General features: G+C 43.7%; 209 protein-coding genes, 4 tRNA genes, 3 pseudogenes and 1 riboswitch (1 of these 217 running past the window's edge). Of the genes and pseudogenes, 117 read left to right on the top strand and 99 right to left on the bottom strand.

What is annotated here, in order from left to right; all coding sequences use genetic code 11:
* Positions 1-202 precede the first annotated feature (202 nt).
* On the bottom strand, positions 203-670 hold the full coding sequence (locus NG798_RS06525) for a Spy/CpxP family protein refolding chaperone (protein ID WP_261221230.1): 468 nt from the start codon (positions 668-670) through the stop codon (positions 203-205).
* A gap of 273 nt (positions 671-943) precedes the next feature.
* On the opposite strand from NG798_RS06525, the gene NG798_RS06520 reads away from it, so the two are divergent.
* The 12 genes from NG798_RS06520 to NG798_RS06465 all read left to right on the top strand — a co-directional run bounded on the left by NG798_RS06520 (position 944) and on the right by NG798_RS06465 (position 11,101).
* Positions 944-2,191 carry a sensor histidine kinase gene (locus NG798_RS06520; protein WP_261221229.1) on the top strand — a complete coding sequence of 416 codons (1,248 nt, stop codon included), beginning with the start codon at positions 944-946 and terminating at the stop codon, positions 2,189-2,191.
* Complete coding sequence (locus tag NG798_RS06515) at positions 2,188-2,859, top strand: response regulator transcription factor (RefSeq protein ID WP_261221227.1); 672 nt, start codon at positions 2,188-2,190, stop codon at positions 2,857-2,859. Before NG798_RS06520 ends, NG798_RS06515 begins: the two co-directional genes overlap by 4 nt.
* Positions 2,860-3,016: 157 nt before the next feature.
* On the top strand, positions 3,017-3,847 hold the full coding sequence (locus NG798_RS06510) for an ABC transporter permease (protein ID WP_261221225.1): 831 nt from the start codon (positions 3,017-3,019) through the stop codon (positions 3,845-3,847).
* Positions 3,848-4,008: 161 nt separating this feature from the next.
* Complete coding sequence (locus NG798_RS06505; protein WP_317619562.1) at positions 4,009-4,455, top strand: ATP synthase subunit I; 447 nt, start codon at positions 4,009-4,011, stop codon at positions 4,453-4,455.
* Positions 4,456-4,500: 45 nt separating this feature from the next.
* Positions 4,501-5,259 (top strand): F0F1 ATP synthase subunit A, encoded by a 759-nt coding sequence (gene atpB, locus NG798_RS06500; RefSeq protein ID WP_261221548.1) that lies wholly within the window; start codon positions 4,501-4,503, stop codon positions 5,257-5,259.
* A gap of 122 nt (positions 5,260-5,381) precedes the next feature.
* A complete protein-coding gene (atpE, locus tag NG798_RS06495; RefSeq protein ID WP_261221224.1) occupies positions 5,382-5,630 on the top strand; it encodes an ATP synthase F0 subunit C in 249 nt (82 codons plus the stop codon).
* A 196-nt stretch (positions 5,631-5,826) separates the two neighbouring features.
* Complete coding sequence (locus NG798_RS06490) at positions 5,827-6,318, top strand: F0F1 ATP synthase subunit B' (RefSeq protein WP_261221222.1); 492 nt, start codon at positions 5,827-5,829, stop codon at positions 6,316-6,318.
* 71 nt (positions 6,319-6,389) lie between these two features.
* A complete protein-coding gene (locus NG798_RS06485; protein ID WP_261221220.1) occupies positions 6,390-6,938 on the top strand; it encodes a F0F1 ATP synthase subunit B in 549 nt (182 codons plus the stop codon).
* Positions 6,938-7,486: an ATP synthase F1 subunit delta gene (gene atpH / locus NG798_RS06480; RefSeq protein WP_261221219.1), complete on the top strand. Its 549-nt coding sequence runs from the start codon at positions 6,938-6,940 to the stop codon at positions 7,484-7,486. Before NG798_RS06485 ends, atpH begins: the two co-directional genes overlap by 1 nt.
* 116 nt (positions 7,487-7,602) lie before the next feature.
* Positions 7,603-9,120 carry a F0F1 ATP synthase subunit alpha gene (atpA, locus tag NG798_RS06475; protein WP_261221217.1) on the top strand — a complete coding sequence of 506 codons (1,518 nt, stop codon included), beginning with the start codon at positions 7,603-7,605 and terminating at the stop codon, positions 9,118-9,120.
* Between the two features lie 179 nt (positions 9,121-9,299).
* A complete protein-coding gene (locus tag NG798_RS06470; RefSeq protein WP_261221215.1) occupies positions 9,300-10,250 on the top strand; it encodes a F0F1 ATP synthase subunit gamma in 951 nt (316 codons plus the stop codon).
* A gap of 239 nt (positions 10,251-10,489) precedes the next feature.
* The gene (locus tag NG798_RS06465; RefSeq protein WP_261221213.1) at positions 10,490-11,101 is read left to right on the top strand and encodes a Uma2 family endonuclease; all 612 of its coding nucleotides are present in this window, start codon (positions 10,490-10,492) and stop codon (positions 11,099-11,101) included.
* A gap of 146 nt (positions 11,102-11,247) precedes the next feature.
* Here the strand turns inward: NG798_RS06465 and NG798_RS06460 are convergent, their stop codons facing one another.
* The gene (locus tag NG798_RS06460) at positions 11,248-11,751 is read right to left on the bottom strand and encodes a GAF domain-containing protein (protein WP_261221211.1); all 504 of its coding nucleotides are present in this window, start codon (positions 11,749-11,751) and stop codon (positions 11,248-11,250) included.
* A 231-nt stretch (positions 11,752-11,982) separates the two neighbouring features.
* Between NG798_RS06460 and NG798_RS06455 the strand changes: the two genes are divergently transcribed.
* The 3 genes from NG798_RS06455 (at position 11,983) to NG798_RS06445 (ending at position 13,884) form a co-directional block, all read left to right on the top strand.
* Positions 11,983-13,161, top strand: coding sequence for a YcjF family protein (locus tag NG798_RS06455; protein WP_261221209.1), 1,179 nt, complete (start codon positions 11,983-11,985; stop codon positions 13,159-13,161).
* 217 nt (positions 13,162-13,378) lie between these two features.
* On the top strand, positions 13,379-13,603 hold the full coding sequence (locus NG798_RS06450; RefSeq protein WP_261221207.1) for a hypothetical protein: 225 nt from the start codon (positions 13,379-13,381) through the stop codon (positions 13,601-13,603).
* Positions 13,603-13,884 (top strand): type II toxin-antitoxin system mRNA interferase toxin, RelE/StbE family, encoded by a 282-nt coding sequence (locus NG798_RS06445; protein WP_261221204.1) that lies wholly within the window; start codon positions 13,603-13,605, stop codon positions 13,882-13,884. The genes NG798_RS06450 and NG798_RS06445 overlap by 1 nt, the downstream gene beginning before the upstream one ends.
* A gap of 100 nt (positions 13,885-13,984) precedes the next feature.
* Here the strand turns inward: NG798_RS06445 and NG798_RS06440 are convergent.
* Positions 13,985-14,818: pseudogene (locus NG798_RS06440) on the bottom strand (formylglycine-generating enzyme family protein); the annotation flags it as partial.
* Positions 14,819-14,920: 102 nt separating this feature from the next.
* Entirely contained in the window at positions 14,921-16,768 is a 1,848-nt protein-coding gene (locus NG798_RS06435; RefSeq protein ID WP_261221202.1) for a bifunctional serine/threonine-protein kinase/formylglycine-generating enzyme family protein, read from the bottom strand.
* 128 nt (positions 16,769-16,896) lie between these two features.
* Between NG798_RS06435 and NG798_RS06430 the strand changes: the two genes are divergently transcribed.
* The gene (locus tag NG798_RS06430) at positions 16,897-18,954 is read left to right on the top strand and encodes a prolyl oligopeptidase family protein (protein WP_261221200.1); all 2,058 of its coding nucleotides are present in this window, start codon (positions 16,897-16,899) and stop codon (positions 18,952-18,954) included.
* Positions 18,955-19,010: 56 nt separating this feature from the next.
* Here NG798_RS06430 and NG798_RS06425 read toward each other — a convergent pair whose 3' ends face one another.
* A complete protein-coding gene (locus NG798_RS06425) occupies positions 19,011-19,409 on the bottom strand; it encodes a hypothetical protein (RefSeq protein ID WP_261221198.1) in 399 nt (132 codons plus the stop codon).
* A gap of 375 nt (positions 19,410-19,784) precedes the next feature.
* Positions 19,785-20,267, bottom strand: a complete 483-nt coding sequence (locus NG798_RS06420) for a hypothetical protein (RefSeq protein ID WP_261221196.1) — start codon at positions 20,265-20,267, stop codon at positions 19,785-19,787.
* Positions 20,268-20,501: 234 nt separating this feature from the next.
* Between NG798_RS06420 and NG798_RS06415 the strand changes: the two genes are divergently transcribed.
* A complete protein-coding gene (locus NG798_RS06415) occupies positions 20,502-20,858 on the top strand; it encodes an FHA domain-containing protein (protein WP_261221194.1) in 357 nt (118 codons plus the stop codon).
* Here NG798_RS06415 and NG798_RS06410 read toward each other — a convergent pair.
* From NG798_RS06410 to NG798_RS06390, 5 genes are all read right to left on the bottom strand, one after another.
* Positions 20,831-21,892: an FAD-binding oxidoreductase gene (locus NG798_RS06410; protein ID WP_261221192.1), complete on the bottom strand. Its 1,062-nt coding sequence runs from the start codon at positions 21,890-21,892 to the stop codon at positions 20,831-20,833. The two genes, NG798_RS06415 and NG798_RS06410, sit on opposite strands and share 28 nt — an antisense overlap.
* Positions 21,893-21,998: 106 nt before the next feature.
* Positions 21,999-22,442, bottom strand: coding sequence for a photosystem II protein PsbQ (gene psbQ, locus NG798_RS06405; protein WP_261221190.1), 444 nt, complete (start codon positions 22,440-22,442; stop codon positions 21,999-22,001).
* A 138-nt stretch (positions 22,443-22,580) separates the two neighbouring features.
* The gene (locus tag NG798_RS06400) at positions 22,581-23,429 is read right to left on the bottom strand and encodes an alpha/beta fold hydrolase (protein WP_261221187.1); all 849 of its coding nucleotides are present in this window, start codon (positions 23,427-23,429) and stop codon (positions 22,581-22,583) included.
* Positions 23,430-23,520: 91 nt separating this feature from the next.
* Entirely contained in the window at positions 23,521-24,006 is a 486-nt protein-coding gene (atpC, locus tag NG798_RS06395) for an ATP synthase F1 subunit epsilon (RefSeq protein WP_261221186.1), read from the bottom strand.
* A gap of 317 nt (positions 24,007-24,323) precedes the next feature.
* On the bottom strand, positions 24,324-25,526 hold the full coding sequence (locus tag NG798_RS06390) for a phosphoglycerate kinase (protein WP_261221184.1): 1,203 nt from the start codon (positions 25,524-25,526) through the stop codon (positions 24,324-24,326).
* Positions 25,527-25,662: 136 nt separating this feature from the next.
* On the opposite strand from NG798_RS06390, the gene NG798_RS06385 reads away from it, so the two are divergent.
* On the top strand, positions 25,663-26,070 hold the full coding sequence (locus NG798_RS06385; RefSeq protein WP_261221182.1) for a universal stress protein: 408 nt from the start codon (positions 25,663-25,665) through the stop codon (positions 26,068-26,070).
* Between the two features lie 111 nt (positions 26,071-26,181).
* Entirely contained in the window at positions 26,182-27,039 is an 858-nt protein-coding gene (gene ylqF, locus NG798_RS06380) for a ribosome biogenesis GTPase YlqF (RefSeq protein WP_261221180.1), read from the top strand.
* Between the two features lie 84 nt (positions 27,040-27,123).
* On the opposite strand, the gene NG798_RS06375 is transcribed toward ylqF, so the two are convergent.
* Entirely contained in the window at positions 27,124-28,161 is a 1,038-nt protein-coding gene (locus tag NG798_RS06375; protein WP_261221178.1) for a glucokinase, read from the bottom strand.
* Positions 28,162-28,209: 48 nt separating this feature from the next.
* Positions 28,210-28,827: a histidine phosphatase family protein gene (locus tag NG798_RS06370; protein ID WP_261221176.1), complete on the bottom strand. Its 618-nt coding sequence runs from the start codon at positions 28,825-28,827 to the stop codon at positions 28,210-28,212.
* 255 nt (positions 28,828-29,082) lie between these two features.
* Here NG798_RS06370 and NG798_RS06365 point away from each other — a divergent pair, with 255 nt between their 5' ends.
* The 5 genes from NG798_RS06365 to NG798_RS06345 all read left to right on the top strand — a co-directional run bounded on the left by NG798_RS06365 (position 29,083) and on the right by NG798_RS06345 (position 34,526).
* Positions 29,083-29,838: a C39 family peptidase gene (locus NG798_RS06365; protein WP_261221174.1), complete on the top strand. Its 756-nt coding sequence runs from the start codon at positions 29,083-29,085 to the stop codon at positions 29,836-29,838.
* A 276-nt stretch (positions 29,839-30,114) separates the two neighbouring features.
* Positions 30,115-31,806, top strand: coding sequence for a bifunctional diguanylate cyclase/phosphodiesterase (locus NG798_RS06360; RefSeq protein ID WP_261221172.1), 1,692 nt, complete (start codon positions 30,115-30,117; stop codon positions 31,804-31,806).
* A gap of 88 nt (positions 31,807-31,894) precedes the next feature.
* The gene (locus NG798_RS06355) at positions 31,895-32,191 is read left to right on the top strand and encodes a hypothetical protein (RefSeq protein ID WP_261221170.1); all 297 of its coding nucleotides are present in this window, start codon (positions 31,895-31,897) and stop codon (positions 32,189-32,191) included.
* Complete coding sequence (locus NG798_RS06350; RefSeq protein ID WP_261221168.1) at positions 32,188-32,601, top strand: type II toxin-antitoxin system VapC family toxin; 414 nt, start codon at positions 32,188-32,190, stop codon at positions 32,599-32,601. The genes NG798_RS06355 and NG798_RS06350 overlap by 4 nt, the downstream gene beginning before the upstream one ends.
* A 116-nt stretch (positions 32,602-32,717) precedes the next feature.
* Entirely contained in the window at positions 32,718-34,526 is a 1,809-nt protein-coding gene (locus tag NG798_RS06345) for a proline--tRNA ligase (RefSeq protein ID WP_261221166.1), read from the top strand.
* Between the two features lie 118 nt (positions 34,527-34,644).
* Here NG798_RS06345 and NG798_RS06340 read toward each other — a convergent pair whose 3' ends face one another.
* On the bottom strand, positions 34,645-36,039 hold the full coding sequence (locus NG798_RS06340) for a response regulator (protein WP_261221164.1): 1,395 nt from the start codon (positions 36,037-36,039) through the stop codon (positions 34,645-34,647).
* Positions 36,040-36,043: 4 nt separating this feature from the next.
* Positions 36,044-39,604 (bottom strand): ATP-binding protein, encoded by a 3,561-nt coding sequence (locus NG798_RS06335; RefSeq protein WP_261221162.1) that lies wholly within the window; start codon positions 39,602-39,604, stop codon positions 36,044-36,046.
* 813 nt (positions 39,605-40,417) lie between these two features.
* Between NG798_RS06335 and NG798_RS06330 the strand changes: the two genes are divergently transcribed.
* The gene (locus NG798_RS06330; RefSeq protein WP_261221161.1) at positions 40,418-41,224 is read left to right on the top strand and encodes a DUF2993 domain-containing protein; all 807 of its coding nucleotides are present in this window, start codon (positions 40,418-40,420) and stop codon (positions 41,222-41,224) included.
* A 145-nt stretch (positions 41,225-41,369) separates the two neighbouring features.
* Complete coding sequence (locus NG798_RS06325; RefSeq protein ID WP_261221159.1) at positions 41,370-42,044, top strand: GerMN domain-containing protein; 675 nt, start codon at positions 41,370-41,372, stop codon at positions 42,042-42,044.
* Positions 42,045-42,155: 111 nt separating this feature from the next.
* Here the strand turns inward: NG798_RS06325 and NG798_RS06320 are convergent, their stop codons facing one another.
* The 3 genes from NG798_RS06320 to efp all read right to left on the bottom strand — a co-directional run bounded on the left by NG798_RS06320 (position 42,156) and on the right by efp (position 44,116).
* Positions 42,156-42,509, bottom strand: coding sequence for a metalloregulator ArsR/SmtB family transcription factor (locus NG798_RS06320; RefSeq protein ID WP_261221546.1), 354 nt, complete (start codon positions 42,507-42,509; stop codon positions 42,156-42,158).
* A 338-nt stretch (positions 42,510-42,847) separates the two neighbouring features.
* A complete protein-coding gene (gene accB, locus NG798_RS06315; RefSeq protein ID WP_261221157.1) occupies positions 42,848-43,342 on the bottom strand; it encodes an acetyl-CoA carboxylase biotin carboxyl carrier protein in 495 nt (164 codons plus the stop codon).
* A gap of 216 nt (positions 43,343-43,558) precedes the next feature.
* Positions 43,559-44,116, bottom strand: a complete 558-nt coding sequence (efp, locus tag NG798_RS06310; RefSeq protein ID WP_261221155.1) for an elongation factor P — start codon at positions 44,114-44,116, stop codon at positions 43,559-43,561.
* A 205-nt stretch (positions 44,117-44,321) separates the two neighbouring features.
* Between efp and NG798_RS06305 the strand changes: the two genes are divergently transcribed.
* The 3 genes from NG798_RS06305 (at position 44,322) to thiL (ending at position 46,954) form a co-directional block, all read left to right on the top strand.
* On the top strand, positions 44,322-45,419 hold the full coding sequence (locus tag NG798_RS06305) for a peptidylprolyl isomerase (protein ID WP_261221154.1): 1,098 nt from the start codon (positions 44,322-44,324) through the stop codon (positions 45,417-45,419).
* A 90-nt stretch (positions 45,420-45,509) separates the two neighbouring features.
* Positions 45,510-45,794 carry a hypothetical protein gene (locus tag NG798_RS06300; protein ID WP_261221152.1) on the top strand — a complete coding sequence of 95 codons (285 nt, stop codon included), beginning with the start codon at positions 45,510-45,512 and terminating at the stop codon, positions 45,792-45,794.
* 146 nt (positions 45,795-45,940) lie between these two features.
* Positions 45,941-46,954 carry a thiamine-phosphate kinase gene (thiL, locus tag NG798_RS06295; protein WP_261221150.1) on the top strand — a complete coding sequence of 338 codons (1,014 nt, stop codon included), beginning with the start codon at positions 45,941-45,943 and terminating at the stop codon, positions 46,952-46,954.
* 50 nt (positions 46,955-47,004) lie between these two features.
* Here the strand turns inward: thiL and NG798_RS06290 are convergent, their stop codons facing one another.
* The gene (locus NG798_RS06290; RefSeq protein ID WP_261221148.1) at positions 47,005-48,021 is read right to left on the bottom strand and encodes a type I glyceraldehyde-3-phosphate dehydrogenase; all 1,017 of its coding nucleotides are present in this window, start codon (positions 48,019-48,021) and stop codon (positions 47,005-47,007) included.
* A 981-nt stretch (positions 48,022-49,002) separates the two neighbouring features.
* Between NG798_RS06290 and NG798_RS06285 the strand changes: the two genes are divergently transcribed.
* Entirely contained in the window at positions 49,003-51,873 is a 2,871-nt protein-coding gene (locus NG798_RS06285; protein WP_261221146.1) for a zinc-dependent metalloprotease, read from the top strand.
* A gap of 94 nt (positions 51,874-51,967) precedes the next feature.
* On the opposite strand, the gene NG798_RS06280 is transcribed toward NG798_RS06285, so the two are convergent.
* From NG798_RS06280 to NG798_RS06270, 3 genes are all read right to left on the bottom strand, one after another.
* Positions 51,968-52,780, bottom strand: a complete 813-nt coding sequence (locus NG798_RS06280; protein WP_261221144.1) for a hypothetical protein — start codon at positions 52,778-52,780, stop codon at positions 51,968-51,970.
* 349 nt (positions 52,781-53,129) lie between these two features.
* Entirely contained in the window at positions 53,130-54,548 is a 1,419-nt protein-coding gene (locus NG798_RS06275; RefSeq protein ID WP_261221545.1) for a pitrilysin family protein, read from the bottom strand.
* 198 nt (positions 54,549-54,746) lie between these two features.
* On the bottom strand, positions 54,747-56,258 hold the full coding sequence (locus NG798_RS06270; RefSeq protein ID WP_261221142.1) for a pitrilysin family protein: 1,512 nt from the start codon (positions 56,256-56,258) through the stop codon (positions 54,747-54,749).
* A gap of 247 nt (positions 56,259-56,505) precedes the next feature.
* On the opposite strand from NG798_RS06270, the gene NG798_RS06265 reads away from it, so the two are divergent.
* Entirely contained in the window at positions 56,506-57,126 is a 621-nt protein-coding gene (locus tag NG798_RS06265) for a TetR/AcrR family transcriptional regulator (RefSeq protein WP_261221140.1), read from the top strand.
* A 180-nt stretch (positions 57,127-57,306) separates the two neighbouring features.
* On the opposite strand, the gene NG798_RS06260 is transcribed toward NG798_RS06265, so the two are convergent.
* Positions 57,307-57,756 carry a DUF4332 domain-containing protein gene (locus NG798_RS06260; RefSeq protein ID WP_261221139.1) on the bottom strand — a complete coding sequence of 150 codons (450 nt, stop codon included), beginning with the start codon at positions 57,754-57,756 and terminating at the stop codon, positions 57,307-57,309.
* A 91-nt stretch (positions 57,757-57,847) separates the two neighbouring features.
* On the opposite strand from NG798_RS06260, the gene NG798_RS06255 reads away from it, so the two are divergent.
* Together NG798_RS06255 and NG798_RS06250 are read left to right on the top strand one after the other, a co-directional pair.
* The gene (locus tag NG798_RS06255; protein ID WP_261221137.1) at positions 57,848-58,189 is read left to right on the top strand and encodes a hypothetical protein; all 342 of its coding nucleotides are present in this window, start codon (positions 57,848-57,850) and stop codon (positions 58,187-58,189) included.
* A 238-nt stretch (positions 58,190-58,427) separates the two neighbouring features.
* A complete protein-coding gene (locus NG798_RS06250; protein WP_261221135.1) occupies positions 58,428-59,804 on the top strand; it encodes an aminopeptidase P family protein in 1,377 nt (458 codons plus the stop codon).
* 68 nt (positions 59,805-59,872) lie between these two features.
* Here NG798_RS06250 and thiS read toward each other — a convergent pair whose 3' ends face one another.
* Entirely contained in the window at positions 59,873-60,082 is a 210-nt protein-coding gene (gene thiS, locus NG798_RS06245) for a sulfur carrier protein ThiS (RefSeq protein WP_261221133.1), read from the bottom strand.
* A 74-nt stretch (positions 60,083-60,156) separates the two neighbouring features.
* Entirely contained in the window at positions 60,157-61,239 is a 1,083-nt protein-coding gene (locus tag NG798_RS06240; RefSeq protein ID WP_375338954.1) for a thiamine phosphate synthase, read from the bottom strand.
* 247 nt (positions 61,240-61,486) lie between these two features.
* On the opposite strand from NG798_RS06240, the gene NG798_RS06235 reads away from it, so the two are divergent.
* The gene (locus NG798_RS06235) at positions 61,487-63,142 is read left to right on the top strand and encodes a DUF1565 domain-containing protein (protein WP_261221131.1); all 1,656 of its coding nucleotides are present in this window, start codon (positions 61,487-61,489) and stop codon (positions 63,140-63,142) included.
* Positions 63,143-63,318: 176 nt separating this feature from the next.
* Here NG798_RS06235 and NG798_RS06230 read toward each other — a convergent pair whose 3' ends face one another.
* Both NG798_RS06230 and dapF read right to left on the bottom strand, forming a co-directional pair.
* Positions 63,319-64,461 carry a hypothetical protein gene (locus NG798_RS06230; RefSeq protein ID WP_261221129.1) on the bottom strand — a complete coding sequence of 381 codons (1,143 nt, stop codon included), beginning with the start codon at positions 64,459-64,461 and terminating at the stop codon, positions 63,319-63,321.
* A gap of 693 nt (positions 64,462-65,154) precedes the next feature.
* Positions 65,155-65,991 (bottom strand): diaminopimelate epimerase, encoded by an 837-nt coding sequence (dapF, locus tag NG798_RS06225; protein WP_261221127.1) that lies wholly within the window; start codon positions 65,989-65,991, stop codon positions 65,155-65,157.
* A 232-nt stretch (positions 65,992-66,223) separates the two neighbouring features.
* On the opposite strand from dapF, the gene NG798_RS06220 reads away from it, so the two are divergent.
* Positions 66,224-66,436, top strand: coding sequence for an RNA-binding protein hfq (locus tag NG798_RS06220; RefSeq protein WP_261221125.1), 213 nt, complete (start codon positions 66,224-66,226; stop codon positions 66,434-66,436).
* A 135-nt stretch (positions 66,437-66,571) separates the two neighbouring features.
* On the opposite strand, the gene NG798_RS06215 is transcribed toward NG798_RS06220, so the two are convergent.
* A complete protein-coding gene (locus NG798_RS06215) occupies positions 66,572-68,905 on the bottom strand; it encodes a cation:proton antiporter (protein WP_261221123.1) in 2,334 nt (777 codons plus the stop codon).
* Positions 68,906-69,337: 432 nt separating this feature from the next.
* On the opposite strand from NG798_RS06215, the gene NG798_RS06210 reads away from it, so the two are divergent.
* The 7 genes from NG798_RS06210 (at position 69,338) to ilvC (ending at position 80,345) form a co-directional block, all read left to right on the top strand.
* A complete protein-coding gene (locus NG798_RS06210) occupies positions 69,338-70,261 on the top strand; it encodes a M23 family metallopeptidase (RefSeq protein WP_261221121.1) in 924 nt (307 codons plus the stop codon).
* Positions 70,262-70,359: 98 nt separating this feature from the next.
* A complete protein-coding gene (locus NG798_RS06205; protein ID WP_261221119.1) occupies positions 70,360-70,905 on the top strand; it encodes a late competence development ComFB family protein in 546 nt (181 codons plus the stop codon).
* A 207-nt stretch (positions 70,906-71,112) separates the two neighbouring features.
* Positions 71,113-74,508 carry a helicase-related protein gene (locus NG798_RS27975; RefSeq protein ID WP_261221117.1) on the top strand — a complete coding sequence of 1,132 codons (3,396 nt, stop codon included), beginning with the start codon at positions 71,113-71,115 and terminating at the stop codon, positions 74,506-74,508.
* Positions 74,505-75,068 carry a Uma2 family endonuclease gene (locus NG798_RS06195; protein WP_261221116.1) on the top strand — a complete coding sequence of 188 codons (564 nt, stop codon included), beginning with the start codon at positions 74,505-74,507 and terminating at the stop codon, positions 75,066-75,068. Before NG798_RS27975 ends, NG798_RS06195 begins: the two co-directional genes overlap by 4 nt.
* 16 nt (positions 75,069-75,084) lie before the next feature.
* Positions 75,085-75,651, top strand: a complete 567-nt coding sequence (locus NG798_RS06190) for a Uma2 family endonuclease (protein WP_261221114.1) — start codon at positions 75,085-75,087, stop codon at positions 75,649-75,651.
* 77 nt (positions 75,652-75,728) lie between these two features.
* Positions 75,729-79,169, top strand: a complete 3,441-nt coding sequence (locus tag NG798_RS06185; protein WP_261221113.1) for an Eco57I restriction-modification methylase domain-containing protein — start codon at positions 75,729-75,731, stop codon at positions 79,167-79,169.
* Between the two features lie 180 nt (positions 79,170-79,349).
* Positions 79,350-80,345: a ketol-acid reductoisomerase gene (ilvC, locus tag NG798_RS06180; protein WP_261221111.1), complete on the top strand. Its 996-nt coding sequence runs from the start codon at positions 79,350-79,352 to the stop codon at positions 80,343-80,345.
* Positions 80,346-80,402: 57 nt separating this feature from the next.
* Here ilvC and NG798_RS06175 read toward each other — a convergent pair whose 3' ends face one another.
* Positions 80,403-80,633, bottom strand: a complete 231-nt coding sequence (locus NG798_RS06175) for a hypothetical protein (RefSeq protein WP_261221109.1) — start codon at positions 80,631-80,633, stop codon at positions 80,403-80,405.
* Positions 80,634-80,746: 113 nt separating this feature from the next.
* Between NG798_RS06175 and NG798_RS06170 the strand changes: the two genes are divergently transcribed.
* Positions 80,747-81,613, top strand: coding sequence for an EndoU domain-containing protein (locus tag NG798_RS06170; RefSeq protein ID WP_261221107.1), 867 nt, complete (start codon positions 80,747-80,749; stop codon positions 81,611-81,613).
* Between the two features lie 22 nt (positions 81,614-81,635).
* On the opposite strand, the gene NG798_RS06165 is transcribed toward NG798_RS06170, so the two are convergent.
* The 4 genes from NG798_RS06165 to map all read right to left on the bottom strand — a co-directional run bounded on the left by NG798_RS06165 (position 81,636) and on the right by map (position 85,861).
* Entirely contained in the window at positions 81,636-82,505 is an 870-nt protein-coding gene (locus NG798_RS06165) for a type IV pilin-like G/H family protein (protein ID WP_261221106.1), read from the bottom strand.
* Positions 82,506-82,640: 135 nt separating this feature from the next.
* Positions 82,641-83,201 (bottom strand): type IV pilin-like G/H family protein, encoded by a 561-nt coding sequence (locus NG798_RS06160; protein WP_261221105.1) that lies wholly within the window; start codon positions 83,199-83,201, stop codon positions 82,641-82,643.
* 120 nt (positions 83,202-83,321) lie between these two features.
* Complete coding sequence (locus NG798_RS06155) at positions 83,322-84,716, bottom strand: amidase (protein WP_261221104.1); 1,395 nt, start codon at positions 84,714-84,716, stop codon at positions 83,322-83,324.
* A 317-nt stretch (positions 84,717-85,033) separates the two neighbouring features.
* The gene (map, locus tag NG798_RS06150; protein ID WP_261221542.1) at positions 85,034-85,861 is read right to left on the bottom strand and encodes a type I methionyl aminopeptidase; all 828 of its coding nucleotides are present in this window, start codon (positions 85,859-85,861) and stop codon (positions 85,034-85,036) included.
* Positions 85,862-86,180: 319 nt separating this feature from the next.
* Here map and NG798_RS06145 point away from each other — a divergent pair.
* Positions 86,181-86,262: transfer RNA gene (locus tag NG798_RS06145), tRNA-Tyr, on the top strand.
* A 16-nt stretch (positions 86,263-86,278) separates the two neighbouring features.
* Positions 86,279-86,350 (top strand) — tRNA-Thr (locus tag NG798_RS06140).
* 219 nt (positions 86,351-86,569) lie between these two features.
* Here the strand turns inward: NG798_RS06140 and petJ are convergent.
* From petJ to radC, 10 genes are all read right to left on the bottom strand, one after another.
* Positions 86,570-86,902 carry a cytochrome c6 PetJ gene (petJ, locus tag NG798_RS06135; protein ID WP_261221541.1) on the bottom strand — a complete coding sequence of 111 codons (333 nt, stop codon included), beginning with the start codon at positions 86,900-86,902 and terminating at the stop codon, positions 86,570-86,572.
* Positions 86,903-87,014: 112 nt separating this feature from the next.
* On the bottom strand, positions 87,015-87,518 hold the full coding sequence (gene psbV2, locus NG798_RS06130) for a photosystem II cytochrome PsbV2 (protein ID WP_261221102.1): 504 nt from the start codon (positions 87,516-87,518) through the stop codon (positions 87,015-87,017).
* A gap of 94 nt (positions 87,519-87,612) precedes the next feature.
* Entirely contained in the window at positions 87,613-88,104 is a 492-nt protein-coding gene (gene psbV / locus NG798_RS06125; protein ID WP_261221100.1) for a photosystem II cytochrome c-550, read from the bottom strand.
* Positions 88,105-88,226: 122 nt separating this feature from the next.
* Positions 88,227-88,406, bottom strand: a complete 180-nt coding sequence (locus NG798_RS06120; RefSeq protein WP_261221098.1) for a translation initiation factor IF-2 — start codon at positions 88,404-88,406, stop codon at positions 88,227-88,229.
* 306 nt (positions 88,407-88,712) lie between these two features.
* Positions 88,713-89,636 (bottom strand): acetyl-CoA carboxylase, carboxyltransferase subunit beta, encoded by a 924-nt coding sequence (accD, locus tag NG798_RS06115; RefSeq protein WP_261221097.1) that lies wholly within the window; start codon positions 89,634-89,636, stop codon positions 88,713-88,715.
* 65 nt (positions 89,637-89,701) lie between these two features.
* Positions 89,702-89,926, bottom strand: a complete 225-nt coding sequence (locus NG798_RS06110) for a hypothetical protein (protein WP_261221096.1) — start codon at positions 89,924-89,926, stop codon at positions 89,702-89,704.
* A gap of 80 nt (positions 89,927-90,006) precedes the next feature.
* Positions 90,007-90,816, bottom strand: coding sequence for a prepilin peptidase (locus tag NG798_RS06105; protein ID WP_375338953.1), 810 nt, complete (start codon positions 90,814-90,816; stop codon positions 90,007-90,009).
* A 68-nt stretch (positions 90,817-90,884) separates the two neighbouring features.
* Complete coding sequence (locus NG798_RS06100) at positions 90,885-91,142, bottom strand: hypothetical protein (RefSeq protein WP_261221094.1); 258 nt, start codon at positions 91,140-91,142, stop codon at positions 90,885-90,887.
* A gap of 459 nt (positions 91,143-91,601) precedes the next feature.
* Positions 91,602-91,673: transfer RNA gene (locus NG798_RS06095), tRNA-Val, on the bottom strand.
* Positions 91,674-91,731: 58 nt separating this feature from the next.
* Positions 91,732-92,463, bottom strand: coding sequence for a DNA repair protein RadC (gene radC / locus NG798_RS06090; RefSeq protein ID WP_261221093.1), 732 nt, complete (start codon positions 92,461-92,463; stop codon positions 91,732-91,734).
* Positions 92,464-92,673: 210 nt separating this feature from the next.
* Here radC and NG798_RS06085 point away from each other — a divergent pair, with 210 nt between their 5' ends.
* The 5 genes from NG798_RS06085 to NG798_RS06065 all read left to right on the top strand — a co-directional run bounded on the left by NG798_RS06085 (position 92,674) and on the right by NG798_RS06065 (position 97,835).
* Positions 92,674-94,062, top strand: a complete 1,389-nt coding sequence (locus tag NG798_RS06085; RefSeq protein ID WP_261221091.1) for a DNA phosphorothioation system restriction enzyme — start codon at positions 92,674-92,676, stop codon at positions 94,060-94,062.
* A gap of 125 nt (positions 94,063-94,187) precedes the next feature.
* Positions 94,188-94,355: a hypothetical protein gene (locus NG798_RS06080; protein ID WP_261221089.1), complete on the top strand. Its 168-nt coding sequence runs from the start codon at positions 94,188-94,190 to the stop codon at positions 94,353-94,355.
* A gap of 15 nt (positions 94,356-94,370) precedes the next feature.
* Entirely contained in the window at positions 94,371-96,452 is a 2,082-nt protein-coding gene (locus NG798_RS06075) for an AAA family ATPase (RefSeq protein WP_261221087.1), read from the top strand.
* A 238-nt stretch (positions 96,453-96,690) separates the two neighbouring features.
* Positions 96,691-97,329: a Uma2 family endonuclease gene (locus NG798_RS06070; protein WP_261221085.1), complete on the top strand. Its 639-nt coding sequence runs from the start codon at positions 96,691-96,693 to the stop codon at positions 97,327-97,329.
* Positions 97,330-97,367: 38 nt separating this feature from the next.
* Positions 97,368-97,835, top strand: coding sequence for a DNA phosphorothioation-associated protein 4 (locus NG798_RS06065; protein WP_261221084.1), 468 nt, complete (start codon positions 97,368-97,370; stop codon positions 97,833-97,835).
* 71 nt (positions 97,836-97,906) lie between these two features.
* Here NG798_RS06065 and NG798_RS06060 read toward each other — a convergent pair whose 3' ends face one another.
* Positions 97,907-99,511 (bottom strand): DGQHR domain-containing protein, encoded by a 1,605-nt coding sequence (locus NG798_RS06060; protein ID WP_261221082.1) that lies wholly within the window; start codon positions 99,509-99,511, stop codon positions 97,907-97,909.
* Between the two features lie 173 nt (positions 99,512-99,684).
* Between NG798_RS06060 and NG798_RS06055 the strand changes: the two genes are divergently transcribed.
* Together NG798_RS06055 and dndB are read left to right on the top strand one after the other, a co-directional pair.
* Complete coding sequence (locus tag NG798_RS06055; protein WP_261221080.1) at positions 99,685-100,494, top strand: Rpn family recombination-promoting nuclease/putative transposase; 810 nt, start codon at positions 99,685-99,687, stop codon at positions 100,492-100,494.
* 68 nt (positions 100,495-100,562) lie between these two features.
* The gene (gene dndB / locus NG798_RS06050; protein WP_261221079.1) at positions 100,563-101,606 is read left to right on the top strand and encodes a DNA sulfur modification protein DndB; all 1,044 of its coding nucleotides are present in this window, start codon (positions 100,563-100,565) and stop codon (positions 101,604-101,606) included.
* A gap of 47 nt (positions 101,607-101,653) precedes the next feature.
* On the opposite strand, the gene NG798_RS06045 is transcribed toward dndB, so the two are convergent.
* On the bottom strand, positions 101,654-102,829 hold the full coding sequence (locus NG798_RS06045) for a DNA sulfur modification protein DndB (protein ID WP_261221077.1): 1,176 nt from the start codon (positions 102,827-102,829) through the stop codon (positions 101,654-101,656).
* A gap of 275 nt (positions 102,830-103,104) precedes the next feature.
* Between NG798_RS06045 and dndC the strand changes: the two genes are divergently transcribed.
* From dndC to murJ, 6 genes are all read left to right on the top strand, one after another.
* Positions 103,105-104,769, top strand: coding sequence for a DNA phosphorothioation system sulfurtransferase DndC (dndC, locus tag NG798_RS06040; RefSeq protein WP_261221076.1), 1,665 nt, complete (start codon positions 103,105-103,107; stop codon positions 104,767-104,769).
* Between the two features lie 179 nt (positions 104,770-104,948).
* Entirely contained in the window at positions 104,949-106,946 is a 1,998-nt protein-coding gene (gene dndD / locus NG798_RS06035; protein ID WP_261221074.1) for a DNA sulfur modification protein DndD, read from the top strand.
* 70 nt (positions 106,947-107,016) lie between these two features.
* Positions 107,017-107,400, top strand: a complete 384-nt coding sequence (dndE, locus tag NG798_RS06030; protein WP_261221072.1) for a DNA sulfur modification protein DndE — start codon at positions 107,017-107,019, stop codon at positions 107,398-107,400.
* Positions 107,401-107,917: 517 nt separating this feature from the next.
* On the top strand, positions 107,918-109,039 hold the full coding sequence (gene hppD / locus NG798_RS06025; protein ID WP_261221071.1) for a 4-hydroxyphenylpyruvate dioxygenase: 1,122 nt from the start codon (positions 107,918-107,920) through the stop codon (positions 109,037-109,039).
* Between the two features lie 181 nt (positions 109,040-109,220).
* Positions 109,221-112,604, top strand: a complete 3,384-nt coding sequence (locus NG798_RS06020) for an amino acid adenylation domain-containing protein (protein WP_261221069.1) — start codon at positions 109,221-109,223, stop codon at positions 112,602-112,604.
* A gap of 108 nt (positions 112,605-112,712) precedes the next feature.
* Complete coding sequence (gene murJ, locus NG798_RS06015; RefSeq protein ID WP_261221067.1) at positions 112,713-114,053, top strand: murein biosynthesis integral membrane protein MurJ; 1,341 nt, start codon at positions 112,713-112,715, stop codon at positions 114,051-114,053.
* Between the two features lie 61 nt (positions 114,054-114,114).
* On the opposite strand, the gene NG798_RS06010 is transcribed toward murJ, so the two are convergent.
* Complete coding sequence (locus NG798_RS06010) at positions 114,115-115,227, bottom strand: glycosyltransferase (protein ID WP_261221065.1); 1,113 nt, start codon at positions 115,225-115,227, stop codon at positions 114,115-114,117.
* 37 nt (positions 115,228-115,264) lie between these two features.
* Between NG798_RS06010 and NG798_RS06005 the strand changes: the two genes are divergently transcribed.
* From NG798_RS06005 to NG798_RS05990, 4 genes are all read left to right on the top strand, one after another.
* Positions 115,265-116,794, top strand: a complete 1,530-nt coding sequence (locus NG798_RS06005) for a hypothetical protein (protein WP_261221063.1) — start codon at positions 115,265-115,267, stop codon at positions 116,792-116,794.
* A 94-nt stretch (positions 116,795-116,888) separates the two neighbouring features.
* On the top strand, positions 116,889-118,409 hold the full coding sequence (locus NG798_RS06000; protein ID WP_261221061.1) for a hypothetical protein: 1,521 nt from the start codon (positions 116,889-116,891) through the stop codon (positions 118,407-118,409).
* A 112-nt stretch (positions 118,410-118,521) separates the two neighbouring features.
* Positions 118,522-119,544: a sulfotransferase gene (locus NG798_RS05995; protein ID WP_261221059.1), complete on the top strand. Its 1,023-nt coding sequence runs from the start codon at positions 118,522-118,524 to the stop codon at positions 119,542-119,544.
* Positions 119,541-120,539 carry a sulfotransferase gene (locus tag NG798_RS05990; protein ID WP_261221058.1) on the top strand — a complete coding sequence of 333 codons (999 nt, stop codon included), beginning with the start codon at positions 119,541-119,543 and terminating at the stop codon, positions 120,537-120,539. The genes NG798_RS05995 and NG798_RS05990 overlap by 4 nt, the downstream gene beginning before the upstream one ends.
* Here the strand turns inward: NG798_RS05990 and tyrA are convergent.
* Positions 120,536-121,633 carry a bifunctional chorismate mutase/prephenate dehydrogenase gene (tyrA, locus tag NG798_RS05985; RefSeq protein ID WP_261221056.1) on the bottom strand — a complete coding sequence of 366 codons (1,098 nt, stop codon included), beginning with the start codon at positions 121,631-121,633 and terminating at the stop codon, positions 120,536-120,538. The two genes, NG798_RS05990 and tyrA, sit on opposite strands and share 4 nt — an antisense overlap.
* A gap of 272 nt (positions 121,634-121,905) precedes the next feature.
* On the opposite strand from tyrA, the gene NG798_RS05980 reads away from it, so the two are divergent.
* Genes NG798_RS05980 through NG798_RS05970 form a run of 3 tightly spaced genes read left to right on the top strand, consistent with a single transcriptional unit; the run spans position 121,906 to position 123,695 of the window.
* On the top strand, positions 121,906-122,664 hold the full coding sequence (locus tag NG798_RS05980) for a cysteine hydrolase family protein (protein ID WP_261221055.1): 759 nt from the start codon (positions 121,906-121,908) through the stop codon (positions 122,662-122,664).
* A gap of 53 nt (positions 122,665-122,717) precedes the next feature.
* Entirely contained in the window at positions 122,718-123,182 is a 465-nt protein-coding gene (locus NG798_RS05975; protein WP_261221053.1) for a cupin domain-containing protein, read from the top strand.
* A gap of 15 nt (positions 123,183-123,197) precedes the next feature.
* Entirely contained in the window at positions 123,198-123,695 is a 498-nt protein-coding gene (locus NG798_RS05970) for a YcxB family protein (RefSeq protein WP_261221052.1), read from the top strand.
* 188 nt (positions 123,696-123,883) lie between these two features.
* Here NG798_RS05970 and NG798_RS05965 read toward each other — a convergent pair whose 3' ends face one another.
* From NG798_RS05965 to gloA, 5 genes are all read right to left on the bottom strand, one after another.
* Positions 123,884-124,387: an ureidoglycolate lyase gene (locus tag NG798_RS05965; RefSeq protein WP_261221051.1), complete on the bottom strand. Its 504-nt coding sequence runs from the start codon at positions 124,385-124,387 to the stop codon at positions 123,884-123,886.
* A 47-nt stretch (positions 124,388-124,434) separates the two neighbouring features.
* On the bottom strand, positions 124,435-125,904 hold the full coding sequence (locus NG798_RS05960; RefSeq protein WP_261221049.1) for a hypothetical protein: 1,470 nt from the start codon (positions 125,902-125,904) through the stop codon (positions 124,435-124,437).
* A gap of 198 nt (positions 125,905-126,102) precedes the next feature.
* Positions 126,103-128,751, bottom strand: a complete 2,649-nt coding sequence (gene clpB, locus NG798_RS05955) for an ATP-dependent chaperone ClpB (protein ID WP_261221047.1) — start codon at positions 128,749-128,751, stop codon at positions 126,103-126,105.
* Positions 128,752-128,950: 199 nt separating this feature from the next.
* On the bottom strand, positions 128,951-130,594 hold the full coding sequence (locus tag NG798_RS05950; RefSeq protein ID WP_261221046.1) for an iron uptake porin: 1,644 nt from the start codon (positions 130,592-130,594) through the stop codon (positions 128,951-128,953).
* Between the two features lie 89 nt (positions 130,595-130,683).
* Positions 130,684-131,118: a lactoylglutathione lyase gene (gene gloA, locus NG798_RS05945; protein ID WP_261221044.1), complete on the bottom strand. Its 435-nt coding sequence runs from the start codon at positions 131,116-131,118 to the stop codon at positions 130,684-130,686.
* Between gloA and NG798_RS05940 the strand changes: the two genes are divergently transcribed.
* Together NG798_RS05940 and eno (NG798_RS05935) are read left to right on the top strand one after the other, a co-directional pair.
* Entirely contained in the window at positions 131,117-131,266 is a 150-nt protein-coding gene (locus NG798_RS05940; RefSeq protein WP_261221042.1) for a hypothetical protein, read from the top strand. The genes gloA and NG798_RS05940 overlap by 2 nt on opposite strands.
* Before the next feature lie 115 nt (positions 131,267-131,381).
* Positions 131,382-132,671, top strand: coding sequence for a phosphopyruvate hydratase (gene eno, locus NG798_RS05935; RefSeq protein WP_261221041.1), 1,290 nt, complete (start codon positions 131,382-131,384; stop codon positions 132,669-132,671).
* Between the two features lie 102 nt (positions 132,672-132,773).
* Here eno (NG798_RS05935) and NG798_RS05930 read toward each other — a convergent pair whose 3' ends face one another.
* Positions 132,774-133,382: a hypothetical protein gene (locus NG798_RS05930; RefSeq protein WP_261221040.1), complete on the bottom strand. Its 609-nt coding sequence runs from the start codon at positions 133,380-133,382 to the stop codon at positions 132,774-132,776.
* 251 nt (positions 133,383-133,633) lie between these two features.
* On the opposite strand from NG798_RS05930, the pseudogene eno (NG798_RS05925) reads away from it, so the two are divergent.
* Positions 133,634-133,801 (top strand): annotated as a pseudogene (eno, locus tag NG798_RS05925) (phosphopyruvate hydratase); the annotation flags it as partial.
* Positions 133,802-133,986: 185 nt separating this feature from the next.
* Here eno (NG798_RS05925) and NG798_RS05920 read toward each other — a convergent pair.
* The 3 genes from NG798_RS05920 to NG798_RS28145 form a co-directional block, all read right to left on the bottom strand.
* Complete coding sequence (locus tag NG798_RS05920) at positions 133,987-134,298, bottom strand: type II toxin-antitoxin system RelE/ParE family toxin (RefSeq protein WP_261221039.1); 312 nt, start codon at positions 134,296-134,298, stop codon at positions 133,987-133,989.
* Positions 134,295-134,564 (bottom strand): type II toxin-antitoxin system ParD family antitoxin, encoded by a 270-nt coding sequence (locus NG798_RS05915; protein WP_261221038.1) that lies wholly within the window; start codon positions 134,562-134,564, stop codon positions 134,295-134,297. Before NG798_RS05915 ends, NG798_RS05920 begins: the two co-directional genes overlap by 4 nt.
* Positions 134,565-134,633: 69 nt before the next feature.
* Positions 134,634-134,930: a hypothetical protein gene (locus tag NG798_RS28145; protein ID WP_375338952.1), complete on the bottom strand. Its 297-nt coding sequence runs from the start codon at positions 134,928-134,930 to the stop codon at positions 134,634-134,636.
* A 134-nt stretch (positions 134,931-135,064) separates the two neighbouring features.
* Here NG798_RS28145 and NG798_RS05910 point away from each other — a divergent pair, with 134 nt between their 5' ends.
* The 3 genes from NG798_RS05910 to NG798_RS05900 are packed head-to-tail and all read left to right on the top strand — an operon-like array spanning position 135,065 to position 135,702.
* Complete coding sequence (locus tag NG798_RS05910; protein WP_261221036.1) at positions 135,065-135,283, top strand: hypothetical protein; 219 nt, start codon at positions 135,065-135,067, stop codon at positions 135,281-135,283.
* The gene (locus NG798_RS05905; protein WP_261221034.1) at positions 135,276-135,422 is read left to right on the top strand and encodes a hypothetical protein; all 147 of its coding nucleotides are present in this window, start codon (positions 135,276-135,278) and stop codon (positions 135,420-135,422) included. The genes NG798_RS05910 and NG798_RS05905 overlap by 8 nt, the downstream gene beginning before the upstream one ends.
* A complete protein-coding gene (locus tag NG798_RS05900; RefSeq protein WP_261221033.1) occupies positions 135,382-135,702 on the top strand; it encodes a hypothetical protein in 321 nt (106 codons plus the stop codon). Before NG798_RS05905 ends, NG798_RS05900 begins: the two co-directional genes overlap by 41 nt.
* Before the next feature lie 5 nt (positions 135,703-135,707).
* On the opposite strand, the gene NG798_RS28140 is transcribed toward NG798_RS05900, so the two are convergent.
* On the bottom strand, positions 135,708-135,812 hold the full coding sequence (locus tag NG798_RS28140) for a hypothetical protein (protein ID WP_375338951.1): 105 nt from the start codon (positions 135,810-135,812) through the stop codon (positions 135,708-135,710).
* A 336-nt stretch (positions 135,813-136,148) separates the two neighbouring features.
* On the opposite strand from NG798_RS28140, the gene NG798_RS05895 reads away from it, so the two are divergent.
* Positions 136,149-136,583, top strand: a complete 435-nt coding sequence (locus tag NG798_RS05895) for a hypothetical protein (protein ID WP_261221031.1) — start codon at positions 136,149-136,151, stop codon at positions 136,581-136,583.
* Here NG798_RS05895 and NG798_RS05890 read toward each other — a convergent pair.
* Positions 136,578-136,799, bottom strand: a complete 222-nt coding sequence (locus NG798_RS05890) for a hypothetical protein (protein ID WP_261221029.1) — start codon at positions 136,797-136,799, stop codon at positions 136,578-136,580. The genes NG798_RS05895 and NG798_RS05890 overlap by 6 nt on opposite strands.
* Before the next feature lie 174 nt (positions 136,800-136,973).
* Positions 136,974-137,192, bottom strand: coding sequence for a hypothetical protein (locus NG798_RS05885; protein WP_261221027.1), 219 nt, complete (start codon positions 137,190-137,192; stop codon positions 136,974-136,976).
* A 224-nt stretch (positions 137,193-137,416) separates the two neighbouring features.
* Between NG798_RS05885 and NG798_RS05880 the strand changes: the two genes are divergently transcribed.
* Both NG798_RS05880 and NG798_RS05875 read left to right on the top strand, forming a co-directional pair.
* Positions 137,417-138,166: a hypothetical protein gene (locus NG798_RS05880; RefSeq protein ID WP_261221025.1), complete on the top strand. Its 750-nt coding sequence runs from the start codon at positions 137,417-137,419 to the stop codon at positions 138,164-138,166.
* 51 nt (positions 138,167-138,217) lie between these two features.
* Positions 138,218-139,183: an alcohol dehydrogenase catalytic domain-containing protein gene (locus tag NG798_RS05875; RefSeq protein WP_261221024.1), complete on the top strand. Its 966-nt coding sequence runs from the start codon at positions 138,218-138,220 to the stop codon at positions 139,181-139,183.
* 52 nt (positions 139,184-139,235) lie between these two features.
* Here the strand turns inward: NG798_RS05875 and NG798_RS05870 are convergent, their stop codons facing one another.
* Positions 139,236-139,514, bottom strand: a complete 279-nt coding sequence (locus NG798_RS05870) for a hypothetical protein (protein ID WP_261221022.1) — start codon at positions 139,512-139,514, stop codon at positions 139,236-139,238.
* Positions 139,515-139,701: 187 nt separating this feature from the next.
* Here NG798_RS05870 and NG798_RS05865 point away from each other — a divergent pair, with 187 nt between their 5' ends.
* The 4 genes from NG798_RS05865 to NG798_RS05850 all read left to right on the top strand — a co-directional run bounded on the left by NG798_RS05865 (position 139,702) and on the right by NG798_RS05850 (position 143,150).
* Positions 139,702-140,340 (top strand): peroxiredoxin, encoded by a 639-nt coding sequence (locus NG798_RS05865; RefSeq protein ID WP_261221021.1) that lies wholly within the window; start codon positions 139,702-139,704, stop codon positions 140,338-140,340.
* A gap of 80 nt (positions 140,341-140,420) precedes the next feature.
* Positions 140,421-141,005, top strand: a complete 585-nt coding sequence (locus NG798_RS05860) for a Uma2 family endonuclease (protein ID WP_261221019.1) — start codon at positions 140,421-140,423, stop codon at positions 141,003-141,005.
* An 87-nt stretch (positions 141,006-141,092) separates the two neighbouring features.
* On the top strand, positions 141,093-142,067 hold the full coding sequence (locus NG798_RS05855) for a cysteine synthase A (RefSeq protein ID WP_261221017.1): 975 nt from the start codon (positions 141,093-141,095) through the stop codon (positions 142,065-142,067).
* Between the two features lie 75 nt (positions 142,068-142,142).
* A complete protein-coding gene (locus NG798_RS05850) occupies positions 142,143-143,150 on the top strand; it encodes an NAD(P)-dependent alcohol dehydrogenase (protein WP_261221016.1) in 1,008 nt (335 codons plus the stop codon).
* A 50-nt stretch (positions 143,151-143,200) separates the two neighbouring features.
* On the opposite strand, the gene NG798_RS05845 is transcribed toward NG798_RS05850, so the two are convergent.
* Both NG798_RS05845 and NG798_RS05840 read right to left on the bottom strand, forming a co-directional pair.
* A complete protein-coding gene (locus NG798_RS05845) occupies positions 143,201-144,487 on the bottom strand; it encodes an aminopeptidase P N-terminal domain-containing protein (protein ID WP_261221015.1) in 1,287 nt (428 codons plus the stop codon).
* Between the two features lie 116 nt (positions 144,488-144,603).
* Positions 144,604-146,607, bottom strand: a complete 2,004-nt coding sequence (locus NG798_RS05840; RefSeq protein ID WP_261221013.1) for an amylo-alpha-1,6-glucosidase — start codon at positions 146,605-146,607, stop codon at positions 144,604-144,606.
* 493 nt (positions 146,608-147,100) lie between these two features.
* Here NG798_RS05840 and NG798_RS05835 point away from each other — a divergent pair, with 493 nt between their 5' ends.
* The 4 genes from NG798_RS05835 (at position 147,101) to NG798_RS05820 (ending at position 150,707) form a co-directional block, all read left to right on the top strand.
* Positions 147,101-147,874, top strand: coding sequence for a DUF3153 domain-containing protein (locus NG798_RS05835; RefSeq protein ID WP_261221011.1), 774 nt, complete (start codon positions 147,101-147,103; stop codon positions 147,872-147,874).
* Positions 147,875-147,949: 75 nt separating this feature from the next.
* Entirely contained in the window at positions 147,950-148,420 is a 471-nt protein-coding gene (locus NG798_RS05830; RefSeq protein WP_261221009.1) for a LapA family protein, read from the top strand.
* Complete coding sequence (locus NG798_RS05825) at positions 148,417-149,328, top strand: segregation/condensation protein A (RefSeq protein ID WP_261221007.1); 912 nt, start codon at positions 148,417-148,419, stop codon at positions 149,326-149,328. The genes NG798_RS05830 and NG798_RS05825 overlap by 4 nt, the downstream gene beginning before the upstream one ends.
* A gap of 212 nt (positions 149,329-149,540) precedes the next feature.
* On the top strand, positions 149,541-150,707 hold the full coding sequence (locus NG798_RS05820) for an NDP-sugar synthase (protein ID WP_261221005.1): 1,167 nt from the start codon (positions 149,541-149,543) through the stop codon (positions 150,705-150,707).
* A gap of 139 nt (positions 150,708-150,846) precedes the next feature.
* On the opposite strand, the gene speA is transcribed toward NG798_RS05820, so the two are convergent.
* Both speA and NG798_RS05810 read right to left on the bottom strand, forming a co-directional pair.
* On the bottom strand, positions 150,847-152,847 hold the full coding sequence (gene speA, locus NG798_RS05815; RefSeq protein WP_261221003.1) for a biosynthetic arginine decarboxylase: 2,001 nt from the start codon (positions 152,845-152,847) through the stop codon (positions 150,847-150,849).
* Between the two features lie 111 nt (positions 152,848-152,958).
* Positions 152,959-154,164, bottom strand: a complete 1,206-nt coding sequence (locus tag NG798_RS05810; protein WP_261221001.1) for a transposase — start codon at positions 154,162-154,164, stop codon at positions 152,959-152,961.
* Positions 154,165-154,786: 622 nt separating this feature from the next.
* On the opposite strand from NG798_RS05810, the gene NG798_RS05805 reads away from it, so the two are divergent.
* Positions 154,787-158,143 carry a PAS domain S-box protein gene (locus NG798_RS05805; protein WP_261220999.1) on the top strand — a complete coding sequence of 1,119 codons (3,357 nt, stop codon included), beginning with the start codon at positions 154,787-154,789 and terminating at the stop codon, positions 158,141-158,143.
* Positions 158,144-158,303: 160 nt separating this feature from the next.
* Here NG798_RS05805 and queG read toward each other — a convergent pair whose 3' ends face one another.
* Positions 158,304-159,248, bottom strand: a complete 945-nt coding sequence (gene queG, locus NG798_RS05800) for a tRNA epoxyqueuosine(34) reductase QueG (RefSeq protein WP_261220997.1) — start codon at positions 159,246-159,248, stop codon at positions 158,304-158,306.
* A gap of 329 nt (positions 159,249-159,577) precedes the next feature.
* Between queG and NG798_RS05795 the strand changes: the two genes are divergently transcribed.
* Complete coding sequence (locus NG798_RS05795) at positions 159,578-160,024, top strand: nuclear transport factor 2 family protein (protein ID WP_261220995.1); 447 nt, start codon at positions 159,578-159,580, stop codon at positions 160,022-160,024.
* Between the two features lie 210 nt (positions 160,025-160,234).
* Here NG798_RS05795 and NG798_RS05790 read toward each other — a convergent pair whose 3' ends face one another.
* The gene (locus NG798_RS05790; protein WP_261220993.1) at positions 160,235-160,417 is read right to left on the bottom strand and encodes a hypothetical protein; all 183 of its coding nucleotides are present in this window, start codon (positions 160,415-160,417) and stop codon (positions 160,235-160,237) included.
* 209 nt (positions 160,418-160,626) lie between these two features.
* Between NG798_RS05790 and NG798_RS05785 the strand changes: the two genes are divergently transcribed.
* The 4 genes from NG798_RS05785 to NG798_RS05770 all read left to right on the top strand — a co-directional run bounded on the left by NG798_RS05785 (position 160,627) and on the right by NG798_RS05770 (position 164,046).
* Positions 160,627-161,334, top strand: coding sequence for a response regulator transcription factor (locus NG798_RS05785; RefSeq protein ID WP_261220991.1), 708 nt, complete (start codon positions 160,627-160,629; stop codon positions 161,332-161,334).
* Positions 161,335-161,403: 69 nt separating this feature from the next.
* Complete coding sequence (locus NG798_RS05780; RefSeq protein ID WP_261220990.1) at positions 161,404-162,495, top strand: cell wall metabolism sensor histidine kinase WalK; 1,092 nt, start codon at positions 161,404-161,406, stop codon at positions 162,493-162,495.
* A 139-nt stretch (positions 162,496-162,634) separates the two neighbouring features.
* Positions 162,635-162,931, top strand: coding sequence for an RNA-binding protein (locus NG798_RS05775; RefSeq protein WP_261220989.1), 297 nt, complete (start codon positions 162,635-162,637; stop codon positions 162,929-162,931).
* Between the two features lie 761 nt (positions 162,932-163,692).
* Positions 163,693-164,046: a hypothetical protein gene (locus NG798_RS05770; RefSeq protein ID WP_261220987.1), complete on the top strand. Its 354-nt coding sequence runs from the start codon at positions 163,693-163,695 to the stop codon at positions 164,044-164,046.
* Between the two features lie 171 nt (positions 164,047-164,217).
* On the opposite strand, the gene rnc is transcribed toward NG798_RS05770, so the two are convergent.
* From rnc to NG798_RS05725, 10 genes are all read right to left on the bottom strand, one after another.
* Positions 164,218-164,985 (bottom strand): ribonuclease III, encoded by a 768-nt coding sequence (gene rnc / locus NG798_RS05765; RefSeq protein ID WP_317619561.1) that lies wholly within the window; start codon positions 164,983-164,985, stop codon positions 164,218-164,220.
* A 77-nt stretch (positions 164,986-165,062) separates the two neighbouring features.
* On the bottom strand, positions 165,063-165,299 hold the full coding sequence (locus tag NG798_RS28135) for an HNH endonuclease (RefSeq protein WP_375338946.1): 237 nt from the start codon (positions 165,297-165,299) through the stop codon (positions 165,063-165,065).
* A 564-nt stretch (positions 165,300-165,863) separates the two neighbouring features.
* The gene (locus tag NG798_RS05760; protein ID WP_261220985.1) at positions 165,864-166,445 is read right to left on the bottom strand and encodes a Uma2 family endonuclease; all 582 of its coding nucleotides are present in this window, start codon (positions 166,443-166,445) and stop codon (positions 165,864-165,866) included.
* A 90-nt stretch (positions 166,446-166,535) separates the two neighbouring features.
* Positions 166,536-167,195, bottom strand: a complete 660-nt coding sequence (locus NG798_RS05755) for a Na(+)/H(+) antiporter subunit B (RefSeq protein WP_261220984.1) — start codon at positions 167,193-167,195, stop codon at positions 166,536-166,538.
* A 2-nt stretch (positions 167,196-167,197) separates the two neighbouring features.
* Positions 167,198-167,752, bottom strand: a complete 555-nt coding sequence (locus NG798_RS05750; protein ID WP_261220982.1) for a DUF4040 domain-containing protein — start codon at positions 167,750-167,752, stop codon at positions 167,198-167,200.
* Positions 167,742-168,023, bottom strand: coding sequence for a monovalent cation/H(+) antiporter subunit G (locus NG798_RS05745; protein ID WP_261220980.1), 282 nt, complete (start codon positions 168,021-168,023; stop codon positions 167,742-167,744). The genes NG798_RS05750 and NG798_RS05745 overlap by 11 nt, the downstream gene beginning before the upstream one ends.
* Entirely contained in the window at positions 168,020-168,271 is a 252-nt protein-coding gene (locus NG798_RS05740; RefSeq protein ID WP_261220978.1) for a hypothetical protein, read from the bottom strand. The genes NG798_RS05745 and NG798_RS05740 overlap by 4 nt, the downstream gene beginning before the upstream one ends.
* The gene (locus tag NG798_RS05735; protein ID WP_261220976.1) at positions 168,268-168,651 is read right to left on the bottom strand and encodes a Na+/H+ antiporter subunit E; all 384 of its coding nucleotides are present in this window, start codon (positions 168,649-168,651) and stop codon (positions 168,268-168,270) included. Before NG798_RS05735 ends, NG798_RS05740 begins: the two co-directional genes overlap by 4 nt.
* Positions 168,636-170,084 carry a cation:proton antiporter gene (locus NG798_RS05730; protein WP_261220974.1) on the bottom strand — a complete coding sequence of 483 codons (1,449 nt, stop codon included), beginning with the start codon at positions 170,082-170,084 and terminating at the stop codon, positions 168,636-168,638. The genes NG798_RS05735 and NG798_RS05730 overlap by 16 nt, the downstream gene beginning before the upstream one ends.
* Positions 170,081-170,416: an NADH-quinone oxidoreductase subunit K gene (locus NG798_RS05725; RefSeq protein ID WP_261220972.1), complete on the bottom strand. Its 336-nt coding sequence runs from the start codon at positions 170,414-170,416 to the stop codon at positions 170,081-170,083. The genes NG798_RS05730 and NG798_RS05725 overlap by 4 nt, the downstream gene beginning before the upstream one ends.
* A gap of 778 nt (positions 170,417-171,194) precedes the next feature.
* On the opposite strand from NG798_RS05725, the gene NG798_RS05720 reads away from it, so the two are divergent.
* From NG798_RS05720 to NG798_RS05685, 8 genes are all read left to right on the top strand, one after another.
* The gene (locus tag NG798_RS05720; protein ID WP_261220970.1) at positions 171,195-172,157 is read left to right on the top strand and encodes an alpha/beta fold hydrolase; all 963 of its coding nucleotides are present in this window, start codon (positions 171,195-171,197) and stop codon (positions 172,155-172,157) included.
* 108 nt (positions 172,158-172,265) lie between these two features.
* Positions 172,266-172,415: riboswitch (cobalamin riboswitch) on the top strand.
* 219 nt (positions 172,416-172,634) lie between these two features.
* A complete protein-coding gene (locus NG798_RS05715) occupies positions 172,635-173,021 on the top strand; it encodes a DUF1636 domain-containing protein (protein WP_261220968.1) in 387 nt (128 codons plus the stop codon).
* A gap of 104 nt (positions 173,022-173,125) precedes the next feature.
* Positions 173,126-174,163 carry a cobalamin biosynthesis protein CobW gene (cobW, locus tag NG798_RS05710; RefSeq protein WP_261220966.1) on the top strand — a complete coding sequence of 346 codons (1,038 nt, stop codon included), beginning with the start codon at positions 173,126-173,128 and terminating at the stop codon, positions 174,161-174,163.
* A 205-nt stretch (positions 174,164-174,368) separates the two neighbouring features.
* A complete protein-coding gene (gene hemB, locus NG798_RS05705; RefSeq protein ID WP_261220965.1) occupies positions 174,369-175,376 on the top strand; it encodes a porphobilinogen synthase in 1,008 nt (335 codons plus the stop codon).
* A gap of 78 nt (positions 175,377-175,454) precedes the next feature.
* Positions 175,455-175,913 carry a SufE family protein gene (locus NG798_RS05700; protein ID WP_261220963.1) on the top strand — a complete coding sequence of 153 codons (459 nt, stop codon included), beginning with the start codon at positions 175,455-175,457 and terminating at the stop codon, positions 175,911-175,913.
* 30 nt (positions 175,914-175,943) lie between these two features.
* Positions 175,944-176,951, top strand: a complete 1,008-nt coding sequence (locus tag NG798_RS05695; protein WP_261220961.1) for a GTP-binding protein — start codon at positions 175,944-175,946, stop codon at positions 176,949-176,951.
* Positions 176,952-177,025: 74 nt separating this feature from the next.
* The gene (locus NG798_RS05690; RefSeq protein WP_261220959.1) at positions 177,026-178,066 is read left to right on the top strand and encodes a GTP-binding protein; all 1,041 of its coding nucleotides are present in this window, start codon (positions 177,026-177,028) and stop codon (positions 178,064-178,066) included.
* On the top strand, positions 178,054-179,148 hold the full coding sequence (locus NG798_RS05685) for a WD40 repeat domain-containing protein (protein WP_261220957.1): 1,095 nt from the start codon (positions 178,054-178,056) through the stop codon (positions 179,146-179,148). The genes NG798_RS05690 and NG798_RS05685 overlap by 13 nt, the downstream gene beginning before the upstream one ends.
* Positions 179,149-179,478: 330 nt before the next feature.
* Here the strand turns inward: NG798_RS05685 and NG798_RS05680 are convergent, their stop codons facing one another.
* Both NG798_RS05680 and NG798_RS05675 read right to left on the bottom strand, forming a co-directional pair.
* Positions 179,479-179,766: a hypothetical protein gene (locus NG798_RS05680; protein WP_261220955.1), complete on the bottom strand. Its 288-nt coding sequence runs from the start codon at positions 179,764-179,766 to the stop codon at positions 179,479-179,481.
* 393 nt (positions 179,767-180,159) lie between these two features.
* Positions 180,160-180,303 (bottom strand): zinc ribbon domain-containing protein, encoded by a 144-nt coding sequence (locus NG798_RS05675; protein ID WP_317619560.1) that lies wholly within the window; start codon positions 180,301-180,303, stop codon positions 180,160-180,162.
* 94 nt (positions 180,304-180,397) lie between these two features.
* Here NG798_RS05675 and deoC point away from each other — a divergent pair, with 94 nt between their 5' ends.
* The 4 genes from deoC (at position 180,398) to NG798_RS05655 (ending at position 185,079) form a co-directional block, all read left to right on the top strand.
* Positions 180,398-181,075, top strand: coding sequence for a deoxyribose-phosphate aldolase (gene deoC / locus NG798_RS05670; protein ID WP_261220953.1), 678 nt, complete (start codon positions 180,398-180,400; stop codon positions 181,073-181,075).
* Between the two features lie 149 nt (positions 181,076-181,224).
* The gene (gene recO, locus NG798_RS05665) at positions 181,225-182,139 is read left to right on the top strand and encodes a DNA repair protein RecO (RefSeq protein WP_261220951.1); all 915 of its coding nucleotides are present in this window, start codon (positions 181,225-181,227) and stop codon (positions 182,137-182,139) included.
* Positions 182,136-183,692, top strand: a complete 1,557-nt coding sequence (locus NG798_RS05660) for an MFS transporter (RefSeq protein WP_261220949.1) — start codon at positions 182,136-182,138, stop codon at positions 183,690-183,692. Before recO ends, NG798_RS05660 begins: the two co-directional genes overlap by 4 nt.
* A gap of 142 nt (positions 183,693-183,834) precedes the next feature.
* A complete protein-coding gene (locus NG798_RS05655; RefSeq protein ID WP_261220947.1) occupies positions 183,835-185,079 on the top strand; it encodes a glycosyltransferase family 4 protein in 1,245 nt (414 codons plus the stop codon).
* A 251-nt stretch (positions 185,080-185,330) separates the two neighbouring features.
* Here the strand turns inward: NG798_RS05655 and NG798_RS05650 are convergent, their stop codons facing one another.
* The 8 genes from NG798_RS05650 to NG798_RS05615 form a co-directional block, all read right to left on the bottom strand.
* A complete protein-coding gene (locus NG798_RS05650; RefSeq protein ID WP_261220946.1) occupies positions 185,331-187,199 on the bottom strand; it encodes an ATP-binding protein in 1,869 nt (622 codons plus the stop codon).
* A gap of 573 nt (positions 187,200-187,772) precedes the next feature.
* The gene (gene mdh, locus NG798_RS05645; RefSeq protein ID WP_261220944.1) at positions 187,773-188,741 is read right to left on the bottom strand and encodes a malate dehydrogenase; all 969 of its coding nucleotides are present in this window, start codon (positions 188,739-188,741) and stop codon (positions 187,773-187,775) included.
* Positions 188,742-189,147: 406 nt separating this feature from the next.
* Positions 189,148-189,384 (bottom strand): NAD(P)H-quinone oxidoreductase subunit O, encoded by a 237-nt coding sequence (locus NG798_RS05640; protein ID WP_261220942.1) that lies wholly within the window; start codon positions 189,382-189,384, stop codon positions 189,148-189,150.
* Between the two features lie 116 nt (positions 189,385-189,500).
* Entirely contained in the window at positions 189,501-190,373 is an 873-nt protein-coding gene (locus NG798_RS05635; protein ID WP_261220940.1) for a DNA-formamidopyrimidine glycosylase, read from the bottom strand.
* A 3-nt stretch (positions 190,374-190,376) separates the two neighbouring features.
* Positions 190,377-190,760, bottom strand: coding sequence for a photosystem I reaction center subunit IV (locus NG798_RS05630; protein ID WP_261220938.1), 384 nt, complete (start codon positions 190,758-190,760; stop codon positions 190,377-190,379).
* Positions 190,761-190,908: 148 nt separating this feature from the next.
* Entirely contained in the window at positions 190,909-191,550 is a 642-nt protein-coding gene (locus NG798_RS05625; protein WP_261220936.1) for a DUF6391 domain-containing protein, read from the bottom strand.
* Positions 191,551-191,790: 240 nt separating this feature from the next.
* Positions 191,791-192,531 (bottom strand): MORN repeat-containing protein, encoded by a 741-nt coding sequence (locus NG798_RS05620; protein ID WP_261220935.1) that lies wholly within the window; start codon positions 192,529-192,531, stop codon positions 191,791-191,793.
* A 460-nt stretch (positions 192,532-192,991) separates the two neighbouring features.
* Entirely contained in the window at positions 192,992-194,344 is a 1,353-nt protein-coding gene (locus NG798_RS05615; RefSeq protein ID WP_261220933.1) for a hypothetical protein, read from the bottom strand.
* Between the two features lie 204 nt (positions 194,345-194,548).
* Between NG798_RS05615 and gpmI the strand changes: the two genes are divergently transcribed.
* From gpmI to rpoD, 4 genes are all read left to right on the top strand, one after another.
* Positions 194,549-196,147 carry a 2,3-bisphosphoglycerate-independent phosphoglycerate mutase gene (gene gpmI, locus NG798_RS05610; protein WP_261220931.1) on the top strand — a complete coding sequence of 533 codons (1,599 nt, stop codon included), beginning with the start codon at positions 194,549-194,551 and terminating at the stop codon, positions 196,145-196,147.
* A 106-nt stretch (positions 196,148-196,253) separates the two neighbouring features.
* Complete coding sequence (gene secG / locus NG798_RS05605; protein WP_261220928.1) at positions 196,254-196,487, top strand: preprotein translocase subunit SecG; 234 nt, start codon at positions 196,254-196,256, stop codon at positions 196,485-196,487.
* Positions 196,488-196,521: 34 nt separating this feature from the next.
* Positions 196,522-197,283, top strand: a complete 762-nt coding sequence (locus NG798_RS05600) for a peptidase (RefSeq protein WP_261220927.1) — start codon at positions 196,522-196,524, stop codon at positions 197,281-197,283.
* A gap of 1,490 nt (positions 197,284-198,773) precedes the next feature.
* The gene (rpoD, locus tag NG798_RS05595; RefSeq protein WP_261220925.1) at positions 198,774-199,955 is read left to right on the top strand and encodes an RNA polymerase sigma factor RpoD; all 1,182 of its coding nucleotides are present in this window, start codon (positions 198,774-198,776) and stop codon (positions 199,953-199,955) included.
* 178 nt (positions 199,956-200,133) lie between these two features.
* Here the strand turns inward: rpoD and NG798_RS05590 are convergent, their stop codons facing one another.
* From NG798_RS05590 to NG798_RS05575, 5 genes and pseudogenes are all read right to left on the bottom strand, one after another.
* A complete protein-coding gene (locus NG798_RS05590; RefSeq protein ID WP_261220923.1) occupies positions 200,134-200,292 on the bottom strand; it encodes a chlorophyll a/b-binding protein in 159 nt (52 codons plus the stop codon).
* A 68-nt stretch (positions 200,293-200,360) separates the two neighbouring features.
* Positions 200,361-200,513: a chlorophyll A-B binding protein gene (locus tag NG798_RS05585; protein WP_261220921.1), complete on the bottom strand. Its 153-nt coding sequence runs from the start codon at positions 200,511-200,513 to the stop codon at positions 200,361-200,363.
* Positions 200,514-200,837: 324 nt separating this feature from the next.
* Entirely contained in the window at positions 200,838-201,218 is a 381-nt protein-coding gene (locus tag NG798_RS28130; protein ID WP_375338950.1) for a TOBE domain-containing protein, read from the bottom strand.
* Between the two features lie 243 nt (positions 201,219-201,461).
* A pseudogene (locus NG798_RS28125) lies at positions 201,462-202,076 on the bottom strand (ABC transporter ATP-binding protein); the annotation flags it as partial.
* Between the two features lie 455 nt (positions 202,077-202,531).
* The gene (locus tag NG798_RS05575; protein ID WP_261220920.1) at positions 202,532-205,081 is read right to left on the bottom strand and encodes a DNA topoisomerase (ATP-hydrolyzing) subunit A; all 2,550 of its coding nucleotides are present in this window, start codon (positions 205,079-205,081) and stop codon (positions 202,532-202,534) included.
* A gap of 468 nt (positions 205,082-205,549) precedes the next feature.
* Between NG798_RS05575 and NG798_RS05570 the strand changes: the two genes are divergently transcribed.
* Positions 205,550-205,948: a response regulator gene (locus tag NG798_RS05570; RefSeq protein WP_261220918.1), complete on the top strand. Its 399-nt coding sequence runs from the start codon at positions 205,550-205,552 to the stop codon at positions 205,946-205,948.
* Between the two features lie 63 nt (positions 205,949-206,011).
* Here the strand turns inward: NG798_RS05570 and NG798_RS05565 are convergent, their stop codons facing one another.
* On the bottom strand, positions 206,012-206,836 hold the full coding sequence (locus NG798_RS05565) for a tetratricopeptide repeat protein (RefSeq protein ID WP_261220917.1): 825 nt from the start codon (positions 206,834-206,836) through the stop codon (positions 206,012-206,014).
* A 498-nt stretch (positions 206,837-207,334) separates the two neighbouring features.
* On the opposite strand from NG798_RS05565, the gene NG798_RS05560 reads away from it, so the two are divergent.
* Positions 207,335-207,691 carry a hypothetical protein gene (locus tag NG798_RS05560; protein WP_261220916.1) on the top strand — a complete coding sequence of 119 codons (357 nt, stop codon included), beginning with the start codon at positions 207,335-207,337 and terminating at the stop codon, positions 207,689-207,691.
* Positions 207,692-207,749: 58 nt separating this feature from the next.
* Here NG798_RS05560 and NG798_RS05555 read toward each other — a convergent pair whose 3' ends face one another.
* Positions 207,750-208,388, bottom strand: a complete 639-nt coding sequence (locus NG798_RS05555) for an HAD-IA family hydrolase (RefSeq protein ID WP_261220914.1) — start codon at positions 208,386-208,388, stop codon at positions 207,750-207,752.
* A 515-nt stretch (positions 208,389-208,903) separates the two neighbouring features.
* Between NG798_RS05555 and NG798_RS05550 the strand changes: the two genes are divergently transcribed.
* The 3 genes from NG798_RS05550 to NG798_RS05540 all read left to right on the top strand — a co-directional run bounded on the left by NG798_RS05550 (position 208,904) and on the right by NG798_RS05540 (position 211,135).
* Positions 208,904-209,692: a PhzF family phenazine biosynthesis protein gene (locus NG798_RS05550; protein ID WP_261220913.1), complete on the top strand. Its 789-nt coding sequence runs from the start codon at positions 208,904-208,906 to the stop codon at positions 209,690-209,692.
* Between the two features lie 410 nt (positions 209,693-210,102).
* Positions 210,103-210,543, top strand: coding sequence for a cyanase (gene cynS / locus NG798_RS05545; protein ID WP_261220912.1), 441 nt, complete (start codon positions 210,103-210,105; stop codon positions 210,541-210,543).
* Positions 210,544-210,751: 208 nt separating this feature from the next.
* The gene (locus NG798_RS05540) at positions 210,752-211,135 is read left to right on the top strand and encodes a DUF4278 domain-containing protein (protein ID WP_261220911.1); all 384 of its coding nucleotides are present in this window, start codon (positions 210,752-210,754) and stop codon (positions 211,133-211,135) included.
* Between the two features lie 240 nt (positions 211,136-211,375).
* On the opposite strand, the gene NG798_RS05535 is transcribed toward NG798_RS05540, so the two are convergent.
* The 6 genes from NG798_RS05535 to NG798_RS05510 all read right to left on the bottom strand — a co-directional run bounded on the left by NG798_RS05535 (position 211,376) and on the right by NG798_RS05510 (position 216,509).
* Positions 211,376-212,392: a hypothetical protein gene (locus NG798_RS05535; protein WP_261220910.1), complete on the bottom strand. Its 1,017-nt coding sequence runs from the start codon at positions 212,390-212,392 to the stop codon at positions 211,376-211,378.
* Positions 212,393-212,394: 2 nt separating this feature from the next.
* Positions 212,395-212,946 carry a DnaJ domain-containing protein gene (locus NG798_RS05530; RefSeq protein ID WP_261220909.1) on the bottom strand — a complete coding sequence of 184 codons (552 nt, stop codon included), beginning with the start codon at positions 212,944-212,946 and terminating at the stop codon, positions 212,395-212,397.
* 350 nt (positions 212,947-213,296) lie between these two features.
* Positions 213,297-213,686: a GFA family protein gene (locus NG798_RS05525; RefSeq protein ID WP_261220908.1), complete on the bottom strand. Its 390-nt coding sequence runs from the start codon at positions 213,684-213,686 to the stop codon at positions 213,297-213,299.
* A 39-nt stretch (positions 213,687-213,725) separates the two neighbouring features.
* Complete coding sequence (locus NG798_RS05520; RefSeq protein ID WP_261220906.1) at positions 213,726-214,367, bottom strand: HAD-IA family hydrolase; 642 nt, start codon at positions 214,365-214,367, stop codon at positions 213,726-213,728.
* 146 nt (positions 214,368-214,513) lie between these two features.
* A complete protein-coding gene (locus NG798_RS05515) occupies positions 214,514-215,713 on the bottom strand; it encodes an NAD(P)/FAD-dependent oxidoreductase (protein WP_261220904.1) in 1,200 nt (399 codons plus the stop codon).
* Between the two features lie 127 nt (positions 215,714-215,840).
* Positions 215,841-216,509 (bottom strand): GNAT family N-acetyltransferase, encoded by a 669-nt coding sequence (locus NG798_RS05510; RefSeq protein WP_261220901.1) that lies wholly within the window; start codon positions 216,507-216,509, stop codon positions 215,841-215,843.
* Positions 216,510-217,217: 708 nt separating this feature from the next.
* On the opposite strand from NG798_RS05510, the gene NG798_RS05505 reads away from it, so the two are divergent.
* The 8 genes from NG798_RS05505 to NG798_RS05470 form a co-directional block, all read left to right on the top strand.
* Positions 217,218-220,781, top strand: a complete 3,564-nt coding sequence (locus NG798_RS05505) for a response regulator (protein WP_261220899.1) — start codon at positions 217,218-217,220, stop codon at positions 220,779-220,781.
* 207 nt (positions 220,782-220,988) lie between these two features.
* Positions 220,989-222,149 carry an energy transducer TonB gene (locus NG798_RS05500; protein WP_261220897.1) on the top strand — a complete coding sequence of 387 codons (1,161 nt, stop codon included), beginning with the start codon at positions 220,989-220,991 and terminating at the stop codon, positions 222,147-222,149.
* A 99-nt stretch (positions 222,150-222,248) separates the two neighbouring features.
* Positions 222,249-222,319: transfer RNA gene (locus NG798_RS05495), tRNA-Gly, on the top strand.
* 430 nt (positions 222,320-222,749) lie between these two features.
* A complete protein-coding gene (glpX, locus tag NG798_RS05490) occupies positions 222,750-223,790 on the top strand; it encodes a class II fructose-bisphosphatase (RefSeq protein WP_261220896.1) in 1,041 nt (346 codons plus the stop codon).
* A 263-nt stretch (positions 223,791-224,053) separates the two neighbouring features.
* On the top strand, positions 224,054-225,352 hold the full coding sequence (locus NG798_RS05485) for a glutamyl-tRNA reductase (RefSeq protein ID WP_261220895.1): 1,299 nt from the start codon (positions 224,054-224,056) through the stop codon (positions 225,350-225,352).
* 275 nt (positions 225,353-225,627) lie between these two features.
* Entirely contained in the window at positions 225,628-228,609 is a 2,982-nt protein-coding gene (locus NG798_RS05480) for a UPF0182 family protein (RefSeq protein ID WP_261220894.1), read from the top strand.
* 171 nt (positions 228,610-228,780) lie between these two features.
* Positions 228,781-230,367 carry a glucose-6-phosphate isomerase gene (locus NG798_RS05475; RefSeq protein ID WP_261220893.1) on the top strand — a complete coding sequence of 529 codons (1,587 nt, stop codon included), beginning with the start codon at positions 228,781-228,783 and terminating at the stop codon, positions 230,365-230,367.
* 137 nt (positions 230,368-230,504) lie between these two features.
* A protein-coding gene (locus NG798_RS05470; RefSeq protein WP_261220891.1) for a response regulator transcription factor crosses the window boundary here: on the top strand, positions 230,505-230,686 show its start. 529 nt of this gene lie beyond the right edge of the window; only the first 182 of its 711 coding nucleotides appear in the window; the start codon lies at positions 230,505-230,507; its stop codon lies off the right edge, out of view.

Genomic DNA, 230,686 nt, shown 5'->3' with positions numbered 1-230,686 from the left:
ATATAAACCTAGGCAATATCCACTCTTAGGGCAGGGTAGAAGTTACAAGCATTACCCCTCGTGAGCCTTGCCAAAAAAGCAATAAATCAACAATCTGGGTGACAATTTGATTAATTGCTTGTGAGTGAGTTTATATGAGCGCACAGATCCGATTTTTGGGGAGGGTTCGTATCTGTGCATCTCATAGACTACAATTTGTTAATTACCGGGCTTTATTGCGTTGTCCTTTGGGGCCATTTTGCTGGTGTTGTTGCCGGTGTTGTTCCATTTGTTGCCGCTGTTCGGGAGTTAAAATTGCCGCCATTTGCTGACTCGAAGCTTCGTGTACTTGCTTCATTCTCGCTTTTTGTTCTTCCGAGAGATTGAGTGACTGAAAAACTCGACGGGGGTTTTCTCGGTTGGCGCGAGCAGTTTCTAAGCGTGCTTTTTGTTCAGATGTCAAAATATTTTCCATCTGCTGACGCTGTGATTCTTTAATGCGCTGCATTTGTTCTTGCTGTTCTGGCGTTAAATTGAGCCGGTTTTGCCGCTGTTTTGTATTTCGTTCACCCCCGGCAGCAGGAGGCGCCGGTGGCATATTTGATTGTGACAATGCCGCCGGAATATGAGCAAGGGATAAACTCAGAGAAAAAGCGCCGGCTAGCAGAGGCAAAAGTTTAATTGACTTCATAGAGAAAATAGGTTTCATACCAGTAGGAGAGAAACTAAAAAGCGAACTTTTCAGTGGTTCGATGTTCCCATTTTAGACACTGGCTTTGCTCTTCGATAAGGATCAAATTTCCTAACTTGATATAGGACTTTAGTCCTAAAGTGATTAGGATTAAAGTCCTAGTCTGTCATTTTCAAAGGTGAAATAAAGTAGAACTAGAATCATCTTAACTACTGCGGCCTCTTTTTTTTCAAATTCTGCACAAACGCTCAAACTGTTTCCCCGTAACCTCTTATGTACAGTCATTCATCTATGGTGCCTCACCCATCAATTCTTAAAAGCCACTCGTTTCGGCTTATTCTTTATCTGGAATGGATTTTGTTGGGCATTATGTTGCTTTTGCAAATTCGACCGGCCCGATTTGGCATTAATCCAGCGTCGCTAGGGTTCTCAATGTTGTGTTTAATCGGTTTCGGTTTGATGGGGCTGAAGTTGCCGGTTCAAAAATTCTCTGACAAATTAGGTTATACTCTCCTAGAATTTGGCTTATTATTTCTAAATTTTTGGTTGGATCATCGGACTGGATTTTTTCCGATGTTAGGTCTTATTATTGTAATTCGCGCTTGTCTAATGTTTCAGCAAGCCGGTCGTTTGATTGTCACCTCTCTAGTATTTATTGCTTTTTTGTTGATGCAGTTTTTCGGTTTAACAGCATCGCCACGCCCACACCACAGACCTATTCCCATCCCAGAGTCGATAGCTAACACAATTTTGACGTTGAAATTAAATACAGTTGTCACCTTTGGGCTGACGCTTTTATTTATGTTGTTATTAGTAAATGCTTTATTGGCAGAACGCGAAAGTCGAGAAAAATTGCTGAAAGCTAATGATCAATTACGTCAATATGCCTTACGAATTGAAGACCAAGCAACACTACAAGAACGTAATCGCATTGCCCGCGAAATCCATGATGCTTTGGGACACGCACTGACGGCGCAGAGTATTCAGTTAGAAAATGCGCTTTTATTTTTGCCGCCAAATGCTGAGAAAAGTGAAGCGTTTTTACGAGAAGCCAAACAGTTAGGATCTACAGCTTTAAAAGAAGTACGCCGGTCAATTTCAACGTTGCGATCTAATCCTTTACAAGGGCAATCTCTGGACGTAGCAATTACTAAAGCTGTGTCTGAGTTTCGCAATAACACCAACATTGAGCCTGAGTGTACCATCAAATTATCCCAGCCAATTCCTACGGAAATTAGCACGGCGCTTTATCGAATTGTGCAAGAGTCACTGACAAACATTTATAAACACAGCGATGCAACTTTTGTCAGAATTGATCTGCACAATACCGCAGAAGCGATTTTTCTGCAAATTGAGGATAATGGTAAAGGGTTCGATCCAAACGTAAATTCTACAGGGTTTGGACTCCAAGGAATGCGGGAACGAACAACGGCGCTGACAGGAAAGTTTTTTCTGACAAGTGAAAGTGGGAAAGGTTGCTGCATTCGTGTGTCAATTCCGTTACCGAGGCTGGGCTTATGACTGATGTTAAAATTCGTTTATTGTTGGTGGATGATCAAAGAATTATTCGTCAAGGCTTGCGGAGTCTTTTAGAGGCAAAACCTGATTTAGAAGTAGTGGGGGAAGCAGAAAATGGTCAGCAGGCGGTGGCGATGGTGGAAGCGTTGCATCCTGATGTAGTTTTGATGGATGTGCGAATGCCGGTGATGGATGGGGTGGCTGCAACTCGGATAATTTGTCAGAATTTTAGTGATTCAAAAGTGTTAGTTTTGACAACGTTTGATGATGATGAATATGTATCTAAGGCGATGCGTTTAGGGGCGAGAGGTTATTTGTTAAAAGATACCCATTCCGATGATTTGGCGGCGGCGATTCGAGCAGTTCATAAAGGTTATACTCAAATGGGGCCGGGTTTGTTAGAAAAAGCGATAACACCTGCGGTTTCTGTGCAAACTATGCCTACACATTTACCTCCAGAATTAGCAGGGTTAACGGCTAGAGAACGAGAAGTTTTATGTTTAATTGCTACTGGAGCTAATAATCGAGAAATTGCACAAGCCCTTTATCTTTCGGAACGAACGGTCAAAAATCATATTACCAGTATTTTGAGCCAGTTAAATTTGCGTGATCGCACTCAAGCTGCCGTTTTTGCTAATGCTTTTCTGCCTTTATTACGCCAAGAAAATTAAACAAAAATATCCACGTTCATCTGCGTTCATCTGCGTTTATCTGCGGTTAAAAAATGCCCCTGACCTACAAACTAAGGAAAAATCGAGTTTGTTATTAGTTGAAAAAAATGCAAACAAATGTAAAAATAACAATAAAACCATTGACATTTTGGCAATTGTGAACTCTGATATTTGGCTAAAAACAAACAAAGTCTCTACGCCTTCTGTACTTAAAACTCTTTGGGCGGATAGCCTGACGGTATTTTGGGGAGATTGGCTAGAGTTGCGGGTGCGTATTGCTCAGGTGGCTGCGTCTGGGTTAGTTTCTCCACTTATTTATATTCTGGCTTTTGGTTTGGGGTTGGGTAGTTCTGTCAAACCGGGGGCTGGGATCAGCAGTGATTATGGCAGTTATTTAGAGTTTATGTTGCCGGGGATGGTGGCGTTGTCTTCGATGGCGATTAGTTTTGGGGGGACGACGTTTTCGATTTGTGGCGACCGGCTGTTTAGTAAGACATTTGAGGAGATGTTATTGGTGCCGGTGCATCCGCTGGCGTTGTATTTTGGCAAGATGATTGCGGGTATTGTCCGGGGTTTGATGACTTCGGGTTCGGTGATTTTGGTGGCGATTGTTTTCACCGGCAAAGTTTGGGCGTTCCTCAATCCATTGTTTTTGCTGATGCTGATCCTAAATTGTGCTGTGTTTGCCGGTTTGGGGGTGATTTTGGGGTTGAGTGTGAAGTCGTTGGAGAGTGTGGGTTTGGCGAATAATTTCTTGATTGTACCGATGTCGTTTTTGGGGGCGACGTTTTTTGATCCCGCGACATTGCCGGCGGCGTTTAAGCCGGTTGTCTATTTAATGCCGTTGACTTATACGAGTATTGGGTTGCGGGCGGCGGCGTATTTGCCGATGTCTAAGTTTCCTTGGTACAGTGTGCCGGTGCTTTTGGTGGTGGCGATAGGACTTGCGGCGGTTGGTGCCTATAAGTTTTCACACCAGCAAGATTGAATTGGTTAAAGGTCAAAATGCACAAGTCGTCCCTTGTTAAGGGGGGTTTGGGGGGATCTTAGTCACAGGGCAAATGACTTTTGACCAATACATTTTTTTTTAAGAATTGTGTACCCCACCGTGATATGATTGCGGTGGCCTGAATATCCAAGCTTATTTTGGTGAACTTGCCACAAAACGACTCTCACGAACCCACGTCTACGGCGGAAGAAACTTCCCCGTCTGGTTCTGCCGCATCAGAACCAACTGGCTCAATGCAAGAGTTTTATAAACTACAGCAAGATTTGCTGTGGGGGACGATTGCATTAACGGGGATAATTTTTGTCTCTGTTTGGTTGGCTTACTCAGTTAACATTGCCCTTAATTATTTGATCGGGGCGTGCACTGGTGTGGTTTACTTGAGAATGTTGGCGAAGGACGTTGAGCGAATAGGCGTTTCTAAGGAGCGCCTGAGCAAAACTCGTTTGGCTTTATTCATTGGGTTGATTGTAGTAGCAACTCAATGGAATCAACTACAGATAATGCCAATTTTTTTGGGATTTCTGACATATAAAGCCGCGCTCATCGTTTATGTGTTGCGGACAACACTCTTGGCTGACATTAAGTAGTCAGACGAGATAGCTGAATTTCTCGCATCTGGGGAAGCCTCCTGAATCAATATGTTGGATGTGTTAAACACCCTTAACTCGCTTTCCCTCGCCAAACTGGAAGTTGGCCAGCATTTTTACTGGCACCTTGGTGGTCTCAAAATACACGGTCAAGTCTTTTTGACTTCGTGGTTTGTGATCGGTGTGCTGGTGATTGCTTCGCTGGCTGCTACTCGGAACATCCAGAGGGTGCCGAGTGGTATGCAAAACTTTATGGAGTATGCCCTGGACTTTATCAGGGATCTGGCCAAGAACCAGATAGGCGAGAAAGAGTACCGCCCTTGGGTACCTTTTGTTGGCACTTTGTTTTTGTTCATCTTTGTGTCGAACTGGTCGGGTGCTTTGGTTCCCTGGAAGCTGCTTCATTTGCCAGAAGGTGAACTAGCTGCTCCTACCAATGACATTAATACAACGGTGGCGCTGGCTTTGCTGACTTCCTTGGCATATTTTTATGCCGGTTTTAGCAAGAAGGGTTTGGGGTACTTTGCCAAGTATATCCAACCGACACCGATTCTTTTACCGATCAATATTTTGGAAGATTTTACCAAGCCGCTATCGCTGTCTTTCCGTCTTTTTGGTAACATTTTGGCGGATGAGTTAGTGGTGGCTGTGCTGGTGCTGCTGGTGCCTTTGTTTGTTCCTTTGCCGGTGATGGTGTTAGGTTTGTTTACCAGTGCAATTCAGGCGTTAATTTTCGCCACGCTGGCTGCGGCCTATATCCATGAAGCTTTGGAAGGGCATGGCGGTGAAGAGCATCACGATTAAGCAATCGCGCTCTGATTTGGTTTTGATGGGGAGTTTGAGTGGAAACATTCAAATTGCATAAAATCAAGACTCTTTGTTTAACTTTTTTCTTGTTCGTTTGTAGTTGTACTTAGGAAAAAATCATGGATCCATTAGTTGCTGCTGCTTCCGTTGTTGCCGCTTCTCTAGCTGTTGGTTTGGCCGCTATCGGCCCTGGTATTGGTCAAGGTAATGCAGCAGGTCAGGCTGTGGAAGGTATTGCTCGTCAGCCCGAAGCTGAAGGCAAAATTCGCGGTACTTTGCTGCTTAGCTTGGCATTTATGGAAGCGTTGACCATTTACGGTTTGGTGGTCGCTTTGGTTCTGTTGTTCGCCAACCCCTTCGCTGGCTAAGGTTTTTGCTTACGCTTGAGATGTGTACGGTGCGTTTTTAACGTGCCGCTACACAACCTAGATACGGCAAAAGCCGGCCCTCGTCAGTTCAATGAGATACTGCCCAGCAAGAAGATTTATTCTTCGTCTGGTTTAGGCAGTTTTCTGTGAGTTTTGACTGGTTCATATTAAGAAAGCAGAGCCGCGAACCGTTGCTATGACATACTGGACGTTTTTATTAGCAGTTGAAGCTGCAAAAGAGGAAGCGGGGGGGCTGTTTGATTTAGATGCAACATTGCCCTTAATGGCGGTGCAGTTTCTACTTTTGGCAGCAATTCTAAACGCGATTTTCTATAAGCCCCTGAGCAATGCGATTGATGAGCGGGATTCTTATGTCCGCAACAATCAAAAAGATGCGAAAGAGCGCTTACAAAAAGCCCAATTGTTAACTCGTGAATATGAGCAACAATTAGGCGATGCTCGCCGGCAAGCACAGTCAATTATTGCGGCGGCGGAAGCAGAAGCGCAGAAAGTAGCGGCGGAGCAAATTGCATCTGCCGGTAGAGAAGCGCAAGCTATCCGTGAACAAGCCCAAAAAGACATTGACCGGCAAAAACAAGAAGCGCTACAAGCTCTTGAGCAACAGGTAGACGCTCTCAGTCGCCAGATCCTCGAAAAACTACTTGGCCCTGAGTTAGCCAACCGTTAAAAAAATACAAAAATACAAAGTTTGTGTTTTTTGGGTTGGTAACAAACACACACAGTAATGGATTTGGTATCATGGGGACTTTTTGGCTATTGGCTACAGCAGCCGAGGCAGTAGAAACTGAATTAGAGCATGGTGGTTTCGGTTTAAATTTTGATCTTTTTGAAACCAACCTAATTAACCTGGCGATTATTATTGGAGTGCTGTTTTATTTCGGTCGCGGCTTTTTGGGAAATGTTTTAAGCGAACGCCGCAATCGAATTGAAACAGCAATTAAGGAAGCCGAGCAAAAGCTGCAAGAAGCAGCAACTTCGCTTTCTGAAGGCCAGCAAAAATTAACTCAAGCCCAAGCTGAGGCTGAACGCATCCGCGCTGCTGCTCAAGAACGAGCAAAAGCAGCAAAAGAGGCGATTATGGCGCAAGCTATTAAGGATGTGGAACGCTTGCGGGCTGATTCTGATAAGGATCTCGAAACTGAGAAAGAGCGGGTGGTGAATGAACTTCGCGCTCGTGTTGCAGCGATGGCGTTGCAAAAAGTTGAGTCTCAGTTGAAAGAGCGCTTAGATGATAATGCTCAAGGGCAGTTAATTGACCGCAGCATTGCGATGCTAGGGGGTCGCTGATGAAAAGTTTAGTGAGTTCTGAAATTGTAGAACCTTACGCTCAGGCTTTGATGTCTGTGGCGAAAACTCATAATTTAGCTGACCGTTTTGGGGATGAAGTTCGCGCTTTGGTGAGTGCTTTGGAAGGCTCTGCTGACCTAAGTCAATTTTTGGCGAACCCCTTTATTAAAGTGGCAGACAAAAAAGCAGTATTGCAGCGAATTGTGGGCGATGAGTCTCATCCTTTCCTGCGTAATTTTTTGATGCTGCTGGTTGATAAGGGCCGCATTCTTTTTATAGAAGGAATTGGCAAACAGTATCTTGCTCTTTTGCGTGAACTGAATCAAACGGTTTTGGCAGAAGTTGTTTCTGCTGTTGAGCTAAATGACGCTCAAAAAGAATCGGTGAAACAAAGAGTGCAAAATATTACCGGCGCTCGTTCGGTGGATTTGCAAACTACTATTGACCCCGATTTAATTGGCGGTGTCATTATTAAGGTAGGCTCGCAAATTATTGATGCGAGTTTGCGTGGTCAACTGCGCCGTATTGGTGTACGCTTAGCGGCCTAACTGATGGGAATTTGGAGTTGGAATTTAGACATTGGCTGTTTCACAAATGACCAATGACCAAGGACTAATGACAAATGACCAATTTACAAACAACTGATTACTGATAAATAACAGCAATGGTAGCAATCAGACCAGACGAAATCAGCAGCATTATTCGGCAGCAGATTGAGCAGTACGACCAAGATGTTAAGGTTTCTAACGTTGGTACGGTGCTGCAAGTTGGAGACGGTATCGCTCGGATCTATGGTTTAGAGAAGGCGATGGCCGGTGAACTGCTGGAGTTTGAAGATGGCACTATCGGGATCGCACTGAACCTCGAAGAGGATAACGTGGGTGCGGTGTTGATGGGTGAAGGCCGGGAAATTCAAGAAGGCTCTTCTGTAACCGCGACTGGCAAAATTGCTCAGGTGCCGGTGGGTGACGCTTTGGTTGGTCGCGTGGTGGATGCTTTGGGCCGGCCTATTGATGGCAAAGGCGAAATCAACACCTCTGAAAGCCGGTTAATTGAATCTCCGGCTCCTGGTATTATTGAGCGCCGCTCGGTTTATGAACCGATGCAAACCGGCATTACCGCTATCGATGCGATGATTCCCATCGGTCGTGGTCAGCGGGAATTGATCATTGGCGACCGGCAAACCGGCAAAACCGCAATTGCGATTGACACGATTATTAACCAAAAATCGGAAAACGTGATCTGCGTTTATGTTGCCATCGGTCAAAAAGCCTCTACGGTTGCTAACGTGGTCAACGTTTTGCAAGAAAAAGGCGCGATGGATTATACAATCGTCGTCGCTGCAAACGCAAGTGACCCGGCTACCTTGCAATACTTGGCTCCTTATACCGGCGCAAGTATGGCTGAGTATTTCATGTATAAAGGCAAGCATACGCTTGTTATATATGATGACTTGTCCAAGCAAGCCCAAGCTTACCGTCAAATGTCTTTGTTGCTCCGCCGTCCGCCGGGTCGGGAAGCTTACCCTGGGGATGTGTTCTATCTCCACTCTCGTTTGCTCGAACGCGCTGCGAAACTCAGCAACGAATTGGGTGAAGGTAGCATGACGGCTTTGCCGATCATTGAAACTCAGGCCGGTGACGTTTCTGCCTATATTCCGACGAACGTTATTTCAATTACCGACGGTCAGATTTTCTTGTCTTCTAACTTGTTTAACTCTGGTTTCCGTCCGGCGGTAAACCCTGGGATTTCTGTGTCCCGTGTGGGTTCTGCGGCTCAAACCAAGGCGATGAAAAAGGTTGCAGGTAAGGTGAAATTGGAGTTGGCGCAGTTTGAAGAATTGGCTGCGTTTGCTCAGTTTGCTTCTGACTTGGATCAAGCAACTCAAAACCAATTGGCTCGCGGTCAACGTTTGCGTGAGTTGCTGAAACAGGCTCAAAATTCTCCTCTGCCTTTGAATGAGCAAGTAGCAATTATCTATGCAGGGATTAATGGTTATCTTGATGATATCCCTGCGGATAAGATATCAATTTTCACCAAGGGTTTCCGCGAATATTTGCGGACTAGCAAGGCGAAATATGGTGAAATCGTGCAAGGTCAAAAACAATTGACTGATGAGGCAGAAAATCTGCTCAAAGAAGGCATTTCTGAGTTTAAGCAGTCCTTCAAGGCAGCCGCTTAGTGTTTCTCTGGTTCCCAGGCGTTGCCTGGGAATTTCTTCGTTTTCTCGTTCCCAGGCAATGTCTGGGAATGCCTATTCAGAGGCTCTGCCTCGTTCTACATAGTGAGGGAGAGCCTCACGATCTGCGTTCTCTGGCTTAGCCAGGGCACGAGAGTATAAGGGGATAGAGGTTAGGAATTATGGCAAATTTAAAGGCAATTCGAGATCAAATTCTGTCGGTTAAAAATACAAAGAAAATCACTGAAGCAATGCGTCTGGTGGCGGCGGCTAAGGTTCGTCGTGCTCAGGAGCAGGTGATTGCTACTCGTCCTTTTGCGGATCGTTTGGCTCAGGTTTTGTACGGCTTGCAGGCGCGTCTGCGGTTTGAGGATGCAGACTTACCTCTGTTGAAACAACGTGAGGTTAAGTGTGTCGGTCTTTTGGTGATTTCGGGTGATCGCGGTTTGTGCGGCGGTTATAACACGAATATTATTAAACGGGCTGAGGCACGGGCTAAAGAACTGAAGGCGGAAGGTCTGGACTATAAGTTTGTTTTGGTTGGACGTAAGGCGATTCAGTATTTCCAACGTCGAAATCAACCGATTGCTGCTACTTATACGGGTTTGGAGCAGGTGCCGAATTCTTCTGAGGCTTCGCAAATTGCTGATGAACTTTTGTCGCTGTTTCTGTCGGAAGGTGTGGATCGCTTTGAGTTGATTTATACGAAGTTTGTTTCGTTGATTAGCTCTCGGCCGGTTGTTCAAACTTTGTTGCCTTTGACTCCGCAAGGGTTGGAAGTTACGGATGATGAAATTTTCCGTTTGACGACTCGTGGCGGTGCTTTTGAGGTGACGCGGGAGAAAATGGCTTCGCAGGTTAAGGCTCTCCCCCGCGATATGCTTTTTGAGCAAGATCCTACTCAAATTCTTGATGCTTTGTTGCCGCTTTATTTGAATAATCAATTGTTGCGTGCTTTGCAGGAGTCTGCTGCTAGTGAGTTGGCGGCGCGGATGACTGCGATGAGTAGTGCAAGTGATAATGCTAAGCAGTTGATTGGTTCTTTGACTTTGACTTATAACAAGGCTCGTCAGGCGGCAATTACTCAGGAGATTCTTGAGGTTTGCGGTGGTGCTGAGGCGCTGCGCGGTTAAAGTTAGGTTTAGATATTTACGAGTGTTTGGCGTCTGGGGTGACTCAGGCGCTTTTTTTGTGGGTTGAGGTTGGTAGAGACGTTCTGGCAGAACGTCTGTACGGTGCCGCTGTCTACACGAAAGCCACCGGTTAAAACAGGTGTCTACAGGAAGGAAGTCCCGAAGGGACTATGAGGTGGTGGGGGGTTGTTAGAATTAGGGGCAGGAATAGCAATGGATTTTATTTATTTAAGGGCGTTATGATGACAGCAATTTTGGAAAAGAAAAACGCTGCTTGTTTTCAGGAAGGTTGCTTGACTTTATATGATGTGTCTTGGCAACAATGTGAGGCAATTGAGGCGGCTTTTGAGGGGATTTGTGGGTTGCGTTTTGTTTATTTAGATGGAATTTTGGATATTATGGCTCCGCTTTCTGATGAACATGAAGAATCTAAAAGTACAATTGGTTTATTAGTTGAAGCTTATTTGCAACATATAGGTATTCGGTTTTACGCTCGCGGTGGCCCTACTTTGGGGAGTAAAGCTTTGGGTGCGCGAAAGGAGCCTGATGAGTCTTATAGTTTGGGGTCAAAAAAGCCGGTTCCTGATATTGCAATTGAGGTGGTGGTGACGAGTGGGGGTGTGGAGGTTTTGGAGGTTTATAAGCTTTTGGGGGTGGCTGAAGTTTGGTTTTGGCAAGATAATCAAATGATGGTTTTTTGTTTGGGTGAGGGGGGTTATGTGCGGTGTGAAAAAAGTGGTTTGTTGCCAGATTTGGATTTGGTTTTGTTGTCTAAATATGTGAATTTTACGGATCAATTTGATGCTGTTAATGAGTTTCGCTCTGTGATTCGTGGGGAGGATGTTGGTTAGGATATTTGCTATAAATTATTGGTTTTAACTACTAGCACTTAAAATCAAAAGTGTGTTTTTATAATCAAAAATTCGATTTCCTTACGCGAATAGCTACCCTAGAAATAGATCACTAAAAAGGGTGGAAAATGCCCACCCTACCAAACCTAAACCGGCACGTTATCTCGAATAGCACCGGCAGTTGCTAATGTTTGCGCCGCTTCTTGCATTAATTCTATATCTTTTGCCAACCATTCCCGCCGGCCTGTGCAATGATGGGCAATTAATAATCCCCATAACCCTTGAGCATTGAGAACCGGCACCACTAAATTTGCTCGCACTTTTAGCTGTCTCAAAAAATCTCTATGGCATTCGTGTATTGGTTCGGTTTCTATGTCTGGAACGGCTCGCACTCTCCCCGCTAAATACATGGCGGCATAATCTCCATTAAAACATTGATCTGGGCCGGTTTGTCCGATAATTGATAAATTTTTATCGAGCAAAGATTCAAAAGTTACTTGTCCTTCCCATTGCCGGTAAAAGTAATATAAAACCACCCGATCTACTTGTAATGTTTGACGCAGGTTGTCTGTTGTGGATTGGACAATTGCATCTTTTCTCAGGGTTTTATAGAGCCGGCTTGTAATTCTTTCTAAGTTCGCATCAGACATAAGTATTCTTGTGTGAGATGTGGTTGTGTGCGGATGGGATAAAGTCAGCGAACACGCTCAGCAAAAATATCTGAGGGGTGTTATTTTACTTGTTTCCCCCCAATCTTTGATTATAACATAAATGGTCTTTTAATCTCTTTGTTTCTTGACCAACCGGCCTTTTTCAGCACCGGCCATGATATAATTTTTCTGCAAGTGCCGGCTTTCGCCTTTGCAAAGGAGTCTTAATAAATGCCGCAAGATTTATCATTAAATGAGCTATTAATTAAAATTAGCCAAGCTTACACAGATGCAGAAAGTAAAGTGGGACAATGTAATGTTTTAGTGATAGGGAAAACCGGCGTCGGCAAAAGTACGTTAATTAATGCTGTGTTTCAAGAACGTTTGGCAGAAACCGGCGTGGGAAGACCAATTACTCAAAGTATCCGTCAATATACAAAGCAAAATTGCCCGATTACTGTCTATGATACTCTGGGGTTAGAGTTGGATGAGGAAAAAGTTAAAAAAGTTCAATTTGAAGTCGATAAGCTGATAGAAGACCAAAGAATGCTGCCGGCAAAGGATCATATTCATGTAATATGGTATTGTATTAATCACGAAACGGGCCGGTTTGAGGAAATTGAAGAGGAATGGCTGAGGGAATTGGTACATAAAGAAGTGCCGGTGATTTTGGTTTTGACACAGGCAATTTCTCTTGATGAGGAAGAGAATAGCAGCGAGTTTTTGAAGTGGTTGGAGAGGAAAAATCTGCCGGTGAGTTATTTGGTGCCGGTGTTGGCAGAAGATAAAAAGGTAGGGAAGTTTAATATAGAATCTTATGGTTTAGAAAGATTGGTGGAGGCGACGTTTGAATTGTTGCCGGATGTGGCACAAAAAGCTTTTGTAAAGGAGCAAATTGCTAGTATTAAATTGAAGTCGGAAGCGGCGTTTAAATATGTAAGTGGTTATGTGGCTAGTTCGGCTATTGTTGGGGCTTCTCCTATTCCGTTTTCGGACGCTTTGCTGTTAATTCCGATGCAAACAACGATGCTGGCTCATATTACGGTAATTTTTGGATTGCCGTTTGATAAAGCTTTTATTAGTGGGGTGCTTTCTTCTATAGCCGGTGTGGGGGGAATGGCGGCGACGGGGAGATTTATTGTGACGAATGTTTTGAAGTTAATTCCGGGTGCGGGGACGGTTTTAGGTGGTGCTATTTCGGCGGCGACTGCGGCGACTTTGACGATGGCTTTGGGGTTGGCTTATATTGAGTTATTGAGGGTTTATTTGCAGGCTCAAATTAGTGGGAAAAGTTTGTCTATGGGGGATTTAACGCGGTTGTTTGGGGAGTTTTATAAGGATTATGCGACGTCGGGAAGGAAGACGCTTAAGGATGATGAGCCGGTGCCCCGTGAGATTGATATTGAGTAAAGCGCCACCGGTTAAAACCGGCGTCTACAGAAATAAAACCCCGGTGGGGTTAGATAAGTTAATTATTTAGTTTGAAAGGCTTTTTTCGGGTAGTTTTAACCGGCGACTAAAATTAAAATCGGCACCTACAATAAGAAAATACAGTTTTAGGGTTAGAAGCGATGGCCGGTGGGGGGATTTTTTGCTAGACTAGATTTAGTTTAACTGTTATAAAACAATGCTCCAAACAGAAAAAAATTCTCACTTCCAAAAAGCTCTAGAAATCTTAGAATCTCTTACGTTGGAAGAACAAGAAGTTATGGTAAATATTCTTCAAAATCGCATTAAACAACAGCGCCGCGCTGAATTGGTTAATGCTGTTAATGAATCTCGCCAAGAATATGCACAAGGAAAAGTTAAAACAGGCTCAATTGCTGATCTATTAGCGGAGTTAGACAGTTAATGCGGTTGCTTTGGAGTTCTAGGTTTGTGAGAGATTTTAAGCGCGTGTCTCGTCAAAATCCACAGCTACGCACGGCTGTTGAAGAAACTTTGCAACAATTGACAGCAGATGCCTTTCATCCTAGCTTGAAAACTCATAAGCTGAAAGGAGATTTATCGGGCGTTTGGTCTTGTTCTATTGATTATAGCAATCGCATTCTATTTGAATTTGTGCCGGATGACGATTCTCAGGAAGAGGTGATTTTACTTCACACTCTAGGTTCCCATGATGAGGTTTATTAGAAGGGGTAGTACATAGCTGAAAAAATTTCGAGTCGCCTGCCGGTGACAACCAAAAGGGAAAAGAAAAGAAGGGAAAAGAGCAAAAGTGCTAAGGGCTAAGTCAAGGGGAAACAGCAACGCGAAAACTGCTGAACCTCCACCAGTAGGCAGGCTGAAGCCAGTCACGATAAGCGCAACGGCAAAGCCTCCCATAGTAGTACCAAGAACCTCCACGCCGTACCCGGTATTGAGAATCACCTCCAATTTCCCAAGCGCTACCATCCACAGGCGCACCATTATAATTTTCATGCCAAACATCCTGACACCATTCCCAAACATTGCCGTGCATATCGTATAAACCAAAGGCATTGGGTGGAAAACTGCCTACATCTGTTGTTTGTTCACTATCTTTTCCTTCTGGTGCAGAGGCGTAGGGATACTTGCCATTATAGTTAACTAAATCTGGGGTTATTGTTTCGCCAAAATGAAAGGGTGTGGATGTTCCTGCACGACAAGCATATTCCCATTCTGCCTCACTCGGTAAGCGATAATTTTTGCCGGTTTTTTTGCTAAGTCTGGCACAAAATTCGATAGCAGCCTCCCAGCTTACTTGCGAAACCGGCCTATTTGTACCTTTAAAAAGAGATGGATCTGGGTCTAAGTCTTGTTTAACTTTGGCTAAGCTTGCAACTGCTTTCCATTGTGCCTGAGTGACGGCATATTTCCCCAGATAAAAAGGCTTGACTGTTACCGAATGTTGCGGACTTTCATTGTTGCTTCTGTCAGCTTCTGAAGTGGGGGAACCCATGTTAAATGTACCCCCTGGAATTGATACCATATCTAGTATTATCCCAGCGCCTAAATCTTCTGTGAAATATTCGGCTTGTTGGCGTTGGCGCTTAATTTCTTTCCCCTCAGCATCCACAGTCACTACTTCAAAGTCAAACGATTTTAACTGCATTTGCTCAATCCTTAATTTATTATCTAAAACCTCTCTATATTCTACATTTATTTGTAAAGCAGGCATCTGGCCTGCTTTACATCTACACTGCAAGGGTTAACAAACCACCCTAAACCCCAAATTATCCTCTTTTTTCTCCACCAAATCTCTATCCCGATAAGCACACCGGCACATCAACAAATTACTACACCAAGAACCCCCACGCTGCACCCGAAATTTATCATCTCCGCCTATTTTCCAAACTCTACCATCAGTAGGTGCTTCCTGATAATTATCATGCCAAAAATCAGCGCACCATTCCCAGACATTCCCGTGCATATCATACAAGCCAAAATCATTAGCAAACCCAAAACTACCCACATCAGTTGTTTCTTGAATTTCCTGTTTTTTCCAACCAAACCATCCCCCCGACACCCCCGCATCAAAATTAGCTAACTGCGGAATCATCGTTTCCCCAAAACAAAAATCCGTCATCATTCCCCCCCGACAAGCATATTCCCATTCCGCCTCTGAAGGAAGCCGGTAACTTTTGCCAGTCAGCCGCGAAAGTCGGGCACAAAACTCGATAGCATCTTCCCATGAAACACACTCCACCGGCCTATTTTTACCCTTAAATTTTGCCGGTTCTTTTTCCAAAACTCTACTCACTTTCGGCAAACTTGCAACTGCCTTCCATTGCGCCTGAGTCACGGTAAATTTCCCCATAAAAAACGGCTTAATTTGCACCGAATGCTGCGGATATTCCCGCGTTAAATATTTGCCTCTTGGCGAACCCATCAAAAAAATACCCCCCGGAATAGAAACCATTTCTAAACTGACTCCACCTGGCAATTTTTCCACAAAGCTTTCTGCGATTTTGCGTTGCCGGTTAATTTCTTTCCCCCGCGCATCTAACCTAATTACTTCAAATTCCGAAACTTGGTTCACCGGCTCTTTTTTCTCTGCCGTTTCTATCGCCTTGGCTTTTGGCTGATTGATTGCCTTTTTGCTACTTTGTGCTACCGCGACATTTTTGGCTACTTTCGTTTGCAAAACTTGCAAAACTTCCCCGGCTGACTGATATCTTTCCTTCACATAATCAGACAACAAATTATCTAAAATTGCCCCAAGTTGCGGCGAAAACTCTATTCCTTCGGGCAACTTTTCTCGCCATAACCAATTGCCAGTTAAGTTATCATAAAGCTCATCTGAACCATCATCTTTTGGAAAAATCCCCGTCATTAACCGAATACAAGTCACAGCCAAACTATACAAATCACTCGCAGGATAAGCTATACCTCGCATTTGCTCAATTGGTGCATAACCAGGCGTGCCGGTCATTGTACCTTGCCGGCTTAATAAATTCCCCGTCCACTGTTTCGCTACCCCAAAATCAATTAACACATATTCCCCCCCATTTCCCCTACCAAAAACAGGTAAAAATTGCCGATTTTCCCGCTGAATAATATTATCAGGCTTAATATCCCTGTGAATTACCTTTCGCTCATGGATAAACTGCAACAACGGCAAAACATCACCCAATAATTCCCTTATTTGCACTTCATTAAAAGTTTGCTTTTGTGCCAACTCCATCAAAGTTTCACCCTTAATGAATTGCTGCACTAAATATAAACAATTACCTTCTTGAAAATAAGCATAAAGTGTAGGAATTTGCGGGTGATCTTCCAAATGTATAAGCTTTTCTGCTTCCTCATTAAATAATTGCACAGCCTTTTGATAAGCAGCCGGTATAAACAGCGAAGGAGCAAACTGTTTTACTACACAAATTGCCCTACGCCGGTCTTCATCTTGCGCCAAAAAAGTCTTAGCAAAACCGCCTTGACTCAACGGACGAATTATGCTATATCTTCCTCTAAGTAAAAGCGAACTTCCACAGCTTTTACAAACTTTTGCACTGCTAGTATTTTCTGGTTTTTGGCAACTTGGATTTAAACAATAAAGCATTTTTTAGACAAATCAAATAAAAATCTAATTCTATTGTGCCGCAAATTCTGGTAGGTTGGGTTTCGTTCCTCAACCCAACCTACCCGACACAATGTTAAACTAAAGAAAATTCTATCAAAAATCTCATCATGTCCAAAACCTTCAATTATCCAACCCCCCGGAAAGCTGAACAATTCGACGACTATCACGGTACAACCGTTGCAGATCCCTACCGTTGGTTAGAAGATCCAGACTCGGAAGAAACGCAACAATGGGTACAAGCACAAAACGAAATTACCTTTAAATTTCTCGAACAAATTCCCCTCCGCGAAACCCTCAAACAACGACTCACCAAACTCTGGGATTACGAAAAATATAGCATCCCTTTTAAACAAGGAAACCGCTATTTTTATTATAAAAACGACGGCCTGCAAAATCAAAGCGTCCTCTACACTTTAAAAAGTTTAGACGGTGAACCCAGAGAATTACTCGACCCAAATAAACTTTCTGAAGATGGAACCGTTGCACTTTCTGGAACCGCCATTAGTGAAGACGGAAATTTATTAGCTTATGGCTTATCTTCCTCTGGTTCCGACTGGCAAGAATGGAAAGTTAGAGACATCGAAACCGGCCAAGATTTAAACGATCATCTCCAATGGATAAAATTTTCTGGTGCATCTTGGACTCACGACAATCAAGGCTTTTTTTATAGCCGGTATGATGAACCCAACGAAGCCACAAAATTAGAAGATGCAAACTACTTCCAAAAACTATATTATCACAAACTTGGTACACCCCAATCTGATGATATTTTAATCTATCACCGGCCCGATCAAAAAGAATGGGGATTTGCCGGTGGAGTCAGCGAAGATGGCAAATATCTGATAATTTCCGTATGGCTAGGAACCGACCCCAAAAACCTCGTTTTTTACAAAGATTTAACAGATTCAAATAGCCAAGTAATCGAACTAATCAACGAATTTGAAGCAAGTTATAGCTTCATCGATAACGACGGTACTCTTTTCTGGTTCCATACCGATTTAAACGCACCTCGCGGACGAGTTATTGCCATCGATATCAACAACCCATCAAAGGAAAACTGGCCAGAAATCATCCCCCAAACAGACGAAGTTTTAGAAAGTATTGGCTTACTGAATAACCAATTTGTTGCCGACTTCTTAAAAGATGCCAGAACCCAAGTTAAAATCTTTAACTTAGATGGTTCTTTTGTCCGCGAAGTTGAACTCCCCGGAATTGGTTCAGCAGGAGGTTTTGGTGGCAAACGTCACGACACAGAAACCTTTTATAGCTTCACCGGCTTTACCTCCCCCGCCACCATTTACCGCTACGACATGATCACCGGAAAAAGCACTGTTTTCCGCAAACCCAACGTAGATTTTAACCCCGAAGAATACGAAACCAAACAAATTTTTTACCCCAGCAAAGACGGAACACAAGTTCCCATGTTCATTACCCACAAAAAAGGCATCCAGCTAGACGGAAACAACCCCACCTATTTATACGCTTACGGCGGCTTTAGTATCTCCTTAACCCCCTGGTTTTCCGTCGGACAACTTATTTGGATGGAACTCGGCGGAGTCTTAGCTATCGCCAATTTACGCGGCGGTGGCGAATACGGCGAAGACTGGCACCAAGCCGGCATGAAACACAAAAAACAAAACGTTTTTGATGACTTTATTTCCGCCGCCGAATGGTTAATAGAAAACAAATATACCCAACCCAAAAAACTCGCCATTGGTGGCGGAAGTAACGGCGGTTTATTAGTAGGCGCTTGCATTACCCAACGTCCCGAATTATTCGGCGCAGCCCTCCCCGATGTCGGCGTTATGGATATGCTACGCTTTCATAAATTTACCATCGGTTGGGCGTGGTGTTCTGAATACGGTTCCCCCGAAAATCCCGAAGACTTTAACATTTTATACAGCTATTCTCCCCTGCATAATTTGAAGCCAAACACCACCTATCCTGCTACAATGGTAACAACCGCAGACCACGATGATCGCGTTGTACCGGCCCACAGTTTTAAATTTGCAGCCACCCTCCAAGAAAACCACACCGGCGAAAACCCCGTTTTAATTCGCATTGAAACAAAAGCGGGTCATGGCGCCGGTAAACCTACTGCTAAAATCATCGAAGAACTTGCCGACAAATGGGCATTTTTAGCGAGAGTTTTAGAAATTTCCTAAAACAAAAAAAACCTGGATTGTTTAAAGTCCAGGTTTTTAAAAACTATTGTTTACGTTTATTCAACAGTTAAAGACACATTTGATTGGCAGAAATCAACAATTGAGGGTTCCGCCACAGAACCATCTTCAAAACCGACCGTAATTGCCCACTCACACTGACTACTATCGGTCGCTTTATCCCAAATTAAAGTAAGGGAATCACCAGAATTAATAGGGCCATCTAATGTAAAATCACCCACAGTCTCATTTCCTGCTACTTCTGCTGCCACCACCGTCACAATAGCTTTAGATGTGTTATTGGTTAATTTAAATTTGTACTCTCCCGGATTCTGTGCCAACAACACATTTCCTGTTTTATTCTCAAAAGATTCTGCTCTCACAGAACTTGTTTGCACCCCTGCAAACACCAAAGAAATACCAGCCACCAACACGGCTAATTTTTGATTCAATTTCATTTGTTTTCCTGCTAGTTATAATTAACACTTGTCAGCAATGCACCCTGAAATCATAAAAAATCCGCTCTTAGTTACGAGCTTTACTTTAGATCGCTTAAAAGTTTTTTTTGTTCCCCAAAAAACAATAAAGAAACAGCTTATAAACTAAAACCTGATAAATAATTTAATATCATGGATATTTTTGAATGTCAAGGGCTGTTAAAAGCCAATTTGAAATTTTTAAATTTTCTTAATATAAATTAAGCATCCTGGCCAGCTTTTCTATTTTAATTATCAGCATCAAAATCACTTGACTCTATCTAAGCCAAGCAAAAAAATACCTAAAAAACAATTCAACAATCATCCCCTATTTCTCCAAAAATAGGGGAAAAACCCTTAAGCATTTGCTGACAAAAACGGAATACTTTCCGCAAACTTATCCTTAACTGTAACGCCTTGTTTTTTTGCCCAAAACTGACTTAAAAAATGAATTTGGCGCAACCCCACAACTAAATTTAAACCAGGTACAAACATCCACCAAACCGTTAAAGGTTCCTTCAACCCCGCCTCACGGTAAAGCCCATTCACCGTCTTATAAAGCTTAAACTGCACAATATAAATCCAGACAATTCCTAACAAAGAAAACCAACCAAACCACCCCGGAACATCAGGATCAAAAATACGCAATAATTGCGGAATTGCCACCCCCAACACAAACGGTAATAAACACTTTGTACCAGACCACCCCTCACCATTATACCGGCGCAACTCTTCCTGAATAATCCACTTATACCAGCCATAATATAGCAAGCCGGTTACACCCGATAACAAAATCACTTGCCAAAGCGGACGAGGTTTTCCCAAAGCTTTTGTATCCATAACTACAAATTATTAGCAATGATTGCCAGATAGTTAACATTTCGTAATATACAAGAAAAAACCCACCCTAATAAAAAACTTAATAAGGTATCTCAGACCCTTGCATATTTTTTCTTATTCTGTTAAGCCTTTTTATATAAACCAAACCAGAAAATTACAAACTAATTAGAAACCTCTTGTTACAAAAAACGTCAGCTAAAAACCATAATTCTCATATTTTGTGCGGAGTACAAAGTGATTACTCTCACCTTGGTGCATCGACTTTCCAACCTACCGGCCCAAAGCTGGACATTTGAAAACCAAACGCTGATCCGCGTTGGCAGATCCGCCGACAACGACGTTATTTTGCACAGCGCAGTCGTTTCCCGCCACCACATCGAACTCAAACGTCGAGGGTGCCGGTGGACACTCGTTAACCTCAGCAGTAACGGAACCTACCTCGAAGATCATGCCATCATCGAAGTCCCCGTTACCGATAATATGATGATCCGCCTCGCCAATTCTGGCCCCCAAATACACATCAAAACAGGTATAACCCACTTTAAAAACCTCCCCAAACCCACTCAAACAACCTCTGGCGCAATCATTTGACGAATAGCCAAAGCAGTAGCCGGCGCCAACAAAACCCCATTCCGGTAATGGCCGGTTGCCAGCAAAACATTTTTATAACCAGATAACGCTTCAATCACCGGCGCCGGTCGCCCTTCTGGACGCGGACGCAACCCCGACCATTTTCTCACAATCTCCCCGCCTTCTAATTGCGGGCAAAATTGCACTGCTTGACGCAAAACCTCATCCAACAAACCATCATCCGCCACATCCGTAAACTCAACCGTCGCCCCCACCCAATAATCACCACCACCAACCGGCACAATGTGCACATCATTACCCGTAATCACCGGCTCACAATTATCCGCCAAAGGTTGCGGCAAACGCAACAACAAACCTTGACCCAAAACCGGCTTAATTTCCACCTGATTTTGCAGACCAAAACTGCCCAAACCCGCCGCAATAACCACCCAATCAGCCCCTATAATTCCCCCCCTTATCCTCACCTCAACCCTGGCTTTTTCCGCATTAAAATCAAACCCCTCAACCCCCACCCCAAACTCAAAAACCGCCCCATTTCTTTGAGCACCATCAACCAAAGCCGCAGTCAAACCAACCGGATCAACTTGCCGGTCATCAGGAGAAAAAACCGCACCCAAAACCCCCTCACAACACACCTGCGGAAAACGTTTTTTAAAATTATCCAAACCAATAATTTCTAACTCAAAACCCTGTGATTTACGAACCTCAGCAAGATGTTGTTTTCTCCCCAACTCCTCCTCATCAAAACACAACATCAAAATCCCATTCCGGTTATATAAAATCCTTCTTCCCGTCAACTCTTCCAACTCAGGAATTAAACTTTCATAACGCCGCATACTAGCCAAACGCAACCGCCAATTTTTCCCCTTCACCTTATGACTAACCACCCCCATCAAAACCCCAAGCGCCGCCGCAGTAGATCCCAAAGCCGGTTCATCCTTCTCCAAAACCCTAACCCGCAAACCCGAAACCCTACTCAACTCATAAGCAATAGAAGCCCCAACAACCCCACAACCAACAACAACAACATCCATAAAAATCTGTTAAACCCTCAAATATAATCCATAAAAAAACCACAGACAAACACAGAAAAACAATCCTATTCATCAGCGTTCATCTGCGTTCATCTGCGGTTAAAAATTAAACCTGCGGAACCAACTTCAAATAAGCATCAAAATCATTCAAAGCCTGGTTATACTTCTGTACCGCCAAAGTATAATTACCCACCTCCGCAGCCTTATCAATAGCCTCCAAATCAACAAAAAGGTCTTTCGCCGCCTCACGCGCCTGCGGTTGATCCTTCGGCAACAAATTGCGGTTTAAATAACCAATATCCTGCCGCAACTGGCCCAAAGGCCCGTGAATAAAAGAACCAACATTCACCCATTCGCGTTTTTTAATCAACGCTTGCAACTCATCCATCCGTCCCCGGTACTCAGCAATACGAGGTTCATATTTCTTAATAAGCTGAACTTGAGCCGGTGTATAAGTCGCCGCCTTTGTCGCCGCAAAACTGGCAAAACTAAAGAAAAACGACGCAAAAACCACCAAAACAACCGCCAAAACTGACCGAAAACGAGACATAACCAAATTCTTTGTCATAAACCAATCACTTAGCGTTCCGAACAAAAATATATCAAGATAGGGCGCTCAATGATTAGGGAAAACAGACTAAACTTGCATATTTAACACAAAATACGGTGGGCATAGCCCACCATTCCCCTAAACCTCAGAGCGCCGTAAAAATGTTGTAATCCCATTTCCCACGTCTTCCGACCAATGCTCCTGGGGATAATGAGCACTTTCTGGCAACTTCACCACTTCTTTAGTTTGCAAAATACCCGCAAATTTTTCTGCCCCTTCAAAACTTAACCAAGGGTCAGTCATTCCCCACATAACCAAAGTCGGATGACTCCAACCGGCAAAACCGCTTTCAACCTCAGCCATCGCCTGATTAAGTTGCAAATTGCGAACCGTATAAAGCAAACTACGCCCAGCAGCAGAAGTCTTCAAAAAAGGCCGGCGATAGATATCTAAATCTTGATCAGAAATGGGCAACCGGCAACCGGCCTCAAGAATGCGCTCAACAGAAAGAGGATCTTGAGTCACCATATCGCCAACAAACGGCAAACCAAGCTGCTGAATACGAAAAGGCACCTTAGCCTCCTTAAAAACCGGCGCATTCAAAATCGCCAACCGGCCAACTTGTTCTGGGTAACGCAAAGCATACTGCAACCCAACCGAACCCAAAAACCCCTGCACAACCAAATGAAACTTATCAACCTCCAGCGCCTTCACAAACCCCCCCAAAGCCTCAATAAAAGCATCAGGAGTATAGGCAAAATCGCGCTTTTCTGGCTTAGAAGACAAACCAAACCCAACCCAATCAGGCGCAATACAGCGAAACCCATTTTGCGTCAAAATCGGCATCACCTCAGTCCAACAATGACTCTGAGAGGGAAACCCATGTAGCAAAACCACCGGCAACTTATCCGATTCCCCCACCGGATTAGACTCCCGATAAAACCACTCTAAATTGCCTACTTTAATTAAATCTTGTTGAATAGCCACGATCTTACTCAAAAAGCCGGTCAACTTTTGAGCTTACCGTCAAGTGGTAACACTAAGCAAGAGATTTTTTTTCGACTTCTCTTTTTTTCCACTATTCCAACTTTTCCAACATTTCCAAACTTTGTTTATTGCCCGATAAATTCTTGGCTTCTCCGGGTAAATTCACCGGCACCACAGCAGGAAACTCAACCGCAGCCGCGAGTCGGTATTTAGCTTTTTTTAAGCGTTGTGCTGCTAACAGTTTTTCTGCCGGTTTTTCCGCCTCCGAAAAAGTTATCTCCGCCATTTCCAGGGCCGTTTTCGCCGCCTCAACATCTATTTTATTGCCTCTTTCTGCCTCATTGACCAAAATTGTTATTTCATCTTTTTCTACTGAAGCAAAACCACCACTTACATAAATAGGAATCCAGATTTTTTCAAAGCGAATTTTCACCAGGCCGGTGTCTATCATCGTCATCAGCGGCACATGACCTTTAAGAATTCCCACCAGGCCGGTTTTTGTTGGCAAAATTATCTCAGTGGCCGGTGCATCCCAAATTGTTTTTGAAGGAGTCGTTAAATGAAGATTTAAAGCCATATAAAATTGGTAAACTGTAAATCAGTTGTAGCAAAAAATTACCAAAAAATCAGTAACAATTGTACTAAATTTTCCTGAAATTGCCGGTTATATTAAATCCGGTTTATATAGGGTCTGTTCGAGGGTCGTTTTTTTAACCAGTGGAGCAGGCATCCTGCCTGCTCTTAGCGGCTCATGTTGCCAGATCCACAGATAAATTACCTTTTGGGCATCGGATTTGGTATAAGGCCGTTAAAACCGATAAAAAAAGCTGGGAGAAACCCAGCCAAAAAACTTACAAAGCTAGGTGTAACCCAGCTTACTAAAAATTAACCGGCTTAGGCTTCATCCAACGCCGCAATACCGGGGAGAACTTTACCTTCGAGCAATTCCAAACTAGCGCCGCCGCCAGTAGAAATGTGGCTCATTTGCTCAGCCAAACCAACTTTTTCCACAGCAGCAACCGAGTCACCACCACCGATAATTGTAGTAGTACCCTTGGGAGTTAATTCTGCCAAAGTCCGAGCAATAGCTTCCGTACCTACAGCAAACTTATCAATTTCAAAAACCCCCATCGGGCCATTCCAAATTACCGCCTTGCAATCGGCTAAAGCTTCTTGGAAAAACTTAACAGAATCCGGGCCAATATCTAAACCCATCCAGCCATCGGGGATATTTTCAATGCTGACAACTTGAGAATTAGCATCAGCAGCAAATTTATCAGCCACAACCACATCAGTAGGTAGCAACAATTGCACACCTTTTTCTTTAGCTTTAGCTTCTAAAGTTTTAGCAAGTTCGAGTTTATCTTCTTCCACCAAAGACTTACCAACATTCAAGCCGCGAGCTTTGAAGAAAGTAAACACCATCCCGCCACCGATGATCAATTTGTCGCATTTTTCTAGCAAAGTTTCAATCACACCAATTTTGCTAGAAACTTTAGAACCGCCAATAATTGCAGCTAAAGGACGTTGGGGATTTTCGATAGCAGCTTGCAAATATTGCAATTCTTTTTCAATCAAATAACCGGCCACAGAAGGCTTAAGATATTTGGTGACGCCTTCGGTGGAAGCGTGGGCACGGTGAGCAGTACCAAACGCATCGTTTACATACAAGTCAGCATTGGCGGCTAACTTAGCGGCAAATTCCGGGTTATTCTTTTCTTCATCGGGGTAGAAGCGGACGTTTTCCAACAAAGCGACATCGCCGTTTTGCATATTGGAAATGGCGGCTGCTACTTCATCGCCAATGCAATCATCGCACTTGACAACGGTTTTACCCAACAATTCCGAGAGACGTGCAGACACCGGCGTGAGGCGGTATTTTTCCTCAACACCTTTGGGACGTCCGAAGTGAGAGCACAAAATCACCTTTGCGCCTTTGCCGGCTAAGTCTTGAATCGTCGGCAGTGCAGCCCGGATACGGGTATCATCGGTGATGTTGCCGCTATCGTCTAAAGGCACGTTAAAATCGGCCCGCACCAACACGCGCTTACCCGCTAGGTCTGACTCCGATAAATTTGCTACAGTTTTCTTGGGCATTGATAAAACCTCCTAATTGCGTTTTTTTGTTTAAATTCCACCGCATCTCTTGCGAAACTCAAGAGCGGTTGGAAGGAAATCTACCCGACGGTGCGCCGTAAACATTTTATCGAAGAGTGTGTCTTGGAGTGACTTTATGTTTAAGACTGTTTTATTTCCCATGGATCAAAGCCGCGAATCCCGCGAGGCTGCGGATACTGTTGTTAATATGGTTAAAACCTTTAGCAGTCGTTTGGTTTTGTTGTCGGTGGTAGAGCCGGCAGATCCCGAAACGCCTGCCGGTAGCACGATGTCATCGCCCGATGCCATAGCGGAATTGCTCAAAAATGCTCAATCGATGTTTTCTCAAAAAGGCATCGATGCTCAAATTATCGAACGCGAAGGCAAGCCGGCTTTTACGATTTGCGATGTGGCTGACGAAATTGGCGCCGAATTGATTATCATGGGGTGCCGGGGGATGGGTTTAACTGAAGAGGGCGCTTCTGAGAGCGTCACCAACCGCGTTATCAACCTCGCACCCTGTCCGGTGTTAATTGTGCCATAGGCATAAATCGTCAATAGTCAATGGTCAAAAGTCAATGGTTAAGGGTCATTGGTCATTGTTCATTGACTTTTGACAAATCACAAATGACTTTTGACAAAGGATTTTTGAAAAATGAGTATTCAATGGTATCCGGGGCATATTGCCAAGGCTGAACGGCAACTTGCAGAACAGTTAAAACGAGTAGATGTAGTTTTGGAAGTGCGCGATGCGCGTATTCCTTTGGCAACGCAACACCCGCAGATAGAAACTTGGGTGGGGGGCAAAAGTCGGGTTTTGGTAATCAACCGGCTTGATATGATTCCCCCCGGAGTGCGGCAAAATTGGGAAAAATGGTTTAGATCCGAAGGCGGAACAGCATATTTTACCGATGCACAAAATGGGCAAGGTGTCAAGTCTGTTTTAAAAGCTGCTCAGGGTGCCGGTGTGGCCATTAATGAAAAACGGGCCTCGCGGGGAATGTTGCCGCGTGCGGTGCGAGCGGTGGTGATAGGATTTCCGAATGTGGGAAAATCGGCGTTAATTAACCGGCTTTTAAACCGCCGGGTGGTAGACAGTGCAGCGCGTGCGGGGGTGACTCGTAGTTTGCGCTGGGTAAGAATTTCACCAGAAATTGAATTGTTGGATGCGCCTGGGGTAATTCCTGTGAAGCTGGAAGATCAGGAAAATGCCTATAAATTAGCAATTTGTGATGATATTGGCGATGCTTCTTATGAGGATTATTTAGCGGCGGTTAAGTTGATAGATTTAATGACTTATGTAGAAGCGATCAGCGAGGGTTTAGTGAGTTTGGAGGGCGTTAAATCTCGTTATGAAATTGACCCGTTATTGGGGAATGCTGAGGATTTTTTGCAAAAGGTTGCTCAGGTGAAGTTTAAGGGAGATGTGGAGAGAACTGCGAAGTTAATTTTAACTGAGTTTCGCAAGGGAATATTGGGGCCGGTGCCTTTGGAATTACCGCCGGTGATGTGATTTTAGATTTTAAATGGGTAGGTTGGGTTCGTTTTGTGGCGGTAGTTCGGCACCGAAAAGAAACCCAACAAATGCTACTTAATTTTACAAGTGTGCGGCGTAGCTGGCGGAGCCAATTAAGCCAACTTCGGGGTTTAAAACTACCCGCACCGGCACTCTTTCTACCAATCCAGAAACCCGTCCTTTATGCCTAAAAGCATCCATAAATCGGTTATCTTCTTGAAGTAATGGCAAAATTTTTGCAGCAATTCCTCCGGCTACATAAAGACCGCCATAGGGTAATAATTTCAAGGCTAAATTTCCTGCTTCTGCGCCGTAAGCTTCCACAAAAATTTGCATAGTTTCTTCAGATAAATCATCGCTTTTTTCTAAGGCGGCTGAAGAAATGGCGGCGGCGGGATCAACAGTTTTTTCTTTGCGTCCTGCTTGCTGTTCCCAACTGCGGACAATTTCGGCTACTTTTGAATTGTGACTGCCTTGCCGGTCGCGTAAAAATTGATAAATTGCTACAATTCCTTGACCGGAAACGACCCGCTCAACCGAGACACGAGTGATGCTATATTTATCAATCAAATACTCCAATAAATCAAATTCTAATTGATTGCGGGGCGCAAAATCTGTGTGCCCGCCTTCTGTGGAAAAGATGTGATAATTCGCGCCTAGGGGAACGCCAAAACATTGCCCCAAGCCGGTGCCGGCACCGATAATAGCAATGGGTGCTTTTATATCAAATTTACCGGCTTGTAAAGTATGAATATCTTCTGAGTCTAAAGCTACAACTCCGTAACCAACAGCGGCAAAATCGTTGATTAAACTTACTTTGCCAATGCCTAAATCACGTTCTAGCCGGTGTGCTTCCAATAACCAGGGTAAATTGGTTAATTTGGCTGTGTTATTAACCACCGGCCCCGCAATGGCAAAACAAGCTTTTTCGGGGATTTGTTTTTCGCCTAATGCTGTTTCTGCTGCTGCCAAAAACTCCCGCACCAGCGGGACTAAATCGGGATATTTTGCACTTGGATATTTTTCTTGAAAGAGGCGAATTTTACCTTTTGATTGCACATCCGTCAAGCGTAAAATTGTTTTAGTTCCGCCAATATCACCGGCTAATACTTTTGTCATTTGTCCTTTGTTTTGGGTGTAAGGTTAATTGTTAATGGTCATTTGACTCTATTTTAAATGCGACGTATCGCCATTGAGTTCTATCAACCATTGTTCACCATGCCGTACCAATTTGAAAAGGCAACAAAGATTAACTTTCATTTCGGCGTCAGCTTGGTTATTAGTTAAGCCCAAAACGGCACCTAAAACAGAAGCGCCGTGTCCAACTAATAAGATATCTTCGGGGTATTCTTCGGCGAGCAGTTTTGCTGTTAAAGCGGATCTGCCAAAGACTGTTTCCTCAGTTTCCGGGTAAGTGGGGATAACAGCAGAAGAATAGCTAATGTCAAGATTTGGAAATTGGGAATGTAAGGCGCTGATGGGGAGAGTTTCGGGTTTTTCTGTCATCCATTCGGCGTTTAGCCATTCGCTTAAACCGGCCTCAACTTTCACCGGCACTCCAATAATGTCGCTAACCGCATGGGCTGTTTGTACGGTTCGCAAAAATGGGGAGGCAAAAATATGTCTAATTCCGGCACCTTTGAGGCGTTTTCCTAGCAGTTTTGCTTGTTCGATTCCGTCATCCGAGAGGGGAGGATCGTACCGCCGTTCTGCTGTATTAAACCATTCTGGGTTAACAAAGTCGAGCCGGTTTGCGTGTCTTGCGATCCAGACAATTTGAGCCATTTAGGGAGGAGAGTGATGGGGGTTTAGCACATTTTACAGCGAACGTCACGAAGGATGAAACAACCTTGCCGTTACAGAGGCCGGCTGTTAAGCTGATTGCTGTCAATCTTGGCACTAGCAAACTTGTTGTAGCCTGATTATATATTTCATAACCAGTTGGACAAAAAGTTTCTATTAATTCCTTTTTTAGCAAAGGATAGATCCTCACTTACTTTTCCTAATTACCAATCACGAATTACCAATCACCCGAAAACTATGCTACAAATCAAATTTCTGTGCGATTCTGTTCTCAAACAACAACCCCTGCAATCTTCGCAATTATCCGCCGAGCAAAAATGCGATATCAAAGCAGGGTGCAGTTATGATGTGCAAGTGTACACACCCATGCTTGATCACGTCAAAGTTACGTTTGCAAACCAGAATTTTCAAGGTAAAAATACTTGGTATGTTTACCAAAAACACGCGGTTATAGTCAAAGATAAAAAAGTTGTTTGTCCGTCGGAAATTAAACTCAAGGTTCCCTATAAATCGCAGTTGGATAATACAGCCTATCCCTACGGAACTTGCAATGTTACGAGCATAGCAATGGCTCTTTCTTATTTGGGTTTAAAAGGCAAAAATCCCAAACAACAACTCGAAGATGAGTTTCACCATTGGATGCAAGCGAAAAATTTAGACCGGCATTCCCCTCAAGATTTAGCTAAATTGGTGGAAGGTTACGGTTACAAAGACACCTTCAAAACAAACGCCACCGTTGAAGAAGTTCAAGAGTGGTTAATTCTAGGTAATCCTGCTGTCATTCACGGATATTTTACGGCATCGGGTCATATTGTTTGCGTGGTTGGTTTTAACCAAAAAGGCTTTATTATTAATGACCCCTATGGTCAATGGCACTCTGATGGCTATGATACTTATTCTTCTGGTGCCGGTTTGACTTATTCCTATGGAATGATTGATAAAACTTGCCGGCACGATGGCGATTTCTGGGTACATTTCATCTCCAAAAAGTAAGAGCTTTTTAGTGTTGATAAGTTCAATAACAACCCGGTTTTTCCAAAAGACCGGGTTTTTTATGTTGGCTTTGTGCGGCAGATGCAAGCTTATTTTACACAGATTGGTGGTTGGCTTGTTTTAGGGTTTAATTGCCTGCTTAAAAACAAAAAATTTCTTATTATTTTTTTGCAAAATTTAATATTTTGTTATTTTATGTTATTTTATCCCCCTTACAAAATATTTTTGTTTGAGTTATAAACAGATCACACCCCTTTTCTGCCAAACAAATTTTCTATGAAGCTCAATCAGAAGCTCTACCTGTATTCATCCCTTGCTCGCTTTCCGTTGCTGAAAAAAAGTTACACTGCCAAAATTATGATCGTGGCGTTTTTAGGAACCCACGTTCCTCTGTTAGCTTTAATTTTTAGTTTTATTACATCACACTCGGATTCTTGGCAAACGACCGTGCGAGTGTTGGTAGTTGCTTTGGTGGCTACACTAATAGGAACAGGCGCAACTCTCTACGCATTGCGTCATTTGCTGATGCCGGTTATTTTAACATCCGATGCCCTGCAAAATTATGTGAAAAATAAAAAATTGCCTGTTCTCCCTACAAAATTTATCGATGAAGCGGGAACCTTGATGGCTGATACTTCCCAAACACTTCACCAACTCGATGAATTAATTAACTATATCAGTCACTATGATGCGCTGACGGGATTGCCCAATCAAAATTTATTCTGCCAACGCCTGGAAGGAATTTTATCTCAGACTGAAAATAAACAGCGACTTGTGGCTGTTTTTTTAGTAGGAATTGATGATTACACCGGCCTCAGTCATGCCTTAGAACAGGATACCTTAAGTTTTCTTTTAAGAGCGATTGCCCAGCGGTTAACAACCTGTATTTCTTCCCATGATATCCTGGCTCATATAAACAAGGATGAATTTGCCATTGCTCGTTTAGAAATACCTTCTTTTGAAAGCGCTATCAGTTTAGCCCAATTGTTTGTGACATCCCTAGAAAAGCCTTTTTTAATAGAGCAACAAGCGATTCATATTACAGCCAGTGTTGGCATTGTTTTGAATGCTTTGGACGAAAAAAATGATGTAATTAAGCTGCTGCATCAAGCCAATATTGCCCTTTATCAAGCCAAAGAAAAAGGCCGAAATCAATATCAATTTTTTTCACCGGAAACTAATGCTAAATTACGGGATCGCTTAATTTTAGAAAATGAATTGCACGGGGCCCTAAAAAGAGGTGAAATGGTGGTACACTATCAGCCTTTAATTGACTTGCAATCCGGCCAAATGACAGCCGTTGAAGCTCTTGTTCGCTGGCAACATCCTCAACGCGGTTTAGTGTCTCCGGGGCTGTTTATTCCTATTGCCGAAGCTAATGGTTTAATTGTGCCTATTGGTGAGTGGGTTTTACGCACTGCTTGCGCTCAAACTCGTCGCTGGCAACTTGATGGTTTACCGGCAATTCGTATTTCAGTAAATTTGTCTGCACGACAATTTGAACAACCGAATTTAGTTGAGGTTATTCGGGAAGTTTTGACGGAAACCGGCCGGGAAAATTCTTTCCTTGAATTAGAAGTAACGGAAAGTTTTTTGATGGGTGATGTTCAACGTTCTGTTAAAACTTTAGAAGAATTGCGCGAGTTAGGAGTCATTCTAGCGCTTGATGATTTTGGCACCGGCTATTCTTCTCTTAATTATTTGAAACGTTTTCCGGTTCATATTCTAAAAATTGACCGTTCTTTTGTCCAAGATTTGACATCCAATTCTGATAGTGCTGCTGTTACTGATGCTATTATTGCTTTAGCAAAAACGCTGCATTTAGAAATCACGGCTGAGGGTATAGAAACGAAAGATCAGCTTGATTATTTGCAAATGCGTGGTTGTGATGAAGGTCAAGGTTATTATTTTAGCAAGCCGGTGCCGGCTGAAAATATTGCTGCTTTGATTAATAAGAGTTTTTCCTAATCTAGGTTTTTTTTGTTGGGCTGGAAGAGTGTTATAATTAAACCGCAGATAAACGCGGATAAACGCAGATAAATAGGATGGTTTTTTTATGATGCAAGCGTATAAGGTTAAAGGGAAAGTTGATGCGGCGGGTCGTTTAACGCTGAGTGAACCTGTGAATTTACCGGCTGGAGATGTGGAAGTTTTTATTGTTGGGGAAGTTGAAAAAGTGGCTGATAATTTTACAGATGAAAAAAAAACGGTGGCTGAACAACTAACACGCACAGAACTCAAGTCTAGCAGCAATATTTTTAGTGAGTGGTTAGCGCAAGCTAAACCAGTTTCACCAGATTTTGATGAAGATGCTGTAAGATGGGAAGCGTTAAAAGAGAAGCATGGATTGTGAAAATTTTAATCGATACTAATGTTATTATGGATGTCGCTCTTGAGCGGCACCCTTTTTTTGAGGACAGTAACCAAGTTTTTACTTTGGTTCAACAACAAAAAGTAGAAGCCTATGTATCGGGTTCAACTTTTGGCGATCTTTACTACCTGATCCGCAAAAATCAAGGCCGAGAAGGTTCTCTTGATTTTTTAAGGCGTTTAGTAACTATTTGCAGAGTTGCTACTGTTAACCAAGATGTCATTAACCGTTCCCTCAGTAGTAATTTTAGAGATTTTGAAGATGCCATACAATACCACACCGCTATCATCAATAATCTGGAGGTTATTGTTACCCGCAATACCCAAGATTATAGAGAAGCTTCTTTGCAAATTTTGACCCCTACTCAACTTTTAGAACAATTCACAAGTTAATAACATTTATCTGCCGGCATCCTCAAAAATGCCTTCACTCTCAACAAACTCAGGATGCGACGCCGGCTATCACAAATCTGAGATAATTAACATCCGGTCTATTAGGTTAAAAAACAATGCGACTCTCACAAATGTTATTTGTCACCCTGCGGGAAGATCCAGCCGAAGCGGAGATTCCTAGCCATAAACTTTTGTTACGCGCCGGCTATATCCGCCGCATCGGTAGCGGCATTTATGCCTATTTACCCCTGATGTGGCGCGTTCTCAAAAAAGTATCGCAGATCGTCCGCGAAGAAATGGACGCCACCGGCGCCCAAGAAACTCTGCTGCCACAACTCCAGCCTGCCGAACTGTGGCGCGAATCGGGCCGGTGGGATACTTATACAAAAGCCGAAGGTATAATGTTTGCTCTCACAGACCGGCAAAAACGGGAATTAGGACTTGGCCCAACTCACGAAGAAGTTATTACTACAGTTGCCAAAGAAATGATTCGTTCCTACCGGCAACTCCCTGTACATTTATATCAAATTCAAACCAAATTCCGTGACGAAATTCGCCCCCGTTTTGGCTTAATGCGCGGACGCGAATTTATTATGAAAGATGGCTATTCTTTCCACACAAATGAAGAAAGCCTCAAAAAAACTTACGCAGATATGCACACCGCTTACAGTAATATGTTGCGCCGGTGTGGTTTAAAATTCCGTGCCGTTGAAGCAGACTCCGGCGCCATTGGTGGGTCTGGATCTCAAGAATTTATGGTGCTTGCAGAGGCCGGTGAAGATGAAGTTTTATACACCGAAGATGGCAACTATGCAGCTAACGTAGAAAAAGCCGTTTCTATTGCCCCCGATGCCGAAATCTCGCCCTTCAGCAGTTACGAAAAACGCGAAACTCCGGGGACAGATACTATCGAAAAACTTTGCAAATTCTTGAAAACTTCCCCCACCACCATTGTTAAAAATGTCCTTTATCAAACTGTGTATGATAATGGGATGACAGTTTTGGTATTGGTAAGCATTCGTGGTGATCAAGATGTCAACGAAGTAAAACTGCAAAACGAACTTACCAGACAGGCGGGGAATTATGGCGGAAATACGATTATTTCTCTGACGGTTCCCGATGCAGAAGCACAACAAAAATGGGCAGCAAAATCTCTTCCTTTGGGTTACATTTCTCCCAATTTAGAAGATAGCTATATTGCCGGAAGTAAAGAAGTTTCTTCTAAGTTTTTGCGCTTAGTTGACTACACGGCGTATAACTTGAAAAACTTCATCACCGGCAGCGACGAAAGCGGTTATCACGTTGTGGGTGCAAATTGGGATGAAAACTTCAAACTTCCACCAAAAATCTTTGATCTCCGCAAAGCAAAAGCCGGAGATCGAGCTATTCATCACTTCGACCAAACATTACAAACTGCGAGAGGAATTGAAGTCGGTCATATTTTCCAACTTGGCATCAAATATTCCAAAGCAATGAATGCTACCTTTACCAACGAACAAGGCGAAGAATTGCCTTTAGTGATGGGATGCTATGGAGTAGGTGTTTCCCGCTTAGCTCAAGCAGCCGTTGAGCAATCTTACGACAAAGATGGTATCATTTGGCCGGTGGCAATTGCTCCTTATCACGCCATTATTACCATTCCCAATATCGGAGACAAGCAGCAAATTGAGATAGCAGAAAACCTCTACAAAGGTTTAAATGAAGCTGGTATTGAGACTTTATTGGATGACCGAGATGAGCGGGCCGGTGTAAAATTCAAAGATGCAGATTTAATCGGCATTCCCTATCGCATTGTTACCGGAAGAGCCATTAAAGACGGTAAAGTGGAAGTCGTAGAACGCGCCACGAAAAAAGCTCAAGAAATTGCTATTGAGGACGTAATTTCTACCATCAAAGAATGGATGAGTAAGGCGATTGAAAGTTAAAGAATAAAGACAGCAGACGCTTGTTAGGGGCGGGTTATTCTCAATTTATTGCGCCATAAATCTTTAATAAACCCGCCCCCTCTTGGCTGTATTTATGGGTCAAAAAAAAGGTTTTTGCTCATTCAACGGGCTTAATAGGAAGATGGATAATAAATTCAGATCCTTGTGTAATTTCGGAATCACATATTAATTTTCCGCCGTGTTTTTCTTCGATAATACTGCGGCTAATTGATAGCCCTAAGCCGGTGCCTCGGCCTATAGGTTTGGTGGTGAACATTGGTTCAAAAATTTTGTTTTTTACTTCTTCGGCCATACCCGCACCGTTATCTTTAACGCGGATAATGACTGATTGGGAGTCTAAAGATTGAGTATGAATTTCTATTTTACCCGGCTGCTTTGGAGAAGCCAAATAACCACGAGTACCGGCTTCTTCGATGGCATCAATGGCATTAGCAATTAAGTTCATAAATACTTGATTGATTTGGCCCGGATAGCAAGTGACTAGGGGAAGATCGCCGTATTTTTTAATAACTTCTATGACTGGCCGGTTGCCTTTTCCTTTGAGCCGGTGTTGCAAAATTAATAATGTGCTGTCTATTCCTTCGCGGAGGTTTACCGGCTCTTTTTTGGAGGAGTCTGAGCGGTAAAAATTTCGCAAAGAAAGGCTTAAAGCTTGTATGCGTTCGGTTCCTACTTTCATAGAAGCGATTATTTTTGGCAAATCTTCTAGTAAATAATCCACTTCTATTTCTTCGGCGTGTTCTTGAATTTGGGGTGCCGGTGTGGGATAGTTTTCTTGATAAAGCCGCAAGTGTTCGATAATATTTTCCATAAAGCCTTCAGCGCAGGCAAGATTCCCAGAAATACTGCTCAAAGGGTTATTAATTTCGTGCGCTACACCGGCCACTAACTGTCCCAGGGTAGCTAACTTTTCTGTTTGCACCAGTTGCAGTTGAGTTTCTTGTAAAATATGCAAAGCGTCACTAAGTTTATGGGTACGTTCGTTGACTCTCTCTTCTAACTCTTGGGTTAGTTTTTGCAAGGCCATTTGCGCTTCGTAGCGCTCCTCAATTTCTTGCTTTAATTGCAAGTTTTGCTGATATATTTTTTGGTTCAATTTTTGTAGTTTTAGGTGCAATTTAATTCGCGCTAAAACTTCATCTGGCTGGAATGGTTTGGTGATATAATCCACCGCTCCCAAGCTTAATCCTTTAACTTTATCAACCACATCCGAAAGAGCCGTCATAAATATAATGGGAATCTCAGCAGTAGTTGAATTTCCCTTAAGCCGACAGCAGGTTTCAAAGCCATCAATTCCCGGCATCATTACATCCAGTAATATCATATCCGGCGGTTCATAATTAGCTTTTTCCAGAGCGCTTTCTCCATCACGAGCCACTCTCACTTCAAACCCTTCTTCATCCAAAAAATCCGAAAGCACTCCTAAATTTGCCGCCTTGTCATCGACAATTAAAATAATATCTTTCTCGGCTGCATATAAATCATTATTCATACATTTATTCCCTGTACTGATTGATGAACTGTACAATTTCTTTCTCCTGAAAGTTTTTTGCCATTTCGCGCAACGTGCTGGCAAACGCCATATATTTACTATCCTCCGCTTCCAGTTTGGCCGCTTCTTTACCTATTGCTTTAAGATTGCCTTTTTTAGCTAACTCAAACAAGATTTCAAGCCTTTCTGGCGGTAGATAGAGCGCAGCAGTTTCGCTTTTTATACAAGCTAAATTTTGCTTTTCTCCCAACTCACCGAAAGAGTTATCTTGGGCCGGCCCAGAGCCACAAGGCACATCTTCTTTATACACCCATTCTAACCCCAAATGCTCTTTTAATTTTGAAAGCAATTCTTCTTCTCGCACCGGCTTCGGCAAAAAATCATCGCTTCCCATCTCCAAAAACTTTTGCTTATCCGTGTCAAATACACTCGCCGAAGAAGCCACAACTCTTATATCCTTAAACTCAGATAATTGCCGGATCTGCCGCGTCATTTCAAAGCCATCCATCACCGGCATCACCATATCAACCACAATCAAATGCGGTTGAAATTCAGCCGCCACCGCCAAACCTTCTTTACCATTAGCCGCCTCTGCCAATTCAAACCCCAGCGGTTGCAAAAAATTCATAATCACCGAACGATTTTCCCAGCGATCATCCACCACTAAAATTTTCAACTTTTGGCCGGTGTATCCACTAATTATTTTATTTACTGCTACCTTTTCTCTACCATGTTCTGCCACCTCCACTAACTGTAAATCTAACCAAAAAATACTCCCTTCTCCCAATTTACTTTTTACCTCAATTTTGCTCCCCATCATCGTTACAATTTTTTGGCTAATTGCCAATCCCAAGCCGGTGCCTTCACTTTGTCGCCTAGTCTCACCCACTTGCTCAAACGGCAAAAATATCTTTGACAATTGTTCAGCATCTATTCCCGCGCCGGTGTCTTCAACTTCAAAGCGAATTGTATAAACTTTTTCTTCCTTCCCTCCATCATTTTTAACATCAACTCCCAACACTTTCACCCCAAAAGTTACCCCACCTTTCTCTGTAAATTTAATTGCATTTCCCAATAAATTAATCAACACTTGCCGCAAACGTTTTTCATCTCCTAGCATATAGGAAGGCAGAGAACTTAAAACCCGGTAACCAAAGGCAATATCCTTTTGCTCTGCCCGAATTCTGCAAATTTCCACCACCCCCATCAACAACGAAGGCAAATAAAAAGTTTCCGGGTGCAATTCCATCTTTCTCGCTTCAATTTTTGACAAATCCAAAATATCATTAAGCACCGTCAGCAAATGCGAACCACACTGATTAATAATCCTGACTCCATCCAATTCTTTTTGTGTCATGGTTTTGGACTTTTGCAGAATTTGTGCATAGCCCAAAATTCCATTCAAAGGCGTTCTCAATTCATGGCTCATATTCGCCAAAAATTCGCTTTTTGCCTTATTCGCCGCATCCGCCGTTTCTTTCGCTTTTTTCAAATCTTTTTCCGACTTTCGCAGCGCTTCTTCGACTTGTAAACGCTCTTTTATTTCTTGTTGCAATTGCAAATTTTGCTTATCTAATTCTTCTTCTGCCAACTGCCGGCTTTCTTCCGCCAACACCACCCACCACGCCGTAATTCCAATCACAATAACCAGCGTTGCATATAACTTTAAAAACGTTTCCAATAATTGCCGCGAAACCACCGGCAGCATTTCCGGTATCCCCGCAGCTTGATAATAAATAACCCCAAAAATTGCCCCGGCAAATCCAGATGCCGGTAAAAATATCCCCAAATATTTAATCAGCCTCGCTCCCAAAATTGGCGAAATTTTTTCTCTAAAAGTTGCCTGATAAATAAACTCTACCGGATGTTGAACGCTCCCCATCTCTTCCTTACAAGCATCGTGACAGCGAGCATCCAGCGAACAGCAAAGCGAACAAATTTGCCCATCATAAACCGGACAAAAAGCCATATCCGCCGGCTCATATTCATTCTCGCACACGCAGCAACGCAAAGCTTTTTGATTAAGCAAAACAAAGCCCTCTTCTCCCCTCTCCTCCCCCGTCACCAAAACAGGAGATAAAGCTTCTGTATTCGCATAAATATTTTCTCTAGCAATGTAATATTTCCCTTTCGTAATAACCGCAATAACCGGCGACAAAACAAAAGCTACAACCAGCGCAATAAAAGGCGAAAACGCTTTAATATCACTGCCAAAAAACCCCAAAAAAGCAGCAATTGCCACCCCCGAACCCACCAACATCGAGCCAAAACCAACCGGATTAATATTATATAAATACGCTCTTTTAAACTCAATATAAGAAGGACTTAAACCAACCGGTTTATTAACAACTAAATCCGCCACCAAAGCCCCCACCCAAGCAATTGCCACATTAGAATACAGCCCCAACACCGCATCCAAAGTTTCAAAAACCCCCAACTCCATTAGCAATAGCGAAATCGCCACATTAAAAACCAACCAAACCACTCGCCCCGGATGACTATGCGTTAACCGCGAAAAGAAATTTGACCACGCCAAAGAGCCGGCATAAGCATTTGTCACATTAATTTTAATTTGAGAAATAATTACAAAAAACACCGCCACAGACATCACCACCGCCGGATTATCAAACACATCACTATAGCCGGCTAAATACATTTGAATCGGCTCTTTTGCCTTCGCAAAATCCACACCATGATTAATCGCCAAAGAAGCCAAAAATGCCCCCCCAAGCTGCTTTGCACCCCCTAAAATAATCCACCCAGGGCCGGCTAAAATTACCGCTGTCCACCACTGAAACTTATTATCTTCCTTCAAATCAGGCAAAAACCGCAAATAATCCACTTGTTCGCCCAATTGAGCAATTAATGAAAACGACACCGTAGCCGCTGAACCAAAAAGCAACCAACTAAAACTTGCGCCGCTTTCTGATTTTCCTGCAAAATTTACCCAATTTGAAAAAGCAGTTGGATCTTTATAAAGAACAAAAATATAAGGTAAAATCATCAACGTTAACCATATTGGCTGCGTCCAAAATTGCAACTGGTTAATCAGCGTTACCCCAAAAAATACCAGCGGAATAATAATCAGCGAACAAATTACATAACCCCAAGCCAAAGGCAAGTGAAAATACAAATCCAAAGCTTGAGCCATAATCGCCGCTTCCAACGCGAAAAAAATAAACGTAAAAGAAGCATAAATCAGCGATGTAATCGTCGAACCAATATAACCAAAACCGGCCCCCCGCGTCAGCAAATCCATATCAATATTATATTTAGCTGCATAATAACAAATTGGCAAGCCAGCCAAAAAAATAATCGCCCCCACCACCACAATTGCCCAAAAAGAATTAGCAAACCCGTAGTTAATTGCCAGAGAACCGCCAATCGCTTCTAGCGCCAAAAAAGAAATTCCCCCTATCGCCGTATTAGCAACTAAAAATTCTGACCACTTCCTAAAAGATTTTGGCGCATACCGCAGCGCATAATCTTCTAAACTTTCCGTCGCCACCCAACTGTTATAATCGCGTCTGGCTTTTACAACTTTTTGTGATGAAAAATTTTTCATAAGTTATATTTTTCTCCTTCTTTTAACTTTTATGTAAAAACTTTACAAATCAGCCTTCTCGTTTGTAAAATTTTTATAAAGCTCACTTCAATAAACCGGCCTCTCAGGGAACCATTATCAAGCAAATTCTGCTTTTATGTAGGCTCGATTCGCAGCGGCTTCACTTTTTTTTGACCGGCACCCTAATTTCTCGCTTACTCTATGCTTCAAATTATAACCCTAGAGATTGCTATTATAATTTTTCCCTTTAAAAAAAATAATCAAATTACCTTCGTCATCAAAAATCAAGGAGTCTGAACCAAAAAAAAACTACCTTATGTTTTTGGAATTTGGTATCGGATTTAACAAAAAAGCCTCAACCTATATACACCTACAATAACTTTATTTACCGCCCATCTATCCTAAACAAACTCCTTTCAATTTTGAGCCTTGTTTTTTCTATATATTCCCATCAAAAGGCCACGAGTTATGCTCAGGAAAAAAAGCCCCTTTCTAAAATAAACCGCGTTTTTATAACAGCTTTGTCTACTTCATCCAACTAAAAACCGCTATAATTTTGCTCAAAATGATATTTAGTCACACCGGCACCCCCAAAACCCCCAGCACAGACGCAACAAAAACCAAAACTTTATTCTCAGCAAATTAGGCAAAAAACATCAAAAACCCCCAGCCCAAATTATCACCCATTTACTTGCCGAAAAGCCCCACATCAAGCCCTAGAAATCTTTACCAACAAACCCGCAGCCAAACATCTCAAAGCCAGGCTAAAATTAACACACCTCCCAGATAAATCAACAAACCTAAACCTTAAAAATGGAAATTTTAAGCATCCTCCTCTCACTCATCCTAACCATCATTTCCCCCGTCGGCTTCATCGCAGACAGCGCCGCCGAAAAAGCCATTCGCAATCAACTTGAAAGCGTCGAACAATTACAAGTCCGCATCGACAACACCCCCAGCTTTCAACTCATCCAAGGAAAAGTAGATCGAATTAGAATTGCCGGCAGAGGATTATACTTAAAACAAGACATCCGCATCGACACCCTCGAAATAGAAACAGACCCCCTAAACATCGACATTCAAAAACTGCGACAGTCCCGACAAAACCTAGATTTATCAGCCCTGAAATCCCCCCTAAACGCAGGCATTCGCATAGTATTAACCCCAGAAGACATCAACCGCGCCCTACAATCTCCCCAAATCACAAACCGGCTCAAAAACCTAACCACCAGCATCGCCGACTTAGCCCAAACCGAGCAAATACAACGCTACGAAATCCTCAACCCCCGCCTAGAATTCTTAGAAAACAACCGCCTTAAATTACTCGTAGAAATTCAAGAAAAAGGCTACCCAGAACGCCTTAACCTCGACATTGAAACAGCCCTCACCCTCAACCAAGGAAAACTACAATTAACCGACCTAAGCATATTAGCCAACAACGAACCAGCCCCACCCAGACTCGTCAACACCCTAACCCAACGAATAAACAGCCGCCTCGACATTCAAAACATCCAAAATACCCAAATTTTGCTAAGATTCCTAAAACTAAACCTCACCCCAGAACAGTTAGAAATAGCCGCCTTTGTCCAAGCCAAACCCAACCCGCAAACAGGAAACTAAACCCGCCACCGTGAAGTAATAAAAACAGACCAGCTTTTCCTTGTTTTCCACTCCCAAAAATGACCGGACGCTCCTCATAGCTATAGTAAAGAAGCCAGAAAGCACCGCCAAACACCCAATAATCCCCAAAAGGAGACACAAATTCATGGAAGAACAACAACAACAACCAACCCGCCGGCCACCCAGCAGCGCCATCGCCGCCATCCTAGCCGTTTTATTAGTCGGCGGTGGTGGTGCAGCCTGGTTGCTATCCAACAACAAAACCACCCAAACAACAAACAACCAAATTTCAACCCCCATTACCCCCACCCAAACGCCGGTACAAATACCCGTCACCCCCCCACCCAGCGCCGTTCAACCCACCGAAACAGCAAAACCGGCCCAACCAACCGCTCAACAAACAGCAAAAGTTTATTGGCTAAAAGACAGCGGCACCAGTACGGAATTAGTACCCGTGCCCATCGCCACCACCAAAACAGAAAAACCCGCAGATAGCCTGCAAACCGCCTTCAACACGCTTTTAACTAGCCCCCCCAGCGGCACCTTTAGCAGCATCCCCCAAGGCACCAAAATCAACTCCGTCAGCGTTAAAAACGATGGCATCCACGTTGACTTATCCCCCGAATTCAAAACCGGCGGCGGGAGTGCTGCAATGATTTCTCGTTTAGCCCAAGTCCTCTACACCGCCACAAGCACAGACCCCAACGCCCAAGTCTGGCTCTCCGTCGATGGTAAACCCCTCGAAGTTTTAGGCGGTGAAGGTTTAGTCGTGCCGGTGCCCCTGACTCGCCAAACCTTTGAAAAGGACTTCTCGCTTTAATTTTTTGGCCGTCAACTGTCATTTATTGGATGCCGTGCCAACCAACCCCCACTGCACGGCATCCAGCCGGCCTCGGCTAGGAAAGAGAAATTTAGATTTCACCCCCTTTAGCTACTCCTTAGAAGACAACGTAAAAGCCCGAAAATGCTGAGCTTGCTGCTCAATTCTCGTGGCCAGCCGGTCGCACACCAAATTACACAACTCAAAAATCAAGCCATCTTCCACACGATAATAAGCAGAAGTACCTTCAGTTCGTCGGCTGAGAATACCCGCTTGTAGCATCACTTTCAGATGCTTCGAGACATTGGCTTGGCTAGTTTCGGTAGCCTCCACCAACTCTTGTACACATTTCTCACCGTCGCGCAGTAAGTTTAAAATCTTGAGCCGCATCGGCTCACTCAAGATACTGAAATAATCAGCAACTTGCTGGACAACTTCTTGAGGGACAGGCTGCGCTGATTTCATCGGATCAACCATCACCAGGACTGATCCCCAAATTTTAGCAGTGAACCAGTCTATGCCAATACAGCGATTTACTCTCTATTTTTAACTTTCATTGCAGCTAATTTTAAGTTTTGTATCAACTTTAGAAATTAATCTCTTGATTTGGAAATTTTGGCCCGCCAGCGATTAAATTTTGCAACATTTCCTGATTTTTTTTTAACATTTCCTCTATCACACCCTAAAACCAACGTCAAGAAAATAATATCAATCTAAATAATATTTGCAACAAAACTTTGTAGAGACACAGCAGGCTGTGTGTCCCTACCATTTGGCCCTAAAAATTAACTCCCCCCCCAACCTTAATCAACCTTGATCCGCATCAAAACTTGACCATACTCGACCGGCGCACCATTTTTGCCCAAAATTTCCACCACCGTACCGGAAACCTCGGCATCAATTTCATTCATCAACTTCATCGCCTCAATAATACACACCGTCGAGCCGGTGGTAATGCGATCTCCAACTTCCACAAACGGCGGCTCATCCGGCGCCGGCGCACGGTAAAACGTCCCCACCATCGGTGACATCACATCCACCAGCTTTTTATCAGAAGCCGGCGGCCCAGCAGAAGGCTGAGCAGCTATGGCCGGGGACGGTTCAGGAGAAACCACCGGTGCTGGTGGCGCTGACAACCGCACCTCTGCCGGCCCAGACTCCGGCGGATGAACCTCTACAGAATGGCTATTTTTACGCACCGTCAATTCAAAATCGCCGCTTTTTAACATCAGTTCTGAGATATCAGTCTGATCTAAAGCCGCTAACAATTCGCGGATTTCTTTTAAGTCCAGTTGCACAGATATTGCAATCCTTTTATATATTCAACAGATGATCGGCTGCTACGCCAAACTTAGACATTCCAGACATTAAAGTTTTTTCTTGACCTTCGCTTCTTCCCCCTGCGAACTCGCCAGAGACAAAACTACATCATGCTGCCTCAGCCCGCGCAGCCCTTAATAAAGAAAATGGAAAGTTGCCTGAATTCGGGCGGCAACCCCCCCCCAGACAAACGCTTAGGCCCGTCCTAAATAAGAATCATCTCGCGTATCGATGCGAATTTTTTCACCAACCGAAATAAACAAAGGCACCTGAATTTGAGCGCCGGTTTCTAACTTGGCCGGTTTACTTCCGCCGGTCGCCGTATCACCTTTGACACCCGGATCAGTTTCCACCACTTCCAAAATCACCGAGTTAGGCAACTCAACTTCTAAAATCTGCTCACCCCAACGGACGACGTTAACTTCCATCCCTTCCTTGAGGTACTTGACACCAGGCCCAATTTGTGCAGAGCTAAGGGTCGCTTCTTCGTAACTTGCCATATCCATAAACACGAAGCTTTCACTTTCTTTGTAGGTGTGCTGCATCGTATTCTTTTCTAAAGTCGCTTGCGGTACCGTTTCACCGGCTCGAAACGTCCGCTCAACAACGCTACCCGTTTGCACATTTTTCAACTTAGTACGAACAAAGGCAGCACCTTTACCAGGTTTGACGTGCAGGAATTCAACAACCCGCCAAACGTTATCATCTAAAACAATAGTTACACCGGGGCGAAAATCATTACTGGAAATCATTTATCTTGCATGGGCATACAATCGGCATTTCATTTTACCTCGATTGCGGCACGAACGCTGACACATTCCCGGCAAAACCATCCACACCCACTGCCTACGATTCGACCGTGACGGCACTATGGCAAGATGTTGAAGGTGGAAAGTTGTGGGATCACATCTCCACCCAGCCTTTTTTCAAAACCCTGTCTCCCTACATAAGAAAAGCATGAATCAATTCAAACGCTGGCTAAAAACAATGATCGCAGCCGTACTAGCCATCACTCTGTCGTTAGGACTCAGTGCAGCCGCAGACAAACGAGATTACGGCTTGCCCGCCGGCAATGCTATCACAGACGGCAGGGCTTTGTTACGATATGCCCTCCCCCTCGACAACAAGCCGGTGCGAAAACTACAGAAAAGCATAGAAGATATTTCTGAACAACTGCGGGCCAACCGGCGCTGGAGTGCTGTTAAAAGAGATGTTAGCGATGCTCAAAGAATTATCAATAAGCCTCAAGATTTGCTCTCCAGTGTTCCTGATGAGAAAAAATCCCAAGCAGAAGCACTCATCGCTGAAATCAATCAAGCCTTAACATCTTTACAACAAGTAGCAGAAGCCAAAGATAAAGAGCAAACTTGGATTCAACGCAGCAATTTATTACTATTAGTCGGCGATCTCGAAGGCTTAATGGTGAAAGATTTCCCCTTCCAAGTCCCCGAAGAATATAACAACCTTCCCCAACTTTTAGGCCGGGCTACCGTTGAAATAGCCACCGATAAGGGCCCAATTACTCTGGTGGTTGATGGTTACAGCGCACCCGTAACCGCAGGTAATTTTGTTGATTTAGTTCAGCGCGGTTTTTATGATGGTTTAGAGTTTATTCGTTCGGAAGAGTCTTATGCTTTGCAAACCGGCGACCCCACCGGCCCGGATGAAGGTTTTATTGACCCCAAAACTGGCAAATATCGCAACATTCCTTTAGAAATTTTGGTGCAAGGTGAAAAGGAACCTCTTTATGGCACAATTTTTGAAGATGTTGGTCTTTATCGTGCTCAGCCTGTTTTGCCTTTCTCTGCCTATGGTACCGTCGCAATGGCGCGTCCTGAACCTGAGCCAAATGGCGGTTCTTCTCAGTTTTTCTTTTTCTTGTTTGAGCCAGAGTTAACACCGGCCGGTTTAAATTTACTCGATGGCCGGTATGCCGTTTTTGGTTATGTGGTTGACGGCAAAGATGTCCTCGAAAAAATCAAAAAAGGCGATAAAATTACCTCCGCTAAAGTTGTCCGAGGTGCCGATAATTTAATCCAACCCCAAAACTCCTAATTTCTTTGTCAACTTAATCTTTTTCGTAGGGTGGGCATAGCCCACCTTTTTTTGTTAAAATTTGATAGGTATGTTATTTTATCTTTACTTATGCAAATAATAGAAATTTTGTTATTTCTCAGCACCGGCGCTTTTGTTACTCTCGGTATTGTTAACTCCCTGAAAGCCGGTCAGCAACAACAACAATTACAAACAACTTTCTACCGGCTTCTGGAAACCCAAAATAGTAATATTTCTTTGATTCAACTCGCAGCCGCTGCAAAAGTTGATGCCCAAATCGCTCGTCAGTATTTAGAAAATCAAGCCAAAGTTTTTAACGCTTCTTTAGAAGTTGATGAAGACGGTAATACCTATTATTGTTTTCCTAAACTCTAAACTATCAGCCACCCCCCTATCTTTGGGGCCGGTGGATGCCAAAGCTTTGCTTTTACACTCGCAAGGGTGAAAGGCTATTTAAGCAACCTTAAATAAATCGGCTCTCCTATTAAAAATTCTATCAAAAATTACCAAGATTAAAATCCGTGACTCAACAAAATCAAGAGCAACAAATTAAAGACATCGGAGAACAAGGACTGCTTAAAAAATTACAAAAATTCTGTCCGGCAAATATCGTAGGCGATGACGCAGCAATACTCGATATTAAAGCGAATCAATCACTCGCCGTCACCACAGATATCCTTGTAGATAAAGTACACTTCAGCGACATCACAACCTCCCCAGAAGATGCCGGCTGGCGAGCCGGTGCTGCCAATTTATCTGATCTTGCCGCAATGGGTGCCACACCCCTCGCCATTACCGTTGGTTTAGCACTCCCCAACACCACCCCCGTTAACTGGGTAGAACGCCTTTACCAAGGAATGCTTTCTTGTCTGCAACCATACAACACAATTATTGCCGGTGGAGATATCGTTCGCTCACCCATCATTACAATTTCGATTACAGCCTTTGGACAAGTTAACCCAGAGTTTACCATTCGCCGCAGTAACGCTCAACCAGGATATCTTATCGTTGTCACCGGCCCGCACGGCGCCTCCAAAGCCGGTTTAGAAATATTATTAAATACTCAACTCGCAGAAAACCTCACACCGCAAGAAAAAAATACCCTAATTCAAGCACACCGGCGCCCCATCCCCAGACTCGACATCCTCCCCCAACTGTGGCATATCTTATCCACCTTTTCACCACTCCCCCTTGCCGGTATGGATAGCAGCGACGGTTTAGCCGATGCAGTTATTCAAATTTGCCAAAACAGCAACCTTGGAGCCAAAATTTACGCCGAAAAAATCCCCATTCCCCAAGCTTTAAACAAACTTGTTTCCCCCGAACAAGCCTTAAACTGGGCATTATATGGCGGCGAAGATTTTGAATTAGTTTTGTGCTTACCGGCACCCATCGCCCAACAACTCGCAGCAACTTTAAAAGGCTGTGAAATTATTGGAGAAATTACCTCAAAACCAGGCATTTATTTAACTTCAAAAAATGGAAAAATCCCCGACCGAGAACTGAATCTCAACCAGGGATTTCAACATTTTTAAGCTTAAATTTTCCCATTGTGGGACACGGAATTACCGTGTCCTGAAGCCGTTTAAGCCCACTTTTGAGCGACCAATTCAGCAAGATCGACAACCCGTTGGCTATAACCCCACTCGTTGTCATACCAAGAAACAACCTTCACCATATCGCCATCCATCACCATTGTCAGGCTAGAGTCAACGATAGAAGAAGCATCATTACCACGATAGTCAGAAGACACCAAAGGCAAATCGCTGTATTCTAAAATCCCCTTCATTTGGCCTTCAGCAGCTTTTTGGAGAGCTTCGTTAACTTCTTCAGCAAAAGTCTTTTTCTCAACTTGCGCCACAAAGTCCACAACGGAAACGTTAGGACTCGGTACACGCAAAGCAATACCATTCAGCTTGCCTTTCATGGCGGGGATCACCAACGATACCGCTTTAGCAGCGCCGGTGGAGGTAGGAACAATGTTGATCGCAGCAGCACGAGCACGGCGGACATCGCGGTGGCTGGCGTCGAGCAAGCGCTGGTCGCCGGTGTAGCTGTGGGTGGTGGTCATTGTACCTTTGATAATACCGAAGTTGTCGTGCAACACTTTCACCACCGGTGCTAAGCAGTTGGTGGTGCAACTGGCATTACTGAGGACGTTATACTTGTCGTGTTCGTAATCCTGATGATTTACGCCCATCACATAGGTACCAATATCGGAACCTTTACCAGGAGCGGTGATCAGAACCTTTTTAGCACCGGCCTCAATATGCTTAGATGCGCCGGCGTTATCAACAAACACCCCCGTCGCTTCGATAATCAAATCAATTCCCCAGTCTTTCCAGGGCAAGTTTAACGGGTTGCGATCTGAGACACACTTAACTGTATGACCGTTGACTGTAATTGAGTTGTCATCTGCACTGATGTCTACACCCTTCAACGTCCCCAGCATCGAGTCATATCTCAGCAAGTGCGAGTTAGTTTTTGGATCAGAAGTGTCGTTAATTGCTACGAGATCGAGTTGGCTGTTGGTTCTCGTCAACCAGCAGCGCATGAAGTTCCGTCCGATACGTCCAAACCCGTTGATCGCTACTCTAATCACTGCGTCTTGCCCCTTTTTTTACTCTATAAGATACTTCAACCGTCCCTGTGTGTATCGCCTGCGACGACGCCCACGCTAACGGGACTTGGTAATGAAAATACCATAAAACAGCATCAAGGATGCTTTTCTTTGCCGGAAAGGGGATCGCTGAGATTTTGCCTTGGCTCTGCTCTAGCTTGTCTGGTTTTGTTTTTTATCTAGCGGATTTTAATTTTCCTTTGTTTTTTCCAGGCGGTTGTTTAAAGCTTTGAATTTATTTCATCTTTTTTGCAAAAATCTCTCTCGCTTACTTTTCTACTTTGCCAATAGACACATCAGTGTACTGTCTTCTCTTCTGCTGTCAGCGCTAGGGGTCTTTCAATTGCGACCGCACGAACTAATCAATAATCTGCTCTGTCGGCTCAAATAAAATATTCTTTATTTATTGCATTTTTGGATTATTTAAATCTATCTTTTTTTTGCCAGCTTATCCGCAGGAAAACATTATTTATAGGGGGTTTCCAGTTGTCTAAACTACAGTACAGAGGTTCTAAAAGCCTGTTCTAAACTTGGGAAATAGGCGCGAAAGCGGGTTTTTAGCGTAGCAGGGAAAAACCCTATATATACAGATTGATTGAGATAAACTTTCTGAGTTTGAATATAAATTTTTACGGTTTTGTTATCGGCACAAATTTTAATTGCCCAGCAATTAGAAAACTTGTTTTTCGAGTTTTTTGGGGTTTGTTTGTGTTCAACACAGATTTTCATCGCTGTGAACCCACCGGCCTCAACCCTATAGCACGAAAAAGTCATCCCCACCCAAATAAAAATTTATTTCTTTAGAAAGATGACAAAAAACCTAACATTCTCTGTCACAATCAAATCAGAAAAACTCTTATCGGCTGTTTCAGGCACAGGTGTATCTCCAGACAGTGCTGCAAAACCCCCCCAGGGGGTGAAATCAACCCGTAATTTTCTGCAAACCCAGGAACGCCCGCCCAAATGTTTAAAATCCATCCAACCGCCCGACGTCTCCACAGGAGAAGCTTAGAAAAACACGCCAAGCACGACAAAAAGCAATCCTCTGGCCGGTTGTCCGTACCATCCTATCGCACACCCCCCCACATCGCCATCGGAGCATTTCTGCTCAACGGCCTATTCTTAGCAGTATTACTCCACAACTTATTTTTAGCAATACCAGCCTACAGCGCAGAAACGTTCACAAGTGAGGGCAAAACACAACCTGCCTTAATTGCCAAAGAAAAAGAAGAAGAAACAGAACTATCGCCCTTTGACAAAACCATTCAAGGCAGCGAAAAAATACAAGGACTTTTCACCCTTTATCAAAACAAAGAAAGTGGAGAAATTTTTGCAGAAATTACCCCCGAACAGCTAGAAAAAAACTTTCTCTGCACCATCACCCTTGAATCAGGCATAGGCGAACGCGGAATTTACAGCGGAATGCCATTAGGAGACTATCTATTTTATTTTCGTCGCGTCAACAAAAACCTGCAATTTGTTGTTCGTAACGTCAATTTTCGCAGCAACCCAGACGATCCTCAACGCCGGTCTTTAGAACGTTCCTTTAGCGATTCGGTACTTTCAGCCCTCACAATAAAAAGCAGCCATCCAGAAAGCAAAAACCTACTTGTTGATTTAAGTGATTTATTACTCGGAGACTTTCCGGGGCTTTCTTCCTTGTTTCAAGGCGTTTTGGGAAGTTCCTATCAACTCGACCGTAATAAATCTTATTTTGGCGACGCAAAAGCATTTCCCCTCAACCTAGAAATCGAATCTGTGTACAGTTTTGAGGTCGGCAATAATAGCGAAAACTACGCTTATTTACCAAGTTTAGCTGATAGCCGAGCCTTCACCCTGCGAACTCACTACAGTTTTTCGGAAATTCAAGAAAAAAACAACTATCTGCCGCGTTTTGCTGATGACCGCATAGGCTATTTCAACACAGTTTATAAAGATTTTTCCAGCAAAAATTCTCAAGAACCTTTTGTTCGCTACATCAACCGTTGGAACCTCGAAAAACAAGACCCCAACGCCCTGCAATCTCCCCCGAAAAAGCCGATTATTTTTTGGATAGATAACGCCGTTCCTCTGGAATACCGCGATGCGATCACAGAAGGCGTTTTAATGTGGAATAAAGCTTTTGAAAAAGCGGGGTTTATTAATGCCATCGAAGTCAAACAAATGCCCGATGATGCGGACTGGAACCCCTCTGATGTGCGTTATAACACGATTCGCTGGATGAATTCTCTTGATGGTGCTTTCGCCCTTGGGCCATCGCGTGTTAACCCCCTGACCGGCGAAATTCTTGATGCTGATATTATCGTTGATGCCAACTTTGTCCGCGCCATGAAAACCGAATTTAGTAACCTGGTTGAAAAAAACCAGGCCGGTTCTTCTTTGTTTTCTCAAGTTGCCGGCAATTCCGATTTTTGTAACTACAGCAGTTTTGATCGTTATCTACCCCAACCAAACAACAAAAACCAACCTCTAAATCGTAACCTTAACAGGGCTATGCACCGGCATGATTTGTGCTTTGGACTGCAAGCAGCCGATCAATTTACGGTGGGTGCCACAGCGATGTCTTTGCTCAACAATGTCACGCCTGATAGCCCCCAAATGAAAGAATATGTCCATCAATTTGTTCGCTCTTTAATTGCTCACGAAATTGGTCATACCCTTGGACTAAGGCATAATTTTCATGCCAGCACTTTCTTAAAACCGCAAGAGTTAAACAACCAGGCAATTACTCGCACAAAAGGCTTAGTTGCTTCGGTAATGGATTATTTTCCAGTCAATTTAGCGCCGATTGGTCAAAAACAGGGTGATTATTATCCGTCGATTATTGGAGTTTATGATGAGTGGGCAATTATGTATGGTTATCAACCCGTACCGGCCACTACTTCCCAAGCAGAAAAGCCTTATTTAGAAAAAATTGCCCAACGTTCTGCTCAACCAGAATTAGCTTATGCCACCGATGAAGATGTGTGGATAGATGATTTAAACCCCTATGCCCAACGCTTTGATTTAAGCGCCGATGTCGTGCAATATGCTCAACTTCAAATGGATAATGCCCGTGCAATGTGGGCCGGTATGGAAAAACGTTATCCTGCCAAAGGTGAAAGTTTTAGCGAATTGCGAGATTTATTTAATGCGGTGTTTAGCTATTATTTACAGCAGGCATTTGTGGTGGCTCAATATGTGGGCGGACAGTCTTTTACTCGCAATCACCAAAATGATCCTGGGCGACGTGCTCCCTTTGTGCCGGTGCCGGTGGTGCAACAGCGTCAGGCTCTTGCTACTTTACAAACTTATGTGTTTAATGATGGGGTGTTTCGTTTTTCCCCAGATTTGTTAAATAATTTGGCACCTTCTCGCTGGGTACATTGGGGAATTTCTTCTCCATCGCGTTTAGATTATCCGATTTATGAGCAGGTTTCTGTTTTACAGCGGTTGGTGTTGCGGGTGTTGATGTCTCCCAATCGTCTAGCTCGCTTGCGAGATGCTGAACTTAAAGGGCAACCCGGTCAAGTTCTGGCATTACCAGAGGTTTTTGATACTCTCCAAACCGGCATTTGGACTGAAATTGTGGCCGGTGCTCCTACGAAAATTTCCAGTTTGCGGCGTTCTTTACAGCGCGAATATCTCGATATTTTGACCGCAATGGTTCTCAATAAAACTCAGGCGCCGGAGGATGCTCGCACCTTAGCCCGGTTTAAATTACGACAGTTGCGAGATGCAATTAGTACAGCTATGTCGCAAGGAGGTAATTTTGATACCTACACTCAAGCACATTTAGAAGAAACCCGCGATTTGATTGCTAAAGTTTTGGACGCAAAGTTAGAAAGTAGTTAAGTGGGATTTTTTGAGGGGTGTGTGGGGGGTTTTGGTCAAGAGTCATGGTTCAAAAGTCTAATGAATTTTGACCAATGATTCTTGACCATTGACTTTAGAAGTTATAAGCAATTCCGACTTGACCTTCTAACTCGACATCACTTAAAAACAGCAAGTTTGCCATGCCGGTCAGCGTTAACTGACGAGTTAACAGAAAATCGGCACCGCCGGTGAGCATCACATTAAAGTCTGCTTCGCCATCATCAACGGTGATAGCGGCACCCAAACCGGCAAAAGGTGAGAACCGGCTTGTCGGATCATTAGCGTCAAAAACAGCCATTCTTGGCTCAACCGTAACCGGTACGCGAATATCTAACTGACTGCCAAACCCAATACTGGGACGAACTGATAAGCTGGCCACCGGATCGTCAGAGGGAAATTGTAAGAGTTGAAATTTGCTGAATACAGTAAAGTCTAGGACGTCTCTACCGGCACCAAAGCTGAAACCAGCGCCGACAAAGTTAGATCCGGGGACAACTGTGCGGCGGCGGATCTGAGCGATTTCGTAGGTGGTGTTGTTGGGCACACCGGCTTCTAGTTGGCCGTTTTCTGTCGTGTTTGGCGTTAAATCTAAGGCTGAGGTAGACAGTTGCGGACGATTGGCAAGTTTTTCTGCCGTTAAAGTCGGTGCCGGTTCTGTGGCATCCGCACTCAAAGATGCTGGTGAGTTTTTAACGGGCGATAAAGTTAGCGGTGTTGTCTCGTTTAAATTGGTTTGTTGCTGTGTGGGTGTGTCTCTGAATAATTCTTGTGTGCTGGGTTCTTCCAGATGCAGCGGTTCGGCCACTGCCGCCGAATTTCCCCCCACGATACTCAAAGCACTCAAACTTAATAATAAAAGCAAACCCTTTGTTAAAGATTTCTTCACGGTTTCTCCTCTGTACTGATTGATGGCTCAATACTATGCACGTCTAATTTATATTTAATTAGCGTTCTGTCAGGCCATAATCCATCTTGGGATAGATTTTGCCTTGGCCAACTAAATAACAATTAGCTTATTGATATTTTTAACTATTTTTTCTCAAAAATTCAAGGACTGGGTAGTGGAGGCGGGGGACTTGATGCAGGTTTGGAAGCCAAGATTTACCTGTTGATCTTGGCCCATTACCTGTTGTTTTAAAAAAAATCGGCTTTATAGCCACCTGGCCAAAATCCTCACAAAAACCCAGCTTTTTTTAGCTTGACGCTATAAATTGCCAGATCCAACTTGACAACTTTTAGCTTTTTGGTTCGGGAATCGTAATATCAATTGATGTTACCTTGATTCCATTTCCTAAACTACTTAAAGCTGGTTGAATTTGGCTGCTATTTCCGACAACCAACGTCACCATATTTTCTGGTTTTAAGTAAGTTTGGGCAACGCGCAGCACATCCGCTGCTGTGGTGGCTTCAACACCGCGCCGGTATTGAAAGATAAAATCACTCGGATAGCCATAATACTCATAGCGCATTAACCGCGACAGGGTACTAACCGGGTCAGCAAAGTTGAAAATAAAAGAATTGAGAGTTGATTCTTTAGCAAACGCCAATTCTTCCGGTGTAACCATTTCACTACGAAGGCGCTTAATTTCATTAAAAATGCCTTGAATAAACGGCACCGTTGCCTCAGAACGAGTTTGCCCACCGGCTATAAACATCCCCGGATAGTCATAACGAGCACTCCAAACACCATACACAGAATAAGCTAAACCTTGACGAGAACGAACTTCATTAAACAACCGGCCTCCAAAGCCATTAAGCAAATCATTGAGAACCGTTAAAGCCGGATAATCGGGACTATTTAACTGACCTCCTAACTGTCCTAAAAGCACAGAACTTTGGGTTAGTTGAGGTTGATCAATAAAAAAGACACCGCTATTATTAGCCTGAGAAACCGCAGGCAAAGGCGGAACCTTAAAATTTTGATCAACCGGCCAATCACCAAATTTCTCAGCAATTAACTTTCGCATCGCCGCCGAATCAAAATCACCAACAATCCCCAAAATCATATTATTGGGGTGAAAATATTGCTGATAAAACGCTACCAAATCTTCACGGCTGATGTTATCAAGCGAAGCATATTCAGTTATGCGACCATAGGGGCTATTTTTGCCGTAAATAAGTTTAGCAAACTCCCTACTGGCAATATCATTAGGATCATCATTGCGGCGAGCAATACTGCCTTGACGCTGGGTTTTAGCCAAATCAACTTTATCAGCAGAAAAAACAGGCATCCTGACTACTTCCGCAAATAAATCAAAAACCTCCGAAACATCTTCAGTAAGAGAACTAAAACTAGCACTACCCGCATCAATAGAAATCCCCGTTTCCACCGAAGCAGCCTTTTGTTCTAAAATCTCATTAAGCTGATCAGCAGTATGTTTCCTCGTGCCACCAGTTCGCATCACCTCACCAGTAATATCGGCCAAACCCACCTTATCTGCCGGTTCAAAACGTTCGCCGGTGCGAAATAAAGCAGTCCCACTAACCAGAGGCAACTCCCGATCCTCCATCAAAAAAACCGTAATCCCGTTATCAAGCTGATAGCGAGTATAATCCGGCAACGTAATTTCTGGCAGAGGCGGAAACTGCAACTCTGTATAGTGTTTAGCCTCCATTCCCTGCGCCGAAGCTTGACCAAAAGCAGGATCAGGCATACGTCCCACCAAAAACGTAAACACTAAAACCGCAACAGTCAAAAACAAAAACCGTTTCCTTTTTCCGTAATACCGATAACTCATCTTTTCTCCTTCCCTACAAAAAAATCAAACCAAAAAAAACACTCATCAACCCCTAACCCACAACCAAAAACCCATCTGCGTTAATCTGCGTTTATCTGCGGTTAATTCAAAAACCTAAGACCGAGGTAAAAGCTTACCAATAGTGCGATTTTGCTCAGTAAAAGTAGCCTTAGAAACCCGCTGAACATCAGCCGGAGTCACCTTAGCTATACTATCCAACTCCTTAAACAAATTCCGCCAAGAACCAGTCTTTATCTCATACTCTAAAAGCAATTCTGCCATGCCCTGATTAGAATCAAGAGAACGCAACAAATTAGCCCGCGATTGAGTTTTCACCCGGTCTAACTCCCTTACAGAAACCGGCTCCTTTTTCAATTTTTCAATTTCCGTATGCAAAGCTTGTTGCACCTCATCAACTGTATGACCAGGTGCCGTCAAAGCATAAAAAAGCATTAAATTCGGAAACTTTTCCCCAGGAAAACCACTAAACCCTTGAGCATTTAACGCCACTTGTTTTTGTTCAACCAAAGACTTATAAAGCCTCGAAGTCCGACCATCACTCAACAAAGAAGCAATCATCTGATAAATCACATGATCCGGGTGATTCATAGCAGGCCGGTGGTATCCTTCCAAATACCAAGGCTGAGTTTGTAACTGCAAAGTAACTTGGCGAGTTTCCGTTTGTGGAGGTTCAACACTTTGGACATCGGTCGGGGCCGGTTTAGCTGGATAGCGACCAAAATAAATCTCAGCCAAACGTTTAACTTCCGCAGGATCAACATCACCTACAACAGCCATCGTTAAATTACTAGGGCCATAATAAGTATCAAAGAAATCTTGGATATCTTGGCGAGTCAAATTGCGGATATCTTCGTCATAACCAATAACCGGACGCTTGTAGGGATGAACTTTATAAGCCGCATCCAAAAACACCTCAATCATTTTACCAATCGGCGAGTTATCAGTACGCATCCGGCGTTCTTCTAAAATCACCTCTTTTTCTTTGTAAAACTCCCGAAAAACCGGCTCTAAAAATCGCTCCGACTCCAGCGACATCCATAGCTCTAATTTATTCGACGGAAAGCTATAAAAATAGCGTGTTGCATCAGTCGAAGTATTCGCATTCAGCCCGACACCACCAGAACGCTCAACAATTCTGCCGAGTTCATTTTGAACAGCAAATTGAGCAGCATCGGCTTCAATTTTATTGAATTCGGCTTGTAATTTAGCCACCTGCGAATCATTTTTCGCAGCTTTAGCGGCGCGAATTTGGGCGTCGAGTTGGTCGAGTTTCTCTAGCAGCGGTTGTTCGGCTGCGAAATCGTTGGTACCGATGCGGCGCGTGCCCTTAAAAGCAAGGTGCTCAAGAAAGTGAGCGACACCTGTTTTGCCAGTGGGTTCATTTGCCCCGCCAACATCAGCATAGGTGAGAAACGAAACCACCGGCGCCTGATGTCTTTCGAGGACGATAAATTTCATGCCATTTTCAAGGCGGAACTCGCTAACTCGGCTGATCACTCGATCCAGATAAGGTTGGATCGACTGAGCGATTTGTTGCGATTTTGTAATGCCGGCAATTGCCGAAAGCGGCGATGTCGGCCACAGCAGTGCCACAACCAAAAGCATTATTCCTAAACGACGCCACCCCAAAAAAGGCGAGCGGCGGCGGGGTTTTGTAGGTATCAGACCTGAAAAAACAAAACGAAGACTCATAAAATACAACAATTTGGCGTGCTATTCCAAAAGAATCGCGGGTTAGGTTAGCTGCTAAATACGGCTCAAAGTTAACGAACTGTGAAAGTTTTCGATATTTCCCTTCTGAGCGTAGGACAATAGCCTTACAAATTCTAATGTTAAGTATTAATTGATTGCTATGCGAATATTTAACCGGCCTCCCCAATCTGAAGCTCAAACACGGACTCGGATTTTGCAGGCGGCACAGCGTTTGTTTGCTCATAAAGGCTACGATGGCACCACCACCCGCGACTTAGCGAATGCTGCCGGTGTTGCCGAAGGGACTTTGTTTCGTCATTTTGCCACCAAAAAAGCAATTTTAGTGGAAGTCGCAACGCAAGGATGGGTCGAATTGCTAACCGACCTGCTGACCGAGTTGAGCGAAATGGGCAGTTATAAAGCAGTGGCCCAAGTAATGCGCCGGCGAATGTTACGACTACACGAAAATGCAGACATGATGCGTGTCTGTTTTTTAGAAGCTCAGTTTCATCCCGATCTGCGCGAACAAATTCAGCAGGAGGTTATCGCCAAAATGACGGATGTTGCTGAGGCTTTTTTTCAAACGGCAATGGATCGCGGCGTCTATCGCCAGATGAACCCCCGGATCGTCGCTCAAGTATTTTTGGGGATGTTTGCGGTGGCTGGGTTTAGTCAAGATACCATGCTTGAGGGTGGCGGTTCTCCCCAAGCGATGCTGGAAATGGCCGAGGGTTTGGCAGATATTTTTCTCAATGGGGTTTTGAATCCAGACGCAAAATGATCGCCGGATTAATTTTTCTTCTGGGAGACTGGCCCAAGAACCGGCGCCCCCCAGAGAAAAGTTTATCTGTTCGGACAAACGCATGGAAAGTCAAAAAGCGGGTTTTTTTCCGAAAATCCTTCCTTCAAGCAACGCAAATAAGCTAAAAAACCCCGTTTCTTTGCTCTTGATGCCTCAGTCCTATATGTGCTTTGTTTCTAGCGTTTGTGCTTGTTGTATCCACTGCTGCACTATTTCAACGGACGGACATAAATCTCGCCGTTGCATTGTTGCTACTTGTAGGCGCAAAACTTGCTGGTATAGTCGGTGGGTTGGCATTTGGGAAAGTTGGCTAACAGAACCGACTCCTGCATGAAGCAATAGCCCACAATAGTCGCATCCTACTGCTGGTAAGCGGGCTAAATCTGCTAAAGCTACCCATTTGTTAACATATTGAATCTGGATTTGCAAGTAATTTGCTAAGGCTTGTCGCTGGTTTGCTGTGTCGGCTTTTTTAAGGAGTTGGCCGGTATTTGTAATGCCGGCTGTGCTCAGTTGTTTTCGATCTTGTTCGCTTAATCCAGGTAGCTGGTCGAGGGGCCAGTCACAATTTTGGATACTCTTTCGATAGGTTTTTTGATTGGTTGCCATAAGTTTTTTGCACAGTTTTTTTTCACCGGCTTGCCCCCCTCCAAAAGCAAGACTGGCGATGTTTGAGGAGATGCTGACTAATCACTAAAATTTGTCGGCATCTGCTTTTGTTTATCTTATCTTAAGAAGGAGTTCGCTTTTTTTAACTAAAGGGTTGCTGATGTTAACGCCAAAAAATCAATCAGGAAATTTAATCGACACTATCGAAACTCTTGCCAAATTTATGACTGGGCTTTTGCTGGTAAGTGTTTTTGGATTGACCGGTTGCCAAGGTCCTAAGCCTCCTGAGCCTGTTGCGCCACCGCAACCTGTACAACCCAACGCCGTGCCACAAAACCAATCGCAGCCTAATAATCAGGGCGATGCAGATGATAATGATAATGAGGATGATGATGATGATGATGATGATAATGATAAGAAAAAGAAGCCCTAAAATTTAGGGGTTTTTTACCCAGATGAGATAAAGGATCTCTCTCGCACTGGGAGAGGTTCTTTCTATATAGGCTCATTTAATTTGTTGAGTTTGGTTTGTTGGGTTTTGTGCATTTGTGTCAGAGAATTTTGTTTTTTAACCGCAGATTAACGCAGATTAACGCGGATGGTTTGTCTGCTTGTGTTTTGAGGTTAAATGGTTTTTAATGCTGGATTGGGTATCATTTGAGGTTAATGCTATGGATTTTGGGGTAAATGTTTCACCGGCTTTGCGGGAACGTCGTTTAAAATTAGCAGCGTTAGTTAATTTTCCGGTAATTTTGTGGTCGGGGCGTAGTTGTTCACGGAATTATCCGGCTAATGTTTATCGTTTTCGGGCTAGTAGTCATTTTCTTTATTTTGCCGGTTTGCCTTTAGAAAATGCGGCGATTCGTTTGGATGCCGGCAAGTTAGAGTTATTTATTGATGAAGCAACCCCAGAAAGTGCTCTTTGGCATGGGGAAATGCCAAAACGTCAAGAGTTGGCTGAGTTAATTGGGGCTGATGCTGTTTTTGATTTGGCAGAATTACCGGCAAAAGCTGCCGGTGCGGCTACAATTTTTGTACAAAATTTAACAGTTCAAAAGCAACAAATTGAAGTTTTAAACCGGCCTATTTTTCCGGCTAAATCTCCACAAGGAATTGATTTAGAATTAATCAAAGCAATTGTTTCTCTGCGTTTATGCCATGATGATTTGGCAATTTCTGAATTACGCAAGGCGGCAAAAGTAACAACCCAAGCCCATAAAGCGGGAATGCAAGCAACTTTGGCAGCAAAATTCGAGGCTCAGGTTCGGGCTGCTATGGAAGCGGTGATTATGTCTGAAAATATGACGACTTCTTATAATAGTATTGTCTCTGTACATGGGGAAGTTCTGCACAATGAGTCTTATCATAATCAAATAAATTCCGGTGATTTATTATTAGCTGATGTGGGTGCAGAAACTTCTCTGGGTTGGGCGGGGGATGTGACTCGCACTTGGCCGGTTTCTGGCCGGTTTTCTAGTACGCAAAAAGATATTTATGAGGTAGTTTTGGCGGCGCATGATGCTTGTATTGAAAAGATGCGTCCGGGTGTGGAATATATGGATATTCATTTATTGGCTTGTCGGGTAATTGCGGAAGGTTTGGTATCTTGTGGAATTTTAAAAGGAAAGGCCGAAGATTTAGTAGTAATGGATGCTCATGCTTTGTTTTTCCCGCACGGAATTGGGCATTTAATCGGTTTGGATGTGCATGATATGGAAGATTTGGGAGATTTGGCCGGTTATGAGGAAGGACGCACCCGGAGTGAGCGTTTTGGCTTGGGTTACTTGCGGTTAAATCGGTGTTTAAAAGCGGGGATGCTGACATCTATTGAGCCTGGATTTTATCAGGTACCGGCACTTTTAAATGACCCCGAAAAACGGGCAAAATATGCGGAAATTGTGAATTGGGACAAGTTATCTTTGTTTGCGGATGTGCGGGGAATTCGGATTGAAGATGATGTTTTGGTAACGGAAACAGGTACAGAAGTTTTTACTGCTGATTTGCCTGCTGGGGTGGCGGAAATTGAGGCTTTGGTTGGGGGTGAATAAGATTAGGTTATTTTGGGCTTAATTACCCCCGCCGGCTATTTTATGAAAAATCAAGGAATTACTCGAACCTAACCGCCGCCAACAATGGTAACAATTTCTAATCGGTCGCCTTGTTTGATCACAGTTTCTTGCCAAAACTGCCGGTGTAAAATTTCGCCATTATATTCAACGGCCACCAAACGAGGATTTAAACCCAATTTTTCCAAAAAAACCGGCAGCGTTGTATTTGCTTCACAGTTTTTTTCTTCACCATTAACCTGTAACTTAATTTCTGCCATATTCTCCTGATTTTCTGCTTGCAACTAAAGACAAATAAGCCTTAACTATTTAGATGAAGACTCCTAACAAATGATTAAGGATTAATGACCGACTCCGAACTTTTCAAATATCGCATTGTTTGAAATCGATTAAGCTGGGAAATAAAATACTGAGTCACAAGCGTAGGCTGTTCTGCCTGCATAATTGCCCGTACCACAGCCACTCGCTGGGCGCCGGCCCCCAAAACATCATTTAAATTTGTCATATCAATTCCCCCAATCGCAAACCAGGGAATCGGACAATTTTGGGCGGCATAACTAACATATTCAAAACCCGCAGCCGCCTTGCCTTGCTTTGTGGGAGTCTCAAAAACCGGCCCCACGCCAACATAATCAGCCCCTTCGTCAAGCGCCTTTTGCAACTCCTCTGCATTCGTTGTCGAACGACCAATCACACGAGCAGGGCCAAGCATTTGACGAGCCATCGCAATAGGCACATCTTGCTGACCCAAATGTACCCCATCAGCATCTACTGCCAGGGCCAAATCTACGCGGTCATTGATAATAAACAGCGCCCCATAACGGTGACACAAATTGCACAAGATTTTGGCATTCCGCAGACGCTCGCAGTCCTCGGATTCCTTATCACGATATTGTACTAAAGTCAAGCCTCCTTGAAGAGCCGCCTCAACAATGGTAAATAAATGCTCTGCCGCCGAAGTCACCAAATATAAACCAGAGCGCTGCAAAAGCTGATGACGAGGATAAGCCATCAAACTACTTTCGAGGTTATAAACCCGATAACGCATCTGCTTAAAAATCGAACCCATCTGAGGATGATAAAGCTTGCCATATTCTTCAAGCACCCGCAGAGCCTCCTCCACGCGGCTAAAATTCGCCTGCAAAAGATCCGTAATACTGGCGCGGCGCTCTTCTTGGGGGTGAGAAAGGGCAGTACCAACATCGCCCAAAGTATCGCGCGCCGCACGCAACTCTGGGGAGTGCCACTTGGCTAACTCTTGCCGCATTTCCTTACACTCAGCCGCAAAAGAACTATTATTAAGACCAAACCGGCACCACTCCTCAAGAATTCGTAAACCTTCCCTAGCGCGGTCAAGATTGGCATCTAAAATCCGAAAAACGGCATTTTGAGCAACAGAGAGACTAAAACCTTGCATTGGTTCACCCCAATTCGATCCATCCACCATCATTAACACCCCCATAGTCAATTAAATTTATTGTTGGCTCCCAGTCTGTCGCGTTTTAGCGTTTTTCCTAAGAATTTAACCTCTTTGTAGCAATAGCTGGAAACATTTTTAAGCTTTGCTGCTTATGATCACAGATCCGACAAAATAAAAAGCAATAGTAGAGGGGGTATCAGCCACCCTACCAGACGGCATAAAATATCTCAGTAAAATAGACCGGGTGCAATTTTATCAACAAACAACAAATTTTAACCCACCTTGGAGGCAAGTCGTGACGTTACCTTCTTATTCCAGTCACCAAAATCTGAGGCTCGCCCTAGCGGTGTCTTCTCCCAAAACGTTGATTTTAGGAGTCTGCCTAGCAGTGAGCGCCGGCCTGATTAGCTACAGCCCAGCGGCAAACGCCCTACAGTTTCCCACAAACCCCTCCCTCCTCGCCCAAGCATCTAACCAAAACGTCTTGTACGTCAACTCCAACAGCGGCGATGATAGCGGCGGAAACGGCAGCCAAAGCGCCCCTTTTAAAACAATTACCCGTGCCTTGGGCCTGGCGGCACCCAACAGCGTCATCGTTTTAGCCCCTGGCACCTATAGCGCCCAAACCGGCGAAACTTTTCCGATTATTATGAAACCTGGAGTGATACTCCAAGGAGATCCAGCCTCCAAAGGACGCAACATCCAAATTATCGGCGGCGGTGGCTACGTTAGCCCGACCGTTGGCAGCCAAAGCATCACTATTTTAGGAGCAGACGAAGCCGGTCTTACCGGCCTGACGATCAGCAACCCGACCGGGCGCGGCTATGCTGTCTGGGTTGAGTCTACCAGCCCCGTCATCGCCGACAATACTTTCACCGGCAGCACCCACGACGGGGTTTCTGTTAACGGTAATAGCTCGCCGGTGATCCGCAACAACCAATTTCGTCAAAACGGTGCGAACGGAGTTACGGTTTTTGGGACTTCCAGCCCAGAAATCAGCGACAATATTTTTGAAAATACCGGCTATGGCGTCAACATCGGTGGTAACAGTGTCCCGACTCTCACCGGCAATCGTATTTTCCGCAACCGTTCGGGGGTGATTGTCCAAAACAGGGCAAGGCCGGTACTGCGAAATAATTATATTGAAGGCAATATTCAAGATGGAATTGTTGCTCTCGGTCAGTCGCAACCAAACTTAGGCACGGCCACCGAAGCGGGGGGTAACGTGCTTCGCAACAATGGTCAGTTAGATATCAACGCCCAAAAAGCCAGCGAAATGATTCCTGCTTTCGGCAATCAAATTATGGGCAACCGCACTGCCGGTCGTATTGATTTATCGGGTAGAGTCAGTGTTAGCCCGCCCCCTGTTGCGACTCGGCCCGCTCTTCCTCTGCCTTCTGCACCACCGGCCAATTCTAATAATAATTTCCCGCCCAGCCGGCCTGCACTTCCTGGCCCTCGTCCCTACGAGCCGGTGTCTGCTCAAACTGCCGTTGATATTCCAGTTCCCCCGCCTGCAACTGCGGCAGTGCCCCAAAATGCTGCTATTTCTCGGCCTTCCACTCTGCCTGGTTTTGAAGCGCCTCCGGGGGGTGGGGCCGGTTCTGGTGGGGTTTTGCCGGTGCCGAGTGCTAGTATTCCCTTGGGTAGTGGTGGCGCTTTTACGCCGTCTCCGGCGGCGGCGGGGAGCGGTTCCTTGCGCTATCGGGTGATTGTGGATGTCACTAGCGACCGTGAACAAGGTCGCGTCCGAGCGCTGTTTCCCGAAGCTTTCCGCACTTTTTTAAATGGTCGAGTTGTTATGCAGGCGGGTGTTTTTAGTTCCCGCAACAATGCCCAAGAGTTAATTCAAAGGCTGGAAAGCAACGGTTTTAAGGCTCGCATGGAAGAGTTGCCCTAACAGGCATTTGTCCAAAGGTAGTAAATCACCACTGATCACCCTTTGGACAAATCACTCTAGGCAGCTATTAAAAAAATGATCCTCACAAGCCGGAAATGTCTTCCTTGATTGGTTTGTTAATATAATCACCCAATCTCAACCCCATTTTAATTGCTATAAAATGGGATTAGCCTTTACTAAGTTCCGGCTTGTTCAATTTCACCTACCACCCATTCAAAGGTTTCTAATAATGTATTAAGTGCCTCTTCTTCTTCCAAGGTGGACAAGGGTAAAGAAGGCAATCTTCTCTCGTGGTAGTCAGCCGGAAGTGATAGACCAATGGAACTTAAACGAGTTCTTAACTCTTGCCATTTTTCTTGATAATTAAAAGGGCGTTGGGCCGCATAAACGCTTGAAGAAATCTCTAATTGACCAGAAATATCAAGTGTGAATAATTCCGACCCAGATTTTTGTTTAACTTTTGCTGCAAACCCTCCGTAGGTGTCACCGGTTCCCCACTGTACGGATAAAAGCGGTTCTTGACTTCTGACCCAAGCGTGAATTTTTCTGGCAATTTTAGCTTCTTCTCTGCCTTGTCGCACTGCGAATTCTTCAAAAAATGATTGTTCATCCCAACGCCGACGCTCACGGGTGGCGCTGGATTTTTTTTGCTGTGCTTCCGCAGTTTGGCCAATAACTCTCGGCACCAATGTTTTTAAACCGTCTTCGCTTACATATTGCTTAATTTCAACGGCTAAAACTTCGGTTGGGTCCATTTGTTCATTCAAAAATTCTACGACTCGCTGCATTTCTGCCGGAATTTGATCGGCGATAAATACTAAGCGAACTTTCCCGGCTTGCAAGTTGGTTTTGACTTTTTGCCAAAATTCCTCCTCGTCTGCATCGGGCCCTAAAAATTTCTCGAAAACTTGTTCTGGATCGCGTCCTTGTTCTCGACAGTTGGCTTCAAATTGCACGACTATTGATTCCACCGGCCAGTAAATCACCGCATTGGCGGCGTAGTCCAGCATTTGCCCGATGATTTCTCGACGAATTCTAGCATCACTGCTGCGTTTTACTTCTACCAGGGTTGGAATTGCATCTTGGTCAAGAAATAATCGATCCTGCGACCACCGGCCATTACCTTCTTCTTCTAAAGGAATTGCCATATCTCGGACTATTACCAACCAGCGCCGGGGAGTCGCTCGATCTATTTTCCCGGCCATCAAGTCGGGATATTTTTCTAAAAGTTCTTGCAGTCTGTCTTCTGAGTCATAGGCTTGTTCTTTCATTTCTACAAGCCGGTCATCATCTTGAATGAGATAAATACCTCCACCCATTGAAATCTCCCTATTTTTGCTGATTGGGGCCAATGCACCCTATTTTTTTCTATATTTTTTCAGTTTTTCCCAAAATCTCTATCTCTTGCTTGATAGATTGATTTTTGGCGATTTTTCTTGTCTTGTTACCGGCAGTTAAATTATTGTTAAGCTTGTTTCTCTCCTTTTTTTTTTCCTTGATTGCTGTTGTTTTATGATTTCCCAAGTTTTTTTGTTTCCTTTTAATCTTATCAGATTTTTTTGAATTCGGGAGGCTTTTTTAAAGATATTTTCATTTTTGAGTGAGCAATTTTTTTCAGAAATTTTGTTTTAGTCAATTTTTTTGCTTCATCAGCCATGATATCTTAAAATATAGCCTAGTCAATCCAAAGTTACATCACACTGATGAGCTTTGTTAAAACTATAGCCTTGAGCAAAAAGCGGCAAATTACCAGAGGCAATTCAACGATTTTTAACCTTCACCCCACCACCCTAAAAAATGGTGTTGGTGTTAGCCGGTAAAAAAAGAACAAAGCCAGCGTCAACTGGGGACTTTATTCTTTTTCTTTTGAGAGCCTATCATTTGTCAAGGGTAGAAAAGCCTCTTGACAAATGACACCAAATAGTAGTTACTCAAAAAGTTAGTCGGATGACCAATAACCCTTTCGACAACCTGACTAACCAATGACTTTTGAGTAAGTAACTTTTGATAAATTAAAAACAACCACTAAACACCCGAATTGCCGGCCCTGTCATGTAGATCCGGTTATTGGTTGCCCTCCATTCAATTTGCAGACAACCGCCGGGGAGTTCTACCGTAGCACTGCGGTCGCACCGGCCGGTCAAAACCGCTGCAACCAAAGAAGCACAAGCACCCGTCCCACAGGCAAGCGTAACACCGGCCCCCCGTTCCCACACCCGCATTTTCACGGAATCTCGCGCTACAACCTGTATAAATTCAGTATTTGTACGCTTGGGAAAAACGCCATGATGTTCAAACACAGGCCCAATTTTTTCTAAATCAATTGTGGCGACATCCTCGACAAAAGTAACACAGTGAGGATTACCCATACTTACACAAGTAACCTCCCAATTTTGTCCAGCCACTTCCAGCGTTTCCTGAATTACCTTTTCACCGGCACCCCGCAAAGTCGTCGGTATTTCTTCAGCAAGCAAACGCGGTTCCCCCATATCCACCGTCACTTGACCATCCGAGCGTAACTGCGGCATAATTACGCCGGCACCCGTATCAATACGGTATTCTTTTTCGCCATTTACCCCTTCCAAGTCAGCCAGAAACTTCGCCAAACAGCGGATACCATTGCCGCACATTTCAGGCTCAGAGCCATCCGAGTTAAAAATCCGCATTGTATAATCAGTGTTGGCACTTCCAGGCAGAGCAAAAATCACCCCATCGGCGCCAATACCAAAATGCCGGTCGCATAATTCCACAGCCTGATGAGGGCTCAGCAGAGGAGAGGAAGAAGCCCGATTATCAATCAAAATAAAGTCATTCCCCAAACCGTGATACTTTGTAAAATCTATACCCATTAGTCAGCTTTCTCCTTGAGCGTAATTTGTTCTCATGTCAAAAGTCATTTGTCAAAAGTCATTTGTGAGAGGCTCAAAAACACTCTTACAAAAGACAGTCGTACAAAAGCATTTTGATTTTTTGGACGATCCATGCCTCTTTTTAAGGTACAACCGAAGGAGAGTTTCGAGCAAACTCTGCACGGACTTCTGGTAAAAAAAAATTGCAAATTTTCGCAAAAACGACTTAATTATGGCTACCTTTAACACCAACCTGCCCAGCGTTCGCATTGTTCAGAACTTTATTAAAGACAAACAGGTGATGGAAATCAAACTTATCACCGGCGATGTGATCACAGGCGAAGCAAGATGGCAAGACGATGATTGTATAGCAGTTGTCGAGAGCAACAACCAGCAAATCATACTCTGGCGCAATGCCATCGCCTATCTCAAAGCCAAAAGTTAAAGTTTGTCAATGGTCATTTGTCCTTAGTCCTTGGTCATTTGTCGTTAGTGCTTTGAGATAATGTCATTAGTCCTTAGTCCTTGGTCATTTGTCCTTAGCCCTTTGAGATAATGACCATTGACAAATGACCAAAAATTAATCGCCTCGCAATACCTGATCCACCGGCAAATACTCTTTCAAGGTGTCGCTAACCGATGCCTTAATAGTCGGTAAAGGCATCCTTAGCAAATTAGAGGCCGGCTGGATTAATTCCCCCACCAAATTCAGACCGTGATACCCACCACAAAGCAGAATTCTGTCGCCGGGTTGAAAACTCAGATCACCGTGTGGAAAGCGAATAAACTTGCCTTCTCGACGAATGGCGTGGACTTGTACCCCAAATTGCCGGCCCATATCGACCTCAGAGAGGGTTTTCCCTACCACCAGACTGTCGGAAGGCACCATTAACCACTGACAAGATGTACTTTCTTTTGGTACTGCTACTTCGCCTTTAGCCAATTGGTCAAAAGCAGCAATTTCCTCTGGTTCGCCTACAACTAAAAGCCGGTCATCTACTTGTAACCTAGTGTGTAAGTCGGGATAATCAATTTCCTCGCCAGACGAACGACGAATTGCCATTAAACTAACTCCAGAAAGCCGGCGTAAATCGGTTTCTTCTAAAGTCATCCCTACTAAAGGAGAAGCAGCCGGCAAAGGATACCATTTGCTATTGAGATCCAAAGCCGCAACTTGCAACTCTCTTGAAACTTGTTTTGCCGGTTTTTCGGGTCGAAAATCCAGATAATGACTGTTACGAATTTCGGCGACTTCTCGCTGAATGGCAGCTATTGGTAGGCCCATACCCGCCAGCAAATGAGCGGAAAGTTCCAAACTTGCCTCAAATTCTGGTTGTACTACTTCTTTTGCTCCAAGTTGGTAAAGTAACTCAATTTCTTTATTTTGTTGTGCTCTCACCACTACATCTAATTCTGGGGCTAATTCTAAGGCGCGTTTGAGACACAACCGGCTACTCATGGGATCGGGTAATGCTATTGCCATTCCCCGCGCTTTATCGGTGCCGGCGGCTTCTAAAACATGAAGAGATGCGGCATTTCCATAGACATAAGGAATGCCGGCTTCGCGGACTTTTTGAATTCTTCTTTCTGACTGGTCAATTACGACTACCGGCAAACCGTGTTCTTGTACTAGGCGGACGATATTTTTGCCAACTCTTCCATAACCAACGACTACTACATGATTTTGGGCCGGTGCATCTTCGGAAACTTCTACTTTGACATCGGCTTTGTCAATATAAGATTTCAGCCAAGGTAATTCTAGTAATTGGGGTACGATTCCCAGCAACAAAGGTGTTAATACTAATGTTACGGCTGTTGTGCCTAAAATCAAGAGGTAAACTTGCCGAGAAACCAATCCCATCGCTTGGCCGGCGGATGCCAAAACAAAGGAAAATTCCCCAATTTGCGCTAAACCTAAACCAGCAATAATGGCGGTTTTTAAGGAGTAACGAAAGGCCCGGACAATGGGGGTGATAATTAAAAACTTGCCAATGAAAACTAGGGCAACTAATCCCAAAATTAACTCGATATTTTTCCAGAGGAATAAGGGATCAATTAACATTCCTACCGAGACGAAAAAGAGGGCGGCAAAGATATCGCGGATTGGTTCTACATAAGTTAAAGTTTGGTCAGCATACTCGACTTCGGAAATCATTAAACCGGCCACAAAAGCGCCCATTTCAATTGAAAAACCAAGTTTATTTGTGAGTAAGGCAATGCCCAAACATAAGGCAACAACGCCAAGCAAAAATAACTCTTTGCTTTCGGTTTTGGCGAGGAATCGTAGCAAACCAGGCACAACCCAGATGCCGGCACCAACGGCACCGAGGGCAAATAAACTAATTCGCAATAGGGCATAGGCAATTGCGATGCCAATTGCTTCTGGGGGTTGGTCGAGGGCCGGTAAGACGGCCAACATTAGGCCCAAAGCTAAATCTTGCACCACCAAAATCCCCAGCATGACTTGTCCGTGAGGTGTGGAGGTTTCGTTTCGTTCCATCAGGCATTTGAGGACAACAGCGGTCGATGAAAGCGACAGGATTGCCCCTAAAAATACGCCTTGGGCGGGGGATTGGACGGCACCCATGAGGAGAGATACAACGGTGGTGACGGCGATGGTGAGGGCAATTTGGAGGCCGCCGCCGCCTAAGCTGATGCCTTGGACTTTTTTGAGTTCGGCAAAGGAAAATTCGACGCCGAGGGCAAAGAGTAAAAAGGCTACGCCAAATTGGGCCAGGGTTTCTACTTGGATCAGTTCTTTGATTAAACCTAGGCCGGTTGGCCCAACGAGTACGCCGCCGACTAAGTAACCCAGGATGGGGGGTTGTTTTAACAGGGAGGCTAATATCCCGCCACCGGCAGCAGCGGCGAGGACGGTTACTAAATCAACGATGAGGCGAAAGTCTTCTTGCACTGGCTTTTATGAGAAAGAATATTACTGTCTGTAAACTTCTAGGATAAAAATTTTTTGGAATTCTGGGGAGGCTTTGGGAAATTTGGGATTTGAAAATGGCTAGGGGGCTATAGGCTTGGGGAATATCCGGCTTTGGGGGATTGAGGGGGGAAAGATGCTTTGGTTGTGTTGATTTGGGTTTTGGGGAGGTTGTGGCTGGCTGTTGTTTGAGTTTGTGGCTGGAACTGGGAGCGCCGAAGGCGACGCAACCGGGCCTCGCTTCATGTACGCTTGTTTAGGATAAGTTTTTGAGGCGAGAGTTGATTGGCTGATTTTTGTTCTCTATGATTGGCCCTTGTTAGTTAGGCTAATTGTTAAAGAGCGTTTCAGTGTTGTTTATAGCCGCAATTGGCTTTTGGAAATAGGTAATAGCAATTTTTGGAATTGATAGGTATGACTGAACAAACTCTATCTTTGAAGGCTGGCAATTGTTGTCACACAGACAAACTGAACCAAAAAGGTGTTTTGCCGACGGTTGGTTTTTTGGGGGGTTTGGTGGCTTTTGGGTCTGTTTGGGCGATGCCGGTGAATGCGCTACAGGTTCAGATCAAACCGACTAATGCTCAAGTTGGTGATACGCTGTCGGTAATGATTCAGATGGATAACGCTTCATCAGAGCCGCCGCAAGTTTCTCTCAAGGGGAAAAGTTACCCGGTTTATCCTGTTGGTCAAAATCGGTTTCGGGCTTTGCTTCCTTCTACTCCGCTTGATAAGCCTGGTTCTTGGCAAGTTCAGGTGTCGGGGGATGGTGAAAAGCGGTCTTTGGCTGTTTCGATGCGGGGACGGAATTTTCCTACGCAGTCGATCTGGTTACCACCGGGCCAAGATGGCAATGTGAGTGATTATGAGTTTGATTTGGTGGATGCGTTTAAGAAGTTGCAAACTCCGCAAAAGTTCTGGAATGGGCCGTTTTTGAGGCCAAATGCAGGGGAAGTAACGACAATTTACGGGGTGCGGCGTTACTATAATGGGGAGTTTGCAGAGGATTATTTTCATCGCGGGGTGGACTATGCCGGCCCTTCTGGGTCGCCGGTAATTGCGCCGGCTGCTGGGAGAGTGGGTTTAATTGGCCGCGAATCTCAAGGGTTTAAGGTTCATGGCAATATCATCGGGATTGATCATGGTCAAGGGGTGACGAGTGTTTTTTTACATTTAAGCCGCATTGATGTCAAAGAAGGTGATATGGTCAAGGCCGGCCAAGTGATCGGTACTTTGGGTTCGACGGGCGCTTCTACCGGCCCTCATTTACATTGGGGTTTATATGTTCACGGGTTGTCTGTTGATCCGGTTCCCTGGCGTACTCAGGGATTTGATTAAATTTTTGTTGGCGAATTGGGATTGTTAAATCTACATTTAAGGCAAGATTATTGCTAGGATTGCCGTTCTAAAATAATGCCGGGGAGCGTACAAGGTTTATGAGTATTGAGAGAATTGTTGAACAAGCACTGCAAGATGGTTATCTGACTCCGGCAATGGAGGCGGAGGTTGGTCGCATTTGCAATACGGCGTCTGAGTTGTCCATTGAAGAGTATATGGCTCTTGACCGGCTCATGGGGGCGCTTTTGACGGGTGAGGTGGTGGTTTTACCTCGCAAGCAGTTTATTAATGTGATGGAAGAGTTGGTGCTTTCTGAGGCGATAGCGCGGGTGGCGGAAATTGAGGCGACGAGTGATCGAACGCTTGATGTGGGTGATATTGCGGCTTATGCGCTGAACCGGCTTCCTCCTCTCTACGCTACGACTGAGGAGGGGGCTAATTTTCAGCGTTCTAGGGCTAAAGAGCAGCTTCAGGAGTTGATTGCTCAGCAGGTGAATGAGGCGATTTCTCGTAATATCGATCAACCTGACTTTTTCCCAGAACGCCAAGTTTTGGGCAAGTCTTCGGGAAATGAGGTGCTTTCTCAGGTGAGTCAGTTACTCGAAACTTATGCTCAAAATTTTGAACCCAAACCTAGACGATAATTACCGATTGTAAGCCGATTTATTAATTTTAGGTTTAGGCAAAAAACCCTGTTTCTTAAAGTAGCTGAGAAACCGGGTTTTTTATATTTAATTTGCATTGAATATAAAGGAAAAATGAGGTTTAATACCAAATCTATAAAACTACTTGTAAGGGCAATCCCCCCCTGCGTAAGTCTTGTTATATAAACCCTAGAAGGATAGTAAAAAGTGCCACGCATCTTTGATAACATCGACCTTTCCCTACTACCCACACTCCGAGACACACTCGAAGTTTCCTACCGGGCAGATTTTTGTGTTGGTTACTTTAACCTTAGAGGTTGGCAAAAAATTGATGATTTGATTGAGCAGTATATCGGAAATGAGGGCGCTTGCTGTCGTTTGCTTGTGGGGATGCAAAGTCTGCCTAGAGATGAAGTTCACGCCGCTTTTAGCCTTGGGAGTAAAGATTTTCGTATTGATAATAGCGCCATTCTACGATTCAAAAAACGAATAGCAGCAGAATTCCGCCAACAATTAATTATCGGTGCACCTACGAATCAAGATGAAGCTGCATTGAGACGTTTAAGTGCTCAACTGAAAACAAAAAAATTAATTATCAAATTATTTTTACGTCACCCCCTGCACGCCAAATTATACCTCGTTCATCGCAATGACCCCAACACGCCCACAGTAGGATTTTTGGGCAGCAGCAACTTAACTTTACCAGGCTTAGATAAACAAGGGGAATTGAACATTGATGTTTTAGACCATGATGCTTGTAATAAATTGCAAAAATGGTTTAATGATCGTTGGCAAGAATACGGTTGTATAGATATTTCCAAAGAACTAGCAGAAATCATTGATGAAAGTTGGGCGAGAGAAGAACTTATACCCCCCTATCACATCTATTTAAAAATTGCTTATCACCTGTCCCATGAGGCTATTGCCGGCCTTTCTGAATTTCGCATACCTCGTGAATTTAATAATTTATTTGAATTCCAAAAAGCAGCAGTACAATTAGCTGCTCGTCATGTTACCAGACGCGGCGGCGTGTTGGTAGGGGATGTTGTGGGGCTAGGAAAAACCTTAGTAGGAACTGCCCTTGCCAAAATTTTACAGGAAGATTGTTTATTGGAAACGTTAATTATCTGCCCTAAAAACCTAACTAAAATGTGGCAAGAATATGTAGATAATTATCGGCTTTATGCGAAGGTTTTACCCATTAGTAAAGTTCAAACACAGTTACCAGAATTACGCCGATATCGCCTTGTTTTAATTGATGAAAGTCATAATTTACGAAATAGAGAAGGCAAAAGATATCGAGCTATTCAAGAATATATCGCTACCAACGAAAGTAAATGTATTTTGTTATCGGCCACTCCTTATAATAAAACTTATTTAGACCTTTCTTCTCAACTGCGTTTATTCGTCACAGAAGACGAAGATTTAGGATTTAGACCCGAAGCTTTAATTAGTGAATTGGGTGGGGGATCTAATGGAGAATTGGAGTTTATCAGACGGCATCAATGTTCTGTACGGTCTTTAGCTGCTTTTGAAAAAAGCGAACATCCCGATGACTGGCGGGAATTGATGAAGCGTTACATGGTGAGGAGAACTCGCAGTTTTATTAAAGATAATTATGCTGAAACTGACCAAACAAATCGGAAGTATTTACAATTTCCTGATGGGGGTCGTTCTTATTTTCCCGACCGGCTACCTCGGACAGTTAAATTTAATTTGGAAAGTTCTAGTACAGACCCTTACGCACATCTTTATTCTCAATCCGTAGTAGAAGTTATTAATGCTCTGAGTCTACCGCGTTATGGGTTAGGAAATTATATTCTTTCTAAACACAAACAATCTCTCACGGAAGCGGAACAACGCCAGTTAAATTTGCTTTCTCGTGCCGGTAAAAGGTTAATGGGATTCTCTCGTACAAACTTATTCAAACGTTTAGAAAGTAGCGGTATTGCTTTTATTCAATCGCTTGAACGCCACATTTTACGAAATTTTATCTATTTATACGCCATTGAAAAAAAACTGGATATTCCCATTGGCACTCAGGAGGCGGATTTATTAGATACACGCAATAATGATGAGGATAGCGATTCTGTAGCTGCGACCTTATTTGATGCTGAAACAGAAGAATCAGAGGAGGTAACTCTCGATTTAGAAGAGCAATTATTACAAACAGAAAAGAGTTTTCGCAAACAAGCTGAGTTAGTTTACCAAGAGTATGAAAGCCGATATCAACGGCGCTTTAAATGGCTACGTTCTACACTTTTTGATACAAAAAAACTAAAACAAGATTTGTTAGCAGATGCCCAATCACTCATTAATATCCTGCAAAACTGTGGGGAGTGGAATACTCAGAAAGATGAAAAATTAGCAGCTTTAGTTCAACTACTAACCGAAACTCACCCAAATGATAAGGTACTGATTTTTAGCCAGTTTGCTGATACAGTCCGCTACCTGGCTGATAACTTAAAGGCAAGAAATATTGCCAAAGTAGCTGGGGTAACGGGTCAAGATAAAGACCCAACGGAACAGGCAGGAAAATTTAGTCCATTTAGTAATGGAAAAGGCGATAAAGTATCACCTGAAAAAGAACTGCGGGTTTTAATTGCTACTGATGTTTTGAGTGAAGGGCATAACTTACAAGACTGCGCTATTATTGTTAATTATGATCTACCTTGGGCAATTATTCGCTTAATTCAAAGAGCGGGAAGGGTTGATCGGATAGGACAAAAAGCAGAAAAAATTCTTTGTTATTCTTTCTTACCGGCTGAGGGAGTAGAACGCATTATTAATTTGCGGGTAAGACTCCGCCAAAGATTGCTAGAAAATGCCGAAGTGGTGGGAACTGATGAAATATTTTTTGAAGATGATTCTTCCCAAGTAATTCTTGACCTTTATAATGAGAAAAGTGGGGTTTTAGATGGGGAAGAAGATACAGAAGTAGATTTAACTTCCGAAGCTTTTCAAATCTGGAAAAATGCTACTGATGATAATCCGGCTTTGAAAAAAATTATCGAAGAAATGCCGAGTGTAGTTTATTCTACCCGTGCCCATATTCCGCAGCCGGTGCAGCCAGAAGGGGTACTGCTTTATATGAAAACCACTGAAGGAAACGATTCGTTAATTTGGGTTGATCGCAATGGTAATAGTGTTACGCAATCTCAATTAGCTATTCTGCGGACGGCGGCTTGTGAAGAATCTACTCCGGCGATTCCTAGAGATGAACAGCACCACGAATTAGTTAAAAAGGGCGCCGAGTTGATAGCAGAAGATGAGAAAAATGCCGGCGGTCAGTTGGGCCGGCCTTCTGGGGCAAGATTCCGCACTTATGAGCGACTCAAGAGTTATACTCAAGAAATGAAGGGAACTCTCTTTGTAACAGAAGAACTGCTAAAGGCGATTGATGAAATTTACCGTTATCCCTTAAGACAATCGGCAATTGATACATTAAATCGTCAATTGAGAAGCGGTATTAGTAATCAACAGTTGGCAGAATTAGTAGTAGCTTTACGAATGGATAACCGCTTGTGTATTGTTAGTGAAGAAGCAGAAAAACGAGAACCTCAAATTATTTGCTCTTTAGGATTATTTCAGGAAAAAATATGATAATTAAAGTGTCTGAAAAAGTTTCATTACAAGATTTTTTGCAATTGCCAGAAACTAAACCTGCTAGAGAGTACATCAACGGAGAAATTTATCAAAAACCTATGCCACAGGGAGAACACAGTATAATTCAAACTGATTTAGCAACTGCTATAAATCAAATTGGAAGACCTCAAAAGTTAGCTTGTGCTTTTACAGAATTGCGTTGTTCTTTTGGCGATGGTTCGGTTGTTCCAGACATTACGGTTTTTGAATGGTCGCGCATTCCTCGTTTAGCTAACGGTAGAATTGCTAATCGCTTTGAAATTGCCCCAGATTGGACAATTGAAATACTTTCTCCCGAACAATCTGCTAGTCGGGTGATTAAGAAAATTACTTTTTGTTTAAATAATGGTACAAAACTAGGTTGGTTTGTCGATCCTGATGATGAATCCGTGACAATTTTTGAACCTAATCGCACTCCTTCGGTAAAATCAGATGAGGAAATTTTAACTGTTTTAGAGGTGTTAGGTGATTGGCACTTTTCGGTTAATAAATTATTTGAGTGTTTGTATTTAACTTAATCATAGGTATCGCATAATGATGTCATCAATTACTCAATTACAGATGTCTTTAGCAGAGTTTTTGCAATTGCCGGAAACCAAACCTGCCTCTGAGTACATTGCCGGCCAAATTTACCAAAAACCAATGCCCCAAGGAAAACACAGCATTCTGCAAACTCGCTTAGTAACTGCTATTAATCAAGTTGGCGAACCGCAGCAATTAATTTATGCGCTTACAGAATTACGATGCACATTTGCAGGGCGTTCTCTTGTTCCAGATATTGCAGTATTCGAGTGGTCGCGCATTCCTGTAGATGAAGATGGAGAAATTTCTAACAAAGTGGAAATTGCCCCTGATTGGATAATTGAAATTCTTTCCCCCGAACAGTCTCCTAACCGCGTGATTAACAAGATTATTTTCTCTCTTAAACATGGGACAAAGTTAGGTTGGTTTATTGACCCAGATGATAAATCTGTGATGGTTTTTTTACCCAATCAATTACCAGAAGTTAAATATGATGCAGATATTTTACCGGTTCTCAGAGTAACACAAAATTGGCAATTTTCAGCAGCGGATGTTTTAAAGCTGCTAAAATTTAAGTAAAGCTTCTCGATCAAACTTTTCTTGTCGTTTCTTCTAATCTCCTCTCAGCAAACCTAGTTAATTATAAGTAAAATCTTATGGCTCTCGATTTCCACCCTACCCGCGACCTTCTCCATGAATTTAAGTTTGGCGATATTTTCATAGAACTATTAGGTTGGTCTTTCCCGCCTACGGATAAGCTTGTAGCGATACAAGTTGAGGCTGAGACTTACTACCGCCAAATGATAGCGGAATTATCGGGGGTGGTTGTTTTTGAAATTACTGCGGAAAATGGTCAAATTCCTAATGCAAAAACAAGGGCGGCTATTCATAAAGAAATTTCGGAATTAGCTTTAGAAAATTTGTTAATTTTTCTGGATAAAGAACGCACTCAGAGTTTCTGGTATTGGGTAAAACGGGATGGAACTAAGCGCTATCCCCGCGAGCATTTATATGTCAAAGGACAACCAGGAGATTTATTTTTAGGTAAATTAGCTTCTTTAGTTGTTGATTTATCGGAATTAGAAGACGGACTACTTCCTGTTGTGGAAGTCGCCCGACGTTTACAGGCTGGGCTTGATGTTGAGCGCATTACTAAGAATTTCTTTAAGGAATTTCAAAGTCAACTTGAGGCATTTATTCCACTGATTCAGGGAATTAATAAAGAAGCTGATAAACGTTGGTATGCTTCGGTAATTTTTAACCGATTAATGTTTATTTACTTCCTGCAATACAAAGGATTTTTAGATAATGGCAACCATCGGTATCTTCAACATAAGCTAGAGGAAAGTCAGGAAAAAGGCACTGATTGTTATTATCAGGAATTTCTGCAAACGCTTTTCTTTGAAGGTTTTGCTCAACCTGAATCACAACGAAAGCCCGAAATACAAGCTTTAATTGGAAATATTAAATATCTCAATGGCGGCTTGTTTTTAAAGCACAAAATTGAGCAAACTTATGATAATATTGTTATTCCTGACAGGGCTTTTGAGAGTATTTTAACATTATTTGGTCGCTATTCTTGGCAGTTAGATGATACGCCGGGGGGTCAAGATGATGAAATTAATCCGGGGGTTTTGGGTTATATTTTTGAAAAGTATATTAACCAAAAAGCTTTTGGTGCTTACTATACCCGTCCTGAGATTACAGAATATTTGTGTGATCGGACTATCAATGCCTTAATTCTTGAGCGCATTAATGCTGCTGTCAAACCACGTCAGTTTGAAAGTATCAGTGAATTACTTATAAAATTGGATGCTAATATTTGTCATCGGTTAATTTTTGAAATTCTACCAAAGATATCTTTATTAGATCCAGCCTGCGGTTCTGGTGCGTTTTTAGTTGCTGCTTTGAAGACGCTGATTAATATTTATTCGGCTGTAATTGGCAGAATTGAGTTTCTCAATAATCGTGAATTAAAGGATTGGTTACAAAAGGAAAGAAATTCTCATCCTGACCTGGGTTATTTTATTAAAAAACGGATTATTACGGATAATCTCTATGGTGTAGATATCATGGAGGAGGCGACAGAAATTGCTAAACTCCGGCTTTTTTTGGCTTTGGTTTCTTCGGCTCAAAAAGTTGATGATTTGGAACCTTTGCCTAATGTTGATTTTAATATTATGGCCGGTAATTCACTGATTGGTTTAATTCGGGTGGATGAAAATAGTTTTGATAGTGTAGGCAATTCTGAGGGTGTACAGGGCAATTTATTACAAGCTTTGGCTGCACAGAACTATCAAGCTATTTTAGCAGACAAGAATAAAAGTATTGAGTTGTATAAAAAACACGCTTTTTTGCCAGGAGAACATCAGGAATTAAGCCAGGAAGTACGTTTGTTACAGTTGCGGAATCATATTGAAAAATTAAATCAGGAATCGCAGGAAAAGTTAAATCTTTTATTGTTTGATGAGTTTGGCAAGTTAGGGATTAAATATGAACAAGCACAGTTAACTGGGAAAGCTAAAAAACGCTTGTTAACTGTTGCAGATATTGCGGCGTTAGAGCCTTTTCACTGGGGTTATCATTTTGATGAAATAATTGGGCAACGTGGGGGTTTTGATGCAATTATTACAAATCCTCCTTGGGAAACTTTTCAGCCTGATGCTAAAGAGTTTTTTGCTAAATATAGCGACATAGTTTCAAAAAAGAAGATGGACATAAAAGACTTTGAAGCTGAGCTAAAGCGTTTAGTTTCTGACGAGGAAATAAGAAATGCTTGGCTGAAATATCAAAGTGATTTTTACCATAAGCGGGAATTTTTTAGATTTGCTAGCCAGTACAAAAACCAAGTTCCAATTATAAATGGTAAACGTCATGGTAAGGATGTTAACCTTTACAAACTCTTTTTAGAACAATGCTTTAATCTTTTACGCGCTGGAGGAGAGTGTGGAATCGTTATACCCAGTGGTATATACAGCGATCTAGGTGCAAAAAAACTACGGGAAATGCTATTTAACGAAACTCAAGTTACTGGATTATTTGGTTTTGAGAACCGTAAGTTAATTTTTGAAGGGGTTCATCGTAGCTTTAAATTTGTTGTAACCACCTTTAAAAAAGGCGGCACAACAAAAGAATTTCCAGTAGCGTTTATGCGTCAAGATGTACATGATATTGAACGGTTTCCCAGCCCAGATAGTTTATCAATTAGTGTCGAATTAATAAGAAGGCTTTCCCCTGATTCAATTTCAGTGATGGAGTTTAAAAATGAAATAGATTTCCATATTGCTGAGAGGATGGCTAAATTACCGTTATTAGGCAAAACAATTGAAGGTAAGTGGAACTTGGAATTACATCGGGAATTTAATATGACCGATGATGCTTTTCTTTTTCATAAACAACCAGCAGCAGGTATGTTACCTCTTTATGAAGGTAAAATGATTCATCAGTTTACTCATTTGTATGCTGAACCTAGATATTGGGTTGATGAAAAAGAGAGTAGGAAAGCATTATTGGGACGCAAAGGAATAGATGAAGGGCAAAAGCTAGATTACCAGAGTTACAGACTGGGATATAGGGATGTAGCAAGCAACACAAATGTTCGTACGATGATTGCGTGTATTATTCCACCTAATGTATTTGCTGGGAACACATTAGTTTTGGCACAACCATTTACAAACTCGGATGAATTACTATTTGCTGTTTCTGTCTTGAATAGTTTTGCCTGCGACTTTATAATCCGTCAAAAAGTAACAGCGCATTGTAATATGTTTTATGTTTACCAATTGCCTGTACCAAGACTAACAGTAGGCGACACTTATTTTAATGAAATAGTAGAACGTGCTGCAAAACTCATCTGTACTACCCCAGAATTTGACGAATTAGCCGAAGAAGTCGGCTTAGGTTCCCATCAAAACGGCGTAACAAATGAAACAGAACGCGCCAAACTCCGGGCAGAATTAGATGGCATGATTGCCAATATATACGGCTTAACAGAAGAAGAATTTGCCCACATTCTCACAACTTTTCCCATTGTTCCCGAACCCGTAAAACAGGCTGCATTGGAGGCTTATAAAACCTTTAAACCACTGTCGATTTAATTACCAAAAGTAATTGGTAAACATTTCTCAGAAAAAAGCAAGTTTCGATTAGGCAATTATGCAAACAAAACTTAGATAAATTAAAAATTTTCTAAATTTTTGCAAAAATAGCACCCACACCGGCTACAATAAAAGATTTGCAGAGAAAAATTGACGCTCGCACCCAAGGAGACCCCCATCATGGCCCGAATGTATTACGATGCCGATGCCAACTTAGACTTATTAGCAAACAAAACCGTCGCCATTATTGGCTATGGTTCCCAAGGGCACGCCCACGCCCTTAACCTCAAAGATAGCGGCGTCAATGTTGTTGTAGGGCTTTATCCTGGTAGTAAATCGGCTCAAAAAGCTGAAGCTGCCGGTTTGAAAGTTCATACAGTTGCAGAAGCAGCAGCGGCGGCTGATTTGATTATGATTCTGTTACCTGATGAAGTGCAGAAAACAGTTTACAAAAATGAAATTGAGCCGCATTTAACCGAAGGCAAAATATTAGCATTTGCTCACGGTTTTAACATTCACTTTGGGCAAGTTGTACCCCCCGCCAACGTAGATGTTATTATGGTGGCACCAAAAGGCCCAGGTCATTTAGTGCGCCGTACTTACGAACAAGGACAAGGCGTACCTTGTTTATTTGCCGTTTATCAAGACGCCACCGGCCAAGCACGCGACCGCGCAATGGCTTATGCTAAAGGCGTTGGCGGAACACGGGCGGGTATTTTAGAAACCAGTTTCCGCGAAGAAACCGAAACCGATTTGTTTGGCGAACAAGTGGTGCTTTGTGGCGGTTTAAGTGCCATGATCAAAGCCGGTTTTGAAACCTTAGTTGCAGCCGGTTATCAACCAGAATTAGCTTATTTTGAGTGCCTCCACGAAGTTAAATTGATTGTCGATCTTATTGTCGAAGGCGGTTTAGCAAAAATGCGTGATAGCATTTCCAACACCGCAGAATATGGTGATTTAACTCGTGGCCCGCGCATCGTAACTGATGAAACTCGCGCCGAAATGCGGAAAATTTTACAAGAAATTCAATCTGGTCAATTTGCCCGCGAATTTGTGTTAGAAAATCAGGCCGGTAAGCCCGGTTTTACAGCCATGCGTCGCCAAGAAGCTGAACACCCCATCGAAGAAGTGGGCAAAGATTTACGCGCCATGTTTAGCTGGTTAAAACAAGACTAAAAAGGGTAAGGTGGGCTGTTTTCACCGGCCCACCCATCCCTAACTTCTCATCCCCAATCACTGCGAAGCTGGCTGTCCTTTGTTCTCTTTATCAATGGCATCTTGCGTGCGTTTATTTTGGTCTTTTTTTGCCCACCTCGGCACCAAACCGGCCCCAAAATTTGTAATCGCTGTACGAGTCTGGTAGCTAGTGGTTTTCATTGGTTGGGGTAGGGGTGCAATTTGGTCGCCAAAGGCGATGTAAGCGGCCCCTAAGATAATCGCAGAGATAAAAATAAGATTTTTCATGGTGTTGGTAGAAAGCTGCTATTTAAGGCAATTCTGTTGCAGAAATGTTAGATGGCTGAATCATACCACAGCCTTTTTTATTTGCCTTATGAGATTTGATGAAACTTTGATGTATGTGTAAATTTTCGGCAACACCGGCCACTTTGGTCAAAAGTTTGGTAGTTTTTTTTCTGCTGTTGGGGTTGAGTTCTTGTTTGCAACAAACTCCGGTGGCCGTTTATTCGCCTGTTACTCCTCCTAAACCTGCTGTTAAACCAAATAGTAAATTCTTGCCGTTTTTTGACAACCAAAATAACGCCGTTCGCCTTAAATTTCCCCCCGGTACTTCTGTAGATGTGACTCCCCCACCGCCGGTTTTAAACGCCTTTGATCAAGCGGTTTTACAAAGTTGTGGAGTATTTGGCAGTAAAGTTTCACCCCAAAGTTTTCAAGCCTTATTGAGGCAATATCCGCAGGTTTTGCAACAGGTAAAAAAAGGGGCCGGTGGAGAAATTTTAAAAAACCGCAGTTCTGATGCAGAATTTGTAGAAGATTTAACGGCAATTTGGTTTAAACGAGACGGTTTTGAGCATATTTTTTGTGGCGAAATTGAACAAAATAATAATATTGGCGGCCTGCATTATGTGGGCCGGTATTTGCAATTACAAAATCAGGGAATAGCAGGCCGGTTGCCAAAAAATGAAAAAAGCGAGGAAGTTGTTCCGGGGGTAATTTATACAGTTGGAGTTGAAGCAAAAAAAGGTAATAATTTGTTTCGTAGTAGTCGCAAAGGTTATCCTTATGTTAGCGATGCAGCGGAACTTTTAGGGGCTATTACGGCAGCCTATAAAACTGCCAAAAGTTCAAATGCACAATGCCTTTATTTTGTAGAAGATCAAAATAGCGGCAAGTCTTATCAAGCGGTTTTCGTAATGAAAAATAACGCCATTGTGACGTTTTATCCTGATGCTACTCCTAATATGAAAGCTTGCAGTAAGTAAAGCTATGGTTTGCTGGCCAATGCTAAATTTTATCAAAACCGGCAGGACATTCAGGTTCATTTCCTTTCATTTGAGGAGGTTGTGGTGCAGCTTTTGAAGGTTGTTTACTTTCGCAAATTATAGTCTTTGTTATTTGTGGGTAGACTGGATATTCAAGGATGTACACGAAACCGATATAACTTTTTAAATTATTTATTTTAGGAATTGCCAGATTTTGAACAACAGTCGGACTGATAATTTTAATGCTGTAGGAATAATACTCAGTTTCGCTTGGGACAGATATCCTTAAATCATTATTGTTTAACGTAAAACACTTATTGTCCCTGAAATAAACTTGTTGGTTTATGTTCATTTCACGAATATCCCTACAGGCTTTTTTTTGGTGTTCTTGTACCTCTTCCTTTTCCAATTCTTTTTGCTTTAAGTACGGTAAATAAGGAGTGATTGTGTTTATAAAAAATGTCATTGTGTTTATAAAAAATGCCTGAATTTTTTGCCAATTAATTGGGGGTTGCGGACTGAGATTTTTAAAACCGGCAGGACAATGAGGTTCATTTCCTCTCATTCGAGGAGGACGTGGTGCCGTTTTTAAAGGTCGCCGGCTTTCGCAAAGCATAGACATTGATATATCTTCGCCGGCTTCATTTTTAGTGATGTACACCAAACCGGTATAACTTTTTAAATTATTTGTTTTAGCAATTGCTAGATTTTGAACAACAGTCGGACTGATAATTTTAATGCTGTAGGAATAATACTCATTTTCGTTGAATTGATTTCCTATTCCTAACTCGCTCAATTCTGAGGCAAAACCGTTATGTTCCAAGAACTTAGCTTGTTGTGCCAAGTTCATTGACCGAATATTAATAAACGCTTTTCTTTGGTATTCTTTCAAAGCTTCCCCTGCCAATCTTTTGGCTTTAAATATGTTACTTTGTAGCCGGCTCTAAATTTTCTTAAACATGGTTAAAATTTAGAGTCAGTATGCCGGCCAAACCCTACCAAAAAACGCTGCTAGGCTTTGTCTACCCTACCGTAAATTATTAAAACCGGCAGGACATTGAGGTTCATTTCCTTTCATTTGAGGAGGTGGTGGTGCAGCTTTTGAAGGTCGCCGGCTTTCGCATCTAACCTCCCCTATTACAGTTTCATTATTTTCTTTACTTTGAAATACATAAATTATCCCTGTATAACTTTTTAAGTTGTCTCTTTTCGGAACCCCTATATTTTGAATTAAAGTCGGACTGAGCGCCCTCATACTGTAGTAATAATTCTCGCTTTCAGGTTTGATCTCTAGGTCTAAATCGTTTAGTTTGGATGCGAAACGTTTATGATCAATAAAAGAATAGAGTTGTGCGCGGCTCATTAACGCAATATGATTTATAGCTTCTGTTTGACGAGCTTGGATAGTTTGGTAGTCCACATCTGCCTGGGTTAAATGTTGGGAAGTTAAGGGCATTTTGTTTGAAGAAACTTCCTTAACCCCTGGCCGATTATTTTGGGCTTGCAGCCGGTTGCAAGTTGCCACGATGCTTAACACACCGGCCCCACACACCATGAAAATTTTTACAAAACTTAAGTTAAATTTCATAAAGATTCTCTTGTTTCCACAAAGTTTTTTTTAAGATAGCACAAAAAAATTTTTTAGCGGTGGGTTCTAGTTAATTTATTCTACCCGCAGAACCCAGCCATAAACCCGCCCCTATCTATGCTAAAAATTAGGGTATTTAGTGTGAAAAGATGTAGCCTTTTCCAGTTGAGCAGCAACCGCAAGTAAAGTGCCTTCCGATGCCGGCTTTCCTACTAACTGAACACCCACCGGCACACCATTTTCATCAAAACCGGCCGGTACAGAAATAGCAGGCAAACCACTTACATTAAACGGCGGACAAGGCGCGATCCAATTAGTAATTTTTTGCAAAGTGTCTTCTGGTGATAAATGTGCCCATTCCCCAATTTTAATAGCAGGATGCAAATTCACCGGCAACACCAAAATATCAAAATTATCAAAAAATCCCACAATACCCCGCGAAATCATTTGCACTTGGGCGATAGCTTGTAAATAAGTCCCCGCACTGTTGCCGGTTTCTAATAACCAGCGGTTCATCGGTTCCAGCAGTTCCGGGGGAATATTAAATGTGGCAACCGCAGCTTGCCAAATTACTTTAAAAGGATCAATTAATCCATTAAAATCAGGACAGCTTTCTTGCAATTTATGGCCGTAATTTTCCAAAATTTTTCCAGTTTCTAAAACCGCTTTTCCACAAGTCGGATGCGCTTCTCCCAAAGGCGGCAACTTAGTTGTAAAAGCAATTCTTAAATCGCCTAATTTTTGCTGACTTGCACTTAAAAAAGATGTTTCTGGCGCCGGCAACCAATAAGGATCTCCTGTGAAATAACCACTCACCACATCCAAAAAAGCCGCCGCATCTTCAACCGTACGCGCTAAAACCCCATTCGTAGCAATGCCATTTAACCAGTCGCCAACGGGTGCCGAAGTGATGCGTCCGCGTGCCGGTTTGAGCCCCACCACTCCACAACAGCTTGCTGGGCCGCGAACAGACCCGCCGCCATCGGAACCTAGGGAAATGGCACAGAGGCCGGCTGCTAGGGCTGCTGCTGCGCCACCGCTCGAACCGCCTGGGGTGTAGTTGAGGTTCCAAGGGTTGCGGGTGGGGGCAAAGCCTGCCGGTTCGGTGTAGGGAAGGGTACCGAGTTGGGAGGTGGCTGTTTTGCCCAAAATGGTAAAGCCCGCTTGTTTAATTTTTGTCACAACGCCGCTGTCAAGGTTGGCCGGTTTGTCTCGCAGTGCAGGCACACCATAACTGCAAGGTAAATTATTGACAGGGTTGAGGTCTTTAATAGAAATAGGAACGCCAAAAAACGGCGGGAGTTCGCTAGAGTTTTTAATAAGTTTTTCGGTTTTGGCTTTGGCATCAGCGAGAGCCATCTCTGCCGCAATATGATAATAACTTGTCAGTTGCGGGTCAATTTTTTCTATGCGTTCAAGATAGAGTTTTGTCAGTTCTAAGGGAGAAATTTGTTTTGTGCGGATGAGTTCTGCTTGTTGAAGGGCGGGGCTAAAGGCGAGTTGTTCAGAATTCATATTATTTTGTTTAGCTTTACGGGTTGCTGAAAGTTGTTAGGTGTTGTGTTTTTCTATTTTTGTCTTATTTTTTCCTAAAAAGGGGTTGGGGATAGCCGGTTGTTAAAGTGTCCTTTTTTGAGGTGTAAAAAATAGGACAAACTCAAAAAAGCTGGTTTCTCCCGCCCATCATTGACAGATAGAAATTAGTTGTTTATAAATCGCATTTTTTTAGGTTCGGCGTGTAAGTCCACAAAAAAAATCAGTTGGAAGCAGAGAAACCGGGTTTCTTCGAGAAAACCGGTTTTTTTCTACCTATTTAACTAGAGATTTTGCTTTTAAACTTTGCTGCGATCTGTTAAAATTTCGTAGCCTTTTTCTGTTACCAAAACTGTATGCTCAAACTGTGCAGACAGCGATTTATCTTTGGTTACAGCCGTCCATCTGTCTGATAAAACGCGGGTAAAACGTGAACCGGCATTCAAAATAGGCTCAATGGCTAAAGTCATGCCGGCACGCAGTCTCACGTTAGGCAATTCATGGGTGCGGAAGTTAAAAACTGAAGGTTCCTCGTGCAAGTTTCTCCCCACACCATGACCGGTAAAATCTTCGACAACGGAAAAGTTATTTGCTTTAACATGATCTTCAATGGCACCGGCAATATCTAAGAGAAAATTGCCTGCTTTTACTTGTTCAATTCCTTTAAAAAGAGCTTCTTCGGCTACGCGGATTAATTTTGCGGCTTCCGGGGTGACTTCGCCAACAGCAATGGTGATGCAGGAGTCGCCGTGAAAACCATTCCAAACCGCGCCGGTGTCCACTTTTAAAACGTCGCCACTACGAATAACTTTTTTGCGGCTAGGGATGCCATGTACAACTTCGTTATTAATGCTAGAGCAAATAGAGGCGGGGAAGCCATGATAGCCTTTAAAGCTGGGGGTTGCACCCATCTCACGGATGCGTTTTTCTGCGTAAGCATCTAGGTCAGCCGTTGTCATTCCGGGCTGTACCATCTCGGAGATTTCTTTTAAGACGGTAGCGACAATTTTACCAGACTGTCGCATAATTTCGATTTCGCGTTCGGATTTAATTTCTATACCCCGGCGTGTTTTTTTGACAGTGGGTTCTTGAGTTTTTGGGGCGAGGAGGTTGGTGAGAATGTTCATTGTATGATTTGGTGTCAATTGAGTGAAGTTTACGCGGACTGAGTGAGCATCTGGATGCGGTTTGAGTGGTTGTCTGGGGGTAGGGAATATTGCAGCCATCTTTAATTAACTTAACAGATCGGTGTCCTGTGCTTTTGCCTGCGGCCTTGTGCCAATCTGCGGGCCGGCACAAGGGCGGGCCTTTCTTTTTGATTACCTCTGGCTGTAATGCTTATTAGGCAAGGATTTCAGGGAGTTTCGGCAAAAAGCAAAAATTTCTTTCTCAAACTACTTGCAATCTCCAGTACCCTGTGCTACAGTTTATAACTGTGGAAAGCGCGGGTCGATGCCCGAGTGGCTAATGGGGGTGGACTGTAAATCCACTGGCTACGCCTACGCTAGTTCGAATCTAGCTCGGCCCACTTTCCACTTTTTAATGCCTTTGTAGCTCAGTGGTAGAGCACACCCTTGGTAAGGGTGAGGTCACGAGTTCAATCCTCGTCAAAGGCTTTTAGCTATTAGCTTTGGATCATAACTTAACGTTTGCGAACCCCCGACAAGAAAAAAACCGACCGCAAACTTGGAAAGATAAGCCTATTTTTGTTTAATTTTCAAGATTAAAAGATTTTAATGACGGCAATCAAATAAAACACAAGATAACAGTAAAGAGTGAAAAACAAGGAAAATTTAACCCCAAATTCTCACCCTCCACTGCTATCTCATCAAAATCTACCAGCCTTTTTCAGCTTGGTTTAAAACATAGGTAGCCACATCCTCAATTTGAGCAGCGGTCAGACGGCCAGCAAAAGCCGGCATCGCATTTTTGCCCTTAGTAACTTGAGTAACAATAGACTCCAAAGAATTCATGTTGAACTTTTCCAAAGCATCCTTCTTAAGAGTTTTTTGGGCCATTACCACATTATTGCCACCGGCATGACAAGCCGCACAATTAGCACTAAACACCTTGGCACCAGCACCAGCATCACCAGCAAGGGCCGGAGAGCTAAAGAAAAAGGTCACAGCGGCCAAAGCCAACAAAACAACAGATAAAACTTTCTTCAAGGTAGTTCTCCTCATCTAAACACAGGAAGTTTTCGTCAAACTTCATTTTATCGGGCACAGTCTACACCCGACGCAAGCGGGTACAGAACGAAAGAACAAAAATGCCGGTTTTCTATTCAAACCGAGCCGTTGCCCATCCGCGAGCGACCTCAGCAGCCCTTAAAACAAAAGCCGCAAGATTCTCTGTCGTCTCTTGAGGCAACCAACTAGCCGGTACCTCACGGCATAAAACCGCCTCCTCAGTACCGTCATAAGTCATAGGATGGCGCATAAAAGCCACCAACCCCTCAAGAGTATCGCGGGGAGGAGTTGCCCCCTTTAGCTTACTCAAAGACAGAGAAACAATCGGATTGGGAAGCGTAGCACCGCCAACGTGACAGTTAATGCAGCTTGATTTAAACAAGCGCTTGCCTTCAGACAACTGCTCCGGCGTAAAGGTTTTGGTATCACCGGCAGCATTAAGCGGAACTTCCACCGGCTGACTTGCCTTAAGATACTGCAACACATAAGGATCGATCTTTGTTGCCGCAGTAGCCGGCATTGTTAGCGCCATCCAAATTAAACAAACAGCAAAAAAAGCTCGCCAGACGGTAATCGAAAAGAAACTACGCAGCATTAGTGACCCTTTGGTTGAAAAAAGTAAAAAGTAAAAAGTCAAGAGGTAGCAACAAAATTTTACCTTTTACTTTTTACTTATTATCGGCAAGACATTAGTTGTACACCTTGCCGCCGCCCCACATTTTGCCCAGAATATTAGGCTGAACAAGAATATGGCCCGCTATCGAATACAAATCATCTTCAGACAAATTTCTCATCTGAGGATAAAGATCCGCACTTTCGATACTGGGGTGGAACTCAGAAATATCCACAAACCCGTCATAGCTGGTGGGATTTTTCATATAATCCACCAACCCCTCAACATTATCTCGGCGGGGCAGCGCACCGGCCAGAGATTCTGGGCCTAAATTCACGTTCGGGTTCGTTCTGGTTTTGCCGCCGACATGGCATTGAGAACAAGCATTAATAAATAACCGCTTGCCTTTTTCCAAATCTTTCACCGACACCACAACCGTTTTCCCACTTTCATCAAGGGCAACGGTACGACTTGCTTGGTCTAGCTCAACCGCAAAGGCTTGGCTGACAAACATTTGAAACGTGAAGAATACAGTGGCTACAGCCAGCCAAATGTATCTTTTCAGCATGGTTTTCCTCAACAAATCCCCTTTAAGTGTGGACACTCAACACAGCTATGGCTAAAAGGTCTTATTTTGGAGTGCATCCCCCTTACGGCATAGATACAGACTTAGGCTATATTTCTTCACCCTCACTCGCCTGCCGAGAAACGCAGAATTTCAGCAATGATGGCTTTAGCATCTTCTAACGCCAGACGAGTTTGAGGGGTTTTGTAAGCAATGCCCAGCTTGTCGCACAGACGGCATACTTCCTCAAGCGGAAAATTATAGTCTTCTGCGATTTCAGCAATTGACAAGTCTGCAAATCCCATAACGGTGATGTTTTGCCCAAAAATTGAGACAGAAGCCGAGTTAATACCAATATCATCTCACCGAGCGGTACTTTTCGTTCAAATTCGTTACCCCGATTACACAAAAAAGCCTCTTTCCACTTTCTGTTTTATCGTTGAGGGAATTTCGCAAAAAACTCTTACCGGCTAAGGTTTGTAGCTTTTTATCTGTAGCGACATTTTCATAAAAATTTACAATATTGCCCACATCTGCAAAGGTGGGGAGGCGGGGGAGGGCCGGCACCGGGGGGAGAACCGCTACCGGAGGAAGACCCGCCCGATGTACTCTTAATCGGGGAGAATAGCGCTAACCGGCAGTGGAGGGGCCACAACGGCATGAGCAAGGGGCACCGGCGTCGGCGCGTGTAAGCGAATCAACTGCGCCAAGGTACTCTTAAGATGAGTTCGCGGCACAATTGCATCCACAAAACCATGTTTGAGCAAATCTTCAGCACTTTGGAAATCTTCGGGCAGCTTTTCGCGTAGAGTTTGTTCAATGACGCGCCGGCCGGCAAAGCCAATCGTTGCTTTAGGTTCAGCAATAATAATATCTCCCAACATGGCAAAAGAAGCTGTTACGCCGCCGGTTGTCGGATTGGTCAAAATGGGGATATAAAGCAATTTTGCCTCGCGGTGGCGTTCCAGTGCCCCGGAAATTTTCGCCATTTGCATCAAACTCAACATCCCTTCTTGCATTCGGGCACCGCCAGACGCACAGACGATGATCACGGGGATGCGGTTTTTGGTAGCGTGTTCAATTAAGCGGGTGAGTTTTTCGCCCACCACAGATCCCATACTCCCGCCCATAAACCGAAAGTCCATTACGCCGAGGGCGATGGGTAAGCCTTCCAGTAAGCCGGTGCCGGTTTGGACGCCATCATTTAAACGAGTTTTTTCTTGATATTCTCGCAGCCGGTCGCCGTAAGATTTCCGGTCATAAAACTTTAGCGGATCTGTGGGACGCAGTTGTTCATCTAGGGGAGTCCAGCTGCTCGCGTCAATTAACTGGCGGATGCGTTCCTCGCTGTAGACTCGGATATGATGCCCGCATTCTAAACAAACTTTTTGGTTAGCCCGCAGGTCTTTGGTGTAGGTCAAAACTCCGCATTTTTCACATTTATTCCACAAGCCATCTGCAATTTCGCGTTCTTGCGTGTTTTGGCTCATGGGGCCGGTTTTCCGCCGGTTTGCAAACCAATCAAATAAAGACATGAAACCTCTACCTACTTGATGCCGATTAGTGCCTGCCGAGGGGTGCTTTTAAACTTTCTATTCTATTACAGGTTGGGGTCTTGTTCTTCGGCTTCGCTGGGACTAAGTAATAAAAGCGCTGTCCACCTGTGTTGAAGCGGTACTTGCAAGGCGGCGGGGCTTCCCATCCCCAGATAGGATGCTACTCCTAAGTCTAGGATGCGGTTGGGTATTTCATTAGCAGATAATATTTCTCCCAGAAATTCTGCTTCCCACCGGCTGCTGGTTGTTCTAATGGTTATCCAATTCACTTTAAACCTGCTACCTAAAAAAGGGTCTCCCATGAAGGCTTTATTCGTCTGTTGCACTAAATAAGTGAAGGTTCACAAAATTAGCGCAGGGGAAAGAATATTTGTAGGTAGGCGTTTAGTAAAGGTTGTCCCCAGATGGCGGTGACACCGGCACCGAGGGCAAGAAACGGGCCAAAAGGCATGGGTTTATTGCGTTCTAGCCATCCAAGGGCAATACCGGCACTGCCTGCTAGGGCGCCGGTGGCACAGGCAAGAAAGCCGGCAACAAGTAAGTATCTCCACCCCAACCACGCGCCCATCATAGCGGCGAGTTTAGCATCACCGGCCCCCATTGCGGTGCGTCCAAAGGCAAGGGAGCCGGTGATACTGATGATATCGAGAAGCCATATTCCTAAAACCATGCCAAAGATGCCAAACATGATTTGAGGGATGGGGTTATTATTATGGATGCCGAGAATGATTTGAAAAATTAAGCCTACCACTAACCCTGATTGAGTGAGGGGGTTTGGCAGAGTCATGGTGTCAAAATCGATTAAAGATAGGGCAAGCAACCAACTAAAAAATGCCCAATATCCGAGGGTTTGTAATTGAATCCCAAAGTGGAAATAAACGAGTAAAAATAATAAGGCGCTGGTGGCTTCAATAATGGGATAGCGTTTAGAAATAGGGCTTTTGCAATGGGCACATTTTCCTTTGAGACGTAACCAACCAAAAACGGGGATGTTTTCTGTGGCTTTGAGACGGGTGAGACAATGGGGACAACGGGAGGGGGGCCAAAGCAGGGATAGGCCGGCGGGGATACGGTAAACTACAACGTTAATAAAACTACCGATAGAAGCGCCGAGAAAGAAGACAAACAGGCCGGTGATTGTGTAGATCAGGGTATCGATCATAGGATTGAGAGATTAGTCATTACTTATTGCTTACTGACTATAGGATAGTGACTAATGACTAATGACTAATGCAGTTCTGATTCCATTTGCTCGAAGGGGATGAAGCATTCATCGGGTAATAAGATCGGTTTGCGGAAAAATATTACTTGTCCGCGATAGGTAAGGCGGCTGATGGCGACTCCCAGGGGTCGCTGGATGTGGTCGGGGTTGACTTGCTGGTAGGCACGATAAATTTTTCGGGCTGCTTTGAGGAGGGAGGGATCTAGCAGCTTGGGGATGTTTGGGTTTTCGATGTTCAGTTCTAGCAGTTGTGGAGCGTACACGGTGCCTACCCCTATGGTTTTTTGTTCTATTTAGGGTTTCTATCTGTGACTATAACAATCAGCGGGGCCGGTTGTGTTGTGGGTGTATCCCTCTTTCGAGGGAGTTTTTGGGGGGAGTTTAGAATTGAGGAACTTGTAGTTGTAGGGTTATGCCGGCGTAGTGTCTGGCAGCCGGTTAAAAATAAAATTTAATGAAGTACAGAAAATTTTTGTAAAAAACGCGATTTTTAGTAGACCACACTTATCTGAGAAACTGTATAACTGTTTTGGTGTTGCTTTTATTTCACCGGCTAGACTTAAAAAAGGATTGTTGGAAATATAGCTTCCAAAAAACTCCCAAATTTGTAAGACATCTTTAAGAGATTGATGAGGGATTTTTTTTATATCACCGGCCATAAAAATTTCAGCGCTTGTGACGATATGGCTAATAAAGTGAAATTTAGCTGATATTTTATAAAATGGGCGATACAGGATTTGAACCTGTGACCCCTTCCGTGTGAAGGAAGTGCGCTACCACTGTGCTAATCGCCCGCAGACTTCTAATATAACATCTGCCTTGCTCAAAAATCAACTATATGCGAGAAAAATTTTACTCATCTTGGGGGTATTCGTCCCAGAGAGTTGTATTTTGCCGCAGACTTTGGTAGTTGCCATTGCCTAAAATTAAGTGGTCGAGGAGGGGAATACTCAGCAGTTGGGCACCGGCCAGCAGTTGACGAGTAAGGCTAATATCTTCTGGGCTTGGTTCAACGTGGCCGGTGGGGTGGTTGTGGGCGACAATTAAACGAGTAGCACCGGCCCTTATCACTTCTCTAAAAATTTCGCGGGGATGGGCAAGGGTTTCGGTGGCTGTTCCCATCGTGATAACTTTGTTGGCAATTAGCCGGTTTTTTACATCTAACATTAATACTGCAAAAAGTTCTTGAGGTTGCCACATTAGGTCATGGCTGAAGGCTGCGGCTGCAATGTCGGGGTTTTCAATGATTGCGGCTTCGGGTGGTCGAGATTGAAATACTCTTTTTCCGAGTTCGACGGCGGCTAAAATTGTGGTGGCTTTGGCCGGCCCAATACCGTGTATTTGTGTGAGTTCGGGTACGCTTATGTCTCGCAAAACGGCTAGGGGATCTCTTTGGTTTTCGCTGAGTTTTTGCAAGATGTGCTGTCCGAGTCCGATGGCTGAGAGTTTGCCGGCGCCTTGGCCGGTGCCAAGCAAGATGGCGAGTAGTTCGGCTGTGGATAGGGTTTTTGGCCCGTAGCTCATTAGGCGTTCGCGGGGCCGTTCGGTTTCGGGGATGTCTAGGATTCTTAGGCTGTAGGTCATGGATGCACTTTTTATCCTTTTATGGATTTTATCTCTGTTGTTGCGGTTTTATGGGTTTTTTGATGTTTTTTTTAGGTTTGGTTCTTTGGGTTGTTATAAGATTAGGGTTGGGTTTTTGGTTTTGGGGGGTTTTTTAACCGCAGATGTAAAGCAGGCAAGATGCCTGCTCCACTGATAAATGCAGATGTGTTTTGAGGGGGTGGGGTGTTGATGGATGGTTTTTTTGAGGGAAATTATGGGGTTCCGAGAATTCCTGGGTTTTTGAATTTGCGAGGATATCAAAAGCAGGCGGTTGCTAATTGGTTTGCGGCGCAAGGACGCGGGACTTTGAAGATGGCTACGGGCAGTGGGAAGACTATTACTGCTCTGGCTTTGGTGACGGAACTTTATAAGAGAATTAATTTACAGGTTTTGTTGGTGGTGTGCCCTTACCGGCATTTGGTGTCACAATGGGCGCGGGAGTGTGAGAAGTTTAATTTGAGGCCGGTTTTGGCTTTTGAGTCGGTTAATAATTGGCAAGTTGAACTTTCTAGGCAGCTTTATAGTGTGAGAACTGGTCATCAGGTTTTTTTGACGGTTATTACTACGAATGCAACTTTGATTTCTGAGTCTTTTCAGTCTCAATTACGGTTTTTTCCGGCGAAAAGTTTGATTGTTGGTGATGAGGTTCATAATTTGGGTTCGCCTAGGTTGGGGGAATGTTTACCGCGTAATTTTGGGCTGCGTTTGGGTCTTTCTGCTACTCCTGAGCGTTATTTTGATGAGGAGGGAACTGAGGCGGTTTTTGACTATTTTGGTCAGGTTTTAGCACCGGAATTAACTTTAGGTGATGCTATTGGGCAAGGGGCTTTGGTTCGTTATCTTTATTATCCGATTTTGGTTTATTTAACGGAAGCGGAAACTGAGGCTTATTTACGTTTAACTACTAAGATAGGTTGGGCTTTGATGGACTGTGGGGAAGATTTTGCTGATGATGAGGTGGTGACTTCGCTTTTGATGCGGCGTTCTCGGATTATTGCTTCTGCTTCTAATAAGTTAAATGCTCTGCGAAAGGTGATGGTAAACCGGCTTAATACAACGCATACTCTTTTTTATTGTGGGGATGGTTCTATTGAGGGGGCTATTAGTCAGAAAAGCTCTCGACAATTGGCTGCGGTTTCGCGGCTTTTGGGTTCGGAGTTGGGTTATCGGGTTAATACTTATACGGCGATGACTCCGTTAAAGGAAAGGGAAAAGTTACGCCGGCAATTTGAATGTGGGGAGTTGCAAGGTTTGGTGGCGATTCGTTGTTTGGATGAGGGGGTTGATATTCCTGCTATTCAATCGGCTGTTATTTTGGCTAGTAGTACGAATCCTCGGCAGTTTATTCAGCGTCGTGGTCGCATTTTACGCCCTTATCCGGGTAAGGTTCGGGCTACTTTGTTTGATATGATTGTTAAGCCTCCAGATTTGGGTCGGGAAACTTTGGATGTGGAGCGCAATTTGTTACGAAAAGAGTTGAAAAGGTTTCTTGAATTTGCGGATTTAGCAGAGAATTCTGGGCAGGCTAGGATGGTTTTGTTGGAGCTTCAACGGCAGTATGGTTTGTTGGATATTTGAAGTAGTGAGTTTTTGGTGGTGAGGGCGGTAAAGTTTTTGTAAATGTTGGGTCTGGGCCGGTTTGGCTGTGGTAAGATTTTGGATAAAAGAATGAGGTTTTTATTTTTTTGGGAGAGAAAAAAAAGATGATGCAAGATTCGATGCAGGATATACAAGAACCGATTACAAAAGCGCCGCCAGAGGTGAGAGAAATTATTGAGCGGGTGTTGGAAATGGAGAAGGAAAAGCTTTATTTAAAAAATCCTCGGATTAATGATGATATTTTGAAGGTTGTTAAGGAAGTTATTCAATAAGGATGTTATTAAATAATGAAACTTATTTCGATTGTTCTTTGTAATTTTAGACAGTTTTTTGGGAAAACGCCAGAGATTAAGTTGGCTGGTGGGGAACGGAATACGACGATTTTACATGGCAATAATGGGGCCGGTAAAACTACTTTGATGAATGGGTTTACTTGGGTGCTTTATGAGAGGTTTACGGCGGCTTTTGCGGCGGAAGAGCAGTTAGTTAATAAACGTGCTTTGGCGGAAGTTGAGGTGGGTAATGGGGTGGCTTGTTGGGTGGAGGTTTTGTTTGAACATGATCATAAACGTTATCGGGCTCAGCGTATTTGTCGGGCTTATAAAAATGCGGATGGAGGTTTTGAAAGAGGGAAAAGTGAGTTAAAGATGTTGATAGAGGCGGATGGGGGCCGGTGGATTGTTCCGCCTCAACCTCCAGAGGATATTATTGGTAGGATTTTGCCGGAAAGTTTGCATAAATATTTCTTTTTTGATGGGGAGAGAATTGAGCAAATTGTGCGTTTTGAAAAAAAGGGTGAAATTGCGGAGGCGACTAAGGAGTTATTGGGGGTTGAGGTTTTAAATCGCTCGATTCGTCATTTGGGGGAGGCGAAAAAGTCTTTGGAAACTGATTTAAGGGGGTTTGGGGATTATGAAACGAAAAAGTTGTTGAGGGATAAGCAGAATTTTGAGCAGGAAGTTGAACGTTTGATGCAAAGACAAGGGGAAATTCAGCAGGAATTGGAGGATCAAGGGGAGATTAAAAAGACGATTGGTGGTCGGCGTTTGGAGTTGGAAGGTGCGGATAATTTACAACAGTTGCGGAATCAGTTGGAGGGGCAAAAAAGTGGGCTGGATCTGCAAATTCGTCAGGGGAAGAATGCTATTAAACGGGCGATTTCTGGGCGTGGTTATGCGGTTTGGTTGGGGGATTTAACGGCGGAGTTTCGGGGTTTGGTGGGGGGTTTGCGGGCTAGTGGTGAGTTGCCGGTGGGGATTAAGCAACAGTTTGTTTTTGATTTGTTGGAGAGGGGAAAGTGTATTTGTGGGGCGGATTTAGATGAGGGTTCGCATGGTCGTCATTTGGTTGAGGAGTGGATGGAAAAAGCCGGTGCGGAACAGGTGGAGGAGGCGGCTATTCGGATGGGGGTTTTGGTTGATGATGTTGATAAGCAAGGGGTGGAGTTGTGGGGGGAATTTGACCGGCAACAGGCAATAATTAATGATTGTCGGGTGCAGCTTTCTGAGGTGGAAAATCAGCTTGATGATGTGAAGAATAAGTTACGCAATTTTCCTGATGAGGATGTAAGTTTGTTGCAGCGCCGGTTGGATGATATTGATAAAAAGGTGAGTGAGTTAAATAAGGAGTTGGGGTCAAATGAGCAGCAAATTCATAGTTTGAATGGGGAAATTACGCGGTTGGGTAAGGAAATTGATAAGCAAAGAATGCAGGAAATACGCCAGGTTTTGGCGCAGCGAAGAATTGCGGCGGCCCAAGATGCGATTGACCGGCTTGTTGAGGTGAAAAATCGTTTGGATCGGCAGTTTCGTTTACAGTTGGAGTTGCGGGTTCAGGAGATTTTTCGGGGGATTTCTTTTACTCCTTATTTGCCAAGGTTGAATGAGAAATATGAGTTAACTTTGGTGGAAAATGTTGGGGATGTTGAGTGGCCGGTGGCTGCTTCGACGGGGGAAAATCAAATTTTATGTTTGTCTTTTATTGGGGGTATTGTTGATAGGGTGAGGGATTGGAGTAAGCGTAATACTTTGATGGGCCCGGATAGTAGTACGTTTCCAATTGTGATGGATTCTCCGTTTGGTAGTTTAGATGAAATTTCGCGGCGCCGGGTGGCGAATTGTTTGCCAAAGTTGGCTAATCAGTTGGTGGTTTTGGTAACGAAAACTCAATGGCGTGGGGAGGTTGCTGAGGAGATGGCGAGTTTTATTGGGCGGGAGTATGTGTTGGTTTATTATTCGTCTAAACCGGATTTTGAGGAGGATTTTATTGAGCTTAATGGGGTGCGTTATTCTTTGGTTCGGCAAAGTCAGAATGAGTTTGATTATACGGAGATTGTTGAGGTGGAACGTGGGAATGGTTTGGGTTTTTAAGATTTAATAAGGGTATTTCAAAAAGCCGGATCAGGGGGGGTAATTGCAATCCCCAGTGGCGCCGGCACCCTGCCTGCGATTGCTGCCCTACTCGCAGGCAGGATGCCTGCGCCACAGAAGCTGGCGCCATGACATCTGGGATAGATGTTCTACAAGGGGTATCGCTTTTACAGAAACCGGGTTTTTACAGCCAAATTGCTATAATTTTTTTAGGGCAATTTTTGAGGAATTTAGGTTTATGATAATTACAGAGCAAAATATCGGGACTGATAATTGGGTGAAGGTTAGCTGGGAGGAGTTTTTGGCATTGGCAAATGAGCCGAAATATGAGAAGGCTAAGTTTTATTATTATCAAGGATATATGAGGGTTGAAATGTCACCTGTTGGGCCACGTCACGGACGGCGAAATTCTATTATTCCTTATGTTGTGGCTTATTTTGCGGCCATCAGAAATATAGTCTTTGTGGAGTTTTCAAATACAAGTTTCAGAAAAGCTGGGTTAGATGAATTTCAGCCTGATGTGGCTTTTTATATTGGGTCTGATCTAAAGATACCAGATGATAGTGATTCTCCTGTGGATTTAAATCAATATGATCCGCCGACTTTAGTTGTAGAAATTGCTGCTTCTTCTTTAAGTGAGGATTTGGGGCGCAAGCGGTTACTTTATGAACGGGCAAATGTGCGAGAATATTGGGTAGTTGATGCAATTGACTTAAAAGTTATTGCTTTTGGAATGGGGGAGGGACGCAGTGGAGAAATTAAAGAGTCGCAAGTTTTGCCTGGGTTATCTATAGCTATTGTTGAGGAGGCTGTGCAACGCAGCCGTGAGGGAGATAATGGGGAAATTTTGCGCTGGCTAATCCAAACTTTTAGTTAGATAGTAGTTAGATTTAAGTTAGGGTTTAGAGGGGAAATATGGGTGCAAGTCGAATTAGAATTGCTAAAAATAAGGCGGATTTAGTTAAGGCTTTGGTGGATGGAGAGGAAACCACCGGCCCGTTTCAAACTTATGCGGATGCGATGGTTTTTGCGGCAAGTTTGGGTGCGCGGAAAAAAAAGCGTTTGCCTTTGGGAGAAGTGGCAAGAGAACCGGCTCCTATTGATGTTAATATTTTTATTAATCGTGGTTATGATTGTGTGATTAAGTTGTTGGCTGTTACGGAAATAAAAGATCTAAAAGTTTTGTCGCCGGTTGATATTAAGGCTGAGGAAATACGAGTTCAAATTTTTGAGGAATATGCGAATGGCGGCTTAGAAATTTTGCGGGAAGAGTTTCGCGGTGCGGTGGATTATACGGAGCGTCTTTTGTTGGTTATGGTGGAGGAAAGGCAAAAGGATATTGAGCCGGTGGAGGATTTTGATTTGAGCCGGTTTTTGACTTGATTGGGGGTGAGATATGAGGGGGGGTAATGGGTAATGGCGGGCAAGATGCCCGCCCCACTGGGTTTTTGCAGCTATACTAAAATGGGGGGCAAACCTACGGCTTTTGGTTGGACAAATTTGCCTTCAAAATTGATTGCTTTTCCTTCAATTGTTCGGGATTCTGCTAATTCTAATCGCAGTTCGGCGCGTTCTAAATCATCTTCAATTCCTCCCAAAATGTAAATTAATAATCTTGTGGCTAATTCTTTTCCTGAAACTAAAATGCGTTTTTTGTTGGGATCGTAGAGAACTCCATACCATAATGATTGTGGGAATTCCATATTACTGAAACCGCCATCTATATCAAACCGGCGCAGTTTTTGAAAGACTTGTTTGGGGGAATGGTGTTTTTTGAAAATCAAAATTCCTAATGCTTGGGCGAGGGCTACTTGTCCGATGGGACGAAATAAAATATTGCCTTCGCCTCCGTCTTTTTCAAAACTAAACCGGCGCATTTGGGGTGTTTCGTTTCCTTCTTCTAGTTTTTGATAGCTGAATAATTCGGAAAGATTATCAAATAAAAAATTAAATTCTTTGATTCCTTCTTCTAATTCTTCGTCGTCGGGACGGAGGGGGATTAAGCCTTTTTTGTCGATGGGTTTCCAATGGGGGAATTTATGGCTTAAATAGCGTTCCGACATTTCTTTTAAGGCTTGGAGGGTGGTTAATACGGTTGATTTGGCGGCGACGGTGGCGCTATCCCAATTGACGCGGGGGTTTCTGCCTTTTTTGGCTTTAAATAATGGGTGGCTGACGGCTATTTTGCGGGCGATAATTGAGAAGCCGTCGTCTTCGTTTAATAATGCTAGTTGTCCTTGGCTTAAATTGACGGCCATTAAGTTAACATGAACGAAGATTGAACGCACTCTTCGACTTGCGTCTTCGCGGGTTTCTCCTTGAGTGACGGCGGGGATAAATTCTATGCCGATTTTTTCTCTGGCGAGGTTTTGTAATTGGCTGTAGGTGAGTTGATATTTTTCTAGGAGTTGCTCTGTGGTTATGGCGCTTCCCACCGGCTTTTTAAATTTATTAAAGGGTTGCAATTTTCCGGTTTTTATGATACTAATTAAGCCTTGAATTCCCATGAGCCGGTGTTGCCCATCTAAGGCGTAAATGGCGATGTCTTCTGAGATGTCTAAAAGGCCGATAGTTTTGTCTTTATCGAGGGGGATAAAGTTAGTGGCTGATTGGGTAGCCACTCCGTTTTTGTCCCATTCTGGGGCGCTGGGATGGTCTACCCAGGGCGGGTTTTGGACGACTAAGACGGCGGGGAATTTGTGGTTTTTTCTGCCGATTAAATATTGGGCGAGGGAGGCTTGGCGTGACCAGTCTAGGGGGCGTTGAAAAAGCTCGTCGGCGGTGTCTTCATCGCGGATTATGTTGTCGGTTGTGGGGTCATGTTTTTGGCGAAAAAGAGGTAGTTGGGAGGCGAATCTAACTCGGCTTTCTAACCATTCTAGGCTTACTGAACCGATGTAGGCTTCGGTGTTTCCCATTTGGGTTTTTTGGACTAATATTTGATTGTTTCGTGAAAGTTGGCTGTCGAGTAAGAGGGCTAAGTTTTGCTGTTCTTCTTTTTGTTTTTGGTGGATATTGGCGGAAATGTGGCCGGCGGAGTCAGGGGTGCTTGGGGTCATGGCTTTAAGTTTTGTGAAACTTGAAGTGGTTTTTTAAAACTTATCGGTTATGCTATTGTTGTGTCAAGGTTGGGTTTTCAAATCTTTACATGGCTTGACCGGCCCGCCAGATGGCCAACACCGGCCCGCCAAATGGCCAAGACCGGCCCGAAAATATCAGGAGTGCAGTTTTTATGAAAACAGACCCTATTTTTTATAGTTTATTTAAACAGCTTCCTAGTAGTTTTTTTGAGTTAATTGGAAGGCCGGCTGAGGAAGCATTAAATTATCGATTTGACTCTGTAGAGTTGAAACAAACTGCTTTTAGAATTGATGGTTTGTTTGTGCCGGTTGTGGAAGATATAGAGAAGCCGGTGTATTTTGTGGAGGTACAATTTCGCCGCGATCCAAAGGTTTATTCGGGTTTATTTGCGGAGATTTTTGTTTATCTTCATCAAAATAATCCGGCGCAAGATTGGCGCGCTGTGGTGATTTATGAAACTCGCAGTCAGGAACCTACGGAGGTTTTACCTTATCAAGATTTGCTGAATTCTTTTAAGGTGACGCGGGTTTATTTGGATGAATTGACTGTCGAGGGGTTTTCTTCCATTGGTTTGAAAATTATTCAGTTGATGCTGTGTGCAGAAAATACAGCCCCGGAAATAGTCAGGGAATTAAGACAACGAACTGAGCAGGAGGTATCAGAAGAACAAACTCGAATTGATGTTCTAAAATTAATAGATACGGTGATTGTGTACAAGTTTGTCAACAAAACAAAGGAGGAATTAGCGGCTATGTTTGGAGTAGATGATATTAAACAAACTCGTTTGTATCAAGAAATTTCGGCAGAGGTTACTGCTCAAGTGGAAGATCAAAAAAACTTAAAAATTGTCAAAAATATGTTACGCCGAGGTGATTCTGTGGAATCTATTGCAGAAATTGTTGAGCTAGATATTGAGCGAGTTCGAGAAATTTCAAGGGAGTTAGAAAAAGAGCAAAATTAGTCCAAGTTATTGCTTTATTGGGGTCTAACCAGCCCCATTTACCCCACTCTAAACAATCCCCAATTCCCATGTTAATGCAATCTACTTTTGAATATGTGTTGCCGGTGATTCGCGGAATACAGGCGGGACGCGAGTATTATATTTCCATGTGTCCGTTGCGAGTTTTGCCGAAATTGTTTCCTTTGGATGATGAAGAAATTTCGCCAATGTTGCGGGCTTCTCGTAGTCTGAATAAACAACGGGTGCGGGAAATAGGCGGGTATATTCTTAATAATCCTAAAAGCTATATTTTTTCGGCGATGACGGTTTCTATTGATGCAGAAATTCAATTTGAGCCGGTGGGAAATGAGGCGGAGTTGCGGAAACTTGGCCGGCTTCGGGTGCCAATGGATGCGAGGTTTATTATTAATGATGGCAAACATCGCCGGGCTGCTTTTGAATTGGCTTTGAAAGAAAATCCTGAGTTGGGATATGAGACGGTGGCGGTGGTGTTTTTTTTGGATATTGGTTTGCAACGCTGTCAACAAATGTTTGCGGATCTAAATCGTTTTGCTGTGGTGCCGGAGACGTCGTTAAATATGCTTTATGATACGCGGGATAGTATGGCGAAAGTTGTGCGGGAAGTTGTTAAGGAAGTGCGGGTTTTTCGGGAGTTGACGGAGTTGGAAAGGGATAGAGTGCCGGTGCGTTCTGGTAAATTATTTACGCTGAGGGGTATTTATGGTGGTACGATGAGTTTGTTGGTAAATTTTCAGGGGGTTGATGTGGGCCGCAGGGTTGATTTGGCTGTGAATTTTTGGCAGGCGGTTTGTGGTTTAATTCCTGATTGGGAGTTGGTTTTGCAGCGGAAGATTTCGGCTTTTGAGGTGCGTCGAGATTTTGTGCATTGTCATGGAGTTGGTTTGGCTGCTTTGGGTGAGGTTGGTTCGGTTTTGTTGGGCCGGTTTCCTGATAGTTGGGAGGGGTCTTTGTCGGGTTTGTCTGCTGTTGATTGGTCGGTTTCTAATCCTCTTTTGCAGGGGGTTGTTGTTGGTAGGGGTGGGGTTTCTAGTTCTCGTCAGAGTTTGGAGTTTTTACGGGGGTATATTTTGGAGTGTTTGGGGGTTGTTTAGTTAGGGTATTGAAGGTTTTAAAACTTTTCAATACCCTTGCTAAAAGTTTAGCGCCATCCTAGCTTTGATTTTGCTTTATTTACTGCTATTCTTACAGCACTTGCACTGGCGGTGATTTTGTAAGACTTCTTGTTTGTACTAGGATCAATATTACACAAAACCACATTTCCCTCCCACACTTCGCTATCTCTTAACCAATTAAGTTGAGCAAGTTGTGAAACTTCTTCAGGAATAAAATTATTAGTTTCTGGCTCATAGGTGTAGTGTAGTAATTTCCCTAAAATTTCTAAACCCACACTTCTACCTAAAAGACAGTTTTCTTGGAATTTAGCAACATCCTCGACTTTCAATGTTTCAAACTGAGTCTCAAAAATATATCGGGTCTGGTTGCATTCTGAAAAAAATTGATTAAAGCAATTAATTAATGCTTCTGATGAGTTAGTAACATCGTAGTTTTTTAACTCATTATCCGGCTCATTTTCAAAAGCACAACTAATGGCTTTAGCTAGATAATTAATAGTATAAATTAACTTCTTCTTACTGTCAGGGGTAGCCTTAATTTTTTCTGTTTTATCCTGAAACATAGGAACTTGATCGATTACTTTTTTGAGAATTCCAACTCTTCCTTCAAATTCACCAAATGATAAGAGCAGTGATTTATCGAGGGCACGGGTTTGTGCCATATCTCGAAAGTCAGCTTGGCACTGGTTAAAGTCAGACTCTAAAACTAGAGTAATTGGAAAATCATTATTACCTATTAGCTCACTTTCAGGACTTTCGATTAGATCCCAGATGGCACGTTGACGATGCTGCCCATCCGTAATATCTAACTTAACACCGCGAGGAATAGCTACAAAACAAATTCCTCTCCCTAATTCGATTATCTTGATTTTGGTGGGATTGATATTTGCTGTGAGTGTTCCTAAAATCCAAGGTTTATTGTTTCTAGCTTTTTTAAGGATATAGTTTTTAATTTCTTCAGAATGGCCTTTTACGACTGGGCGATTTTTGCCTGAGTCAGGATCATTACCAGTGGAGGGTTTTGCTTGCAAAAGAATAGGTAAGTCGTGGGCGGGGACATTAATTTGTACCATTTTTCGCTGCCCCTGCTCCAACATTAAGCCTAAATAACACTTGTCACGATAATTTTCACCGAAGTAAGGCTCAAGTACATCATCAAGTCGCTGGTTTGCCTCAGAGGAGGATGAGTTTGGTTCTGACATATAATCTCACGGAAGCTGGTATAATTGTTTTTCCGTACCTCTTGAATTACATCACTCTTTCTCCAATTCAAAAATTTTATTTTCTCGGAGATTCGTGTTGTTTCGCAAGAAAGCAAGTAAGCTGAACGCCTATTTATTATAACCAGCATAGGAGCTCATTAAGGAAGGTACTGCGTAAAAAAGCAAATAATAAAGAACAAGCTCTACTTTATAGTAAAATGGAAAATTGATTATATCATTAAAGGCCCGGCCATGCAAATCAGGAGTTGCTTAACATGACAGAATTACAGCAAATGTCATTTTTTACACCGCGCAATGTTACCGAATTAGTTGAAGATATAAAAACTTTAAATAAAGAAATTCAAGAGTTATATTGTCTTGATGAAATTCCCTGGGTTATTGGATATAGCGGGGGCAAAGATTCAACTACAGTTTTGCAGCTTATCTGGAACGCTATTGCGGATATTCCATTAAAAGAAAGAAAGAAAAAGATTCACGTCATTACAACAGATACGCTTGTAGAAAATCCCTTTGTTTCTACTTGGGTAAGAAAATCAATTAATAGGATGAAATCTGCTGCTCAGGAAAAAAATATACCCATTGAACCACATTTACTTCATCCTACAGTCAAAGATACATTCTGGGTAAATTTAATGGGTAAGGGCTACCCTGCACCTCGAAATGGATTTAGGTGGTGTACTGATCGTATGAAAATTGAGCCCGTTAACCAATTTATCCGCGATATTGTGAGAGTTAACGGGGAAACAATAGTTGTTTTAGGTACTCGTAAGGCTGAAAGTAGTAGACGAGCAGCCACTATGAAAAAACATGAAGTGGGTAGGTTAAGGGATCGCCTTAGCCCAAATGCTCGTCTACCTAATTCCTTGATTTACACGCCTATCGAAGATTGGCGAAATGATGAAGTTTGGCTATATCTGAATCAATGGCCTAATCCTTGGGGACACAGTAATAAAGACTTATTTTCTATGTATCGGGGTGCAACAGCAGATAATGAATGTCCTTTAGTTGTTGATACTTCTACTCCTAGTTGTGGCGACTCTCGTTTTGGGTGTTGGGTTTGCACTATGGTTAGTCAAGATAAATCTATGGAAGCGATGATCCAAAATGATGTAGAAAAACAATGGATGCAGCCTTTACTTGATCTCCGTAATGAATTAGACGCTAAAAATGATCGAGAGCGAAGAGATTTCCGTCGTATTTATGGCAGAGTAGAACTTTTTGAGCGCAATTCTGAGGGGAAATTGTCAATTGAACCAATACCCGGCCCATATACCAAAGAATCGCGGGAATATTGGCTAAGAAGACTCCTCCAAGCTCAAAAACAAATCCAAGAAACAGCACCCCCAGAAATGCGGGATATCACCCTAATAACCCAAGAAGAACTAAGCGAAATAAGACGCATTTGGCTGGAAGAAAAACACGAATTTGACGACAGCCTCCCTGGCATATATCAAGAAGTCACCGGCCAACCATTTCAAGACACACGAACCGGCGCCGGCAACCCACTCCTGGGAACCGACGAATGGGCAGTATTAACTGAAATATGCCACGACGATCCCATGCACCTCGAACTAATGACAAGACTCCTCGACACCGAACGCCAATACTTCACAAAACCCAAACCCACCGGCATCTACAGCGACCTCGAAAAATGCTTTGACACCAGTTCCAGAAACGAAGACCAAGCCATCGACAACGCCCACTATCAATACAACCTAAAAACCACCATCAAAGAAATTACAGACAACCCCGAAAAACTCGAAAAATTTCGCGAAGTTATGAACACTCCCGAAGGTGAATCTAAAAAGCAAACTCTCCAACTACAAAAACTCAAAGAAACGGACACTAAGGAAGACAAACAACTCTCTTGGGCAGATTTAAAATTTGGTCAGGCAGAAACGACGGAAGAGGAGGATTAATGGTTTAATTTTTGCTAAATGAGGATTTTTTAACCGCAGATGTTAGGCGTAGCCGCGCGTAGCGCTACGCAAATGAACGCAGATGAATAGGATGGGTTTTCTGTTTTGGCACAGCTTTTGTGGCGCAGGCATCTTGCCTGCGATTGTCTTCACGTTTAATTAGTAATTAGCAATACGTCATGCAATTTTTAGAACTTACTCTGCAAAATTTTGGCCCCTATCAAGGTAAACAAATCATCAATCTTAGCCCGGAAATTGATGGAAATCACCGGCCTATTATCCTCTTTGGCGGCATGAATGGCGGCGGTAAAACAACTCTTATGGATGCCATTCGCCTCGCCCTTTATGGCATCCGGGCTCAATGTTCTACACGCGGAAATCTCAGTTACCCCGACTTTTTAAAACAAAGCATTAACCGTCATCAAACCGCCGACAGCGCCCGCATCGAACTCGCCTTTCAACACATTGAAGACAACCAAATCAAAAAAGTTAAAATCGTCCGCTATTGGTATCCCATTCTCAAAGACAACAAAGACACATTAGGCATCTTAGTTTACAGCGAAAACACCTCAGACTGGGAAGTAGACGAAGCCCTCACAGAAACCTGGGATGAATACATCGAAACCCTCCTTCCCCTCGGCATATCAAACTTGTTCTTATTCGACGGAGAACAAGTCAAAGAACTAGCCGAAATGGAAACTCCCCCCGAAACAGTCACCGGTGCCATCAAATCACTTTTAGGCTTAGAACTGGCCGAAAAACTTGGCATCCACCTCGACATATTACTCAACCGCAAACGCAAACAACTAGCCGATGCAGAACAAAAAACCACCCTCGACAAAATCGAAGAAAAACTTAAACAACTCTACAGCCAAAAAGAAGACGTAAAACAAGAACTAAGCAAATACCAAACCCGCGTAGATCGCGCCGAAAATAACCAACAAAAAGCCAGCCAAAAATTCCTCACCGAAGGCGGAAAAATCGCCGCCGAACGCAGCAACATTGAACAAAAGCTCAAAACCCTAACAGCACAAGCAGAAACCACCAGGCAAGCAATGGCAGAACAAGCCGCCGGCCCCCTTCCCCTCGCCCTCATCACCCCCCTACTCCAAGAAGCACAAATTCAAGCCGAAAAAGAAACCACCCAAACAAGCGCAAAAATCGCCCTAGAAGCGATGAACCAAAGAACAATCCGCCTCCTCAACTACCTCAACGAAATCGCCCTTAAACCCCAACAAATCGAGCAAATACAAACCTTTATTGACCAAGAAAACCAACAACTAGAACAACAAGCGCACAGCACAGAAAAACTCTGGCTAAACGCCGATGAAGCAACCATAAACCAACTAGAAACCCTCCTCAAATATCACATAACCGCCAGCCAAAATACAGCCCAACAAACACTACAAGAACTGCAAAAAATAGAAATAGAAATTGACAACACCGACCGCACCCTAGCCGCCGCCGCTTCCCCCGAAGTCTACGAAAAACTAGAAAAAGCCCTGCAAGAAGCCCAAAAACAAGTAGCAGAAGAAAAAGTCAACTACGAAACAACAAAACGGCAACTCGAAGACATCCAAAAGCAAATCATCAAAGTTCAAAAAGAACTCGAAGACTATAGCCAAAAACACATCACCAAAAGAAACAACGAACACATCATCAACGCCATCGCCAGAACCCAAAACACCCTAAAAGAATTTAAACAAAAAATAACCCTCAAAAAACTCAACAAACTGGAAATCGAAATAACTGAATGTTTCCGATATTTATTACACAAAAACGATCTCGTTCATCGGGTTGTAATAGACACCAACACCTTCAGTTTATCCCTTTATGATACCCAAGGAAAACCAGTACCGAAACACCGCATATCTGCCGGTGAAAAACAACTTTTAGCCATCGCCTTTTTATGGGGATTAGCCAGAGTTTCAGGCCGGCATCTTCCCATCGCGATTGACACACCATTAGGCCGGCTTGACTCCTCCCACCGATCTAATCTTGTAGAGAAATATTTTCCCACAGCATCCCATCAAGTCATCCTGCTTTCAACAGACACAGAAATAGGAGAAAATGAATTTAAAAAGTTGAAAGAACAAGAAGCAATAGCTCAAGAATATTTGTTAAAATATGACTCAGCAGGCCGGCAAACCATTATAGAAAAAGGATATTTTTGGTAGGGCGATGCACATACCACATCCACCGGCAATTACGCATTGAGCTAAAACACCGCTTATACACTTAACAATTATGGAACCACCAGTCGAAAGAATACGCCTATCCCAAACAGCCAGAGACCAACTAATCAAACTTAAAAGAAACACAAAAATAGACCAATGGAACATACTATGCCGGTGGGCATTTTGCCGGTCATTAGCCGAACCAAGCATCCCCTCACCCGTTCCCATCCCCGCCGATAGCAACCTAGAACTTACCTGGAAAATATTCGGAGGAGAAATGAGCGACATATTAACAATCGCCCTCAAACAACGCTGCCAAAAAGACAAGTTAGGAACAGACAAAGAAACCCTCGCAACCCAATTTCGCCTGCATCTACATCGCGGAATAGGTTATTTGGCCGGTGAACAAAAACTCAAAAAAATCGAAGACTTGATCCAGCTAACATTAGACTAAACAGCCATTACTCCCTAGTCATTAGTCATTAGTCCGCATTTAAAAAACTAATGACCAATGACACAGGACAAAGGACAATTTGCCCAATCCCGAATATAAAGAAACCTTAAACAAAAATCCCCCCTCTTTAAAATTTTTGTAAAAAGTGCCTCCCAGCAGGCCGGCCAAACAACCAGAATTAAATAAGCCGACATAGGCGTGGTTCGTAATAGCGCCAAAGCTCAACCACATAGCTTTTATGTCAGCGTACTTAATAAAACAATAAAAACTTTTGTGGACAGTTCCAGAAATTGGCATATACAATGTGGTAGAGACGTTCTCAACAACGCCTCTACCATAAGGGTCAAAATCACCGACCCCACAGACTGAACACAGAACACGATAAAAAACCTGTTAAATCCTTCAAGGATTAACTTTTACAAGTTTAAGAACAACCACAGTCTGGCCCTTCCCCCCGGAAGATCAAGACTAAAGACAAACTCAAAGCCCAAAATAGCCACGTCAGGAGAATGCAAAGATGGTAGTCGGAACTAAACCAGAAGTAACCAGCCAAAAACAAGAAGATTTATTAGGAATAAAAGGCATCGATCACATCGAATATTACGCAAGTAACGCCTTTCAAACAGCACATTTTTTCCGCACCGCCTTCGGATTTAAACCCATAGCTTATGCCGGCTTTGAAACAGGAGTCCGCGATCATGTTTCCTACGTCGTTAGACAAAGAAACGTCCGCTTTGTCTTCTCCTCATCCTTCGAGCCAAACAGCCCAATTTCCAAACATATAACCGAACACGGCGACGGAGTAAAAGACATCGCCTTTAAAGTAGATGATGCCGTAAAAGCCTTCAACGAAGCCGTTAAACGCGGTGCCGAACCCGTCCTCGAACCAACAGTTATGGAAGACGAAAACGGGCAAGCCATCAAAGCAACCATCGGCATTTGTGGAGACTTTGTACACTCATTCATTCAAAGAGATAACTACGAAGGCTCATTTTTACCAGGCTACGAACCCATCAAAAATCCTCCCCTCACTCTCTCCACCGGCCTACTTTCCGTAGACCACATGGTATTGTGTGTACCCAGCGGAGAAATTCAAAAATGGGTAGACCATTATTGCAACGTTTTAGGCTTCATCAACTCCTACAACCTAGACGTCAACACCCACGTCAGCGGAATGCACTACTCCATCGTGCAGAACAAAGTAGGTTCCATAAAACTTGCAATAGTCGAACCAGTTTCCGGCAGCCAAAAATCACAAATTCAAGAATTTTTAAACTATCATCGCGGCCCAGGAATTCAACACGTTGCCCTCCTGACAAACGACATGGTACAAACCATCCAATCACTACGCGGAAACGGCATCGAATTCCTACGCATCCCCGACACCTACTATGACGTCATAGAAGACCGTGTTGGCGACGTAGACGAAGACTTTTCTATGCTACGGGATCTAGGAATCTTAATCGACCGCGATCCCCAAGGATACCTCATGCAAATCTTCACAAAACCCGTCCAAAGCCGGCCTACCCTATTCCTAGAAATCATCCAGCGCAACGGCACCCAACTCTTCGGACACGGAAACATTGAAGCCCTCTTCAAAGCCGTAGAACGCGAACAATCCCTACGCGGAAACTTATAACTTGTCCTTTGTCATTTGTCAAAAGTCATTGGTAATGGGCAGATCAAAAAAACCCATTACCACCCTCCTAAAAATAAACCCAAAAAACCAACCAAAAACGCATTTAATTTATCCGCGTTTATCTGCGTTTATCTGCGGTTAAAAACCCTAAAAAACCCACAATAAAAAAATAACCCATACCATGACAGCAACAACCCCAAAAACATCAGCAGCCGAATACTGGAAACAACAACTCACCGGCCCCCTGCCAGTATTGCAACTACCAACCGACCGGCCCAGAACCGCCAGCCAAACCTATCAAAGCGCCACCCATTCCTTTGCCATACCCGAACTACTAAGCACCGGCCTACAGAACCTCAGCGAACAAGAACAAACCGACTTATTCACAATCCTTTTAACCGCCTTTAAAATTCTCCTCTATCGCTACACAAACACCGAAGACATAATCACCGGCACCACCAGCGGCAAAAACACCCTAGCATTAAGAACAAACCTCTCAGGAAATCCCACCTTTTTAGAACTACTCCAGCGAGTTCAACAAACCCTAAATCAAGCCTTAACTTACAAAGAATACCCCTTTGAAATTATCCTGCAAGAACAAAACCTCACCCCCCTTTCAATCTTCCAAGTAGGTTGTACAAAAGGCATCCTCTCCCCCCAATTTCCCCAAGTCGATTTGCATCTTTCCTTTAGCCACCTCAACGCAGAAATAGAAGGCATCATCGACTATAACAGCGAACTCTTTAACAGCGAAACCATCGAACGCATCACCGGCCATTATCAAACCATACTCCAAGACATATTAACCAGCCGCAACGAACCAATCAACAGCTATCAAATACTCACCCAACCCGAAATCACCCAAATCACTCAACAATGGAATAACCTAAGCGCAGAGTACCCCAAAGATAAATGCTTACATCAATTAATTGAAGAACAAGTCGAACGCACCCCCGACTCCATCGCCGTTAAATTTAACGACCAAAGCCTAACCTACCGGCAACTCAATAATCAAGCAAATCAACTCGCTCACTATCTGCAAAAATTAGGTATTGGCCCAGAAGTTCGGGTGGGAATTTGTGCGGATCGTTCCCTAGAAATAGTAATTGCATTCATCGCCATATTTAAAGCGGGAGGCGTTTACGTTCCCCTCGATCCAAGCTATCCAAAAGACCGGCTCGCCTACATGATAGAAGACTCCAATGTGCCGGTATTACTCACCCAAACTCCCCTCGTTTCCCAACTGCCAAAAACCAACGCACAAATTCTCTGCCTAGACGAATTATTAGGGGCCGGTTTATCAATCAACGCCGAAGAAAATACCAACCTCAAAGAACCCGCCATTGCCCCAGAAAGTCAAGAGAATTTAATCACAACAACTACCCAAAACAACGCCGCCTATATTCTGTACACATCTGGCACCACCGGCAAACCGAAAGCAGTTGTCGCCGAACATGGAAACTTAATGAATTATATTCTGACAGCCCAGGATAAATTCAAGTTTGAATCAAGCGATATCATGCCATGTATTGCCAGATTTTCCTTTAGTATTTCCTTGCTGGAAGTATTAGGGCCCTGGATGGGTGGTGGCACTTCTGTTGTCATTTCCCGCGAAAACGTTTTAGACATGAGCCGACTTGTTGCCGGTTTTGATTCACTTACCAACGTTCATTTAACCCCCAGCTTAATGCGGAAAGCCGTTGATTATATCAACGCCCAAAATTTACCACCCGAAAAATTCAACAATATTCGGCGTGTTTTCATGGGAGGCGATACCGTTGCCCCCGACTTAATCGAAGATGTCAAACCCATCTTTAAAAACGCCCAAATTTATATCCTTTACGGATGCAGTGAAACCACAACTCTTTGCTCAAATTATCCGGTTTGCCGAGAAACAAAAGCGGTAAAAAACATCATTGGCAGCGCTTTTAATAACGTGCGAATTCGGATTTATGATCCCTATCAAAACCTTGTGCCGATAGGCGTTCCGGGTGAGATATATGTAGGCGGTGCCAGCATCACACGCGGCTATGCCAACCGCGAAGAATTAACCCGCGAAAAATATGTGGTGATCGACGGAGAAAGATTTTACAAAACCGGCGACGTCGGACGATTTTTAAATGATGGCAAAGTTGAATTGTTGGGACGAACAGACTTTCAAGTATCTCTGCGGGGCTTCCGTATTGAAGTTGCCGAAATTGAATCAGTCTTAAGACAACACCCAGATATTCACGATGCTGCTGTGACTGCCAGAGAAGATATCCCTGGCGATAAACGCTTAGTTGCCTATATTGTTTTAGAAGGAAAAAAACAGCCAAAAACCAAAGAATTGCGGGAATATTTGGCAGAGAAATTACCAGATTATATGATTCCTTCGGTGTTTATGGTGTTGGAAGCATTGCCGGTGACACCAAATGGAAAACAAGACCGAAAAGGGCTACCTCAGCCTCCTTTAGAACAAGAACGGGATGCAGAAACCGAGTATATAGAGCCTCGTGATGAAGTAGAAACCAAACTTGCTAAGATTTGGCAAAATGCTTTGAATATTAATCGCGTTGGTATCAAAGATAACTACTTTGAACTCGGCGGAAATTCCTTGCAAGCTGTAACAGTTTTTGCAGAAATTCAAAAAGAGTTTGCCAAAAGTTTACCCCTGGCAACGCTTCTTAGTGCCCCCACCATTGAACAAATTGCAAAAATCCTAGGGGATGAGCAGCAAAATGTTAGCTGGTCTTCTTTAATTCCGATTCAGCCAAAAGGCTCTAAACCGCCGTTATTTTGCGTTCACGCCGCCGCCGGCAATGTGTTATTTTATCGAGATTTAGCGCGGCTTCTTGGCGAAGATCAACCTGTCTACGGATTGCAAGCCCAAGGATTAGATGGGATCAAATTTCCTCTCACCTGCGTAGAAGAAATGGCAGCTTACTATCTCCAAGAAATACGTACTCTACAAATCAAAGGGCCTTATCATTTAGCAGGATATTCGTTTGGTGGTGCGGTGGCTTTTGAGATGGCACGACAACTACAAGCCGATGGAGAAACAGTGGGTTTACTCGCTTTATTAGATAGTCCATCCCCAGACTTATTGCGGCAAGGCGATAATAATTTAGTCTCTGGTGAGCGTTTGTCAAACCACTTGAGCAACTTAAGCCAACTGGGAATGAAAGAAAAATTCAATTATGTTGTCGATAAACTTCAATGGAAAGTCAAGAAATATAAGCGTAAAGCGTTGTACAGAATTTCTAAAATGTACCAAAAAAGGGGGCATCAATTACCAGAAATGGTAAAAAATCAATTACTAACAGAAGCACATCGGCAAGCAGCCGCAAAATATAATCCACCGGCCTATCAAGGAACGGCAGTTTTATTCCGTGCCAGTATTCAGCCGGTGAAATATTACAACAAAGCGGATATGGGTTGGAGAGAATTTATTGCCGATGGTTTAGAAATTCACGAAGTCCCTGGAAAACACGATACTTTGGGTACGGATGGTGTGATGAGTCTACCAAATGTCGAGGTACTTGCCAGAAAATTAAAAGCTTGTTTAGAGAAAGTTAATGCTTAATCATTAGTGGTAAGCTGTTGAGAGTTCATGGCTCATTATTTAGAGTTTCAATTTTAAGAAACAATAAAGAGCCATGAACTTTGCAATTTCAAGATTCAAGAATAAACAATGAAAAATCGGCTGGTTAAATTGTTGAGATCGCCAACCCTGAAAGTAATGATATTAACCTTTGTGGGGATGTTGTTGGGGTTGCTTGCTGATATTTTGATTGCGGCAAAACTTGGTACTAGCATAACTGCTGATGCTTTAATAATTGGTTTGAGCTTGCCTCGCATTAGCGATATTGTTTGGCGTGAGGGAACTCGTTTTAGCTTAGTGCCGCTATTTTTGGAGTACAAAGTTAAGGCTAACGAACAAGAATATAATCGCTTTGTTAGTGGAATTGTAAATTTATCGTTGGTGGTTGGTTTAGTTATAGCTTTGGTGTTAGCAATTTTCGCCCCAATCATTGTCATTGCCCTTGCGCCCGGATTTTCAAGTGAAGGTAGAAGGGAAGCTGCTTTTTTACTACAAGCCTCAGCCCCTATGGCGCTTTTTGCACCACCTATCGCGGTTTTAAGTGTGGTTTTAAATAGCCAAAAACGCTTTAGTGTGGTAGCTTTGAGAAATGCAGCTGCACCGGCAGTTGTAGTCGCTGCTATCGCTTTTGCATGGAATTTTAATAACATTTCCCTCTGGGTTGCTTTGGCTTATAGTGTTGGGTTTGGTGCTTTTTTCGTGATGGTGTTTATTGATGCCTTCAAAGCCGGTCATCAACATCAATGGAAAGCTTGGGTTTCTAAAGAAGATTTATCCGGTTTGTGGGAAGCAGGCTTTTTACCTACGTTCGGTTTTATTCTCAGACAAGCGGCTAATTTAATTCGCAGTCAATTATTACCATCTTTGGTGGGCGTTGGCGGAGTTTCGATGTTATATTTTGCGATGAGAGTTGTTTCTGCTGCTCAAACTTTGTTAGGGATAAGTATTGCTACCACCAGTCTGCCGGCAATGACAGAAGATGACCTGGCCGGTAAAAAATCTCGTTTGGGTTCTGCGTTACGGCGGAATCTTAAATCAGCTTTATTAATAACAGTGCCCGCCACCCTCTTTATCGCCTTATTCAATCAGCAAATTATTGAAGGATTGTATGGACGTGGTTCCTTCGGAGAAGCTTCTATACAGCAAACTTCCGATGTATTTTTGTGGTTCGGGATGGGGTTAGTATTTGCTTGTATAATTCCGTTATTGGAGGGCGGGCTGTATGCTCAAAGAAAGTATCTTTTATTGTTTTACACAATGGTGTCTATGTCGTTTGTCGGGGTGTTTATGAGTTGGTTGTTTTTGCAATGGCAAGGTTTGGCTGGCATTGCAATGGGTGCCAGTTTAATGTTGGTTATTAATGTGGGCGTGATTCTGTATTTTTTAGAAAAGACCGGCGTTTCTTTGTTTGCCAAATTTAATGCAAAATAAAGAATTTTTGGGAATTGAGAACAGAAGCTATGGTTCCCCTGCGTCCCCAATTCCCTAGGTTTTATTTTAGCATCCCAGAAATTTCCTCAGCATAAGCTTTTGCTGTAGCTTCCCAGGTTAGCAAATTTTGATTAGCGACAGGAGAATTTGGCTTTTGTAATTGTTGTAACAGCAGCGCCGCACCAGCTTTAGGCTTTTGGGAATCTACCGGAATAATTGCCTGTCCACCAGCTTCTATTCCGGCTTCGTTGCTTTGACTAACGACCACCCAACGGCCAAAAGATGCCGCTTCTGCAATGGGAAAACCAAAGCCTTCCTGATCAGATAAAAATACAATTGCGGAGGCTTTGCGATACCATTCGGCTAATTCGTTATCTGGAATATGACCGTGATAAGTTACCCAAGGTAATGATTCAATTGATTTCAAAAATGCCTCACCCGCAGATTGAGTTGTGGTATTCATTCCTCCGACTAGATGTAATTCCCAACCTTCTCCACTGCTCTCTCGCAATGCTGAGACTAAAGCAACGGCTTCAGGAAGACGTTTAGCCACAGGATCAATGCGTCCAACCGATAACAAAAAGGGGCCGCTCGGCATCTGCACCGGCACGGATTTTAAATTCACCAACGGCGAGTCTGCACCATTGGGAATTGCTTTTAATTTCTCTTTTAAATTTGATTGAGGACGAAAATGTAATAAATCTTTTTCTGTGGCTTTGCTAACCGCAATAATTTTTCGACTAAACCGAATCGAAGCATCAAGATAAATCGCAGATCGTAAGGCAGTTTTTAGGCGATCTCCATATTTATTAGCGTTTTTCCATTCGTTAACATCGTGAATAACCGCAAGGGTAGGGGGATGCCAAGGCAGTACAATAGGATTAGATAACCAAACAACTGTTTTGACGTTTTCTTTGTTACAATAAGTGCTGAAACTTGTCGCCACCCAAGCGTAGCGCTTGCTTGGTGAGTAATCAAGAAACGGCACAATTTTTGTGTAATTCTCTAACTTTTGTAAGGCCGGAGTTTTGTCAAATGCGTTGGGTGAAGCAAATATTTTTACCGGAATATTTAGGCCGATCAATTGCTCGATTAAAGGTGGCAATAATCTTTCCAGATATTGGCCAATTCCTAAACGTGGTCCTAGATAATGCGCGATTAAAGCAACTGTCATAGTTTTCGAGAAAAAGTAATTGGTAATAAGTGGTTCGGTGTTCGCCCTAGAACATCCTGCTATTTTTGGTTGCGATACAATAGCCGATGTTGGAAGAAAGATAAAAAAAACAAAGGACAAGAGTTTTATGAATTATAGCATCCCTAAAGCTATCGCTCATGCAAAAGCATGGTATCACACTACCAAAGAAAGCGGACAATTGCCGTATGCGATTATTTTGGGCTTTAGTATATACACACCGTTTGAAGATTTTATTCTCAAATTGACACTGATGCCAAAGCCGGTGTTGACACTGTTGGGCTTGGTTCCAGAATTGGCGCTTTATATTTTGATGGGAAAAGTTTTTTATGATCGCATCCAAGCCGGTAAAAAAATCCGAATCACCCCTATAGATCCTTTAGTCATTGCTTTATTTATTTCCATCACGATTTCAATTATAATCAATAAAGCCAGCCTTCCAGGGAGTATTAAAAATATTCGCGCCGTTTGGCGCTACTTAGCAGTTTATTATACGGTTGCTAATATTGATATTTCGATTCCTCAACTTCAGCAAATTTTAAATGTTGTTAGAATATCGGGGCTGATACAAGCTTTGGTTGCTTCCTTGCAATTCTTTTTACCTTCTCAAGTCAGTCAAATTCTGTTTGCTCCTAAAGGCTCCAATGCTGCTCAAGGCGCTTTAGAGCATAAAGGAGCTAATTTCGGGACTTTTGGAGATAATGCGATTTTAGCTGGATTTTTATTAGTCATTACAATAGTTTGGCTAGTTTATGTATTGGGTCCTTCGCCTTTTGTTTACAATGTAAAAGATGCCGCTAGTATGTTAGCTATTTATTTTGGAATATTTGCTTCCAAAAAACGGGCTACCTTAATGTTTTTACTAATCGTGCCGCTCATTATTTTAATATATTTTAAGAGATTTCAAGCGGTTTTAAAGATTCTTTGGAGTGTACTTGCATTAGGACTGATTGCTTCTTTTCTGCTGCCGCTGTTGAATTTTGAGACCAGCTATGTGGGAGGAAAATTTAGTGGCAGTGAGGAATCGTTTGATATAACTTCTTATTTTTTAACTATTTTTTCCGCTGAATATTGGCAACATACCGCAGAAGCTTCTCGAGGATGGATGATTATAACAATTTGTCGTAGCATTGTTATGAGTGGTAGCATTTTTGGCTTTGGTCCAGAGCTAGGTTCAGTAAGGAAAAAAATTCAACAACTGTTAACCGAACCCGAAGATCAAGTTTTGTTAGAGAATAATTTGTTTGTTTATGAAGATCCTTACTGGTTTGGTGTTTTAGGATTTATAGGTTTTCCAGGGCTGTTACTTTATTGGATGATTCTTTTGAGGATTTTTCAGTATGCTAATGTATTGATTCGGATGACTTCTAGCCAAGAATATAAAAATCTAGGAGTCATCGTAAAAACTTTGACCCAGGTGGCATTTTTCTATGGATTTATTGAACGTATCTTTAAGCTACGACCCTTTGCCTTTTATTTTTGGCTACTGGCAGGATTAGCGGTTAATGCTTATTACGTTGAACGAAAAAAGAGGCTGACAGGCACCTAAAATTAGGATCAATAAAATTATAGCTCTTAGCTATAATTTAGGATAGAATAGGCGAGACTTGATTCGCCAAGCAATTTTTACCTACAGGGGATTTATGAAAAGAATTGATAATAAAAATAATTTGTATAAAACTGCTTCATCCCTCGTTGTCTCTGGACTTATTTTGTTGGGTATAAACGCTTGTCAGGGAGAAAATAACAACAATTTTATTAGCCAAAATTCCCGCCAAAATGTGACAAACCCTGCTCTTTCTTTGGCGACACAAAGACCACTTTCTCCGAAGTATATGTGTTTCAATGTTAACTCAGTACGCATTGAATCTTGGCGAGATACCGATTTAGTCAAAAACGTCAGTTTACTAAACCCTAGAATGTTGCGTTTACCAGGGGGAGAAGTCGCAAATTATTGGGATTGGCAACGTGGAGGGTTGATTGAGGATACTAGCAGTTTACCCGGAGGTTTGCCACAGTTTTTACGGTATCAAGCTCGCAAAAATACCGCCAGCAAACTTGAAGATTTTAAAATAGGATTAGAGGCAACAGGCACCAGTCCTTTATTTGTCTTAAATATGCTCACATCTGACTTGAAATCGCAAATACAAATGTTGGAAAAAGCCGAAAAAATAGGCATACCTGTGGAGTATATTGAGTTAGGAAACGAATTTTATTTTAATATTAAAAATTATAATACTGTCTTTCCAACCCCTCGATCTTATGCAGAAACAGCGAATCAATGGATTACGGCCATCAAGCAAAAATTTCCTGATGTGAAAACCTCTGTTGTTGGAGCGATTCCTATCCCTCAAAGATCAGGTCGATTACAAAATTGGAATAAAGCTATTTTAGGCCCAGTTTTACAAAATGCTGAGGCGATAACTCTGCATTTGTACTGGGAAAATGGATTAAATTCTTCATCATCTACACCATTTACTGAAGTAGAAATTCCTATTGTTTTAGGCGAACCATTCCGCAACTGGCAAACCCTACAAACCGATCCAAACTTCCAAAACATCCAAAACAAAAAAATTTGGATTACCGAATATAACTTAAGGGAAACCAAACCAGATAATCAGAATCAAGAACAGCCAAAGGTGGCTGGTACGTGGGCACATGGACTTTATAGCGCAGCAATGAGCATGGTGTTTTTAGAAGATTCGAGGGTAGAACTCATTTGCAATCATCTTTTAGCTGGACATCCCCACTTTGCAGCGGTTATTGACAAAAAGGCACCAGGAATACCTCGTTCTTTTAATTTATCAGCCAGCGGCTCAGCTTTACGTTTATTAGGCGATGCCACAGAAGAAATGACATCTGCCCAAAAAATCAATTTTCCAGAAAAATACCTATTAAAAGGCAAAAATAATTTTGAATATCCGTCCTTATATGGGTGGCTATTCAGCAACGCCAAAAGTCAGAAAGGTATCATCTTAAATTTATCGCCTCAACCCCTAAAAATTGATGTTACTCCCTTGTTTACTCAACCAATAAATTACGAACAAATTTCTGGCAATCCTCTGACTTCAAACGTAAACAATGATTTACTTATGAACAATAAAGGCACAGTCTCAGGAGCCCTTAGCCTTCCTCCTTACTCCATTACAAAACTCAGTCCTTAGAAACCACTAGATATATTATAAAATTTTGATAAAATCTCATTAAAATCTACCGTTCTCAAAAGAAAGCGGTTAAGATAGCCAAAGAACAAATAAGTATCAGAAGGTGCTGTCAATGTATGAACGAAAACGTCGGCTGATTTTTGTAGTCGGCAACAGTCGCAGCGGTACAACCATGATGGGGCGCATCATGGGGAAACATCCGCAAGTTTTTACGTTTGATGAACTGCATTTTTTTGAGCAGTTATGGGCGCCGGAAGATCGAGATCGTACCGTTGAAAACAACAAAGCAGAACAACTAGCATCTCGCTTGCTTTGTATTCAAAGAGATGGCTATTTACGGCAAGGAGATTCTAGCCGATTTTTACCAGAAGCTAAAGAATTACTAACGGCAACTGGGGCTAAAGACCTAACTTCAGCAGACATATTTGATGCTTTCTTATATTGGGAAGCAGCGAAATACAATAAAACGATTCCTTGTGACCAAACCCCAAGAAATGTTTTTTATATTGGGGAAATTTTGGAGTTATATCCCGAAGCGCGAATTATTAACATGATTCGAGATCCCCGTGATGTCTTGTTATCGCAAAAGCGTAAGTGGATGCGGCGGTTTTTGGGAGCAAAAAATATTCCATTGCAAGAGGCATTTCGAGCGAGGATGAATTATCATCCCATTACCATTACTAAACTTTGGAATGCCTCGATCCGTTCTGCTAAAAAATTTGCCGATGATCCCCGCGTCTTTTCCATTCGTTTTGAAGATTTGCTAAGCGATCCCGATAGCATTGTTCAAAAAGTTTGCGAATTTATTGAAATTCCCTTTGATAAAAATTTGTTGGAAGTTCCACAGGTGGGTTCTTCCAGCGGACTTGACAAACCTGAAGAAAAAGGTATCAACAAAGAAAGAGCCGGTAGCTGGCAAAAAGGTGGTTTAACTTCCACAGAAATTTTTTTATGCCAGTGGGTTGCAAAAACTACAATGGAAAAGCACGGTTATGAGCCGATGGCTATTAATCCCAACCCTCTAACGGTGGGTTCTAGCGTAATTTCTTTGCCGGTGCAAATTGCCTTGGCATTACTGCTAAACCTTAAACGGATGCGGAATATTACAGAAACAATCAGGAGACGTTTAACATGATTGCTCAAATGGACAATTTGTACATCAAAACTCGCCCGACAAAAGCAATTACCCGGTTGCTTAGCTATAGCTTATTTGAAGGCCGGCCTGTCACTACAAAAGGTCAATGGATAAATCCTTTAGTATTCACCTTATTTGCCCTGGAAAAACGCATTCCCCAACTCAAAAAAATTGAAAAACCGATTTTTATTATTGGGACTGGACGCAGTGGTACAACAATTTTAGGAATCGTGCTTTCCATGCACCGAGAAGTTGGTTTTCTTAATGAACCAAAAGCACTTTGGCACGCCATTTACCCCGATGAAGATTTAGTGGGAAGTTACAGTCGGGAAGAGGCCCATTACCGTCTGACAGAAGCTGATGTAACCCCAGAAATTCGCCTCAACGCTCATCGCCTTTTTGGTGCTTATCTCACCGCTGTCGGCTCAAAACGAGTCGTCGATAAATACCCCGAATTAATCTTTCGTACCTCCTTTGTAAGCGGCATTTTTCCCGATGCCAAATTTATCTTTTTAGTTCGCAATGGATGGGATACTTGCCGGTCAATTCAAACTTGGTCAAAACGCCTAGGCGTTCAATCTCAGGGGGAGCTCCATGACTGGTGGGGAGTCAATAATCGTAAATGGGACTTACTTGTAAAACAAGTCATTGCTCAAGATCCAGAATTTCAAAACGTTGCTTCAGAAATTGCTAATTTTACCGAACACACCGACATGGCAGCCGTTGAGTGGGTAGTAACCATGCGAGAAGGAATGCAATTAATGAAACAAAATCCTGGCAACCTTTATATGCTCCGTTATGAAGACCTTGCCTCGTCTCCCAAAACCAGCTTAAAAGAACTGCTGGAATTTTGCGAATTGCCTTCCGACGATACGTTTTTAGACTATGCGTGTCAAACCCTCTCACCGGCACCGGCCAAAAAAAGCTTCCCCCTCAACCCCGCCATTCTTCCCCTCTTTGAAAAAACCATGCAAGAGTTAGATTATACGATCTAACTTCCTTGCCAGTTTTCCTCAGCTTTGCGGGCAGCTAATAAGGTACTCAAAGCATTAATAACATGATTACTTTCCCGCAACGCTCTCTCTGTTTCTTCGCCAAAAACAGCGCTGGTTTTCTCAAATTCTTCTAGCAACCCAGCGCGATTTTTTTCAATAACTAATTCCGCAAGTCGAGCAATAGTATTGGCCAAATTATTAATCGCTAAACACCGCTCATCCGTCGCCAACATAATATCGACATACAGCGAAGCATCCTGAGCAAAAAGTCGGCTTACCATATCAATCCCTAAACGATAAATTGGGCTTGAAAACTCCAAGCTTCGAGCAATATCAAACTTTTCTCCTGCCAAAAATACACCTAAACTAAATGTGGAAAAATGCCGAATTGCTTGCACTGCAACCATCATTTGATCGTGATCCTCCGCACTACAAACAATCAACTTACTTCCTTCATTTTTAATAAAATCTAAAAGCCATTGAAACGCCTCTTGGTCTCGACCAGGACAAGCCACGACCGTTTGGGATAAAAACGAATTAACCCCCGGCCCAAACATCGGATGAAGACCAACCACCGGCCCAGAATGAGCCTCTAACATAGCCTTTAAAAAAGGAGTTTTAATGCTAGTAATATCGGCCAAAACTGTACTTTTAGAAATATAGGATGCCGTTTTTTGGATAATATCAATTGTTCGTTCAATGGGAACACATACTAAAACCAAATCTGCCTCTTTTAACAGAGTATCTGCCCGTTCCCAGTCCTTACTTCCCAAACTTTTTACATGATGACCAGCAGCGGTTAGTTGTTGACTGAAAAATTGACCCATCATGCCCCGCCCACCAATGATCGTAACATTTCGGGCTATTACATTCGAGCTTGGTATAGCAGCAGCAGCAACAGTCGCAGCTGCACAGGTTGTAATCAAATTTTCCCATATAAACTCTGGGACACCCGCCTCTTTTAGTAATGGTTTTAAAGCCGATATTTGTTCCTTTAAACTTGGGTTTTTTGTAGAGTGGGCCAACAAAGAAATTCTTTCGCCCAAAAGTTTGATTAATTGCAAATCGATTTGTTCAAGTGTTGTGTGGGTCATTGCTTTTATTACCAAAATTCCTAAATTTTATTAATAATAGTCTAGTATGCTTTCTCCCCTACTACCAAGATGAACCAAAATGCTACCAGCCCATTGCTGCAAAGCCCACGCAACCACCCTAGACCCCCAGACTGCGGGCTTTGTAAATTTTTGTAGATTTGTCCACCAGCCTCGACTTTTCCCCTTAACATCAAAAAAATACCTATTTAATAACTTTTCGTAATTGCTAACGCATACACTCAAACCAACCTAATCTTCCCTCCTCGATCTCTATGGAACATACCCTTGGAAACCCCCCCAACGCCTGGAAAGTCGATGAAAAAACCGCCGATCTCACCCGCCCCCCACTACCCCCAAAACCCATCACCTTACTAACAGAAACCAAAACCCTACACCTAGACTTAACCAAAACCGCCATCTTAGTAATAGATATGCAAAACGATTTCTGTCACGCCGATGGCTGGTTAGCCCATATAGGCGTAGACATTTCACCCGCCCGCACCCCCATCCAACCCTTGCAAAAGCTCCTCCCCAGCCTGCGAGAAGCCGGCATCCCCATCATTTGGCTTAACTGGGGTAATCGACCGGATCTCTTAAACATCAGCCCCGCCACCCTCCACGTTTATAACCCCACAGGCACCGCTATCGGACTCGGCAACCCCTTACCCAGCAACGGCGCAAAAGTTTTAGAAGCAGGCAGTTGGGCAGCCGCAGTCGTAGACGAACTCGAACCAAACCCCCAAGACATCCGAGTGGATAAATATCGTATGAGCGGATTTTGGGACACCCCCCTGGATAGCATTTTGCGAAACTTAGGAAAAACCACCTTATTTTTTGCCGGAGTCAATGCCGATCAATGCGTCATGGCAACCCTCCAAGACGCCAATTTTTTAGGCTATGATTGCCTTCTAGTAAAAGATTGCACCGCCACAACATCCCCTGAATTTTGCTGGCAAGCAACCCTCTACAACGTTAAGCAATGTTTCGGTTTCGTCACCGACTCCCAAGCCATTTTTGAAGCAATGCAATAAAATATTTGCTATCTCTTTGACTCACCCTTCTCCCCCCACAGGAGTAAACTTTGATGGAAGCTGAAAGCTGCGTAATTCCCGTTGTAAAATCACCCAAAGATTATCAAGTTTTTCGCATCAGCCCCCACGACACAAACCGGCTGGCAATTGTATTTGAGCCTTCCAGCGCAAATATGTCTGTAACATTTTGTGTCGAAATTTTTGATGTCGGCGGAAAAACCCCCCCAAACCGGCATCAATACGCCGTCGAAATGTTTTTTATCCTCAAAGGAGAAGGGCGAGCACATTGTGATGGAAAAAGCGTTTCTATACGCGCAGGAGACAGCATTTTAGTACCACCCACCGGCATTCATGTTATCGAAAATATCGGCAATACAAGACTTTATGCCTTGTGTGTAATGGTACCAAACGAAGACTTTGCAGAATTAATTCATAGCGGTGAGCCGGTGGAATTAGACGAAGAAGATTTAGCCGTCTTATGTCAAACAACCCCCAAAACCTTCGCCGTTGGAATTTAGCCCCCTCTCAAAAACATGGAAAACATAAATATCAAAACCAAAGAATATAACATCACAGAAAAACAATTTTTCAAAATTATATCTAGTTTGTATTACAAACGCAGCAAAATCAACCTAATTATATGGGGTTTGCTGTTTGTCGTAAATTTAGTGCCATTATTCACCCAACCTTTATCATCTGCTCTCCCAGGATTAATGATTTGGGTAATATTTTTTGCAATTCTTTATGGACTTACGCCATTATTAGCCTATAAAACAGCAGCCCAAAACAAATTTGTCTTTCAAAAAACCAGAGTAGAAATAGACATTGATTTTTTTACATTTTTCTACGATGACGGAAGCTTATTCAAGTACAGAGTATCCAACTTTCATAAAGCGGAAAATGTAAGAGAATTTTACTTTTTATACGTCACCAAAGCATCCATTTATTATATCCCCAAAGCCGCCTTTTATACAGAAGCCGATCTCCAACTCTTTGAACTAATGTTAAAAAGCAAAAAACTCCTCGCCTAACCCAACCCATCAAAAAACAAACCCCAACCGGCTACAGAAAATAAATTTCAACAAAGCCTTAATTTAACCCTTGCAGCAGCCTTAAAAAACATCTATTTAATAAACCGCATCCTGTAGCAGATGTACGCGGAGCGGCGCGATAGCGCTACGCAAATGATCTATCTGCGTTTATTCGCGTTTATCTGCGGTTAATAATCCGCAATTTCAAACTCAACCCCATAGGTTTTTACCAAACTACAAGTATCGTGATCGCTCACATTTGTATCACTCAACTCCAAATTATAAAAATCCACAAAATCAGCATCAAAATAGGGGCCCGCGTGCCAAGTACCCACCTCCAACTTAATAAAACAATTACCCGGAATTTTAAACACCACAATATCCTCTAACTTTGGACAAAGAAAATCAGCCGGTGGAGCCACCCCCATAAACCACTCCTTCCCCTCCAAAGATCCCAAACACTGCGTACATTGCAAATGCCGAGTAATCCCGCCAAACTTGCGTCCTTTATTCATCAACCGGATAATATAAAAACGCGGAATACCCCGATTTAAAACTAACTGAGCATCCTCAGAATCAAAAGCCTTACCATCCGCACTCGCAAAAATTACCTGTCCGTAAGGCTTAAAATTCTCAGGAGTAATTAAACTTGCTTTTAATTGCTTTAGCTGTTTTGATAATGGACTATTCACCTTGACTTATCTCCTTGTGTAGCGTCGTGTAGCGTGTATAGAAACCCTTACTCATCACCAAGCTGTCCTACCACAGAATTGCTATCCTCTATGATTCTATTATTTTTGTGCAGAGAGCGCTCCCAAGAAAACAGCGCGACACCAGTAACACTCAACAAAGTAAAAGCAAGTGCTCCTAAAAGCGGCAGTTTCTTATCCGGGCCACTTGATTCTGCCGGCAAACTTGGATCAGCAATCAATTGCACCACCGGATAAGAAGTAGCCACCTCCGGCTTACTCAAATTTAACTGAGCCATCGTAGACGTAAAATAATTATCAGCAACCTTTGCATTGCGCTCCAAATCAGTCAGCGTAAACTGCTCTTGGATCAACACTTTTACCTGAGAATCAAGCTGAGCAATTTGTTCATCAAGGCTTTTCAACTTAGCCGCATAACCTTTTTGATCTGCCTGCAAAGTCACAACATCTTGAAACAAACTTTCTCGCGTTCCCCCACTACTATTAAGGCTGCGATTTAACTGCTGTAAAGTCTCTTCCCCCACCTGTTTCCCTAATACCGCAGTTGCCCGCGTTTGCAAAGCAAACCTTGCCGTTGTAAGCTTGGCTTCCGCACTTTCTATCTGCGGAGAACCGGGGCGCCACTGCGCTAACAAACTCGATAAATTCGCACTAGCTGCACTATAATCTGCCCATTGTTTCAAGAAAATTTCATCGGCTTGCAGAGTAATAATATCTGATGCTTGCTCAACCGAAATATTTAAACTTGCGCCTAATTGTTGTAAGCGAGAACTTGTCTGCTGCAAAGAAGCTAAAGCCATCTCCCGCTCTTGTCGCAAAGATTCCAAACTGCCAGAAAGCTCGCCAATTTGTTCAGACCGGCGCAGCGGAGATTGTTTCTTAAAAATCGCTAACTGTTTATTTGCCGCCTCTAACTTTCCTTGAGCATCCTTCAGCATTAGTTGATTTTCCGACTGCTGGCGCTGAAATTCTTTCTGCCCCATTTCCTCACGCAAACTATCAATTTGCTGAACTAAAGCCTTATAAAGCGCCTGCGCCTTTCGCTGAGCCTCCGCCGGACTTGAACCATCAATTTTAAAAGACATCAGCGTATCATTTTTATTCGTCCCCACCAGCGGCGTGCCAAAATCTTCCATCGGCATTTGCACCGCCGCCGCCGCCGCCGACAAAACCGTCCGACTGTTAGCAATAAATAAATAGTTTTGTCTCGGATCAACCCGGATTAAAGTTTGATAAGGAGATTGATTTGAACCCTCTACCTGCGCGTTTGTATCCGAAACATTGACATTTGCACTCGAACTCGCTGCCGGTAAAAAGATTGTAAATTCACTGGTGTAATTTGACGGCGTTAACTTAATATATGCAATTGCAGCCGCCCAAAGAGCGCCATTAATCAGCAATCCTAAACCAATTAAAATACGCCCCAAATTGCTTTTCTTTGGACGGGCCGCCGGCACAGGCTCAGATAAAGGAGTAGACGGTAACAAAGAATCTGTCATTGCTCTCGGTAAATGTTTGAGAGAAGTTTATAAAAAGCAAAAAAACTTTATCTAAGGAAAAAATAAACTTTTAACTTACTTCAACCGCTATCATAACAGCCGGTTCCTTGCTTTGTCACCACACCAGAAGCAAGGGGACTTATCCTTGGTGGGGCGGGAAGGGTGCCCGCCTCCCTATCACAAAAGCCCCCCTCTCCCCTAAGAAACCGGCACCTCCTCGGAAACCTCCACCTCCGCCACCTGCGGCAACTCACAGCTAAACGTCAAATCATCCCCTACACAATCCACCACAATCGTATCCCCCGCTACAAAAGAATTTTCCAACAACTTTGTAGCAATCGGATTCTCAATCTCGCGCTGGATTGCTCGCTTAAGAGGACGTGCCCCATAAACCGGATCAAAACCCGCAAGCGCCAAATGATCCTGAGCCGCCGGCGTCATCAGCAAACTAATTTTTTGCTCCGCCAATAAACGCTCAACCCGCTTAAGTTGCACCCCAACAATTTGCCGCAACTCCTTCCGAGAAAGCGCATGAAACAAAATAATATCATCCACCCGATTAAGAAACTCCGGGCGGAAATGACCACGCAAAGCGTGCATCACCCGCTTTTGCATTTCCTCATACTTAGAATCATCCCCCGCCACATCCAAAATATGATCACTGCCAATATTACTTGTCATCACAATAACCGTATTTCGGAAATCTACCAAACGGCCTTGCGAATCAGTAATTCTCCCCTCATCTAACACCTGCAACAAAATATTAAAAACATCCGGGTGAGCCTTTTCAACCTCATCAAAAAGCACAACCGAATAAGGGTGTCGCCGGACAGCCTCCGAAAGCTGACCCCCCTCCTCATAGCCAACATAACCCGGAGGAGCCCCCACCAACCGAGAAACCGAATGTTTCTCCATATATTCCGACATATCAAGTCGGACAAGCGCATTTTCCGTATCAAACAAACAATGCGCCAAAGCTCGCACCAACTCAGTTTTACCAACACCAGTCGGCCCCATAAACAAAAACGAACCAATCGGACGACCAGGATCTTTCATCCCCGCCCTTGCCCGTCGGATCGCCTGAGAAACAGCAGAAACAGCCTCATCTTGACCGATAACACGCTGATGTAATTGAGCCTCTAATTGTAATAACTTTTGCCGCTCAGATTCCATCAACCGAGTAACAGGAATACCAGTCCATTTCGCCACAATTTCCGCAATATCACCCTCCGTAACTTGCTCTCGTAAAAGCGTCGATCCTTGCGATTGCAACTTTAATAACTCAGCCTCCTTTGCCTCCCGTTCGCGCTGTACCTTTTCCAACCGGCCATACTTTAACTGCGCCGCTGTATTCAAATCATAATTTCGCTCAGCGCGGTCAATTTTTTTCCGCAATTCGTTTTCTTCTTCCTTAAGAGTATTAATTCCCTCAAGTAACTGCTTTTCCCCTTGCCATTGAGCACTGAGACGCTGCTGTTTCGCTTTAAGATCCCCCATTTCCTTCTCAATACGTTCGAGACGTTCCGCAGCCGCTTTATTTTGTTCCGCTTCCAGAGAAAGCTTCTCCATTTGTAACTGCATCAAACGCCGGTCTGCCGTTTCCAATTCTGCCGGCTTAGAAGTAATTTCCATCTTCAACTTCGCCGCCGCCTCATCCACCAAATCAATCGCCTTATCTGGCAAAAATCGATCCGCAATATAACGTTCCGACAACATCGCCGCCGCCACCAAAGCAGAATCCAAAATTTTCACCCCATGATGCACCTCATAACGCTCCTTTAAACCGCGTAAAATTGAGATAGTATCCTCCACATTTGGCTGGTCAACAAAAACCTGTTGAAACCGGCGATCCAAAGCCGCATCTTTTTCAATAAACTTACGATATTCATCCAGCGTAGTCGCGCCAATACAACGCAACTCACCCCGCGCCAACATAGGCTTTAACAAATTCCCAGCATCCATTGAACCTTGAGAATTAGCGCCGGTGCCAACAACAGTATGCAACTCATCAATAAACAGCACAACTTGCCCATCACTTCCCATCACCTCGCGCAACACAGCCCGCAAGCGTTCCTCAAACTCACCGCGATATTTTGCCCCCGCAATTAAACTCCCCATATCCAGAGAAATTAAGCGGCGATTTTTCAAAGATTCCGGCACATCACCATTAACAATTCTTTGAGCCAAAGCCTCAGCAATAGCCGTCTTACCAACCCCCGGTTCCCCAATCAAAACCGGGTTATTTTTTGACCGGCGAGAAAGCACTTGAATCACCCTGCGGATTTGGTCATCCCTACCAATTACCGGATCAAGTTTACCCGCCTTTGCTTGTTCCGTTAAATCCCGTCCATACTTTTCCAAAGCCCCATAACTATTTTCCGGGTTTGGATCTTGAACTTTGGCAGAACCACGCAAAGCCCTAATAGCAATTTCCAAAGCTTGCCGGTCACAATTTAAAATCCGAAAAGTCCGTTTTCCAATTCTTTCATCTTCACACAAAGCCAAAACAATATGCTCAATAGAAATAAAATCATCCTGAAAACCTTGGCGAAACTCCTCAGCCTTATCCAACATCAAATCCAAACCACGCCCCAGATAAAGCTGGTCAATCTTACCTTGTTTCGCCTGGCTTTGAGTAAAAGTCTTTAACCGCTGCAAAAGTTGATCAGGAACAACCCCAGCCTTAGATAAAATCTTACCAGCCAGACCATCTTGTTGTTCCAGCGCCGCCATTGCCAAATGTTCCACCTCAAGATTTTGATTAGCGAACCGGCGAGCAACATCTTGGGATTTAACAATCGCATCCCAGGCTTTATCAGTAAATTTAGTTGAATCAGTAGGTTGCATTTGTAGAATCGGGAATTTGTTTACTTTACAAAATAGACAAAGATAAAACAGTTAACCATCCGTATTTATCTGCGTTCATCTGCGTTTATCTGCGGTTCAAAAAAACACAAACTTAGCAACTAGGAGAGAGTTTATCAAAGCTGTTTTTTAATAACATAAACCTAGATACCCACTCCCCTACAATCAATAAAAATCGGTGCTAAAAAGAAAACACCGTCCGCAGACCAAGCTGCCAAATGGTACCATTTTCACTGTCATTATCGGCATTATTCACCAACAAAAACGTCGGAGTCACACTTATATTATCGCTGATCAGAACATTGTAAAACGCCTCAAAATTCGTTTGGGTGGCATTCCCTACCTCACCCGTAACAAACGGCTGACCTATTGCAATCCCCGCCATCGTACCAGGCACCGGCGTATTGCGGAATGTCACCCCCAGCATCCACGTCCAAGGCGAAGCATTCAACTCCCGGCCCAACACAGAATTAAACCCGCTATAGTCCCCAACCCCCAAACGCCCAAACACCCCTATCCGGGGACTATAAGCCCACTCCCCATTAATGCCAAACGCCTTAACATCCGTTTGATTAATTCTCGCATGGGTATATTGCAAACGGACAGCCATATCTGGGTTTGGGGCATACTGTAATTCAACACTCCCCTGGTTGACGTCTTCAAAAAAACCACCCCTTTGCGGATCTGCCGCATTTGCTGCAATATAAAGCGCATTCAGAGTGAGGGGCGTGCCTTGAATAGGCCAATTTAGCGCCACACCGGCCCCCCCCTCGCGGTCAATTTGATTTTGGACAATCAGCGGATTATTCACAAAAAAACTGGAATTAAAATCGACCGCCTCATTATTGGCAAACCGGTTGCGGTCAATAAAATAACGCGGTGACATTTTTGCCCCAATTGTTAGCGTAGCACTTGACAAAAAAGGTAAAGTGTAGTATAGCTTCCGCAGACGAACTTGCGGGTCAACCTCAACATAATCCAGACCGCCGGCCCCAGCAAACAGGCCGGTGCTACCCAGCAAATTCACGCCATCATCATTTTGAAGAGCACTCACCGTATCGCCGCCACCATTACCCATTTCCAACTGAGTCGTTAGAAAACCGGTTTCTGGACGCCAAGCAGTAAGCAAATTCAGCCGCAGACGAGAAACAAAAGTAAAGTCAGCCTGATTGCCAGTTGTGGGAGTCCAGATAAACTGGCCGGTCATTTTTGTAGTCGGAGAAAAACGATTATTTTCTAAGTCAGTTGTGCGATCCTCCAAACCATCCATTCTGCCGCGCAATTGAGCCAAAGCACCGGCAAACTCGCGTTGCAAACGTTGCAGTGTCGCCAAATCTTGCTCTACACTTTCACGATCCACACCCAGCAACGGCTGAATTTTCTCCAAAACCTCCGACAACGCCGCCGCAAACTCATAGCGCGTCATCGCCTGATTGCCACGAAACGACCGATCAGGATATCCCAAACGAATCCCATAGCGCTCAATAAGCGATTTTAAAGCCTGATAAGCCCAATCACTAGGCAAGACATCCGACAACTGCTCAACGGATGTCAGTTGGCCCATTGCTTCTGATTCCGGGGTATCCAACATTGCCTCACTTTGGCCGGTTAACCAATCCCCGGAGGAAATTTGGTTTGGGTAGAGGCCGGTTTTAAGCGGCGCAGGTTGTTCACTTTGGCCGGTTCCCCAGTCGCCGGAGGGGACTTTATTTGTGTAGACGCCGGTTTTAACCGGTGGCGACTGCGACACCCCAGCCACCGGCAACCCATAACCAAAAAACATCAAAAACCCCAAACCACATCCCCGCCAGAGAAAAAACTTCACAACCAAACCTCACAACACACATAAAAAACTCTGCTCAAAACCCGGCTTTTTTGGCTAACCGGGTTTTTATCTTCTGCTTTGAAAACCGGCTACTTAGCACCAACAGCCGCACTCGGTTGTTTTTCCCCGGCAGATCCCTGAGTACCAAGCTGAATCAACTCAACCTTATACCCATCGGGGTCTTCCACAAAAGCAATCACTGTCGAACCGTGTTTCATGGGCCCTGGTTCGCGGGAGACTTTCCCCCCCTTAGCGCGAATTTCTTCACAAGTGCCATAAATATCATCCACCCCGATAGCGATATGACCGTAGGCATCGCCCAAGTTATAACTATCTTTGCCCCAGTTGTAGGTCAATTCAAGGACTGTATTCTCCGACTCCTCGCCATAACCAATAAAAGCCAAAGTAAACTCACCACTGGGATAATCTTTTTGGCGCAGCAACTTCATCCCCAAGATATTGCAGTAGAAATCTAGGGATCTCTCTAAATTGCCGACTCTGAGCATTGTATGCAGTAATCGCATGGCCTTCTCCATTGGTATTGCTTCTCTTTTTTATTCTAAGGTTGCTCCACCGGCGCTTTTTGCTGGGGTTCGGTTAACCGGCTTTCAAGAAGCAAGCAATGGCAATTTTGTTGAAATGATTAATTTCTGTACAGGCGTGCAGCTTTAAAAGATATGCTTACCATTGGTGATTTTTGCGCCGGCAAAGCCACGCCGGAGCGATGCCTGCTGAAATTTCAGCTTCGATCTGAACACTCTCTTGTTGACATTTGGAACTGTTCACTATGAACGATACTTCAATTTTTTCTATTAAAGCCCGTGAAATTTTAGATTCTCGCGGACGTCCGACTGTTGAAGCGGAAGTTTATCTCGAAGGTGGTGCGATGGGGTTGGCGCAAGTCCCCAGTGGTGCGTCTACCGGCACGTTTGAGGCACACGAACTCCGCGATGGCGATAAAAGCCGGTATGGCGGAAAGGGTGTGATGAGGGCGGTTGAAAATATCGAAAATAAAATTGCTCCTACCCTAATAGAAAAAGATGCTTTGGATCAAGCCAGCATTGATGGGGCGATGATTCATTTAGATGGTTCTGCGAATAAGTCTAATTTAGGGGCAAATGCGATTTTAGCGGTGTCTTTGGCTACGGCAAAGGCGGCTGCGGATGCGTTAGGAATTCCGCTTTATCGTTATTTGGGTGGGCCGCTTTCTAATGTGTTGCCGGTGCCTTTGATGAATGTGATCAATGGTGGGGCCCATGCTTCAAATAATGTGGATTTTCAGGAGTTTATGATTGTGCCGGTGGGCGCGACTTCTTTTAAGGAGGCTTTGCGCTGGGGTGCTGAGGTTTTTGCGTGTCTGAGCAAGGTTTTGGATGATAAGGGGTTGCTGACTGGTGTGGGTGATGAAGGCGGTTTTGCGCCGAATTTAGGCTCAAATCAGGAAGCTTTGGAGTTGCTGGTGGCTGCTATTGAAAAGGCCGGTTATAAGCCTGGTTCTGAGGTGGCTTTGGCGTTGGATGTGGCGGCGAGTGAGTTTTATAAGGATGGCAAGTATGTCTATGATGGTACTGCCAAGGAGCCGGCGGAATTTATCGATTATATGGCGAGGTTGGTGAGCGAATATCCGATTGTTTCGATTGAGGATGGTTTGCATGAGGAAGATTGGCAGAACTGGCAACTTTTGACGCAAAAAATCGGTGATCGGGTGCAATTGGTGGGTGATGATTTGTTTGTTACAAATATTACTCGTTTGCAGAAAGGTATTGATTTGAAGGCTGCAAATTCGATTTTGATTAAGTTAAATCAAATCGGTTCTTTGACGGAAACTTTGCAGGCGATTGATTTGGGTGGTCGTAATGGTTTCCGTTCGATTATTAGTCACCGTTCTGGTGAAACTGAGGATACTACGATTGCTGATTTGGCGGTGGCTACTCGTGCCGGTCAAATTAAAACTGGTTCGCTTTGTCGTAGTGAACGAGTGGCAAAATATAACCGTTTGTTGCGGATTGAGGATGAGTTAGGCGCACAAGCTGTTTATGCTGCGGCTGCCGGTATGGGGCCCAAGATTTCTAAGTAATTTGTTGTAATTGGTAAGGGGTAATGAGGATATTTGTTACCTTTTACCTTTTACTTTTTTGTTTGGGTTTTTGGGGGCCGGTGGTGTTAATAAGAAAGCCGGTTAATAGAAACGGAAAGACCTTAAAAAAGCTTCCGCATTTTCGGGGTATGGAGTAATTACTGATAAGGTGTACACTCGTCTTTCTACCATAAGATGCCAAATTTTACCTCTGGAAATATCAGAATCGGGAGATTCTAAGTTAATCTCAATGCCAGGATGACCTCCTAACGCAAAATTTCGTTTTGCACCTACACTATAGTAGCCTGGAGCGCCTTTCATAGAATTGCCCATATCATTTATCATTGAGCGTTTCTCATTCATATCCGGTATGAATCTTTCGGGCAAGTCTTGATATGTGACACTATAACTTTCATAATGGGTAGAAACAGTGTAACTATGGCTTAATCGGGAATTATTATTTTGAGGGGTTTTTTGAATTGGAAGCTGTGGAAGTAAAACGGAAAACCGGCCTTGAGGTGATTGAAAATTCATCCATCCAGAAGATGTAGCCATCGGCGCAACTGGCATCGGCGGCGCCGTACCAACCGGCACAAGATACTGCACTTGCGGCTGTCGTGGTAAATAAATTTGACGGTTATTAGAAGCCCCATAATAGGCTAAACCGAATAAAACCGCGCCGATCACTAATATATTGTTACGTTTGGGCATAATAGATGTCCCCTGTAGAATAACTTTTAGAAGAGTTAATTTGTTTCCAAAAGCTATCCACATTTGGAGGGAAATTAACTAATTTTTAGTATTTTATAGTGAAATAAGACATTTAGCAATTAATTTTAAGGAAAGAATAAAAAAATTTTGATAGTTTCTATAGACTGCTTCTATGCTAATAAATTCTTCTTATTCAGGCCGGTGGCTGGTTAAAGCCGGCACATTTAAACAAGAATAGAGGAAAACTTTAGCTTGCTGATTTGGCTGTGGCTACTCGTGCCGGTCAAATTAAAACTGGCTCGCTTTGTCGTAGTGAACGGGTGGCTAAATATAACCGTTTGTTGCGGATTGAGGATGAGTTAGGCGCTCAAGCTGTTTATGCTGCGGCTGCCGGTATGGGCCCGAAGTTTTCTAAGTAATTTGTTGTAATTGGTAAGGGGTAATGAGGATATTTATTACCTTTTACCTTTTACTTTTTTGTTTGGGTTTTTGGGGCCGGTGGTGTTAATAATAAAGTCGGTTAATAGAAGCGGAAAGAGCTTCTGAGACAAATGATAGAAGAATAGGCATTATGAGTTGTATTAATTAGCCTTGAACAAATTTATCACTCCTCAAAAGGTTCTTCAAAAAGTTCTGACAAATTCCGATAGCCACTGATTACCCTTAAAATCTCAATACCCCCTTCAATTGGGCGATAAAAAATCAGGTAATCATCAACTGGAAAACTCCGCAACTCCTCAAGAAGTTCATCACGCCTACGCCCCATATTTGGAAAAGTTGCTAAATTCTTACACTTTTGATTAACTTTTTTCAGGAAGCGCTCTGCCGCATCAAAACCATTATTGTCAGCAATCAAATCGATAATGGTTTCAATATCTCGGCTGGCGGGAGACGTAAAACGACAAATATTAGTCATAAACCAGATTGATTTCGGCGTTGTTGTAGTTTCTGTTGCAGTTCGGAGAAAACCATTTCCCCATCAACAACCTCACCTCGTTCTGAGGCTTCAACGCCAACCATAATTTCCTTTTTCAATTCCTCAAACCTCCCTTTGTAAATGCGTTCTCGTTCTTCTAATAGCCTGATACCTGCCGCGATGACTTCTTCAGCAGAAGGATACTTACCGCTTTCTACCTGACTTTCAATAAACTTCTCAATTTCTGAACTTAACGATATATTCATTTTTAACCTCAATTTTAGTCATTTTGAGTTAGGATTAGGCTTTGTAGATATTCTAGCTTAGTTATAGCATCAAGGTTCTAAAATAGTGCGTTGTAGGCAATTAATAATAGTTTGGATGAGGTAGGAGTCTTGGGATGAGAAAGTGGGAATGGTGGGATGGGGTGTGCCGGTGATGATGCAAATTGTAGCGTCGTTCGTGTGAGAGAACCCTGGAAAATTTTGGTTAAAATTTTGGGGTTTCGGTTTTTCGGAGAAAATGAGTATGGAGTGTTTTTCCAAGTCTAGCAGTAGTGAAGAGTAGATTTTGAGTTCTATGAGGGTGTTATTTATGCCTTCTGTGGATTTGTGACAGTGGTGTTTTTTGATCAGTTACTTCTTAGATATCGGTGGCGGGGTTATCGCAGTTATCGAATTTGCTGCCATCGATGCAGAAGAGTTGCAAGGTTTGGTGGAATCTGTGCGGTAGTGGTAAAATGGAAAAATGAATTCAAGGTTATTTTATGTCAAATCCTGAATTATTAGCGCAACTGCGGCAGTTATCCCGTGCTGAGAAGTTTCAAATGATGCAATTTTTAACGGCTGAATTGGCGAAAGAAGAAGGAATCACATTAGGGAATGAACCGGCAGAAATTATTGGTGCTGTGCATACGTCTAATGGTGCAGCGGAACAATTGATGCAGCTACTAGAAATAGAGCAGAAGCAAACTCAAAATGTTTAATAGTAGGCGATATCCTTTTCAACCTAAACGAGATGAGTTTGGCGTTTTAGCCGATGTTCCGTATTTGCCTTTAACGCTAACTTATCAAAATCGTTCAGTTGAGGTTATGGGTTTACTGGATACAGGAGAAGCGTGTTAATGTTTTACCCTATAATATTGGAGTGCAATTAGGGGCAATTTGGGAAGAGCAAAGATTTTCTGTTAATTTAGCGGGTAATTTAGCAATTGCTGAAGCAAAAGGGTTATTAGTTTGGGCAACAGTAGGGGAGTTTGAGCCAGTTCAGTTAGCTTTTGCTTGGACTAGGGTAGATAATATTCCAATTCTTTTAGGACGGACTAACTTTTTTGCTGAGTTTGATGTTTGTTTTTATAGGGCACAGTTAGCGTTTGAAGTGTGTCCTAAATTTAGGGATATTTGAGATTATTAAGCTTCTAAAATAGTGCGTTTTATCCAATTAATAATAGTTTGAATCAGGTGCGGATCTTGGGGGGAGAAAGTGGGAATGGTGGGATGGGGTGTGCCGGTGATAACATGGTACGTCGAAGCGAGTGAGAGAACCCTTGAAAAGTTGGGCTAAAACCTTGGGGGTTTGTATGTTCGTAGAAAATGAGGATGGGGTGTTTTTGCCGGTCTAGGAGTGAAGACTAGATTTTGAGTTCAGTGAGGGTGCGAGGTGTGCCTTCTGTGGATTTGGGTAGGGGCAATCCCCCTGTGGTTGTCCCGTTTTTTGACCAGTTGCTTCTTAGATATCGGTGGCGGGGTTATCGGGGTTATCGAATTTACTGCCGTCGATGCAGAAGAGTTGGAAGGTTTGATTTAATCTTTGGGGTAGTGGTAAGATCGAAAAAAAGTCAAGGTTGTGTTATGTCAAATCCTGAATTTTTTTCTCAACAGCAACAGTTATCCCTTAACGATAAGTTTCAAACAAAAGTTGTTATTAGCTATGATGAGATAGCTGCCTTGTGCGAACAGCTTGGATACAGAGACAAGTTGCGTTTGGCGCAACTGCTGATACAGCTAGCTAGAAAAGAAGAGGAAACTCAAAATCCTCAAAGCCAAATTGAAAGTTACCCCAAAGACTTATCGAAACCTCAAAATGACTCAGAAGTAGTTCAATATGTTTTTGAAAGGATCATAAAGTTAAAGCCAAGGACAAGAAAAACCCTTAAAAATTCAATTGGTACCATGTTTCAATCTCAAGGAGGAATTTCTGAGGCTGAACAAGAAAGAATACTATCTGAACTGCAAAGGTTAAAACATATACAAATTGATGCCCAAAATCGAGTTACCTATTTATAGTTTAAACTCCTTGAGACGGGAATTTTCCGACTGTGCTAACGCCGCCTCTAAACTCTCCCCCGTCGCTGCATCCCCCATCGGCGCCAACCAACGGCGAATATAGTCCATCACCTGTTCCGGGTTAAACTCCCAGTTGCGAAACACATCAAACCCCGAACAAGCATTCTTATTACCACCAACCGCACCGCTTGCACCGATCCCCCCAACAGTGCCCAAAAATGGCGCATTTCCACCTTAGATATCATTTTATCCAACCCCTCCCACAATAGCAAAATCTGGTGTTTCTGCTCGGTGAAGGCATCAATAATGAGATTTTATTCTTTTATTTTTTTATAATAACCGGCTTCAAAATAACACTCTATAAATTGGCAAAATTGGGTTTTTGTTCAATTATGATCCCGTTAATTCCTGTTCTTCCATTTGCATTAAACCCATCAAAATCCATTCTCTCAACAGCACTGAACGCTTAGAGGCTGGAATTTCTCGAATACGCTGATCGGCAGATTTAGGAAGACGTATTGCTATGGGTTTATCTGATAGCGGTTCGTCCCCCTGCTTCTGAAACTGATACGCTTTTAACTGTTCTGTTCTCGGATTATTATTTGCCATTACAACTCCACAAAATTTAATTCTCGGTCTAGTCTACATTTTACAACCTTAAGTAAGGCCGATGTAAAGATATGTTACATTTGACTTAAAAGACTGGTTAACTAGACATTGCGGTGTTAATCTCTAGGATAGATTCAACAAATAAAGTTTCGGGAAATAAATACTTACCGAAAAAAAGACCGGGTTTAAACCCCGGCACAAAATACCTAAAGGAGATTATAGCAATGTTAGAGTGCATTCTCAATACTGAATCGACAGAAAATCTAATTAATGCTGTCTCTTGCGTCCTCGAAGACATCGCCAGTAAGGTTGTAGAAGTGCGGATGATGCTTCGCAACAAGTGCCCCTGGGCATTATACGTCTCAAAAGCAACCGGGCGCCGGTGGAGTACCTTTATCGCACGGCGCAAGTTTAAAGGCTATCACCTCAAGTTTTACACCGACTGCGCTATCTGCACAAATTTAGACACCGGCAAACAACATCGCGTTAAACTCGATTCTTGCACCTGTACGGCGTTTGTCTCCCAGCAAAGCGAAATTAAACCCCCATGCAAGCATATCGAGATGGTACGGCGCAAAATTGAGGCAATTGGCAAAGTTTTATTAGCCGAAATTGATAAATTATCAGTGGCGTTGGCGGCAGTGTTTACGTTTGCGGCGGTGGCAGTACCGGCAGTAGAATGGGATTGTGAGCCGGTGTGTATTGATATTGCTGAATGTCCTAAAGGTTTTTGGTTAGAAAAAACGCCAAACTATCAACTGGCAGAATATGCCGTTTATTGTACAGAAAAAACTGCGTCTGGCTTAAAAGTTCGCTCGATTGGTAAAATCAGCGAAACTGTAGATAAAGATGGCATTTCTGCCATGACACCGCGAGATATAAAAAACCGGCTTTTTCCATCGCTTGTGGATGCTGTCAACTTTTTGGAAAAATATAGTAGCATCAAGACTGCATCGCAACTTGCCTTAGTTTAACTCTGGTTTATTTTGTCTTTTTTAAGCTTGTAATTGAGGTTTTAACTTCCTATGAAAGCAGTATGGTTAGAAAATAAGCAACTGTCGCTTAAAGATAATCTCCCCATCCCTCAACCGCCAGAAGGTGAAGCCTTAATTAAGGTATTGCAAGCAGGAATTTGTAATACTGATTTGGAACTTCTGAGAGGATATTACCCCTACACCGGCATTTTAGGACATGAATTTGTGGGAAGGGTAGAAAAAGGCCCAGAAAATCTCATTAACCGCGCTGTTGTTGGTGAAATAAATGCTGCTTGTGGGGAATGCCGGTTTTGTAAAAGCGGACAACCAACACACTGCGAAAATCGCACAGTTTTAGGAATTGTTAATCGTCATGGTGCCTTTGCTGAATATTTAACTTTGCCGGTTAAAAATTTATATTTGGTTCCAGAAAATGTTAGTCTGGATGAGGCAACTTTTACTGAGCCGGTGGCGGCGGCGCTGGAAATTCAAGAACAAGTTAAAATTACCCCAAATGAAAAAGTTTTAGTTGTAGGGGATGGAAAATTGGGGCAGTTGGTAGCTCAAACTTTAGCATTAACCGGCTGTGATTTATTAGTAATAGGTCGCCATTCGGATAAGCTGGCAAATTTAGAACAGCGCGGCATAAAAGTAGGTTTTAAAGATGTTTTAAAAGAGCGTAGTTTTGATATTGCTGTGGAATGCACCGGCAACCCAGAAGGCTTTTCAATTGCCCGCAGTGCCTTACGTCCGCGTGGAATTTTGGTGTTAAAAAGTACCTACGCCGCTAATTTGAATTTAGATATTTCTGGGATAGTTGTGGATGAAATTACCTTGATTGGTTCTCGTTGCGGCCCGTTCAAAAAAGCCATTGATTTATTAGCACAAAAAACTATAGATGTCAAGAGTTTAATTCAGCATCGTTACCCTTTCGAGGAAGCGATTTCGGCTTTTGAATGTGCGGGAAAACGGGGGGTTTTAAAGGTGTTATTGGAAATGGGAGAACACAAAATCTGATTGATGTTCTGAGTTAATTAACCGGCTACTCAATTTGGTGATTTAATTTTAATTAAAATCGAGTCGGGGGCCGGTAATCTAAACAAGCAATCGCCTCTTCGGTACCGGCCTCCGTCGGACGGACAGGGCATTTGAGCCGGTGATCATTGGTAAAAAATACACAATTCGAGCAAGGGATCTGGTGCATTTGCTTAGCGCGAGCCATTCCATCTCTGATAGCACTCCAGAGACTCAACCCCACCAGCAACACCATCGCCCAAGCCGAAACGAAACAGATGGGCACCAAAAACGGCTCAATAGCGTGGATTAAAGGATATAGCAGTTGAAACACAGGCTTTATCTTAAAAACAAATAAAGATATGTGGACAAGGTAAACATTGATTATAGTATTACATTGGCCAAGAGGTTGTAATTTTTTGTAACAAACCGCCAAAAATCTATCGGAGAACCGGGGTTTTATGGCATGATGCCTTGAGAGAATATTTTTTTCTGCAATTGAGAAGCACAGGAAAACAGTTATGGCACTCCGCTTAGGTGATACCGTCCCCAACTTTACGCAAGCCTCCTCTAAGGGCGAAATCAACTTTTATGACTGGGCTGGTGATAGCTGGGTTGTATTATTTTCCCATCCGAAAGACTATACGCCGGTTTGCACCACCGAACTCGGCGCTGTAGCTCGCCTCAAATCGGAATTTGAGAAACGCAACGTCAAACCACTTGCGCTCAGCGTGGATGATGTAGAATCTCACCAGGGTTGGATTAAAGACATCGAAGAAACCCAAAATGTCAGCTTAAATTATCCGATTTTGGCAGATCCAGATCGTAAAGTTTCTGATCTTTACGACATGATCCACCCCAACTCCTTAGATAATCTAACAATTCGTTCTGTTTTCATAATTGACCCCAGCAAAAAACTCCGTCTAACCTTCACTTATCCTGCCAGTACAGGTCGTAATTTTGATGAATTGCTGCGGGTAATTGACTCGTTACAACTAACAGATAAATACAGCGTTGCAACGCCGGCAAATTGGCAAGATGGACAAGATTGTGTGATTGTTCCTTCCATTCAAGATCCGCAAGAATTGCAAGAAAAATTCCCCAAAGGATACAACGCCGTTAAACCTTATCTGCGCTTAACACCTCAACCTAACAAATAAAAGCTCCTAGAGTGTAAAACAAGGCTGGGTTATGCCCAGCTTTTTTTGTTATAATTTTTCAAAGAATTGAGGTAAATTTTATGCTTTCATCTCCGATTGTTTTAAGGATGCCTCCAGAATTGCAAATGACATCTGATCAATTTTTTGAATTCTGCCAAATAAACTCAGAATTACAAATTGAAAGAAACAAAAAAGGAGAATTAATAATTATGTCGCCAACCGGCTCAGAAACAGGACATAAAGATGCGAGAATTATTCAACAATTAATGAACTGGGCTGATGAAGATGAAACCGGCATTGCTTTTTCTTCGAGTGCCGGTTTTACACTTTCCACAGGTGCAGAACGCTCTCCTGATGCTTCTTGGATAAAATTAGAACGTTGGAATGCTTTATCAGCAGAACAGAGGAAAAAATTTGCTCCTATTTGTCCTGATTTTGTTGTAGAATTGCGCTCACCCTCGGATAATTTAAAACCCTTAAAAGAAAAAATGCTCGAATATCAAAGCGAGCCTGGATTTCAATTAGGATGGTTAATAGATCCTCAAAATCGCCGAGTTTATATTTACCGGCCTAATCAAGAAGAAGAAATATTAGAAAACCCTGAAAGCGTAAGTGGTGAGCCGGTGTTGCCAGGATTTGTATTAAATATGAGGAAAATTTGGTAAGGTAGGATGGGTGAAGCTTAGCGCAACCCAACAGCAAAATTTCTATGACGCAGAAACAACGTTAAATAAAACGGGGAAACGCAACCAATGGACATCAAAAACGGATTCATCGGAAGTGTTGGCAATACGCCTTTGATACGATTAAATAGCTTTAGTGAAGAAACCGGCTGTGAAATTTTAGGCAAAGCAGAATTTCTTAACCCCGGTGGATCAGTTAAAGATCGCGCTGCATTATATATCATCAAAGATGCCGAAGAAAAAGGTTTACTCAAACCAGGTGGAACAGTAGTAGAAGGCACCGCCGGCAACACCGGCATCGGTTTAGCGCACATTTGTAATGCCAAAGGTTATAAATGTTTGATTGTTATTCCAGACACACAATCTCAAGAAAAAATTGATGCTTTAAGAACGCTGGGGGCGGAAGTCCGAACTGTGCCGGCAGTCCCCTATAAAGACCCGAATAACTATGTAAAATTATCAGGAAGATTAGCCTCAGAAATGGAAAATGCCATCTGGGCAAATCAATTTGATAACCTTGCCAACCGCATCGCCCATTATGAAACCACCGGCCCGGAAATTTGGGAACAAACCGAGGGAAAAATTGATGCTTGGGTAACAGCAACCGGCACCGGTGGAACCTATGCAGGCGTTGCCTTGTATTTAAAAGAAAAAAATCCCAACATCAAAGTAGTTGTGGCAGATCCAATGGGAAGCGGTTTATATAGCTACGTTAAAACCGGCGAAATTCAAACAGAAGGAAGCTCAATAACCGAAGGAATTGGCAACAGCCGCATTACCGCTAATATGGAAAATGTGCCTTTTGATGATGCCATCCAAGTTGATGATAAAGAAGCCGTAAAAGCGATTTATCAACTATTAGAAAAAGATGGCTTATTTATGGGAGGTTCCGTCGGAATTAATGTCGCGGCTGCTGTGGCTTTGGCAAAACAAATGGGCCCCGGACATACAATTGTTACTGTATTATGTGATGGCGGGGCGCGCTATCAATCCCGACTTTATAATAAAGAATGGCTTGCCTCAAAAGGACTCTTACCAGCCTAATCTGTAGGGCGATGCTTTGCCCACCGGCTTATAATGGTGGGCAGAACTTCCCCTACATAGATAGGAAAAAAAATAATGAAAATTAACGCTTTTGCAGTCCTTGAAAAAGGCGCAGAATTAAAACCTTACAGCTTTGATGTGGAATCTTCCACCGGCTACGAATGTATCATCAAAGTATTAGCCTGCGGTGTTTGTCACTCTGACCTGCATATCATTGATGATGATTGGGGAATGTCTCGCTATCCCGCTGTTGTCGGACACGAAGTTGTCGGCGAAATTGTCGAATTGGGCGAGCAAATTCAACACTTAAAAAAAGGTGATCGTGTCGGCGTTGGTTGGCAAGCATCCTCGTGTTTACAATGCCGTGATTGTTTGCGAGGAAATGAAAACCTTTGTGATGAAAATCAAGGCTTAATTGTAGCAGGATACGGCGGCTTTGCTGATTATTTAAAAGTTGATTCTCGCTTTGCTTTTCCTATCCCGGCGGGCATTGAAACTCAACACGCCGGCCCGCTTTTATGTGCCGGTATTACCGTTTATTCCGCCTTGCGTTCTGCCGGCATGAGTTCTGGTCAAGAAATAGGCGTAATTGGTGTTGGCGGATTAGGACATTTAGCCGTACAATTTGCCAGTAAATTAGGCAACCGTGTCACCGCTTTTACTACCTCTCAAGACAAAGCAGAATTTGCTACCCAACTCGGCGCCGCTGATGCAATTGTAGTGCCGGCCGGCAGTTCTCCACCACCACCAGATCGCAAATTTCAAATCTTAATTAGTACCGTTCCCGCCGATTTAGATTGGCCGGCTTATGTTGAATATCTCGACTCTGACGGTACTTTAACAATGGTAGGCGTTCCCAGTCAACCGCTTAATGTTCCGCTGTTTCCATTAATAATGAAACGTCGCCGGATCATGGGGTCAATTATTGGCGGACGGGCAATAATGATGGATATGTTAAACGTAGCGGAAAAATATGGTGTAAAACCAATTGTTGAAACATTTTCCATGCAGCAAGCTAACGAAGCTTTGCAAAAAGTGCGCGCTAATAAAGTTCGCTATCGCGCCGTTTTAACAGCAAATTAAAAAGCTCTGCCCACCGGCTTAAAATGGTGGGCAAAGCAACAACATATCCCCTATTTAGGAACACCGGCAGTTAAAATTTCATGCCCAGAATTCGTTACCAAAACATCATCTTCGATACGAATTCCAATTCCGCGCCAGCGTTCATCAAGTTCTGGTTGACCCTCCACCGGCTTAATATTTCCGCCAAAATAAAGCCCTGGTTCCACAGTTAAAACTTGCCCAGCTTGCAAAATTTGCGACTGTTCCCCAAACTGATAAACCCCCACATCATGCACATCTAAACCTAACCAATGGCCGGTGCGGTGCATATAATAAGGCTTATATTTCTCCTCCTTAATAATCTCCTCAATATCCCCTACCAAAATTTTTAAATCCATTAAACCTTCCACCAAAACTCGCACCGCAGTTTCGTGAATTTTACTCCACTCATTCCCTGGTTGCACTTGTTCAATTGCCTTTAATTGTGCCGTCAAGACAAGATCATAAATCACCTTTTGCTCAGGCGTAAAATTGCCACTCACCGGAAAAGTTCGGGTGATATCGCCATTGTAATAACCGTAAGCACCACCGGCATCAATCAGCAATAAATCATTTTCTTGTAATTGCCGATTATTTTCAATATAGTGCAAAATACAAGCATTTGGCCCCGAAGCCACAATTGACGGATAAGCCGGCCCATTTCCACCCCGTAAGCGAAAAAGTCGCTCCATTTCTGCTTGAATTTCATACTCAAAAACACCCGGTTTTGCCATTTCCTGCGCCAACAAATGCGCCTCTACAGAAATAGCCGCCGCTTTCCGCATTAACTCTAATTCTGCCTCACTTTTAATTAAACGCATCGCGTGTAAAATGGGGCCGGTGTCCTCAATTGCAGTAGGCCCAATTCCGCGTTTAGGATAAGTTCGCATTAACTGCTGCCAATGTTTCAAAACCGTATCATTAAACGCCTTATCTCGCCCCAAATGATAATAAATACGGTCGGCTTTTTCTAAATACTTCGGCAACTTTTCATCTAACTCACTCATCGGAAAAGCTTCATCAGCGCCGTAAAGTTCTTTTGCACCTTCAACTCCCGCCCGATATCCTGTCCAAACTTCTTTTTCAGGTTCTTTTGGTTGCACAAATAAAACAAATTTATGCTCATCGTGATGCGGTGCCAAAACTGCCACTGCTGAGGGTTCATTAAAGCCGGTTAAATAGAAAAAATCGCTATCTTGACGAAAAGCATACTCAACATCATTGTGCATAACTGCCATAGGCGCACTGCGAAAAATCGCTGTTCCATTGCCAATTTTTGCCATTAACTTTTCGCGTCTTTGCCGGTGTTCTGCTTGCATTGTTGTTTATAATTCTGAACTTCTCCACTATTCTAAACGGTTAATTCCAGACTCTAAAACTTTAAGAGTATAGCTGCATAAAAACCGGCTTATTAACACCCCCCCATCAACATTGATTAATCCAACTCCATCCCCGGCCAATGTCGCAACAACTCAGCAACCGACCAAGCTTGAGCAAAAGTACCTTGGGGAAAATGCGGCGCATCCCCATCAAAAATCTCCGAAACGCTATCTATACAACCCTCCTCACAAAAATGCTGCAACATTGCACCCCAATCCACCGGCACCTCTACCTCCGGGTAAAACCGCACCCAACCCCGCACAAACGCGCCAATCAACCAACTCCAAACCGTCCCCTGATGATACGCCCGATCTCGACCATACCGGCCCCCCTCATAGCGCCCCTTGTACCCCCCATCCTCCCAATCTAAACTCCGCAACCCATACGGTGTCAACAACCTCTCCCGCGCCACCTCCATCACCTGGCGCCCCTGTGCCTGCGAAAACGCACAATGAGACAACGACAAGGCCAAAACCGCATTCGGGCGTATTCTCCCATCCCTTACACCCTCCGGGTCTATCACATCATATAAATAACCTTTCTTAGCATTCCAAAATTTTTGTAAAGAAGCCTTGACAATTTCGGCGTGATGTGCATATCTAACCGCTTGATTTTGATACTTAACCCCGAACTCACCACCCTCCGCCGCCAACCGGCCCGCCCAAACAGCCCCCCAACACAAAAGCGAATACCACAAAGCATTAATCTCCACCGGCTTGCCCCGGCGCGGAGTCACCGGCACCCCATCAAGCACCACATCCATCCACGTCACCGCCGCCCCAAGAGCATCCCACATCACCAACCCATCCGACGCATCCACGCCAATATTATACAAACTCCCCGCACTAAAGCCTTTATAAATTTGCCTTACCACCCCATATTGCTCCCTCAAAAATTGCCAATCCTGCGTCGCCTCCAGATAAAGCCCCAAAATTTCTACCCACCACAAAGCCGCATCAACACTGTTATAAAAAGGCTGACTCCCCGCATCAGGAAACGCATTCGGAATTAAGCCATGCTTACAATATTTTCCAAACGTTCTCAGCAAGCCCTTCGCAAGCTCAAAACGCCCCGTAGCCAAAGCTAAACCCGGTAACGCAATTAACGTATCCCGTCCCCAATCATTAAACCAAGGATACCCCGCAATCACCGTAGGCCCATCAATTGAAGCCCGATAAACAATAAACTGATCACTTGCTTTTAACAACCGATTTTTAAGCTTTTTCTCATTATTATTACCCTTAACAAGTACCTTTCCAAATACCTCAGTTAATCGCTGATTTTCCCATAAAAGAGCTTTTTCAAACGAATTTTTATCAAGCTGATAATTTCCAATTTCTTCCCCTACAGATGCCTCTAAAACCACACAACCACGCGGTTGCAAAACCACAGTCAAACACCCCGGATTATATAAATCTTCAATATCATTTAAACCTCGCTTGTTTTCTTCGGGATAATAATAATTCCAATACCAGAAACTCTCACCATCATACTCCCCAGAACTCCAACGCAACCGCCACGCCGTCAAGGCTTGACCATTCCTAAATCCTTGAAAAACAACTTCTTGCTCACCGATGCTGCGGGAAAAATGTAACTGCTCCGCCGAGCTTTGCTGATAATGAAAATCTCTATCGGCAATCAAAGGACGAAGTTTCAAAATTGCCGGTGAAATACCGCGATATTCATATTCAATCAAAATATTGTGAGAAACTTTTTCTAAACCCCGATGCGGCATCAACAAACGTCGCCTAAGCTGCCAGTCGCCCTCACCCCAAGTCCAAGTCGGGGCCGGTTCTCTTTCAAACGAGCGCAACAATTGAAAACCTGCCGGTGCAACTGTTCCACCCTGCCAAAAATTTGTCCCCAACTGCCAAACCTGACCGCCCACTTCCAAAGTTGCCTCCAAATGAGAAAGCAACAAAGTACGCTGGCAAGGAGGCTCAAGAGCAGCAATTAACCAACCATGATAAGTCCGCGTCCTCGCATCGCATACAGTTCCACTGGCAAAGCTGCCTAAACCATTTGTGAGCAACCATTCTCGCGTATCTAAAGTATCCATCTTTTTTTCTAATCTCGCTCTGGGCTTGTGCTGTTTTCTCTCTAGTGTTCTAAGATTCCACCTTACCCCAGGAACTAAAAAACCGACACTTTGAGGAGCGCCGGTTTGTAGGTTTTCAGTCTAATAGGTTCGAGGAAGCTACAAAGTCGGGTGTGATGGTTAGATTTTTTTGACATGATAGCTGCGGTTGCCATTGTCGTGACTAGCAACAACAACACCACACGGCCTAAGATGAATAAAGCAACCCCGCACACCGGCCCAGGTGCCTGTACAATCAGGGAAAATTTTCCATTCCTCTGTGAGTTTTTAACAAAAGTTGGGCCATAAACCCAGAATTGGTAAAGGCCGGCTTCTTATAGGCAGTTGAGGGTTTAATTTACACAAAAAACCACAAATCAACCCAGAGCAAAAGGAGGAATTAAGAGGTTTTTGTCGGGGTAAAATTTAAGTAACTTGTCCATCTTTAAGGCATATTATCTCTGGTATTTGTTGTATGAAACATCTCCATAAAATTTTTAGCAAATTGCGGATTTTCTGGACAATTATCTTAGCTTCTTGTTTGCTTTCTGGCTGTGTTGACTATGATGTAGCCATCAACTTTGAAAGCCAGACTCACGGGGAAATTGTCCAGCACATTCAGTTAGGACAACAGTTCACCAATTTTAGCGGTACAACCGTCCAAGAATGGCTAGATAGTATTAAACAAAGAGCTAGTCAATTGGGTGGCCGCACCAAACAACTCCAAGAAGGAGAGATTTTGGTGACGATTCCTTTTAATAATGGGGCTGAACTCGAAGAAAAATTTAACGATTTTTTTAATCCCCTAGAAAAGAAAAAAGCCCGTCCTGTTCCGGATCTCCCAGATATTAAATCTCATCTGAGTGTGACTCAGAGTAATTGGATTTTAGCAATTAGAAACCAGCTTGTTTATGATTTAGATTTGCGCTCTCTGAGTGTGATTGCTGCCAACGGCAATGTTTTATTGAGTCCGGGGTCTATTTTAGATTTAGATTTCAGTTTAAACACACCTTGGGGAGCTACCAACGTCGAAACCGGCCTTGAAACTCTTGTTACAGAAAAACAAAACAGTCAGCTTACTTGGAAGCTTAAATCAGGCGAAGTTAATCACTTAGAAACAGTGTTTTGGGTGCCGAGTCCCATTGGTATAGGTGCATTGGTGATTATTTTATTGGTTGCCCTTGGCAGCTTTTTAAAATATCGGCTATTACCGGCCCTTGGGATCGGCAAACGTCAAGCAGCGGTTTGAGAGAGTAAGTATGCTTAGGACACCCTTTGTGTCCTGCTCAAACTCGATGTTTTTTAGGGGCCGGTATCCCGTAAAATGGCAATATCACTCCCCCCACAACCGGAGACTTTTGCAATGCGGACGCTTAACTTCTCCCTTCTGTTTGTATTTTGTTTAGCCTTCGTTTTTTTTGGCGTTCAAAACACCCAACCGGCCACCGTTCAAATTTATGAAAACATAGAATTTCAAGCCCCTCTCGCCGTTGAACTGATCATAGCGATGGGATTGGGAGCCGGTTTAGCATGGTTATATGGAATGTGGAGCCAATTAGAACGCCTCCTCACCCTTGGGCCCAAAAATCTCCGCATCCGCAAACAACAAAACCGCATCGAAGCTTTAGAAGAAGATATCGAACGCTATAAAGCAGAACTTCAAACACAACAGCTTCGCTTGCCCGTAGCCCCAGAACCTCTCGCAGAGCAAACAGCAGTTCTGGTAGATCAAGAGGAGGCGGCTGTTGAGAATCGTGTTGTTAAATTCAAACATTTTTTCACAAGAAACCAATGACCGGTTCACTTTCCCAACAAGCCGCAAACTTACACAGTCAAGGAGCCTCAGCCCCAGAACTGGGTATTGCTATGCTGATGGAAATGGCGGAACAGGGAGAAATTGACCCTTGGGATGTGCAAGTTATAGATGTGATTGACCGATTTTTAAGCACCCTCGCCGCTGTTCCCGTTGCCGGTGTCTCGCCTGGGAATGCGGCGAGTTTGCTTGAGCGAGAAGCCGCCCTCTCCCAGTCGGGTCAAGCGTTTTTGTACGCCTCAATGCTGGTTTTGCTCAAAGCAGATACGCTGGCTCGCTTGCAAGAAGAAAGCGAAGAAGAGCAACTGCTTGAAGAAGAAGCGCCGATTTTGGAAGGAGACGGCCTAATTTCTGTGCGGAATAGTGTGCAACTTGATCGCTGTATCCGCCGGCGTGCTGTTGCTCAACCACCGCAAAAACGCCGCGTTACCCTGCAAGAACTGATTGAACAATTGCAGGTGATGGCGACAGAAATTCAAGAACGCCCCCGCCGGCCTAGGACAAAAAAACACCGGCCCAAAAGCAGCGCCCAAACAGCCCGCGCCATTGCCGGTTTAGCCCACCACGAAAACCTTAACGAAGTGGCCGCCGCCTTAGAAAAATTTTTAGCCCAGCGTTGGCCAGAAATTTCTCAAAACCAAGAGTGGATCAATTTAGATGAGTTGCTTTCATTTTGGGAACCTTCAGCGCCGCCTGAACTCGACCACCCCCCCGAACCCCAGAGCGAGCGGGTGGCTGTTTTTTGGGGATTGCTGCTACTGTGTTCGCAGTCTAAAGTAGAACTTTTACAAGAAGAATTTTACCAAGACTTAAAAATCCGAGCAATCAACGAAAATACACCCCCATCAGCATCAACCGAGAATAACATTAACTTAAATAATGCTACATAAAGGGCGCAGAAATTCCTCGCTAAAAAACCGCCAACTGCTGTAAAGACTAAAATCGAAAATCTAAAATCAGTGCGAGGAAATGTTACACTCAGTCACCAGCCAGTTAAGTCACTACAATGTCTGGCATTGCAGGCCGTTGGATCGAGTGACTCAACACTTGCCAAGCAAAAACTTATAATTGATTCGCGCTCTATGTTAAGAGAAAAACATTTATGAAAGCCATGATTCTCGCAGCCGGTAAGGGAACTCGTATTCGTCCCATTACCTACACTATCCCCAAACCCATGATCCCCATCCTGCAAAAACCAGTGATGGAATTTTTGGTAGAATTGCTGCGCCAACATGGTTTTGACGAAATTATGGTCAACGTCAGCCACTTGGCAAAAGAAATTGAAGACTATTTTCGGGACGGACAGCGTTTTGGTGTCCAAATTGCTTATTCTTTTGAAGGTCGCATCGTTGAAGGCGAATTGATGGGCGAGGCGCTGGGATCTGCCGGTGGGATGCGCCGCATTCAAGACTTTTACCCGTTTTTCGATGATACTTTTGTGGTCTTGTGCGGTGACGCTCTTATTGATTTAGACTTAACCCAGGCCGTCAAGTGGCATAGAGAAAAAGGTTCCATCGCCACTGTGATTATGAAATCGGTTCCGCGTGAGGAAGTTTCTAGTTATGGTGTGGTGGTAACAGACGAAAATAACCGCATTATTGCCTTCCAAGAAAAACCGCCTGTTGAAGAAGCCCTCAGCACCGATATCAATACCGGCATTTATATTTTTGAGCCAGAAGTGCTGAAATATATTCCGTCTGGGAAAGAATTTGATATCGGGGGTCAATTGTTCCCTCACTTGGTTGAGATTGGCGCTCCGTTTTACGGCATTGCAATGGATTTTCAATGGGTAGATATTGGAAAAGTCCCCGACTACTGGCGAGCTATACGCGGTGTGATGTTGGGAGAAGTTAAAAATGTGAGAATACCGGGCCAAGAAGTAAAACCCGGCGTCTACACCGGCCTGAATGTGGCAGTTAATTGGGATAAAGTAGACATTCAAGGGCCGGTTTACATTGGCGGAATGACTCGCATAGAAGACGGCGCTAAAATTATTGGCCCCACCGCCATCGGCCCAAATTGCTGCGTTTGTCGAGGTGCAACTGTCGAAAACAGCGTGATATTTGAATACTCCCGCTTAGGACAAGGAGCGCGGTTAGTCGATAAATTAGTATTCGGACGTTACTGTATCGACAAAACCGGCGAACGAATAGACTTAGAAGCCGCCGCCCTCGATTGGCTGATTACCGATACCCGCAAAACCCTACCCAACGAGCCAGCAGTAGAACACCAAGCAATTGCAGAATTACTCGGTGTAGAAGAAATTTAAAAAACCCCCTCCCACCCAATAAACCCCCTATCCCCATTCATCCGCGTTCATCTGCGTAGCGCTACGCGCGGCTACGCCTAACATCTGCGGTTAAAAACACCCCCCCCAGCACCACTCAAAGCAGGGGGGGACAACCACTTCAACTCGACAGATAAGTATAACCCGTCAAACCGCGCTCATAATTTTGCAATAATAACTGCGATTCTTCAATGGTAATGCGTTTATCTTGCAAAGCCTGCTCAGTTTGTTGGCGCATACTTTCAATTAAATCTTCAGGGTCATATTCCACATAATTCATCACTTGAGTCATCGTATCACCCTTGACAACGTGCTCAATTTGATAACCCGTTGGAGTCAGCTTAATATGCACCGCATTAGTATCGCCAAAAAGATTATGTAAATTACCCATAATCTCCTGATAAGCGCCTCCCAGAAACATTGCCAAATAATAAGGCTTATCTGGTTTAAGAGGGTGAACTTCTAACACCGGCTTCGTGGCTTGTAAATCAATAAATTGGTCAATTTTGCCATCACTATCGCAGGTTAAATCTGCCAGTGTTGCCCGTTCGGTGGGTTCCTCATCCAACCGGTGAACCGGCATAATAGGGAACAATTGATCAATCGCCCAACTATCAGGAGCCGACTGAAAAACCGACAAATTGACATAATAAATTGATGCCATTGTACGCTCTAAATCTTCTAACTCATCCGGCACATAATTTTGGAGCCGCAAAATTTCCCGAATCTTCGCACAACAAGCCCAATAAAGCCTTTCCGCTTTCGCTCGTTCTGGCAAACTTAGATAGCCAAAATTAAACAAACTAATCGCTTCTTCCTTAAACTGAATTGCATCGTGATACGCTTCTTGATAATTTAAAAGCGCAATTGATTGATACGTTTCATAGAGGTTGCGTAGAATTAAATGCTCTTTCTCAGTCACTTCTGGCGGTGTGCCGGTGCTAACATCACTAACCCCCAAAACATCAAACACCAAAACCGACTGATGAGAAGCAATGGCGCGGCCACTTTCACTAATTAAAGTAGGCACCGGCATCGAGCGTTCCTCACAAGCTTCTTTAACTTCCGCGACAATATCATTCGCGTAGTTTTGCATATTGTAATTTTTAGAAGCATGGTATTTGCTCTTTGAGCCATCATAATCAACCGCTAAACCACCGCCGACATCCAGATATTTCATATTGGCGCCTAACTTCAGCAGTTCCACATAAATTTGACTAGCTTCGCGGATGGCATCTTTGATAACACTAATCGAGGAAATTTGCGAGCCAATATGAAAATGCAAAAGCTGTAAACAATTCAGTAAACCGGCTTCAGAAAGTTTTTCAACCGCAGCCATCATTTCCGGAATTGTTAAGCCAAATTTTGCCCGGTCGCCGGTGGAACAACCCCAACGACCACTGCCTTTTGTACTAAGTTTAGCGCGGACTCCCACCACCGGCTCAATGCCTAATTTCCGAGAGGCATCAATGACCATTTGTACTTCTTCAACTTGCTCAATGACAATAATTGAAGTTTTGCCTAAACGGCTTGCTAAAATAGCCGTTTCCACATATTCCCGATCTTTATAGCCATTGCAAATTAAAAGTGCGCCCGGAGTTGTGAGAGCGGCTAAAGCAATCATCAATTCTGGTTTAGAACCGGCCTCTAAACCAAATTGATGCGGCGCACCAAACCTCACCAAATCTTCGACCAGATGGCGGTGTTGGTTGCATTTGACTGGAAATACTCCCCGGTAGACTCCACCGTAGTTATAGCGAGCAATAGCCCGCGCAAAACAAGCATTTAAGCGTTCGATGCGGTCTTCTAAAATATCAGAAAAACGAATCACCAAAGGTAAACCCAAATTACGCCGGCGCAATGCTTCAATTAGTTCGTATAAATCCAACGAACCACCGCGATCTCCTTTGGGAGAAACTGTAACGTGACCTAAAGCATTGATCGAGTAATAAGGTTCTCCCCAGCCTTTAATGCGGTAGAGTTCCTCACTCTGTTCGATTGTCCAGGGTTTTTCTACCCTGGTGATAGCGTCAGCCTTTTTTAGTGCAGCACGTTGGACTAAATTGGCTGATTTGGCCGGTAAGGCGTGCGTATTCTCAGAAGTGTCGGACTCCAAACCCATCCTCTTTGTTATCTCCCAGTTTGAGCAGCATTCGAGCTTCTGACAGTTTATCTTATCGAGTTTGCGGGTTTTGACATCCTCACCGGGCTAAAGCCACGGTGATTCCAAACATCACTGTTTGGGCTTCCTCTTTCTGCGACCCGACTTACTTGAAGGAGTTTCCTCACTCAAACTCTTGTCGATGTCTCCAGAGGCGTTATAGGTTCCCGTGTGCCCCACGGTACGCAATCCCAGTTCTAATATATTTCGCGCAGCATTCCAATCGCGGTCTAAAACAAATCCACAATGCGGACAAATATGTGTTCTTTGACTTAGCGATTTCTTCACAACCTTTTCGCAATTAGAACAATTTTGGCTAGTGTAGTGCGGTGCGACGGCAACAGTAGCTACTCCAAACACTTTGCCAAAATATTCAATCCAATTCCTAAAAGCTGTCCAAGCTGCATCTGATATGGACTTAGACAGCTTTCTGTTTTTAACCATGTTACGCACCGACAAGTCTTCGTAGGCTACCAAGTCGTTGGACTGGACTACGCACCTTGCTAATTTCACAGCAAAGTCTTTACGCCGCCTACTTACCTTGAGGTGTTTTCTGCTTAATCGATTCCGCGCCGCTTCTCTGTTCTTAGAACCTTTCTGGGTTCTGGAAAGTCTGCGATTAAGCTTTTTGAGTGACCGCTCAGACTTTCTTAAATGACGCGGGTTCTCGACGGTATTACCATCCGAGTCTGTGTAGAAATGGGTCAATCCTACGTCTAAACCAATGGTTCGTCCCGTAGGCTCTCGCTTTTCATTCCGTTGAGCATCAATACAGAATTGCACATAATAGCCATCGGCTCGACGAACTACGCGCACCCGCTTGATTTGATTTAATTGATAAAAATGCAAGTCGCGAGTTCCGCACAACTTAAAACTTCCTGCTTTGAAACCGTCGCTAAAGTTTATGCTTCTGCGATCTTCTGAAAGCTTCCAGCCACAGGTTTTGTATTCAACAGAACCGCGGGTTTCATGCTTTTTGAAACGTGGAAATCCTTTCAAACCCGGTTTTGCCTTTTTGCAGTTGTCGTAGAAACGAGCAATTGATGACCAAGCTTTCTCTGCGGAAGCTTGCCTTGCCATTGAGTTGAGCTTGGCAGCCCAAGGGAATTCTTTGGCAAGCACCGCACAGTAGGCACTCAAGTCGTATCGATTCACACCCTTCGTATCTATCCAGTACCTGATGCAGCTATTACGAATAAAGCGAGCAGTACGAATGGCTTCGTCTAGCCTCTGGTACTGCTCGCTCTTTCCTTCTAGCTTGGCTTCAAATACTAACATTTACGTCTTGGAACTGGATATAAAACACTCTATCACAGTTCTGGGGAAATTAAAGCCGTCCTAAAAGGCTTGTACTGAGCTTGTCGAAGTGACGGGGCTTTAGACCCATTTTCTTGGTAAATGCGTGCCGGTTGTGGCGGCCCACAAAACAAGCTCTGCCGCCCAATAATGCTCACTATGGCCGGTCAACAAAGTAGCTCACAATACAAATTCTTGAGCTTTCCCTGCTTTATCCCCTACCAAGCAAGGCACAATGATATAAGAAAAACCTTTGCTGCTATGGCTCGATTTCTGTTTGTTCCCTGGTGGGCGATTTGGCAGACGAGCCGGTATCAAAAATGCAGGCTTTCCCCAAGACGAAGGCGATGTCTTGATCTGGCTGCCGTCCCCTATACCGGAAATAAGCGTTTTATGATACTAGGTAACAAATTTTTAAATTTGATAAAAAAACGATTTTTTTGGCAATTCTATTTTTAGATAAAGTCCGCTCCGCAGATATTACTTTAATTTCTGGGCATTGACCAACTTAGTAAAAAAACCCTTTCCGAAAATGACCTATTTATCTCTCCCTGGACACATTGTTCTTCATTTGACTTGGCCCCATGTAGTGCAGACCGTACAAATGCTCCAAACAACCATAACCTGTCATCATTCTCGGCTGCGAGGGCTGTTGGTTTTGGGAAAAAATAAAAAACTCTGTGAAACAATCAAGGTGGTTTGGCAGGAAATGGCCCTGTTGTACGAACCAGATAATCAATGTTGCTGTCAACCGGAAACTGTTGTCAAAACTGGCAATTTTAGTGCTGCACCGGCTTCAATGATCGCCTCTGGAGACACCAAGTTAACAGCGGCGTATTCTCACTCAGAAGCCCGAAATTTACTCACACCAAACTCTGAGATTATTTTGTTTCCCGATGTAGAAGCAAGTTTGCTGGTGTTGAGTTCTAACTTAAATGTCTGGGTTCACTTAGAGCCGGTTAACGATACATCCTTGTCTGAGTCAGGACTTCCTATGCTTCCGTCTGCTACGGCTTCTCTGTGGCGGGTGGTTTTTGTCTCTCAACCCCAACTAATTGCAGAACTTCTGCACACAGAAGCGGTGAGGACTGCTTTACCGCATTGTTCGCATCTCCAAGCTTGTGAACTGAGTAATAATGACAGTATGTTGCGGCGGTTATGCTTACAATTAGTTAAAATTGCTTCTATGGCTGACGGTGATGTTGCCCTATCAGATGAGTTAGATCCTCGCCCCGAAATGAATGTCAGCACTAACAATACCGCCAGCCTCCACTTATCAAAAATCCGAGCCGGTAGTGAGCCGGAAAAATCCACTGTGCAGCCGTCTAATTTAATGTTATTACCTATGCTTAATAGCTTGCCGCTAGAGTATCTACAAAATGTATTTGGCGAGGCTCCTATTGGCATTATTTATGAAAGTTTGGATGGAGGAATATTGAATGCCAACCCGGCTTTTTGTCGTTGGCTTGGTTATACAGAAACTCAATTGCGGCATTTAGATCGGCGCTATATTTGTCATCCAGAAGACTTTGCGGCTGAATTGCGCCTGATTCAACAAATGTGCAATGGTGGTGCTAAACAAATTAAGTTTCGTAAACGTTACCTGCGCCGTGATGGTTCTTTTTTCGCGGCTGAAGTGTGTTTGTCTTTGATTGGTGATGAGGCTGAGGACAGTTATCTGCTGAGTTTTATTACAGATTTGAGTGAGCGAGAAGTTGCGGAAACCCAAATTCAGCAGCGAAATAGAAGGGAAAAGTTTTTAAGTGAGGTGGCTAGTATTTGCCGCTCAAAAAATGATTTAAATGAGGTTTTAAGAAAAACTGGTGAACGTTTGAGGCTGATGTTAGAAACGGATAGAATTTTGGTTTTACAGTTAGTTTCGGGGGGCGAATTTATTTCAAAAAAAACAGGGATGTGTTGTGTTGCTGAAGATGTGAATCCTCTTTATCCTGGGCTCAATGGACAATGTTTTTCTGATAATTGTATTCCGCCTCCTTATTTGAATGCTTATCGTTTTGGACGTTTGTGGGTGGGAAATGATATTCAATCGGCGGATATTTCGGATTGTCACCGGCATCTTTTGGAGGAAATGCACGTCCGCAGTATGATGGTGGTGGGGATTGTTTCTAATAGTAGCTCGGATGTTTTGAATGAGCGCGGTGGCGGTGATGCTTATAAGCCTTTATGGGGTTTGTTGGTGGTTCATCACTGTCAGACTCCGCGCCGGTGGACGGAAGAAGAACAACAACTTTTGCAAGAGGTGGCAATTCAAATTTCTATTGCGATTGAACAAACAAGTCAGTTAAGTAAGTTGCAAGCGCACACGCGGCATTTAGAAGAGAATATCTCTCAGCGTACTCAAACTTTAGAACGATTGCTGAAATTTGAAGAATTTGTGCAGTCATTAACCCAAAGGTTGCGAAATTGTTTTGAGGAAACTGGGGTTTTAAAGGCGGCTTTGGGGGGTTTGAGTGAAACTTTGGGTGTGGAAAGTTGCTATGGGGCTTTGTTGGAAATTAAAGCGAATTTTTTTAAAATTAAATACGAATGGTGCGGAAGGGAAAATTCATGTATTGATGCTTTATCTTCATGGCCGGTGGATGCGATTAACCGGCTTTCTAAGGGTGAAAGTTTGTTGATTGACCGGCCTGGATCTTCTGGGAAGATTTCGGAGTTGATTTGCCCGATTTTAGATAGCGATGGTTTAATGGGGGTGATCTGTCTTTGTTTCGGTATGAACCGGCCTTTTTTGCCAGAGGAGATACATTGGGTTGAGCAGGTGGCGGCGCAATGTGCTGTGGCTATTCGCCGCGCTTGTTTATTTCAACAAGAGTTTTCGGCAAGGCAAAGTGCGGAGTATTTTCGGTTATTTATTGAGCAGTCTAATGATATTTTTGTTGAATATGATTCTCTAGGGCGTTATCTTTCCATTAATCCTGCCGGTGCGGCTTTGTTGGGCTACAGTATTAGTGAAATAATTGGGCAAACGAATAATGATTTAAGGATACCTGATGCGCCGGCAATTGAGGAGTTATTATCTCAGGTTTATAGCACCGCCCAAAAGGTTGTTGCCAATCACGATTTTTCTCTGCCTTGTGGAGAAGTTCGCTCTTTTGAGACGGTTTACGCGCCAATTTTGGATGCAGCGGGTGGGGTACAGCGGGTGATTGGGATTGGGCGAGATGTGACGGAAATTCGCGCTTCTTGGGGGTTGCTGCAACATCAAAATCAACAGCTTGCAGAAATTAACCGGCTTAAGGAGGAGTTTATTGCTAATACTTCCCATGAGTTACGCACGCCTTTGACGGCAATTTTAGGGTTTTCTAGTGTTTTGTTGGAGCAGTCTTTTGGTTTGCTTAATCCTAAGCAAAAGCTTTATATTGACCGTATTCATAGCAGTGGTCAGCATTTGTTGGATTTGATTAATGATATTTTAGATTTGTCTCGAATTGAGGCTGACCGGCTGGAATTGGATTTACAGGTGGTGTTTATTGAGGATATTTGTGAGGGGGTGACAAGTTTAATTCAAGAGCGTGTGATGGCGCAGGGTTTGGGTTTAGAGTTGGACGTAGATCCAGAATTGGAGTTTATGGTCACTGATCCGCGCCGGCTTAAACAAATGCTGTTAAATTTGTTGGTGAATGCTACTAAGTTTACGCCTGAAGGTGCGGTGGGTTTAAAAATTTATCGCTCTCGTGGGGCAAATAATTGTGAGTTGATTAATTTTATGGTTTGGGATACGGGAATTGGTATTGAGCCGGCTAACCAGCGGCGTTTGTTTTCTCCGTTTTCTCAGATTGATTCTTCTTTGTCTCGCAAGTACCAGGGGACGGGTTTGGGTTTAGTAATTACTCGCAAGTTGGCTGAGTTGCAAGGTGGTTCGATTTCTGTTGATTCTGAGGCGGGTAAGGGTTCTCGTTTTACGATTTCTCTTCCCCTGAATTTGGCTGCTGGGGAATAGTGGCGGCGGCTGTTAATTGAGCCTTTTAGGAAAACTTGCATGGCTGATGAATTATCGCAAAGTGATGCCTGTCGCGCCAGAGAATTTGCTCAAATATATGGGCTAATTTTAATTTTATTAAAGGCGATTTTGGAGAAAAATCTTCCCCTTGTAAAACAGGTTAGGGGGAAGAGGTTTCTGTATTAGCTTTGGCATTTCTGCGTAGCATTTCGGGTTTAATTCTTCGCAGTGCTGAGGCTGTAAAACGCCGGCTCCATTCTTGCTCAGAAATTTCGGCTAATTCTCCTAAGCTGGGAGCAATATTTTCTGGATAAGGCTCGAATTCTTTAACGTCTGTAGGTTGAGAAAATCGAATATTCCAAGGGCAAACCTCTTGACAAATATCACATCCTGCTACCCATCCCTGCATTTTTGAGGCAATTTCTTCTGGCAGTTTTTCGGCTCGATTTTCGATTGTATGATAGGCAATACACCGGCCTGCATCTACTACAAACGGCTCAACAATTGCATTGGTGGGACAAGCTTCTATACACCGCGTACAAGTGCCACAATGTTCTGTATGGGGTTGATCTGGGGTTAATTTTAAGTTGGTTAAAATTTCTCCTAAAAATACCCAAGATCCATATTCTCTTGTAATGACGTTGCTGTTTTTTGCTATCCATCCAATGCCGGCTCGCTGTGCCCACATTTTATCTTGAATGGGGCCGGTGTCTGCATAATATCTAGCTTGAATTTCTGGGTTTTGTTCTAGTAACCAGTTGGCAAATTGTTTGAGCTTTTTGTGGAGGATTTTATGATAGTCTCTCCCCCATCCATAGCGGGAAATTTTGGCGGTTTGGGGGTCTTGGGAGTGTTTGTTTGGTGTATAATAATTAAGCGCTACGCAAATCACCGATTGCACTTCGGGCATGACTTGGCGGATATCTTGCCGTTTCGGGTTCGCCATCCAATTCATATCTGCTTGATAGCCTTGGTTTAACCAGTTTTGCAAACGGGCGACTTCGGGGCTATCTTGAGGCGAAACTGCCGGTGTGATTCCAACTTTATGAAATCCGATTTCTAAGGCTTTTTGTTTAATTTGTGCGGCGTTGGGATGGGAGTTCACTGGTTTGAAATTGAGTAGTTTTATAAGGAATTTTGAGCTTTTATTTTCAGGCGGTTTGTTTTGGCAAACTCTCAAAGCAAGTCAATAGTCACGCAGGGGTTTGAGATATAGTGAGAGTATCATAGCATACCAGCGGCTGGGCAATTGGGGGTTTCTTAGCACTAATAAGATTAAAATTTTTACTGCTTTTGATGGAAATTACCGATTTGTTAAGGGTGAATTTAATCAGACTTTTGGGTGATTGGCAATTTTTGCTGAAGGATTTTATGCTGGTTAATAATAAGTTTTGTGTAGATGTGTACCCATTTTTACTTTGAAGGTTAATTATTATGCAATCTGTGGAAAAAATGACTCCTAAATCTGAAGCTTTTAAATTAAATGACTTTCAATTTGAAGGTATTAACGAGCCGGTGGTTGTGCGTTATTTTGAAACGATGAATAGCGGGAGTTTTATGGAAACCGCACGGTTGTTTGCACCTGATGGAGAATTGAATCCGCCGTTTGAAGAGCCGGTGGTGGGAAATGAAGCGATTGGCCGGTATTTGGAAGCTGAAGCTAAATCGATGAAACTTTATCCCCAGCAAGGAATTGTTGAAAAATTAGAAGCTGAAAATATCCTGAAAGTGAGTGTGTCTGGGAGGGTAGAAACTCCGTACTTTGGGGTGAATATAAACTGGTTATTTCTGCTAAACGAACATCAAGAAATTACCTCGGCAACTATTAAATTAGTGGCTTCTCCTCAAGAATTGCTGAATTTGCGACAATTCAAGTCTTAATGATAATTTTGGCAAAATTTCGCCTGGGGCAACCCCAGACACCGTTTGCCCCTAAAGTTCGGGGGGTTTCACCGGCCATTTTAACTAATGTTTAGTTAACCGGCGCAAACCCTTCAACAGTGACGCAATAGCACTGCTATTTTAGATCACAGTCGTCGTCAGCAAATGCAGCCTAATCGTTGGATATTTATATTACAAAATTATTTATTATTAACTATTTCGCGCCACATATATCAAAGATTTACTGCCAAAAATCAAACTCTTTAAATGCTTTTGTTCTCTGTAAGGCTGAGACGGATGCACTGCATATAAACAATCAATTGCAATGCTTTCTGAAGTCAAAAATCGCGGATTCCCCATCAAAACTTGATGACAGCCGATTTCCGAACGCACCCTTAAATTCTTCTCGATAAGGAAAAAGTAAAATAAATCTCGTGCCGGTGGCTATGTTTATTCTAATAAATGAGGGCCGGTGTTAAACAAAAAGCCTCTCGGTGGAGGGCTTTTAGGAATCAACTCTGCGGAGGGTTGGCTAAGGGCGACACATCGTGCTGCCGACTTTTGGTTTAAAATCTAATATTAAAAATATAAACTGATCAAAGATGGATATTTTAATTGTTGAAGACGAGCCAGAAATTGCTAAGCTGATCCAGCATACTCTTGACTCTGAGGGTTTTTCTTGTCGGGTATGTCGGGATGGTATTAATGCGTTGCAAGTTTTTCGGGAACAACAACCAGATTTAATTGTTTTGGATTTAATGATTCCGGGGTTGGATGGTTTGGAGGTTTGCGCTAGGATTCGCCAAAAACCAGGGGCTAAAGATCCTTATATTTTGATGTTAACGGCAAAAGGAGAGGAAATTGACCGCGTAATTGGGTTATCTACCGGCGCGGATGATTATATGGTGAAGCCGTTTAGTCCGCGTGAATTGGTGGCAAGAGTGCGGGCTTTGTTGCGGAGAAGTTTACGTCAAGGAGGGCAAAGCCAAGTTTATCGTACTCAACATTTTACGGTGGATTTAGACCAGCATACTGCCTCACGATATCTCAGCCCAAATGCAGAAGAAAAGCTGGATTTAACGACATTAGAGTTTAATTTGTTGGCTACTTTTGTAAGTCACCCCGGAAGAGTTTGGAATCGTTCTCAATTAATTGAGAAACTCTGGGGAGATGATTTTTTTGGGGATGAGCGGGTGGTTGATACTCATGTGGCTCGTTTGCGGAAAAAAGTTGAACCTGATCCGGCGAATCCGACTTTTATTAAGACGGTGATTAGTGTTGGTTATAAGTTTGAAGATAGCGGTGCTTAAGATAAAATTTGGATTTTAAGGGCAGTGTCCCTGTGCCTGCCTTGACAAAAGAAAAATGACAAAACAAAAATGAAAAAAATAGGATTGCAACCACGATTATTTTTATCCCATTTATTTGTGATGATAGTGGGAGTGGGGAGTTTGGTGACGATTAGTAAGGTTTCTTCGCCGCAGTTTTTTGTGCGGCATTTGGAACAGTTGGAAGGGCCGGGTTTTACTTTGCGTTATGCGCGGACGCAAATTTTAGAGGGGTTTGAATTGGCGTGGAATCGGAGCACGTTTTGGGCGGTTGTGGTGGGGACAACGGCGGCGGGTGGGTTGAGTTATTGGGTGGCGCAGCGGATTGTTTTGCCTTTGATGCAAATGGATGAAATTACTCAAAAGTTTGCGGCGGGGGAGATGGAAGAAAGGATGCCGATGACTGAAATTCCCGAACTTAATAAATTGAGTAGGAGTTTTAATCGAATGGCTTCGAGTTTGGAGGATGTGGAAAGCCGACGCCGGCAATTAATGGGGGATTTAACGCATGAGTTGCGAACTCCTTTAACGGTGATGCGGGGGTATTTGGAGGAGTTGGCTGAGGGGAGGATTGATGCTTCGCCGGAGGTGTATGTAACTTTGATTAAAGAAACGAAGCGTTTGGAGAGGTTGGTGAATGATTTACAGGAGATTTCTAAGGCGGAGTCGGGATATTTAGCGATTAATTTACAGCCGGTAAATTTGCGTTTGTTGTTGGTTTCTTTAATTGAAAAGTTTTCATCACAGGTGTTAGAAGATGGGCCGGTTTTGAGTTTAAATTGTCCGCAAAGTTTACCTCTGGTTTTGGCGGATATTGATAGAACGGAGCAGGTTTTGGTGAATTTGTTGGGAAATGCTTTGCGTTATACGCCGGCCGGTTCTATTACTGTTCGCGCTTGGACGGAGGCGGGTAAGGTTTGGGTGGCGGTGAAAGACACCGGCCCAGGGATTGCGCCGGAAGATTTACCTCATGTGTTTGAGCGGTTTTGGCGGGCGGATCGCGCTCGCAGCCGGCATTCTGGGGGGAGTGGTTTGGGTTTGGCTATTTCGCGGCGGTTGGTGGAGTTGCAAGGGGGTGAGATTTTTGTGGAAAGTAGTCTGGGAGTGGGGACAACGTTTCGGTTTTGGTTGCTTTTGGCTTGATTTTTGACAAATGATTGACATAACAGCGAGTTGGCTTTGTCACACCGGCCTGATAGTTTGAAAATGTCTAGCCTAGCTTTGCTTTGCTGGGATTGTGCAGTTTTAGAGGTTGTAATAATTCCTTGGGAGGGCAATTTATATGACGATTTTTATTGAGAATTTACCGGCTGATTTTTCTGGGGAGAAGGTTTTAGAATTTTTGGCTAAATATGGGACGGTTAAAGAAATGATTATGGGGTTCCCTGTGGCCGGTGAAAAAGTAAATTGTGCTTGGGTCAAGTTGTCGAGTTTTAGTCAAGAAAATGACGCTCTTTCTAAATTAAATGATGTTGTTTGTCAAGGTCAAAAGTTAAGGGTGAAGCAAGCAGATTTAAGAGATTATTTCTGGGGAGTAAATACGCGGTCTGTGATTTATGCGCCCGAACCTTGTTATTAAAATTTTTCTGGCTTTGGCTTGTTTTGGGATTGGTAATTATTTGGTTAAAAAGTTGAAATTTACCTTTTTTTCAGCTATGACTCCTCTATTATTGTCTATCTTGGTTGTAAGTTCGCTGACTTTATCGGGTATCGCGGCTATTTGTTATTTGTTTCCTCGTGGCAACTCACCTCACTAGGAAAGGTTTATTTTTTATGGTTTGCAGTGCCGGTGAGGGTAGAGACGTAAGGCGCGGAACGTCTGTACGGGGCGTGGGGTTATCTGTTTGTTTATGGCTGTACTGAATGCTTTATTCTAGTGTCTGCTCTACCGGCTTGCTCAGGAAAAGTATCAATTTTTACTTTAATTTTCTATAAATTTCGCAACAATGTCAATAATTTGTAACACTGGCTGCGAGTGCCGGTGTGAATTCTTACTAAATAAAGGGAAAACTTTTGTTATAACCTAGTCAAGGTTTTTGTGAGAAAGTGTGGGTCACTAAAATAACGAGCCGACAGGCTGGTTGTTTTGTTAAAATTTTCAGCAAAGCAGTTTTTTCACAAAAAAGGCTAGGTTAGGGTAGGGACATTTGGGCCCTGCCGAAGCCAAAATTTAGCGCAAAATCTACAAATCTGTACGTTTTGCCATTGGGTTCTTCGTTTACAGCAGTGGCGCTTGCGCCTTCGATTAAGTTTCTGTCAGATTTTCGCTATTTTTTGTCGCTATGTTATCAACTTACCGAACATTTGTGCAGATGAATTCAAAAATTGAGGTCAAACAAAATGGATGCCAACAGAAAAATCTCTCGATTAGTCGAGGGCGACAGTCATAAGTCAGAAATCGGCCATCTGAATTCTGTACATCGCAAAAAGGATGTTAATCATTTGGAAAGAAGGCAACAACAACGCGCTATTAGTAATGCGATGATTGAAGTTGCTTTGATGTATGGAACGAAGGGTTTTAGCCGAGGGGCGCTTGTTTATACGTTAAATGACCGCAGCTTGCGACACAGCCCTTATTATCAGTTTGTTGATCACTTAAGAGGTCTAACTGTTGTTTGTCTTGCCGGCCCTCCAGATCCAGAAATACTCACTGCTTATTGGCATGAAAAAACTAAACGCAGGGTTCGTAAATAACTCCTGGTTTCTTTTTAAAACTAAACACAACTTTGAGGAATTGAACTTGAATAGCCGGCCTGCTTTTGATAAGTGGGCCGGTTGCTGTTTTGGGGGCCGGTTTGTTTATGTTTCTTCTGTTTCTGGTTTTTTTCTACTAACTTGTGTTAATGCAAACGTAGAATTTTTTGGTCAAGGTGTGTGGGTTTTTACCCTGGATAAAGCATCTTCAGCAGCGCGTTTTTCGGCATCTTTTTTACTGCGTCCTTTGCCTTCTCCGTAGAGTTTTTCACCCACATAAACCTTAGATAAAAATTCGGGGGCGTGAGGTAGTCCGCCGGCATGGAATGTCTCATATTTAGGCGGGTTTGGGTCAAGGTTTGCTTGTACCCATTGTTGAAATCGATTTTTTGCATCTACAATAGAGCGAGTTTCTACCACATTTTCAGGGACAGAACTAAATAACTCTTCCACAATAGGACGGACTGCTTCAATGTTTGAATTGTTATCAAGATAGTAGGCGCCAACAACAGCCTCAAAGGTGCTGCTGAGTAAATTAGGGTTAGAAAAGCCTCCTTCTTTAATTAAGCCTTGTGCGAGACGCATTTTGAAGGTGATACCTATTATTTCAGCAAATCTTGCGAGTTGTTTTTCATCTACAAGTGCTGCTCGCCGGCGGGTGAGTTGATCTTCTGCCATTTCTGGATGATTTTTGTACAGATATTCACCGCTTAAAAAATTCAGCAAAGCATCTCCTAAAAATTCTAGGCGTTCGTTGTGTTCACATTCGCCGTTATTTTCGTTGGCATAGGAGCGATGAGTTAGGGCACGGAGTAAAAGTTGTTGATTTCGGAAATTCAAAATTTTGTGCATATCTGTGGGTTTTTGGGTTTGTTCGGTTATTTTGTCAGGAAGTTTAGAAGTGATTTTGTTTTCAAGGTTGACTGGGGTTATAGTCATAAAAAAACCGCTAAAAGCGGTGGGATTTCAAAACTCTATTTTAGCATATTAAATAGAGTTTTGAATATAAATTTTACCTAGAGACAGCTTCCCTGTTTCGAGTTAGGAGGATAAAGACTGTTTCCACGAGATTTGTTGCATTTTTCACAAGCAAGCCGCAAGTTTTCAGGAGAGTTAGAACCTCCACGACTTTTTGGTATAAGATGATCAAGAGTTAACTGGTTTTCTGGAAGACATTCACAGCACCACCAACACTTAGCGCCAAATAAAGCGATGAGTTTTTGCTTTTTGCTTCGTTTTTGTTGAGGGTTCATTGTCTTTAAGCTCCTTTGCAGTTAATGTTTGCAAAAGCAGCACAAAATCAAATATTTAAGCGCTAATAGAAAAACTTTTAAGAAACTCATCACTACTACATGAGTTTCAGCAAGTTGATCTGTAAACCACTTTTTACGGTGGGTGGTTGGTTCGGGTTTAGTCTCAAACCCTGAAATGTGAGGATACTGTGGTGCTTCTGGGCACGATAGTTGAAGGCAAAGTGAATAAATCGTTAAAAGTGCATTGATTTCGAGAGAAATTACCCGATATTAAGCTGCAATTAGCTTTTACACTACGAGTAGTTTTAAAGGCATTGAATTTAACAGAGGGAAACTTCTGCCAAAATCAACACACTTCCAACGACCTATTCACTTTGCCTCCGAGTATTACACCCAGAGGCACCGCAGTATCCTGACATTTCAGGACATGAGACAAACTCCGACGTTTAACGCTTTAGAATTTGTCATTTGTTCTGCGTTAAATTAAGCTAAGCATACCGCTGAGGTTTTGTCAAGGTTTTGCATAAAAAAATATTGACACCGGCCCACCGGCCCCACTTTACCCTACAATCTAGGCGGAAAAACGCGACTTAAATCTAACAACAAATCTGGAAAACAAGACAACGCCACCCTTTGATGTGGCAAAACAATACGCTTATTCAAATACCCAAACTTCCCTTTATTATCTTGATAAGGTTCACTGTACATCTCAAGCTGATAATCAAACAAATTAAAAATCCAATAATCCGAAATTCTCGCCTCAGCATAAAGCGACTGTTTCACATCCCGATCATAATCAATCGATGAATCCGAAACCTCCATCACCAATAACACATCCCTCCCCGATGGATGAGCCGATAAATAATTATCATCCCTCTTTTGAAGGATCGCAAAATCCGGTTCCGGTTCACTATTAGGCGGTACACTAATCGGAGCCTGACATTGTAGTATTGCCCTATCCCCTACCAGTTTTGGCAACTCTCTTAATAAATTCCTCAAACAAGTTTCGTGCGCTCTACCTTTTGAAGCCATTTGTATCAACTCTCCTCGAATTAATTGGATGTGATCATCCTCATGTAAAAACCCCAATTCGCCGAGTTTGTGATACTCATCCAGCGTAAAACGTTTCGCCTGAATAACACTCATATTTTCCTCCTTAACTTCAGCAAACGCTGCTTTCTATTTTAAACCCCAAAACCGGCCAAAAATCCATCAAAAAAAACCACCCCCCATCACTCACAACAAACCACGATAACGAATAAAAATCAAAACAGCAGCCCAAGAACCCAAAGCCACCTTCACCGCAACCAAAACATTAAGAAGAGGAAGAATACCCCCACTAAAAAGTCCGCCTAACTCACCGTGTGGTAACTCATAACCGGCCAAAGTAACAGCCGACAAAACAATAAAAGCAAGCACCGAAATTTTCTCCCAAATCGCCGCTTTCCAACGCTTATAAACCCCCTGCATCCACTCAGTAGAAGACGTAATCGCCACCAAACCAATCGCAGTACCACCGGCCACCCCCGCCGCAAAACCACCACCCGGACTCAAATGCCCCCGGATCGCCAATTCAACACTCACCAAAGCAGAAATCGTAGCCCCCAAACGAGCCAAAATCACCGAAGTTTCATCACTAAACTGAACCATTTTAGTCACCGGCTTTTCATTAGCCAGCAAAAATTGACAGCCCATAATCGCAATAGTAAAAACAATCACCTCATAAATCGTGTCATAGAGACGATTTCTTAAAATAATCGCTGCCACCGCACTAGGAACCCCACTTTCGTTAACAAGCGTTTCCACAATTGAAGCCCCAAAATCTGGTGCCGCATTTGGCAGTGCAAACATCTTGAAATACATCGCTATTCCCGCAGCAATATATACCCACTTCATAACTACTTACCCCCTAAATCAGAATAACTTTTATAACTCAAATTCGTTGTTGTAGAAACTTCAGTTTGCAGAATTTCATAAAGACGATGCAGGCGAACTACCGTGTCATAAACTGGTTTTTCTTCCCCATCTTTTCCTCTTATACAAATCCCATGCACTTCTTTTTCAATCAGCGCTTGTTGCAACTCTTCCCTATCCAAATAAGGCACTAACTCAAGACGCAAAAAACGCTTACGAAAAATCTCCCTTAACTGCTCAATAACTGTGCGAAAAGGATGTTCCGCCTCAGCCTCAACCAACTCATCTTTCACCACACCCAAACGCATCACCAGAGAAGAACGCACCGCCACTGCATAAAGCGTAACTGATAGCATCGTTCCCACTAAAGCTTCCGTCAAAGCCACATCCGCCGCGCCGAAAACTGCATACAACATTGCCGATACCCCACCCAAAATCCCCCGCATCACCAAAGCATCGTAGGGATTAGTTTGAATCACCAAAATACAAGCCGCCAAGGGCATCAAAGCGGTTATGAAATAAAGATAATTATCCGTCATATTTACTCCTCTTCGTCGAACAATAAGCCAACACATAACCTAACATCGTATTCCAAAGCGCCAAACAAATAAGCGCCAGAATTAGAAAAGGCCATTGCTTCGGAATCTTCAACAGCAAACCGATAATAATAATCATCGAGCCAAGAGTATCTGAAACCGAAAGACTATGCAATTTAAACAAAACTGAACGATCACTTAGTAGGTGAGAAGTCCCCCAAAACCAGAAGAAAATTCCTATCACTATGCAGCCATAACTTAAGAAATTAATCATGCTTCACTCATTCTTTTTATGATGTGTGACAACAACATTAAACCGGCATTTCCCACAGTCAAAATAATAACTGCTACAATGCCAATCATCCAATCATCACGCAAAACCGAGACAAACAAAATAATGATTGATGCTTTAGTCGAAAGACTAGCAAAAGCTAACATTCTCTGCCAGATATTATCATTTTGCCAAGCATCATAGATGGGAATCAGTAGACTGCCAATCATCGCAATTAGTAACCAATTCATGCCGGCTTCCTCCTGATTACGCGGTGTACTTCATACCAGCCATTTTGGTTGTATTTGATAACAATGGTTTTCGGCGTAAAAGTAATCAAAAAGATATCCAAGAAAATGAGACGACGTGAGCGCTGTGTTGTCACCCTCTCCAAAATCACATCTTCTTCATTATGGGGGCGAAAAATAAGCTCAAATGCCTCAATATATGCCTGGGGAAGCGCCCATAAAATCTTCCCCACCACCGAAACCCAATCTTTTAAAACTTCTGGCTCTGTGTAACTTCGCGGCAATAAAAGTGCGATGATAACACCGATGATGATATTTTCCAGACTCAAATTAGCCGTGAGGAGAAACCAAATTGTTAAGCGAAAAATTAAATGCCCAACCATGCAAACCCCATCCAAAATAGAAACACTAAAACCAGACTCATAAAACCAACTAAATCATCAAATTTTTCGCCAAAACGCGGCAGTTTGATGGTCGATTTTTTCAAGATAAAATAATAAACCAACCATCCCAGGGCAATTATTGCCAGGGGTTTGATGATATTTTCCAAGGTGTAGGCATCATAATAGATAACATTTGCTAAGATTAGCCCACCGAGTAATACAATCAACGCACCCCAGAAACCGGCCCGCATTTTTTCTGCGTTTTCTACCTTTTGATGCGGCAAAAAGATAAATTTGGCAAAAGATATTGCCGTCCCCAGTGCAGCAAGATTCATCACAATTACTTGCCAAGGTACGAGATTTTTCATAGTTAAAACCTTCGCGCCAAAACCAGATAACATGGGAAAGCCAGAGATAGAAAAACTAGCTATAACCAAGGCTATCCAGATGGGGGTATTTATGGGTGTTTGTTGCAATTCTTTAAAGTTGCGACTCGGTAAAGAACCGGCAATTAAAAACAGTGCTGATTTAACTAAACCATGCGTCAGCGCATAAAAACCACCGACTTCTGGTGCAGCAAGCACAAACCCTAACTGAGAAACTGTGTGAAAGGCAAGCATCCGTTTGCTATCTTTTTCAAAGACGGCATAAAACACCCCAAAAAGCGCGGTAGCAACGCCAAAAAACCGGACAATGGGATCGATTTCACTGATAACTAATGCACAGCGAACAAGGGGAAAAATGCCGGTTTTAACAACAACTCCCGACAGCATAGCTGACACCGGCGTTTCTGATTCTGAGTGAGTTAACGGTAGCCATAAACCCGATACAAACACCCCTCCTTTTACTAATAATCCCAGAAAAATTAAAGCAAGAGCTTCTGGAGGAGCCTCACGCAAACCGGCAAAAGCAAACGAATGATTCGCCTGATAAACGAGCACTGCGCCAATGAGATAAAACAACATAGCGACGTTGCTAGTAAATAGATAACGCAACGCCACCCAAAGCGAGCGATCTGTCCGGGGATATGCTATTAAGAGAAAGGCGGCAATACCGCTTACTTCCAAGGCAACATATAAACTTACAAAATCTGAACAAACAAAGGTAGCATTAACGCTGCCATGTAAGATAATTGCTTGAGCGTAAAAAAACGCGCTTTTTCCAGTGTCCCAACAGTAGAGAATAACGGCAGCGGTGACAAGAGCGTTGGTTAAGATAAAGAAACCGCTTAATTGATCTGCTTCTAGGGTGACACCAAAAGTATCGATTAATTGGAGTTTTAGCGGTGACTGTTGGACTAACAGAGAAAAGGCATAGCCGCCGGAAACAATAGCTCCCAAAAGAGCGAGATAGCGGTCAAGTTTGGGGAACAAATAAATAACGAACCCCACAATAAACGGGAATACGATCCAGGCAATTGTAAGGTTATTCATGGGGTATTATTTTTTTCAATTTCGTCGATTTCTAAGGTGGGGTTATCCCGTGACAGCTTCATTACCCCGACTAACATTAATGCTTGAATTGAAAGACCGATAACAATAGCTGTTAAGATCACTCCTTGCGGGACTGGATCGGCAAAAGCGAGATTTTTGGCATCTGACAAAATGGGGGTGAATAAACCATTACGCGATGCAATCAGTACATAGTAGGCGACAACCCCTGCACTCATCACATCCATCGAGATGATTTTCATCACCAAGTTTTTTTTGAGGAGGATACCGAAAAATCCGCACATAATTGTTGCGAAAACAAAGGCTTCTAACACGGTATTTGCCTGTTGGGTGAGGGTTCTTCGTAGTTACAGCAGATTGCAGGTACAAGCAATCAACAAGTTTAGGTTTTTCAGTTTAATAAATTGATTGATTTTCCTACTCCTCCTTTCAAAAGGTTGTTAATGCAGGTAAGATTAGGGACGGTCTGTTATGAAATAGGTTTTGTCAGGGAATCTTGTTTGACAACGGCCTCAACACTTTAATTGTAACTTGCTTTTGTAGAATTAATATATAGTTTATTTCCGGGGGTAACTATTTGTATTCTTCATAAAAACTATCTCTACATATCATATTAAGAAAAAAATGTCAAGTCCGAAAAAATAGATTTTTTCTAAGGAAAAACAGGGGTTAAAAATAAATAAAGCCGATGGTTAAGCACTCATCACCCCGGAGAAAAATATCTGATAAGAAAGCGATTTTAATTAAAATTTTTGTCCCAACGTAGAAGACTGTTACATTCTAAAATGCGACTTTTAGGCGTAGTCAAAATATAATTTTAACCTAGGGCATCTCAGAAACAAAGAAATTAATAAACCTAAAAATTCAAGCAAAATCAACCAACATAAAAACTATGTAACCCAACATTTTAAAATTAACTTATAATACCATCATACTTATCAAACCCAATAATCAAAAAACCATCCTATTCATCTGCGTTCGCAAGCTTAGCGCTACGCGCGGCTGCGCCTACATCTGCGGTTAAAATAAATAAACTCCCAAACAAACAACAGCCCTGCTATTCTAAAAATTATCCCTCAACTCCCTAACCCCATGACCCCAACAGTAGAAGCACATTCTGGATTTTCCCCCGCCACCGATCAAGGCATTGGCGGCAGCGTACACGAATATCAATGGACGTGGAAAAAACGCCGCGTCAGCGTCATTTATGAAACCCTTGGTTACGGTTCCCCAATCTTATTACTACCAGCCTTCAGCAGCATATCCTCACGCACAGAAATGCGCGGACTAGCCGAACTTTTAGCCCAACATTTTCAAGTCATAGCCCTAGACTGGCCGGGATTTGGCAGTTCAGAACGTCCGCCCTTTAACTACGAACCGGCCCTTTATTTAACATTTTTAGGAGACTTTGTTAGAGATAATTTTAACGAACAAATAGTTGTTATAACAGCCGGACATGGGGCGGGTTATGTAATGCAACTGCCGCAACTGTGGTCATGGGTAGTATTAATTGCCCCTACTTGGCGCGGCCCCTTGCCGACCTTCATGGGAGAAAAAAGGTGGCTTTTCAACATAATCAAAAAAATTATTTACCTTCCAATTATCGGACAATTTCTTTATTTTCTCAACACCTTACCCCCCTTTCTCAGCTTAATGATCCGCCGGCACGTCTTCGCCAACCCCAACACCGTCACCCCCACTTTTATCAAAGAAAAACACAAAATTACCCAGAAAAAAAATGCGCGTTTTGCCTCAGCAGCCTTCGTCACCGGCGGACTAGATATCATTAAAAACCGCGCCAAATTTATTGACTTATTCCAACCATTACCAGTCCCCGTATTAGTAGCCATTCCCGAACAAAGCCCCCCAAAATCGCGCATGGAAATGGAAGTATTAGTAAGCTTCAGCGCCACCCAAAAATGTTGGCTACCGGGGTCATTAGGCTTACACGAAGAAAACCCCACCGGCCTCGCAGAAACCATTATCCCCTTCCTAAAAAAATTCCTTTCCCGTCCCACCTATCCCACCCCAGAAGAAGATCAACAACCCCAATAAAAACCCTCATCAAACCCACCCCAAACCCATCCTATTCATCTGCGTTAATCCCACTTCGGTGGTTAAATAAAAAACTGCCCACTTCCCAAAACAACCCCAATGAGATAGAATCATAAAACACAAGCCGGTTTTGGTGGGGAGCAGCCACCAAAGGAAACGGGGAAAGCCTGGTGCAAATCCAGCACTGTCCCGCAACTGTAATTTGATGCAGCAAACATCAAGAAAGTCAGAACGCCCGCCGGCCAACAAATTAACCCTTCAACCCATCTGCGAGGTACAGATGAAAACAACATTTATCAGCGAAAAATCCAGTCTTTAACCGGCCCCCTTGCGCCGCAGAAACTAGCCGGTTATCCCTATTTCTATCAGCTATCTCTGTGACATTCCCCTGGCTGAAAAACAGGGTTTCTTGACGAATTCACTTACTTGAGAAAAGCTATAAATTTCCCTGTCCATTGTCAAACAATAATCACGAATATGCAGCCCCAACACACATTATTTATTTGCAAAACTTGTGCATCCGTTTGGAAAGACGGCAAGCGTCAAGGCAAAAGCGGCGGTCAAGAGTTCATCGAAAACTTAACAGAAAAATACCAAAATTGGGACTTGCGAGAAAACTTTTCTCTAGTGCCGGTGGAGTGCATGAGTGCTTGCAGTCACGCTTGTGCTATCTCTTTTTCTGCACCCGGAAAATACACCTATCTTTTTGGTGATTTGCCGGTTAATGAATCTGCCGATGCTGTTTTAGAATGTGCCGGTTTATATTATTCTAAATCTGACGGAAATTTGCCTTGGTCAGAACGTCCTGAAGTTTTAAAGAAAGGCATTATTGCTAAAATTCCTCCTGTTTTTGCCGGGGTTTAAAAAAAAACCGCAGATAAACGCAGATAAACGCAGATAAATAGGATGGGTTTTTGGTTTTTACAAGGCCGTTTTACAGTACACAATTCACAATCTAAGAGCGATTTATGTCAGCAAAAATTCCTGTAACAGTAATCACCGGCTTTCTTGGTAGTGGCAAAACTACTACTATTCGTCATTTATTGCAAAACAATCAAGGCCGTAAAATAGCAGTGTTAGTTAACGAGTTTGGCGAAATTGGTATTGATGGAGATTTACTAAAATCTTGTCAAGTTTGCGATGAAGAAGAAACTCCGACAAACAACATTGTAGAACTTACAAATGGCTGTCTTTGTTGCACTGTTCAAGAGGAATTTTTACCCACTATGCAAGAAATTCTCAAACGGCGCGACAAAATCGATTGTATGCTTATAGAAACCTCTGGGTTAGCTTTACCAAAACCCCTTGTACAAGCCTTTCGCTGGCCCGAAATTCGCACCGGCGCCACCGTAGACGGTGTTATTACTGTTGTTGACTGTGAAGCCGTCGCATCCGGCACCCTCGCACCCGATCTTGACGCCTTAAATGAACAACGCCAAAGTGACCCCAATTTAGAACACGAAACCCCCATTGAAGAACTGTTTGAAGATCAATTAGCCTGTGCCGATTTAGTATTATTAACCAAAGTCGATTTAGTAGACAGCCAAACCCGCGAAAAAATCACTAATTGGCTACAAAAAGAACTCCGCCCCGGAGTTAAAATTGTGCCTTGTGAAAGTGGAAAAATTAGCCCAGATGTGTTACTAGGATTTAACGCAGCCGTCGAAGATAATTTAGACAGCCGGCCCTCTCACCACGACAGCGAAGAAGAACACGACCACGACGACAACATCAACTCTGTTAACTTTATTTCTGACCAACAATTTGACCCCCAGACTTTGACGAAAAGACTGCAAGAAATTGTCAAAAATCAGGAAATTTATCGCATCAAAGGCTTTGTTTCCGTCCCCAACAAATCGATGCGATTAGTATTACAAGGAGTCGGTACACGCTTCGAGCATTTCTATGACCGGCCCTGGCAACCCAGCGAACCCCGCCAAACCCGCCTTGTCTTCATCGGACGTGACCTTGACCAAACTAACATTCACAGCCTTTTAAGTGCATAAATAAGGCAATTTTTAACCGCAGATTAACGCAGATAAACGCGGATAGGCTATCTGGGTTCATCTGCGTTTAAAGAAATAGCAGACAGCAGAACGTTGCAAAAAATGTAAATAAATTTTACATTTCCACAATCAACCGCTCACCTGTCCCCCTACCAAGGTATGATCGGCCTTGCGATTTAAAACAAAATTATTCTCACCATCACTCATGTCTTCAGAAACATCCCCCTCCGTTAATGCAGGATTGATTCACCGGCCCCGTCGTTTGCGCCGTACAGATGCCCTACGTCGCATGGTACGCGAAACCCAACTAACAGCAAACGACCTGATTTATCCCCTCTTTGTCATGGAAGGAGAAAATCAAAAACAAGAAATCTCCTCGATGCCGGGATGTTATCGTTATACCCTTGATTTATTATTAAAAGAAATTGCCGATGCCTACGCATTAGGAATCCCCGCAATTGCCCTATTTCCCCTCGTTGAAAACGAAAAAAAAGACAACGCCGGCACAGAAAGTTATAACCCCGACGGACTCGTTCAACGCACCATCCGCGCCATCAAAAAACAAACACCAGAAATCGTTATTATTACCGACGTCGCCCTCGATCCCTTCAGCACACAGGGACACGATGGAATAGTCGGAGAAAATGGCGAAATTCTCAACGATGAAACCGTCGAAGTATTAGTAAAACAAGCCGTTTCTCAAGCCGAAGCCGGCGCCGATATGGTCGCACCTTCTGATATGATGGATGGCAGAATTGGCGCAATTCGAGAAGGTTTAGATAACGCAGGATTTACCAACGTCAGCATCCTCGCCTACTCCGCAAAATACGCCTCAGCCTATTATGGCCCCTTCCGCGACGCCCTCGATTCTGCACCCAAATTTGGCGACAAAAAAACTTACCAAATGGATGCAGCAAACGCCCGCGAAGCTATCACCGAAGCCGACTTAGATATCGCAGAAGGTGCTGATATTATCATGGTAAAACCGGCCCTCGCTTACCTCGATATTATTCACCTCTTACGCAACACAACAAACGTCCCCATCGCTGCTTATAATGTCAGCGGTGAATATGCCATGATCAAAGCTGCCGGTCAGATGGGATGGATTGATGAAAAGAAAGTTATTTTAGAAACACTTACCAGCATTAAACGTGCCGGTGCAGACTTAATCCTCACATATTTCGCCAAAGAAGTCGCCCTCATGTTGCGATAAAACAAGGCTGGGCATCGCCCAGCTTTACTTGGCAGGGAATTTTCGCTACTATCAAAGTGAAAAATACCAATCAAGTCAATGACTACCAGCCAACTACCCGACTCCCTCGCCCGCATCGTTCAGCGTTTCAAACGCTACACAAACCCCAAACAAGGCTACGAATTACTCATCACCCTCGCCAAACGTTTACCACCCTTTCCCGAAGAACAAAAAATCAGCGAAAATAAAGTACACGGCTGCACTTCTCAAGTCTATATTACCGCAGAATTAAAAGACGGAAAAGTGGTATATCAAGGCGATTCTGATTCGCAATTAGTCAAAGGATTAGTAGCCCTTTTGGTAGAAGGTTTAAGCGGGTTAACTCCCTCCGAAATTTTAAAAGTAACCCCCGATTTTATTCAAGAAACCGGCCTCAATGTCAGCCTCACCCCCTCTCGCGCCAACGGCTTTTACAACATCTTTAAACTTATGCGAGAACGGGCTTTAACCTTTGAGTTAATCAATTCCGCAGAAGCCATAACTGCTACCCCCGACTAAAAAATTCACGCATCTACAATCTAAAATTCTATGGTTGGCTTAGAAATTCCAAAACGCGGGATGCCGGTAACAATCATCACCGGCTTTCTGGGAAGCGGCAAAACAACCCTGCTCAATCATATCCTCAAAAATAACCAGGATTTGAAAATAGCAGTCTTAGTCAATGAATTTGGCGATATCAACATCGACAGCCAGCTTTTAGTATCCATCGATGAAGATATGATGGAACTAACTAATGGCTGTATCTGTTGCACCATTAACGATAGCTTAATTGATGCCGTTTATCGAGTTTTAGAAAGACCCGATAAAATTGATTACCTAGTCGTAGAAACCACCGGCATCGCCGACCCCTTCCCCATCGCCCTCACCTTCCTCAGCCAAGATTTACGCGATTTAACCCGCCTAGATTCGATTTTAACCCTTGTTGATTGCGAAACCTTTACCCCCAGTCATTATTCCAGTTCCGCAGCCCACAATCAAATTGCCTACGGGGATATCATCATCCTCAATAAAATTGATTTAGCCCCCGAAGGAAAAATCCAATCTCTCGAAAATTATATTCATTCTGTTAAGGCCGGTGCGCGAATTCTTAAATGCAACCAAGGCATCGTTCCTTTACCCCTAATTTTAGATGTCGAACTCACCAAAATCGACACTTATTCTAATATTCAAACCTCCCACCACCATGATCACCACCACCATGATCACAACCATTCTCACCATTTAGAAAATGATGGCTTTGTATCAGTATCTTTTGAAAGCGATCAGCCATTTTATGTAAATAAATTTCAAGACTTTTTGCAACAAAAATTACCCGAAAACGTCTTTCGCGCCAAAGGATTAATTTGGTTTATTGAAAGCCCCCACAGACATATCTTTCAACTCAGCGGTAAACGTTTTGAACTCCAAGAAGACAAATGGACAGGACAAAAACGCAACCAACTTGTCTTTATAGGCAGAAACTTAGATGCAGACGAGTTGCGCCGCAATCTCAACGCCTGTATTGCCAACGCCTACAGCAACAAACCCACAACCTAAAAAAAATCAGTAGTTGTCGTTATCTCATCAACGCTGTATAACAAGAAAAAGAATAACAAAAATCTGAGACAAAAATGGTAGAAGCAACCCTGATCAATAACTCTGTGCCGGTAACAGTCCTCACCGGCTATCTGGGCGCCGGTAAAACCACCCTCCTTAACCGCATTCTTACCCACGAACACGGCAAAAAAGTCGCCGTCATTATCAACGAATTTGGCGAAGTTGGTATTGATAACCAACTCGTTGTTCAATCTCTTGATGAAGAAATATTTGAAATGAATAACGGCTGCATTTGTTGCACCGTTCGCGGCGACTTAATACGCATCATTAACAACTTAATGAAACGCCGTAATAAATTTGATCATCTTGTTATCGAAACCACAGGACTAGCCGATCCTGGGCCGGTGATTCAAACTTTTTTCATGGATGAAGATGTTCGTACCCTCACAAATTTAGATGCCGTTGTCACCGTCGTAGATGCTAAACACATTTGGCAACATTGGGACAGCGACGAAGCAAAAGAACAAATCGCCTTTGCCGACATCATTTTACTAAACAAAACCGATTTAGTCACCCCCGAACAACTGCAACAACTCGAAAAACGCATTCGGACAATGAATGCAATGGCAAAAATTTATCGCACTCAAAAAGCAGAAATAGGCATGGATGCACTGCTGGGAGTAAAAGCCTTTGATTTAAAACACGCCTTAGAAATAGACCCAGAATTTTTACACGACGAACACGAACACGAACATCACCACGAACACGAACATCACCACGAACACGAACACCACCACGAACACGAACATCACCACGATGAAACCGTTTACTCAGTTGCCATCGTCGAAGAAGGTGCATTAAATGGCGAAAAATTAAACAACTGGTTAGGCGAATTATTGCGAACCCAAGGCCCAGATATTTTTCGCATGAAAGGCATATTAAACATTGCCGGTGAAGACAAACGCTATGTTTTTCAAGGAGTCCACATGGTCTTTGAAGGCACCACCGACCGGCCCTGGTTGCCAGCAGAAAAACGCCAAAATCAACTCGTATTTATTGGTCGTAACTTAGACGAAAAACAACTCAAAGAGGACTTCCGCAAGTGTTTGGTGTAAAAGACCTCGGCAAAAAAATACTCGAATTCAAATGGCAAGGCAACCTCTCAGATTTTATCACCGCACTTGCCTGGTCAGACAATGGCAAAATCCTCGCGGCTTCCACCGGCAACGGAGACGTTGTATTATGGCAATCTAACAAACTTTACACCCTCCAAACCGGCAGCGGAGAATCCATAGATTGCCTTAAATTCTCTTTTGATGGCAAATACTTAGCCGCCGGCGGCCAACAAGGAATCCTCAAAATTTGGCGCATTTCTTCCCCCGCAGAAATTGAAAAAACGCCCCCCCATTCCTTTAACTATTCCCCGGCTTGGATCGACCGGCTTGCCTGGAGTCCCAAACGCAATCATCTTGCCTTCAGCACCGGCCGGCAAGTACAAATATTAGATGTCGAAAACTCCCTCAACTCCGGCCAAGCATCCCTCCTTACCACCCTCAACTTTCAATCTTCAACTGTACTTGATTTAGCATGGCATCCCAAACAAGACTTCATCGCTGTTTGCGGATATCAAGGCACAAAAATTTGGAATGCCAAAGACTGGCAAGATGACCCCTATATTCTCAGCATTCCTTCAGCCACCAACCACATCACCTGGTCGCCAAACGGCCAATATTTAGCAGCAGCAAACCAAGACAACACCCTCACCCTCCTAGAATGGGGTAATCCCCATCCTTGGGTAATGCGAGGCTTTTCTGGGAAACTGCGAGCACTAGCTTGGTCAAGCAAAAACAGCCCCACCGGCGCCCCGTTATTAGCAGCAGCCAGTGCTTTTAGCATTTCTGTCTGGGAAAAACAAAAAGATGAATCAATCGGATGGCAAGCTTGGTTATTAGATGTTCATCAAGGTTTTGTCTCCGCCACAAGCTTTCAACCAGATACATTTTTACTCGCCACCGCCGCCGAAGACGGACAAGTTTGTATCTGGGAAAAAGCCAAACAACTCGGCCAACTTTTAGAAGGAGACAATTCTTTTACTTGTTTGCAGTGGGATAAACAAGGAAACCAACTCGCTGCCGGTGGTAACGAAGGACAATTAACAATCTGGTCAAAATCTTTACGCGGCAAAGGTTTCGGTTAAACAATTTTTCGTATGTATGTAGTTGCGTTTTAGCGCTAAAGCTACATACATACGAATTTAAATAATTATTTTATTCAACTTAAAAAATTCTTTTTTTATCAACTGAAAAATCTGGAAAGCGTTGCTTGTTTTAGCTCAACTAAACTATTTCATGCTGGGAGATACCTTAGATTTCATAATAACAAGCTTCATCATGCCTGTCACCATCTTATTAAACTCCCAATACCAAACAAATTTAAACAAAAATTGTTCGGTTGTTGAGCGGTTGTCTCAATTATTGAACACAACTTTAAAAGGCCGTTTAAAAGCAACGCTCAGAACCAGACTTTCTTAACAAAGACTTTCTATCTGAGCCGAACTCATACTCTTATTACAGCCAACTTTCTCTTCTTCAATTTCCACAGTGATTTTCGCTTTGGAAACTTTTTCCATATAAGCAAACGGAACCACAACCGGCCACAACACACTCGCCGTCACCAACGTAGCCATCGACAATTGCTTTTCTTCAGGAGTCAGCTTGTCCGCTTCTTGCTCAAAGATAGAAAACCAATTTTTAAAGAAACAAGGAGCAGACACTAAATAAATTGCGCCCAACGAACCAAGAAATAAAGAGACCATAGGATTTTCCTCACTTTGTGTATGTAGATACTGGGGGGTTTAAGTCATTCTTCCGCTGGGTATATCCCGTTCTTATTTCTTTGGGCAGGCTGGTTGACTGACTTGTATCTACTTTAGACGGCTTCTACGAAAAAAAAACTAACTTTACACAAACTTTAAATATCTCTACCGGGTAAATACGCAAACTTGTCCTAAACCCGAAAAATAATTAAAGACTATTTAAAGTTATACCGGCCTCAAGTACACCTACTCTACCCGTAGTTATACGCAAACTTGCCTAACCCAAACCGCCTTAACTGTTGCTTTGCCTCCCAAATCCCGCTTTGGGCAAGGATCATGGCCCAACTGACACCCTTAGCAAGCTTCGCTACCCTACCGTACTCAAGGCTAATTTCACAATATTAATAGTGCATTCCAGTCTCTATCGCTCACAAATCCGCATCCGCAAACATGGGTTCTGGTTGACAGAGATTTCTGGACTAGCGTACCACAGCGAGAACATTTAAACCGGCAAGCCCTGCGATATCGGCATTTCAACTATATACAACAAGGACAGCCGAGCGACATTCCTGTTTAAAGGTTGTTGAATTTCTGATAAAAATTAACAAGACGTCCCAGGAAAAATACCACGATGGCACAACAACAACGCGCCGAAATTGACATTGCGCCCTATATCGACCACGCACTCCTAAACAATACCGCCACTCCCCCCCTTGTAGAAAAATGGTGTGAAGAAGCAGATCGCTTTAACTTTGCAGCCGTGTGCGTTTATCCTGCGTATGTACGGATAGCCGCAAATTTATTACACAACAAACGCCCCAAAGTCTGTACTGTGATTGGCTTTCCCACCGGCACCACCACCAGCGCCACCAAACTCTACGAAGCTCAAGAAGCCATCGACAACGGAGCCCAAGAACTCGACGTTGTAATTAACCTGGGTTTCCTCAAGGCCGGCAACACCAACGAGCTACACCGTGAAATTGCGGAGATATGCGAAACCGGCATTCCTGTTAAAGCGATCCTTGAAACCAACCTGCTCAACGACGAAGAAAAAAAACTCGCCGCCGAACTATGTATGGATGCCGGTGTTGCTTACCTCAAAACCGGCACCGGCTGGTATGGCGGCACAAATATCAGCGATGTAAGGCTGCTTAAACAAATAACACGGGGCAAAGTAGGTATAAAAGCTGCCGGTGGTATCCGCACCCATCAAGAAGCCCTAGATTTAATAGTGGCCGGTGCCACCCGTCTCGGTACTTCCCGCAGCATCGATTTACTCGGCCAGCGCGATAACCTAGAAGAGAATTAGAAACTGCTCACGGAGCGTGGTAGCTCGCTTATTGGCGAGTCGGAAAAGTTGCAGCGTTAAAAATCTAAGTATTTTCTCTTACCCTGCTACCCAACCCAAAAATCCCGCCCCAAGCGCTCTCTAAAATTCCCTAAATCTAAAAACCTCTGATGTCTCGAACTTACACAGCCACAGGAATCAACCTCAAAAGCGCACCGATGGGAGAATCCGACCGGCTGCTAACAATTTTAACAAAAGAACATGGTTTAGTTAGAGCCGTTGCACCCGGAGCCAGAAAACAAAACTCAACGCTATCGGGACGCAGTGGCGTATTTACCATCAACCATTTGCTTCTACACAAAGGCCGATCCTTGGATAAAATCACCCAAGCCGAAACCGTAGAATCCTACCCAGGCTTAAGCCGAAACTTAGGTAAACTAGCATCGGCACAATATCTAGCCGAAATTGCCCTCAGCTTTGCCCTCAGTGAACATCCCCAAGAGGCACTTTTTACTTTGCTGTGTGAACACCTGAGTCGAATTGAGCAATTAAGTGGCCACCACCCAGACTCGCGTCTACTGGCTCTGCTTTCTCACGGAGTATATCACCTGTTGGCCCTTGATGGCATCGCTCCCCAGGTTCACTCTTGTTGTCTCAGCCAGCAGTCTTTGATTGCTGATTTTGAGAATCCCTCGTTTTTAACCGGCTTCAGTATTATTGCCGGTGGCTGTCTTAGCCTCAAAGCAATCGAGCGATTAAACTCAAAAACCCAAAAACCCGAACCAACCAACCCCAGCCAAAACCTCGGCATTGAGCGCACGCCCACTGTAGAAAGACCCATAAAAATAGATAGCAAACTTGATTCTCTTCAACTCGCTTTTTTGCAACAACTTGCTCAACCAGACTTAAATGCTATCCCCCAGCCAATAACCACTGCTGAGGCAGGCTATATTCAACAGTCATGGGTAGCCGTTGAGCGCATTTTGCGCCACTATGCTGAATATCACTTAGAGCGGTCAATTCGATCTGCCGCCCTCATCGATACCTATTTTTCTCCCCTGCCTTCTTCCCCGGTGCAGTTATGATGCTACTATCTGAAACGGAAATAAAAACTCATCTGCCAGCGTTAAAAAACTCGTCTCTGGAGGCTTCCCCCATTAGCCACCATCCCAATACAGGGACTCATAGTATTTCTCCCTACCGTTCTAACACCAATGGCCCAGGTTCTAACTCAGAACCTTCTAGTCATTCTATTGACTCGCCTCCCCCAGATTCTACTATTCCAGAAAACAACGGCTCGACAAACGGCAAAAACCCCCAAAACGAAGAACCGCCCTCGCCTCCTCCTCCAAATGAAGAAGGTTTTGGGCCGGTGTTGAAAAATCGCAATTTTTTGGCCCTCTGGAGTGGACAGGTTTTTTCTCAATTGGCCGATAAAATTTATCTGGTCTTGATGATTGCCCTTATCGCTACGCGGTTTCAAGCTTCTGGTCAAACTATAAGCTCTTGGGTATCGGCAATTATGATTGCTTTTACTATACCTGCCGTGTTGCTCGGTTCGCTGGCCGGCGCTTTTGTTGACCGATGGCCTAAAAAAGCGGTTCTGGTAGCTACTAATTTATTGCGCGGTTTTTTAGTTCTCTCTTTGCCGGTTCTTTTGTGGTTGTGCGAGGGCAAACAATTGGCTGCTTTGCCTTTGGGTTTCTGCGCTATGTTGGGTGTGACTTTTTTGGTTTCTACTCTCACTCAATTTTTTGCACCGGCAGAACAATCGGCCATTCCTTTGATTGTTGAACGTCGTCAACTTTTGGCTGCTAATTCTCTCTACACTACAACAATGATGGCGAGTGTTATTGTTGGTTTTGCGGTGGGAGAACCTTTGCTGGCTCTTGCAGACAGCTTTTTAGGTCATTTGGCAATTGGTAAAGAAATTGTCGTGGGGGGTAGTTATTGCATTGCCGGTTTGCTTTTGTTGATGTTAAAAACAGGCGAAAATATTACTCCTCAACAAGGCGAATATCCTCACGTTTTTGAAGATATCCGCGATGGTTTGCGTTATCTCAAAGCTAATGTGCGCGTTCGTAATGCTTTGATTCAATTGGTGATTTTATTTTCGATTTTTGCTGCTTTGGCTGTTTTGGCGGTTCGTTTGGCGGAAGTGATTCCAGGAATGAAGGCTTCTCAGTTTGGCTTTTTGATGGCTGCCGGTGGTGTTGGTATGGCTGCCGGTAGCACGGCTTTGGGTTATTTTGGTAGCCGGTTTTCTCACCTCCAGTTAAGCGTAGCCGGTTCTTTTGGAATGGCGGCTTCTTTGCTGGGTTTATCTCTTTTTGCTCAAGAACTCGTGACGACGCTTTTATTGGTGGCTTTTTTAGGCGCTTTTGGGGCTATTGTTGGCGTTCCTATGCAAACAACTGTCCAAGCAGATACGCCGGAAGAAATGCGCGGTAAGGTGTTTGGTTTACAAAATAATGCGATTAATATTGCTTTGAGTTTACCTTTGGCTTTGGCCGGTGTGGCTGAAACTTTTTTTGGTCTTAAAGTTGTCTTTTTAGGGCTGGCTGCTTTGGCGCTTGGCGGTGGGGTTTTAACTTGGTACATTTCTCGGTACGGGAATTCCCCAAATCATCAATCGTGACAAATTTAGCATCACTTGCTATTTTGTTTACCAAGGTAAATCAAATGCTAGGCAAATCTCCTGGGGGAAAGGTAAAAGTCCGTCTCTTTTCTTTTCCCTGCTGCGTCAAAGTTCTAATTTTTTATTCTTTTTTTAAACGATAATGCACATCGCTTGGCTTGGAAAAAAATCTCCTTTCTGCGGCAATGTTACTTACTCTCGTGAAATTACTAATTTGTTGTTAGACCGTAATCACGATGTGAGTTTTTTTCATTTTGAAGAGGCTTTTGATCCGGAAAACTTTTTTCCGTCTTTACGTTCATCAAGTAGGATGGCAGGTTTCTCTCGTTTGAGTTCTCCCAAGCCTTTAATTAATTCTAATTCTCCGGAAACCAATGGTTGGTTAAGTAGTGAAGTTTCTTTGCCTTGTTTGTTTAAGTCTACTATTTACACGATTCCTACTTTACGATCTAGTAAGGTTTTAAGTGAGTCTCTGCGAAAGCTTAAACCTGATTTAGTTCACGCTTCTTTAACGCTTTCGCCTCTGGATTTTGTTTTGCCGGAAATTTGCGAAGATTTGGATTTGCCTTTAATTGCTACTTTTCACCCGCCTTTTGACCGCAAGCCTCGCAATATCACTTCGGGAACTCAACAGTTAATGTATCAGTTATATGCGCCTTTTTTGGCTAATTATGATTGTACGATTGTGTTTTCAGAAATTCAGCGGGAGTTGTTGATTAAGTTGGGGGTGCCGGCTCAAAAGTTGGCGGTGATCCCTAATGGTGTTGATGCTTTAAAATATTCTCCCGGTTATTCTAATTTTAAAGAAGAAATTGGGGCTAAAAGAATTTTTGTTTATCAGGGTAGAGTGGCAATAGAAAAAAATGTTGAGTCTCTTTTGAAGGCTTGGAAAAAGTCGGAGATGTCTGCAAGTTCCCGGCTGGTTATTGTTGGGGATGGGCCTTTAGCGCCTTCTTTAAAGTCTTCTTATAATGAGGATCATGGGGTTATTTGGCTCGGTTTTGTGGGGGATGAAGACCGGCGCATTGAGATTTTGCGGGGTTCGGATGTGTTTATTTTGCCTTCTCTGGTTGAAGGTTTATCGCTTTCTTTGTTGGAAGGGATGGCTTGTGGTGTAGCTTGTTTGGCTACTGATGCGGGGGCTGATGGTGAGGTGCTTTCTGACGGCGCTGGTGTTGTTTTGAAAACTGAAGGGGTGGCCGGTCAGTTGCGGACGCTTTTACCAATGTTGGAGGAGCAACCTGAGTTTACTAAGATTCTTGGTCAAAAGGCTCGCCAGCGGGTGATTGAACGTTATACACTCAGCAATAATATTACGCAGTTGGAACGGCTTTATCAAGAAATGGTGCAACAGCGTCGGGAGGTTGTTGTTAGAGGTTGGGTTTAAAAATGTTGTCACGTCTTCCTCAAAAGTTAACAACAAGGGGGAAAGCTTTATGAAGTATGAGATCCAGCGCTTTCCCCGGAAAAAATAGGTCTGCTATAAGCTAGAAAACCTTTGTCTTAAACGTTATTGCCAAAATTAGGAAATAGTAAGTTGACAGAAAAATTAAGGATATTAATAAGGGATATGCGAACATGATTACCAAATAATTATCCTAGAAAATAAGAAATTCTATTTGTTAGATGAAGTTTGTCTTACACCCGCTCAACCACTTCGCTAATATTTTCACTGATAATTTCAGCAGTATTTTCTGCCTCAGCAATGCCTTGAAAAGAAAGAATTTCTTGAATTAAGGGATTATCTATCACTAACTTTTTAGCCGTCATAAACTCAAAAATTTGGGCTTGTGTAAACTTTTCAGGATGCCGGTTTTGATAAACTACACAAATTGCTAATAATGGTCTAATTTCTTCTGGCTTCAATACTAGCCACTTGCCGCCCAACTCTCCGGTTAACTGCTGAAGATAATGGCTTGCTTGCCAATGATTGGGAATTACTTTGTCTGCGGAACGAATTAAACACCCGGCAGTTAAATTAAATTTTTTGTATTGCGTTAAACGTTTTAAAACGGCGGCAACTTTTTGCGGGTGTTCGTCTTGCATAAGGGCTACTCCTAGCTTGACAAATTTACCCTTTTTTGTTCCACTAACTTGAAATTGAATGCAGCCGCGATTAGCAGAAGTTGGGCGAACTTCCTGCGTAACTTCTTCAATTTTAAAATCATTAATTGTTTGGCCAATTAAAGCTTGCAAGCTAAATAAAATCGCCCCCACCATTAAATTATTTTCTTCCCAGTGTTGGCCTAAATCAACATTCAGGGCTTTCTCAAAAGCTTCTTTTATTTTTTCGGCTGGATCTATTTCAGCAGGACGGAAATTTTGGGCGCACCATTCCAGCAGTTGCCGTAGGGTGATTTGTTCTCTTGCTAAAGCTTTTAACTGACCGCTATCAAAAGGATAAATCGGCGTTGGCGGCGTTAAAAAATTGCCCCTATAAAATTCTTGTAAAGTTACAGAAACAAACTCGATAATTTCCGCTTCGGTGATTTCTTTTAATTGAATTACTTCTCGTTTACCTGAAAGATAATTTGGAATACCGGCCGGCAATGTTAAAATTTTTTCTGTCCAAGTAGCGGGACTCATCACCGTAACAATGGCAATACTGTGAGCCAGCGAAACTCCCTGCAAACTATCACACAAACGTTTAGCTAAACTGGCAACAATTCGGTCACGTTTGAAGCTATTGTCGCCAATTTCCCCAGCATCAATATCGTCAAAACAAACTACAACTGGATAATAATCTGCCATTAAGGTTAAAATTTTTACCACCATTTCCCAGGCCATCGGTTCGAGGATTGGGCTATTATGATTTGGCAAACCCAATTCATCCGCTTTCCAAGGAGCAAGCATTTTTCCGGCTAACCATTTGAGCGCAAAAGGTGCTTGAGCGTTGCAAAGTGTCCAGACAAGCGCTCTGACAATATCAGGTTCGGGAATATCAGGCCGGGTTTTAAAAATAGTTTCGGTTAATTGATTGATCCAGGCTTGATTTTTGCTTTGACTGTAGCCGGCCAGTTTTTTGAGTAATTCCAACGGCCCAAAGGCTTTAGCTGTAGGCGTTAAGTTCTTTAAGGCAGTGTTTATGATTGCTGTTGCTAACTGTTGAGATTGCACTGTGCCGTAACTACCTTGACGGCGCAAACTGTCAATTAAGCTGTGCAGAAATTGCGTTCGCAAAAGGTTAACATCGTTAAAATGATTAGCATTTATATAAACAAATAAACCGTTTTGTTCGGTTTGGAGGCGATGGCGAATTCGGGATATTAAATGACTTTTACCGGTGCCTGAGTTGCCGGTGATCGTGGTTGCTTGCAGTTTTAAGTTGCCGGTGTGGTGAAGCAGTTGAAAAACGGCATCGGAGGCGTGTTGGTTGAGTGTCCGCACATCTGCCATACCAGGAGCCCAAATCTCGGATTCTCTGACAGCAGCCAAGCGGTCAAAGGGGTTATCACCGGCAATTGCAGCATTGATAGATTTTAACGGAGAAATAAAATCACGAGCCATAGCCATTGTTACAAGGTGATGAAGTTTCCCCTCTTTGAGAGGATTGTTTTCTGAGTCTCTATTTACTATTGTTGCTTGTTAAAACTCAAAACACCGCCCCTGATCCTCAAAATACTTATAAAATGGGTAGATTTTTTTGTCGTAGGTATTTTAAAGGCCGCCTCCACAGTGGTGAGGCATAGTTTTTATCTTAAGTTAATATATTTTATCAATTTTTGCCATTCTCAGTAAAACTACATAGCCCCTCAACCCAATAATATCCCCACAATAGCTAAAGTTTTTTCAAATCAAATCAGCTATTCTCTTTAGCGAAGTTCGCCAATATATCCCTATGAAACCTCTAGTTTTTGCGAGCAGGCTTTCTGGGTTTTGTCGCCTCCCCGCTTTGGTTTCTACTGCTGAAAAACTTGCTTACACATTTATGCCAGCCTAAATTTATTCTCCCAGCCCGGAAAAATTTTTATCTTTTTAAAAGCCGGCCATTATGTTGATTTTTTGCGGTGCATTCCTTGTTTATTTTTTTCCCCCTAAAGTAGGTTGAGTGAATTTCCCCAACCTACCCTTGTCAATAAGTTAACCGGCCAAAGTCTCTTTAGCTCGTTCAATATTGCCGCGTACCGCTTCGGCGGAAGCTTTAAGGGCGGTTTGTTCTGCCTCCGTTAAAGGCAATTCCACCACGCTTTCCACCCCCCGGCACCCCAACCGGCAAGGAACACCCAAAAACACATCATGCAAACCATATTCTCCCTTAACATAAACGGCTGCCGACATCGTGCGCTGTTGATTAAGCAAAATACTTTCTACCATTAAATAAGCGGAAGATGCGGGGGCAAAATAGGCACTGCCGGTTTGCATTAATTCTAAAATTTCTGAGCCTCCATTTCGGGTACGTTCTACGAGGCGATCAATGGTTTCTTTGCTCATTAATTCAGAAATAGGCACACCGCCAACGGTGCAATAACGAGGCAAAGGCACCATTAATTGACCATGATCTCCTAATACCATCGTCTGAATATCTTGGATCGAAATTCCCAATTCCATCGCAATAAACGTTTTAAACCGGCTTGAATCTAAAACCCCTGCCATGCCAATAACGCGACGTTCTGGCAGTCCGCAAGCCTCCCAAGCCAAATAAGTCATCACATCCAAAGGATTTGTAACAACAATTAAAATCGCATCTGGTGAATTAGCGATAGCTTGTTTAGCTGCATTTCTAACAATACCGGCATTAATTTTAATTAAATCTTCTCGATTCATGCCAGGTTTGCGAGGCGAACCGGCAGTTATAACAACCACATCGGAGCCAGCAGTATCTTTATAATCATTTGTACCGATAATTTGGCGGTCGTGGTTTTCTACGCCGCGTGCTTCCATTAAATCTAGGGCAATGCCTTTTGCCATTCCAGACAAAACATCTAGCAATACCACATCCGCTAGGTTTTTTTCAGCGATGCGTTGAGCAAGGGTACTGCCAACTCTACCGGCACCAATTACCGACACGCGCCGGTTTACACAAGTAGGCGGGAAAAATATAGAAGTCATTGTTAAAGGCTCTCGTTTCTTTTCTTTCTGCTTTTTCTTTTTGTCCTGGCATCAGGATTAAGAATGTGGAAAGAACGAGCGAGATATCTTTAGTTTGTGGCCGGCTTTTTTTAAAGTCCCCACAAGTTAATTTATGGCCCGCCGGCAGAGGATTTTTGTAGGCTTCTTGCTTCTGGGTTTGGCAGAACCGCCAATATCAAAATAAAGTCAAACCCGTTGAAGAGAACCTGTCCTTAGAAAAAACAACAGATGAATAGGATAGGTTGTTAATTTTTTCCTTGAAGGTTTGCAAGAAGGCTAGTTTTTAATCCGATTTCTTCCCACGTTTCTTTACTTTATTTCTAGCACGGCAAGGGAACGACAGTCTACCCCAGCTTAAGTTTGCTGGGGCTATTGCCGGTCTTAACTATTTTGCTTTTTCAAGTTGCTCCAAACGTAACCAAATATTGGGCGTAGGAACTTTACCAAACTTAACAAAGGCATAGTCGCCTCGCATATCGACTATTTCACCATCGCTTTCAAACAGATAAGGAGGGAAACGGGGGTCGCTTGCTTTGGCTTCGAGGCTATTTTGCAGTTTTTCTCGGACTGCACGCACGAGATCGCCTCTCTTGAGGGCTGCGTCTTTTTTTTCTGGTGGCATATTTGGCTTTTTGCTTTTAATAAGTTCACATTTCTTTAAAAATTTTAACGGTCATTGGTCAGCGCCGGCACAGGGGCACGTCCCCTACATTTGTAATTTGACAATTGGCCCATTGTCTACATTTGACAACGGGGACAAAAATGGCAAGATCGACCGGCCAAGCGAATTTTTTCCACCGTCGTGCTGCAAACTCGGCACGGTTGACCGGCCCGATTGTACACCCAGGCCATCCCCGCATAGTTTCCATTAACGCCTTTCACCGAAACATAGTTACGAATCGTAGATCCGCCTGCTTCAATAGCTTTTCCTAAAACCTCAATAATCGCAAGCCTTAAACGCTCAATTTCTTGAGGATTCAAATCGCTACAAATCTTGGTAGGCGGTACTTTAGCTAAAAATAAAGCTTCATCAGCATAAATATTTCCCACCCCAGCCACGATGCTTTGATCGAGTAAAGCGGTTTTTACAGGCCGTCTAGTCCGCTGCAATTTTTTCGTGAAATATTCCAGGGAAAAATCTTCAGAGAAAGGTTCGGGGCCAAGTTGAGCAAGGCCAGAAATAATAGCACCGGCATCAGTTTGGGGAGGCACCAACCACATTTGGCCAAAACAGCGCTGATCAACAAACCGTAACTCTTGATTATCGGGCAAAAATAAGCGGACGCGGGCGTGTTTTTGCAAAGGAGTATCTTGAGGCAAAACTAAAAGCTGGCCGGTCATCCGCAGATGAACCCCTAAAAGAGGAGATTCGGGAAAGATGATTTCCCCCTTTTCTGGGTTCATGCCAGTTTTGAGTGCCGCCAAAAGGTATTTACCGCGCCGGTACCACCGGCAGATCGTCATACCTTTAAGGCCGGTCAAAAACTCCCCAACAGGAAAAGGATGGGCGATGGTGCTATCACGCAACACATCCCCACCCAAGATAACTTTGCCCTGGGTCAATTGATTTAGACCCCGACAAACCGTTTCAACTTCAGGCAGTTCTGGCACAACTTAACGCTGTTCCGTACCTTGGTTGGGACCGCCTTCTACCGGCACTGCACCCTTCTTGTCTGAACCGGACTCTGGGGTAGCACTGCCTTTAGCCTTGGTTTGGGTACCTTGGCCAGTGCGGCGGGTAGCCGGATCGAGGGTTGTTTGCTTGCCACCGGGGGCTGCCGGAGTAGAACCTTTGGCCTTGGCCTTGGGCGGTTCAACTTCAAAGACTTCGTTAGGCGCGAAGTTGTTGGTGTTGACACCGGCGTAGTTGACCTTATCAAAACGAACGATGACGGAATATTTAATACCGCTTTGATCCATCGACGCTACAGTGCCGACATCCTGATACCAGTACGACTCTTTGCGGAGAATCCGAACCTTAGAACCACGCTGTACCATGTGTTTTTCTCCCTAAGTGTTGTTTTTAACCACACAGCTATGCGTTCAGCGTACTATTCCTAAGCGGTGGTTTGCTCACTCGGTTTTTTAATTTTTGTTACTGACCGTGAAATAAAGGGCCAAAACCGCAGTTTTTCCCAGAGCAAAATCAGGAATTTTGCCAACGAATGCGGACAAAATGAGCCTGTCTGCCCCAAATGTCGCGGGTTTGGGAAATATTTTCGACAGCCAAGTTAAAGGGGATGGCAGTTGTGACATAGCGTTGGGCAAGTTGGCCTAAGTCGGGGGCCAGTTGAGCAGCAGTGCTGGCGGCGAAGCCTAAACCAATTAATTGCTCAATGGGGCCCCTCGGAAGAATTAAATGGATGCCCAAAGCGAGGCCGGCGGTTAACAGCATTCCCACAGAAACATTTGTGCCGCAACGGGGGTGAACGGCGAGCTCCCATTCGCCGCTGGTGATGCGATGCAAAGCGGTTTTAACAGCGCGTTGCAGTTGGGTGGTGCTGACGTTGCCATAGAGATAAAAGCCGGAGTCGGTGGACATTCCCCCCAACAGTTCGTTATCCACTGCGGATTGAGAAATGCGAGGGGAGGTGGGGGGCGTTTGGGTTTCGCTGAGCACCCAGACTGTGGCGTGTTCTAAAGCGTGTACTTGCCGCAGCATGAGCAGTTCTTTGAACCCTGGGATAAATTCCAGTTGCTTGAGGAATTCGGCATCTAGGGTGGGTTGGGGGGAAAAATCAAAGGGAGACTGGCTCGCCTGTGGGGTAGCTTGATCGGCTGTGGTCATACAGCAACCCTCCAAAAGCTGATTGAGTTATTTTGCGTCTGTTTCAACTTTAGCTTTGCCTCAAACAGGCTGTGGAAAATTTTTAGCTGGATTTTATTTTATGGGTGTCCCTGGATTTTAGTAAAAAATACTTAGTTTGCTTATTTATATAAAACTTAAAGCAGCCGGTTTTTTTTGAGTGGCAAGTCGGCTGCTGAAGTTTAATTAAATTAAATATGCTGTTTAAATGTTGGAGAATTTCTATTGTTTAGCTTTTGGATCGAAAGGCTGACCGTCTCGAAATATCCCGCTGTAGCGTCTGCCGTTGGCTTGAACTAGGGTGCCTTGGCCATGAGGCCGGCCTTGGCGTAATTCGCCGTCGTAGCGGTCACCATTGCGATACCGGCAAGTACCTTTGCCGTCTAAGTTGCTGTTGTAAAACTGAGCTTCACAGCGGGAGCCGTCTCTACGGACTAAGACACCCCGGCCAAGAATAACGCCTGTAAAAAATTCACCCTCATAGCGGTCGCCGTTGGGGAAGGTGAAACGGCCCCGTCCTTCGGGTTGGCTGCTAATGACGTTAGTCTCTACATTGCGGACAATCTTAAACGGCCCTTCATAAGTGCCATCAGGAAAGATGGATCTGCCATTGACAATTAATCCATCTTGAAACACGCCATCGTAGCGGGAATCATCGGCAAAAATAAACACGCCCCGACCGTTAGGCCGGCCATTACGCCATTCACCTTCGTAGCGGTCGCCGTTGGCGTAGACATAGATGCCCCGGCCATTGGGTACGCCATTACTGAAGCTGCCAATATAGTTGTCTCCGCCCTCATAATTGCATTTAGAACCGGGGCCGCTGGGGTTCGGAATACAGATAGGCGGTCTGGGGCCAGTCTCTTGTGCTACTGAGCGCAAAGGATGAGTGATAGAACTGCCTAGCTCTAGCAAAACAGATACCCCTAGAACCCAGGCTAATTTTTTTAAGTTTTGTGGCATTGATCGAGTTCTCCAGTTTAAATTTTTGAGTTTGGCTTTTGTGGGACGGAATTTTCCTGAGCCGGGAAAAAAAATGAGTAAGAAATTGGGAGTAGAAACCAGAAAAAACTCTTGCCGGCTAGGTTTTTAATGTGCGGATGTGTTTTTTTTTATTCTGCCTAATTGCGCGAGTTAGGGCCGGGGTAATAGGGGATTTAAAGCCCGCGATGGCAATGTTTTTTTCTTGGGAGTGGGTACTGGTTTCTACTTTCCAATTGTATAAATTTAAAAAATTGTCCGCAATTACGGACATTTGTGATGAGTGTCAACTTTGGTTGACGTTTTCCACCTCTGGGAATTGCTGGACGAAGGAAATTAGAAGACACAGATGTGATTTGTCAAAAGGCTTTGGTCATTGGTTGTAGAAAAACAGGCCACAAAGGACTTATGACAAAGGATAGCGGGGTTTTGATCGGCCAGACTATGAACTTGCCTGAGCCGGTTTTTCTGCGGTGGCAGGTTTTTCACCGACGGCTTTGCTGACCTCAACGCCATTTTCTTCCAAAATGACAATCGGCTCGCCTCCGGCACTGATGATCACCCGTTTAACTAAGATTTCCCCATTAGATAAACGCTGTCCTACCTTCACATAACGGCTAGTGGCTTCGTTTGGTGCTTTGACAATAATTTGCGTTTCATTGCCCACCTGGACAACACCGGTGACTTCAGTTGCTCTCGCCAAAGTCGGATCGGGCGGCGGCGGCGGGCCTTGGGGGGCGACTGGAACAGGTGGGGCCGGTGGTACACTTGGCCCGATCTGTGCCGGCAACTCAGGCAAATTTGGGACCTGCCGGCTTTCTGATTTTGGTAGCGAAGGCGGCGGGGGCGGTGTGGGGCGAGCAGGGGCGACTGCCACCGGCCCGCGTCCACCCGTAGCCGGAGATGGTGCTGTTGGCCCGCGTCCACCCGTAGCCGGAGATGGTGCTGTTGGCCCGCGTCCACCCGCAGTCGGGGGTGTATTGGCTCTGGCGGTACGATTTGGCAATTCTGGGCCTATTCTGTTTGGCAAATTCGGTAGATTTGGCACTTGTCGGCCCGGTGCGGCTGGATTTTGGGCCGTTTGACGGGGAGTGCCGGGGCCAGCCGCGACGGTGCGCGGCAATTCTGGGCCTATTCTGGTTGGCAACTCAGGCAAATTTGGCACTTGTCGGCCCGGTGCGGCGGGATTTTGCGCTGTTTGACGGGGGGCCCCCGGACGAGCGGCGACAGCGCGGGGTAGTTCTGGGCCTATTTTGGTTGGCAACTCAGGCAAATTTGGCACTTGTGCCCTGGATGTATTGGGAAGGGTAGGTCTGATCTGGCCGCCTGGGCCGGCATTGGCAGTTCTTAGTGGCAGGGGCAGTTCTGGCCCAATTGCCCTCGGCTGTCCGGCCAAGGTGGTGCTTTGCCCTGTTTGAGATGGCAGTCTCGGTAGGGTTGGCCCTGCCTGTGTTCCGGTTGTTGTTTTAGCTTGCTGAATGGGCACCGGCACAGGCGGTACAAAGGGATTAGTGCGCCCGGTCTTGACTTGTTCTTCTCTGCGATCTGGGTCAGTCGAGGGCGCTAAGCCGGGGGGGATCGGAGGTGGTGCCGCCGGGGCTGGTGCCGGGACTGGTGCCGGGGCTGCTGCCGGGGCTGAGGCTACAGGTGTGCTGGGGGCTGCCGGGGCTGCCGGGGCTGCCGGTGTAGCGGCATTGGGAGGCGGCGCTGGGGGTGCGCTGCTGTCCCCCCCGCAGGCGGCCATCATTGCTAGTAGGATTCCTATGGACACTTTCAATAATATTTGACGCATCATTGCCTTTCCCCAACCGCTTAAATTCTAAAAAAGCCTATTTACCACAAAATGCTAACACGAGCAATTATTCTCGCTACTATTATTGAATGCAATGGCGGCCTGTTGCGTCAAGAGATGTAGATTCTTACTAATGGTTCAACCGATAAGGAGGGGGGGGATGCTATCATTGGTGGCGAAAGTGGTAAAAAATCGTGGTGACTTAGTATGAGGCAAGCACCTGTGTCTCCAGTGGTGCTAGTCATTTTAGACGGGTGGGGCTACCGTGAGGAAACGGCTGGCAATGCAATTGCACTGGCCCGCACACCGGTGATGGATAGCCTCTGGGAAGCGTATCCCAGAACCTTAATTCGTACTTCTGGAAAAGCCGTCGGGTTGCCCGAAGGCCAAATGGGTAACTCGGAAGTCGGTCACATGAATATTGGGGCCGGTCGGGTTGTTAAACAAGAATTAATGCGGATCAGCGATGCGGTTGAAGATGGCTCGTTGCTGAGTAATCCGGCATTGATTAAACTTTGTCAGCAAGTCTCGGTATCGGGCGGTAAGCTGCATCTGGTCGGTCTTTGTTCGGAAGGCGGTGTTCACTCGCACCTCAGTCACCTATTCGGTTTGCTGGGGTTGGCAAAAGCACAAAATATATCTGAAGTTTGCATTCACGCAATTACAGACGGACGCGATACTTCTCCCACAGAAGGCTTGACAGCCTTACGCCAAATTGAAGAAGCTACTCAGCGCTTTGGGATCGGGCGGATCGTCACTCTCAGTGGCCGGTACTACAGTATGGATCGTGATAACCGCTGGGATCGTGTTAAACGTGCTTACGATGTAATGGTGGAAGATGGCCCCGGCGTTGGTCTCTCTGCGGTTGAGCTTCTCCAAACTTCTTATGTGGCTGGAAAAACTGATGAGTTTGTCTTGCCTGTACGCATTGCTCCGGGTGCCGTTGAATCAAACGATGGCGTGATTTTCTTTAATTTCCGTCCAGATCGATCACGGCAGTTAACTCAGGCTTTTGTTGGCAAAAGCTTTAAGGGGTTTGACCGGCCCAAAATTGAGAATTTGTCGTTCTTGACTTTTACTCAATATGACAGCGAGTTGCCGGTGTTAGTGGCGTTTGAGCCGCAAAACCTCAGCAATATTCTCGGCGAGGTGATTGCTAATCACGGTTTACTACAGTTCCGCACCGCTGAAACAGAGAAATATGCTCATGTAACTTATTTCTTTAATGGCGGTTTGGAAGAACCTGTCAAAGGAGAAGAGCGGGAATTGGTTCAGTCTCCAATGGTGCCGACTTATGACTCCGCACCGCTGATGTCTGCTGCTGAGGTGACTGAAGTTGCTCTCTCAGCCATTCAAAAGCGCATTTATTCGCTGGTAGTAATTAATTACGCTAATCCCGATATGGTGGGCCATACCGGCAATGTGGAAGCCACTGTTCAAGCGGTTGAAATGGTGGATAATTGTCTGGGCCGTTTGCTCGAAGGAGTGAATAAGGCCGGGGGTACGGCGATTATTATTGCGGATCATGGCAATGCTGAGTATATGTGCGATGAGCAGGGCAATCCCTGGACGGCTCACACCACCAATCCGGTGCCTTTTATCTTGGTCGAAGGCGAAGGCGTGAAAATTCCAGGTCACGGTGCTGATGTGGCGCTGAGAAGTGACGGTTGTTTGGCGGATGTGGCCCCAACAATTTTACAACTCTTGAAGTTGCCTCAACCGCCAGAAATGACTGGTGTTTCTATGATTGAGCCGGCTTCGTTTGAGCCAAAAGCTAACCGGACACCAGTTCGGATTCGTCTATAACTCGTAGGCGAGGCGTCTAGGAAGTGCTGATGGGGGATGGGCAAATTCTTATTTCCCGATCACCCCTAACTTTTTTGTTGTTTTGGAAGTGGATGCAATTAAAACTATGACTGCTGTTACGATTCTACAAATTGTCTGGGCCTTGTCTGCGCTGGGTTTGATTGTTTTTGTTCTGCTTCACAGTCCTAAAGGTGATGGCATTGGCGGGATTGGCGGACAGGCTCAGCTTTTTTCGAGCGCCAAGAGTGCCGAAACCAGCCTGAACCGCATTACTTGGGCCTTATGTGCGGTGTTTATGGGCTTGACTTTGATTTTAAGTGCCGGTTGGTTAGGAAAATAGGAAATTTTTCTGTAGTTTTTTATGAAGCCGGCAGATGAGCCCCAAAATTGTTAAACAAGCAAGCGGGTTAATTGTTTCGCTTTGTGTGGCGCTGTTGTTGGTGTTGATTCAATCAACCGGCCCCAATAGTGGGGATAAGGTTTTTTTGGACGCAACACCGGCTCTTGCGTCACAACAGCCTCCACAGTTACCAACGCTGAAACCTCATCCTCTGCCAGATGTTTTGGCTTTGTGGGAAGATGCGGCGAACAATGGCGATTATTTTGAGCAAGTTCAGCCATTGGAAGTAGGCTATTTGGTTTGGTCAAAGTTTCCGGTCAAGGTTTTTGTCGATTCTTCGGAAGGTTCCCAGGGCCGGTGGGCAACGGCGGTAAGGTTGGCGGTGCAAGAGTGGGCAGAATATCTGCCTTTAGAAATAGTTGGGGATGCTGAACAAGCAGACATCACAATTTTGCGCCGGCGTCCGCCGTTACGAATGACAGCCGATGGCAAGCTTGATCGCGCTCGTTCTGCTGAAACGCGCTATGAGTATTACACTCGTGCTTCCGTAAATTCACCGGCGGTTTTTTTACACCGGCAGAAGATTTTGATCAGTCCTTTGGCGGAGGTTGTTGTGGCGGCGGCGGCGCGTCACGAACTCGGTCATGCTTTGGGAATTTGGGGTCATAGTCCTACAGAAACTGATGTTCTGTACTATTCCCAAGTCCGCAATCCCCCGTCGATTTCGGCTAGAGATATCAATACCCTGAAGCGAATTTACCAACAACCGACTCGCTTAGGGTGGCCGGTGAATTAAAGTTTTATAACGATTTGTAAACTTTTGATAAAGAAAAGAAAGCGGCGCTTTACCAAAAATTTAATGTTGGTGAGAGAAAAATTCGCAGTGTGGAAGCCACTCGCTTCTAAGTGTCCGTAAAACTTTGTCTTTTTCGACGGAGAAGTTCAAGGATTTTGCTATAAACCTGCATTACCTTACAAGGCTGAAAACTATACCTGATTTCTGGTTGGCTAAATGTTTTAGGGAAAATATTATGTCTAAAAAAAAGCCGGTGAATGAGGCGTAGTTGGTTTTTTCCCTGCACTTTGCACACAGCAGGAGTGGCGGATTGCTCGGTTGCGATTTTGGGGAGTCAAAAATGCTAGGCAACATTTAAAATGCAAGAAAGTTTTTTAAGCATTTGAAAATAAACGCAAAGCCCTTATCTAAACATCATACCACTACTGTTGTGTTCGTTTAGATGAGAAACCAGCAAATGCAAATTAAATAAGCAAACTACCAAAAACCTCCCCTGAGCAGAGTCTCCGTGAAAACCGTACCGTAGCGTCAAGTTAGAAGTTTTTGCGGCGCTCTTGACAGCAAAGTACATGAGGAAATATTAATTTCTTAGCGTCACCGGCTGCCATCTACCAAAAGCATTAATTAGAATATCGGAGTGTAGTCATCTGATGTCTGGTTCATGGAATTTGTTGGAAAATAAAGCAACATCGAACAAAAAATGAAACTCTGCCTTGATTGGAGATGCGGCTGGGAGAGCGCCTGAGAGTACACACCTTCTGTACCGAGCGTGCGAAGCGGTGAAATAAATTCACCCACACCTAAATAAATCTCCCCCTAGCCCGCAGTTGCACAGCAATCGCAGGAATCTAACTCGGCGGCTGTCTTGTTTCTTCAAAGCAAAAAAGCGGCACAAGAAAGAAAGGCAGGGCAAAACCGGACAATAGCTGTTTAAGTTTCAACGGCTGATCTACAGACAGCACGATCTCAGATAAAGCAACAAAATGATCTTCAAGGGTGCATCAATGATTTTCGCTTCCCTGAATAAAGAAAGTGACATTAGCAAAACCTTAGCTTTCCAACGAATCGCAGATCAACGGCGGATGAGGGTAGAGGTAGATTGTCATCTTACGCTCGTAGTAGATTTGTATTACCAAGTCTCTTGTAGTTTTTTCTTAACCAAAGCTAAGATGAAAAGGTTACTAGGCAAAACCCTATGCAACCAAGGCTTCCCAAAGTTAAAATTAAGCCAAAAAAATAGCGTGCTATTTTTGTGAAAAAGGCTACAATCGGAGAGGTCTTCTCAATACCCAAGATTCACCCCATCAGAAAGCTTCTTTGTCGCACCATTGGTGACGATAAAGCTTGCTATCTTTGAAGCTCGCTAGCCGACAATTTTTGAAGTTGCTTATTATTGATAAAAAGCAGCTAAACAGCTAGTCTGTATAAGGCTCAACCGAGCAAGCTATCCAGTGATTGATTGTTTTATAAAGGAGCATGAGGAACGCAGCATGACACAGGCTAATAATTTACTCAACCCCCCCCTAGTCGAACAAACTGACTTGGATTTCATTGTTCAAAATGAATTCGAGGCAGATGATTCGTTAATAGCAGAAACAGATGATGAGTTTGTAGAGCTAGATGTTACGGATGCAGATGAATTTGTCGATCCTCCTGGAGAAGAAGAGGACGGGAAAGCCGGCAAAGGTCGGGGTAGCCGGCGCAAGGCTCAGGCTAAAAAGAAACACTATACAGAAGATTCTATTCGTCTTTACTTGCAAGAGATAGGACGGATTCGCCTGCTGCGGGCGGATGAGGAAATTGAATTAGCTCGGAAAATTGCTGACTTGTTACAACTAGAGCGGGTTCGAGAGCAATTGTGTGAGAATCTCGAACGCATTCCCAAGGATGTGGAATGGGCAGAAGCAGTTAAAATGCCGATTAATGAATTTCGCCGGCGTCTTCATATTGGCAGACGCGCAAAAGAAAAAATGGTGCAGTCTAACCTGCGCTTGGTGGTTTCTATTGCCAAAAAATATATGAATCGTGGTCTGTCGTTCCAAGATTTAATTCAAGAGGGCAGCTTGGGTTTAATTCGGGCGGCTGAGAAATTTGATCACGAAAAAGGTTACAAATTTTCAACTTATGCTACTTGGTGGATTCGTCAGGCAATTACTCGTGCCATTGCTGATCAGTCGCGCACAATTCGTCTGCCGGTTCATCTTTATGAAACCATTTCTCGCATTAAAAAAACAACCAAACTTCTCTCTCAAGAAATGGGGCGCAAACCCACAGAAGAAGAAATTGCAACTCGGATGGAAATGACCATCGAAAAGCTTCGTTTTATTGCCAAATCTGCTCAATTGCCAATTTCTTTGGAAACTCCGATTGGTAAAGAAGAAGATTCTCGTTTGGGCGATTTTATTGAGTCGGATGGGGAAACACCCGAAGATCAGGTGGCTAAAAACCTGTTGCGGGAAGATTTAGAAAGTGTCCTCGATACGCTTAGTGCCCGTGAGCGCGATGTATTGCGTTTACGTTATGGTTTGGATGATGGGCGGATGAAGACCCTTGAAGAAATTGGTCAAATTTTTAATGTCACCCGCGAACGAATCCGCCAAATAGAGGCAAAAGCCCTGCGGAAATTGCGCCACCCCAATCGCAATAGCATTTTGAAAGAATACATCCGCTAAAAATTAGCAAAATGTTTTCTTAAAAACCCCGGCTTTTCTAAAAAGCTGGGGTTTTAATAAGCGTATTTTATGAAAGGGCAATTTAATCTCGTTTTTTTTGAAAAAAACTGGGAATAATTGTGGAAATTCCCAGTGTCGAGGTTGCCCTAGATTGCTAAATTGAGCTAATTGTTAGCAGTTAAATCAGTCCGAAAAAGTGGAGAACTCCTTGGCCGGTAACGAGTTCGGTGATCACGGCGGCGGCAAAGCCAATCATTGCTAAACGACCGTTGAGGTTTTCTGCGCCAGCGGTGAAGCCAAATTTCAAGTCGTTAGGGTTTTCGTTGTTGGTTTGCATTTTAGTAATTTCCTGTGCGAATGAAGAGAGTTTTCAAAGAATTTATGAGGATAAGAGACGGTTTGAAATTACATCAAACCCCAGAAGTGAAGCACTCCTTGACCGCTTACAAGTTCGATAATAAGAGCGGCGGCAAAGCCGATCATGGCTAAACGACCGTTCCAATTTTCAGCGCCGGCTGTGAAACCAAATTGCCAAGCGTTCCGATTTTGATTTTCCATCGTTTTTACCGCCTTTTGCAACGTTGTGTTAATCTATGTAAATTAATGTAACAAGTTTTGTTTCAGGATGCAACGGTAGAGGTATGTCGCTAGGAGTAGAGAAAACCGTACTCTCTCTAAAGGGGGAAGCAACGGGGCAGCCACAGGGGGATTTCCCCTACTCTGGGAAAGAAAAATCGGTTTCTTGTCAAAACTCGCGCCGAAGTCCGAGCGGTTCTTAACAAAACACCGGCATCCCAGACACAACCTTTTTAAACCGGCCCCAACGCCAACAAATAAAAAACAGCTATGTGATTTTAAGTATAAAAACTTCAAAACACAAAGTTAGGGAAAGAGAGCCAAGCCGGTTTGGGGGTCAAAAAGATGGATTCTTTCAGGGTTGATGGCAAGCCACAGTTGCTCACCGGCCCGCACATTGCGGTCAGGTTCAACCCTCACTTGCAGAGAAGTAACATTATTCTCACCATCATTAAAAGAAACATGAAGTAAAGTTTCACTCCCCAGGGCTTCTACAAGGTCAATTTTCACCGGCAAATTTTTGATAGCGGGGACAGCAATATTTAAGTGTTCGGGACGGATACCCAGGGTCAGCATTTGGCCGTCGTAGGGTTGCAGGGTTTTTGCCCAAAATTCGGGGAGGGTGAGACGAAATTGCCCTTTAACGATCTGCAAAGGCGCTTTAACTTCAACAGCTACAAAGTTCATAGGCGGAGAACCGATGAACTGGGCGACAAAGACGTTGGCGGGCCGGTTGTAAATTTCTAGCGGTGGGGCGACTTGCTGAATTTGACCCCCATTCATCACGGCTATGCGGTCGCCCATTGTCATTGCTTCGGTTTGGTCGTGCGTAACGTAAATTGTAGTCGTACCGAGTTGACGTTGGAGCTTGACAATTTGGGCGCGGGTTTCGGTGCGAAGTTTAGCATCCAGGTTAGAAAGAGGTTCGTCCATTAGGAAAACTTCAGGGTTGCGGGCGATGGCCCGTCCGAGGGCGACTCGTTGTTTTTGGCCGCCGGAGAGTTGTTTGGGGAGACGATCAAGAAAAGTTTCTATTTGCAGCAGTTGGGCGACGCTGTGGACTTGTTGGTGAATTTGTTTTTCTGTTTCCGAAAAATAGCGGAGTTTTTTAGGGAGTTTGCGGGTAAGGGAGACTAGGGTTTTTTCGAGTTGGTTTTGATAGGAGTTGCCGGTGATCTTTTCTGGTTGGGTTCGTCTAAGGCCGAAAGCAATGTTATCGTACACATTCAGATGAGGATAGAGGGCGTAGTTTTGAAAGACCATAGCGATGTCACGGTCTTTTGGGGGAAGGTCATTGATCAGGCGTTCGCCCACCCAGATATTGCCGGCGGTGATCGGTTCAAGGCCGGCAATGAGACGCAAAAGAGTGCTTTTTCCACAACCCGAAGGGCCAACTAAGACCATAAATTCGCGGTCTTGGATGCTTAAGTTGATGCGGCGCAAGATAGTGTTTCCGGCAGTTTGGGTGTCTTGTGGGGGGGTGCCGGTATTAGTAGCAGTTTTGCTATAGCTTTTGTAGATGTTTTCTAAAATAACTTCAGACACGGTATATAGATAGAAGGTTAGAGTTTGTTTTTATTTTGCCTTATTTATAATCTCGTTTGTAGGTTGGCTTGAGGCAAGAAACCAAACCTAAAATTTAGGAAACAATTTTGATAAGTTATTTTGCCCTATACCCAAGAATAATTTAGGCCGGCTTAAATTTATTTACAAGAAATATAAAAAAATCTCGCCTCCTGGCAAGCAACCGAACACAATTATCGTCTAGCCAGACAAAAATTTATTGAGTCTGTTGTTAAAAATTAAGTACAGACATTCCGCGCCTTACGTCTCTAATGCGTCTATCTGCGTCCATCTGCGTTCATCTGCGGTTCAAAAAAAACCCCCTATCACAATCAAATCAGGGTATCAAAAAAAGATATCAATATCCAGCTAAATAAATCCATCCCCAATAAAAAGCCCGCACTTGGCGGGCTTGATTTTTGGAACCCACCGGCCCGCTATTCAACCCTGATCGCCCTTACAGAAACAACCTTTTCCCCAGCATTCAAAACACGCAACCGGCTACCCGCATCATCCTTCATCCCAGGCGCAACCTCACCCACCGGCACACGCAACACCCGATCAAAGGAAGAAACCACCATCACCTCACCCCCTGACACCAAAACCATCGCCGCCAAAGAATCGGTTTTACTGCCAAACCGGATCATTTGAGTGCCGATATCACCGCGTTTGGCCGTTCGTACTGACTTCAGCATCATCCGCTTGGCATAACCCAACTGCGTTACCAACAACAACTCAGAACCAGGAGAAACCACCGCACAGCCCACCAAATGCTCATTACTCAACCGTACCCCCTGCAAACCTTGGGCCCCACGTCCAGTCACCGGCAACTGTTCCTCAGACAACGGAAAACGCAACAACCGGCCCCCCGAAGTCGCCAAAATTACGTCACCTCCCGCACCGGCCAACTCCGCATAAACCAACGCATCATCGTCTTTCAACTTCATCACCACCAAACCCCGCGCCGAAACGCTCTCCAACTCCAAAAGCGGAATCCGTTTAATGCGTCCTTGTTCGCTTACCATAATCAGCGTCATTTTGTCAAGATAATCATCAATAACAAAAGTCGCCACAATGCCATCAGGATCACTTTGAGCAGAAGCCGGCAACAAAGTCACTAGAGGAGTGCCCTTACTGTGGCGGAGGCGCCCTGCCTGCGAGGAGTCAGGCACATCCCCCACCTTCAGAGAAAAAGCCTTACCCGTGCGAGTCAAAACCAAAATATCCTGATTTGTCTTTGCCGGCACACTTAAAACCACATCTTCCGCCACCGCCACTTCAACCTTTTTGCCTTTCTTCTTCCCGTTTTGTTCCACCGGCAGCCGGCGCACATAACCCCGCTGTGTCATCTCCAAAACCGCCTCTTCCACCGGCACTGAGGGCAGACTTTCAACCACCTCAGCCTTTTTCCCCTTTTTAGCTTCGGGTTCTGCCCGTTTGCTTCCGTCCCCTTTTTTACTAGATGCCGGTGGTGGTGCAGACACCGCAGAAACCTTGACAATGCGCGTCCGCCGCTCATCTCCGTACTTTTTCTTCAGGGAACGCAAATCTTTTTTCAGCGCCTTTAGTAACTCACCTCGGTCATCCAGCAATAACTTTAACTGTTGCCTTCTTTGCGTGAGTTCATTAAATTCTGTTTGTAAATTTTGCCGTTCCAGACCAGTTAGCCGGCGCATTGGCATCGCCAAAATCGCATCAGCTTGACGCTCACTCAAATGCAACCGAGTGCCCAAACTTACCTTCGCCGTTGTCCCATCTGGGCTAGATCGCAAAATTTCAATTAATCTATCCAAATTAGAAAGAGCCGCCAATAAACCCTCAACAACGTGCAAACGATCCTCAGTTTTTTGCAACTCATGCGTATAGCGGCGAGTCAGAGTTTGCTCTCTAAAATTCAAAAAATGCTGCAACAATTGACGCAACGTAAGCTGACGAGGTTGCTGGTCTACCAAAGCCAGCAAAATAGCCCCAAAAGTCGATTGCAAAGCCGTTTGGTGATAGAGATGTTGCAAAATCACCTGGGGGTCAATCTCCCGTTTCAACTCCACAACCACCCGCATCCCTTCACGGTCACTTTCATCTCGAATATCCGAAATGCCCTCAATTTTGCCAGCGTTGACCAGTTCAGCAATTTTTTCAATCCAAGCGGCCTTATTGACCTGAAAAGGTAACTCCGTAACCACAATAGCATTGCGGCGGTGTCTGCCTTTGGCTTGAATTTCCTCAATTTTAGTAATTCCCCGCACCACAATACTGCCCTTGCCGGTGGTGTAGGCCGACTTAATGCCATCTGTATCAATAATTTCGCCACCAGTCGGGAAATCGGGCCCCGGAATCATTTTAAATAACTCTTTATCCGTCAAGTCTGGCTTATCGATAAGGGCAATTAAACCATCGACAACTTCACTTAAATTATGCGGCGGAATATTAGTTGCCATCCCCACAGCAATACCCGAACAACCATTGAGTAACAACACCGGCAACTGAGCAGGAAGCACAACAGGTTCTTGCTGAGAGTTATCAAAGTTACCGATAAAATCCACCGTTGCTGATTCAATTTCACTCAGCATCGCATCGCTAGAAACGGGGGCAAGGCGGGTTTCAGTGTAGCGCATGGCTGCTGGGGGGTCATTATCCACAGAACCAAAGTTTCCGTGACCATCCAGCAGGGGGTAGCGGGTAGAAAAATTTTGCACCATCCGCACCAAAGCATCGTAAACCGCCTGATCGCCGTGAGGGTGGTATTTGCCCAAAACATCCCCCACCACGCGGGCGCATTTACGATAAGGCCGGTCGGGAGTCAGTCCCAGTTCGTGCATGGCGTAGAGAATGCGCCGGTGAACTGGTTTGAGGCCATCGCGCACATCAGGCAAAGCTCGCCCCACGATCACACTCATGGCATATTCGAGATAAGACTGCTGCATCTCAGTGTGCAAGGCAGTGGGGATAACCTGTCCTGTGGAGAGCAAGTTTAACTGTTTGGCCATGAGTTTTGTTCCTTAAGTGCGGTGGTTAAAGGGCTGCGGTAAAAATCGTAACCGGGATCTGGTATTGTATTGTAAATACCCATCACGGTTTAAGGGTTTCCTCAAGGTAGGGATCTATCCCCTGCTTTGCCTCTGGTTTCAATAGCCCAGCCTTGAAAAAAAAAGCAATTTGCCTTTACTTATCCATAGCGCAAAACAAGACTCATCGACACCCTTACTGCTCTTCCTTGTCTGTGTGGTCGCAAGTAGGCGCTATATTATGCTAGATGAAAGCGTGATTGTGTTTGCCCCGCACCTACTCAAGGCCAAAGCTGGTTTTTTAAACTATTCTCTCGTTAAGTTCTATCTTGGGGTGAGGATAGACAGATTTTTGGCTCCAGTGGCCGTCGGGGCGTCACTGGTGCTGAGGCTATCGGGCGACAATCCCAAAAAACTATAAATTGGATATCTAGCAAAAGAAAATTTACAATGAAAACGGTTTTGATTGTTGAGGACGATCAGGTTAATGCGCGGGTCTTTTCTAAAATATTGACCAAGCGGGGGGGCTTAGCTGTTAAACATACCGAAAATGTTGAAGAGGTAATGGAAATTGCTAAACGTCGGGAAGTGGATATTATTTTAATGGATGTGTCTCTGGCTCGCAGTGTGTACAAAGGAAGAGCGGTAGATGGTATTAAAATTACCCAGATGTTAAAGTCTGATCCTGATACGGCAAATCTTCCGATTATCCTAGTAACTGCTCATGCAATGGCCGGTGATCGTGAGCAATTTTTAGAGCAGAGTGGGGCGGATGGTTATATTTCTAAGCCAGTAGTTGATCATCAAGAATTTGTCTCTCAAATTATGGCTTTGCTGCCGAAAGAATAAAAACCCCTCGATGTTAATAGCTTTGGTGGGCATAACCCACCAAAACTTACCGCAGCGATTTATTTATTGGCTTTGGCTCTGAGCAACGGTGGCTTGAATTTGGGGTGTTTGTAATAATTTTTGGGTATCTGCGAGCAAACGATTTCCCCACAAGTTCTCTTTGAGAAATTCTACATCAGCATAGCGGACATCAAGTTTAAGGGCTGCTTGGGCTGTTGCTAAACCTTTTTCTTTTTCGCCTTTGGTGTAAAAGGCAACTCCCAGGGCTAACATAGGTTCGGCGGCTTTGCTATCAATAGAAATCGCTGTTTGCCACCTCTGAATTGCGCCTTCAATATCGCCGTTTTCATATTTTACTAAGCCGATATTGTTGATGGCCGGCCAGAAGTTTTTCTCCGCAGCAAAGGCTTTTTCGTAGTTCGCAACCGCTTCTGAATATTGGCTGAGTTTGTAATAGGCATTTCCCAAATCAAATAACGCACCCGGAACATTAGGTTTTAATGCTAAACCGGCTTTTAATTCTTCAATGGCAGCAGAATAGTTTTCCTGCTGAAAGCGTGCTGAACCAAGCGAGAATAAGATTGCCGCTTCTTTTGGGTTAAGCTGGCGAGCTTTTTGTAGGGCAGAAATTCCCTTTTCTACTTCTTTTGTTTCAATGTAAAGGGTTCCTAGCAAGGCCCAGGTTTGATAACTTTGCGGTGCCAGTTGGGTAGCCAGTTCGGCTCTGGGAATCGCAAGTTCATATTGACGAAAGCGGGCTAACTGGAGGGCTTCTTCGGCAACGCTGATGCCGGTTTTTTCCATTTGCACCGGATCGACTTGTAAAGTATGGGGCAAGAGTGCTTGTCCAAACGCAGCCGGGGCAAAACTCCCGATAGCGAGAGCCATTGACAAAAACAGGAAAAAATTAGGCTTGGGCACAGTACAAGTTTAAATAAAATGCAAGGGTTTTTCGTTAACTTCTCTAATCTAACTTTAATCGTGGCAAATATCAGCCCAAATATCCACCCCTAATTAATAGACGCTTCTGGTGGGCTTTCTAAAAATGCCTGGAAATAACCAAGTTGCTAGTTAAAACCTCAGCCTTAAAATCCCCCCTACCCCTCCTAAAAAAACAGGAAGAGGAAAATTTCTCTGCTTTTTAAGGGGCGATAGGTGTAAGGCTTGAATTTTAAAAAAAAGTTTGTGCCGGTATCTCAAAAACCTGCTTACCCAACCCTGGGAAAAGTTGCCTGTTTACCCTAGATTCGCCACTACACCTCGAAAAGTCTTCCCCTCGTTACGCCTCAACACCGACCGGGATCTACCCCCAGAGGGACAAATCAATGGGGATCGCTTTGTTACTATCGAGGTCAAGAATAAACAAACTTTGAATAGGAGATTGTTATGCCTGAACCAATTCAGCCCAATGTTGATGAATCTCAATCTTTTGAAGCAAAAGAACTGGCAGAAAATATTCAAGCTGGTGAGGTAAAAGCGCCGGAGATTGATGTGACCGCTGATTATGAAGCCTCTAAAGCATTTAGCGGCGGTGCCAGCGCCAGCGAAGCCAAATCTGCAACCGCTCCTAAGTTTCGGGTGTCTGAACCGATAAAGCCTACTGTCAACTCTTCAACTTCTAAAGGTGATCCACAACAGTTTCGCAGTATGGCTGCGGATCTTACTGAAAGGGAGTCTTCCGTTACCGAAGGCGTCAGTGATGACTTAGTGAAAAAAGCTTTGGAAAAAGGTCAGCCCGGTTAAAGGTTCGGGGTGGGTTTTGCCCACCCTTGGTGAATTTTAAATTGGCTGTGATAGCGGTTTATTTGATGCCGTTTAAGCACCATGCTAGGCTTTGGGGCCGGTCGATTAAAAAATCTGGATTTTTTGCCAGAAGTGCCTGTTTTGAATTAAATCCCCAGCTAACCGCAATGACTTTGATTTTACTTTTTTTTGCGGCTTCTATATCTCTGGTTTCATCCCCCACATAAATCATTTCATCGGGCCGGTTTTTTTGTTGTTTTAATAACTTGTTAATTGTTCGGTGCTTGCCAAATAAACTTGTTTCGGCATAAATAAAATTAAACAATTCTTTCCCTCCCTGCTTTTCTAAAACAGTTAAAACGTTATCCTTAGAATTAGAAGTAATGATTCCCAGTTGGACACCTTCTTGTTTTAACTGAGTTAAAGTTTCTTGAATCCCCGGAATTAATTTGACATCAGACATCTCTTTATTTAATTCCAGTTTTACCCGTCTCAGCAAATAGGGAATTTTTATCAAATCAACTCCTACACATTTAATAATTTCTCTGGATGGTAAATTTTTAAAATGTTCAATTTGTTCGGAGGTGGGGGCGGGATAACCAAACTCATCAGCTAAACGATGAACAATTTTGAGCAATGGCTCAAACGTATCCACCAGCGTGCCATCAAAATCAAAAACCATTAATTTAATAGCCATAACATCATCCCTTTATAGTTTTTTGCCTCTTTGTTGAGAAGCAACTTTAAGGCAGCAATCTTTCTTGAATTTAAAATATATAGTGGTTTTGCTAGAACCCGGTACAGGAAAAACCCGACTCTAGGGCGGCAGATTTTTAGCTCTCCCAAACTGTGCCAAGAACACTGAAAACCTGTATATATAGCCTTCATTGGTTGCAATCTTGATTCACCAAAACCAAGAATTTCGCCCCCGCAATGTGCAGATGCCAATTGGCAGTGCAGTTGTTGCTTAGTATTGATATATCTATGGTTTTTGGATAACTTTAATTTTACTATACTCGCTTTTGGATAAAAAACCTACCCTTGTCAAAGCAGCTAGGCGGTAAATGATTCTTCAACCCACGCCAGCATCCTCCATGAGATAATAAAAATCTTGCCCACGCTGCAATTATTCATTAGTCCTTGGTCAATTGTCCTTACTTCTTAAGCAAAAGACAAAAGACCTATTACCATTGACTTTTTCACCAAAAAATTATGTCAATTCCTCTGATTCAAGTCGATGCTTTTACAAATCAACCCTTTACCGGCAATCCCGCAGCCGTTTGTATTTTAACCGAACCGGCTTCTGATGACTGGATGCAAAAAGTAGCCGCCGAAATGAATTTATCGGAAACTGCATTTTTGTACCCAAAAGACGACAGCTTTAACCTCCGCTGGTTTACCCCCACCTTAGAAGTAGATTTATGCGGCCATGCCACCCTTGCCAGCGCTCATGTTTTGTGGGAATTGGGCTATTTAAACCCTCAAGAAACCGCAAAATTTTCTACCCGTAGCGGCTTATTAACGGCCATACGTCAAGACAAATGGATTGAGCTAAACTTTCCCGCAACCCCACCAGAACCCGCCTCACTACCGCCGAACTTAGCCGAAGCATTGGGCGTAAATTTAAAATCGGTAGCTAAAAATAAATTTGACTATTTAGTTGAGGTTAATTCCGAACAAACACTAAGGCAAATGCAGCCTGATTTTGCCTTGCTAAAAACTGTGCCGGTGCGCGGCATTATTGTTACAAGTTTGCCAGACTCAGAAGAATACGATTTTGTCTCCAGGTTCTTTGCACCGGCAGCCGGTGTCAATGAAGATCCCGTCACCGGTTCCGCCCACTGTTCATTAGGGCCCTTTTGGGCTGAGCGTTTAAATAAAACCCAATTTGTAGCTTATCAGGCATCGGCACGAGGCGGCATTGTTCGCGTGAAGTTACAAGAAAATCGCGTTTGTCTCGGAGGTCAAGCTGTCACTGTATTGCGCGGTGAATTGACCTAAGCGCAATGGAGTTAATTACAAACAAGGCTCGTCACTGTGCGGGCTTTTTTTGTTTTTGCTTGGTTTTTATAAACATCTATACATTCCATCAATTGTCTTAATTATTATTTTTGATGATTATATGATCAAAGCTTTGCTTTTGATGACTCACAAGTCGGCAGTCGCGTTGCTAATGCCCTCCTGAAATGGATTCGCAAGCTAAAAACTCTAGTCAGCGAGCCACCGGCACAGAAATCAGCCTAAGAAGAACATAAATTTATTGATGGCTAACCACCTTCAACGGTTATGGGCGACGCAGCTTATACCACTTAATCCAAACAAAATTAGTGACCAAAATCACTAAATTTCTGCCCGCTCCCAGGCAAAATAACTAAGAACCTCCCAAATTCAAACAAATCAGGAAAGCTGGCATGGACAATACAGAAATTACTTCAAAACTTTTGGCGGCCAAAAAAGCAAAAAAACTAAGTTTTGGCGACTTAGAGAAAATTCTGGGACGCGATGAAGTTTGGATCGCGGCTTTATTTTACCGGCAAGCCACAGCCTCCATTGAAGAAGCCGAAAAACTCGCCGCCGCCCTCGATCTTGACCCCGCCATCACCAATGCTCTCAGCGAACCTACCGTTAAAGGTTTAGGGCCGATTGTCCCCACAGATCCTCTGATTTATCGCTTTTACGAGATTATGCAAGTTTATGGAATGCCCCTCAAAGCCATCATCCATGAAAAATTCGGCGACGGCATTATGAGCGCCATTGACTTTACCTTAGATGTCGAAAAAGAAGAAGACCCCAAAGGCGACCGAGTAAAAATTACTATGTCTGGTAAATTTCTTCCCTATAAGAAGTGGTAAGGCGAAATTTTTATACCTTTTGGGGGAGGGAGATTGGATACTTAGCGGCCATCTTCCCCCCTTTTTTTAAGGAATATTAAGTTTATTTCTCCTGACAATTTTTTAAGAAAATGGTAAAATAGAATACAGAAATAGAAAATTATTTTTTTTGATAGCCATGCACCTCTCAAGCAATTTCGGATCTGGTCGTTCCATTCACAGCGAAGATATGAAACTTTCTTATCGCGGAGTCAGTTACGCGAACGAACCCCCTACCCTCGATATGATCGACGGAGATATTGGCGGCAAATATCGCGGACAAGCTTGGACAGTGCGTCAACCCAGACATATCCCCCTGCCCCCACCGACAGGCGACCTTAAGTATCGCGCAGTTACATACAAAACCAGCACTGTCGATGCCGTTAGTGCCCCTCCCCCCACAACTCCACATTCCCCCTACCGCCACAATATGCGCTCAGAAGTGGCCCAAACCCACCGCGACCACCTCTACAAGCTTTTAGAAAAGCGGATGCAAGCAGCACAAGCACGCGGAGATGCGGAATTGTTAAAGCTTTTGGAAAACGAATCTAAACAACTGGCTTCTTTACATTAGTCTTTTCCTCTCTTTCTAAATCAAAATTTTTAGCCCAGTTTCAAAAAAACTGGGTTTTTTTTTAATTTTTAGATTTTAGATCTGACGGGGTGACAAGATAGCTAATCAGGGCGGTGTTTCCAGACAAGTTGAAACGCCGCTCTCAGCTTTAGGTTCTGATGCTAAAGTGGAAAAAGAGCACTCGCGGCTCAGTGTGAGAGTTACCACACAACCATAACTGAGCGAATGCAAACCTCCCGACTATTTACCTTCAGGCAAAGCACGTTGGAGTTGAGCTAGCTTGAGCATTAGCACCCTTCGCCTGTTGTGTAGCATTAAAATTACTTCATGTTTTTGTGGGTAACGCCACTTAATATACTCAATAAATGTATCTATCGTACATATTTTACTATTTCCGCCATTAAACAGATGAAAGTCTTCATGTACATGGCTAGCAATCGTAATAATATTATCTGGGTCAGCACTAAGGAAGTAATAATGATCCTTATCGTACAGATGATGAGCATCTAGTTCAATCTGTCTATTATATTTCTCACGAGAGACTCCAGTAATTTGGCAAGATCCATCTCTGTTTTTCACAAAGTTAATAGCTTTTTTAATATCTTCCTCCGAAGGATGTGGAACATAAAAAAGAAAGTTGATAACTGGTGGAGCAACTTCTTTAACCCTTTCACAATATACGCGTCTTTCCCAAGATCTCAGCTTAAGAGATAACTCTCTGCTAAACTTTTCCAAACCAGATAAAGAGAAATAGCTAGTACCTAAATAATCCTCAAAGTCCTCATTTATCCTCATCGGTGAATCAGATTTTTGGATATCCTGAAAAGCTTTATCAAGCCGATGCGAATTTGTAAGAAATATACGTACTATGTCTTCTTTTTTCAACCAATGTCGTTGATTTCTTAGCATTAAAGATGAACTATTGTCGTATACTTGTTGACGTATTTGTCCATCAATATAATCGATACGATATTGTTCTAGCAGTGGAAGTACCTTTTTCAAGGAACGCTCTGTCGCTTCACCACCCAAATCTATATGGTTAGCTATAGCTATAGCTCCCTCTCGTGAAAAGACTCTAATTGGTTGTTTCTTTATATAACCCTCTACTACGAAATGCAACCACTCTTTAAGCTGCACATTTGCATCGGTTGATGACGCAAGAGAATTTACTATCTCATCAAACTTTCTTTGAGCTAGCTCTAAAGCTTCGGCGAGTCTGCCTTCTTGGATATAAAACACCTTTCTATCAAAAGCCATAATCAAAACCCAGCAATAATACTCTTATACATCGCTTCTATTTGCTCAAAAACTTTCCGATCTCCGGTTTCCAAATTATCAGGATGGTAGATTTTAGAAAGTTGATAGTAAGAAGCTTTAATATCATCTTTGGTGGCACTTTTAGGATCTAGCCCAAACACCTGCCAAGGCTTAAAATATTGAAATACATTAATGCCATTGATACAACCATATCCATACTGGTTTGCTTCATTCGGAAGGACACCAACGAATTTTCGGTATAGTGTCTCCCAAGTTTCTTTGAAGTGAAAGTCCAGTTTATCCATGCCATCAGTAGCCATCTTAAATGCGCCAGATTTTTTCAGTTCTGACGTGTCTTTCACATTAAATCGCTCATAGACAGCTTGTTTTAGCTGATGTATTTTTAGGGCTTGAACTGTTTTACCAGGTTTTTGTGCCGAACTCTGAAGAACAAGATAGGCAAATTCTTCTAGAAGTTTGGCATCAATTTGCCCAACTTGAGAAAGACGAACTATTTCACTCTGTACTTGTGGAGCTAGAACTACTAGAATCATGTTATCAAGGCCGCACTTTTGTCAAGTATACTATAGTCCTGACGGGGTGACAAGCTTCTTGGAAGCTTTCTGGGGCAAGGATTTGAGCCACTTAAGCTAAAAAAAGAAGGTGGTTATTTAGAGCCGGCGTAACAGGCATTTTGGTCAACTATAGCTGACTAAGCGCGACAATTCTTCAAATGATTAGATATATAAGGCATCGGTAAAGTAGGCATCTTTCTTGATGCGAGAGGTTGAAAGTCTTGCTTTACCAGGCTTTAAGGATGGTTGTCACCCCGTCAGATTTTAAATTTTAGCTCACTGGTAATGTAGGGGCTGTGTCCGCCGGCCCACAACCAATATCAAAATAATTAAGGGACTTCTGAGCGTAAATTTTCAATATTTTTTTCCCAGTTTCTTCCATCAAATCTGACAATTTCAAATTTATCTATCACGTCGCTATCTAAACAACGTATATTCACAGAAATGCCTTCGGGATGTGAACGGGGCCGGTAAAATGAATGTATGCCGCAAGTCCGACAAAACTTATGTTTTGCGGTGCCGGTGTTAAAGGTATAAGTCGTTAATGATTCTTCGCCTTGCAACAATGTAAAATCAAAATCGGGTACAATTAAATGTACAAAGCCTTTTTTCGTGCAAATTGAACAGTTACACAGCGTGGCTTGATGGTTATCGACTTTTACTCGAAATCTCACGGCTCCGCAGTGACAACCACCTTCATAAATTGCCGGTTCATTCATAGTTAATTTTTCCTCTATATATTTTTTGTCAGTTCCCCATTACCTGTGAACCCAAATCGCCTGTAAACCGGCAGCTTTTGCTCCACAATAATCTTCTTTAAAACTATCTCCTATATGACAAGCCTCCAGCGCTAGGCAATGGTGTTTTTCTAAAGCCGTCGCAAACACTTTTTGCTCAGGTTTGGCCGCGCCTACTTGGGTAGAAATTGTCACCGAAGAAAAATAATTAGCCAAATTTAGGGATTCTAAAACCTGATAAAGCCGCGAATCAAAATTTGAGATCACCCCTAACTCAATGCCCTCCTGCTGCCACTTTTGGAGAGCCGGCACCACATCAGGATAGACAAACCAAGGCTCCGCCGTTGCAAAATAGTCAAAAAGCTTTTCAAAAAAACTATCAAAATTAGCGAATTGGGACAAATAGCCGGCCCGTTGAAAGGTTGCCTCTGAAACTGCATACCACCAGTCAAATTCCTGTTGGGAAATATCTCCGAGTTTAACGCCCGGAAAACAAGCCGGTGAAGCTGATTTAAAACTTTTATAAAAAGCTTTTTCTAGTAAAGATGGCGGTGAATCTACGCCGAATTGTAAAGCCACCTGTGCGTACAATTCGCCGATACTTTCTTGCGCTCCAAACAAAGTACCCACCGCATCCAAAAAAATAACCTTTGGTTTTTGCATTCCCAGAACCTTTAATCGCTTTTTTAAGGCTTTATCGTTCAGAATACAGCATTCAGTAGGGGTGGGTTCATCCAGTTTCAAGCCGAGGAAGGTCAGATTTTGGTAAACCCTCACCTACTGAATAATGATCCTTAAATCATTATTGATTAACCATTAGAAAGCAAATCTCGCAGCGGTTGAGCAATCCAATTAAAAGCAACTTTAAGCTGGTGGTCAAACGTTGGCATTCGGTAAAGATAGGCAAGCCGGCGTACCAAAGAAGCAACTGTGCCATCAAGTTTAATTCCCAAGCCGGTGAGCGTCGCATTATCAATTCCCAAGGTCATCATTTCCCCCGATGACTGATAGCGGAAAGGTAATAAAGGCCGGTTTGTCAGAGATGCCCAAATATTCCAGCCGGCATAATCTGCTTGTTGGAGAGCCACCTGAGCCGTTGCCGGCACTTGAGAGCCGCTTGCATCCACACAATCTGCCAAATCGCCGACTACAAAAATTTCTGGATTGTCAATAGCTTGTAGTGTCGAAGTGACAGTAAATTGACCGCGTGGATTTTGTTTGAGAGGTAATTTCTCTAACACCGGCACCACCTTAGTTCCTGACGTCCACAATACCAAATCCGCCGGGATTTCATCGACAACTCCCCGATAGCGCAACGAAATTGTATCTGGGCCTACAGCTTCCACACTTGTTTCTAAATCAAGCCAAATTTTGCGCTGTTCGAGAGCCTGCGATGCCGTTTGGCGGTTAAATTCGGCACTCGTGCGTAAAATAGTGTCTCCCTGTTCTATCAATCGCACCCGGCCCCGATTGCCCAGCCGGTCTGCCAACTTACAAGCCAGTTCCACGCCGCTATAACCGGCCCCAACAATCACCACCCTAATTTTTTCTTTTTCTGACTGCTCCAAAACCCTTAAGCGTTCTTGTAAGCGGTAAGCATCCGCCACAGTACGGAAAGGTAGAGCGTACATATCACATCCTGGCACTTTGTCAAGAGGGGTTTCGCCCCCCATTGCTAAAACCAGCCGGTCGTAGTGAACAAAGGAGCCATTGTCTAGGAGAACCTGGTGAGAGTCGAGATGGATATCAGAAACCGAAGCTTGAATGAAACGCACGCCGGTGTTAGCGAGCACCTCTTCAAACGGAGGCGCGATCTCCCAAGTTTGTAATTCCCCAGAAACTAATTCATAGAGGAGGGGAGAGAATAAAAAACGGTCGTTGCGGTCAATTAAAACAATTTCTGGTTTGTGGGGAGCCTTAGCAGGCAACTCACTCAAGCGCAAAGCCGTGTAAAGACCTCCAAAGCCTCCACCGAGAATACAGATGCGTGCGGGTTGTTCAGTCGTCATTGTTTCGGTTTAGCGCTATGCTCGTGACAACACCTTCCATTTTAGATTTTAGAAATTAGATTTTAGAAATGAGATTGTAGAGGGAGAGGTTGGAGACAATCAGCTGGATTGTGATAGCCAGCAACCCCTAAGCATTGAGATTGAGAGATTTACGCAGGAGGATGCGCCTCGGCTGACGCAAAAGCCAACAAGGCCCACCGGCATCAATACCAGCAACACGGTAGCCCACCTTAAAATAAAGCCGGCGGGCGTGGTGGTTATTTTCCAAAACGTGCAGATAGAGAGATGAATAGCCCCACTGAAGAGCAACCCTCTCGCAAGCAGCCAACAACAACTTAGCCACACCCAGACGACGGTACCCAGTGCCGACAGCCAAATTAGAGACATAGGGAAATTGAGAGTTAAAGTCGGAAAACCCCGGCAGGCCAGACTTTTGATGAGTGTGGGACCCCAAACCCATAAAAGAAAAAGACGACCGCAGAGACATTTCCACAGTCCCAGCTACCAGAGGCCGGTTTTCTGGAGAAGAACCAACAGAAGCCAGAGCTACAAAACAGACATAATAACTGCGACGATCACGCAGACGGTGGCGTAAATCTTCATAAATTCCCATTCGTAAAAACGGGAAAGTCCAGCCCATCAAACCTTCACGCGAGTGAAAACTATCACTCAGCAGATCCGCCAATGCCGGCAGATCAGCACAAAGAGCCTCACGGACAGAAAAAAGAGAATCTGTGGGCTCAAAGCCAGTTTCGAGAGGCCGGCGGTGCATCGGAAAACCAAAGCAAGGATTCACAGCAAATGAAAAAACATGGCAACACCGTTAGCGTAGCGTCACCGGAGGCGATTGCTAAAAAAATCAGACATCTTACACGAATGCTACATCAAAAACCCAGTTTAAAACGAGCCAACAGATTCATCACCTCAGTCAAATTACCCAAGCCGCCCACTTAAAACAACTGTACAGTCAGTAAAAGCCCCGTTGTGAGGGAAAGCTGTATTAGGATCGTAATTAAAGAGGAGTGCATCAACATAAAAGGCACCGCCGTCGCCCAATAGCCGCAAGGTCGCGTGCGTGCTAATTTGTCAATTTGGCCCGGTTAAACGAGTACCGACAGAGGGGCAATGCCATCGGCTCCGAGTGTGTGGTTGCAAGCATCCAAGTAAGACTATAGCCAAGAATGGCTATGCTTACCTTAATTATGACCAACAAAGGGGCTACTCGTGCCGAAGCCAAACAAAGCGACCTTATCTTATCAGTGCGGTGAAAGTCCCCAACAGGTACACTAATTCCCAGTTGGGAGTGATGGGGCCACAAATGTTCGTGAGAAGTTACAGAAATGAGCAGAGCCAAATATATCATTAAGAATCCTAAGCCAAGGAACAGCCCGGACGTTTTCTTTAAACAAATAAGAGGCATTGCGGGTAATCTTAAAAAAAATCGCCAAAAGCGACGCTACTCTATCAGAACGTCTTTGCCTTTACTGCCGGCAGGGAGCAGTGCATGACATCCTCAAAAAACAGCAAAACAAAAATCCTGGTCGTAGACGACGAACCAGACAATCTGGATCTGCTATACCGCACCTTTCACGAGGAGTATAAAGTCCTGCGGGCCTCATCGGGCCCAGAGGCGCTAGACATACTCGCCACCGAAGGGGATATGGCCGTGATTATTTCCGATCAACGGATGCCCTTAATGAGCGGTACAGAATTTTTGAGCCTCACCGCCACCCAATACCCGGATGTTATTCGCATTATTTTGACCGGCTACACCGACGTAGAAGACCTAGTAGACGCCATCAACAGCGGCAAAGTCTTCAAATACGTTACTAAACCCTGGGATGCCGACAACTTAAAAGCCCTCGTCCGACAGGCCGTAGACACCCACAACGTCCTGAAAACCCGGACGCGGGAACTTTGCCGAACCCTACGCCAAGAATCTCTGCTCAACGTCGTCACCAACACCATCCGCTCACGCACCAACTATCGGCAGATCCTTCAAACCATAGTCGAAACCGTCGGACAAATGTTTGAAGTAAGCTGCTGCATTTTGCGTCCCGTGCGAGAAGATCGGCTTTGCGATGAATGGTTTATTTACCAAAAAGACGAAAACGGCAAGAAAAAAGACTCCTCTGCAAACACCGGCCCCGAAGCCGCTTTTCTCGCTCAAACCGTTTGGGATACCCGCGACGTTGAAGTGATCAACAACGTAGAAACTGACCACCGCTTCACCCACACCCCCGAAGCCAGAGCACGCCTACAAACCTATCAAGCCGCCAATATCCGCTCTACCCTAGTCGTCCCCCTGTATTGCCGGCTCGAACTCATGGCTATCTTAGCCCTCCACCAATACAGCACGCCTCGCAACTGGCAAGACGATGAAGTGCAAATGGTGGTTATGGTAGCCGATCAAGCTGCCCTCGCCCTCGCCCAAGCGCGAGCCTTTGAACTCGCCACAGCCCTCGCTAAACGCGAAGCTCTGATTAATACCATTACCTCAGCCATTCGCTCGACGCTTAACCCCCAAGACATTTTTGCTGCCATTACCCAACAGCTAGGCTTTGCCCTTCATGCTGACGGTTGTGCCCTTTCCTTGTGGACAGAGCAAGATGAATATGTCCAGTGCGTCGGACTTTATGACGTCCTCCACGACGGCACCGGCTCCAAGAAGCCGACATCCACACAAACGACCCATTCGTTACCACAAACTCCTTTAATTGTCAACCCCACTTTACCCCGGTCAGTGGTACCGATTCGGGGAAATCCGGTTTTATTACAACTCTTAACAACACAGCAGCCGGTCGTAGTCAGCGACTTAGAAGCCAAACCAGAACTCAATGTTTTTGACCTGCCTCTGCGGGCACCGGCCAGAGCATTACTGGTGGTACCCCTGATCACAGACCAACAAATTATCGGCAGCATTTCCCTGCGACAGTCCCACAGACCCCGCTACTGGGAACCCTCAGAAATTGAACTGGCCCAAGCCGTCGCCGCCCAAGCCGCCATTGCCGTACAGCAAGCGCGACTTTATCAAAAAACGCGACAGCAAGCTGAAAGACTAATTGAACTCGACCGGCTTAAAACGGAATTTTTTCAAAATATTTCCCATGAATTTCGCACCCCCTTAACGCTGATGATAGGCCCCTTGGAAACCGCCGTCAGCCAGCACACCGACTTACCTTATGAACAAGCCGATATTGCTCTGAGAAACTCGCGGCGTTTATTGCGTTTAGTCAATCAATTACTCGATTTACAACGCATTGATGCCGGCAAAATGCAGCCTACATTTCGCCCTTGTAACTTAGTCGAATTTGTCACCCAAACGGTAGATTCATTTGTACCCTATTGCGAGCGAAAAGGCATTCACGTTCGCACCCAACTTTTTGAATGTCCGTCCCTCTACTTAGACTTAGAAAAATTTGACAAGGTACTTTATAACCTTTTGTCAAATGCTATGAAATTTACCCCCAGAGAAGGCACAATTACCGTTAGCTTGCAACCCGCAGGCGACCACTGTTTACTGCAAGTCAAAGACACCGGCATCGGCATTCGTGCTGACCAAATTCCCCATTTATTTGAACGCTTTCGCCAAGCAGAAGGCTCAGCTTCGCGGTCTTATGAAGGTAGCGGTTTAGGACTCGCCCTCGTCAAAGAATTAATCGAACTTCACAGAGGCCAAATTAGTGTAGAATCCGTTTACGGAAACGGCACCACTTTTACTATCTGGCTGCAAATGGGAACCGCTCATTTACCGCCCGATCAAATTATCGAAGTCCCCACCGGCCTGCTACCTTCCCGTTCTAGCATCGAATTAGCCGATGTCGAATTAGAACAAGATACCGATCAACTGGCACTTTTAAGCGAGGAATTCACCCAAAATTTAGGCTCTAATTCCGAACGCCTAGGGCAACTTTCGGAAAACAACAAAACAGCTACACCGGCCCCTCAAGAAAACCTCGAACCCATCAATACAGACCACAATATTTTATTTGTCGATGACAACCCCGATCTAAGAAATTATGTATCAGGAATTCTCAAACAACAAGGTTATAATGTAATTTTGGCTCGCAATGGGGCCGAAGGTTTCCGAATCGCTCTTTCTCAGCATCCCGATTTAATTATTACTGACTTGATGATGCCTTTGGTATCTGGGTTAGATATGATTAGGATGATTCGAGAAAATGAAATTTTAAAGTCTACTCCTGTTATTTTATTAACAGCAAAAGTTAATGAAGATACCCGCATTGAAGGCGTAGAAAAAGGCGCGGATGGCTATTTAGGTAAACCTTTTAACGACCGGGAATTATTAGCGACTGTGCGAAATTTGCTGGCCCTAAAAGATCAAGAAAGACGAGTAAAAGAACTCAATACCTATCTAACAGAATCGGTATTGCGCCGGTTTTTACCGCCTCCCTTGGTTAAAAAAGCCGCTGCCGGTCAATTGTTGCTAGATTTGCGTCCGGAACCGCGTTTAATTACTATTCTGTTTAGCGATATTGTCGGTTTTACTCAATTAGCAAATACCTTACGATCTCGCCGTGTGGCAGAAGTGCTTAACGAGTATTTAACAGAAATGACGCGGGCAATTTTTGAGAATGGTGGCACCGTTGATAAATTTATTGGGGATGCAGTGATGGCTTTATTTGGCACACCTGAAGACGTTAGCTCTAATGAACAAGCGCGGCGGGCTGTAGATGCTGCACGCAGTATGCAGCAAGCTTTGGCAAAGTTAAACGAACGCTGGCATAAACAAGGGTTGGTGGGAACTCAAGATGCGCCGCCTATTCGCTTTCGCTGTGGTATTCACCAGGGTACGGCGGTTGTGGGGATGTTTGGCGGTAATCAACGTGCTGATTATACTGCCATTGGCCCCTCGGTGAATATTGCGGCGCGGTTACAAGAAGCGGCTGATCCGGGTAGTATTTTGGTTTCGGCGGCGGTGGCGGATTATTTGGAGGAAGATGAGATTACAAAATTCCGCCCGTTGAAGTTAAAGGGAATTGATGAAACTGTTTTAACTTTTGTGGTGCATTCTGTGGAGGAAAATAGTTTAGTCAATGGTGATTAGTCCACAGTCAAAATTCAAGATTCATGGGTTATGTGACTAATGATTAATGACGGTAAGGGCGGGCTTCGGCTGAGTTTCGACAAGACTTCGCCGATCAGCTTATCAAAGATGAAAGTTAGCGGCATAATAGCCTAGCGTGGCCCAAGCCATACCCGCCCCTACAAATGACAAATTAGTAATCACAATTCTCTCTTTTTTTTAAAGATTATGGCTTCTAGCGTTCCAACTGAACCGCCTATTAACCCGCAGCACAAAGATTCTATGGTGCTTTGGGTGGTGGTATTTTTGGCTTCTGTGGCAATTCATGTTCTTGTGTTTTGGTTGGGGCGTTTTGGTATCTTCAGTGTTGCCGCTATTGAACAAGAACAAGATTTAATTCCTATAGATTTGGTGAGTGTCTCGACAGAAGATATACCGGAAAAAGAAGCCCCTGAACCTTACGCGGATCAAGTGCCGGTTTCTAAGGCGAGTGTGGTGGAGGAAACACCGGCACCGCTTACGGCTGGGGAAACGGTGGTTTTGCCGGAAATTTATCCTAAGTCTGGGGCTGGTAAAGAGGTTACATTGACACCGGCACCAACACCAACACCAACACCGGCACCCAAAAGTTCACCAACACCAACACCAACACCGGCATCAACACCCACACCCACACCAAAACCGGCACCGGCACCGGCATCAACGCCAACACCCAAAAGTTCGCCCACACCAAAACCAGCACCAACACCAACAGCGACACCCAAAAGTTCGCCAACACCCACACCGGCACCGGCACCGGCACCCACACCAACACCAACACCCACACCGGCACCCACACCGGCACCGGCACCCACACCAACGCCGGCACCAACACCCACACCAACACCCACACCGGAACCTACAACTCCAGTAAGTTCTGGCCTTCCATTGCCGCCTGTCAACCAAGGAACGGCCCCAAAACGTAGCGAGACGCCTCCAGAGACACCAGGCGACAAAACAGAACCAAATCCTGCCTCAGATACCCCTGCAAGTGGTGAAGGGGGGACGGGGGTGCAAGTATCAGTGAGAGATTTTCGTTTAGCTAATCAGGGAAAAGATATACCCGATGCGGGGAAAGAAGCGAAGCCAAAAACGATGAGTAACCAGTTTCCTGAATTGGCTTATCCGGTGCCGGTGAAGTTGTCGTTTAATGGGCCGGTGAGGTTGTATGTGGTGGTGAATGAAAGTGGAAAAGTGGAGAAGGTGGAAGTATTGGAGGGGGGGGCTTCGCCGGAGTTTGGGGAATGGGTAAGAGAAGTGATGGCGGGATGGGAGTTTGAACCGGCCTATATGGGAGGTCAGGCGGTGGCCGGTGAGTTGTATCTGACGTTGGAAATTAAACCTTTGTAAATTTTGGCGAAATTTTTGGGAAAGACTGTTGCAAATTTAGGGGAGTTGTGTTAAGTTAAGAAAGCGTTGGTTAATTTTTAGAAATTAACAACTGTTGATGCGGGCATGGTTTAATGGTAAAACCTTAGCCTTCCAAGCTAAAGACGCGGGTTCGATTCCCGCTGCCCGCTTTGAAAAGATGATTTAAAAACAAGTGTACAGTTAAAAAAAAACTTGTTACTTGCAAAAAATATAAATATTTAAAAATCTATTTGGTTAGAAAGAAAATAAATAGATTTGTGATAACTAAGTTAGGAAAAAAGTAAGCGGGTAAACAATTTATTCGTAATTGTATAGATTTATTGCAAGGGGTAGCTAGTGCATAAACCTATATTAACTAACTTAAGTTTCTGACAAGAGAAGCCCTAGGACTATTTGGCGTGGAGAAGCGCTCCTTCACCAACAACCGGCCAGCCACCACAGACTGACGCCAGCCAAAGAAGCAAAACTTAACAAAAAGCGATCCCCCAGAAATTTCCCGCAAGTAGCCACGCTCTGATAGACTTGAACACTTGAGTAGGCATATTTTTATGCGCCATAAAAGCAGTCGGGAGGTCAGTCTTGTTAGAAAGTACCCTGGGTTTAGAAATTATTGAAGTCGTCGAGCAAGCCGCCATTGCTTCCTCTCGCTGGATGGGCAAAGGTGAAAAAAACACCGCTGACCAAGTAGCCGTAGAAGCCATGCGCGAGCGCATGAACAAAATTCACATGAGAGGTCGCATCGTCATTGGAGAAGGCGAACGCGATGAAGCTCCCATGCTTTATATTGGCGAAGAAGTAGGTATCTGCACCCAAGCCGATGCCAAAAACTTCTGTAACCCTGATGAATTAGTCGAAATTGACATCGCCGTTGACCCTTGCGAAGGTACCAACCTCGTAGCTTATGGTCAAAATGGCTCAATGGCAGTTTTAGCAATTTCCGAAAAAGGCGGATTGTTTGCAGCCCCTGACTTTTATATGCGTAAGCTGGCAGCCCCGGCTGTAGCACGCGGCCATGTGGATATCCGCAAATCAGCCACCGAAAACCTGAAAATCCTCTCAGAGTGCTTAAACCGCTCCATTGAGGAATTGGTGGTTGTGGTTATGGATCGCCCTCGCCACAAAGAACTGATTAAAGAAATTCGCTCTGCCGGCGCTCGTGTGCGACTGATCAGCGATGGCGACGTTTCTGCGGCCATTTGCTGCGCTTTCTCAGGTACCAACATCCACGCTCTGATGGGCATTGGTGCGGCTCCAGAAGGCGTTATTTCCGCCGCTGCGATGCGTTGTTTAGGCGGTCACTTCCAAGGTCAATTAATTTATGATCCTGAAGTAGTGCAAACCGGCCTGATCGGCGAAAGCAAAGAGGGGAACATTGCTCGTCTCAAAGAAATGAACATCAATGATCCCGACAAAATCTATAACGCTGAGGAATTGGCTTCAGGCGACACTGTGTTGTTTGCAGCTTGCGGCATCACCCCCGGCACCCTTATGGAAGGAGTCCGCTTCTTTCATGGCGGCGCTCGGACTCACTCTTTGGTCATTTCTACTCAGTCAAAAACCGCTCGCTTTGTAGATACCATCCACTTGTTTGATAAACCCAAAGCTCTGCAATTGCGTTAACTAGCAATTTTGTCAAAAGTCATTGGTCATTAGTCATTTGCTATTGACCAATCACCAGTGTTAAAAGTCATTGGTCATTAGTCATTTGCTATTGACCAATGACTAAAAAACCTAGTCATAAGTCAGAAGTTTTTCGCTCATCAAAAATGACTTTTGACAAATGTAGGGGCGTACACCCGCCCGACCTAGACAAATGACAAATGACAAATGACTTGTCACAATTTAAAATTAGCCAATAGCCATTAGCAATTAATACATAGCAAATGAATATTGCAGTCGTAGGTCTTAGCCACAAAACAGCCTCGGTAGAAGTTCGTGAGAAACTGAGTATTCCTGAAGCCCAAATAGAAGCTGCGATGACTGCTCTCAAGGCATATCCCCACGTTGAAGAAGTGGGAATTCTCAGCACTTGTAACCGACTCGAACTTTATTTAGTCACCAGCGAAACCGAGCAAGGTGTGCGGGAAGTAACGCAATTTTTGTCGGAACATAGTAAACTGCCGATGCAAAAATTACGCCAACATTTGTTTATTTTGCTTCACGAAGATGCTGTGATGCACTTGATGCGTGTGGCGGCTGGTTTGGATAGTTTGGTGTTGGGGGAAGGGCAAATTTTAGCTCAGGTTAAAAATACTCATAAACTCGGCCAGCAATATAATGGAGTTGGGCGGATACTCAACCGGCTTTTTAAACAAGCCATAACTGCCGGTAAACGAGTTCGCACCGAAACCAGCATTGGTACCGGCGCTGTTTCGATAAGTTCGGCGGCTGTGGAACTTGCCCAAATAAAAGTACAGAATTTAGCGGCTTGTCGAGTAGCCATTATTGGGGCTGGTAAAATGTCTCGTTTACTCGTCCAACACTTGATTTCTAAAGGCGCAAATCAAATTGCAATTGTTAACCGTTCCACAGCGCGATCCGAAGAATTAGCACGGCAGTTTCCAGAGGCAAATATTACTTGTAAATTGTTGCCAGAAATGATGCCGACAATTTTAGAATCGGATATTGTTTTTACGAGTACATCTTCAACAGAGCCTCTGCTGGATCGCGCCAAATTAGAAGCAGTTTTAGATCCCAATCAGCTTTTAATGTTATTTGATATTTCTGTGCCCCGTAACGTTGCTGCTGATGTAAATGAGTTGGAAAATGTCCAAGCTTTTAATGTCGATGATTTAAAAGCTGTTGTCGCACAAAACCAAGAAAGCCGGCGGAAAATCGCTCAGGAAGCTGAGGGGCTTTTGGAGGAAGAAGTCGAGGCGTTTGATGTGTGGTGGCGTTCCTTAGAAACGGTGCCAACAATTAATAGTTTGCGAGATAAAATTGAAACTATCCGCGAACAAGAATTAGAAAAAGCTTTATCTCGTTTGGGTTCAGAATTTGCCGAACGCCATCAAGAAGTAATTGAAGCTATGACGCGGGGAATTGTTAATAAAATTCTCCACGATCCGATGGTACAATTGCGGGCGCAGCAAGATATTGAAGCTCGACGTCGTGCAATGGAAACCCTGCGGATGCTGTTTAATTTAGAAGATGAGAAACAATCCCGCGAACAGTACAGCTAGACTGCCATAATTTTTTCTTTTTCCTATAATTTTAATTATCCTTCCTTAGCGGTGGTTTGTTACAAAATAAGCAGCCGGTGGGGGAGGATAATACAATTTTAACGGGGGGATTGGGGGAGATGATCGGCGGATCTAGGATGATATAAGAGTTTTTAAACCGCATCCTTTAGCAGATTAACGCAGATGGGTTATCTGTTTGTTTCTTAGCTCTTTGGAATTTTTTAAATTGGTTTGGGGATGGATCGTATGTTTAAAAAATTAAATTAACAACTTTTATGCAAAAATTTTTAAACAACCAGCGCTTTCTTATCCCTGCTGTACTTCTTGGTTTGTGGCTTGGCTTTGATGTTTTTTCCTGGGTACAAACAGAAAGTCTCTGGTTTGAAGCAACCGGCAATTTACAAGTTTTTTCCCTTCAGCTACAAACTCGTTTAGGGTTGTGGGTAATCGCTTTGCTTGTTTCCACCGGCTATCTTTTTGGAAATCTCGCCCTTGCTCACCGCTTTAAACATTCTAACACAACCAAAGAAGAAACTTTTTACAAAATTCCGTTACAAGGGTTACTTTTTAGCGTTTTTATACTAAGTTTAATTTTATCATGTTTGGTCATTTACTACGCTTTAGCTTCCGCAAATTATTGGCATCCAGAACTTAATAACCTCCTCAAAGATATCTCTTTACCTCCGCGCTTACAACCGAAAGTCATCACAAATTTATTGCAGCAAATACCCGCTAACCCCTGGCTCTTAGCACCTGCGGTTTTGCTGAGTTTAACCATAATTTTTGCCCCTGGTTTGTTGTGGGTATTTGCGGCTGTACTGAGTTTAAGTTGTGGTTTAATTCTCTCAAATCACTGGGCAGAACTTTGGCAATTTTTTAACCCAATATCTTTTAACGCCAGTGAGCCGGTTTTCCGCCAAGATATCAGCTTTTATGTTTTTATTTTACCAATTTTGGAACTTCTGGAATTTTGGCTGCTGGGCTTATCTTTCTTTGGCTTAACTTCTGTTTCTCTCATTTACTTACTCTCAGGAAATAGTCTTTCAGAAGGAAAATTTCCGGGGTTTTCTCAACCGCAACTACGCCACCTAGACGCGCTTGGCAGCGCAGCCATGCTGACAGTTTCTCTGGCATATTGGTTGCGGCGCTACCAGGTGCTTTATTCCCCTACCGACACAGTTTATGGGGCCGGTTATACCCAAGTAAACGTAGAATTGCCGGCCTATACTAGCTTAAGTTTACTCGCCGCCGGTATCGCAGGTTTTTTGATTTGGAAATCACTATTTGGCAAACCAGAAAAAAGCCAAAAAGCCCTTAAAAAAACAAATCCAAGATCATTTTTTAATCGAACAAATTTCCCTTATCCCACACAACTAATCTATGGAATCACCGGCTATACAGTCATAGCAATTATAGCTGGAATAATTTTACCATCCGCCGTCCAAAGAACCATCGTACAACCCAACGAAATTGTCAGAGAACGCCCTTATATTCAACGAAATATAAACTTTACCCGTTCAGCCTTTAATTTAAAAAACATAGAAGTCAAAACCTTTACCCCAGAAGATCAATTAACCTTTGCCGACTTGCAAAAAAACGACCAAACAATTCGCAACATTCGGCTTTGGGATACTCGTCCTTTACTAGAAACCAACCGGCAACTACAACAAATCAGACTCTATTATAAATTTCCCAACGCAGATATCGACCGCTACACCCTTAAAACAGATCCAAAAAACAAAAATAATCCAAATCCCACCGAAAAACAACAAGTCATTCTTGCCGCCAGAGAACTTGATTATACCGCCTTACCAGCAGAAGCCAACACCTGGCTCAATAAACACTTAGTGTACACACACGGCTATGGTTTCACCATGAGTCCAGTTAATACCGTAGCCCCCGGAGGATTACCCGATTATTTTGTCAAAAATATTGGCGAAGATAACAATAGCCAAACTCCTACCACCTTACAAACATCTAGCCCTCGAATTCGAGAAAGTATTCCCATCGGTAAACCCCGAATATATTACGGAGAAATTACCAACAACTATATCATCGCCCCCACAAAAGTCAAAGAATTAGATTATCCCAGCGGCGAAACAAACGTTTATAACACTTATGATGGAAGTGGCGGAATAGCCATAAAAAACTGGTGGCACCGGCTCATATATGCCAAATACCTCAACGACTGGCAGATGCTATTAACCGACAACATAACCCCGCAAACAAAATTACTTTTTCGCCGGCAAATTAACCAAAGAGTCCAAGCAATTGCCCCCTTTCTCCGCTTTGACAGCGACCCTTACTTAGTCATAACCAAAGCCAACCTTTCCAGCGCCAAAAAAACCCAAACATCAGCCCCAGAGAATTACCTTTATTGGATAATTGATGCCTACACCACAAGCAATTATTATCCCTACTCCGATCCCGGCAAATACCCGTTTAACTATATCCGAAACTCTGTAAAAATCGTCATAGATGCCTATAACGGAAACTTAGACTTTTATATCGCCGACAACCAAGATCCAATCATCCAAAGTTGGAGCAAAATTTTCCCAGGGTTATTTCACAGTTTCAAAGAAATGCCGGCCTCCTTGCGGAGTCATATTCGCTATCCCATAGATTTATTTGACATTCAATCACAGCAGTTATTAACCTTTCACGCTACCGACCCCCAAGTATTTTACAACCGGGACGATCAATGGCAAGTACCCACAGAAATTTATGGCAGCGAACCCAAGCAAGTAGAACCTTATTACTTAATAATGAAATTAGCCACCGCAGAATCAGAAGAATTTATTTTATTACACCCCTTTACCCCAACAAAACGCACAAACTTAATTGCCTGGTTAGCAGGCCGGTTAGATGGCAATGAATACGGCAAACTTTTACTCTATCAATTCCCCAAACAACGATTAGTATTTGGCCCCGAACAAATCGAAGCTAGAATTAACCAAGACCCCGCCATTTCTCAACAAATTTCCCTGTGGAACCGTCAAGGATCAAAAGCAATTCAAGGAAATTTATTAGTCATTCCCATCGAACAATCCTTACTTTATGTAGAACCCCTTTATTTAGAAGCAGCACAAAACAGTTTACCCACCTTAGTCCGCGTTATAGTTGCTTATGAAAATCAAATAGCAATGGCAGAAACCCTCGAACAAGCTTTAGAAGCCATATTTAAACGCGATCAAACAACAATTCCAGTTATTTTAAGCCCAGGAAACCCACAAACACCAGCCTTAACACCTCCATAAAAAATACTAAAAAAAACGCCGAATAACGCAGAGCAAAACACCTTTTGATCCCGTTTGCAAACTACTCGGCCACCGATCCTGTCAAAAAAAATAGCTATATTTTTAACAACACACGCTTACTTTAAGCAGTAAACTTGTCAGTGTCGGAAATAATATCTCTTGAGATTCGTTATGAATGCGAGCGCGCTCTGGAAACGCTATCAGGATTGGTTATACTACCACGAAGGACTAGAATTTTATCTCGATATCAGCCGGTGTCGTTTTGATGATGGGTTTGTCGAAAGCATCAAACCCAAGTTTGACAAGGCGTTTCAAGATATGGCCGCACTAGAAGCCGGTGCCATTGCTAACCCTGATGAAAATCGGATGGTGGGCCATTATTGGCTCCGCGATGCAGGTTTGGCCCCCACTCCCGAACTTAAACAAGACATCGTAGGCACGCTGGCAGATATTGAAGCTTTTGTGCAAAAAGTCCACACCGGCACCATTCACCCCCCTCTATCGCCAAAATTCACCGATGTACTTTCTATCGGAATTGGCGGTTCGGCCCTTGGCCCCCAATTTGTCTCGGAAGCGCTTTCCCCAGAAGTCCCGCCGATGGAGATTCACTTTATAGATAATACTGATCCTGCCGGCATTGACCGCATTTTGGCAAAACTTAAAGACCGGCTTTCTCGTACTTTAGTTCTCGTTATTTCAAAATCCGGCGGCACTCCCGACACCCGCAACGGTATGATTGAAGTGCAAAAGGCTTACGAGGCTAAAAATCTTAATTTTTACCAGCACGCTGTCGCTATCACCGGCAAGGGCAGTAAACTAGATCAACAAGCCCTATCTGAAGGCTGGTTAACAACTTTCCCGATGCACGATTGGGTGGGAGGACGGACTTCGGAAATGTCAGCGGTGGGTTTATTACCGGCAGCCTTACAAGGCATTGATATCAAAGCAATGTTGGCCGGTGCTAAAGAAATGGATACAGCCACCCGAACTCCAGAAATTAAAACTAACCCAGCGGCTTTATTGGCAATGTCTTGGTATTATGCCGGCAATGGTAAAGGCCAAAAAGATATGGTTGTAATTCCCTATAAAGATAGTTTGTTACTTTTTTCCCGCTATTTACAGCAATTAGTAATGGAATCTTTGGGGAAAGAAAAAGACCTTGATGGCAATATCGTACACCAAGGCATAGCAGTTTATGGCAACAAAGGTTCTACAGACCAACACGCTTATGTACAACAGTTGCGCGAAGGTGTACCAAATTTCTTTGCAACCTTGATTGAAGTTTTGCAAGACCGCAATGGCCCATCCCCGGAAGTTGAACCAGAAACTACATCGGGTGATTATTTAAGTGGGTTTTTGATGGGAACCAGACAAGCTCTTTATGAAAATCAACGCGATTCGATTACGCTTACCATCCCCCAAGTAAATCCTCGCACAGTCGGGGCTATGATCGCCTTGTACGAACGAGCCGTTGGTTTTTATGGTTTTTTGGTCAATATAAATGCCTATCACCAGCCAGGGGTAGAAGCAGGTAAAAAGGCTGCTGCTGCGGTGCTAGACTTGCAAAAACAAGTGGTGACGGCGTTGCGCGGCGAAGGTAAAGCGCTGTCTTTGGAACAGCTTGCACAAAAAGCCGGTGTGCCAGATCGTGTTGAGGAAGTTTATAAGATTGTCCGCCATTTGGCCGCCAACCAACGAGGAGTACAATTGCAAGGAAATCTCGCTCAACCGGCTACCCTCACAGTTTCTGCAATGTAAGGCTGTTTTTCTTTATAAAGTCGCTGATGTCGGCTGGATGTAGAAATGTCTATTCAGGGTTTTAGATTTTAGAGATAAGGCATTTTTTAAACAAGCATCTAAAATCTAAAATCCCAAAACTAAAGCTATTATGCCTCATGCCCTTAACGATTCTCGTTGTTGATGATGATCCTGCTATTCGTGTAGCCATCAGCCATTATCTCGAAATGATTGGTTATTATGTTTTAATGGCTGAGAATGGTAAGGATGCAATGGAGATGGTGACAGAATACCAGCCTCACTTGATTGTTACTGACATTATCATGCCGCTGATGGATGG

Source organism: Ancylothrix sp. D3o, from assembly GCF_025370775.1.
GTDB lineage: Bacteria > Cyanobacteriota > Cyanobacteriia > Cyanobacteriales > Oscillatoriaceae > Ancylothrix.
This window is presented reverse-complemented; position numbering and strand designations above follow the sequence as displayed.

Coding starts and splice junctions, on each gene's coding strand:
- NG798_RS06525 (WP_261221230.1), bottom strand. CDS start 670: ATGAAGTCAATTAAACTTTTGCCTCTGCTAGCCGGCGCTTTTTCTCTG.
- NG798_RS06520 (WP_261221229.1), top strand. CDS start 944: ATGTACAGTCATTCATCTATGGTGCCTCACCCATCAATTCTTAAAAGC.
- NG798_RS06515 (WP_261221227.1), top strand. CDS start 2,188: ATGACTGATGTTAAAATTCGTTTATTGTTGGTGGATGATCAAAGAATT.
- atpE (WP_261221224.1), top strand. CDS start 5,382: ATGGATCCATTAGTTGCTGCTGCTTCCGTTGTTGCCGCTTCTCTAGCT.
- NG798_RS06490 (WP_261221222.1), top strand. CDS start 5,827: ATGACATACTGGACGTTTTTATTAGCAGTTGAAGCTGCAAAAGAGGAA.
- NG798_RS06485 (WP_261221220.1), top strand. CDS start 6,390: ATGGGGACTTTTTGGCTATTGGCTACAGCAGCCGAGGCAGTAGAAACT.
- atpH (WP_261221219.1), top strand. CDS start 6,938: ATGAAAAGTTTAGTGAGTTCTGAAATTGTAGAACCTTACGCTCAGGCT.
- atpA (WP_261221217.1), top strand. CDS start 7,603: ATGGTAGCAATCAGACCAGACGAAATCAGCAGCATTATTCGGCAGCAG.
- NG798_RS06470 (WP_261221215.1), top strand. CDS start 9,300: ATGGCAAATTTAAAGGCAATTCGAGATCAAATTCTGTCGGTTAAAAAT.
- NG798_RS06465 (WP_261221213.1), top strand. CDS start 10,490: ATGATGACAGCAATTTTGGAAAAGAAAAACGCTGCTTGTTTTCAGGAA.
- NG798_RS06460 (WP_261221211.1), bottom strand. CDS start 11,751: ATGTCTGATGCGAACTTAGAAAGAATTACAAGCCGGCTCTATAAAACC.
- NG798_RS06455 (WP_261221209.1), top strand. CDS start 11,983: ATGCCGCAAGATTTATCATTAAATGAGCTATTAATTAAAATTAGCCAA.
- NG798_RS06450 (WP_261221207.1), top strand. CDS start 13,379: ATGCTCCAAACAGAAAAAAATTCTCACTTCCAAAAAGCTCTAGAAATC.
- NG798_RS06445 (WP_261221204.1), top strand. CDS start 13,603: ATGCGGTTGCTTTGGAGTTCTAGGTTTGTGAGAGATTTTAAGCGCGTG.
- NG798_RS06435 (WP_261221202.1), bottom strand. CDS start 16,768: ATGCTTTATTGTTTAAATCCAAGTTGCCAAAAACCAGAAAATACTAGC.
- NG798_RS06430 (WP_261221200.1), top strand. CDS start 16,897: ATGTCCAAAACCTTCAATTATCCAACCCCCCGGAAAGCTGAACAATTC.
- NG798_RS06425 (WP_261221198.1), bottom strand. CDS start 19,409: ATGAAATTGAATCAAAAATTAGCCGTGTTGGTGGCTGGTATTTCTTTG.
- NG798_RS06420 (WP_261221196.1), bottom strand. CDS start 20,267: ATGGATACAAAAGCTTTGGGAAAACCTCGTCCGCTTTGGCAAGTGATT.
- NG798_RS06410 (WP_261221192.1), bottom strand. CDS start 21,892: ATGGATGTTGTTGTTGTTGGTTGTGGGGTTGTTGGGGCTTCTATTGCT.
- psbQ (WP_261221190.1), bottom strand. CDS start 22,442: ATGTCTCGTTTTCGGTCAGTTTTGGCGGTTGTTTTGGTGGTTTTTGCG.
- atpC (WP_261221186.1), bottom strand. CDS start 24,006: ATGGCTTTAAATCTTCATTTAACGACTCCTTCAAAAACAATTTGGGAT.
- NG798_RS06390 (WP_261221184.1), bottom strand. CDS start 25,526: ATGCCCAAGAAAACTGTAGCAAATTTATCGGAGTCAGACCTAGCGGGT.
- NG798_RS06385 (WP_261221182.1), top strand. CDS start 25,663: ATGTTTAAGACTGTTTTATTTCCCATGGATCAAAGCCGCGAATCCCGC.
- ylqF (WP_261221180.1), top strand. CDS start 26,182: ATGAGTATTCAATGGTATCCGGGGCATATTGCCAAGGCTGAACGGCAA.
- NG798_RS06375 (WP_261221178.1), bottom strand. CDS start 28,161: ATGACAAAAGTATTAGCCGGTGATATTGGCGGAACTAAAACAATTTTA.
- NG798_RS06370 (WP_261221176.1), bottom strand. CDS start 28,827: ATGGCTCAAATTGTCTGGATCGCAAGACACGCAAACCGGCTCGACTTT.
- NG798_RS06365 (WP_261221174.1), top strand. CDS start 29,083: ATGCTACAAATCAAATTTCTGTGCGATTCTGTTCTCAAACAACAACCC.
- NG798_RS06360 (WP_261221172.1), top strand. CDS start 30,115: ATGAAGCTCAATCAGAAGCTCTACCTGTATTCATCCCTTGCTCGCTTT.
- NG798_RS06355 (WP_261221170.1), top strand. CDS start 31,895: ATGATGCAAGCGTATAAGGTTAAAGGGAAAGTTGATGCGGCGGGTCGT.
- NG798_RS06345 (WP_261221166.1), top strand. CDS start 32,718: ATGCGACTCTCACAAATGTTATTTGTCACCCTGCGGGAAGATCCAGCC.
- NG798_RS06340 (WP_261221164.1), bottom strand. CDS start 36,039: ATGAATAATGATTTATATGCAGCCGAGAAAGATATTATTTTAATTGTC.
- NG798_RS06335 (WP_261221162.1), bottom strand. CDS start 39,604: ATGAAAAATTTTTCATCACAAAAAGTTGTAAAAGCCAGACGCGATTAT.
- NG798_RS06330 (WP_261221161.1), top strand. CDS start 40,418: ATGGAAATTTTAAGCATCCTCCTCTCACTCATCCTAACCATCATTTCC.
- NG798_RS06325 (WP_261221159.1), top strand. CDS start 41,370: ATGGAAGAACAACAACAACAACCAACCCGCCGGCCACCCAGCAGCGCC.
- NG798_RS06320 (WP_261221546.1), bottom strand. CDS start 42,509: ATGAAATCAGCGCAGCCTGTCCCTCAAGAAGTTGTCCAGCAAGTTGCT.
- efp (WP_261221155.1), bottom strand. CDS start 44,116: ATGATTTCCAGTAATGATTTTCGCCCCGGTGTAACTATTGTTTTAGAT.
- NG798_RS06305 (WP_261221154.1), top strand. CDS start 44,322: ATGAATCAATTCAAACGCTGGCTAAAAACAATGATCGCAGCCGTACTA.
- NG798_RS06300 (WP_261221152.1), top strand. CDS start 45,510: ATGCAAATAATAGAAATTTTGTTATTTCTCAGCACCGGCGCTTTTGTT.
- NG798_RS06285 (WP_261221146.1), top strand. CDS start 49,003: ATGTTTAAAATCCATCCAACCGCCCGACGTCTCCACAGGAGAAGCTTA.
- NG798_RS06275 (WP_261221545.1), bottom strand. CDS start 54,548: ATGCCTGATCCTGCTTTTGGTCAAGCTTCGGCGCAGGGAATGGAGGCT.
- NG798_RS06270 (WP_261221142.1), bottom strand. CDS start 56,258: ATGCTTTTGGTTGTGGCACTGCTGTGGCCGACATCGCCGCTTTCGGCA.
- NG798_RS06265 (WP_261221140.1), top strand. CDS start 56,506: ATGCGAATATTTAACCGGCCTCCCCAATCTGAAGCTCAAACACGGACT.
- NG798_RS06260 (WP_261221139.1), bottom strand. CDS start 57,756: ATGGCAACCAATCAAAAAACCTATCGAAAGAGTATCCAAAATTGTGAC.
- NG798_RS06250 (WP_261221135.1), top strand. CDS start 58,428: ATGGATTTTGGGGTAAATGTTTCACCGGCTTTGCGGGAACGTCGTTTA.
- thiS (WP_261221133.1), bottom strand. CDS start 60,082: ATGGCAGAAATTAAGTTACAGGTTAATGGTGAAGAAAAAAACTGTGAA.
- NG798_RS06240 (WP_375338954.1), bottom strand. CDS start 61,239: ATGCAAGGTTTTAGTCTCTCTGTTGCTCAAAATGCCGTTTTTCGGATT.
- NG798_RS06230 (WP_261221129.1), bottom strand. CDS start 64,461: ATGGGTGGAGGTATTTATCTCATTCAAGATGATGACCGGCTTGTAGAA.
- dapF (WP_261221127.1), bottom strand. CDS start 65,991: ATGGGTATAGATTTTACAAAGTATCACGGTTTGGGGAATGACTTTATT.
- NG798_RS06220 (WP_261221125.1), top strand. CDS start 66,224: ATGGCTACCTTTAACACCAACCTGCCCAGCGTTCGCATTGTTCAGAAC.
- NG798_RS06210 (WP_261221121.1), top strand. CDS start 69,338: ATGACTGAACAAACTCTATCTTTGAAGGCTGGCAATTGTTGTCACACA.
- NG798_RS06205 (WP_261221119.1), top strand. CDS start 70,360: ATGAGTATTGAGAGAATTGTTGAACAAGCACTGCAAGATGGTTATCTG.
- NG798_RS06195 (WP_261221116.1), top strand. CDS start 74,505: ATGATAATTAAAGTGTCTGAAAAAGTTTCATTACAAGATTTTTTGCAA.
- NG798_RS06190 (WP_261221114.1), top strand. CDS start 75,085: ATGATGTCATCAATTACTCAATTACAGATGTCTTTAGCAGAGTTTTTG.
- NG798_RS06185 (WP_261221113.1), top strand. CDS start 75,729: ATGGCTCTCGATTTCCACCCTACCCGCGACCTTCTCCATGAATTTAAG.
- ilvC (WP_261221111.1), top strand. CDS start 79,350: ATGGCCCGAATGTATTACGATGCCGATGCCAACTTAGACTTATTAGCA.
- NG798_RS06175 (WP_261221109.1), bottom strand. CDS start 80,633: ATGAAAAATCTTATTTTTATCTCTGCGATTATCTTAGGGGCCGCTTAC.
- NG798_RS06170 (WP_261221107.1), top strand. CDS start 80,747: ATGTGTAAATTTTCGGCAACACCGGCCACTTTGGTCAAAAGTTTGGTA.
- NG798_RS06160 (WP_261221105.1), bottom strand. CDS start 83,201: ATGAAATTTAACTTAAGTTTTGTAAAAATTTTCATGGTGTGTGGGGCC.
- NG798_RS06155 (WP_261221104.1), bottom strand. CDS start 84,716: ATGAATTCTGAACAACTCGCCTTTAGCCCCGCCCTTCAACAAGCAGAA.
- map (WP_261221542.1), bottom strand. CDS start 85,861: ATGAACATTCTCACCAACCTCCTCGCCCCAAAAACTCAAGAACCCACT.
- psbV2 (WP_261221102.1), bottom strand. CDS start 87,518: ATGCTGCGTAGTTTCTTTTCGATTACCGTCTGGCGAGCTTTTTTTGCT.
- psbV (WP_261221100.1), bottom strand. CDS start 88,104: ATGCTGAAAAGATACATTTGGCTGGCTGTAGCCACTGTATTCTTCACG.
- NG798_RS06120 (WP_261221098.1), bottom strand. CDS start 88,406: ATGGGATTTGCAGACTTGTCAATTGCTGAAATCGCAGAAGACTATAAT.
- accD (WP_261221097.1), bottom strand. CDS start 89,636: ATGTCTTTATTTGATTGGTTTGCAAACCGGCGGAAAACCGGCCCCATG.
- radC (WP_261221093.1), bottom strand. CDS start 92,463: ATGACCTACAGCCTAAGAATCCTAGACATCCCCGAAACCGAACGGCCC.
- NG798_RS06085 (WP_261221091.1), top strand. CDS start 92,674: ATGGATGGTTTTTTTGAGGGAAATTATGGGGTTCCGAGAATTCCTGGG.
- NG798_RS06080 (WP_261221089.1), top strand. CDS start 94,188: ATGATGCAAGATTCGATGCAGGATATACAAGAACCGATTACAAAAGCG.
- NG798_RS06075 (WP_261221087.1), top strand. CDS start 94,371: ATGAAACTTATTTCGATTGTTCTTTGTAATTTTAGACAGTTTTTTGGG.
- NG798_RS06070 (WP_261221085.1), top strand. CDS start 96,691: ATGATAATTACAGAGCAAAATATCGGGACTGATAATTGGGTGAAGGTT.
- NG798_RS06065 (WP_261221084.1), top strand. CDS start 97,368: ATGGGTGCAAGTCGAATTAGAATTGCTAAAAATAAGGCGGATTTAGTT.
- NG798_RS06060 (WP_261221082.1), bottom strand. CDS start 99,511: ATGACCCCAAGCACCCCTGACTCCGCCGGCCACATTTCCGCCAATATC.
- NG798_RS06055 (WP_261221080.1), top strand. CDS start 99,685: ATGAAAACAGACCCTATTTTTTATAGTTTATTTAAACAGCTTCCTAGT.
- dndB (WP_261221079.1), top strand. CDS start 100,563: ATGTTAATGCAATCTACTTTTGAATATGTGTTGCCGGTGATTCGCGGA.
- NG798_RS06045 (WP_261221077.1), bottom strand. CDS start 102,829: ATGTCAGAACCAAACTCATCCTCCTCTGAGGCAAACCAGCGACTTGAT.
- dndC (WP_261221076.1), top strand. CDS start 103,105: ATGACAGAATTACAGCAAATGTCATTTTTTACACCGCGCAATGTTACC.
- dndD (WP_261221074.1), top strand. CDS start 104,949: ATGCAATTTTTAGAACTTACTCTGCAAAATTTTGGCCCCTATCAAGGT.
- dndE (WP_261221072.1), top strand. CDS start 107,017: ATGGAACCACCAGTCGAAAGAATACGCCTATCCCAAACAGCCAGAGAC.
- hppD (WP_261221071.1), top strand. CDS start 107,918: ATGGTAGTCGGAACTAAACCAGAAGTAACCAGCCAAAAACAAGAAGAT.
- NG798_RS06020 (WP_261221069.1), top strand. CDS start 109,221: ATGACAGCAACAACCCCAAAAACATCAGCAGCCGAATACTGGAAACAA.
- murJ (WP_261221067.1), top strand. CDS start 112,713: ATGAAAAATCGGCTGGTTAAATTGTTGAGATCGCCAACCCTGAAAGTA.
- NG798_RS06010 (WP_261221065.1), bottom strand. CDS start 115,227: ATGACAGTTGCTTTAATCGCGCATTATCTAGGACCACGTTTAGGAATT.
- NG798_RS06000 (WP_261221061.1), top strand. CDS start 116,889: ATGAAAAGAATTGATAATAAAAATAATTTGTATAAAACTGCTTCATCC.
- NG798_RS05995 (WP_261221059.1), top strand. CDS start 118,522: ATGTATGAACGAAAACGTCGGCTGATTTTTGTAGTCGGCAACAGTCGC.
- NG798_RS05990 (WP_261221058.1), top strand. CDS start 119,541: ATGATTGCTCAAATGGACAATTTGTACATCAAAACTCGCCCGACAAAA.
- tyrA (WP_261221056.1), bottom strand. CDS start 121,633: ATGACCCACACAACACTTGAACAAATCGATTTGCAATTAATCAAACTT.
- NG798_RS05980 (WP_261221055.1), top strand. CDS start 121,906: ATGGAACATACCCTTGGAAACCCCCCCAACGCCTGGAAAGTCGATGAA.
- NG798_RS05975 (WP_261221053.1), top strand. CDS start 122,718: ATGGAAGCTGAAAGCTGCGTAATTCCCGTTGTAAAATCACCCAAAGAT.
- NG798_RS05970 (WP_261221052.1), top strand. CDS start 123,198: ATGGAAAACATAAATATCAAAACCAAAGAATATAACATCACAGAAAAA.
- NG798_RS05960 (WP_261221049.1), bottom strand. CDS start 125,904: ATGACAGATTCTTTGTTACCGTCTACTCCTTTATCTGAGCCTGTGCCG.
- clpB (WP_261221047.1), bottom strand. CDS start 128,751: ATGCAACCTACTGATTCAACTAAATTTACTGATAAAGCCTGGGATGCG.
- NG798_RS05940 (WP_261221042.1), top strand. CDS start 131,117: ATGGCCTTCTCCATTGGTATTGCTTCTCTTTTTTATTCTAAGGTTGCT.
- gloA (WP_261221044.1), bottom strand. CDS start 131,118: ATGCGATTACTGCATACAATGCTCAGAGTCGGCAATTTAGAGAGATCC.
- eno (WP_261221041.1), top strand. CDS start 131,382: ATGAACGATACTTCAATTTTTTCTATTAAAGCCCGTGAAATTTTAGAT.
- NG798_RS05930 (WP_261221040.1), bottom strand. CDS start 133,382: ATGCCCAAACGTAACAATATATTAGTGATCGGCGCGGTTTTATTCGGT.
- NG798_RS05920 (WP_261221039.1), bottom strand. CDS start 134,298: ATGACTAATATTTGTCGTTTTACGTCTCCCGCCAGCCGAGATATTGAA.
- NG798_RS05915 (WP_261221038.1), bottom strand. CDS start 134,564: ATGAATATATCGTTAAGTTCAGAAATTGAGAAGTTTATTGAAAGTCAG.
- NG798_RS05910 (WP_261221036.1), top strand. CDS start 135,065: ATGTCAAATCCTGAATTATTAGCGCAACTGCGGCAGTTATCCCGTGCT.
- NG798_RS05905 (WP_261221034.1), top strand. CDS start 135,276: ATGTTTAATAGTAGGCGATATCCTTTTCAACCTAAACGAGATGAGTTT.
- NG798_RS05895 (WP_261221031.1), top strand. CDS start 136,149: ATGTCAAATCCTGAATTTTTTTCTCAACAGCAACAGTTATCCCTTAAC.
- NG798_RS05885 (WP_261221027.1), bottom strand. CDS start 137,192: ATGGCAAATAATAATCCGAGAACAGAACAGTTAAAAGCGTATCAGTTT.
- NG798_RS05880 (WP_261221025.1), top strand. CDS start 137,417: ATGTTAGAGTGCATTCTCAATACTGAATCGACAGAAAATCTAATTAAT.
- NG798_RS05875 (WP_261221024.1), top strand. CDS start 138,218: ATGAAAGCAGTATGGTTAGAAAATAAGCAACTGTCGCTTAAAGATAAT.
- NG798_RS05865 (WP_261221021.1), top strand. CDS start 139,702: ATGGCACTCCGCTTAGGTGATACCGTCCCCAACTTTACGCAAGCCTCC.
- NG798_RS05860 (WP_261221019.1), top strand. CDS start 140,421: ATGCTTTCATCTCCGATTGTTTTAAGGATGCCTCCAGAATTGCAAATG.
- NG798_RS05855 (WP_261221017.1), top strand. CDS start 141,093: ATGGACATCAAAAACGGATTCATCGGAAGTGTTGGCAATACGCCTTTG.
- NG798_RS05850 (WP_261221016.1), top strand. CDS start 142,143: ATGAAAATTAACGCTTTTGCAGTCCTTGAAAAAGGCGCAGAATTAAAA.
- NG798_RS05845 (WP_261221015.1), bottom strand. CDS start 144,487: ATGCAAGCAGAACACCGGCAAAGACGCGAAAAGTTAATGGCAAAAATT.
- NG798_RS05840 (WP_261221013.1), bottom strand. CDS start 146,607: ATGGATACTTTAGATACGCGAGAATGGTTGCTCACAAATGGTTTAGGC.
- NG798_RS05835 (WP_261221011.1), top strand. CDS start 147,101: ATGAAACATCTCCATAAAATTTTTAGCAAATTGCGGATTTTCTGGACA.
- NG798_RS05830 (WP_261221009.1), top strand. CDS start 147,950: ATGGCAATATCACTCCCCCCACAACCGGAGACTTTTGCAATGCGGACG.
- NG798_RS05825 (WP_261221007.1), top strand. CDS start 148,417: ATGACCGGTTCACTTTCCCAACAAGCCGCAAACTTACACAGTCAAGGA.
- NG798_RS05820 (WP_261221005.1), top strand. CDS start 149,541: ATGAAAGCCATGATTCTCGCAGCCGGTAAGGGAACTCGTATTCGTCCC.
- speA (WP_261221003.1), bottom strand. CDS start 152,847: ATGGGTTTGGAGTCCGACACTTCTGAGAATACGCACGCCTTACCGGCC.
- NG798_RS05810 (WP_261221001.1), bottom strand. CDS start 154,164: ATGTTAGTATTTGAAGCCAAGCTAGAAGGAAAGAGCGAGCAGTACCAG.
- NG798_RS05805 (WP_261220999.1), top strand. CDS start 154,787: ATGCTCCAAACAACCATAACCTGTCATCATTCTCGGCTGCGAGGGCTG.
- NG798_RS05795 (WP_261220995.1), top strand. CDS start 159,578: ATGCAATCTGTGGAAAAAATGACTCCTAAATCTGAAGCTTTTAAATTA.
- NG798_RS05785 (WP_261220991.1), top strand. CDS start 160,627: ATGGATATTTTAATTGTTGAAGACGAGCCAGAAATTGCTAAGCTGATC.
- NG798_RS05780 (WP_261220990.1), top strand. CDS start 161,404: ATGAAAAAAATAGGATTGCAACCACGATTATTTTTATCCCATTTATTT.
- NG798_RS05775 (WP_261220989.1), top strand. CDS start 162,635: ATGACGATTTTTATTGAGAATTTACCGGCTGATTTTTCTGGGGAGAAG.
- NG798_RS05770 (WP_261220987.1), top strand. CDS start 163,693: ATGGATGCCAACAGAAAAATCTCTCGATTAGTCGAGGGCGACAGTCAT.
- rnc (WP_317619561.1), bottom strand. CDS start 164,985: ATGACTATAACCCCAGTCAACCTTGAAAACAAAATCACTTCTAAACTT.
- NG798_RS28135 (WP_375338946.1), bottom strand. CDS start 165,299: ATGAACCCTCAACAAAAACGAAGCAAAAAGCAAAAACTCATCGCTTTA.
- NG798_RS05760 (WP_261220985.1), bottom strand. CDS start 166,445: ATGAGTGTTATTCAGGCGAAACGTTTTACGCTGGATGAGTATCACAAA.
- NG798_RS05755 (WP_261220984.1), bottom strand. CDS start 167,195: ATGAAGTGGGTATATATTGCTGCGGGAATAGCGATGTATTTCAAGATG.
- NG798_RS05750 (WP_261220982.1), bottom strand. CDS start 167,752: ATGACGGATAATTATCTTTATTTCATAACCGCTTTGATGCCCTTGGCG.
- NG798_RS05745 (WP_261220980.1), bottom strand. CDS start 168,023: ATGATTAATTTCTTAAGTTATGGCTGCATAGTGATAGGAATTTTCTTC.
- NG798_RS05740 (WP_261220978.1), bottom strand. CDS start 168,271: ATGAATTGGTTACTAATTGCGATGATTGGCAGTCTACTGATTCCCATC.
- NG798_RS05735 (WP_261220976.1), bottom strand. CDS start 168,651: ATGGTTGGGCATTTAATTTTTCGCTTAACAATTTGGTTTCTCCTCACG.
- NG798_RS05730 (WP_261220974.1), bottom strand. CDS start 170,084: ATGAATAACCTTACAATTGCCTGGATCGTATTCCCGTTTATTGTGGGG.
- NG798_RS05720 (WP_261220970.1), top strand. CDS start 171,195: ATGACCCCAACAGTAGAAGCACATTCTGGATTTTCCCCCGCCACCGAT.
- NG798_RS05715 (WP_261220968.1), top strand. CDS start 172,635: ATGCAGCCCCAACACACATTATTTATTTGCAAAACTTGTGCATCCGTT.
- cobW (WP_261220966.1), top strand. CDS start 173,126: ATGTCAGCAAAAATTCCTGTAACAGTAATCACCGGCTTTCTTGGTAGT.
- hemB (WP_261220965.1), top strand. CDS start 174,369: ATGTCTTCAGAAACATCCCCCTCCGTTAATGCAGGATTGATTCACCGG.
- NG798_RS05700 (WP_261220963.1), top strand. CDS start 175,455: ATGACTACCAGCCAACTACCCGACTCCCTCGCCCGCATCGTTCAGCGT.
- NG798_RS05695 (WP_261220961.1), top strand. CDS start 175,944: ATGGTTGGCTTAGAAATTCCAAAACGCGGGATGCCGGTAACAATCATC.
- NG798_RS05690 (WP_261220959.1), top strand. CDS start 177,026: ATGGTAGAAGCAACCCTGATCAATAACTCTGTGCCGGTAACAGTCCTC.
- NG798_RS05680 (WP_261220955.1), bottom strand. CDS start 179,766: ATGGTCTCTTTATTTCTTGGTTCGTTGGGCGCAATTTATTTAGTGTCT.
- deoC (WP_261220953.1), top strand. CDS start 180,398: ATGGCACAACAACAACGCGCCGAAATTGACATTGCGCCCTATATCGAC.
- recO (WP_261220951.1), top strand. CDS start 181,225: ATGTCTCGAACTTACACAGCCACAGGAATCAACCTCAAAAGCGCACCG.
- NG798_RS05660 (WP_261220949.1), top strand. CDS start 182,136: ATGATGCTACTATCTGAAACGGAAATAAAAACTCATCTGCCAGCGTTA.
- NG798_RS05655 (WP_261220947.1), top strand. CDS start 183,835: ATGCACATCGCTTGGCTTGGAAAAAAATCTCCTTTCTGCGGCAATGTT.
- NG798_RS05650 (WP_261220946.1), bottom strand. CDS start 187,199: ATGGCTCGTGATTTTATTTCTCCGTTAAAATCTATCAATGCTGCAATT.
- mdh (WP_261220944.1), bottom strand. CDS start 188,741: ATGACTTCTATATTTTTCCCGCCTACTTGTGTAAACCGGCGCGTGTCG.
- NG798_RS05640 (WP_261220942.1), bottom strand. CDS start 189,384: ATGCCACCAGAAAAAAAAGACGCAGCCCTCAAGAGAGGCGATCTCGTG.
- NG798_RS05630 (WP_261220938.1), bottom strand. CDS start 190,760: ATGGTACAGCGTGGTTCTAAGGTTCGGATTCTCCGCAAAGAGTCGTAC.
- NG798_RS05625 (WP_261220936.1), bottom strand. CDS start 191,550: ATGACCACAGCCGATCAAGCTACCCCACAGGCGAGCCAGTCTCCCTTT.
- NG798_RS05620 (WP_261220935.1), bottom strand. CDS start 192,531: ATGCCACAAAACTTAAAAAAATTAGCCTGGGTTCTAGGGGTATCTGTT.
- NG798_RS05615 (WP_261220933.1), bottom strand. CDS start 194,344: ATGATGCGTCAAATATTATTGAAAGTGTCCATAGGAATCCTACTAGCA.
- gpmI (WP_261220931.1), top strand. CDS start 194,549: ATGAGGCAAGCACCTGTGTCTCCAGTGGTGCTAGTCATTTTAGACGGG.
- secG (WP_261220928.1), top strand. CDS start 196,254: ATGACTGCTGTTACGATTCTACAAATTGTCTGGGCCTTGTCTGCGCTG.
- NG798_RS05600 (WP_261220927.1), top strand. CDS start 196,522: ATGAGCCCCAAAATTGTTAAACAAGCAAGCGGGTTAATTGTTTCGCTT.
- rpoD (WP_261220925.1), top strand. CDS start 198,774: ATGACACAGGCTAATAATTTACTCAACCCCCCCCTAGTCGAACAAACT.
- NG798_RS05590 (WP_261220923.1), bottom strand. CDS start 200,292: ATGCAAACCAACAACGAAAACCCTAACGACTTGAAATTTGGCTTCACC.
- NG798_RS05585 (WP_261220921.1), bottom strand. CDS start 200,513: ATGGAAAATCAAAATCGGAACGCTTGGCAATTTGGTTTCACAGCCGGC.
- NG798_RS28130 (WP_375338950.1), bottom strand. CDS start 201,218: ATGAACTTTGTAGCTGTTGAAGTTAAAGCGCCTTTGCAGATCGTTAAA.
- NG798_RS05575 (WP_261220920.1), bottom strand. CDS start 205,081: ATGGCCAAACAGTTAAACTTGCTCTCCACAGGACAGGTTATCCCCACT.
- NG798_RS05570 (WP_261220918.1), top strand. CDS start 205,550: ATGAAAACGGTTTTGATTGTTGAGGACGATCAGGTTAATGCGCGGGTC.
- NG798_RS05565 (WP_261220917.1), bottom strand. CDS start 206,836: ATGGCTCTCGCTATCGGGAGTTTTGCCCCGGCTGCGTTTGGACAAGCA.
- NG798_RS05560 (WP_261220916.1), top strand. CDS start 207,335: ATGCCTGAACCAATTCAGCCCAATGTTGATGAATCTCAATCTTTTGAA.
- NG798_RS05555 (WP_261220914.1), bottom strand. CDS start 208,388: ATGGCTATTAAATTAATGGTTTTTGATTTTGATGGCACGCTGGTGGAT.
- NG798_RS05550 (WP_261220913.1), top strand. CDS start 208,904: ATGTCAATTCCTCTGATTCAAGTCGATGCTTTTACAAATCAACCCTTT.
- cynS (WP_261220912.1), top strand. CDS start 210,103: ATGGACAATACAGAAATTACTTCAAAACTTTTGGCGGCCAAAAAAGCA.
- NG798_RS05540 (WP_261220911.1), top strand. CDS start 210,752: ATGAAACTTTCTTATCGCGGAGTCAGTTACGCGAACGAACCCCCTACC.
- NG798_RS05535 (WP_261220910.1), bottom strand. CDS start 212,392: ATGGCTTTTGATAGAAAGGTGTTTTATATCCAAGAAGGCAGACTCGCC.
- NG798_RS05530 (WP_261220909.1), bottom strand. CDS start 212,946: ATGATTCTAGTAGTTCTAGCTCCACAAGTACAGAGTGAAATAGTTCGT.
- NG798_RS05525 (WP_261220908.1), bottom strand. CDS start 213,686: ATGAATGAACCGGCAATTTATGAAGGTGGTTGTCACTGCGGAGCCGTG.
- NG798_RS05520 (WP_261220906.1), bottom strand. CDS start 214,367: ATGCAAAAACCAAAGGTTATTTTTTTGGATGCGGTGGGTACTTTGTTT.
- NG798_RS05515 (WP_261220904.1), bottom strand. CDS start 215,713: ATGACGACTGAACAACCCGCACGCATCTGTATTCTCGGTGGAGGCTTT.
- NG798_RS05505 (WP_261220899.1), top strand. CDS start 217,218: ATGACATCCTCAAAAAACAGCAAAACAAAAATCCTGGTCGTAGACGAC.
- NG798_RS05500 (WP_261220897.1), top strand. CDS start 220,989: ATGGCTTCTAGCGTTCCAACTGAACCGCCTATTAACCCGCAGCACAAA.
- NG798_RS05485 (WP_261220895.1), top strand. CDS start 224,054: ATGAATATTGCAGTCGTAGGTCTTAGCCACAAAACAGCCTCGGTAGAA.
- NG798_RS05480 (WP_261220894.1), top strand. CDS start 225,628: ATGCAAAAATTTTTAAACAACCAGCGCTTTCTTATCCCTGCTGTACTT.
- NG798_RS05475 (WP_261220893.1), top strand. CDS start 228,781: ATGAATGCGAGCGCGCTCTGGAAACGCTATCAGGATTGGTTATACTAC.